At 65.5% G+C, this 186,514-nt stretch carries 164 protein-coding genes, 4 pseudogenes and 2 riboswitches (1 of these 170 running past the window's edge); of the genes and pseudogenes, 81 read left to right on the forward strand and 87 right to left on the reverse strand.

Features of this window, described 5'->3' with window-relative positions; all coding sequences use genetic code 11:
* The 11 genes from FAZ98_RS27735 to FAZ98_RS27785 form a co-directional block, all read right to left on the reverse strand.
* A protein-coding gene (locus tag FAZ98_RS27735; RefSeq protein WP_158956070.1) for an SAM-dependent methyltransferase crosses the window boundary here: on the reverse strand, positions 1-267 show its 5' portion. The gene continues 933 nt to the left of window position 1, outside the view; the window shows 267 of its 1,200 coding nt (coding positions 1-267); the start codon lies at positions 265-267; its stop codon lies beyond the left edge, outside the window.
* Positions 264-1,106: a DUF1295 domain-containing protein gene (locus FAZ98_RS27740; protein WP_158956072.1), complete on the reverse strand. Its 843-nt coding sequence runs from the start codon at positions 1,104-1,106 to the stop codon at positions 264-266. The genes FAZ98_RS27735 and FAZ98_RS27740 overlap by 4 nt, the downstream gene beginning before the upstream one ends.
* 213 nt (positions 1,107-1,319) lie before the next feature.
* Positions 1,320-2,081, reverse strand: coding sequence for an anti-sigma factor (locus FAZ98_RS27745; RefSeq protein WP_158956074.1), 762 nt, complete (start codon positions 2,079-2,081; stop codon positions 1,320-1,322).
* The gene (locus FAZ98_RS27750) at positions 2,078-2,656 is read right to left on the reverse strand and encodes a sigma-70 family RNA polymerase sigma factor (protein WP_158956076.1); all 579 of its coding nucleotides are present in this window, start codon (positions 2,654-2,656) and stop codon (positions 2,078-2,080) included. Before FAZ98_RS27750 ends, FAZ98_RS27745 begins: the two co-directional genes overlap by 4 nt.
* Before the next feature lie 324 nt (positions 2,657-2,980).
* Positions 2,981-3,196 (reverse strand): YXWGXW repeat-containing protein, encoded by a 216-nt coding sequence (locus FAZ98_RS27755; RefSeq protein WP_158956078.1) that lies wholly within the window; start codon positions 3,194-3,196, stop codon positions 2,981-2,983.
* 88 nt (positions 3,197-3,284) lie between these two features.
* The gene (locus FAZ98_RS27760; protein WP_158956080.1) at positions 3,285-4,445 is read right to left on the reverse strand and encodes a DUF1501 domain-containing protein; all 1,161 of its coding nucleotides are present in this window, start codon (positions 4,443-4,445) and stop codon (positions 3,285-3,287) included.
* A gap of 3 nt (positions 4,446-4,448) precedes the next feature.
* The gene (locus tag FAZ98_RS27765; RefSeq protein WP_158956090.1) at positions 4,449-5,957 is read right to left on the reverse strand and encodes a DUF1800 domain-containing protein; all 1,509 of its coding nucleotides are present in this window, start codon (positions 5,955-5,957) and stop codon (positions 4,449-4,451) included.
* Between the two features lie 151 nt (positions 5,958-6,108).
* On the reverse strand, positions 6,109-6,642 hold the full coding sequence (locus FAZ98_RS27770; protein WP_158956092.1) for a periplasmic heavy metal sensor: 534 nt from the start codon (positions 6,640-6,642) through the stop codon (positions 6,109-6,111).
* Complete coding sequence (locus FAZ98_RS27775; RefSeq protein ID WP_158956094.1) at positions 6,639-7,103, reverse strand: hypothetical protein; 465 nt, start codon at positions 7,101-7,103, stop codon at positions 6,639-6,641. The genes FAZ98_RS27770 and FAZ98_RS27775 overlap by 4 nt, the downstream gene beginning before the upstream one ends.
* A complete protein-coding gene (locus FAZ98_RS27780) occupies positions 7,100-7,714 on the reverse strand; it encodes an RNA polymerase sigma factor (protein WP_158956592.1) in 615 nt (204 codons plus the stop codon). Before FAZ98_RS27780 ends, FAZ98_RS27775 begins: the two co-directional genes overlap by 4 nt.
* Before the next feature lie 331 nt (positions 7,715-8,045).
* Positions 8,046-8,345, reverse strand: a complete 300-nt coding sequence (locus FAZ98_RS27785) for a YXWGXW repeat-containing protein (protein ID WP_158956096.1) — start codon at positions 8,343-8,345, stop codon at positions 8,046-8,048.
* Positions 8,346-8,694: 349 nt separating this feature from the next.
* Here FAZ98_RS27785 and FAZ98_RS27790 point away from each other — a divergent pair, with 349 nt between their 5' ends.
* A complete protein-coding gene (locus FAZ98_RS27790; RefSeq protein ID WP_158956098.1) occupies positions 8,695-8,976 on the forward strand; it encodes a hypothetical protein in 282 nt (93 codons plus the stop codon).
* A gap of 215 nt (positions 8,977-9,191) precedes the next feature.
* Here FAZ98_RS27790 and FAZ98_RS27795 read toward each other — a convergent pair whose 3' ends face one another.
* Positions 9,192-9,698, reverse strand: a complete 507-nt coding sequence (locus tag FAZ98_RS27795; protein WP_158956100.1) for a MarR family winged helix-turn-helix transcriptional regulator — start codon at positions 9,696-9,698, stop codon at positions 9,192-9,194.
* Positions 9,699-9,815: 117 nt separating this feature from the next.
* Here FAZ98_RS27795 and FAZ98_RS27800 point away from each other — a divergent pair, with 117 nt between their 5' ends.
* Entirely contained in the window at positions 9,816-10,817 is a 1,002-nt protein-coding gene (locus FAZ98_RS27800) for a substrate-binding domain-containing protein (protein ID WP_158956102.1), read from the forward strand.
* 137 nt (positions 10,818-10,954) lie between these two features.
* Here the strand turns inward: FAZ98_RS27800 and FAZ98_RS27805 are convergent, their stop codons facing one another.
* Positions 10,955-11,848, reverse strand: a complete 894-nt coding sequence (locus FAZ98_RS27805) for a cupin domain-containing protein (RefSeq protein WP_158956104.1) — start codon at positions 11,846-11,848, stop codon at positions 10,955-10,957.
* A gap of 5 nt (positions 11,849-11,853) precedes the next feature.
* Positions 11,854-12,681, reverse strand: a complete 828-nt coding sequence (locus FAZ98_RS27810) for an RraA family protein (protein WP_158956105.1) — start codon at positions 12,679-12,681, stop codon at positions 11,854-11,856.
* A gap of 170 nt (positions 12,682-12,851) precedes the next feature.
* Between FAZ98_RS27810 and FAZ98_RS27815 the strand changes: the two genes are divergently transcribed.
* Positions 12,852-14,435: an IclR family transcriptional regulator domain-containing protein gene (locus tag FAZ98_RS27815; RefSeq protein WP_158956107.1), complete on the forward strand. Its 1,584-nt coding sequence runs from the start codon at positions 12,852-12,854 to the stop codon at positions 14,433-14,435.
* A 57-nt stretch (positions 14,436-14,492) separates the two neighbouring features.
* On the opposite strand, the gene FAZ98_RS27820 is transcribed toward FAZ98_RS27815, so the two are convergent.
* Entirely contained in the window at positions 14,493-15,797 is a 1,305-nt protein-coding gene (locus tag FAZ98_RS27820; RefSeq protein ID WP_158956109.1) for an MFS transporter, read from the reverse strand.
* A gap of 434 nt (positions 15,798-16,231) precedes the next feature.
* Here FAZ98_RS27820 and FAZ98_RS27825 point away from each other — a divergent pair, with 434 nt between their 5' ends.
* The 3 genes from FAZ98_RS27825 (at position 16,232) to FAZ98_RS27835 (ending at position 19,882) form a co-directional block, all read left to right on the forward strand.
* Positions 16,232-17,386 carry a porin gene (locus FAZ98_RS27825; RefSeq protein WP_199272427.1) on the forward strand — a complete coding sequence of 385 codons (1,155 nt, stop codon included), beginning with the start codon at positions 16,232-16,234 and terminating at the stop codon, positions 17,384-17,386.
* A gap of 198 nt (positions 17,387-17,584) precedes the next feature.
* Positions 17,585-18,862 carry an MFS transporter gene (locus FAZ98_RS27830; protein WP_158956113.1) on the forward strand — a complete coding sequence of 426 codons (1,278 nt, stop codon included), beginning with the start codon at positions 17,585-17,587 and terminating at the stop codon, positions 18,860-18,862.
* 72 nt (positions 18,863-18,934) lie between these two features.
* Positions 18,935-19,882: an alpha/beta hydrolase gene (locus FAZ98_RS27835; RefSeq protein ID WP_158956115.1), complete on the forward strand. Its 948-nt coding sequence runs from the start codon at positions 18,935-18,937 to the stop codon at positions 19,880-19,882.
* 58 nt (positions 19,883-19,940) lie between these two features.
* Here the strand turns inward: FAZ98_RS27835 and FAZ98_RS27840 are convergent, their stop codons facing one another.
* From FAZ98_RS27840 to FAZ98_RS27870, 7 genes are all read right to left on the reverse strand, one after another.
* Complete coding sequence (locus tag FAZ98_RS27840; protein ID WP_158956117.1) at positions 19,941-21,038, reverse strand: mandelate racemase/muconate lactonizing enzyme family protein; 1,098 nt, start codon at positions 21,036-21,038, stop codon at positions 19,941-19,943.
* Positions 21,035-21,835 (reverse strand): NAD-dependent epimerase/dehydratase family protein, encoded by an 801-nt coding sequence (locus FAZ98_RS27845; RefSeq protein ID WP_158956119.1) that lies wholly within the window; start codon positions 21,833-21,835, stop codon positions 21,035-21,037. Before FAZ98_RS27845 ends, FAZ98_RS27840 begins: the two co-directional genes overlap by 4 nt.
* 19 nt (positions 21,836-21,854) lie before the next feature.
* Positions 21,855-22,148 carry a Dabb family protein gene (locus tag FAZ98_RS27850; RefSeq protein WP_158956121.1) on the reverse strand — a complete coding sequence of 98 codons (294 nt, stop codon included), beginning with the start codon at positions 22,146-22,148 and terminating at the stop codon, positions 21,855-21,857.
* Positions 22,145-23,581 (reverse strand): aldehyde dehydrogenase (NADP(+)), encoded by a 1,437-nt coding sequence (locus tag FAZ98_RS27855; protein WP_158956594.1) that lies wholly within the window; start codon positions 23,579-23,581, stop codon positions 22,145-22,147. Before FAZ98_RS27855 ends, FAZ98_RS27850 begins: the two co-directional genes overlap by 4 nt.
* Positions 23,575-24,027 carry a nuclear transport factor 2 family protein gene (locus tag FAZ98_RS27860; protein ID WP_158956123.1) on the reverse strand — a complete coding sequence of 151 codons (453 nt, stop codon included), beginning with the start codon at positions 24,025-24,027 and terminating at the stop codon, positions 23,575-23,577. Before FAZ98_RS27860 ends, FAZ98_RS27855 begins: the two co-directional genes overlap by 7 nt.
* A gap of 158 nt (positions 24,028-24,185) precedes the next feature.
* On the reverse strand, positions 24,186-25,079 hold the full coding sequence (locus tag FAZ98_RS27865) for an aldose epimerase family protein (RefSeq protein WP_158956125.1): 894 nt from the start codon (positions 25,077-25,079) through the stop codon (positions 24,186-24,188).
* A 37-nt stretch (positions 25,080-25,116) separates the two neighbouring features.
* Positions 25,117-26,718: an IclR family transcriptional regulator domain-containing protein gene (locus FAZ98_RS27870; RefSeq protein WP_158956127.1), complete on the reverse strand. Its 1,602-nt coding sequence runs from the start codon at positions 26,716-26,718 to the stop codon at positions 25,117-25,119.
* A 159-nt stretch (positions 26,719-26,877) separates the two neighbouring features.
* On the opposite strand from FAZ98_RS27870, the gene FAZ98_RS27875 reads away from it, so the two are divergent.
* From FAZ98_RS27875 to FAZ98_RS27885, 3 genes are all read left to right on the forward strand, one after another.
* The gene (locus tag FAZ98_RS27875) at positions 26,878-27,684 is read left to right on the forward strand and encodes an RraA family protein (RefSeq protein WP_158956129.1); all 807 of its coding nucleotides are present in this window, start codon (positions 26,878-26,880) and stop codon (positions 27,682-27,684) included.
* 926 nt (positions 27,685-28,610) lie between these two features.
* On the forward strand, positions 28,611-30,299 hold the full coding sequence (gene hcp, locus FAZ98_RS27880) for a hydroxylamine reductase (RefSeq protein WP_158956131.1): 1,689 nt from the start codon (positions 28,611-28,613) through the stop codon (positions 30,297-30,299).
* Positions 30,300-30,351: 52 nt separating this feature from the next.
* A complete protein-coding gene (locus FAZ98_RS27885) occupies positions 30,352-31,413 on the forward strand; it encodes a 2Fe-2S iron-sulfur cluster binding domain-containing protein (RefSeq protein WP_158956133.1) in 1,062 nt (353 codons plus the stop codon).
* 118 nt (positions 31,414-31,531) lie between these two features.
* Here FAZ98_RS27885 and FAZ98_RS27890 read toward each other — a convergent pair whose 3' ends face one another.
* Entirely contained in the window at positions 31,532-32,353 is an 822-nt protein-coding gene (locus FAZ98_RS27890; RefSeq protein ID WP_158956134.1) for an AraC family transcriptional regulator, read from the reverse strand.
* 166 nt (positions 32,354-32,519) lie between these two features.
* Here FAZ98_RS27890 and FAZ98_RS27895 point away from each other — a divergent pair, with 166 nt between their 5' ends.
* Genes FAZ98_RS27895 through FAZ98_RS27905 form a run of 3 tightly spaced genes read left to right on the forward strand, consistent with a single transcriptional unit; the run spans position 32,520 to position 35,463 of the window.
* Positions 32,520-33,842: a tetratricopeptide repeat protein gene (locus FAZ98_RS27895; RefSeq protein WP_158956136.1), complete on the forward strand. Its 1,323-nt coding sequence runs from the start codon at positions 32,520-32,522 to the stop codon at positions 33,840-33,842.
* Positions 33,843-33,889: 47 nt separating this feature from the next.
* Complete coding sequence (locus tag FAZ98_RS27900) at positions 33,890-34,243, forward strand: type 2 periplasmic-binding domain-containing protein (protein ID WP_158956138.1); 354 nt, start codon at positions 33,890-33,892, stop codon at positions 34,241-34,243.
* Positions 34,244-34,257: 14 nt separating this feature from the next.
* Positions 34,258-35,463: an MFS transporter gene (locus FAZ98_RS27905; RefSeq protein ID WP_233272867.1), complete on the forward strand. Its 1,206-nt coding sequence runs from the start codon at positions 34,258-34,260 to the stop codon at positions 35,461-35,463.
* A 383-nt stretch (positions 35,464-35,846) separates the two neighbouring features.
* On the opposite strand, the gene FAZ98_RS27910 is transcribed toward FAZ98_RS27905, so the two are convergent.
* On the reverse strand, positions 35,847-36,767 hold the full coding sequence (locus FAZ98_RS27910; protein WP_158956140.1) for a LysR family transcriptional regulator: 921 nt from the start codon (positions 36,765-36,767) through the stop codon (positions 35,847-35,849).
* Positions 36,768-36,859: 92 nt separating this feature from the next.
* On the opposite strand from FAZ98_RS27910, the gene FAZ98_RS27915 reads away from it, so the two are divergent.
* From FAZ98_RS27915 to FAZ98_RS27950, 8 genes are all read left to right on the forward strand, one after another.
* Positions 36,860-38,413, forward strand: a complete 1,554-nt coding sequence (locus FAZ98_RS27915) for an AMP-binding protein (RefSeq protein WP_158956142.1) — start codon at positions 36,860-36,862, stop codon at positions 38,411-38,413.
* A gap of 10 nt (positions 38,414-38,423) precedes the next feature.
* On the forward strand, positions 38,424-39,599 hold the full coding sequence (locus FAZ98_RS27920; RefSeq protein WP_158956144.1) for an acyl-CoA dehydrogenase family protein: 1,176 nt from the start codon (positions 38,424-38,426) through the stop codon (positions 39,597-39,599).
* Between the two features lie 74 nt (positions 39,600-39,673).
* Positions 39,674-40,957, forward strand: coding sequence for an MFS transporter (locus FAZ98_RS27925; protein ID WP_158956147.1), 1,284 nt, complete (start codon positions 39,674-39,676; stop codon positions 40,955-40,957).
* An 85-nt stretch (positions 40,958-41,042) separates the two neighbouring features.
* Entirely contained in the window at positions 41,043-42,974 is a 1,932-nt protein-coding gene (locus tag FAZ98_RS27930) for an alkyl/aryl-sulfatase (RefSeq protein ID WP_158956149.1), read from the forward strand.
* Positions 42,975-43,092: 118 nt separating this feature from the next.
* On the forward strand, positions 43,093-44,265 hold the full coding sequence (locus tag FAZ98_RS27935) for a porin (RefSeq protein ID WP_158956151.1): 1,173 nt from the start codon (positions 43,093-43,095) through the stop codon (positions 44,263-44,265).
* A 94-nt stretch (positions 44,266-44,359) separates the two neighbouring features.
* Positions 44,360-45,430, forward strand: coding sequence for an alcohol dehydrogenase (locus FAZ98_RS27940; RefSeq protein WP_158956153.1), 1,071 nt, complete (start codon positions 44,360-44,362; stop codon positions 45,428-45,430).
* Entirely contained in the window at positions 45,427-46,887 is a 1,461-nt protein-coding gene (locus FAZ98_RS27945) for an NAD-dependent succinate-semialdehyde dehydrogenase (protein ID WP_158956155.1), read from the forward strand. The genes FAZ98_RS27940 and FAZ98_RS27945 overlap by 4 nt, the downstream gene beginning before the upstream one ends.
* Positions 46,888-46,941: 54 nt before the next feature.
* Positions 46,942-47,997 carry a CaiB/BaiF CoA transferase family protein gene (locus FAZ98_RS27950; protein WP_158956157.1) on the forward strand — a complete coding sequence of 352 codons (1,056 nt, stop codon included), beginning with the start codon at positions 46,942-46,944 and terminating at the stop codon, positions 47,995-47,997.
* Between the two features lie 174 nt (positions 47,998-48,171).
* Here the strand turns inward: FAZ98_RS27950 and FAZ98_RS27955 are convergent, their stop codons facing one another.
* Positions 48,172-48,717, reverse strand: a complete 546-nt coding sequence (locus FAZ98_RS27955; protein WP_158956159.1) for a hypothetical protein — start codon at positions 48,715-48,717, stop codon at positions 48,172-48,174.
* Between the two features lie 859 nt (positions 48,718-49,576).
* Here FAZ98_RS27955 and FAZ98_RS27960 point away from each other — a divergent pair.
* Together FAZ98_RS27960 and FAZ98_RS27965 are read left to right on the forward strand one after the other, a co-directional pair.
* Positions 49,577-50,197, forward strand: coding sequence for a hypothetical protein (locus tag FAZ98_RS27960; protein WP_158956161.1), 621 nt, complete (start codon positions 49,577-49,579; stop codon positions 50,195-50,197).
* A gap of 55 nt (positions 50,198-50,252) precedes the next feature.
* Complete coding sequence (locus tag FAZ98_RS27965) at positions 50,253-51,335, forward strand: Imm72 family immunity protein (protein WP_233272868.1); 1,083 nt, start codon at positions 50,253-50,255, stop codon at positions 51,333-51,335.
* Between the two features lie 369 nt (positions 51,336-51,704).
* Here the strand turns inward: FAZ98_RS27965 and FAZ98_RS27970 are convergent, their stop codons facing one another.
* The 19 genes from FAZ98_RS27970 to FAZ98_RS28060 all read right to left on the reverse strand — a co-directional run bounded on the left by FAZ98_RS27970 (position 51,705) and on the right by FAZ98_RS28060 (position 73,481).
* Positions 51,705-52,208, reverse strand: coding sequence for a prolyl-tRNA synthetase associated domain-containing protein (locus FAZ98_RS27970; protein WP_158956166.1), 504 nt, complete (start codon positions 52,206-52,208; stop codon positions 51,705-51,707).
* A gap of 78 nt (positions 52,209-52,286) precedes the next feature.
* Entirely contained in the window at positions 52,287-53,699 is a 1,413-nt protein-coding gene (locus tag FAZ98_RS27975; RefSeq protein ID WP_158956168.1) for an aspartate ammonia-lyase, read from the reverse strand.
* Entirely contained in the window at positions 53,692-54,675 is a 984-nt protein-coding gene (locus FAZ98_RS27980) for a LysR family transcriptional regulator (RefSeq protein WP_158956170.1), read from the reverse strand. Before FAZ98_RS27980 ends, FAZ98_RS27975 begins: the two co-directional genes overlap by 8 nt.
* Positions 54,676-54,753: 78 nt before the next feature.
* Positions 54,754-56,151 carry an MFS transporter gene (locus FAZ98_RS27985; protein WP_158956172.1) on the reverse strand — a complete coding sequence of 466 codons (1,398 nt, stop codon included), beginning with the start codon at positions 56,149-56,151 and terminating at the stop codon, positions 54,754-54,756.
* 485 nt (positions 56,152-56,636) lie between these two features.
* Positions 56,637-57,815 carry a fumarylacetoacetate hydrolase family protein gene (locus FAZ98_RS27990; RefSeq protein ID WP_158956174.1) on the reverse strand — a complete coding sequence of 393 codons (1,179 nt, stop codon included), beginning with the start codon at positions 57,813-57,815 and terminating at the stop codon, positions 56,637-56,639.
* Between the two features lie 84 nt (positions 57,816-57,899).
* Positions 57,900-58,886, reverse strand: a complete 987-nt coding sequence (locus FAZ98_RS27995; protein ID WP_158956176.1) for a substrate-binding domain-containing protein — start codon at positions 58,884-58,886, stop codon at positions 57,900-57,902.
* 35 nt (positions 58,887-58,921) lie between these two features.
* Positions 58,922-59,923 (reverse strand): ABC transporter permease, encoded by a 1,002-nt coding sequence (locus tag FAZ98_RS28000; RefSeq protein WP_158956178.1) that lies wholly within the window; start codon positions 59,921-59,923, stop codon positions 58,922-58,924.
* The gene (locus FAZ98_RS28005) at positions 59,916-61,805 is read right to left on the reverse strand and encodes a sugar ABC transporter ATP-binding protein (RefSeq protein WP_158956180.1); all 1,890 of its coding nucleotides are present in this window, start codon (positions 61,803-61,805) and stop codon (positions 59,916-59,918) included. The genes FAZ98_RS28000 and FAZ98_RS28005 overlap by 8 nt, the downstream gene beginning before the upstream one ends.
* A gap of 69 nt (positions 61,806-61,874) precedes the next feature.
* Positions 61,875-62,750, reverse strand: a complete 876-nt coding sequence (locus FAZ98_RS28010) for an amidohydrolase family protein (RefSeq protein WP_158956182.1) — start codon at positions 62,748-62,750, stop codon at positions 61,875-61,877.
* Between the two features lie 78 nt (positions 62,751-62,828).
* A complete protein-coding gene (locus tag FAZ98_RS28015; RefSeq protein ID WP_158956184.1) occupies positions 62,829-63,275 on the reverse strand; it encodes a MaoC family dehydratase in 447 nt (148 codons plus the stop codon).
* A 41-nt stretch (positions 63,276-63,316) separates the two neighbouring features.
* Entirely contained in the window at positions 63,317-64,678 is a 1,362-nt protein-coding gene (locus FAZ98_RS28020; RefSeq protein ID WP_158956186.1) for an MFS transporter, read from the reverse strand.
* Between the two features lie 115 nt (positions 64,679-64,793).
* Positions 64,794-65,933 (reverse strand): type 2 periplasmic-binding domain-containing protein, encoded by a 1,140-nt coding sequence (locus FAZ98_RS28025; RefSeq protein WP_158956188.1) that lies wholly within the window; start codon positions 65,931-65,933, stop codon positions 64,794-64,796.
* Entirely contained in the window at positions 65,934-67,145 is a 1,212-nt protein-coding gene (locus FAZ98_RS28030) for a CaiB/BaiF CoA transferase family protein (RefSeq protein WP_158956190.1), read from the reverse strand. It abuts the gene before it with no gap.
* Between the two features lie 223 nt (positions 67,146-67,368).
* Positions 67,369-68,547, reverse strand: a complete 1,179-nt coding sequence (locus FAZ98_RS28035; RefSeq protein ID WP_158956192.1) for a LacI family DNA-binding transcriptional regulator — start codon at positions 68,545-68,547, stop codon at positions 67,369-67,371.
* Complete coding sequence (locus FAZ98_RS28040; protein WP_158956194.1) at positions 68,430-69,491, reverse strand: Gfo/Idh/MocA family protein; 1,062 nt, start codon at positions 69,489-69,491, stop codon at positions 68,430-68,432. The genes FAZ98_RS28035 and FAZ98_RS28040 overlap by 118 nt, the downstream gene beginning before the upstream one ends.
* The gene (gene rbsD / locus FAZ98_RS28045) at positions 69,484-69,975 is read right to left on the reverse strand and encodes a D-ribose pyranase (protein WP_158956196.1); all 492 of its coding nucleotides are present in this window, start codon (positions 69,973-69,975) and stop codon (positions 69,484-69,486) included. The genes FAZ98_RS28040 and rbsD overlap by 8 nt, the downstream gene beginning before the upstream one ends.
* A gap of 22 nt (positions 69,976-69,997) precedes the next feature.
* Positions 69,998-71,518, reverse strand: coding sequence for a sugar ABC transporter ATP-binding protein (locus FAZ98_RS28050; protein WP_158956198.1), 1,521 nt, complete (start codon positions 71,516-71,518; stop codon positions 69,998-70,000).
* A complete protein-coding gene (locus tag FAZ98_RS28055; RefSeq protein ID WP_158956200.1) occupies positions 71,505-72,488 on the reverse strand; it encodes a sugar ABC transporter substrate-binding protein in 984 nt (327 codons plus the stop codon). The genes FAZ98_RS28050 and FAZ98_RS28055 overlap by 14 nt, the downstream gene beginning before the upstream one ends.
* A gap of 54 nt (positions 72,489-72,542) precedes the next feature.
* Positions 72,543-73,481: an ABC transporter permease gene (locus FAZ98_RS28060; protein ID WP_158956202.1), complete on the reverse strand. Its 939-nt coding sequence runs from the start codon at positions 73,479-73,481 to the stop codon at positions 72,543-72,545.
* Between the two features lie 446 nt (positions 73,482-73,927).
* Between FAZ98_RS28060 and FAZ98_RS28065 the strand changes: the two genes are divergently transcribed.
* The gene (locus FAZ98_RS28065; protein ID WP_199272460.1) at positions 73,928-75,403 is read left to right on the forward strand and encodes an ATPase domain-containing protein; all 1,476 of its coding nucleotides are present in this window, start codon (positions 73,928-73,930) and stop codon (positions 75,401-75,403) included.
* Between the two features lie 10 nt (positions 75,404-75,413).
* Positions 75,414-76,967, forward strand: a complete 1,554-nt coding sequence (locus tag FAZ98_RS28070; protein ID WP_158956204.1) for a hybrid sensor histidine kinase/response regulator — start codon at positions 75,414-75,416, stop codon at positions 76,965-76,967.
* A gap of 129 nt (positions 76,968-77,096) precedes the next feature.
* Here FAZ98_RS28070 and FAZ98_RS28075 read toward each other — a convergent pair whose 3' ends face one another.
* Positions 77,097-77,804, reverse strand: a complete 708-nt coding sequence (locus tag FAZ98_RS28075) for an SDR family oxidoreductase (protein WP_158956206.1) — start codon at positions 77,802-77,804, stop codon at positions 77,097-77,099.
* 104 nt (positions 77,805-77,908) lie between these two features.
* Positions 77,909-78,583: a TetR/AcrR family transcriptional regulator gene (locus tag FAZ98_RS28080; protein WP_158956208.1), complete on the reverse strand. Its 675-nt coding sequence runs from the start codon at positions 78,581-78,583 to the stop codon at positions 77,909-77,911.
* Positions 78,584-78,789: 206 nt separating this feature from the next.
* Between FAZ98_RS28080 and FAZ98_RS28085 the strand changes: the two genes are divergently transcribed.
* A complete protein-coding gene (locus tag FAZ98_RS28085; RefSeq protein ID WP_158956210.1) occupies positions 78,790-79,053 on the forward strand; it encodes a helix-turn-helix domain-containing protein in 264 nt (87 codons plus the stop codon).
* A gap of 1 nt (position 79,054) precedes the next feature.
* A complete protein-coding gene (locus FAZ98_RS28090) occupies positions 79,055-80,398 on the forward strand; it encodes a type II toxin-antitoxin system HipA family toxin (RefSeq protein ID WP_158956212.1) in 1,344 nt (447 codons plus the stop codon).
* Between the two features lie 22 nt (positions 80,399-80,420).
* Here FAZ98_RS28090 and FAZ98_RS28095 read toward each other — a convergent pair whose 3' ends face one another.
* On the reverse strand, positions 80,421-81,068 hold the full coding sequence (locus tag FAZ98_RS28095; RefSeq protein WP_158956214.1) for a rhomboid family intramembrane serine protease: 648 nt from the start codon (positions 81,066-81,068) through the stop codon (positions 80,421-80,423).
* Positions 81,069-81,205: 137 nt separating this feature from the next.
* Positions 81,206-82,153, reverse strand: coding sequence for a LysR family transcriptional regulator (locus tag FAZ98_RS28100; RefSeq protein ID WP_158956216.1), 948 nt, complete (start codon positions 82,151-82,153; stop codon positions 81,206-81,208).
* A 235-nt stretch (positions 82,154-82,388) separates the two neighbouring features.
* Here FAZ98_RS28100 and FAZ98_RS28105 point away from each other — a divergent pair, with 235 nt between their 5' ends.
* From FAZ98_RS28105 to FAZ98_RS28115, 3 genes are all read left to right on the forward strand, one after another.
* Entirely contained in the window at positions 82,389-83,813 is a 1,425-nt protein-coding gene (locus tag FAZ98_RS28105) for a sulfatase-like hydrolase/transferase (protein ID WP_158956218.1), read from the forward strand.
* 66 nt (positions 83,814-83,879) lie between these two features.
* Positions 83,880-85,205: an MFS transporter gene (locus tag FAZ98_RS28110; protein WP_158956221.1), complete on the forward strand. Its 1,326-nt coding sequence runs from the start codon at positions 83,880-83,882 to the stop codon at positions 85,203-85,205.
* 32 nt (positions 85,206-85,237) lie between these two features.
* Positions 85,238-86,647 carry an FAD-binding oxidoreductase gene (locus FAZ98_RS28115; RefSeq protein WP_158956223.1) on the forward strand — a complete coding sequence of 470 codons (1,410 nt, stop codon included), beginning with the start codon at positions 85,238-85,240 and terminating at the stop codon, positions 86,645-86,647.
* 52 nt (positions 86,648-86,699) lie between these two features.
* Here the strand turns inward: FAZ98_RS28115 and FAZ98_RS28120 are convergent, their stop codons facing one another.
* Complete coding sequence (locus FAZ98_RS28120; protein WP_158956225.1) at positions 86,700-88,916, reverse strand: GAF domain-containing protein; 2,217 nt, start codon at positions 88,914-88,916, stop codon at positions 86,700-86,702.
* A gap of 85 nt (positions 88,917-89,001) precedes the next feature.
* Here FAZ98_RS28120 and FAZ98_RS28125 point away from each other — a divergent pair, with 85 nt between their 5' ends.
* On the forward strand, positions 89,002-90,192 hold the full coding sequence (locus FAZ98_RS28125) for a Dyp-type peroxidase (RefSeq protein ID WP_233272869.1): 1,191 nt from the start codon (positions 89,002-89,004) through the stop codon (positions 90,190-90,192).
* Positions 90,193-90,226: 34 nt separating this feature from the next.
* On the opposite strand, the gene FAZ98_RS28130 is transcribed toward FAZ98_RS28125, so the two are convergent.
* Positions 90,227-90,604, reverse strand: a complete 378-nt coding sequence (locus tag FAZ98_RS28130) for a TraR/DksA family transcriptional regulator (protein WP_325072644.1) — start codon at positions 90,602-90,604, stop codon at positions 90,227-90,229.
* Between the two features lie 184 nt (positions 90,605-90,788).
* On the reverse strand, positions 90,789-91,706 hold the full coding sequence (locus tag FAZ98_RS28135; protein WP_158956229.1) for a LysR family transcriptional regulator: 918 nt from the start codon (positions 91,704-91,706) through the stop codon (positions 90,789-90,791).
* A 193-nt stretch (positions 91,707-91,899) separates the two neighbouring features.
* Here FAZ98_RS28135 and FAZ98_RS28140 point away from each other — a divergent pair, with 193 nt between their 5' ends.
* The 9 genes and pseudogenes from FAZ98_RS28140 to atzF all read left to right on the forward strand — a co-directional run.
* Entirely contained in the window at positions 91,900-93,246 is a 1,347-nt protein-coding gene (locus FAZ98_RS28140) for an MFS transporter (protein ID WP_199272461.1), read from the forward strand.
* A 303-nt stretch (positions 93,247-93,549) separates the two neighbouring features.
* On the forward strand, positions 93,550-95,106 hold the full coding sequence (locus FAZ98_RS28145) for a M81 family metallopeptidase (RefSeq protein ID WP_158956233.1): 1,557 nt from the start codon (positions 93,550-93,552) through the stop codon (positions 95,104-95,106).
* A 292-nt stretch (positions 95,107-95,398) separates the two neighbouring features.
* Positions 95,399-95,497: riboswitch (guanidine-I (ykkC/yxkD leader) on the forward strand.
* A gap of 59 nt (positions 95,498-95,556) precedes the next feature.
* Positions 95,557-96,627 (forward strand): putative urea ABC transporter substrate-binding protein, encoded by a 1,071-nt coding sequence (locus FAZ98_RS28150; RefSeq protein WP_158956235.1) that lies wholly within the window; start codon positions 95,557-95,559, stop codon positions 96,625-96,627.
* Positions 96,628-96,685: 58 nt separating this feature from the next.
* Positions 96,686-97,501: an ABC transporter permease gene (locus FAZ98_RS28155; protein WP_158956237.1), complete on the forward strand. Its 816-nt coding sequence runs from the start codon at positions 96,686-96,688 to the stop codon at positions 97,499-97,501.
* Positions 97,498-98,289: an ABC transporter ATP-binding protein gene (locus FAZ98_RS28160; RefSeq protein WP_158956239.1), complete on the forward strand. Its 792-nt coding sequence runs from the start codon at positions 97,498-97,500 to the stop codon at positions 98,287-98,289. Before FAZ98_RS28155 ends, FAZ98_RS28160 begins: the two co-directional genes overlap by 4 nt.
* 24 nt (positions 98,290-98,313) lie before the next feature.
* Positions 98,314-99,018: an urea amidolyase associated protein UAAP1 gene (locus FAZ98_RS28165; RefSeq protein WP_158956242.1), complete on the forward strand. Its 705-nt coding sequence runs from the start codon at positions 98,314-98,316 to the stop codon at positions 99,016-99,018.
* 14 nt (positions 99,019-99,032) lie between these two features.
* Positions 99,033-99,674 carry an urea amidolyase associated protein UAAP2 gene (locus FAZ98_RS28170; RefSeq protein WP_158956244.1) on the forward strand — a complete coding sequence of 214 codons (642 nt, stop codon included), beginning with the start codon at positions 99,033-99,035 and terminating at the stop codon, positions 99,672-99,674.
* A 195-nt stretch (positions 99,675-99,869) separates the two neighbouring features.
* Positions 99,870-103,529 (forward strand): urea carboxylase, encoded by a 3,660-nt coding sequence (gene uca / locus FAZ98_RS28175; RefSeq protein ID WP_158956246.1) that lies wholly within the window; start codon positions 99,870-99,872, stop codon positions 103,527-103,529.
* A 17-nt stretch (positions 103,530-103,546) separates the two neighbouring features.
* Positions 103,547-104,926 (forward strand): annotated as a pseudogene (atzF, locus tag FAZ98_RS28180) (allophanate hydrolase); the annotation flags it as partial.
* Between the two features lie 76 nt (positions 104,927-105,002).
* On the opposite strand, the gene FAZ98_RS28185 reads toward atzF, so the two are convergent.
* Entirely contained in the window at positions 105,003-105,872 is an 870-nt protein-coding gene (locus FAZ98_RS28185; RefSeq protein WP_158956249.1) for a helix-turn-helix domain-containing protein, read from the reverse strand.
* A 136-nt stretch (positions 105,873-106,008) separates the two neighbouring features.
* On the opposite strand from FAZ98_RS28185, the gene FAZ98_RS28190 reads away from it, so the two are divergent.
* The 9 genes and pseudogenes from FAZ98_RS28190 (at position 106,009) to FAZ98_RS28230 (ending at position 114,378) form a co-directional block, all read left to right on the forward strand.
* Positions 106,009-106,788: an alpha/beta fold hydrolase gene (locus tag FAZ98_RS28190; protein ID WP_158956251.1), complete on the forward strand. Its 780-nt coding sequence runs from the start codon at positions 106,009-106,011 to the stop codon at positions 106,786-106,788.
* Positions 106,785-107,591 (forward strand): transporter substrate-binding domain-containing protein, encoded by an 807-nt coding sequence (locus FAZ98_RS28195; RefSeq protein ID WP_158956253.1) that lies wholly within the window; start codon positions 106,785-106,787, stop codon positions 107,589-107,591. Before FAZ98_RS28190 ends, FAZ98_RS28195 begins: the two co-directional genes overlap by 4 nt.
* A gap of 139 nt (positions 107,592-107,730) precedes the next feature.
* A complete protein-coding gene (locus FAZ98_RS28200; protein ID WP_158956255.1) occupies positions 107,731-108,459 on the forward strand; it encodes an amino acid ABC transporter permease in 729 nt (242 codons plus the stop codon).
* Positions 108,460-108,465: 6 nt separating this feature from the next.
* Positions 108,466-109,114 (forward strand): annotated as a pseudogene (locus FAZ98_RS28205) (amino acid ABC transporter permease).
* The gene (locus tag FAZ98_RS28210; protein WP_158956257.1) at positions 109,095-109,829 is read left to right on the forward strand and encodes an amino acid ABC transporter ATP-binding protein; all 735 of its coding nucleotides are present in this window, start codon (positions 109,095-109,097) and stop codon (positions 109,827-109,829) included. The pseudogene FAZ98_RS28205 and the gene FAZ98_RS28210 overlap by 20 nt, the downstream one beginning before the upstream one ends.
* A gap of 10 nt (positions 109,830-109,839) precedes the next feature.
* Entirely contained in the window at positions 109,840-111,096 is a 1,257-nt protein-coding gene (locus FAZ98_RS28215; RefSeq protein ID WP_158956259.1) for a Zn-dependent hydrolase, read from the forward strand.
* Positions 111,097-111,131: 35 nt separating this feature from the next.
* On the forward strand, positions 111,132-111,455 hold the full coding sequence (locus tag FAZ98_RS28220) for a hypothetical protein (protein WP_158956261.1): 324 nt from the start codon (positions 111,132-111,134) through the stop codon (positions 111,453-111,455).
* Between the two features lie 315 nt (positions 111,456-111,770).
* Positions 111,771-112,958, forward strand: coding sequence for an MFS transporter (locus tag FAZ98_RS28225; protein ID WP_158956263.1), 1,188 nt, complete (start codon positions 111,771-111,773; stop codon positions 112,956-112,958).
* Between the two features lie 199 nt (positions 112,959-113,157).
* Positions 113,158-114,378: a mechanosensitive ion channel family protein gene (locus tag FAZ98_RS28230; RefSeq protein ID WP_158956265.1), complete on the forward strand. Its 1,221-nt coding sequence runs from the start codon at positions 113,158-113,160 to the stop codon at positions 114,376-114,378.
* An 81-nt stretch (positions 114,379-114,459) separates the two neighbouring features.
* Here the strand turns inward: FAZ98_RS28230 and FAZ98_RS28235 are convergent, their stop codons facing one another.
* Positions 114,460-115,164, reverse strand: coding sequence for a GntR family transcriptional regulator (locus tag FAZ98_RS28235; RefSeq protein ID WP_158956267.1), 705 nt, complete (start codon positions 115,162-115,164; stop codon positions 114,460-114,462).
* Positions 115,165-115,434: 270 nt separating this feature from the next.
* Here FAZ98_RS28235 and FAZ98_RS28240 point away from each other — a divergent pair, with 270 nt between their 5' ends.
* Positions 115,435-116,559, forward strand: coding sequence for a porin (locus FAZ98_RS28240; RefSeq protein ID WP_158956269.1), 1,125 nt, complete (start codon positions 115,435-115,437; stop codon positions 116,557-116,559).
* Positions 116,560-116,648: 89 nt separating this feature from the next.
* Here FAZ98_RS28240 and FAZ98_RS28245 read toward each other — a convergent pair whose 3' ends face one another.
* From FAZ98_RS28245 to FAZ98_RS28265, 5 genes are all read right to left on the reverse strand, one after another.
* On the reverse strand, positions 116,649-117,818 hold the full coding sequence (locus tag FAZ98_RS28245; protein ID WP_199272428.1) for a pyridoxal phosphate-dependent aminotransferase: 1,170 nt from the start codon (positions 117,816-117,818) through the stop codon (positions 116,649-116,651).
* Between the two features lie 21 nt (positions 117,819-117,839).
* A complete protein-coding gene (locus tag FAZ98_RS28250) occupies positions 117,840-119,822 on the reverse strand; it encodes an alpha/beta hydrolase domain-containing protein (protein WP_158956271.1) in 1,983 nt (660 codons plus the stop codon).
* The gene (locus tag FAZ98_RS28255) at positions 119,819-120,946 is read right to left on the reverse strand and encodes a succinylglutamate desuccinylase/aspartoacylase family protein (protein WP_158956273.1); all 1,128 of its coding nucleotides are present in this window, start codon (positions 120,944-120,946) and stop codon (positions 119,819-119,821) included. Before FAZ98_RS28255 ends, FAZ98_RS28250 begins: the two co-directional genes overlap by 4 nt.
* Before the next feature lie 75 nt (positions 120,947-121,021).
* Entirely contained in the window at positions 121,022-121,651 is a 630-nt protein-coding gene (locus FAZ98_RS28260; protein WP_158956275.1) for a redoxin domain-containing protein, read from the reverse strand.
* 27 nt (positions 121,652-121,678) lie between these two features.
* Entirely contained in the window at positions 121,679-122,965 is a 1,287-nt protein-coding gene (locus tag FAZ98_RS28265) for an MFS transporter (RefSeq protein ID WP_158956277.1), read from the reverse strand.
* A 212-nt stretch (positions 122,966-123,177) separates the two neighbouring features.
* Between FAZ98_RS28265 and FAZ98_RS28270 the strand changes: the two genes are divergently transcribed.
* Together FAZ98_RS28270 and FAZ98_RS28275 are read left to right on the forward strand one after the other, a co-directional pair.
* Complete coding sequence (locus FAZ98_RS28270; RefSeq protein WP_158956279.1) at positions 123,178-123,666, forward strand: DUF3830 family protein; 489 nt, start codon at positions 123,178-123,180, stop codon at positions 123,664-123,666.
* On the forward strand, positions 123,663-124,961 hold the full coding sequence (locus FAZ98_RS28275) for an NAD(P)/FAD-dependent oxidoreductase (RefSeq protein ID WP_158956281.1): 1,299 nt from the start codon (positions 123,663-123,665) through the stop codon (positions 124,959-124,961). Before FAZ98_RS28270 ends, FAZ98_RS28275 begins: the two co-directional genes overlap by 4 nt.
* 166 nt (positions 124,962-125,127) lie before the next feature.
* On the opposite strand, the gene FAZ98_RS28280 is transcribed toward FAZ98_RS28275, so the two are convergent.
* Entirely contained in the window at positions 125,128-125,532 is a 405-nt protein-coding gene (locus tag FAZ98_RS28280) for a hypothetical protein (protein WP_158956283.1), read from the reverse strand.
* Between the two features lie 304 nt (positions 125,533-125,836).
* Between FAZ98_RS28280 and FAZ98_RS28285 the strand changes: the two genes are divergently transcribed.
* From FAZ98_RS28285 to FAZ98_RS28315, 7 genes are all read left to right on the forward strand, one after another.
* Entirely contained in the window at positions 125,837-126,163 is a 327-nt protein-coding gene (locus FAZ98_RS28285; RefSeq protein WP_158956285.1) for a hypothetical protein, read from the forward strand.
* A 65-nt stretch (positions 126,164-126,228) separates the two neighbouring features.
* Positions 126,229-127,977, forward strand: coding sequence for a peptidoglycan D,D-transpeptidase FtsI family protein (locus FAZ98_RS28290; protein ID WP_158956287.1), 1,749 nt, complete (start codon positions 126,229-126,231; stop codon positions 127,975-127,977).
* Positions 127,978-128,141: 164 nt separating this feature from the next.
* Positions 128,142-128,645 (forward strand): sigma-70 family RNA polymerase sigma factor, encoded by a 504-nt coding sequence (locus tag FAZ98_RS28295; protein ID WP_158956289.1) that lies wholly within the window; start codon positions 128,142-128,144, stop codon positions 128,643-128,645.
* A gap of 11 nt (positions 128,646-128,656) precedes the next feature.
* Positions 128,657-129,643 carry a FecR domain-containing protein gene (locus FAZ98_RS28300; protein WP_233272870.1) on the forward strand — a complete coding sequence of 329 codons (987 nt, stop codon included), beginning with the start codon at positions 128,657-128,659 and terminating at the stop codon, positions 129,641-129,643.
* A 106-nt stretch (positions 129,644-129,749) separates the two neighbouring features.
* The gene (locus FAZ98_RS28305) at positions 129,750-132,266 is read left to right on the forward strand and encodes a TonB-dependent siderophore receptor (RefSeq protein ID WP_158956291.1); all 2,517 of its coding nucleotides are present in this window, start codon (positions 129,750-129,752) and stop codon (positions 132,264-132,266) included.
* Between the two features lie 78 nt (positions 132,267-132,344).
* The gene (locus tag FAZ98_RS28310; protein ID WP_158956293.1) at positions 132,345-133,106 is read left to right on the forward strand and encodes a hypothetical protein; all 762 of its coding nucleotides are present in this window, start codon (positions 132,345-132,347) and stop codon (positions 133,104-133,106) included.
* Between the two features lie 110 nt (positions 133,107-133,216).
* A complete protein-coding gene (locus FAZ98_RS28315; RefSeq protein WP_158956295.1) occupies positions 133,217-133,519 on the forward strand; it encodes a hypothetical protein in 303 nt (100 codons plus the stop codon).
* Between the two features lie 64 nt (positions 133,520-133,583).
* On the opposite strand, the gene FAZ98_RS28320 is transcribed toward FAZ98_RS28315, so the two are convergent.
* The 9 genes from FAZ98_RS28320 to FAZ98_RS28360 all read right to left on the reverse strand — a co-directional run bounded on the left by FAZ98_RS28320 (position 133,584) and on the right by FAZ98_RS28360 (position 141,227).
* Positions 133,584-134,711 (reverse strand): porin, encoded by a 1,128-nt coding sequence (locus FAZ98_RS28320; RefSeq protein WP_407672143.1) that lies wholly within the window; start codon positions 134,709-134,711, stop codon positions 133,584-133,586.
* Between the two features lie 180 nt (positions 134,712-134,891).
* Positions 134,892-135,572: a response regulator gene (locus tag FAZ98_RS28325; RefSeq protein WP_158956299.1), complete on the reverse strand. Its 681-nt coding sequence runs from the start codon at positions 135,570-135,572 to the stop codon at positions 134,892-134,894.
* A gap of 28 nt (positions 135,573-135,600) precedes the next feature.
* Entirely contained in the window at positions 135,601-136,977 is a 1,377-nt protein-coding gene (locus FAZ98_RS28330; RefSeq protein WP_158956301.1) for a sensor histidine kinase, read from the reverse strand.
* 89 nt (positions 136,978-137,066) lie between these two features.
* A complete protein-coding gene (locus FAZ98_RS28335) occupies positions 137,067-137,927 on the reverse strand; it encodes an ABC transporter permease (RefSeq protein ID WP_158956303.1) in 861 nt (286 codons plus the stop codon).
* A gap of 25 nt (positions 137,928-137,952) precedes the next feature.
* Positions 137,953-138,750, reverse strand: a complete 798-nt coding sequence (locus FAZ98_RS28340) for an ABC transporter ATP-binding protein (protein ID WP_158956305.1) — start codon at positions 138,748-138,750, stop codon at positions 137,953-137,955.
* A gap of 101 nt (positions 138,751-138,851) precedes the next feature.
* Complete coding sequence (locus tag FAZ98_RS28345; RefSeq protein ID WP_158956307.1) at positions 138,852-139,871, reverse strand: ABC transporter substrate-binding protein; 1,020 nt, start codon at positions 139,869-139,871, stop codon at positions 138,852-138,854.
* Positions 139,872-140,258: 387 nt separating this feature from the next.
* Complete coding sequence (locus FAZ98_RS28350) at positions 140,259-140,435, reverse strand: hypothetical protein (RefSeq protein ID WP_158956309.1); 177 nt, start codon at positions 140,433-140,435, stop codon at positions 140,259-140,261.
* Between the two features lie 160 nt (positions 140,436-140,595).
* Complete coding sequence (locus tag FAZ98_RS28355) at positions 140,596-140,880, reverse strand: DUF4148 domain-containing protein (RefSeq protein WP_158956311.1); 285 nt, start codon at positions 140,878-140,880, stop codon at positions 140,596-140,598.
* A gap of 206 nt (positions 140,881-141,086) precedes the next feature.
* Positions 141,087-141,227 carry a hypothetical protein gene (locus tag FAZ98_RS28360; RefSeq protein ID WP_158956313.1) on the reverse strand — a complete coding sequence of 47 codons (141 nt, stop codon included), beginning with the start codon at positions 141,225-141,227 and terminating at the stop codon, positions 141,087-141,089.
* Here FAZ98_RS28360 and FAZ98_RS28365 point away from each other — a divergent pair.
* Positions 141,226-142,233: a YncE family protein gene (locus tag FAZ98_RS28365; protein ID WP_233272871.1), complete on the forward strand. Its 1,008-nt coding sequence runs from the start codon at positions 141,226-141,228 to the stop codon at positions 142,231-142,233. The genes FAZ98_RS28360 and FAZ98_RS28365 overlap by 2 nt on opposite strands.
* Before the next feature lie 105 nt (positions 142,234-142,338).
* The gene (locus tag FAZ98_RS28370) at positions 142,339-143,055 is read left to right on the forward strand and encodes an MlaA family lipoprotein (protein ID WP_233272872.1); all 717 of its coding nucleotides are present in this window, start codon (positions 142,339-142,341) and stop codon (positions 143,053-143,055) included.
* 58 nt (positions 143,056-143,113) lie between these two features.
* On the opposite strand, the gene FAZ98_RS28375 is transcribed toward FAZ98_RS28370, so the two are convergent.
* Positions 143,114-144,838, reverse strand: coding sequence for a hypothetical protein (locus tag FAZ98_RS28375; protein WP_158956315.1), 1,725 nt, complete (start codon positions 144,836-144,838; stop codon positions 143,114-143,116).
* Positions 144,839-145,319: 481 nt separating this feature from the next.
* Between FAZ98_RS28375 and FAZ98_RS35765 the strand changes: the two are divergent.
* The 8 genes and pseudogenes from FAZ98_RS35765 to FAZ98_RS28415 all read left to right on the forward strand — a co-directional run.
* Positions 145,320-145,835: pseudogene (locus tag FAZ98_RS35765) on the forward strand (TonB-dependent receptor plug domain-containing protein); the annotation flags it as partial.
* Between the two features lie 772 nt (positions 145,836-146,607).
* Positions 146,608-147,477 carry a TonB-dependent receptor domain-containing protein gene (locus FAZ98_RS35770; protein WP_158956319.1) on the forward strand — a complete coding sequence of 290 codons (870 nt, stop codon included), beginning with the start codon at positions 146,608-146,610 and terminating at the stop codon, positions 147,475-147,477.
* 21 nt (positions 147,478-147,498) lie between these two features.
* On the forward strand, positions 147,499-148,185 hold the full coding sequence (locus FAZ98_RS28390; protein ID WP_158956321.1) for a MotA/TolQ/ExbB proton channel family protein: 687 nt from the start codon (positions 147,499-147,501) through the stop codon (positions 148,183-148,185).
* A 2-nt stretch (positions 148,186-148,187) separates the two neighbouring features.
* Entirely contained in the window at positions 148,188-148,586 is a 399-nt protein-coding gene (locus FAZ98_RS28395) for an ExbD/TolR family protein (protein WP_158956323.1), read from the forward strand.
* A gap of 1 nt (position 148,587) precedes the next feature.
* The gene (locus tag FAZ98_RS28400; RefSeq protein ID WP_158956325.1) at positions 148,588-149,337 is read left to right on the forward strand and encodes a TonB family protein; all 750 of its coding nucleotides are present in this window, start codon (positions 148,588-148,590) and stop codon (positions 149,335-149,337) included.
* Entirely contained in the window at positions 149,334-150,971 is a 1,638-nt protein-coding gene (locus tag FAZ98_RS28405; RefSeq protein ID WP_158956327.1) for an alkaline phosphatase family protein, read from the forward strand. The genes FAZ98_RS28400 and FAZ98_RS28405 overlap by 4 nt, the downstream gene beginning before the upstream one ends.
* 40 nt (positions 150,972-151,011) lie before the next feature.
* Complete coding sequence (locus tag FAZ98_RS28410; protein WP_158956329.1) at positions 151,012-151,728, forward strand: response regulator transcription factor; 717 nt, start codon at positions 151,012-151,014, stop codon at positions 151,726-151,728.
* On the forward strand, positions 151,715-153,085 hold the full coding sequence (locus FAZ98_RS28415) for a sensor histidine kinase (protein ID WP_158956331.1): 1,371 nt from the start codon (positions 151,715-151,717) through the stop codon (positions 153,083-153,085). Before FAZ98_RS28410 ends, FAZ98_RS28415 begins: the two co-directional genes overlap by 14 nt.
* A gap of 27 nt (positions 153,086-153,112) precedes the next feature.
* Here the strand turns inward: FAZ98_RS28415 and FAZ98_RS28420 are convergent, their stop codons facing one another.
* Genes FAZ98_RS28420 through FAZ98_RS28430 form a run of 3 tightly spaced genes read right to left on the reverse strand, consistent with a single transcriptional unit; the run spans position 153,113 to position 159,128 of the window.
* A complete protein-coding gene (locus FAZ98_RS28420) occupies positions 153,113-156,223 on the reverse strand; it encodes an efflux RND transporter permease subunit (protein WP_158956333.1) in 3,111 nt (1,036 codons plus the stop codon).
* Positions 156,223-157,428, reverse strand: coding sequence for an efflux RND transporter periplasmic adaptor subunit (locus FAZ98_RS28425; protein ID WP_158956335.1), 1,206 nt, complete (start codon positions 157,426-157,428; stop codon positions 156,223-156,225). The genes FAZ98_RS28420 and FAZ98_RS28425 overlap by 1 nt, the downstream gene beginning before the upstream one ends.
* Positions 157,425-159,128: an efflux transporter outer membrane subunit gene (locus FAZ98_RS28430; protein ID WP_233272873.1), complete on the reverse strand. Its 1,704-nt coding sequence runs from the start codon at positions 159,126-159,128 to the stop codon at positions 157,425-157,427. The genes FAZ98_RS28425 and FAZ98_RS28430 overlap by 4 nt, the downstream gene beginning before the upstream one ends.
* 190 nt (positions 159,129-159,318) lie before the next feature.
* On the opposite strand from FAZ98_RS28430, the gene FAZ98_RS28435 reads away from it, so the two are divergent.
* From FAZ98_RS28435 to FAZ98_RS28445, 3 genes are read left to right on the forward strand one after another with little or no spacing between them, the layout of a single operon-like run.
* A complete protein-coding gene (locus FAZ98_RS28435) occupies positions 159,319-162,564 on the forward strand; it encodes an efflux RND transporter permease subunit (RefSeq protein ID WP_158956339.1) in 3,246 nt (1,081 codons plus the stop codon).
* Between the two features lie 43 nt (positions 162,565-162,607).
* Positions 162,608-163,849, forward strand: coding sequence for an efflux RND transporter periplasmic adaptor subunit (locus FAZ98_RS28440; RefSeq protein ID WP_158956341.1), 1,242 nt, complete (start codon positions 162,608-162,610; stop codon positions 163,847-163,849).
* Positions 163,846-165,312 (forward strand): efflux transporter outer membrane subunit, encoded by a 1,467-nt coding sequence (locus FAZ98_RS28445; RefSeq protein WP_158956343.1) that lies wholly within the window; start codon positions 163,846-163,848, stop codon positions 165,310-165,312. Before FAZ98_RS28440 ends, FAZ98_RS28445 begins: the two co-directional genes overlap by 4 nt.
* A gap of 75 nt (positions 165,313-165,387) precedes the next feature.
* Here FAZ98_RS28445 and FAZ98_RS28450 read toward each other — a convergent pair whose 3' ends face one another.
* From FAZ98_RS28450 to FAZ98_RS28460, 3 genes are all read right to left on the reverse strand, one after another.
* The gene (locus FAZ98_RS28450; RefSeq protein ID WP_158956345.1) at positions 165,388-166,884 is read right to left on the reverse strand and encodes a heavy metal sensor histidine kinase; all 1,497 of its coding nucleotides are present in this window, start codon (positions 166,882-166,884) and stop codon (positions 165,388-165,390) included.
* Positions 166,881-167,561: a heavy metal response regulator transcription factor gene (locus tag FAZ98_RS28455; RefSeq protein WP_158956347.1), complete on the reverse strand. Its 681-nt coding sequence runs from the start codon at positions 167,559-167,561 to the stop codon at positions 166,881-166,883. Before FAZ98_RS28455 ends, FAZ98_RS28450 begins: the two co-directional genes overlap by 4 nt.
* Before the next feature lie 165 nt (positions 167,562-167,726).
* Positions 167,727-168,038 carry a DUF4148 domain-containing protein gene (locus FAZ98_RS28460; protein ID WP_158956349.1) on the reverse strand — a complete coding sequence of 104 codons (312 nt, stop codon included), beginning with the start codon at positions 168,036-168,038 and terminating at the stop codon, positions 167,727-167,729.
* Positions 168,039-168,347: 309 nt separating this feature from the next.
* Between FAZ98_RS28460 and FAZ98_RS28465 the strand changes: the two genes are divergently transcribed.
* On the forward strand, positions 168,348-169,130 hold the full coding sequence (locus FAZ98_RS28465; RefSeq protein ID WP_158956351.1) for a COG4705 family protein: 783 nt from the start codon (positions 168,348-168,350) through the stop codon (positions 169,128-169,130).
* A 23-nt stretch (positions 169,131-169,153) separates the two neighbouring features.
* Entirely contained in the window at positions 169,154-169,606 is a 453-nt protein-coding gene (locus tag FAZ98_RS28470) for a hypothetical protein (RefSeq protein WP_233272874.1), read from the forward strand.
* 34 nt (positions 169,607-169,640) lie between these two features.
* Here FAZ98_RS28470 and FAZ98_RS28475 read toward each other — a convergent pair whose 3' ends face one another.
* The 7 genes and pseudogenes from FAZ98_RS28475 to FAZ98_RS28505 all read right to left on the reverse strand — a co-directional run bounded on the left by FAZ98_RS28475 (position 169,641) and on the right by FAZ98_RS28505 (position 176,102).
* Positions 169,641-170,582, reverse strand: coding sequence for a class I SAM-dependent methyltransferase (locus FAZ98_RS28475; RefSeq protein ID WP_158956353.1), 942 nt, complete (start codon positions 170,580-170,582; stop codon positions 169,641-169,643).
* Positions 170,583-170,680: 98 nt separating this feature from the next.
* On the reverse strand, positions 170,681-171,334 hold the full coding sequence (locus tag FAZ98_RS28480) for a response regulator transcription factor (protein WP_325072668.1): 654 nt from the start codon (positions 171,332-171,334) through the stop codon (positions 170,681-170,683).
* 75 nt (positions 171,335-171,409) lie between these two features.
* Positions 171,410-172,506 (reverse strand): annotated as a pseudogene (gene serC, locus FAZ98_RS28485) (3-phosphoserine/phosphohydroxythreonine transaminase).
* A complete protein-coding gene (locus FAZ98_RS28490) occupies positions 172,503-173,675 on the reverse strand; it encodes an ATP-grasp domain-containing protein (protein ID WP_158956357.1) in 1,173 nt (390 codons plus the stop codon). Before FAZ98_RS28490 ends, serC begins: the two are co-directional and overlap by 4 nt.
* Before the next feature lie 117 nt (positions 173,676-173,792).
* The gene (locus tag FAZ98_RS28495) at positions 173,793-173,960 is read right to left on the reverse strand and encodes a hypothetical protein (RefSeq protein ID WP_158956359.1); all 168 of its coding nucleotides are present in this window, start codon (positions 173,958-173,960) and stop codon (positions 173,793-173,795) included.
* Between the two features lie 401 nt (positions 173,961-174,361).
* Entirely contained in the window at positions 174,362-174,814 is a 453-nt protein-coding gene (locus tag FAZ98_RS28500; protein ID WP_158956361.1) for a type II 3-dehydroquinate dehydratase, read from the reverse strand.
* A gap of 4 nt (positions 174,815-174,818) precedes the next feature.
* Positions 174,819-176,102 carry an MFS transporter gene (locus FAZ98_RS28505; protein WP_158956612.1) on the reverse strand — a complete coding sequence of 428 codons (1,284 nt, stop codon included), beginning with the start codon at positions 176,100-176,102 and terminating at the stop codon, positions 174,819-174,821.
* A 192-nt stretch (positions 176,103-176,294) separates the two neighbouring features.
* On the opposite strand from FAZ98_RS28505, the gene FAZ98_RS28510 reads away from it, so the two are divergent.
* On the forward strand, positions 176,295-177,080 hold the full coding sequence (locus FAZ98_RS28510) for an IclR family transcriptional regulator (protein ID WP_158956363.1): 786 nt from the start codon (positions 176,295-176,297) through the stop codon (positions 177,078-177,080).
* A 57-nt stretch (positions 177,081-177,137) separates the two neighbouring features.
* On the opposite strand, the gene FAZ98_RS28515 is transcribed toward FAZ98_RS28510, so the two are convergent.
* Positions 177,138-178,025 (reverse strand): LysR family transcriptional regulator, encoded by an 888-nt coding sequence (locus FAZ98_RS28515; RefSeq protein ID WP_158956365.1) that lies wholly within the window; start codon positions 178,023-178,025, stop codon positions 177,138-177,140.
* A 146-nt stretch (positions 178,026-178,171) separates the two neighbouring features.
* On the opposite strand from FAZ98_RS28515, the gene FAZ98_RS28520 reads away from it, so the two are divergent.
* Positions 178,172-179,455, forward strand: coding sequence for an MFS transporter (locus FAZ98_RS28520; RefSeq protein WP_158956367.1), 1,284 nt, complete (start codon positions 178,172-178,174; stop codon positions 179,453-179,455).
* Between the two features lie 92 nt (positions 179,456-179,547).
* A complete protein-coding gene (locus FAZ98_RS28525) occupies positions 179,548-180,495 on the forward strand; it encodes an amidohydrolase family protein (RefSeq protein WP_158956369.1) in 948 nt (315 codons plus the stop codon).
* Between the two features lie 49 nt (positions 180,496-180,544).
* On the opposite strand, the gene FAZ98_RS28530 is transcribed toward FAZ98_RS28525, so the two are convergent.
* Both FAZ98_RS28530 and FAZ98_RS28535 read right to left on the reverse strand, forming a co-directional pair.
* Positions 180,545-181,303 (reverse strand): alpha/beta fold hydrolase, encoded by a 759-nt coding sequence (locus tag FAZ98_RS28530; protein WP_325072673.1) that lies wholly within the window; start codon positions 181,301-181,303, stop codon positions 180,545-180,547.
* A gap of 154 nt (positions 181,304-181,457) precedes the next feature.
* Positions 181,458-181,775, reverse strand: coding sequence for a hypothetical protein (locus FAZ98_RS28535; protein WP_158956373.1), 318 nt, complete (start codon positions 181,773-181,775; stop codon positions 181,458-181,460).
* A gap of 36 nt (positions 181,776-181,811) precedes the next feature.
* Positions 181,812-181,915, reverse strand: a riboswitch (SAM-I-IV-variant riboswitch).
* Between FAZ98_RS28535 and FAZ98_RS28540 the strand changes: the two genes are divergently transcribed.
* Positions 181,907-182,203 (forward strand): hypothetical protein, encoded by a 297-nt coding sequence (locus FAZ98_RS28540; RefSeq protein WP_233272876.1) that lies wholly within the window; start codon positions 181,907-181,909, stop codon positions 182,201-182,203. Its footprint overlaps the riboswitch before it by 9 nt.
* Positions 182,204-182,530: 327 nt before the next feature.
* Positions 182,531-182,821 carry a hypothetical protein gene (locus FAZ98_RS28545; protein ID WP_158956375.1) on the forward strand — a complete coding sequence of 97 codons (291 nt, stop codon included), beginning with the start codon at positions 182,531-182,533 and terminating at the stop codon, positions 182,819-182,821.
* Positions 182,822-182,964: 143 nt separating this feature from the next.
* Here the strand turns inward: FAZ98_RS28545 and FAZ98_RS28550 are convergent, their stop codons facing one another.
* Complete coding sequence (locus tag FAZ98_RS28550) at positions 182,965-183,930, reverse strand: GlxA family transcriptional regulator (RefSeq protein WP_158956377.1); 966 nt, start codon at positions 183,928-183,930, stop codon at positions 182,965-182,967.
* A 453-nt stretch (positions 183,931-184,383) separates the two neighbouring features.
* On the opposite strand from FAZ98_RS28550, the gene FAZ98_RS28555 reads away from it, so the two are divergent.
* Together FAZ98_RS28555 and FAZ98_RS28560 are read left to right on the forward strand one after the other, a co-directional pair.
* Positions 184,384-184,677, forward strand: a complete 294-nt coding sequence (locus FAZ98_RS28555; RefSeq protein ID WP_158956379.1) for a hypothetical protein — start codon at positions 184,384-184,386, stop codon at positions 184,675-184,677.
* A gap of 294 nt (positions 184,678-184,971) precedes the next feature.
* Positions 184,972-185,556 (forward strand): TetR/AcrR family transcriptional regulator, encoded by a 585-nt coding sequence (locus tag FAZ98_RS28560; protein ID WP_158956381.1) that lies wholly within the window; start codon positions 184,972-184,974, stop codon positions 185,554-185,556.
* Positions 185,557-185,589: 33 nt separating this feature from the next.
* On the opposite strand, the gene grxC is transcribed toward FAZ98_RS28560, so the two are convergent.
* Positions 185,590-185,859 carry a glutaredoxin 3 gene (gene grxC / locus FAZ98_RS28565; protein ID WP_158956383.1) on the reverse strand — a complete coding sequence of 90 codons (270 nt, stop codon included), beginning with the start codon at positions 185,857-185,859 and terminating at the stop codon, positions 185,590-185,592.
* Positions 185,860-186,041: 182 nt separating this feature from the next.
* Between grxC and FAZ98_RS35470 the strand changes: the two genes are divergently transcribed.
* Complete coding sequence (locus FAZ98_RS35470) at positions 186,042-186,185, forward strand: hypothetical protein (protein ID WP_199272429.1); 144 nt, start codon at positions 186,042-186,044, stop codon at positions 186,183-186,185.
* The last annotated feature ends 329 nt before the right edge of the window (positions 186,186-186,514 follow it).

The raw sequence follows: 186,514 nt of genomic DNA on the forward strand, positions 1-186,514 counted from the left end.
GGTTTCGATGGCGATAGGGCTCGCGCGCAGTTGCGCGATCAGCGTTTCGAGCGCTTCGGCGCGGCGCGCGCCGTCGTTCGCGTGCTCGGCGGCGAGACGCTGGCGCATGAGCGTGCGCATGCCCGCGCGGATCAGCCAGTCGGGCAGCCAGCCGCGTTCGCAGCAACGAATCGCGAAGTTTTCGTCGTAGCCGGAACCTGTGGCGGCAGGGGACGCCGATGGCGATGCGCTGGCGGAACGGCTCGGCGGCGGTGCGGCGACGGTCATGATGATTTGCTCCTTTCCTGGCGGTTTTCGTGGGCGGCGTGCGCGTGTTCGTGACGCTCGAGGCGGCCGCGCGGCGGCCACGGAAAGAAGGCGCTCGTCGTTGCCATGTAGTCGCGGTAACCGGCGCGCGTGTGTACGAGGCGCGCTTCGAGCAGCGGCACGCCGGAGAGCTTGAGCAGCATGAAAGCCATCGCGCAGGGCGGCACGAGCGTGGCCCAGCCATAGGGCATGCCGATCGACCAGACGGTGTAGGCGCACCAGTGCAGCGACTCGAAAAAGTAGTTCGGATGACGCGTGTAGCGCCACCAGCCGCTCGTGCAGACGTGGCCGCGATTGGCTGGGTCGGCGAGGTAACGGCGCAGCTGGCGGTCGGCGCTGCCTTCGCCCGCGATGGCCGCGAAGCCGATACCCAGTGCGACGACAATGGCCGGAATGGACGGCGTTTGTGTTTGCCACGCGGGCACGAAGAACGCTATCGACAGGACGATGGACACGACCGCTTGCAGCACGAAGAACGCGAGCATATTGCGCGGCGCGGCGGCGCCCCAGCGTTCGCGCAACGCGGCATAGCGCGGGTCTTCCGGGCCGCCGTAGTTGCGTTTCCACAGATGCACGCCGAGCCGCAGACCCCACGCGCCGCCGCCCAGCGCGACGGCGGTGCGGTTGAGCGCGGCGCCCGGCCCGACGGCGGCGGCGAACACGGCCACCGCGCCGAGCGACGCGGCCCAGACCGGATCGATCATGCCCGCGTTGCGGGTGCGCAGTTGCACCAGCCAGACGCAGACGACGGTGACGACGAGCGCGGCGAAGGCCAGCGCGACGGCGGTGACGATCGGCATGCGGACTCCATGACGAGGCGAATACCGATAGATACGCAGGCCGCCATCGACCGGATGCAGAAAAACGTGGTGGGGAGCGAAAAATTTATCGCGAGGGCAATGCGTGCGCGGGTATGCGACGTGCGCGCGGCGGCGCGCTCAAAGGGCGTGGGTTGCGATGCGCGTAACGAGCGCCGCTGGTGGGCGCCGCCGCTAGGCCACCGGCGGATACGACTAGGCGGCCGCGTGCATTGGCCCGGTCGCGACGACCGGTCCCGTGGGCTGGCCCGTGGTGGAACCGCCTTCGGGCTCGATCGAGACGGCGAGGATCGCCTTCGCGCTCAGGCGCGCGACCACGTTCGCGGGCAGCGTCATGTGCGCGGGCGCGTCGGCGGGGAAGACACCCAGCGCGATGGGCTTCTCGCCGGGAGGAATCAGCCACAGTTCGGTCGCGCGGCCCGCGGCGATGGTGGGCTTGACGGCGGGCACCACCACCATTTCGTGTCGGCTCAGGTCGACGGTGGCGGTCCAGTGCGCGATGCCGTCGGGGCGCGCGATGGTCGCCACCATATAGCCTTCGGACGCGTTCTGAACCTGCGCGGGCGCCTGCGCGACCTGTTCGGTCTGCTGCGCCTCGCGCAGTTCGACCACGCTGACCACGGCGAGCGCGATGGCCGCCGCGCTCGCGCCCAGGCCCACGAAGCGCCACACACGCAGGTTGTCCCACCACGTTCCGGGCGGTGCGTCGGCGGCGCGGCGCGCGGGCAGCCAGCCCAGATCGCGTTCGATGCGGGTCCACACGCGCGCGGGCACCGCGAGCGGGCGCACGTCTTCGGCGAGCGGCGCGAGACGCCGCTGCCAGGCGTCGAGCGTGGCCGCGAGCGACGGATCGGCGCTGGCCTCGCGTTCGAGCGCGCGACGCTCCACGGCGTCGAGGACGCCCAGCGCGTATTCGGCGCAGCGCAGTTCGGGGTCGCGTTCGGCGGGTGTGCTCATTGCTCGAGGCAGGTCTTGAGTTGCATGAGGCTGCGGCGAATCCAGCTTTTCAGCGTGCCGAGCGGGACACGCAGACGTTCCGCGAGTTCGCTATAGGTCGCGCCGCTGAAGAACGCCTCGCGCACCGCGCCGCGCTGTGCCGCTTCCAGCCGCTCCATGCAGCGTTCGAGGCGCGCGCGTTCCTCGCTCGCCTCGGCGGCGGCGGCGGGCGTGGGATCTTCGTCGGGAATTTCGGCGGCGGCGGCTTCGTCGAGCGGCGCTTCGCGATGCTGACGCAAACGGTCGATGGCGCGATTGCGCGCGAGTGTGACGAGCCAGGTCATGGCGCCGCCGCGCGTTCCATCGAAACTGTCGGCGCGGCGCCAGGCGCTCACGAACACGTCCTGCAACAGGTCTTCGGCTTCGCCACGGTCGTGCACCATGCGCACGATCACCGCGAACACGTGCCGCGAGGCCAGGCGGTAAAGCTCGGCGAATGCGGCCTGGTCGCCGCGCGCGGTCGCGTCGAGCAGGGCATTGAGGCGCGCGCGCGAGGCGGCGTCATGGTCGTCGGTAGTGCCGGACGGATCGCTCATGCAGGGAAAGGGGCTTCGGGCGCCCACACGCAAGGGGTCGGCCGAATATAGCACCGCCCGCGAAAACGGGGCGAGAGAGCGTCGGCCGACTGGCGGGTATCGATCTCGATCGGCGAGCGTGGCGGGAAAAGCAAGCATGGGGCGGTCTGCCTGGGCGGCCTGGTGCCGCGTCTGTCGTAAATACGAACGAAGCGCGGCCGCGGACGCAGGCATCGGCACAAAAAAAGCGCGCCGGCCCTCGCGGGTTGCGGCGCGCTCCTTCCTGCGCGTCACGTTGGCGTGGGGCGCGGTGTGGTCACCGCGCGCGCCAACCGGTTGCGTCGATCAGTAAGCCTCCACCCAGTGGCCGGGCACCCAGCCCCAGTGGTTGCCTTCCCAGCGGTAATGGCCCTTGACCCAGTGATAGCCGGGCGCGGGCGGCGGCGGCGCGACCTCGACGCGCGGCGCGGGCTGCGGCGGCCGCGCGGGTTCGACCACGCAGGCGGAAAGCAGCGCGCTGCCGGTGACGAGGGTGGCGAGAAGTATCGGCTTCATTTTCATGGTGGTGTCCTCTCCTTGATGGTGCGGATGTGTAGTTGGCGTTGGTCTCGTCGCGCCGCATCCGTCGTTGCTGGGTATTACGTTGCGATCACGCCTTGACGAGGCCCGTCATGGGTTTCGCGTTGCCCGCTTCCGCGAACAGGGCTGCGTGCGTGCGTTCCGGATCGAGCCGCAAGCTCTCGGCGGCGGCGCCCGCAATGAGCGCGTCGAGCGACGCCGTGGGTTTGAGGTCGCGGCCTTCGTAGAGATCGGCGTGACGCAGGCCCGGCCAGTCGGCGACCACGCGGCCGCCCGCCACCGCGCCGCCCATCAGCATGGCGACGGAGCCCTGGCCGTGGTCGGTGCCGCCCGTGCCGTTGGCCGCCGCCGTGCGGCCGAACTCGGTCGCGACCAGCACCGTGGTCTTGTCCCACGCCGGGCCGAGGCCGTCGCGCAGCGCCGCGACCATCGTGTCGAGCGCTTTCAGCTGATTGGCGAGGCGCGGGTTCTGCGCGCTGTGCGTGTCCCAGCCGCCGGTTTCGATCATGGCGATGCGCGGGCCGTCGGGGCGCGCGAGGAAGTCGGCGGCGAGCTTGCCCACGCCCGCCGGGTCCTGTTTGGCGCGCGCGTCGCCGGCGAGGCCGCGCGCGTTCATCGCCGAGGCCCACAGGCCGCGCAACTGCGCGTCGCCGTCGTAGAGCGCGGAGACGCGCGTGAGCAGATCGTCGGAAGCCGCGGGCAGCGCGGAGGCCGCGTACGAGGTCGCGCGCGCCGAACCGCGCAGCGCGAGCGGCATGGTCGGCGCGAAAGCGATGGCGCGGTCGTTGCCGCCTTCGCGTGGGGCGCCGAGTTGCGCGACGAGCCGGTTGAGCCAGCCGTCCTTGACCTGATACGGCGCGCGGCCGCCGGTTTCGAGCACGTTCTGGCCGTCGAAGTGCGAACGGTCGCGATACGGCGAGGCGATCGCGTGCACGAACAGCGCCTGGCCCGAGCGATACAGTTGCGCCGTTTGCGGCATCGACGGATGCAGCGCGAACGTGCCGTCGAGTTTCGCGGCCTTTGTCGTGTCGATGGCGAGCGCGCCGCGCAGGCCCGCGTAAGCGGGATCGGCGTAGGGCACGACGATGTTGAGACCATCGGCGGCGCCGCGCTGGATCACGAAAACGAAGCGGCGGTCGGTGGCCGCGCTCGCGAACACGATCTGCGGCGCGACGAGCATCGCGCCCGCGCCGGAGGCGGCGACGCGCAGGAATTGGCGACGGGAGAGCATCGGTTATCTCCTCAGAAAATCGGGCGAAACGAGCAGGAGCGCCACGGCGGTCTGCGCGCTTTCGGCGTGCGTGACGGCGGCGGCGGTGGGCGCGCTCAACGCGCCCGGCAACACGCTTTGGCCGAGCGTGCGCGGATCGAGCCGGTCGCCCACGCGCGAGGCGAAACGCTGCGCGACTTCCACGCGGCGCACGAGCGCGTCGGGCGCGGCCCAGCTCGCGGCGATGTCGTCGTAACCAGCGGGCGAACCGGGCCGCCACACGGGCTGACCCAGTTGCGTGAGCAGCGGCGCCGCGTTCAGGTCGCCGTGGTCGCGCCAGCCGAGCGCGCGCATCGACGAAACGGTCCAGTCCCACGGCGTTTTGAACTTCGTATCGGCGGCTGTCCACGCTTGCGGCGACGCCACGAGCGCGCGATACACCGTGGGCAGATCGCCGCCGCTTTGCTCGAAGGCTTGCGCGAGCTGGGCGGTGAGCGCGGGCGGCGGATCGTCGGCGACGAAGTGGCGCGCGAGCTGGAACGCGACGTGTTGACTCGTGGCGTTCGCGTGCGCGAGATCGTGCAGGATCGCGAGCGCCTGACGTTCGCCATTGGCCGCGTCCGGCTCGGGATATTGACGGCCCATGACCGTGCGCGCGCCGGGTTCGTGCAGCGCGGGGCGAAACACGAACGCGCCCGGCGCGGCGTTACCGGGCTGCGGGCCGCGCACGCCCGCCACGCTCCAGCCCGTGAGCGCGCGCGCGAATTCGGTCACGTCTTCCTGCGTGTAGCCCGTGCGCGCGCCGAGCGTGTGCAGTTCCATGATCTCGCGCGCGAGATTTTCGTTGAGGCCGCGCGCGTGGCCCGGATCGCGCGCGTCGGCGCGCAGCGCGGCGCGGCTGTTCGGGCCGACCGAGCGCACCTGATCGAGAAACACCTGCATGGCCGCGTGCTGCTCGACGGCCACCAGCATGTCTTCGAATTTGCCGAGCACGTGCGGGCGGATCGCTTCCATCTCGAACGAGCCCGCGAGACCGGCGAGCGCCGGTTTGTCGACGGACACCGCGAAGTGATTCGACCAGAAGTGCACGAGGCGCTCGACGAACGGCGTGTCGGTTTGCAGCGCGCTGGCGAGCCGCGCGTTGACGGCGCTGCGATACACGTCCACGCCCTCGCGCCGGATCGTGCGGTTGACCGCCTGGCGCTGAGCCTGTTTGTTCGTCGCCGTCGACGTGGACGATTGGGGCGCTGGTGTCGATTGCGTCGCTTGCGTCGATGCGGACGACGCCGGCGCGTTCGCGCTCGCGGCCGTATCGACGCCATTCAAGCCCTGCATGCGCTCCTCGCCGAAACGCGTGGTGAGCGCGACCGCGCCGGGCTCGTCGCGCCAGGCGGCGGGCAGCGGTTCGTAGCGGCTCAACTGGTCGAGCAGCCAGTGCTGGGGATTGTCGGGCGGCGCCTCGTCGGGGCGCGCGCCCAGGCCGAAGCGATTCAGTGCGATCGCGGCGGCGCGGGTGGTTGGCGGGTGGTCCATGCGCGGTCCTCGTGGCGTGGCGGATATCACGTTAAACGCCGCTCGCGCCAGGATCCGTCGCACGATTTTCAGTTTTTTTCGCTGGCGCGATTTCGCAACATAACGGGCGATGACGCGCGGCGAAGCACGTTCAAGCGTGCCTGGCGGCGCGTCATTCGGCCTCGCTGGCCGTGTTCGGGTCCGGGTCCCTGTTCTTGCGTGGCGGCGCGAGCGGCTGGCGCCACTGGCCGCTGCGCTTCAGGCCTTCGGCGAACTTGAGGCGCTCTTCGGGCGTGAGCGTGGCGGCATAGTCGGCGACGCCGGTTTCCACCTTCGCGCGCAACGCGCTGTCGGCGGCGCGGGTGCGGGCGAGCGCGGCGTCGAGCGCGGCGCGGTCGAGCGTGGGCGCGGCGAGCAGATCGAGTACGGCGCGACGGTCTTCGCGGGCCTCGCGCGCGTCGGCGCGGCCGTTGCGGCGCGCGTCGCGCAAGGCTTCGACGAACTGCTGGCGGCGTTCGGGCGGGAGTTCGTCGGTGGCGAACCGCAACGCCACGCGCGGTCCCGGCCGCGCCTCTTTTTGAGTGAGCGCGGCCAGCGTGCCGTGCGTGGCGAACCAGCGCCACGCGCCGCCCGCGATGCCGCCCAGCAGGAACACGTTGAGCAGCACCGAGCCCACGATCAGCGCTTTCCAGGAACGGCCGTTCATTCGTCGCTCCCGTCGTCGAGCGAGCCAAGGAAGCTGCTTTGATGCGCGGTGTCGTATCCGCTGTAGGCTGGGTCGCTGGCGGTGTGCGTCGCGCCCGGCGCGCCTGCGAGCAGCGCGAACGACATGGCGAACGCGCCGGCCAGCGCGCCCGCGAGCCCGACGCCCGCGAGGCCCACGCCGGACCACCAGAAGCGGCGGCGCGAGGCGTCCTTGCGGCGCGGCAACGGCGGCGTGAGCGAGGGCGCGCTCGTCACGATGCGTTCAACGAGCGTGCGCGACGGCGGCTCGATGAAATCGCGCGCGAGCCAGGCGTCGAGTTCGAGCGCGGCGGCGAGTGCCGCGTCGGCTTCGTCGCGATGCGCGCGCGCCCACGCGAGCGCGTCGGCGCGTTCTTGCTCGGGCCAGCGGCGCGGGTCGGCGCCCCACGCATCGACGAGCGTGTGGAATCGTTCGGGTGTCATGCTGAATCCTTGCCGGCGGGGCCGCCGGCCAGTTGTGCGCGCAAGGTGCGCCGGGCGCGCGCCAGCAGGCTTTCGAGCGCGTCGACCGAAATGCCCATCAGGCCGGCGGCTTCCAGATTCGAAAGCTCCTGATAATACGTGAGCACGAGTGCCTCGCGCTGACGCACGGGCAGCGCGGCCAGCGCCGTGCGTACGTGTTCGTCGCGCGAGCGCGTCTCGAGCCGAAGATCGGGCGCGGGGGCGGGATCGGCCTCGTCGGGCAGGGTATCGACGGGTTCTTCGCGGCGGCCGCGCAAACGGTCGTAACAGAGATTGAGCGCCACGCGGTGTAGCCACGTGTCGAACTTCGCTTCGCCGCTGCGCCATTGCGGCGCCTGTTTCCAGATCCGCATGAACGCCTCCTGCGCAATGTCCTCCGCCTCCATGCGGTCGCCGAGCAGGCGCGTGGCGAGCGCGAGCAGACGCGGCAGCTTGCGCGCGACGAGCGTGCGCACCGCGCCCGCGTCGCGTTCGCCCACGCGGGCGACGAGTTCGGCGTCGGGGTCGCGCTCGCTCAAGGCACGGGCCTGGCGGTCGTGGGCGGGCGCGGACCGCGCGCCGGCGGCGGGCAGGACAGGCGGTCCAGCGAGTGTCGCGGCGCGCGTGTCATCGTCGTGTCCTCCCTGGCGTTCGTGGTTCGCATCATGGCCCGTATCGAGCGCCGCCGAATGACTCGGTGACTGGCTCGAAGGATGGCTCAATTCGCCAGCCGCTTCCCCGGCAACCGGAGAAGCGGCGTCGGCCGGTTCGCGAACGTTCAATATACGACGACCGCCGGCCGGTAGTAGGCAGGCCGCGCCGGCACCACCACGCAGCCACTCAGAATGACCGCGGCGAGGGTCAGGATAACGAGCGTTTTCATGGCTGCGCTCCATCTTCGCTATTCCGGTTCATCGGCGCGCCTCAGGCCCAGTGGCCCGGCATCCAGCGCCAGTTCGGCCCGTGCGCGATCCAGTGGCCCGGCACCCAGCGGTGTCCCACGCGCACCGTTTGCCAGTGGCCGGGCGCCCAGACATAGCCGCCGTGCGCATAGCGCCAGTGGCCCGGGTCCCACGCGTAGCCGGCGCGCGGCGGCGGCACGGTTTCCACGCGCGGCGGCGGCGGCGCGCTCGGCGCGATGATCACGGTCTGTGCGAACGTGGCGCCGCTGGCGAGCGCGAAAACGGCTGCGGCGAGCAGCGTGCGGATGGATGACTTCGGCATGTTGACCTCCCGTTGTTCGTTGCCGGACGCCGTCGCGCGTGAGTCTGCGCGCGGCCTGTATGACTTGAACGGGGGAGGCGGTGGAAATCCGTCGCGGAAATCGCGATTTTTTTCGGGCGGCGTTTTGTGCTGCTCTTTTTGCGGATTGTTTTGGTGGGCGTGCGGGGCCGGGCGCGGGCTTTTCCCGCTCGCTACGGCTGATCTAGCGCCGGTTCGAGAGTGGGTGCGCCTACCTGAAGATCAACCGCGAACGCGTGTAACAAAACCACACCATGCTTGCGCCCTGTCAAAAATACTGTATAAATACACAGTATGGATGTGCATACAGTAGTCCTTGACGGGAGGTCTTATGGCACCGCTGATTCGCATTGTGAACGACGAGGATCGCCGCTCGGTCGAGTGGCTGATCACCAACGTGGGCGAGGCGCGCGTTACCGCTGCCGCGCAGCGGCTGAGCCGCGGCGGCCGTGGGCCGTTCGTCTCGGCGGTATGCCGCTATCTCGGGGCGTGGCCGCCGCCGTCGCGCGCATCCGCGGCGGAGAACTCGCGCTACCGCGTTGGCGACGAATATCTGGCGCGAATTCGTGAGTTGCTGGCGCGCCGCCACGGGCCCACGGCGCCTGCGCATTGAGGGCGAGGGCGCGAATCATCGGGTAGCGCAGCGCAAGGCTTTAGAAAAGGCGCACCGTTTTGCAAGGCGGGCCGCTTCGGCCCGTACGCATCACGCGCCGGCGTGGGGCGTACGTCGGCGGTCGGCCATCGGTGAAAAGAGCGGGGCGGCGAACTCGAGCGCCATGCCGGCCATCGGCCGGCCACGACCTTCCTCCCTGGCCGCCACGGCCTTTCTCATGCCTCGACCGACGCTTCGCTTTCCATATGCCGAAGCACGGAATGGAACGTTTTGAGTAGCTTTCCATCGGGCATGCCGGTCTCGCCGAACAGGCGCTTCTGAACGGCAATCACGAGCGGCAGCGCCTTGCGCATGCGAGCCAGTCCAACCTGGGTGACGGTCACGTTCTTCGCCCGCACATCGATCGAGCTCGTTTTTCGCGTCACCATGCCTTTTTCGTCGAGCGCTTTGAGCATTTGCGAGAGCTGGACTTTGTGAATGTCGCTGAAGCGGGCGAGCGTTGTCTGCGTGACTTCGTCTCCGTCCTTCGAGAGCCACGCAACCAGCGTCAGGGTGGTGAACTGCAGGTGCGTCAGTTCGAGTGCCTCCAGCGCCCGGTCGATTTCCCGCTGGTACAGGTGGAACATCTTCCAGAGAACGAACCCGATGGCGCGATCCGGTGCGCCCAGCGAGAGGCTCGTGAAGGCTTTCTGAAGTTCCTTGGGTTTGACATCGACATCCATGGGCTGCAGCCTCCGCAAAAAAGAGTGACAGCGTCGTGCGAAATCACGTGCCTTGCATATTGTAAATGCATTAACTATTATCGGGTAGTGCTTCATCCAACCCAAAGGAGGATGCCGATGAATCAACTACCGCTGGATATCGCTTTCTGGAACTACGATCGGGTTCAACCCCTGATCGACGGTACTGTCGAGATCAAGAACGTTAGCGCGTCTTTTCATACGGCGCGCATCGTGACCGAAATCTTCAAGGGAATGATTGCCGAGCGGCAATACGACGTAGCGGAATTGGGCATGACTTATCTCCTGCGCACGATCGATCAGCCCAATGCGGAGTTCGTTGGCATTCCTGTTTTTCTGAACCGGGCATTCCGGCACTCGGCGATCTATATCAACAAGTCGAAGGGGATCGAACGCCCGCAAGACCTTGCCGGCAAGCGTATCGGTGAACTGGCGCTCTACGGGCATGACTCCGGCATCATGTCCAAAGGCGTGCTGGCGGATGAGTTCGGCGTTCAGCCGGCATCCGCGCAATGGCTCGTTGGCGCGATCGATTTTCCCATGGAGCCGGTCGATTTCGTGACGCATCCGCATCCCGCCAATGTGCAGGTGGAATGGGCATCGAAGGAGGCCGATCTGGGCACGATGCTGGAAGAGGGCGAACTGGACGCGTTGATCTCAGCCGATATCCCGAAGTGCGTGCTCGAAGGCTCGCCGAAGGTCGGCCGGCTATTCCCGAATTACGTCGAACTCGAACAGGCGTATTTTGCGCGTACCCGGGTCTTTCCGATCATGCACACCGTTGCGGTGCGCCGCACGCTCGCCGAGGAGCGGCCGGACATCGTGAAGGCGGTGTATGACGCGTTTTGCGAGGCCAAAGCCAGCACGATGAAGAACCTCGCGATGGGCATGACGTTCAACAATATGTCGCTGATGGTTCCATGGCTGACGCATCGGCTCGAAGAGAACCGGAATACGCTGGGCAACGACTGGTGGCCCTATGGCATTGCGGGAAATCGCGTCGCGCTCGAAACGATACTGCGCTACCACTACGAACAGGGGATTACGTCGCGGCAGTTGTCGGTGGACGAGGTCTTCGTGCCGTACCTCATGGACACTTGATTCATGGGCACTTGACTCATGGTCACTTATGAAAGCAACACGGTTATGCCGCGTTGCTTAGCCGGCGGCGTACCCGAAGCACAACGAGCTTGCCCGGTTGCGCTTCGCCATTCACGGCGCTTCGGGCATCGCCGCGATCACCGATCCTCGTGCGGCTCCATGAGGGGATATTCATCGCCATTGCGCACAAAACCGGGCATCTGCGAAAAGTCCATACGTGGCGGCCCGAAAATGTCCACGAGCCAGCAACCGGCTTCCAGCGCCTGACTCGTATGGATCAACCCGGCGGGCAAGGAGATCGCGGCGGGACTGTCTATCTCCAGATGCTCGTCGGCTTGCCATTGCGTCGAATCCGGCCCCCAGGGGGTACGCAGATGATGCGCGAATCGACCCGCGTAAGTCAGCGTGATCTGCTCGAAATCGTCGTGTGAGTGGGGCTTGAGTTTCTTGCTGTCGCGCTTGCCCGGATAGATATCGGTGATATTGACCATCAGATTGGTGCAGCGAAACGCGCGGCCGGGCTGCGTGGCATCGACATAGTCGTCCAGCCGGTAATGCCGCAATTTGAAGCCGTTCACCGGATCGGGCCATGCACGGCATTCGCTCAATTCGGGCGCGCCAGCCGCGTAGTCGGCTGCATTGAGCGCCGCGCCCAGCGTTTCTCGCGACGTCGTGCCGACGATGTGCGCGAGCAGGCCGTTGCCTTCGACATCGACCTGGCTCTCCCCGGGTGGCAGGATAAAGAGGGTATCCCCTTCGCTTGGCGCCTGTTGCTGCATCGTATCCACGCGAACGCGCACGCGTAGTGCTGCTGGCGCGACGATCATCGATTCCGCCGTTTCGCGAATGTCGATCGTTGCGCGTCCTTCGATTCGCGTCATCGCAAGGGCGAAGTGCGCGGTGCGCAGAACCCAGCGTTGATTGCCGTGGCTATCGAGTTGCGGTGGCGTGTCGAACCTCGTGATGGTGCGGCTGCGAGCGGGAACGACGATGCCGCGCTTGCGCGGCCGCGTGCGGGTTTCGGCGTTCATCGTGCTCACTCCGCGCGCTGGGGAATGGCCGGGCGGCCGTCGGCGACCCATTGCCGGAATTCCTCGCGCGTTTTCTCGTTCGCCGGGAACACGCCCCACAGCGCGTCGCCCGCACCGATGCGCAGGCTGATGTACTGCTCGATATCGTCCTGTGCCTCGCAGGCGTCCGCGAGTTCGGCGGCCAGATGGGGGGGGATCACGGTCACGTTGTTGCGGTCGCCGTGGATGATGTCGCCGGGATAAACCGCCACGCCCGCGCAGCCGATCGGCACTTGCAGATCGGCGACATGGTGATACGCGAGCCGCGACGTGGCCGTCACTTCCTTGCTCCAGGAAGGAATGGCCATATCGCCGATTTCGTCGCCGTCACGAAACGCGCCGTCGGTAACAACGGCGGCTGCGCCGCGCAGCATCATGCGCTTGACGAGCACGTCGCCCATGGCGGCGGCACGACCGTCGCCGCGGCTGTCGATCACGAGCACGTCGCCGCGTTGTACCTGTTCGACGCCGAACCATTGCAGGTTATCCGCGTTTGGCTCGGTGGTGACGGTCGCAAGGGTATCGACATGTTCGCGCGCCGGTATGAAGCGCATGGTGTAAGCGCGGCCCGCAAACGGCTTCAGATCCCGGTTGAGCGGCTTGATGCCCACCATCACCGGCTGAATGTAGCCGCGCTTGAATAGTTGCGTGGTGAGTGTGCCGCTCGACGCTTTCGCGAGGCGTTCGAGCACCGAGTCGGGAACGTAGTGCGGGTTGTTGCTTCGTTCGCTCAGTTCTTCTAGAGTGGGAACGCGCGCGTTCGAGGGAGAGAGCGGCTCGATGGTTGTGTTCATGCAGGAATCCTGATCGGTTGACGGTGTGCGCCGAGTGTCTTGCGGCGGTGATGACCGCGAGTGCGCTAGTTCGAATAACTATCCCATAGAACCTACCCACGAAAAACCGCAGCGAACGGCTTTGCGTTGGCATACGGTGCGAAGTGTTCCAGATGGTGAGACACGAAAAGATGAGCAAGAGCAGCAACACAGGTGAGGGAACCGCGTCGCTCGAAAAGGCGATCGATGTGCTGGATGCAATCAGCGCTGCCCCGGAAGGCATCAGCCAGTCGGAGCTTTCGGAGCAGGTTGCGTTGCCGCGCACGACGCTGTATCGCATTCTCGCGACGCTAAACGCACGCGGGCTGGTGCGCCGCGATCCGTCGCGGCATGTCTATTGCCTCGGATTCCGCTGCGTGGAGATGGCACGGCAGGCGTATGCGATGCCCGAACTGGTTTCCGCCGCGTCGCACGAGTTACGGGCGTTGCGCGACCTGACTGGAGAAACCTCGTATGTCGGCACGCTGGAAGGCATCGACGTGGTTTCGCTGGAGCGCTACGACAGCCCGCACACGCAGCGCTCGCGCACCTCGCACGGGCACCGGAAGCCCGTGTATGCAACGAGCCAGGGCAAGGCGATTCTGGCCGCGCTGCCTGCCGTCGAGCGCGACGCCATCGTGGCCGCGGTGCGGCTCAAAGCGCACACGGAAATGACGATCACCGACCGTCGCCGTCTGGTGGCGGAGCTGCGCGTGGTGGCCAGCCGCGGTTACGCCATCGACGACGAAGAAAACGTGCTGGGCACGCGTTGCGTGGGCGCGGCCATCACAGACGCGCACGGGGTGGTGCGGGGCGCGATCAGCGTGGCGGGACCGGCGTATCGGCTCACGCATCATCGGCTCGAACTGCTTGGCCCGGAACTGGTTGCGGCCGCCAGGCATATTGGCGCGCTGCTGACGCCGCTTCGACGCGCGGGCGAAAGCACGGGCGATGCGGTCACGCCCACTTCGGCGCCCACTGCGCTATACGGTGCGCATCCGGTGTGGTCGCCCGAGCGTCAGGCGCTGATCTGGGCAGATACCTTGGCGCCCGCGCTGCGCATATCGAGCGAGAGCGGAGGGGAACAGCGCGTGCAGATTTCGCATCCCATCCGCTGTTTGCTGGTCACGGCGCAGGGCATACGCGCATTTCACGAAGCAGGCAGCACTCTGGTGGATGCCGATAAAAAACGCCCGCCGCCCGACACCGATCGCGTTTTGCTCGCAGCCTGCGTGGGCGCCGAGGACATCATATGGGTGTCGAGCTTGCAGGCGCGTAAGTTCCAGATTGGCATCTTGCACGACGATGGCGCGTTTACGAGCAAATGGTCCTTGAATCATGCCGTCGATGGCTTGCGCTTTGATCGCACTACGGGCCTGTTATTCGGCACGATGCCGGATACCGGCGACATCATCGTGCTGAATCCGTCGCGAAAGGAAGTGCGCACCTTTGCGCGCGTGCCGAAGAGTTCGGGCGTGCTCAGCGGTCTCGATGTCGATAACGAAGGCGGCGTTTGGGTCGCGTTGCGGGACGGCTGGAGCGCGATGCGCTTCGCCGCAGACGGCAATCTCGATCAAACGGTGCCGCTGCCGGTGCCGTGCCCGACCGGTATCGCCGTGGGCGGCGTGGATGGCAAGACGCTATTTATCGCTACGGCGCGCCAGCCGGTTCCGCTCGACGTGCTCAAGAAAGCGCCGCTTTCCGGCAGCCTGTTCAGGCTAGCGCTCACGGCGTAACGAAAAAGCGCGCCGTGGGAACGATCCACCGCGCGCTTTATATTAAAACGAATTTTATTAGTTATACGAAACAGATGGGGAGCGCGTACGCGGCGAATGCAGCAACAGCGCAATTGCGAGCGCTGAGCACAGCGCAAGACCGGCGGCAACGGCGAACGCCATCGGGTAGCCGCCGCCATATTGCACGAACCAGCCCGTCAGCCCCGGCGCGATCAAACCGGCAAGATTGGCGACCAGATGCACGAAGCCGCCCGTCACGCCCACTTTCTCTTGCGGCACGACTTCACGCACCAGCACCCAGCAATTTTGCGGAATCATGAACGAGCAGATGCTCGAGCCGGAGATCGCGAGCACGGCCAACACCGCGCTTTGCGAGCGCATCGTTACCACCATCAGCACCGCCGCGCCTGCGAGCGCGACCAGCAGCAAGGTCTTGCGGGCCGCCACGCTGTCGCGCGAGCGCTTGACCATGCTGTCGCTGATCCAGCCGCCCGCGCCCAGTCCAATTGCTGCGCCCAGCCACGGAATCGCGCCAACCACGGCCATTTCGCGCACGTTCAGATGCTGGAAATCGACCAGATAACTGGGCAGCCACGAGAGGAGAAAATACAGCAGATAGTTCGAGGCGAAAAAAGCGATGCAGATGGCCAGCACGCGCTTCGAGAGCAGATGGCTCCAGATACCGCGCGACGGCGAGGCATTTTCGGCAAGCGCGGTTTCGCGCTGCAACACCGCCGCGCGTTCGTGGCTCGCCGCGATCTGCTCGCGCTCGACCGGCGACACACGCGGATGCTGCTCCGGCGTATCCCGGAAGAATCGCAGCCACGCCAGCACCCATACGAGACCCAGCACGCCCGTCACGATGAACGCCACGCGCCAGCCGTAGTTGAGCGCAAGAAAGCCGATCAGCGGCGCGGCGATGGCGGCTCCGAGCGGTTGCCCAATGGCGATGAAACCCACGGCGCGCGCCGCTTCTTCGCGGGGAAACCAGTGGGTGATGGACTTGTTGATGGTCGTGCCCATCGGTCCTTCGCCAATGCCGAACAACACACGCACGGCCAGCAGCCCGGAAAAGCTCGACATTGCCGCGGTGGCGGCGCAGAACAACGACCAGAACGAAGCGGCGGCGGCAAACACGCGGCGCGGGCCGAAGCGGTCGGCGCACCACCCGCCGACAAAGCAGAACACGCAATAGCCGGTGAAGAAGGCGCTGAATAACAGCCCCATCTGATAGTCGGTGATATGGAGTTCGGAGCGGATAAACGGCGCGGCCACGGACATGGCGGCGCGGTCTACGTAATTCAGTCCGCCGGCGCAGAAGAGCAGGATGCCGACGATCCATCGATAGCGATGTTGACCCATAAAAGCAGGTGTCTCCGTGGAGTTTTTAGTGTGGTTATGACTTATGTGCCCATGCTACGCAGATGAACGCGCTTGTCGATAGGCGCAACGCCGCGTGCGGAAGCGCTGTTCTCACATCTTGAGACTGGCGGCGGTGGCGCTTGCATCTCGGGCGCACGCTTGTGCACAACTCGCCGCGCTGGCATGCGCGAAATCCCGCGGATATGGGTCGGAATCTCAGGCTTTGGGATTGGAGGCGTCGGTCGCTCGTGGCCCGGGATTTCCAGACGCGCAGCGCCTCAGTAGGATGCGATTCCTGTTGAACGTGACTTGCCTGCCTGACTTACCTGCCATGTCAACACATCGGCCGAAACGTCGGCCAGCAAGTCGCGAGAAAAACAATCGTTTAGTTATTCGAAATAAAAATCCATCCCAGGAGACACTCAGTGAAGCATGTGAAGAAATGCGTTGTGCTTTCCGCGGCGCTTGCGCTGCCGGCGATCGGCCACGCGCAAAGCAGCGTCTCGCTGTACGGCGTGATCGATACGGGTTTTCTCTACGCCAATAACGTGAACGGCGGCCATCTCTACACGAGCCAGGCGGGCTGGTATCAGGGCAATCGCTGGGGCTTGCTGGGCGCCGAAGATATCGGCGGCGGCTATCAGGCGATTTTCCGGCTCGAAAGCGGATTTTCCGTGCTGAACGGCTCGATGGGCCAAGGCGGCGCGCTGTTCGGGCGTCAAGCGTACGTGGGCATTTCCGGCCCTTATGGTGCGGTCACGGCCGGTCGTCAATACGACGCGATCGTCGAATACGCGGAACCCGCGCGCGCCAACACAGCGCTGCTGATCAACCATCCTGGCGAATTCGACAACCTCGGCAACGACTATCGCCTGAATAACACGCTCAAGTTCGCCAGCGCCAATTTCCACGGCTTCAAGTTCGGCGGCATGTTCAGCCTGGGCGGCGTGGCGGGTAGTTTCGACCGAAATCGCGCGTATTCATTCGGCGCTTCCTACAATCAAGGGCCGCTGTTTCTCGGCGTGGCGTATCTCGACACTCGCGACCCCAACTTTTCGTACTACGGCAACAACCCGTCGTCGAGCACCACCGGCAACAACATGTCGGCGTATCGCATCTTTTCGGGCTATGCTTCGGCGCGCACGCTGGACACGCTCGCGGCCTCGGCGGGCTACACGCTCGGCGAGTTGAACGTGGCGGCCACCTACACGAACGTGCGCTACAGCGGGCTGGGCGCGTTCGCCTCGCTGAATCCGTCCGGTTATCAGGGCGTGGCGGCGTTCAACACGGCCGAACTCGCGCTTGGCTACGCGCTCACGCCTTCGCTGAAGCTGGGCGCGTCGTATCAGTACATTCACGGTGCGCCGGTGCGCAACGGCGACATCGGCAAGGTCACGTACCATGAGGCCGACGTTTCGCTCGACTATTTCTTCACGAAACGCACCGACGTGTACGTGATGGTGATGGGCCAGATCGCCTCCGGGAAAGACTCGACGGGGCAGGCGGCCGTGGCGCAACTCTGGGCGCTCGGACCTTCGTCGACCAGCCGCCAGATCGGCAGCGTGGTCGGCCTGCGCCACAAATTCTGATTGCAGCGCTCGCTTAAGCCCGCCTGGGCCTGCTAACGCCTACCCAAGCCCACTTAAACCGTGCGAGTCTCAGCGCTTGGGACTCGCCAGTGACTTCGAAACCCGGGGCCATTTCCCGAAACGAAGGCTGGCGCTACGATCCAGCCTACCGAGCCCTCGAACCATACGGGCGGCCAGGCAACATGGAGACATGAAGCAATGAAATTCCGCGGACAGTACCGCTCGACGATTCTGGCGATGTTGTTGCTCGCCACCGTCATCAACTATATCGACCGCTCCGCGCTGTCGATCGCCATGCCGTTCATCACGCACGACTACCATCTTTCCGCGAGCGAGAAGGGCATTATTTTCGGCGCGTTCTCGGTCGGCTATGCGATGTTCAACTTTCTCGGCGGCTACTTTTCGGATCGCTTCGGCGGCCGCAGCGTGTTGAGCTGGTCGATGAGCGGCTGGTCGGTCGCGTGCGCGCTTACGGCGGCCGTTTCCGGCTTCTGGTCGATGCTGGTGCTGCGTATCGTGTTCGGCATGGGCGAAGGCCCGAACGCGGCCACCTCGAACAAGGTCGTGAACACGTGGTATCCGATCGGCGAACGCGCGAGCGCCGCCGGCATCGCGCAATCGGGCGGTCCGATCGGCGGTGCGCTGGCGGGACCGGTGGTTGGTTTTCTCGCGCTGGCGTTCGGCTGGCGTGCCGCGTTCATGGTGATGGGCGTGCTGGGGATCGGCTGGGTGCTGCTGTGGCGCCGCCTTTCTACCGAACTCCCCGCGCAGCACGAGCGCGTGAGTCCGGCGGAACTGGCGCAGATCGAGGCAGGTCAGGAACCGGCTCGCGTCAAGCACGGACAGAAAGTGTCGATCCGCGAAGTAGTGACGAAGCGCGCGGTGCTCACGACCGGCATTTCGCTCTTTTGCTACAACTACGTGCTGTTTTTCTTCATCACGTGGTTCCCGAGCTACCTCGTGGATGCGCGCCATATCAGCCTGAAGAACATGAGCCTCGTCAGCTCGCTGCCGTGGATCACCGGCGCGATCGGCTTTATGACGGGCGGTTTGATCGTCGACGCCATTTATCGCCGCACGGGCCGCCGCATGATGTCGCGCAAGATCGTGCTCGTCACGTCGTTCCTGATCGCGGCGGCGTGCGTGGCGCTGACCGGCATCGTGGATGAAGTCTGGACCGCCGTGGCAGTGATGACGATCGCCATCGGCTTTCTCATGCTCGCCGGTCCCGCCTACTGGGCGATCATTCAGGACAGCGTGCCGCGTCATCAAGTGGGCACGGCCAGCGGTTTCATGCACGGTCTCGCGAATTGCTCGGGCATCGTCGGTCCCGCGATCACGGGCTTTCTGATCCAGAGCACGGGCAGCTTCGTGAGCGCCTTTGTGCTCGCGGGTGCCGTCGGTTTGATCGGCTCGCTGATTCTGGCGTGCTTCGTCAGCAGCAAGGAACAGATGGGCGTGCCGACGCCCGCGTGATTGAGCGTGGTAGCTCTCAACGCAACGGCGTATGTCCGCAAGGGCATACGCCTCTTTCATTTTTGGAGTGTCATGAGTGAGTTCAGCCCTGCCCTCAGTGAGGGCATGCGCGAGTTTGTCGATACCGCCGCGACGTTCCGCAGCGCGAGTGACGACTGGGCGGCGCGCCGCGCGGCGTTCGCGCGTCAATGTGCGCATTTCACGCCGCTGCCCGCGCGCCCGCTCGTCGTGGAAGATCGAACGATAGGCGGCGTGACGACGCGCGTGTACCAGCCCGCGCACGAAGCGCCCGAATGTGGCTGGCCGGTACTGGTTTACTTTCACGGCGGCGGCTGGACGATGGGCGATCACAGCACGCACGACTGGTTCGCACACGCGTTGCTGGCGCGCGCGGATCTGGCGATTGTCGCGGTGGATTATCGGCTTGCGCCCGAGTTCAGCTATCCGGCGCCGCTCGACGACGGCCTCGCGGTTTGGAACGCGATTGCCGCTTCTGCGTGGCCGTTCGATTCCGGGCGCGCGGCGGTATCGGGCGACAGCGCGGGCGGGACTATCGCCGCCGCGTTGTGTATGGCGTTGCGTGCGCGCGGCCAGGCGCAACCGCGCGCGCAGGCGTTGCTCTATCCGGTATTGAGCGCCGATACGGCGTTTGCGTCGATGCGCGAGCACGCGCTCGCGCCGATGCTGAGCGCGCAAGGTCTCGCCGATTCCATCGCGCTTTATTTGCCCGACGAACGCACGCGCCATACGGAAGAAGCGATGCCGCTCGCAAGCAAGGACTTCGGCGGACTTGCGCCCGCATTGCTGATCGTGGCGACGGAGGACGTGCTGCGCGATCAAGCCGTCGATTACGCGGCGCGCGTGCGGGAAGCGGGTGGCACGGCGGAAGTGCTTCTGGCCGAGGGTTGCGTGCATGGCGCACTGCGCGCGACCTATCTGCCGGAAGCCGTGGCGTGCTACGAGCGCATCGCCGAATTTCTGATCGCGTACGACGCTGCCGGGCGCACCGTGCAGAACTAAAAACGGCGGGCCAGCTTGACGCTGCCCGCCGCCTTTTCCCGGCTGAAAACGCGAACGCTTAACGAGCGCGTGCGAATCGCGAAACGACCGCTTCGTCGGGTGCGAGACCGATGCCGGGTGCGTCGCCGAGACGAAGCTGGTGGCCGGGCCCGATCGATGAAAGATCGATCAATTCCGCCGCCGGTTCGACATAGAGCCATTCGACCTGCAACATGTCGCGATGCGCGGTGGCCAGATGCAGCGTGGTCAGAAAGCCCGGCCCGAAATACGGGCTATGCGGCAGCACGCCCGTTTGCGCCGCGCGCGCCAGTTCGACGATCTCCAGAAACTCCGTCACGCCGCCGACCTTGCTCACGCTCGGTTGCAGATAATCGACCGCTTGCGCCGCCACGGCCTGCTGAAATTGCAGCGACGTGCACCAGTTTTCCCCGGCCGCGATCGGCACGCCGTGGTGGCGCAGGCGCGCGAGACGCGCGAAGTCTTCGGGCGGGAAAATGGGTTCTTCGAGCCACGAGATGCCTTCCAGCGCTTTCAACTGCTCGATATTCGCGAGCGATTGCGCGTCGGTCCACGCGCAATTCACGTCGACGGAAACGGGCGCGCGGCCATCCACGGCGGCGTGCGCCGTTTCGATTACCGCCATGTCGATTTCGTGCAGCTTGATGTCGGCGTAACCTTCGTCGAGCGCGCGGCGGCAGATCGCGGCGGCGGCGTCGCCTTCGCCGTAACGCACGAGGCTCGCATACGAGCGCAGCGTGACCGGTTCCGCGCCGCCCAGCGTTTTCCACAACGGCTCGCGCTTGCGCTTCGCGGCCAGATCCCACAGCGCCATGTCGACGCCCGAAATCGCGAACATCGTGATGCCGTAGCGGCCGAAGATATGCAACGCGCGCTGCGCGGCTTTGGTCCACGCCGGAATCGATTCGACCGTCGCGCCTTCGATCAGCGGCTTCAGACGCGTTTCGACCACGCTGAGCGTCGCGTCGGCCACGAAGTAACCGAACGCTTCGCCCCAGCCCACGTTGCCGTCGGTGTCTTCGACGCGGATCAGCACCGTTTCCATCGACTTCCACGCGGAAGGCGTGATGCCGAGTCCGCGGCCGCGATCTTCGAACGGCACTTCAACCACGCGCGCTTCAAGGGAACGGATTTTCATTGCGGTGTCCTGACGATAAGCGGCTTCGGCACATACGGGCCGCCCACAAAATCGGGGCCTTCGGAAGCTGGCATCGCTTCGCGCGCAACAAATGCGGGCGAGAGATTATCCTGCGCCGAATCCTGCGGCACGTAGCCGAGTTCGGTGGCGCGCGCGTTGTCGAAGAAGGGCGCGGCGCAGCGCGACACGCCGTACACGACTTCGTTCGACACGTCCGCGTGCTCGAGACCGACGCGGATCAGTTGCGCGAGATCGCGTCCACTCACCCAGATATGCTGACGGCGGCCGTCGCCGATCGTGTCGGTTGCGCTGCCGATGCGGATCGACATCGTCTTGATGCCGTGACGATGCGCGTAGAGCGCGCACGCGGCCTCACCGAACACTTTGGAGAGCGCGTAGAAGCCGTCCGGCGCAATGCTCGCGTGGTCGCCCGCGAAGCCGTCCACGCGATGCTGCCCGAGCACGTGATGGCTGCTGGCGAACACGAAGCGGCCGATGCCGTGTTCGCGCGCGGCGTCGAGCAGATAAAGCTGCGCGCGATAGTTGGCGTCGAGCGTGGCTTCGAAGTCGATGTCCAGGCTGTACGCGCAGGCGAGGTGCAGGATCGCGTCCGCGCCTTGCGCCGCGCGCAGCACGGCGTCGCGGTCGGCGATATCGCCCACGATGGCCGTTTCGTTGGCGGCCAGATCGCACGCCTCGCGCAGATCGAGCAGACGCAGGTTGTAGCGCTCGCGCAGGTACGGGCGCACGCGGGCGGCGACGCCGCCGGCCGCGCCGGTCACAAGTATCGTTTTCATCGCACTGTCTTCATGGTTTTCAACGAGTGTAGTCGCAGGCGACCCATTCGAAGTAGGTTTTCAGATCCGCGATGAGGGCCTGATGCGCCGGGTGCGGAAGATAGCGCTCGACGGCTTCGGCGTCGTCGAAGCTCGCTTCGAGCAGATAGTCCCAGCAGATCGGGCGCGCCAGTTCGTTGGCTGAGACGCGCCACGCGCGGATAAAGTCGATCTCGCCTTCGAGATTGCGCATGCGCTCGACCAGCGCGGCTTCGCGATGCATATCCTCGGCCACGTGTTCGAGACGGCGGAACATCACCACGTGCTGCATCATCGCGTGATCCCTCCGGCGTTGGCGTCCAGCGCCCATTGCGGCGCGTCTTGCAGCGCGACCGGGCGCAGGAAGCGTTCGATGGCCGCATAACCCACGGACGTGGTTTGCGGCTGCGTCGAAGCGGGCCATGGGCCACCGTGCTGTTGTGCGTCGCATACGGCTACGCCAGTGGGCACGCCGCCGAACAGCACGCGTCCGGCGATGCGCTGCGCGGCAGCGGCGAGCGCGCGGTTCGCGGGCGTGTCGGCTTCGGCGCCCCAGAGCGTGGCCGTGAGTGTGCCTTCCACGGCGGCGAGCACGTCGAGCGCCTGGGCTTCGTCGCGCACCTTCACGATTAGCGCGGCGGGGCCGAACATTTCCTCGCGCAACGCAGCGTTGGCGATAAAGGTGGCGGCGTCGGTTTCGTAGAGACGCGGCGCGGGCGTGGTCGCTGCCTCGTTTTCCGCCGATACCGCGAGACGCACGCGCACGCCCGCCTGCTCGGCGATATGTGCAGATGCCTTCTCGAAGCCGCCGCGCATCGCCTGCGTGAGCATCGCGTGCGGTTGTTGCGCGGCCAGCGCCTGGGCGAGCGCCGCGACGAAACGTTCGCCGTCTACATCGTCATACACGACGATCAGGCCAGGGCTGGTGCAGAACTGGCCGCAGCCGAGCGTGATCGACGCGGCCAGCGCAGCGGCGGGCGCATCGACGCCTTGCGCGAGCGCGGCGGGCGTGACCACGAGCGGGTTGATCGAGCCGAGTTCGCCGTAGAACGGAATCGGCAAACGTCGTGCATTGGCCGCGCGCCACAACGCCACGCCGCCCTGATACGAGCCCGTGAACGCAACGGCGCTCACGTCGGCGTGACTCACCAGATGTACGGCGGCGTCGCGCGAAGCCTGATCGACGAAACCGATCACGCCTTCGGGCAAGCCTTGCTCGCGCAGCACGTTGGCCGCGAGCGCATGCACGCGGCGCGAGAGTTCGGGATGGCCCGAATGCGGCTTGACGATGACGGTGCAACCGGCCGCGAGCGCCGAAGCCGTATCGCCGCCGAGCACCGAGAACGCGAACGGGAAGTTGCTGGCCGAGAACATGGCCACCGGGCCGAGCGGTGCGAGCACGCGCGTGAGGTGCGGTCGTCCCGCGGGCGGCGCGCCGGGCACCGCGGCGTCGTCGATCTGACGATGTGCGATGCCGCTATCGACGCGATCGGCGAAACCGCGCAACTGGAACGCGGTGCGCGCGAGTTCGCCATTCAGGCGACCCGCCCCGAGCGAGGTTTCTTCGTCGGCGACGGAAACCAGTGCGGCCTGGTTCGCTTCGAGTGCGTCGGCGAGACCGCGCAGCAGTCGAGCGCGCACGGCGGCGGGTGCGGCGCCGTATTGCGCCTGCGCGGCGTGGGCGCCTTCCACGGCGCGATCGATGATGGAGAATTGCGTGCTCACGATTTGGCCTCCAGGTGGTAGCCGCGTCCTTCGTAGTCGAAATCGACGAGTTCGTTGATCGCCACGGTCTTGTCGGCGGGCGAGGCGTAGTACGCGCGAATCTCCTTGATGCGGACGGTTTCCGGGTCGAATACGTACCACTCGTCGCCGCGCAGCGCAGTGTTGAGCTTTGACTTCCAGTGCGTCCACTCGATCACGGCTTCATGCGAGTCGTGCGAGACGAGGATCTTTTCGATGGTCCATTGCGAGCCGAGTTCGGCCACGCACCATTGCCATTTGCGCGCGATGGTGTCGGCGCCGCGCCACGGAATGTCGGGCAGCCCGGCCGGGAAATAGTGCACGGCATCGGGCGTGAAGCACGAGACGAGTTTGTCGTAGTCGGCCTCGTTGCAGGCGTCGAAGTAGCGGCGAATGAGCGCTGCGTAGCGGTTCGGATCGTGATCGGCCATGAGTGGCATGCCTCCTGTTGGGTGCCCGGCGCGCGAGGCGGCCAGGCATGATGGACTCTGGCCCACAGTGTAGAAGCGTCGGCTTGCGGCGTAGACGGGTAAGCGGGATTCGAGTCGGGGTGAGTCTCAGCATCTGGAATCGCACGCGAATCTGACTGCTAGCGGTTCGCTTTCCAGGAGAGCGTTACCTGCGCCGCGAAATTCGCGCCGGGTTCGAGCACATGCGTGCCCGTGCCTTCGATGTCTTGCGCCGCGAAATTGAAACCGTTCGCCACGTGACTGACAGGTTCGATGCAGCAAAAGCTTCCAGAGCGGGGCGCATAGGCCACGAGGTGCGTAAGCGGTGCTGCCGTGGCGAGACGCACGGTGCCGCCCGTGCGCGTGATGCTGGCCGAGCCGTTCCATTCGCTCGCATAGATCGCGCAGTCGCGGTCTTGCCAGTCGTTCGGCGTCAGCTCAGTGACGCCCGAGATGGGGAATGACGCGCCGGTGGGAACAAAGGCCGGGTCGAGTTGCCAGCGGCGGCTCGCCTGGAAGTGCACCGTTGAAGTGCTGTCGACGGCAAGAAACGGATGCCAGCCAAGCCCGGCCGGCATCGCGCGCGTGCCGGTATTGCGCAGCGCGAGCGTCACGTCGAGCGCTGCCGCATTCAGGGTGAAGACGATGCGCGCCTCGAACGGCCACGGCCAGTCTTCGCTCGCCTCGCTGTGCAGCACGAGTTCGGCGCGTTGAACTGTGTGCGAGGCGAGTTGCCACGCGCGGCGCTGCGCGTGGCCGTGCAGGCTGTTCGGCAGATCGAGCGGATGTGGCTTGAGCGCGTGGATTTCATTGCCGAAATTCAGGCGTGCGCCCACGATGCGGTTCGAGTACGGGATCAGCGGATACGCGCCGGCCTTCGGCCAGCCGTGCTCGGGCGCGTCCCACTTGTGCAGCGGCACGAGGAGATCGACGTTGCCGTCGTGCGCTTTCAGCGTGCACACGCGCGCGCCGAGTTGCGGCGCGATTTCGGCTTCGAGAATGCCGTTGTCGAGCGTGATACGGTGGTCTGGCAAGGTGAATTGCGTCATCGCTAAAGTTGTGAGGGAGCAATCAGGCGTCGAATTGCAGTCGCAGCAAATGCCCGGAGAGCGGGGCGCTCGCGAGCGATTCGATCGGTTGGTGATTGCGGTCGCTGGTGATGTAGAGCGCCGCACGCGCCTCGCTGTGGCGCACGAAGACGAGGCCCGTGGGCGCGGCCACGGGCAGACTCACGATGCGGTCGAGCGCGCCTTCCTCGGAGAAGCGCATGAGGCTCCAGCCGTCGCGCAACGCGGTCCACACACCGCCGCGATCGTCGAGCGCGACGGCCGATAGACGGCCCGATCCCGGCGGCATGGCCGCAAAACGGCGCACGCTAGACGAGCCCTGCCGAAGCATGTAGACGGTGCCGGATGCCGATGCCGCCGCATAGGCGTGCGTGCCGTCGGCGGACCATGTCATCGAGTCGATGACTTCGCTGAACTTCCACACGGCCTCGAAACGTTGCGACGCGTTCACGAAGCCGAGATGTCCGTGACTGCCACGCTGGAACCAGCCCCACGTGTGGCCGTGCGGATCGGTGCAGAGCAGCGTGATGTCGGGTTCGCTCCAGACGCTCGCGCCTTCATGCACGGTGAGGGTTTCGTCGGCGGCAAGCAGTAAATGGCGGCCAGCCTGAGCGAGTAGCAAGCCCTCGGGACGCAACTGCATGCCGGAGATGGGCGCGTCGAGCTGGCATACGATGCGGTCGGTCCCGACGCCGTCGGCGCCGGTTTCGAACGCATGCAGCGCGGGCGCGAGCGTGTCGGCCCAATAGAGCGTGCCGCGCGCGTTCCACCACACGGGAAACGCGCCGTGAAACGCCCACGCGGGACTCACCGCCGAAACCTCCTCGGTTTCCGTCGCGCGGCCGCCGCTTTGCAATTGCGCGCCCACGCGCCGCGCGGCCTCGACGAGCTCGGGACCGAGCAGTTCGAGCCGAGCGAGCGACATGCGGTAAGCCGGTCCCGCGACACTCAACGCGCCGCGCACGTGCCCCGCGTTATCGACGATGGGCGCCGCCACGCAACGCACGCCGAGCACGATCTCTTCGTCGTCGACGGCATAGCCGCGCGCGGCCGTGATGCGCAATTCCACCTGAAGGCGGCGGCGGTCGGTGATGGTGCGCGGCGTGAGCGCCGTCATCGTCACGTTGCGTAGCAGCGTGTCGCGTTCGTCGCGCGGCATGCGCGAGAGAATCGCCTTGCCCTGGCCTGTGCAATAGACGGGTTTGCTGCGCCCGAGCGCGGAGGCCGAGCGTTGCGAATGCGCGCCGTCGCAGCGCTCGAGCGAGATGACTTCGCTGCCGTCGAGCGCGGCGAGGTACGTCGTTTCGCCGGTGAGATCGCGCAGCGCGCGCAGCTCGGCGGTAGCAGCTGCGACCAGATCGGGCATCAGATACGAGTTGCGCACGAGTTCCAGATAGCGGAATCCGAGACGATAGACGCGATGCGTGGCGTCGCGCCGTAGCAGGCCGTGCTCGATCAGCGTGGCAAGAATGCGATAGAGCGTTGTTTTCGGCAGGCCGGCTGCGTCGAGCAGTTCCGCGTTCGTCATGCCATGCGGCGTCGCGCCCACCATTTCCAGCACCGTGAGCGCCTTCGATAGCGCTGCAGTTCCGTCTCCGACACTCATATTTCCACCTCTTGGGATTCACGGGCTAGCACGCCTGGATGGCCCGATCGATGCCCACGACTTTAGCAGTAGGATCGATCTCGTTGGGGCAGCAAACGCCTCGCAGTTCCACAAGTTGGAACTAAAGCCAGTTTTTTCGAAACCGTAACAGGAAATCCCATGACACTTCACGCTTACGCCGAGGGCCTCGACCATGAAGTCGACCGCGCCGTGCACGTCAGCGACGAAACGCTCGCACGTCTCGCCAAAATCAGCAGTGGCTCGCTCACCACGCAATTATTCAAGCGCGGCTTCCGTCAGCCGGCGTTGGTTGGCCTGCGCGCCGTCAATCGCGAAGTGAAGCCGTTCGCGGGCCGCGCGTTCACGATGCGCTTCATCCCTGCGCGCGAGGACATCGACACTTACGGCACGATGACCACCCGTCCGAACACCGACAATCTGCAATGGCAAGGCGTGGAGCAGGTACGCGAAGGCGACGTGCTGGTGATCGACAGCCGCGACGATCCGCGCGCGGCTTCGGCGGGCAATATCCTCATCACGCGTCTGCTCGCACGCGGCGCACGCGCGATCGTCACGGACGGCGCATTGCGGGACGGCACCGAAATCGCTCAAATGGCGCTGCCGGCCTACGCGCGCGAGATCACGGCGACCACGCGCATTTCGTATCACCATGTCGCGGACTTGCAGGTGCCGATCGGTTGCGCGGGCGTGGCGGTCTATCCCGGCGACGTGATCGTCGGCGATGCGGATGGCCTCACGGTGGTGCCCGCGCATCTGGCTGAGGAACTCGTGGAGATCTGCGAGAAGCAGGACGACATCGAGCACTATCTGGCGATGCGGATCGCCGCGGGCGAGGCGCTTTGGGGCGTGTATCCGCCGAGCGCGCAGTCGTATGCCGACTATGAGGCCTGGGTTGCCGGCGGCCGGCAAAAGATCGAAGCGCTGCCGCGCGTGGCAGGTCACTAACGCGATCGACAGAGGGCGAGCGTGGCACGAACCGGCGGCGGTTGCGCCGCAAAACTCGCTCGCCCCATACCGGGTGGCGGCGGGGAACGCGCTAGAGCCTGAAATGGCGAGCGCTCATCTTGGTGCTTGTCAACAGCGCGTGAGCAGTTGCTTTGGCTATCGTGTTGCGGAGGTGATTCTCGACGATCGTGGCCGGCGAGTCGATGAGCGGACGGCGATACTAGCCGTTTCTGCGTAGCAATTGTACGGAGAAGCTGCCTTCGGAGTCGGCCCGATTAACGCGGTCGCGGGATAGCGATCCTCATTCGGCAAGCGCGCAAGAATGCAACCACGTCGCTTGTCTGTCCACTAAAGGGCAGTCATCTATATCGTCGCAACGCGGCCGTGGAGAACCCTTGCAAATTTGCCCCGTTGCAGTTCATTTGCCATCGGACTGCCTGCGATCTACGGCGTTGCACGGCTGATTGTCCCGGAGCATTGGAAGGCGCGGCGGTTGACGGAACCCACCGCGCCCGGCGTCGTCAGGAATGCGGACGCACGGAGACGAGTTGCGGATGCGCTTCAAGTGCCTTGCGCGCTTTCGTCGCTTCATCAACGGTCACGGCGGGTGCCGCGTTGCTCCACTGATTGCGTACGGTAAGTCACGACGGCCGCAACTTGCGCGTCGGAGAGACTGAACGGACCGGGGCTTCTTCATTGCGCTTCGAACGCGCCGCATCCCTGCGACGTTTGCGCCCACTTTTCCCCGTTTCCTGTTCCCGCCGAGCGCTTTTCTGATCTACATCACGGCAAAACTCGCTTCGCCAAGCGACGATAAAAAAGATGCATTGAGATTGCATCTTACAAGAATGGCGCACCGATCCGTCAGTCGATCCTGAATCTGGACGCGTTGCGCCATCGACGTCACCCACGAAAAGGAGCAAGCCGTGTTTTGCTATCAATGTGAACAGACCGACCGCACTCAGGCCACGCCCGGTTGTGCATCGGCGAAAGGCAACTGCGGCAAGGACGCCACGACCGCCGACCTGCAGGATCTGCTGATTCACGCCGTGAAGGGCATCGCGCAATACGGCGCGCTCGCGCGCGGGCTCGGCGCACCCGACCGCGAAGCCGACCGTTTCGCGCTCTACGCGCTGTTCACCACGCTCACCAACGTCAACTTCAACGCCGGTCGCTTCGTCACGATGCTGCGCGAGGCCGGGCAGCATCGCGATCGCGTGAAGGCCGCCTATGAAACGCTCGTGTTCGCGCAAGGCGTGGCCGTGGAAGCGCCGCGCGGTCCCGCGCAATGGCAGCCGGGCAACGATCTGCCCGAATTGCTCGCGCAAGCCGCGCTCGTCGGCATTCTGGCCGGGCAGGCGGGTGCGGGCGGCGGCGTGAGCGACGACATTGTCGGCTTGCGCGCGCTCGTGCTCTACGGGCTCAAGGGCGTGTGCGCTTACGCGCATCACGCGCGCGTGCTCGGCTACGAGAGCGAGGTGGTCTACGAAGGCGTGGAAAACGCGCTCGTGTTCCTCGCGAGCGAGCCCACGGAGGCAAATGCGCTGCTCGAACACGCGCTCGCGCTCGGCAACCTGAACCTCACGGTGATGGAACTGCTCGACGCCGCGAACACGGGCCGCTTCGGCATTCCCGAGCCCACGGCGGTGCGCATGACGCCGCGCGCGGGCAAGGCGATTCTCGTTTCCGGCCACGACATGGGCGACCTCGAAGCGCTGCTCGAAGCCACGGCCGGCACCGGCGTGCAGATCTACACGCACGGCGAACTGCTGCCCGCGCACGCGTATCCCAGGCTCAAGGCGTATCCGCATCTGGCCGGCAACTTCGGCGGCGCGTGGCAGGATCAGCATGCCGATTTCGCGAACTTCCCCGGCCCGATCCTGATGACGTCGAATTGCCTGATCGAGCCGCTGCCGCAGTATCGCCAGCGCATCTTCACGACCGGGCCGGTGGGCTGGGCGGGCGTGCGCCATCTCGATCACCACGCGCATCCTGCCTTCGCGCCGCTCGTGCAGGCCGCGCGCGCGCTGCCGGGTTTTCATGCGGACGCGCCCGAGGAAACGGTCACGATCGGCTTCGCGCGCAACGCGGTGCTCGGCGTGGCCGACAAGGTGATCGACGCCGTGAAGGCCGGCCAGATCCGCCACTTCTTCCTGATCGGCGGCTGCGACGGCGCCGCGCCCGGCCGCAACTACTACACCGAGTTCGCGCAGGCCACGCCCGCCGACACCGTCGTCATGACGCTCGGCTGCAACAAGTACCGCTTCAACCGCCACGCGTTCGGCGAGATCGGCGGCATTCCGCGCCTGCTCGACGTGGGCCAGTGCAACGACAGCTATTCGGCCATCCAGATCGCCATCGCGCTCGCCAACGCGTTCGAGTGCGGCGTCAACGACCTGCCGCTCACGCTCGTGGTTTCGTGGTTCGAGCAGAAGGCCGCGGCCGTGCTGCTCACGTTGCTCGCGCTCGGCATTCGCAACATCCATCTCGGTCCCACGTTGCCGGCGTTCCTCACGCCCAATGTGCTCGACATTCTCGTTGCGCAGTTCGGCATCAAGCCGATCGGCGATGCGCAAACCGATCTCGCTGCCGCGCTCGCGCGCCAGGCCGCGTGATGGCATCGACCGATCGAATGGATAACCTGCCGACAGGGACGAAGCGAACACCATGAGTTATCGAATCGAGTTGATGACGCGCGACGGCGAGGCATTCGGCTTTGCCTGCGAGCCGGGCCAGGACGTGCTGGCGGCGGCCGCGGCGGCGGCGATCCGGTTGCCGTCGCAGTGTGGCCGCGGCAGTTGCGGCGCGTGCCACGCGAGCGTGACCGAAGGCGAGTTCACGCTCGGCGACCACAGCGCCGACGCGCTCGCGCCCGGCGACCGCCACGCCGTGCTGCTGTGCCGGACAACGCCGTCGAGCGACCTGCGCATCGTCGCGCCGTACGACCGGAGCAAGGTGCTGCTGCAACCGGTGGCGGTGCGCCGCGCGCGCATCGTCGCGCTGGAAACCGTCGCGCAGGACACGCGCCGTCTCGAACTGTTGCTCGATGCGGACGAGGCGAACGGCAGCGCGGCGGAATTCGAAGCGGGCCAGTTCGTCGAGCTGGCGTTGCCCGAGGCGGATGCCGATGCGCATGCCAAAGGATCGGTCGATGATGAACCGCTGCGCCGCCCGTTCTCGCTCGCCAACACGAGCAACTGGGAAGGGCGCCTCGAGTTCCTGATCCGGCTGCGGCCCGAGGGCGTGTTTTCCGCGTATCTGCGCGAGCGCGCGCAACCCGGCGACGTGCTCACGGTGCACGGCCCGCAAGGCGGCTTCGGCCTGATCGCCGGCAGCCTGCGGCCGCGCTGGTTCGTGGCGGGCGGCACGGGTCTCGCGCCCGTGCTCTCGATGCTGCGCCGCATGTCCGAGTGCGAAGAGATGAACGAGGCGCGGCTCTTTTTCGGCGTGAATCGCGCGAGCGAGCTTTGCATGATCGACGCGCTGCGCGAGTTGCAGGTGTCGCTGCCGCAACTGCGCGTGGAGTTGTGCGTGCGCGAGCCGCACGATCGCGACGACGCCTGGCTCGGCACGCCCGTCGATGCGCTGGCCGCCGCGCTGGCGGGTTGCACGGCGTCGCCCGACATTTACGTGTGCGGGCCGCCCGGCATGGTGAGCGCGGCGCAGGCAGCGGCCGCGGCGGCGGGCGTGCCGGCGGCGCAGTTCGTCTGCGAGCGTTTCACCGCCTGAGCATGCCGGCCGGGAAACGCTGCGGCGTTCGAGCGATTCCCGCCCGTGGTTTTTTCGACCTCACTGGCGCGGGAGGTTTTTTTGCCTGACGATTCAACGATCTCTCATGTCGATTCAGTCAGTGCGAGGCGGGCGCGGCCAGCCGGCTCGCGCCGCTCTGTTCGCGGCCCCGCATATAGATCTGCGGGCTGCGGCCCATTTCCAGGCGAAATGCGTAGATAAACGCGGACGTAGAGCCGTACCCAAGCTCAAGCGCGGTGCGGGTGACATCCATCCCGCCGCCCAGCAGTTCGACCGCCCTGAAGAGCCGCATGCGTCGACGCCACGTGCGCAGGCTCATGCCCGTCTCCGCCAGGAACCTTCGCGCGAGCGTGCGTGCCGACATGCCTAACACGTTGCCCCATTCATCAGGGCCGCGCGGGTCGGCCGGATCGGCATACAAGGCTTCGCAGAGGCGGGCGAGCGTGTCGTCGCGCGGCCACGCCAGCGCGGCGGGTAGGGGCCTGGCGCGGGCGAGCTGGTCGAGGATGAGGCGCGTAATCCTGCTCACGTACCCGTCCTCGTCCGGCTGGCCTTCGATGGCAGCGGCTTCGACGATCAGCGCCTTGAGCAGCGGCGACACGGCAAAGACCATCGGGCTTTCGCCTGCCAGCGCGCGGCCGGTGGCGTCGTCGATCCAGAGGCTGCGGAATTCCGCGCCCAGCAGCGAGCCGACGCGATGGCGCAAACCCGTGGGCAACCACACGGCCTGTTCGGGCGAGATGACCAGTGATTCGCCTTCGGATATCACGGTCAAGGCGCCCGAGATCGCATACACCATCTGGTGCCAGCGATGGGCGTGTTCCGGGAAGGAGTGCCGCGCGGGGATCGACTGGACGCGGACTTTCAGCGGCTGTGGGGGTAGGAGACCTGCGGGTGCCTCAATGGTTTTCCAGTTCATTTCAGTCTGCCTGATTTGGCAGATATTCTATACATTGTGGCAACGAGTCGAAAGGCAGTCATCTCGATAACTGGTTTAATTGACAACCGTCTTTTGAGCCACGACTCGCGCCACAGGCATTTTGGCGACGCGAAGGCCTTGGGGAATATTTGGAGTTTTACGTGTTATGGCCCGTTTTGACCGCTACGACCTGCCGCTTTCGACAACCTCCGATCTTGCTGCTGAGCGTTATCGCGCCGGCGTAGATCTGCTGCTGTCGCTCTGGCCTGGTGCGGGTGAGGCGCTCGACGAAGCGATTGCTGCCGATCCCGATTTCGCGCTCGCGCATGCCGCACGTGCACGTCTGCATGCGATCAGCGCCCAGCCGGCAGATGCGCGCGCGAAGATCGCGATCGCGCTCGAAGTCGTCGGCCGCTATGGGACCGAGCGCGAGCGTAGCCACGTGCAGACCCTTTCGTATGCGATCCACGGCCAGTCTGCGAAGGCCCTTGCCAGTGCACTCGAGCACACCGACAAGTGGCCGCGCGACATCGTGATCCTCTCCATGCCGCTAGGCGCGTTTGGGCTCTTCGCTTTTTCCGGCATGGCCGACCACGACCAGGCACGCGTCGATCTGTGCGAGCGGCACGCCCGTCATTTCGGCAACGACGACTGGTGGTTCCTGACCTACCGTGGCTGGGCGCATGGCGAAAACGGTAACGTTGCGCTGGGGCGCGAAATGACGCAGCGAGCACTGGAACTGCGTCGACATAACGTCAACGCCGTGCACGCCGTGGCCCACGTTCTTTACGAAACCGGCGCGAACGACGACGCGCAGACCGTCATCACAGGTTGGCTGCCGGAATACCCGAAGTCCGGCGTGCTGCATGGCCACATCGCGTGGCATTCCGCGCTGATTGCGCTGGAGCGGGGCGACACCGCGCGTGCACTCGCGGTGTATGACGAGCATGTCGCACCTTCCGCGTCTCAAGGCACACCGGTCAATATCGTCAGCGACACCGCCTCTTTCCTCTGGCGCATGCAGGCCTACGGTCACGCCGTACCCGCAGGCAAGTGGGACGAGGCGGCGAACTACGCTTCTGGCTATTTCAAGGATGCCGGGTTCCCCTTTGCCGATTTCCATATGGCATTGCTCGCCGCGGCGACCGGCGATCACGCAGCCGTGGCCGCTCGCGTAAGCGCACTGAACCAGTTGATCGAGCAGGGCGGCTTGCCGGGAGGATCCATGGTCCCCGCAATTTGCCGGGCAGCGGTGGCGTTCGCCGACGAACAGTATGGCTTGGTTGCCGAAATTCTCGAACCGGTGGCGCATGAGGTAGTGCGGATCGGCGGCAGCGGCGCGCAGCGCGAGATCGTTCAGGACACCTTGCTGGTGGCATTGATGCGCAGTGGCGAAGCCAGGAGGGCGCGCGATCTGCTCGACCGGCGTTTGCGTCGCCGCCCCTCGCCGCGCGATGCGCGCTGGCGCGAACAACTGTCGGTAGCCTGAATTCTGGCGGGCGAATGGTCTGCTGAATTAGCAGCGCTTGCCGGCCGTTGATCGAACCGCAGGATCGGCTCGACGAAAAACTGATTACGGTGCCGGTCAACAAGGAGCGACTCGATATCTACACGCGTTTTCTGCTGCCGGCTCAGTGCACGCCGAATTTTCACCGCACGGCCGAGCAGATCGAGTTGATGCTGCAACTCGTGGCGGCGCGACGCGGGGTAGCGGATACGCGATCCGCACGGTGTGGCTCGGCGAACAAGGTATTCACAAGCAGATTCACCTTGGCGTGCGCCACGGTGACGAAGAGATTGCCTGCATCGCAGGATTTTTTGATCTGGCTCGTCGAACGGGATTTGAAGCAGGTCGGCAGTGAAGCGTGTATCACCGCAGTTTGTGAGTGAAAGGAGCGATTGAAGTGAGTCTTGAAGGCGTGGAAGCGGTGCCAGTATCTGGCACGAGTCGCTCGCGGGGGAACATCGCGCGATTGACGATCGCGCAGGCGTTGGCCGGTGCAAACTCCACCGTCATTTTTGCAACGGGGGCGATCATCGGGAATCTGCTTGCCCCCAGTCCGGAATTGGCGACATTGCCGATCTCGGTGTTTGTGGTCGGAATGGCGGCGCTGTCACTCCCCGCCGGGTTGATGTCCGAGCGCCATGGTCGGCGTCCGGTCTTTCTCGCCGGTACGGCGTGTGGCGTTGTCGTCGGATTGCTGGCAGCGATAGCCGTCGTGCTCAGTTCGTTCTGGCTGTTTTGCACTGCGATGTTTTTTGGTGGTGCCTACGCCGCAGTGGTGCTGTCGTTTCGCTTTGCCGCCGCTGATTGCGCCGAACCCGACCAGCGCGCACGCGCATTGTCGCTGGTCATGGCCGGAGGTGTGGTTGCGGGGGTCATCGGGCCGCAATTGGTGACCTACACGATGAATCTGGCGCCGCCTCACACGTTCTCAGCGACGTTTCTGGCGCAGGCGGCCGTCGCTGCTCTCGCTGGCGTTGTGCTCGCAGGTGTGGATATTCCAATGCCATCGGTGGCGGATAGGGCGCGGGGGCGTCCGATTCTCACGATTGTGAGGCAGCGATCCTTCATGGTCGCTGCCGTGTGCGCAATCGTGTCCTATCTGCTCATGAACTTCCTGATGACGGCGGCACCGCTTGCCATGCAGATGTGCGGTCTGCCTCAGATTTCATCCAACCTGGGTATCCAGTGGCATGTCATCGGCATGTACGCACCCGGTTTCGTTACGGGAAGATTGATCGCGCGATTCGGTGCGCGTCGTGTCGTAGCGGCCGGATTGGTCTTGACAGCAATGGCGGCATTGACGGGGCTGCACGGCGTTGATGCGAGTCATTTCTGGGTGGCGTTGATACTGCTCGGCGTCGGGTGGAATTTCGGATTTGTCGGCGCTTCGGCAATGGTGCTTGAGTGCCATCGCGAGGAGGAGAAAGCGAAGGTGCAATCGCTTAACGATTTTATCGTGTTCGGCACGATGGCGATGGGCTCATTCCTCTCAGGCAGTCTATTGACGTCTTATGGATGGAGTGCTGTTTTGCGGCTCACGTTCATTCCCATCGCACTGGCAGCTTTTGTGTTGCTGGTGGCAGGGAGGAGTCGGGACGCGTAAGACTTGTTCCGCGGGCTCAGAGCAGCTCCTTTCCCCTTTGACCATCAGACGATGGCACTCCTCGATCTCACGGTGGATTGACTATTTGTTCTGTGCGACCTGCCCACTGTCGCGATGACTGTCGCATATCGACGGCAGATTCAACCGGTCGATGCAACAGCTGGAATCTGCGTGAGCAGCGGAGCTGTTGCAAATGAAGCAGGATAATTTGCCCCCCGCCGGTCGTATTGACAAATAGCGGCGGCTCAAGCCGCAGAAAATGAATAGGCAACTCACCTCTCGGCGTCACGAGTCTGCCGCAGAATTGGATTCTGGCTGGCTCCACAGAGGGCGGCATAAATCGAGCGTCAACCATCCCCGTCAAGCCGGTGTCGGCCTGGTTTCTAGCGACGAGCTTTCGAGCTGTTCGGCATCGTGCCGTCGATGGATCTGAGAATGTCGATTAAACGCGTCGCTAGCGGAGAAACAAAACCGCCCGACCGGTGAATCGCGCAGACCTCGCGCTTGAGGTCCAGTTCGGTGTCGGCAAGCGGCAGATGAATGACGCCGCGTTGCGGATTCTCGGGATCGTGCCCGGCGATGCACAGCATCTGCGATCCGCGCACGAGTTCGAGAAGCGCTGGAATGGCGAAGTCGGTCTGAACCCGGATCGACGGTTCCGGCAATCCCTGACGTTTGAATGCGCTCGACACCAACTGCCGTATGGCTGCGTTGGAGCCGGGGAGTAGCCATTCCTGTCCCAGCAGATCTTTTAATTTCACCGACGACTTTTCCCCTAGCGAATGGTTCTTGTCCGCCATGAGGTATAGCCGGTCGTTGAATAGCGGGGTGGTTTCGAAGTATTCGATTGAGACAGCGGGCGCGGGTGCAATGGCCAGATCGAGTTCGCCCGCCGAAATTTGCCGGAACAGATCGGTCGCGATATTTCGCCGAAGCCGCAGCTTGGCCGCCGGCCGTTCGTTGAGCAGACGTCGACAGCTCCTTAGGATAAGCGTATCCGGAATGGACGGCGAATAGCCCACTCTCAGAACGCCAAGCTCGCCCGAGTGAATGGCGGCTAACTCCTTCAGTGCGTCGTCGAAATCGAGCGTGATGCGCCGTGCACGCTCGATAAAGGCTTTCCCATAGGGCGTCAACGCAACCCCGGTCGGGTTGCGCATGAAAAGCGGCACGCCGACCTCCGCCTCGATACGCTTGATCGCCTTGGTCAGCGCCGGCTGGCTCATGCTCAGCGCTTCCGCCGCTTTGCCTACGCCGCCACAGCGCTCGACCTCCAGCAGATACTCCAGATCCCGTGTCTCCATGTCATTCCTGATGGTTATGACTTTATTCCATTCGCTTAATTGCGATGATGACCCTCATGTTACACAATGAATCAAACACATTGGAGACAGGCATGAGCTTCGCGTATTTTCTGCGCCGTGCGGCGACCTATTGGGGCGATCACGCGGCTGTCATGCAAGCCGATCGGGCCATCACGTATCGGCAGTTGGACGAACGGTCGAATCGACTCGCCAACGCGCTGCTAGGCCTTGGATTGCGGCAGGGCGACCGGGTGGCCGTGCAGTCGCGCAACTGCATCGAACTCGTGGAAATTGAATGTGCCTTGTATAAGGCGGGGCTCGTCAAGGCCGCCTTGAATCCGCGCTTTACCGCGGCCGAGGCAACGGACGTCGTCTCGAACTGCCTGCCGCGCGTCATCATCGCGGGGCAAGGCTTCACGCATTATTCTCCTCAAACGGAAGGCTTCGATTCCATCGAAACCTTCGTGGCGATCGGGCAGGGCGCCGAAGGTTACAACGGCTATGAGGCGCTGCTCTCGCGCGCTTGCGCATCGATGCCGGACGTCCAGACGTCGAACGACGATTTGGCCGTTCTGCACTTTTCTTCAGGCTCCACGGGCAAGATCAAAGCCGCGATGCATTCGGTCGGCAACCGGCTCGCTTCGCTGCGCAAATTGCTGGTCGGCATGGACGCATTGCCGCGTCCGGGCGACCGGCTCGCGCTGGTCGGTCCCGTCACGCACGCATCGGGCATGCTGATGCAGCCGTATCTTTTCTGTGGCGCGACGCTCGTGCTGTTCGACCGGTTCGAGCCGGCGAATTTCCTTGCCGATCTCCAGCGACTCAGGATTACGCATACGTTCCTCGTGCCGGCAATGGTCAACATGCTGTTGCAGGAACCCAGCCTCGCTCGCACGGACCTCGGCGCACTCAAGCAACTCGCCTACGGCGCCGCGCCGATGGCTCCGGCGCGGATTCGCGAAGCCTGGGAGCGTTTTGGGCCCGTGCTGTCGCAAGGCTACGGCGCGAGCGAATCGACATCCGGCGTGACCCGGCTCACGAAGGCGGATCATGCGCACGCCATCGCGCATCAGCCGGAGTTGCTGGCGTCGTGCGGACGCCCGCTCGGCGAAACGGAGGTGTCCGTAGTGAACGAATCGGGCGAGCCGGTTTCCGGCGACGATATCGGCGAGATCGTCATTCGCGGCGACGACGTCTTCCAGGGCTATTGGGGCGCGCCCGAGCTGACGGCCGAAGTTCTCGTCGACGGCTGGCTGAAGACCGGCGACCTCGCTCGTGTAGACGAGCGAGGCTATATCTATCTCGTCGACCGGAAGAAGGACATGATCATTTCGGGCGGCTTCAACGTGTATCCGACCGAAGTGGAAGCCGTGCTTTATCAGCATCCGTCCATCATGGAGGCCTGTGTATTCAGCATTCCTGACGAACGCTGGGGAGAAGGCGTGAAAGCCGCCATCGTGCTGAAGCCTGCCGCAAGCGTGACGGCCGACGAGATCGTGTCCTACTGTCGCGAACGGCTCGCCGACTACAAGCTGCCGCGTTCGATTTCGTTCGTCGCCGAACTGCCGCGCAACCCGAGCGGCAAGATCGCGCGCAAGGTCGTGCGCGAGCAGTACTGGACCGGTTCCGATCGTCGCGTCAATTGAGGGCGTTACCATGTTCGAATATGTCTCGACTCCGGAATTCGACGCGACGCGCGGCGGAATTCAGGCATTCCTGAAAGACGAACTGATACCGTTGCAGCAGGAGCTTGGCCTCGACACCGAAGATGTCTGGCCGCGCGAGGTGTTGCGCAAGGTGTGGCGACGTTCCGCCGAACTCGGTTACTACGCGGCATGTTTGCCCGAAACACTCGGCGGGAAAGGCTTCAACGTGCTGCAGCAATGCGCGCTCAAGGCGGATCTCGCGGCCAGCGGCGCGGCGCTCGCGCCGCACGTGCTCGGCGATCTGGGTGGGCCGCCGCGCATCGGCAGCATGATCAAGTCCGCGACCGAGGACCAGTTGGCGCGCTATTTCCGGCCGATTATTCGCGGCGAGAAGTCGATTTGTTTCGCGTTGACCGAGCCGCATTCCGGCTCCGACGCGCAGAGCATTCGGACTTCCGCTGTGAGCGACGGCGACGACCTGATCATCAACGGACACAAGCATTACATCAGCGGCGCGCCGTTCGCGGACGTGGCGATCGTGATGTGCGTCACCGACGATACTGGCGACGCGCCCTCCATTTCGGCCGTATTGGTCGACCTGGACTTGCCGGGCGTGCGCGTGGAGGAGCAATACGTGCCGATGTCCGGTCAGCATATCGACGCCGATATCCTGTTCGACAACGTGCGCGTGCCGCGCGCGAACGTGCTCGGCGGCTTCGGCAATGGCTTCAAGCTGGGCATGTCGCGCATCAACGTCAACCGGCTGCTGCATTGCCCGACGATGCTCGGCCTCGCGACTTCGGCCTACCGCGCCTCGCTCGACTACGCGAAAACCCGCAAGCAGTTCGGCGGCCCGATTGCCCGCTTTCAGGCGATTCAGCACATGCTTGCCGATATGGCGTCCGCGTTATGGGCGTGCGAGTCGATGATCGCGCAAACTGCCGCGCTCGCCGACTCGGGCGGCGATCTGCGGATGCGCGCAGCGGCGTGCAAGCTCTTCGTCTCCGAACGCTGCTTCGAAGTCGCCGACAAGGCAATCCAGATACACGGCAACGTGGGCGTCACGCGTCATCATCCCGTCGAACAGACGTTCCGCAAACTGCGCATGTTCCGCGTTTTCACCGGCACGAGCGAGATTCAACGCAACACCATCGCCAAGGTCATTCTGGCGGATCAGGCAACATAGACGCAGTCGATAGCCCATACCGGGTCCACCCGTAACCACAAATCAAAACACGGACCCGGATACAAGGAGACACTATGCTGGCGAATCAGAACGAGTACGAACCCAGACGCGCGTGGGTGATTGCCATCATGCTCGCATGCATGATGACCGTGAATTTTCTCGACAAGGTCGTGCTGGGCATGGTCGCCGTGCCGCTCATGCGCGACTTGAGCGTGACGCCGACGGAGTTCGGCCTGATCGGCGGCAGTCTGAACTGGCTGTTCGCGATCTTCGCGATTGTCGGCGGCCTGGCAAGCGAGCGGTTCAAAACGCGGCATCTCATCATGATCATGGCGCTGGCGTGGTCGGTCCTTCAACTGCCGATGATGGTTGCCAGCTCCGCGCTCACCGTGCTGATCCTGCGTGTGCTTCTGGGTGCCTCCGAGGGGCCCGCTTCGCCGCTTTCGCTGCACGCGCTGTCGAAATGGTTTCCCAACGAGAAGCGCGGTTTGCCTTCCGCCGTTCTGTATCAAGGCAGCGCGCTCGGATTGTTGCTCGCAGGCATTCTGATTCCGGCGATCACCTTGAAATGGGGCTGGCGTTCCAACTTTCTGGTGCTCGCCGTCGTGGGGCTGGTGTGGTGCGTGCTGTGGCAATTCATCGGTGGCGAAGGCACGCTCAGACAGTCGAAAGACAAGGGGTGCGGCCGCCGGCTTCCGTACCGCGTCCTGCTGGCCGACAAAACGATTCTCGGCGTGTTCTGCGCGCACTTCGCGGCTTACTGGATGCTCGCGGTGACGTTGACCTGGTTGCCGCACTATCTTCAGGCCGGCTTGGGATTTCCCGCTGCGCGATCCGGTCATCTGTTTTCGCTGATCGTTGCGGGAGCTACGTTGATCGCTTTCGCGCTGGCGTGGCTTTCACAAAAGCTGTTGCTTTCGGGCGTGCCGTCGCGGAAATCACGCGGAGTTTTTATCGCAATTTCGCTAATTGTCGCCGGATTATTTCGCGCGTCGGTGGCGCTTCCATTGACGCCTATCGAAAAGATTCTGCTTCTGATGATCGGCAACGGCATGGGCCAGGTGATGTTCTCGGTAGGCGCGACCATGATCGGCGAAGTGACGCCGGACTCGCAGCGCGGCACTATTCTCGCCTTGAGCAATGCGATCGGTTCGGTATCGGGATTAATTGCACCGGTTATTACCGGAATGATGATCGAACACGCCGCCGGCTTCGCCGCGAATGGCTTCGAAGCTTCCTGCGTGCTCACTGCGGCGGTATTGGTCCTTGCGGGATTGGTCTGCATACGCTGGCTGAATCCCGCGGCGTCGCAATGGACAAAGCACAAGACGCCGCTCGCCGGCACCGCGGAATCCTGACGTAATCGCGATCCTGCGCAAAGCGGACTGGCCTCGCTGATACGAGCGCCAGTGACCGCGCTCACCCATTCGAGAATTGGCATTCATGCAGAAAACCGGTACGCACTTTCAACCCGTCGAGAACATTCTTCACGCCCCTACGGCTTCCACCATCGCGGCACATCGCGCCGCACTCGAGTCGCTTCCGTTAGAAGATGGTCTGGACGAAAAAGAAGCGCGGCGCGGTTCCGTCGCGACAGTGCCGGACGCCGAAGTGCGCGATGAATACGGACGACTGATCTGGAGTCTCGCGGAATACGGTTTCCTTGACCCGCAAGACGCGCCGCCGACCGCGCACCCCGCCCTGTGGCGGCAGGCCAGATTGAACCGCATTCATGGACTCTTCAAGGTCACCGAACGAATCTATCAGGTGCGCGGATTCGATCTCGCAAACATGACAATAGTAGAAGGCGATACTGGCATTATCGTCATCGACCCGCTCACGGTGAAAGAAACGGCCAGTGCCGCGCTCGATCTTTACTATGCTCACCGACCGAAGCGGCCGGTGATTGCCGTGATTTACAGCCATAGCCACACCGATCACTTTGGCGGCGTGAAGGGCGTAACGTCGGTGGAAGACGTTCGCGCGGGGAGGGTGGCGGTAATTGCACCGGCAGGCTTCATGGAAGAGGCCGTGTCCGAAAATGTGCTCGCGGGCCGGGCGATGGATCGCCGCGCGCAGTTCCAGTTCGGGCATACGCTGGCTCGCGGCGCCTGTTGTCAGATCGACTCGGGTCTCGGCAAGAACATGCCGAGCGGCACTGTGACGCTCATCGAGCCTACCGTCCTCATTGAACAGGAAAGCGAAACCCACGTAATAGACGGCGTGGAAATCGTTTTTCAGTTGACGCCGGAAAGTGAAGCGCCTGCGGAGATGCATTTTTTCTTTCCGCAATTCCGTGCGCTCAATCTCGCGGAAAATGCCACACGTACGCTGCATAACCTGTGTCCGCTGCGCGGCGCACAAGTGCGCAATGCGCGGCTCTGGTCGCACTATCTGAACCTCGCGTTGGAGCGCTACGCGCCGCATGCCGACGTGGTGCTCGCGCAGCATCACTGGCCGACGTGGGGCAACGAACGGCTGACGCGCTTTCTCGAGCAGCAGCGCGATCTGTACAAATACCTGCATGACCAGACGGTAAGGTTGATGAACCAGGGTCGCACCGCGCCCGAGATCGCCGAAGAGATGATGCTGCCCGATTCGTTGCGCGCACAATGGCACACGCACGGCTACTACGGCACCGTCTCGCACAATGTGAAGGCGATCTATCAGCATTATTTGAGCTGGTACGACGGTAATCCTTCACATCTTCACGCGTTGCCGGATGAACAGTCCGCGCCGCGATACGTCGAATACATGGGCGGCATTGCCGCGATCATGGAGCGCGCGCGGCGCGATTTCGACAACGGAGACTACCGGTGGGTGGCGGAAGTCATGAACCGCGTCGTGTTCGCCGATCCGCAGTGTCGCGAGGCGCGCGAACTCGGCGCCGCCGCACTCGAACAGATGGGCTTTCAGGCGGAATCGGCTACGTGGCGAAACGCGTTCCTGCTCGGCGCGCGCGAGTTGCGCGAAGGCGTCGGCGACGGATCGAGACATTCCACGCGCGGCGGCGATCTGCTGCAGGCCATGACGCCAGGTCAGTTCTTCGATTTCCTCGCCGTGACCGTCAACGGGGAAAAAGCGCAAGTTCTCGATCTGCGTATCGACTGGGTGTTTACGGAACGCGATCAACGATACGCGTTGCGAGTCGCAAACGGCGCTCTGACGTGGTCGAAGACGCCACATCGCGCGGCTGTCGATTTCGTCGTGCATATGAACGATGCCGCGCAAGTGCTCGTGTTGATGGGCGAGACGGGATTTCTCTCGGCAATCGAAAAAGCGTTCGTGAGCGTTGAAGGAAATCGAACATGGTTCGACGCTTTCGTGGCCACGTTGGAACGCGGCAACGGCCGCTTCAATGTCGTGGAGCCGTGACTTTGGAATTGGGCGCTGAAGAGTTGTCGAGCGCGGCGGGCAATGTAGTCAGTCGGTGAGAAGGGAATCGGTTTGGAGTGTTCTAAAAAAATCAGCAAATAATAAACAGGAGTACGAAATGGAGACGAAACTGGTTGGTATTGGTGCGTTGGTATGTGCCTCGGTTTGTCATGCGCAAACCTCGGTTACGTTGTACGGCCTTGTCGATACCGGTGTGGCTTACGTGACCAACGCGGGCGGTGCGCATCAATATTCGATGGCGAACGGCGCGCACTCGGGCAGCCGTTGGGGTTTGAGAGGGCGCGAAGACCTCGGTGGCGGCAACGATGCGATCTTCGTGCTCGAAGCGGGTTTCAACAGCGCGAATGGTGCGATCGGACAGAACGGCACGGAATTCGGCCGCCAGGCATTCGTCGGGTTGTCGCGCGCGGAGGGTTCGGTCACGCTGGGCCGCCAATACTCGCCGACATTCGAATTGTTCTTCCCGTTTCTCCCCATTTCCAACGGTTCGGCGGGGTCGGGGTTCGGCATTCATCCCGGCGACGTCGACAACCTCGACACGTTCAACCGCATTGCCAACTCGCTGAAGATAACGACTGCCGACTATCACGGGCTGAAGGGCGAAGCGCTGTACAGCTTCGGCGGCCAGCCCGGATCGATTGCCCGCAATCAGATCTGGAACGTCGCGGTTCGCTATATGCAAGGTCCGCTGGGACTCGCGGCTTCGTATCAATCGACCGATCGCCCCAACTATTCGTTCTGGGGCGACAAGGCCAACGACAGCACGACCGGCAGCAATATTGCCAGCCCGATTCTTCGCGGCTACGCCACGGCCGGCAAGCAGGACATCTTCGCGGCCGCCGCCTCGTGGAAGGCCGGCCCGGCGCGTTTCAACCTGATCTACACCAACACGCGCTTCGATCATCTCGGCACGGTTGCGGTCAGCGGACTCACGCCGGCCATGGCCGCCAACCGCGGCGTGGCCAGCATCAACGTGTACGAAGCGAACGCCGGTTACTTCGTCACGCCGTTCCTGCTGGTCGGCGCGGCGTTTTCCTATACACGCAACGGCGGCACCAACGGCCGCGAGGGCGCGGGCTACAGTCAGACCAATGCGGGCATCGACTACTTCGTGTCCAAGCGGACCGATCTCTATGGCCTCCTCGTGCATCAGGTCGCTTCGGGTGTCGATTCCACTGGCAACCGGGCCGTAGCGATCGTGCCCGGCAACACGGCTTCGACCAGCAACCAGCAAACGCTCGTCACGGTCGGTATTCGTCACAAGTTCTGAGGCGGCGCGCGAAAAGGGTGACTGCCCGTGCGTGGCCCACGCCGCTATCGCGATCGTCGAGCGACCGTTTTCGATTTTTCAAGGAGAGTTATTGATGCTCAGTTACGACGTCGTCGAGCACGGCCAACCGCTGCAAGCGCGCCTTCGCGAGACGCCTGTGCCAGGCCCGCGCGAGGTAGTGATCCGAATCAGCCATTCGGGTCTCTGTCATTCCGATATCCATCTCTGGAAAGGCTATTTCGAACTCGGCCCGGACAAAAAGCAGAGGCTGGGCGACGCGGGCTTGCAACCGCCGCTCACGCTCGGCCACGAGGCGCTGGGCACGGTCGTCGCGGTGGGTGCGGAAGTCGATGAGGTCGGTGTGGGCGAAACGCGCCTCGTATTTCCCTGGATCGGCTGCGGTAGCTGCTGGGCGTGCGACGCCGGGCGCTCCGACCTGTGCGCGAAGCCGAGGAACATCGGCATTGCGCTGCCCGGCGGATTCGCCACGCACATGGTCGTGCCCGATGCAAAGTATCTCGTCGACGTGACCGGACTCGACGCCGGATTCGCCGCCACCCTGGCTTGTTCGGGCGTGACGTCGTATGCGGCGGTCGGCAAGCTGCCGACACTGCGCGCCGACGACTGGGTAGCCGTGATCGGTTGTGGCGGCGTCGGCATGACGGCGATTTCGATTCTGAAAGCGCTCGGCATTGCGAACATCGTCGCGCTGGACGTGGACGATAACAAGCTGCAAGCGGCGCAGTCGCTGGGCGCTACAAAGACCTTGCGTGCGGATGCCGACGGCGCGGCCAGGGCGCTGTTCAAGGCGGCCGGCGGTATGCTCGCGGCGGCGATCGACTTTGTCGGCATGCCTAAAACCTTCAACCTCGGCTATGGCGCGTTGCGCAAGGGCGGCACGCTCGTTCTGTGCGGCTTGCACGGTGGCGAGTGGACGACGCCGCTGCCGCTGCTCTCGCAGCGCTCCATTTCGATCATGGGCTCCTACGTCGGCACGCTGGAAGACCTCAAGGCGACGGTTCAGCTTGCGAAGGACGGCAAGCTTGCGCCCACGCCGGTGCGGGTGCGTGACGCCGCCGAAATCAATGAAGCGCTCGACGATCTCAACAGCGGGCGCATTCTGGGTCGAACGGTTCTGGACTTCAGCGGAGTGGACGCGCAATGACGACGACTCATACCATCGTCGCCGAGTATCCGGCGGTGCGTCTGCTGATTGCCGGCGAATGGCGTGCCGCCGCCGATGCGGGCACCCTGGACGTGCTGAATCCCGCGAGTGCGGAGGTCGTCGGTCAGGTCGCGCGCGCCACGAGTGACGACGTCGAAGACGCGGCCAACGCGGCGGCGGACGGGTTTCGCGTCTGGCGCGCGATGTCCGCGGTCAAACGCGCGCTCATCATGCGAGCCGCGGCGAAGCTGCTGCGCGAACGATCGACGCAGATCGCGCAACTCATGACGCTGGAGCAGGGCAAGCCGCTCGCCGAATCGAGAGGCGAAATTCTCGCGGCGGCGGATATTGTCGACTGGTTCGCGGAAGAAGGCAGCCGGATTTATGGACGGATCGTGCCGTCGCGAAGCGCGAAGGCACAGCAACTGGTTCTGCGCGAGCCAGTTGGTCCGGTGGCCGCGTTTGCGCCGTGGAATTTCCCCGTGAATCAGGTAGTCCGCAAGTTGGCGGCCGCGCTGGCGGCTGGCTGCTCGATCGTGGTGAAGGCGCCGGAAGAAACGCCGGCCTCGCCGGCGGCGCTGATCGAGACGTTCGTCGACGCGGGCGTGCCGGCGGGCGTCATTGGGCTGCTTTACGGCGATCCCGCGCGGATTTCGCGCCAGCTCATCGCGCATCCGGTCATCCGCAAAGTCACCTTCACGGGCTCCACGGCGGTCGGCAAGCAACTGGCCGCATTGGCGGGCGGCCACATGAAGCGCGTGACGATGGAGCTTGGCGGCCACGCGCCGGTGATCGTCGCGGAGGACGCGGATATTGAGCGCGCCGTCAAGGCGACCGCCATCGCCAAGTTCCTGAATGCCGGGCAAGTCTGCATTTCGCCGACGCGCTTTCTCGTGCACAACAGCCTGCGCGCGCAATTCGTCGAAGGTCTCGCGCGCTACGCGGGCAAGCTCGTGGTCGGCGACGGTCTGCACGACACCACCACGTTGGGACCGCTCGCGAACGCAAGACGGCTGGAAGCCATGGAAACGCTCACGCTGGATGCGGTTGCGAAGGGCGCGCGCGTGGCGGCGGGCGGCGCGCGCTTGCACGACACAGGCTACTTTTTCGCGCCGACCGTGCTCGACGACGTGCCGCGCGACGCCTCGATCTTCAACGACGAACCATTCGGCCCGGTCGCGGCGGTGAGCGGTTTCGACCGCCTCGACGACGCCATCGACGAAGCGAACCGCCTGCCATACGGCCTCGCCGGTTACGCGTTCAGCCGCTCGTTCGGCACGATTCACCGGCTGATGCACGGCGTCGAAGTCGGCATGCTCTGGATCAACCAGCCCGCGACGCCGTTTCCTGAACTGCCGTTCGGTGGCGTCAAGGATTCGGGCTATGGGTCCGAGGGCGGTCCCGAGGCGCTGGATGCGTATCTCGTGGCCAAAGCCGTCTCGATTACCGCGTATTGAGCGGTTTGATTTGGCGGGCGTACGAGCCCATGGCGGTTGATTCGGGAGAGTGCGATGTCAGTCAGTTGGTCTTGCCTGAAAGGCGCGAAGATTCTCGACCTGAGCCAGTTGCTGCCCGGGCCGCACGCAACGTCGATGCTGCGCGACATGGGCGCGGATATCGTCAAAGTGGAACCGCCGGATGGCGGCGATTCCCTGCGAACGTTTGCGCCTGCGCTCTTCGAGACGTTGAATCGGGGCAAGCGCATCGTCACGCTCGACCTGAAAACGTCGGCGGGGCGTGCGGAACTCTTGTCGCTCGTTGAAACCGCTGATGCACTGGTCGAAGGGTTTCGTCCAGGCGTGATGTCGCGCTTCGGCCTCGATCATGCCGAACTCGCGCGGTTCAACCCGGCGATCGTCACGTGTTCGATCTCGGGATTCGGGCAGTGGGGTCCCTATGCTGCGCGCCCGGGTCACGACCTCAATTTTCTTGCGCTCGGCGGATACTGGGCGATTCCGTCGGCGATGGACGAGGACGTATCGCGGCCGCGCCTTCGCGTCGCGGATTTCGCCGCGTCGAGCTATGCCGCGTTCTCGCTGGCTGTCGCGATAATGAGCGCGCGGGAAAGTGGCATGGGCCAGCATCTCGACGTGTCCATCCACGAGTGTCTCACGGCATGGACGGCGCCGTTCGCGTCGATGATGATCGACAGGCAGGGTGCGCCCGCCGCCCCGCCCGCGGTGAGGGCGGAAAACGGTCTTTATCGCACGGCAGACGGCCGCCACATCGCACTCGGAATTCTGGAGAACAAGTTCTGGTGCCATTTCGTTGGCGCCGTTAAGGCACATGCGCCTTTGCTCGCCGACGCGCGATACGCCACGGTCGACGGCCGCCAACGGCACCGTACCGCGTTGCATGAACTACTCACGCGGACCTTTGCGGCCGCCCCCCTCGCGCGATGGATCGAACTGCTTTCAGGAGCCGACGTTCCGTTGACGCCCGTCCTGGACGCTTCCGAGCTATTTGCCGATGCGCATCTGAACGCACGAAGAATGTTTACGGACGCTGACGATGGTGCGGATATTCGCTTTCCGGTGCTTTTTTCGCTTTCGAATACTTCATTGTGAAACAAGGCTGTAGCGGTGGGACCAACATCTCATGAAGATGCCGAAGCGACCCGAAAACGTTATTCGGCTTGAAACCCGCGGGTGACCGCTCTCGACCCTAAGCGGACCGACGCCGGTTCTGGATGCGGCCACTCAGAAGTGCGCAGATTGCGAATCCACCGCGTCGCCAAACTTTTACATCTGCTCCCAGACTTCGTCTTTGGGAGAGCGGCTACCTGCACCATAAGAATAAAGGCCATCTGCTCGTACAGAAAGTACGTCGCCGGAATCCCGTTCATAGAGAAGCCATTGCTCAACTGACAAGTCATTGTCATAGGGCCAGGTTCTCAACACACCGCTCAGGTCGAAAGCGAACACCCATGAACTGGGCGTCGAGCCACGCGCGACAGACAGCAACTTTTGACCGTCAAGTCGCTGTGCCGCAAACGTTATATCATCGTCCGGTGACTCGTTGTGGGCGACCTCTTTGCCGCCCAGTTCAATTGACCAATTGCAGCAATAAATCCACAAGCGCCAGTTTCCGGTCACCGTCACCTGTCTGCGGCCCAAGAGTTCACGGACCTTTTCGGACGCATCGGGCGAGGCGAGTCCCGGTTCCCTTATCCGAAGCGAAGGCGGTCCAAACTCTAGCGTAAGAAAGCTCCCGTGCCCCTTCTTCACCGACCAGGCAGGATGCCCATAGACTGCGGACCAGATCCGCTCGAATTCGGTGAAATCCATTTTTCTCCATCTTCGTTAGGACTTTCCTAGACCAGCAGCTTGTCATTGCCGGAAAGCAGGTTCGATAAACTGTTTCAAATTGTCGGTAATTTAGACTGCAAAGTCGAGCGACTGAAGCTGGCCGGGTTGAGGCAGTACTCCCAGCAATTTGCTCGCCGGAAACCGGCCATTGAGGGAGCGCGGGCGAGACCCTAGCTATTCAAACTGGACGGCGGCCCCGACCGGCGGCTTCTGGCCGCATTGTGTCTCATGGTTATGGTAGCCATCGTAGTGGGAACCTGCGGACGGTATCGCCGCTGCATAGGTTACTCCGTTTAGCCTTGAGTTCATTGATAAACTTCGTCTACAAGAAAGAAGTGATGGCCGAAAGATCGGACGGATAGTTGCGCGCCTTCGTGTCCGCGCTCTTTAAAACGATCAAGAGGGGCGTCGGTTTCGTCGTAGACAAGTGTGTAAAAGACGTTGGCTGTGGCTGCACCTCCCGTGCCTCCCCAATCCCACTCACCATATTTTGGAGGTGCCCCTGGTAGATCATGCGCTAGCTTCGAATAATAATCCTGTTCAACCTGAAATCGGATCCAACTCGGATCAATTGCGAGTTGGCGAGCGACGATGAGCAAGCCGATGACTATTAGCGGTGTCGCAATGACTAGAGGCAAGCTCACCCAACGGTGCGCACGAAGATGGGTAACCAGACTCCAGAAAAGAGTGAAAATGGCGATCAGAGCGGGAATTGCCGTTAATGGAACAAGCAAAATATCCAGGTTAAAAAGCCGGTCTAACTCATCGCCTAGATAAAAGATTCCACCGGCGGTCAGCCAGGCGTACGCATGGCAAGCGGTGATCCGGAATCTCCAAAATGCCCGTGTTTGGGGCTCAAAGGGTCTACAAGGACATCGCCTCGTTTCACGGTGCTATCACAGCGGTAACGTCTCGCGAGTTGGCGGGGAAGAAAATTTATCGAGCATTTGGCAACGCAAGTCGAGTGACGCCGGCCAGTGAATCGTTCGCCGGCGGGTTTTGGGCGGCGGCATACTGGGGCGTTGGTGAAGTGCCGAAAACGGCGAAAGCGTGGCGTGAGAGCGCTGCCGTGCTCGACGACTGGAATGCCAACGGCTTCATGGTTGTCGCCCATCTGCCCGACAATCTGGCGGAACTCTGGCCTGAGGCGAAAGCGTGGATCGGACGGATCGCCGAGCAATATAGCCCCGATTCACCCTTTCAATATCTCGAAGGCGGCGGCGAGCAACTTGTCGCCAATTTTGGCAAGAATCTCGTAGAGCAAATCACTGCCATTGGCAACGAGGTCAAGGCAGCGGGCTCGAACGAGGTGCGAACCGAAATGATCGACGGCGTGCGTTTCGACTTCTTCAAGACCAACTGGAAAGACGTGGAACGTGTGCATGGGTATGGCGAGGCCTCGAACAAGCAGGCCGCAACAACACGCAGGCTCACCGAAGACGAAGTACGTGAGAAGTGAGAGCGAGGATGAAAGGCTTATTTAGCGCGTTTAACGGGCAACGGTGGAGCAACTGATGCAAGGCGTCGATATGCAAGACGAAGGGGTACGTCGCAAGATTTTCTGGCTCCTCAAGCGCCTCACGAGCTACACGCTCTGGTCCCGCAAACGCGAGGCTTTCCGGATATTTGCCGCAGCCTACGAGACGGCCGTCAAGACGTGGTCGCCGAACGATCCCGAAATGGTGTCCGCCGACTACCTTGCGAAGATCTACGAGGTGGTCGGCCTGTATGACACGGGGCTCGACGATCTGGCGCACGGGCGCCGTTTTGTCTGGCGCACGAATGAGGCGCTCGAGCGCGTGGTCGCGCTCAGTAGCTATCTATCGGATTATTTTTACAGGAATCCGAACTATTGGGAGCGTGGTGCACAATTCTTGCCGTACCCGCCGAAGGTCGATGCGCTTGCACGACTGCTACGCGCGTCGATGTACCAGGGAGAGGAGGCACCGTTGGAGGTGGCTGGCACCAGTGATCGATTCGCTTCGATCGAGTCCCCGGCATGGTTGCTCGACAAAAACAAGTATAACTACAACTTCTACGAGCTTGAGTTCCCCGCATTCCCACACGATTTGCCAGAGATGCCAGAACCGCGTGGGTTGATGGTTCGTTCCGGTGAAGAGGTACCTTGCGACGGTATTTGGGAACCCATGCTGATCGAATCTGCCCGGCTGACCCATGCGCTGCCGCTGAATGTGGAGGTGATGCGCAATGGGGGCTGCTTTAATTACTTTGTTGCGCAGACTCTCGCTCCCAATTTGTCGCAATTGTCGGACGACCAATGGGACGTCGTCCCGGTTCCGACGCATTGGAGATTGTTGTGGGAGGACACTCGCTACAAGGACGGCACGATTCCGGATGAGTCCTCCTACTTTCTCGCTTCACGTCGTGAAAATCCGTTGCGTGAGCCAGTCTCCACACGAACCGAGGTCCGCACGGGTGAGCTCTGCCCAGCGTCAGGAGAATGGCACACGGAGGAATTCGGCGGCAAAACCGTGAAGATGGAGGAGGGGCAAGTCATGCCGGATTTGCTCGCTGTCGACAATCTCGGCGACCGCGTGGTGCATTGGGTTACGTGGGCACTGGTGCGCGCGACGTAGCATTGGGCTAAGCGCTGCATCGATATCCCCTTGACTCAGCAGCGAACATCGGCGGTTGCCCGGATTTGCGGAAGGTCGGCAAGCGCATGGTGGACGCGTGGGCTTTCAGACTCGAAGGCATCCAGCTCGATGCTAACGCGGGGTGCTTTCCACCCATCGACACTCCACGCGGAGTGACCTGAACGTTGGGATAGACGCCGCCACATTTTGGGCAAGAAACCAGCTCGCCCAGCCGCGTGACGGCCTTGCCGTGAACCACTTGTTCGAACGACCGTCGCATTGCTCAAGCGAGCGGCAAAGCGGGGCGGCCGACCCGCGAACGCCAATCAATCGCTCGACAAGATAGGGATCGACGAACAGGTCGACCCATTACGCTTGCGCACGCGCTGGTAGGGAGAGCCAGTTTGCTGCGTGCCCGACATGGGCGAGAAAATCGTCCAGCCCGCTTCTGGAAAGCGATACGCTCGCGGTGTTCTCCAGAGGGTGAAACAGGAAACGCGTTTCGCCATTCAAGTGCGCGTCGATAACCAGTGTCACGCGCTTAGCTTCGTCATTGACCAGCGCGAGTGGGCTCAGCGAGCCGGTCCGAATTCCCAGTAGATCAAAGAGTTTGTCCGCCGACGCAAACGACAGGCGTTTGCTGCCGAGTATCGCGGCCGCCGCCGCCAGATCGAGCGATTTGTCGGCTGTGGTGACGACCAGAAAAAACTGTCCTGCCTTGTCTTGCAGAAGCAGATTCTTGCAGCGCGCACCGCTGACGGAAAGCGTCAACGTTCCCGATTCGGCCATGTTGAGCACCGATTCGTGTTCTTCGCACTCGTACGCAATCTGCCATTCGTCGAGCCTTTTCAGGACTTCGGTTTTTCCCAGCATTCGGTTTTTCTCTTCATCAAATCAGGCCGGCCCCGGCAATGCACCGGGGCCGGCTTCAATCGCGTACGCGCAAGCGGATCAGCCGCCGAACACGGGGTGCGACGCCGCGCGGATTGCCGCAAGGGTCTCGTCACGAGAGAGCAGTCCCGACTCGTCCAGAATCGCGATCAACGGACGACCTTCGGCGACGGACTGGCGCGCGAGCTTGCTCACGCGAGCATAGCCAATCTTCGGCACGAGCGCAGTGGCCACGGCCATGGATTCCATGAGGTGCGTTTCATTGCGGTCGATATCGGCCTCGATGCCTTGCACGCACTTTTCGCCGAAGCGGTGGATGCCGTTGACCAGCAGCGAGATGCTGTCGAACACGCGCGATGCCACCACCGGCTCGAAATGGTTGATCTCCAGTTCGCCATACTGAACTGCCTGCGCGACCGCGACGTCGTTGCCGACCACCGCGAAACTCAACTGGATGATCGCCATCGGCAGGACCGGATTGACCTTGCCCGGCATGATCGACGAGCCGGCCTGAGCCTCGGGAAGTTTCAGTTCGCCGAGGCCGCCGACCGGACCGGAGGAAAGCACGGTCAGATCCGAAGCGATCTTGGCGAGCGATACCGCACAGGTGCGAAGTTCCGCCGACACGCGCGAGAACACGTCCATGTTCTGCATGGCGTCGAACGGATTGGCGGGCGCTTCGTAGGCCACGCCGGTCACGCTTTGCAGATGGGCGTAGACCGCGGCGCGGTAGCCGGCCGGCGCGCCGAATCCGGTGCCGATCGCCGTGCCGCCTAGCGGCAGCGTGCGCAGCTTGTCGCGTACCGTGGTCAGTTCTTGCGCGAGGCGCTCGGTCAGCGCCGCATAGCCGCCGAAAACCTGGCCGAGCCGCATGGGCTGCGCGTCTTGCAGGCAGGTGCGGCCGAGATGGAGGATGTCGGCGAACGCGCTCGCCTTGGCGGCGAACCGCGCGGCAAGCTGCGTGACTTCCTCGATCAGCGCGCCCAGCATGGCGTGGGTAGCGATCTTCAGCGCGGCGGGGTAGGCATCGTTGGTCGATTGCGAGCGGTTCACGTGATCGTTCGGATGGACGATCTCGTAGTTGCCGGCGGCGTGCCCCAGAATTTGCTGGGCGCGATTCGCGATGACCTCGTTGAAGTTCATGTTGGTCGAGGTGCCGCCCGAACCTTCCATGAGATCGACGACCAGCGAAGCGTCGAAGTCGCCCGCGATGACTTCCTGGCAGGCGGCCACGATGGCGTCGCATTGCGCGGCGGTAATCACCTCGTTGTCGCGATTGGCCAATGCCGCCGCCCATTTCACCTGCGCGAACGCGTCGCGAAACGCCGGGTAGTAAGCGATGTTCAACGGCGAGACCGTGAGATTTTCCACGCCGCGAACCGTGTTGACGCCATAGAGTTTGTCGCCGGGAATGACGACTTCGCCGACATAGTCGCGTTCGGTGCGAACTTCGCTCGGTGCAGGCTTATTCATGAGGATTCCTTCCGCCAACGGTAATGAGTTTTTCGATGCCCCCGCCGAGCGCGTCGAGTCTCGGCAGGAACGAGGTTTCGATGACTTCGCGCGCGGTATCGCAGGCGTCGTCGAAAAAAGCGTTGTATTCGTCGCGGCGCGCTACCAGATACAGCGAGCGCTCCAGGCCCAGGGGTTCGACGACATGCGTGGCCACGTTGCCAACATGCGCGGCGGCCTGAAGAAAGCACATCGGCGAGGTAATGGCCCAGCCGATACCTTCCGCGACCATCGACGTCAAGGCATCCGCGTTGTCCAGTTCGAGTCGCGCGGGCGCGCGGATGTCGATGCGCCGCAAATATCGCTCGATCTGCATGCCCACTTGCGACGTGCGGTTGAAGCGCACAATGGGCAAACGGTTGATCAGCGCGCGCACGTCGTCGATCGTCTGCACCGGTGCGCGCAGCGTTTTCGGCGTGATCACGAAATAGCGCTCGGAGAACATGCGATACCGCACCACGTCATTGGCGTCGATCAGCGGGTCGCTCGTGACGATCAGATCGAGATCGCGACGCAGCAGCGCTTCGCCCTGTTGCGGACTCAAACCGGTGCGTATCGACAACTGCGAGACCTTGTCCAGCAGCTTTTTCGTGAACACCGACCCGCAGGTGGACGCGAACGAGTCGACCAGCCCGATGCGCAGATCGGGTTTGATGCCGCTGCCGGCTTCGACGACCTGCGCCTTCAGGTTGGCGATCTCCTCGCTCAACACGGCCCCGCGATTCTTGAGCGCAATGCCGAACGGCGTCAGCGTCATCGGCCGCGTGGTGCGATTCACCAGCACGACGCCCAGTTCCTCCTCGAGTTGCCGGATGATCTGCGACACGCCCGACTGGGAAACGCCCATTCGCGACGCGGCAGCCGACATGCTGCCTTCTTCCGCAACGGCCACGAAAACTTGTACGGCGTGCATATCGAGCGGCTTGTTTGGCGGCATGTCGTGTCCTGGTGTGAGCGTCACGGGCTATGTTCTCGCATTTGGCGCGGCGCCGCGACCTCGACGCCCGCGCCGTCGTCACAGGTGGTTTTTCCTTGCGCCCGTCGCGGACTCCGCGAATGCCGTGTGACGGCGCGCGGCGGCGTCGGCTTCGTCTGCGGCGCTGTCGGCCTTCACGTCGGAGAGGTTTTCGCTACCCGTTTCCGGTGCCATGAAGTGACAGAAAACGCCGCCGAACAGCAGAACCGCGACGCATGTGCCGAGCGCCGCGTGAATGCCCACCTGTTGCACGGCGATCGGCAGGAGGAACGTGCTGATAGCGGAGCCGAACCGGCTCGACGCGACCGCCAGACCCACGCCGGAAGCGCGCAGGTGCGTGGGGAACAGTTCGGGCGGATAGACGAACTCGAGGTTCGCCGCGGCGGAGAGAATGCACGCGAACACGCCGAACACGAGCATCGTGCCGAGCGGTCCGAGGCTGGTCCAGGTCAGCACGGCCAGGCCGAGCGCCGCGAGATAGAAGGTGCCGAGGAGAAACGCGCGGCGGGAAATCCTGTCGACCAGCAGCAACCCGGCGATGGCGCCCGCGAGCAGCAGCACGTTGTACACGAGGCCGCCTTCGAACTTGTCCTTGACGTGCAGCGCTTCGAGAACGCGCGGCGCGAACGTGCCCAGCGCGAAGTACGGGATCACCTGACAGGTGTAGAAGACGCAGCCGACCAGCGTGTTCCTGCGCCAGCGCGGCGAGAACAGTTGCGACCAGGCGCCTTCGCGCTGCGGTGCATCGGTCGATGCCGGCGTGGCAAGTGTGACTTCGGGGCCGAACCGGCGGCGGATGATGGCCAGTGCTTCGTCGCTACGGCCGCGTTTCATCAGCCACATCGGCGATTCGGGCACGATGAGGCGGAACGGCAGAATCAGCAGCGCCGGAACGCCGCTCGCCGCGAGCATGATGCGCCAGGCGTCGGGACCGATGCCGCGCATGGCGAAGCCGGCAAGATAGGCGCCCACATAGCCCGCCGCCCATGCCGCCGCAAGCACGCTTAGCAGGCGGCCGCGATAACGGCGCGGCGAATATTCAGTGACGAGCGACTTGCTCACCACGTAGTCGGCGCCGAGAATCAGCCCCAGCACGAGACGCAGAATGAGCAACTGCTGCGGTGATGTCACGAAATACTGCGCGGCGGAAACGACCGCAAACAGCAGCATGTCGTACGCGAAGATAGTTCGGCGTCCGTATTTATCGGCGATCGGGCCGGCCAGCATGCTGCCGAGGAAGAGGCCGGCGAGCGACGCTGCGCCGAGCAGACCCATCCACAGCGCGTCGAGGTGAAGCGGGCCCGCCGCCATGCTCACCGCGATCCCGATGATGCCGAGCACGAAGCCATCGCTGAATTGGCCGCCCGTTCCGCTGAAGGCCACGCCCACGTGGAAGGGGCGAAGAGGCAAATCTTCGAGTAGGACCTGCTTGCTCACAATCGTCTCCTGTATCTAATAAGGCGCCGGTGTCCGCACCTTTGGAAAACAGTGTAGGGCGACGACTTCAGGAAAACAGTAGGTGTGAGAACAGTATCACTATTTTTGATACTGTCTGTCAGGGCGGCTGAAGTTGGGTTGATGCGCGACGGCAAGCGGTCACGCGGGTTTCTTTTAATGGTGGCCGCGCTCGAGGTCCGGCGCGGAGCCAACCGAATCGCATGAAGTCCCTGTCTCCATCGGCGACCCAGGTTGCAGGTTTCAACTTGCCCGAGCCACTGGGCGGCGCGTTCCCGAGGGACGCAATCTCGGGAGCGCTCGCCGTCGCCACCGCGCCGAGTGATCAACAGCGAAGTTCTGCTTTCAACATCCCCTGTATCTATAATTTAACATAATCATAATTATCGACATTTAAAACCCGGCGTCCCAACGCTGCGTTCCCGCCATGGCGCGCCCCCTGGTCACGCCATGGTCAACGAACTCGCTTATTCCATGACCAGACCGCGCGCGGCCAGGTTGCGGAATAGCGCGCGCGTCCCGAATGTCCAGGGCGGCGCCGTCGTGCACGAGCCCACGCGATTGACGAGCGCGCCGAGCGATTCCGTGGCGATCGCCACGCGGTCGCCCGGATGATGCGTGAATCCCTCGCCGGGACGGTCGCGATCCTTGACCGGCGAAAACATGGTGCCGAGAAACAGCAGGAAACCGTCCGGATACTGGTGGTGCTCGCCATAAGTCTGCGCGACCAGATCGAGCGGATCGCGGCTGATCGCGCGCATGTGACTCACGCCGTCCAGCTCGAAGCCGTCTTCTCCGTCGATACGCAGACTCACGGACGCCGAACGCACGGCGTCGATGGTGTAATGCGCGTCGAACAGACGCACGAACGGCCCGATGGCACACGACGCGTTGTTGTCCTTGCACTTGCCGAGCAACAGCGCGGAGCGTCCTTCGATATCGCGCAGATTGACGTCGTTACCGAGCGTCGCGCCCACGGTTTCACCGCGCGCATTGACGGCCAGCACGACTTCGGGCTCGGGGTTGTTCCAGTTCGAGGCCGGCAGCAGACCCACCTCGTCGCCGCAACCGACCGACGACATCGGTTGCGACTTCGTGAACACTTCGGCGTCCGGCCCAATGCCGACCTCGAGGTATTGCGACCAGAGGCCGCGCTCCTGCAGTTCCGCCTTGAGCCGCATCGCCGCGTCGGAACCCGGCACGATGCGCGAAAGATCGGCGCCGATCGACTGCTGGATCGTCGCGCGCACGGATTCCGCCCGGCTCGCGTCGCCGCCCGCCTGCTCCTCGATCACGCGTTCGATCAGGCTCACGGCGAACGTCACGCCGCACGCCTTGATCGCCTGCACGTCGCACGGCGCCAGCAGCTTCACGGCAGGCGCCGCCGACGAAAATTGCTGCGCCATGAGTTCGACGACATCGCCGACCGGTTCGCCCGGACATTCGCGCGCAAACCGCGCGGGATCCGGCTGGTCGAAAAGATCGGCGGTCGTGGGCGCGCTCGCGGTGATGTCGAGCACCTGGCCGTGCCGCACCACGACGACGCACGGGCCTTCGAACGCCGCCGTTTTGCGCCATACCCTGCCGACCAGCAAGGCGTTGTCCAGATCGACGGGAAGCAGCCCGCGCGCGGTATCCAGATCCATTCAATCAGTCTCCGTTGGGTGATACAGGTGTTCATGCGCGGCCGCGCACGGATCGACGCGCCCGGCCGCGATTCGGGCGCCGCGTCAGTTGCCCTTCTTCGGCATCACCGTGCGATTGATAACCGGCATCAGGCTGTCCACGTTCGCCGGCGTGACGAGCAGCACCGGAATCGACACGTTCTTCTGGCTCGCGCTCGCGTCGTACAGACCGTCCGCCGCCTGCTGTCCCATCAGGAACGGCTGCTGCATACCGGAGGCCACGAGCTGGCCTTTCTTCAGCATGTCGATGAACTCGGGAATGCCGTCGAACGCCACGAGCGCCATGTCCTTGTCGCGATGCGCGATGCGGATCGCGCGCGCCGCGCCGAGCGTTGGCGTATCGGTTTCGACGAAGATCGCGTGCATGTCGGGGTGCGCCGTCATCATGTCCTGCACGAAACTGAAGGTTTCGTCGGGCGTGTACTTCTGCATCTGGTTCAGCGCGACTTCGTGAATGCCCGCTTCGGTCATCGCCCGGCGGAAGCCCGCCGTTCTCAGCTTGCCGTTCTCGCGGCCCAGCGAGATCGTGACGATGCCGTAGCCGCCCTTCTGCCAGCCCTTCTGCGTCATCACCTGAGCCAGTGCCTTGCCCACGGCGTAGGCGCCCTTTTCGTCCTCGGAACCCACGTAGGTGTTGTACTCGCCCGAGGTCGTGCCGATCCCGGCGATGCTCACGGGAATGTGGTGCTGCTTCGCGATGGCCAGCACGCTCGGCGCCGTGGTCGAATCGGTGGGCGACAGCACGATGCCGGCCACGCCCTGCGCGATCGCATCCTGGGCGTTCTTCAGCTGCGTGGAGGCGTCGTTGTGCGAGTCCATGTAATCGATCGTGCCGCCGTGCGCCTTGACGCTCGCCGCCACGCCGTCGCCCACCACGCGCCAGAACGGCAAGTCGAGCGCCGGCGCGATATACGCGTAGTGCTGGCCCGGCGTTGCCTGGGCGCTCGCCGCATGAGCGGGCACGCACGCGGCGAGCGCGGCGAACGTCAGCCCTCGCAGCAGGTTGGCGACCGGATTGAGCTTGATATTCACGTTCTCCTCCATGAGTTTCGATGGGTTTGTTATGGCTAGCGCCGGGTGCCGCTCGTCATGCGCTCGATCAGCACGGCGACGAGGATGATGGTGCCGATGGCCGTGCCTTGCCAGTACGGCCCCACGCCCAGCAGATTCAGCCCGTTGCGGATCAGCACCATGATGAACACGCCGAACAGCGTGCCCGGCATCGAACCGCGGCCGCCGAACAGACTCGCGCCGCCGATCACCACGGCGGCGATCGCGTCGAGTTCGAGACCGTTGCCCGCGAGCGGATCGATCGACATCAGCCGCGAACTGAGCAGCACGGCCGCCAGTCCCGCCGACGCGCCGGAGACCGCATAGGCCACGTTCGAATAAAACGTGGTTCGCAGCCCCGCCGCGATGGCCGCGTCGCGGTTGGAGCCCGTGGCGTAGATCGTCCGGCCGCCCTTCGTGCGTTGCAGATACCACCAGGCGAGCGCGAACAGCGCGAGCAGAAACAGGAAGTTGACGGGCGCGCCCAGAATTTCGGCGACGCTCAACGCGGACAGGCTGTCGGGCAGATTCGAAATCGAATTGCCGTCGCTGATCAGATACGCGGCCGAGCGGCAGATCGACATCGTGCCCAGCGTGACGATGAACGGCGCGATGCGGCCAAAGTTGACGAGGCAGCCATTCAGCAGGCCGAGCGCCGTGGCCGCGAGGATCGTGACCGGCACGCCAACGGACATCGGCAAACCGGCCTTCGCCACCAGCGTGCCGAACACGATGCCCGCCACGCCCGTCACCGCGCCGACGGACAGATCGATGCCCGCCACCAGCACGACGAAGGTCTGCCCGATCGCCACGATGCCGACCACCACCGACTGGTCCAGCAGGTTGTAGAGGTTGCCCGAGGTGAGAAAGCGCGGGCTGGCGAACGACATCAGCACGAAAATCACGAGCGCCACGACAATGATCCGCGCGTCGGCCGGGACGCGCAGCGGGCGTCGCGGCGCGCGGCCCGTTTCGCTCGTGCCGTCGAACGACGCGCCTTCGACTTTTCCTTCACGCATGCAAGTCTCTCCCGCCTAATTTCAGATGCTGTATGCCGGCCGTTTGCATCGTGTCGACGATGCGCGACTCGAGCGCCGCCTCCGTGCCGGCCCAGTTCGTGGCGAATGTCAGCCCCAGCCAGCCGAACGAATGGCCGGTCTCGTTGGTGAGCTCGAAAAGCACCGAGCGGCGCTCGCCGTCCTGCCGGAACGTCGCGCTGCGCAGATCGCCGAGCGCGTTGGGAATGGCGGTGTCGCCAATCAGCGGAAACCTGTCGCGCGCAATGCCCACGTCCAGCCCGTCGCGTTCGACGAGGTCGAAACAGAACACGCGCCCGGCCACCACGTTGATCCAGTACGTCGTGCAGCCGAGCGCATCCGGCAGCGTGGCGATCACCGAGCGCAGCGCGGTCGAAGACAGGCGCGGCGCGGCGAACAGGGTGAGCGTCTGCGGATCGAACACCTCGCTCGCGGCGCGTGCGATCGACCTGCGGTCGCTCAGCACCACGATGTCGTCGGAAATGCCGAGCAGTTCCTCGAAGTCGGACGACACCACCACCACGCCGACGCCACGCTCCGCGCATTGCCGGATCACCGTATAGATGTTGCTACGCGTGCCGATGTCGATGCCGCGCGTGGGTTCGTCGAGCAGCAGGATCTCGGGGTTCGTCAGCAGCCAGCGGGCCAGCAGCAGTTTCTGTTGCTGACCGCCGCTCAAGCCCGTCACCGGCGCGTCGACCACGTGCGCGGGCATGTCGAAGTCGCGCAGAAACGTGGTCATGGCCTGCGCGGCGGCGGCCTTGCGCGTGCCGTTGCCACGTTGGCCCAGTAGCGGCAGCGTGAGGTTTTCCCGCACCGAGAGATCGGGAACGAGGCCCTGGCTGCGGCGGTCTTCGGTGAGCAGCGCCATGCCGCGCGCAATCGCGTCGCGCGGATGCCGCGGCGCGAAGCGCGCGCCGGCCAGCTCGATCGTGCCGCGCTTGAGCTTGCGCAGCCCGAAGAGCGCTTCGAGCGTTTCGGTGCGCCCCGCTCCGACGAGTCCGCCGAGTCCCAGCACCTTGCCGCGCTCCAGCACGAAGGACACGTCCTCCACGCCCGTTTCCGTGGCGAGGTGCCGTGCCTCCAGCAGCGTGCCGGCCGCGGCTTTCGTGGTGGAAGCCGGCTTCGCGTAGAGCGACAGCACCCGGCGCCCGACCATGCGCTCGACCAGATCGTTCGGATCGGTGCGATCGACCGGCAGATCGCTTTCGACGGTCGCGCCTTCGCGCATGATCGTGAAGCAATCCGAAATTTCGAACAGCTCTTCAAGCCGATGCGAGACGAACACCAGCGCGTTGCCCGCGTCGCGCAGCTTGCGCATGATGCGGAAAAGATGCTGCACCTCGCCGGGAGACAGCGAAGCCGTTGGCTCGTCGAAGATCATCACGCGGGACCGCTGGAGCGTTGCCCGCGCAATCTCGACCAGTTGCCGGTTGGCCATCGAAAGCGCCCCGGCGCGCGCGTTCAGGTCGAGATGCGAGACCTCGAGTTCCGCGAGTGCGTGCGCGGCGTCGGCGCGCAGGCTTCGCCAGTCGACCCGGCCGCGCGAAGCGAAGCGCGGCAGCACCAGGTTTTCGAACACGCTCAGGTCGGGCGCAATGCTCGTTTCCTGCAGCACGATCGACACGCCGCTGTCCATCGCCTGGCGCGGCGAGGCGAAGTCGGTCGCGCGGCCTTCGTACAGCAGCTCGCCGCCGCTTTTCTGGTAGTGCCCGCTGATGATTTTCGAAAGCGTCGATTTGCCGGCGCCGTTCACGCCCACGAGCGCGTGAATCTCGTTGCCGCGCAGCGAAAGCCGCGCGTTGGCCAGCGCGCGCACATGACCAAAACGCTTCTCGACGTTCCTTGCAACCAGGATGTCCATCAATCGTCAGCCTTCACGAAAACGACTCGCCGTGCCGGGCCCTGCCGCGGGCACGGCGGGCGACCCCGCTCAGATCCGGTACCAGCTTTCCGCCGAGCGTTGAAAGAGTGCCTTGCGTTCGTCGGCCGAATAGTCCGCGACGATCTGGCGATAGGCATTCACGAGCGTCGCGTAGTCGGCATAGAGGCCGTCGAGCGGCCAGTTGGTGCCGAACATGCAGCGCTCGACGCCGAATATCTCGATGCATTCCTCGATCCACGGCGCGATCGATTCGATCGACCACTGGTGATCGACCATCAGCAGGCCCGAGAGCTTGCAGGCGATATTGGGCGCCTGCGCGATCGCCTTCATGCCCTTGCGCCACGCGTGGAAATAGTCGACGGTGCGCCGCTTCGGAAAGCCGCAATGACCGAGGACGATGCGCACGTCGGGAAAGCGCTTCGCCAGCGCGACGACCTTGTCGGTGTGCGCGATGTCCGCGTCCATGTCGAACACGAGATCGCGTTTGCGCAGGCCGTCGAAACCGCGCAGAAAGGCCGCGTCGCCCAGAATGTCGGGGCCGTGGAACGTCAGCATCCGCACGCCGCGAAAGTTCGCGTATTCGAGGTGGCGGTCGAGTTGCGCGTCGCTTCCGGCGTCCATCAGTTCGCCGCGCGCGATGATCCCGCTGGGCAAGCCGTCGCGGTCGGCCACGCTCTGAAGCCACGCCGTTTCGCGCACGGGGTCCGTCTCGCCGTCCGCGGTTTCGATATGCACGGACTTGATCAGGTTGACCGGCGCGCCGGCCGCCTTGAGATCGGCCACCACGTGATTGCGTTTGATCGCCGAATAGTCGCCGGACGGATGCCCTTCGAACGGCCGGTCGGTGAGCCACGCATAGTGCAGCGCCTCGAGATCCCACAAATGGTGGTGGGCGTCGACAAAGGCGAAGTCGTCTGATTCCATCACTGCCTCTACAGGTTGATGTGGGCCGCTACCGGCTCAACGGAACGGCCGGGAATGGCGTTGGCGTGACGTAACGCGTCAGGCCGCGAGCATCAGCTGGTTGCGGCCTTCCTGCACGATCTCGCCGTGCTGGTTGCGCACCTTGATGTCCAGCGTGACGATGCCGCGCGTGCCCGAGCGCGTGAGCCGCCGCTCGGCAATCGTGATCTCCGCGTCGATGCGGTCGCCCGCGAACACGGGCCCCACGAAGCGCCACGCGTCCCAGTTCAGCGCGGCCACGACGTCGAACTGCACCATCGAGCGGTTCTTCAGTCCGTCCACGAGGCCGAGCACGAGCAGCCCGTGCGCGAGGCGGCCGCGAAAGCCAAGGTCCTTCGCGAATTGTTCGTCGGTGTGATGCGGCATGAAATCGCCCGTCAAACCGGCGAAAGCGAGGATCTGACTCTCGGAGACGGTGATGCCCGGCGTCCGAAACGTGTCGCCCTCTTTGAGATCTCCAAACTTGTTCAGCGTCGTCGAGTGCATGGTGTGTCCACAAATGGCGGGAAATTGCGGGATTAGCCCGCTTATTCCGAAAGATTCCGGCCCCGCGTTTCAGGGCTGACGAACAGGCCGACCGAGGTGATGGCGGCCATCAGAATGGCGTACAGCGCCACGGGCACGTAGCTGCCGCCCGATTCGAACAGCGCGGTACAGATGAACGGCGCGATGCCGCCGGCAAACACGGCCGAGACTTCGCGCACGGTCGAGATCGCGGTGAAGCGCGTGCGCGCCCCGAACAGTTCGTTGAAGTACGAGCCCTGCACGGAGAGCATCGCGTAGTTCGAGAAGCCGATCGCGATTGCGATGGAGGCGATGATGAGGCCGTCGCTGCGGGAGTTGAGCGCCCAGAAATACGGGAATGTGCCGAGACCGAACAGCAGCGAGCCGAACAGATACACGGGCCTGCGTCCGACCCGATCCGAGAGCCAGCCGAACAGCGGAATCGTGACGATACCGAGACTCGACCCGATCAGCACGCCCGCGAGGCCGATCTCGCGCGACACGGCCAGTTGCCGCGTGACGTAGGCGAGCGACCAGATCTGGAAAAAATAGCCCGACATGTTTTCCGCGAAGCGCGCCGCGAAGGCGATCCAGAAGCGCCCGCCGGCCTCGTGGAACATGTCGCGAAGCGGCGCCTTCGTCACGCTGCGCTGCTTGCGCAATGCTTCGAAAACGGGCGATTCGTTGACCTGACGGCGAATCCAGATCCCGGCCAGCACGGCGAAAATGCTCAGCACGAACGGAATGCGCCAGCCATAGCCGATGAAGTCCGCTTCCTTCATCGCGCTCGTGATGATGAAGAAGGTCCCCGCCGACAAGAGCGTGCCGAGACACACGCCCAGTGTTGGCAGGCTCGCGTAGAAGCCGCGGCGGCCTGCGGGCGCGCTCTCCGCCGCGAGCGTCACCGCGCCGCCGTACTCGGCGCCCGCCGCGAGACCTTGCAGAATGCGCAGCACGATCAGCAGCGCGGGCGCGGCCATGCCGATGGAGGCGTAGGTGGGCAGAAAGCCGACCGCCATCGTCGCGCAGCCCATCAAGATGAGCGTGATGACGAGCACTTTCTTGCGCCCGTACAGATCCCCGGCGCGGCCGAACAGCACGCCGCCCACCGGCCGCGCGAGAAAACCGACCGCGTAAGTGCCGAACGCGGCGAGCGTGCCGGCGCCGGAGGACAGCGCCGGGAAAAACAGACGATTGAAGATCAGCGCGGCGGCGGTCGCGTAGATGTAGAAGTCGTACCATTCGAGCGCCGTGCCGATCACGGCCGAGACCGTCGCGTTGCGCAGGCTGCGCGCGTCGGCGGGCGCCGCGGATGAAGCCGCCGCGGCGAAATGCTCCGCGTCGAGTGGCGCGCTTCCCGAAAGCGCGCTGTTGCGTTGAGTCATCGTCTCCTCCTGACCGGCTGGCCGGCTTGTTGCGGCGATCTGAAATCGCGCGTTTTTTGTCGAACCGGTGTGTGGCCGGCTTACCGCTCAGTTCACCGCTCGCTCACCGCTCAGTTCACCGCTCGTTCAGTCGTTCGAACCCGAGGTTCAAGCCCGATACCAGTTGCCGATGCGGCGTTCGGCTCGCCAGCGCCGAACGGATGGCGGCCGAGGCGCGGGTCTGAAACTCGATATAACCGGCGCAGCGGGGGCGCACATACGCGTCCTCGATCGTCGCCAGCGTGTTGCGGTAGAAGTTGCCCGCGGCGGCGTTGACGCTCGCATCGCGCCACGCCTCGCGATGGCTCGGCTGCCCTTCGTGCGACGGGATGAAGCCGGTTTGCGCGCGCGCCGACATCAGATAACGCAGATGATCCAGCAGCGCGGGCGCCGGTTTGGCCCGGCGGCTCAGCGCAATACCCGTACCGCCCAGCGTCGACCCGTGACGGCCGCCCGCCGTGCGCACGGGCGTGTCGAGAAACTGTACGGCCTTTCGCCCGCTCGCCGATGTCGCGTAGTTCACATAACCGTAGATAAGCGGGCAATAGCGCGCTTCGTCGCTGCGCGCCAGCCATTCGAGCATCCGGATCGGATTGAGATCGTGGGCGGCCTCGCTCATCCCGCCGAAGATCGTGGCCATGGTGTCGAGCACCTCGAGCGCCGTGTCTTCGTCGACGAACGGCTTCGCCTTCGGGTCCGTCGCGGGCGGCGCGCCCCACGCGGCCATCATCGAGCAAAAGCTGAGCATGGCGTGCGGCCCCGCCACCGAAAGCACCACGCCGCCTTGCCGGGAGAGCGCCGTCACGTCGGCCCACGTAGCGGGCAAGCGCGCGTCGATCAGGTCGGCGCGCGCCACGGCCACCTGCGTCGCCGCATCGAGCGGCAGCCCCCATTGGCGGCCCTGCCACGCGTACGATTCGTAGCTCGGCCCGACCGACTGCGCGGCCCACGCACGCAATTCCTCGGGCGCGAACAGCTCATCCAGCGCCCACACGCAGCCCGCCTCCACCGCCTCGCCAATGTGCGGATGGTCGAGCACCACGAGATCGAAGCGATCGCACAGATCGGCGATCGGATGCGATTCGAAGCCCTCCAGCGGCTGTTTGCTCCAGTGCAGATTCAACGCGGCCGCATCGTCGAGACGCGAAGCCGCGTCCAGTGCGACGAAGCCGCGCGGGTGATCCCACGTGAGTCCCTGGATGACGTCGGTTGTCATTCAGGCCGCCGTCTCGTTGATGACACGATCGCGCAGCAGCGCTTCGATGCTGTCGGCGTCATAGCCGAGTTCCTTCAGCACGGCACGCGAATGCTCGCCGACGAGCGGCGCCCCGAGCCGCACGGCGCCCGGCGTCTTCGAAAAGCGGTACGGGAAACCGGGCGCCTTCACCCGCCCTTCGGTCGCGTGCTCGTACTCGACGAACGTGCCGTTATGCACGATCTGCGGGTCCTTGAGCAGTTGTTCGTAGCCGTACACGGGGCCCGCCCAGATCCCGTTCGCGTCGAACAGCGCGAGCCATTCGGCCGTCGTTTTCGTGGCGAGACGTTCGCGCGTGCGGGCGTAGATCGCGTCTCGATGCGTCCACGGATCGGTCGTATCGTTCATCTCGACGAAAGTGGGCTCGCCGATCGTTTCGCCGAAGGTCTTCAGGGACGGCATCGCGACGATCACGAACCCGTCACGGGTGGCGAACGCACCGTACGGCGCACGGATATACACATGCGCATGCGGCTCGGCGGAGCGCTTTTGCGGCAGGCCGCCTTGCATGTACACCGCCAGTTCCTGCATCTGCAACGTGGTGATCGCATCGAGCATGTTGACCGTCACGAGTTGGCCTTCGCCCGTGCGTTCGCGATGCAGCAGCGCGGCGATCACCGCTTCGAACGCCGTGGCGGCCGCGACCGCGTCCACCAGATACTGGCCGGCCGGCGAAGGCGCGTCGCCGGCGCGGCCCGTCGAGAGCATGGCGCCCGACATGCCCTGCAACAGCAGGTCCTGACCCGGCCGGTGCGCATAGGGGCCGTCTTCTCCGTAGCCCGACATCGACACATAGACCAGCGACGGGTTGAGCTTCGCGAGCGACTCGTAGTCGACACCCAGCCGTTTGGCGACGCCCGGACGGTAGTTCTGCACGAACACGTCGGCGGACTTCACGAGATCGGCGAGCACCGCGCGCCCCGCTTCGTTCTTCAGATCGACCGCCAACGAACGCTTGTTGCGGTTGAGCGAGAGAAACGACGCATTGATCCGGTTGCCTTGTGCGCCGCCTGCCGGCGTGTGGCGCTGCCACTCGCCGTCGAGCGGCTCGACCTTGATGACGTCGGCGCCAAGGTCGCCGAGACGCTGGGTGGCGAACGGGCCCGCCATGGCGATGGTGCAATCCACCACCCGATAACCCGAGAGGATCGATTTCGAAGCTGGTTGTGACATGGAAGGCAGGATCCTGAGTAATTGTTTGCGATAACATGTTAGCGCAAACAAAGTTGCACGGTCAAAGCGTGAACGCCTGGGGTTTATACCGTCGGCACGACATGGCAACAGCGGGTTGATTCGATGCGACAACGCCCCGGAATACCGGCCCGGCGGCGCGGAGAATACGAACACGGGAACGACCGTAACCGGCCGCTCCGAAGACAAACGGGACGGCTGGCGCTCAGGCGCTGCCGCGCCGCACGAGTTGATGCGCGAGCACCACCTTGTGTTTCGCGTTGCCGGACTCGCTGATGCGCGCGAGCAGCATCTGCGCGGCGGTCGCGCCCATTTCGTCGGGCTGCGTGCGCACCGTCGTGAGCGACGGCGTCACCATGGCGGCCAGTTCATAGTCGCCGAATCCGCAGATCGCCAGTTGCTCGGGAATCCGGATGCCGCGCCGGTTGCATTCGAGGATCGCGGCGAGCGCCATGGTGTCGGCGGAGAAGAAGATCGCGTCGGTGAGCGGCGCGTCGCGCAGCACTTCGTCCAGCCCCCGAATGCCGTCGTTGCCGCTCATCGGCAGCGACAATTCCACGCGATGCACGTCCGGCAGCTTCGCCTCTTTCACCGCCTTGCACAGGCCGAGATAGCGGCTTTGCGCGCGCGAATCCTGGGCGCTCCCGCCGCCGACGAAGGCGATTCGCTTCGAGCCTCGCTCGCACAGGAGTTTGCCCACGTCGTAGCCCGCGGTGAAGTTGGAGAACCCCACGGCCATGTCGATGGGGTCGCCGTCCGTGTCCCAGGTTTCGATCACCGCAACGCCGCTTTGCTGCAACAGCGAGCGCACTTTCGGGCTATGTTGCAAGCCCGTGAGGATCACGCCAATCGGGCGGCGTTCCAGCAAGCTCTGCAAGATGGCTTCCTCGCGCGCCTGCGAGTATTCCGTATTGCCGATGATCACCGAAATCTTGTGCGGCTCCAGCGCGTCGATCACCCCTTTGACTTCGGCGGCGAACGCCGAACTCGACAGCGTCGGGATGATGACGGCCACCACCCGGCTCGACGCGGATGCGAGGCTGCGCGCGGCATCGTTCGGGATGTAGCGCAGCGCCTGGATCGCCTCCTCCACCCGCCGGCGCGTTTTCTCCGCGACGAGCGAGGAATTGCCCACCACGCGCGATACCGTCTGCGCGGAAACGCCGGCATATTCCGCGACATCGAGCATCGTGATCGTGCCGCTGGATTTGGCTTCTTTTTGGGGCTTCCTTGTTTTCATGTCGAGAGCTGGTGATGCGGTACCCGCTAGTCTAGCAAGACGGCTCGCCGCGATCCTGCCGATGCGAGCATCGCTTCCACCACCTGCACCGAGTGCAGACCGACCGTGCCCGAACCGCAGTTTTCGACCGCTTTGCCGGCGCACAGATCGACGAACGCGTCCACGGGACCCGAGCAGGTGTAGGCACCGGCGCCGGCCGGAATCTCCATCGTTTCGTCCGCGCCGTCGAGGCGGCGCAGCCACAGGCGTTCGCGCTCGACATCGAGCAGCAGGCAGCCTTCCGTACCGAACACGCGGATATCCACCTGGAACGGCGAGCCGGGCGGCAGCGAAGCCGCGCCCGAGATCGCGCCCGTCGCGCCGGAGGTGAAACGCACCGTGAGCGCGTTGAAGAGATCCGTGTCGATCGACGACTGGCCGGTCATCGCGAACACTTCGTGCGGCGCGAGTCCCGTCACGTAGAAGAGACCGCCCAGCAGATGCACGAGCTGCCCCCAACCATAGCCGCCGCTGCCCTTTGTCGTCCACGTGGCGGACTCGGGGCGGAACATTTCCTGCTCCGTGCCCTGCAACTGTCCGCCCGACATCAGGTCTTCGATCGGCGTGGCCATCTGGGCGACGACATGACGAATGGCGCCGATGCGCCCCTGCGCCACGAGCCCGTGCGCATGCCGGAAATACGGCTGGAAATTCCAGCCATACGGCACGAGGATTTCACGCTGCGCCTCGCGCGCCACGTCGAGCAGGCGGCGCGCTTCTTCGGTCGAGGTCGCCATCGGCTTTTCGACCATCACATGACAGCCGCGGCGCAGCGCCGCGATGGCGTGTTCCGCGTGCAGCCGGTGCGGCGAAGCGACGATCACCGCGTCGAGGTCCAGTTCGAGCAGCGCGCGGTAGTCTTCAAATGCATGTTGAAAGCCGAACGCTTCCTGCACCTGCCGCAGCTCTGCCTCGCCCGGACGCACCACGCCGACGAGTTCGACGTCGTCGCGCGCGCGCAGCACGGGCAAATGATTGGCCACGGCCCACGACCCCGCGCCGATCAGCCCGAGGCGCACCTTCCTGCCCGCCGGCGCGGCGTTACTCATGACCGGCTCCCGGCTTAAACGGCGTGCGCTCCATCAGCGAACGGAACTTGTCGGGCACCGAAACGGCCGGATCGGTGAAGTACGCGTGATAGTCCACGCCCGCGACCAGCGCGATATTGCCCCACGGGTCGAGCGCACCGGAGCGCACGATCACCTTGGCCTGCTGCGCGAGCGGGCCGACCGTGTCTTCGTAGGTGACGGGCGCGAAATCGCGTTCGTCGAACCACTTCGTGAGCGACGCATAGAGCGGCTTGTTGTGCTCTTTCACCTCGGCCGCGAACATCACCTTTTCGACGATCAACTCGGGCGCGATCAGGGCATACAACTGCTCGAGCGTGGGCAGGTTCGCACCGATCGCGAGATCCACGCGCCACGCGTCGCGCGGAATCGGAAAGCCCGCGTCGACGATCATCATGATCTGGCCGTGGCCCATGGAGGCGACGGCTTCCGAAAGCTGCTGGTTGAGAATACCGCTTCGTTTCATGGCAAGTCTCCCTGATGGGTGGCTATTGGGTGGCGGCGATCGCGCGGTCGAGTTCGGCGTGCGTCACGGGTTCGGTGTATTCGTGCGCGACGCGGCCGTGCCGGAACAGCACGATGCGGTCGGCGAGATTGGCGAGTTCCAGCGAATCCGAAGACGTGAAGATCACCGCCGAACCGGCGTCGGCGATCTGCCGCAGAATGCGGTAAATCTCCGCTTTCGCGCCGATGTCGACGCCGCGCGTGGGGTCGTCGAGCATCAGCACCTTCGGCTTCATCACGAGCCAGCGCGCCAGCAGTGTCTTCTGCTGATTGCCGCCGGAGAGCGACGTGATCGGATTGAACAGCGACGAAGCGCGCACGGCGAGCCGCTTGATGTTCTCGAATGCCGCGCTACGGCCCGCGGCCCGGCTGCTCGCGTGCATCGCGCGGTTGGTCGCTTCGGCGTTGCCGAGCACGCTGGTCAGCGGCAGGATGCCGTCGAGTAAGCGATCCGCCGGCAGATAGCCGAGGCCGTGACGGATCGCCTCGCGCGAAGACAAACGCCGCACCTGCCGGCCAGCGATTTCCACGCGGCCGCGCTTCGCCCTTTGCAAGCCGAAAACATGCTGCAGCAGATCCGAAGGCCCCGCGTCCGGCAGCCCGGCGAGCGCGACGATCTCGCCTTGGCGCACGGTCAGCGAGGCGCCCTGAAGACGCTGGCCCACGAGATCGGTCACCGTCAACAACGGCGGCGTGGTGGCGGCCTTCGCGTGCCGGCCGGGAAACAGCTCGGCGGGATTGCGCCCGAGCATCGCTTCGACCACCGTTTCGTGGCTGAAATCGTGTGCCGGGCCATTCGCGACCAGACGCCCGTCGCGGATCACCGAGATGCGATCGGCGATCGTGAAAATTTCGGCGAGCTTGTGCGACACGTAGATCACCGCGACACCCGACTCCTTCAGATGCGCGACGGTCTGCAACAGACGCGCCGCTTCGGCGGCGTTCAACGCGGAGGTCGGTTCGTCGAAGATGATGATGCGCGCCTTCCAGGTCAGCACCTTGGCGATCGCGACCAGTTGCTTGTCGGAAGTGGAAAGCTGGCCGACCCGGGCTTCGGGCGAAATCGTCCCGACGCGCAGTTCGGCGAGCGCCCTGGCGGCGCGCGTATGCATGTCGCGCTTCGAGGGCTTCGCGAGGCCGCTGTCCTCGATCCCCAGCGCGATGTTCTCGGCCACCGTCAGGTTGTCGAACAGGTCGAGTTCCTGGTGCACCACGCCGATACCGGCGTTCAGCGCATCGCGCGGCGTCACGAGATTCAGCGGCGTGCCCGCTTCGTCGAACAGGCCGCCTTCGGTCGGCGCATGGACGCCGGCGATCAGCTTGATCAGCGTCGATTTGCCCGCGCCGTTCTCGCCGAGCAGCGCGTGCACCTCGCCGGCCGCGAAGTCGATGCTGACCTCGCGCAGCGCCCAGAAACTGCCGAACGCCTTGCCGATCGACTTCAGGTGCAGCGCCGTGGCCGCCGCACCGGCCGGTGACGGATCGTGCGGCTTATTCGGCAGCATGTTGATCCACGTTCGAGGTGTCGATCACCTGCACGCCGGTATCCGTATGCGGGTCGGGCATCTTGCCGCCGGTGTAGATCTGGTTCAGCACGACGACCGCGTCATGCCCCTGGCGCTGCGGGTTCTGCGAGATCGTCGCGGTCAGCACCTTGTTCTTGATCAACTCCTTGGTCTGCGGCAGCAGATCCGAACCCACCACCGGAATCTTGCCGCCCAGGCCATTGCGCTTGAGGTACTGCCCGATGGCCGGGAAGCTGCAGCAGTCGAGCGAAACGATCCCGTTCACGTCCTGATGCGCGAGCATCGCGTTTTCGATCGCCGCGTAGATCTGCTGCGGTTCGTTGGTCGTATTGACCAGGCCGACGATGGAAATGCCCGGGTACTTGGCGAGCGCCTGGCGCAGGCCCTTCTCGCGGTCCTTCGACCACTCGGCGGCGGCGTCCACGGTGAACACCAGCACCTTGCCCTTCTGCCCCATGTGCTTGACGAGCGTGTCGCCCATCACCACGCCCGAGTAGGCGAGATCCTGCCCGACGAAGGTCAGCCGGTTGGACGCGGGGTTGTCGGTATTGAAGGTGACGACGGGAATGCCGGCCGCGATCGCCTTGTTGATGACCGGCGCGAGCGCGTCGGTCGACGACGACGACACCGCAATGCCGTCCACGCCCTTCGTGATCCAGTTTTCGAGTTCGGCGACCTGCTTCTCGGCGCCGCCGCCCACGGGACCGGTGAAGACCGCGTTGACGTTCAGTTCCTTCGCGGCGGCGGCCACGCCTTTGCGCATCGGCACCGCTACGGACAGCGCCGGATCGTGGTACGAAATCACGAAAGTCGGTTTCGCCTTGGCGGCTGCTTGAGCCTTGATGCGCGGCGAAAGCTGGAAGCTGTCCGCCGGCGTTGCCGCGTGCGCCGCCGACATCAGCGCGAAGGTCGTCGACAGCGCCACCATGCATTTCGATACGAATTTCATGTTGTCTCCTTGTTATTGGATGCAGTCGTTATTTCGTTGCGTCATTGCTTTGCGTTATTTCTTCGCCGATGTCACACCTCCGATCAACGCGGCGACGAGCACGACGACACCAATCAGCGTCGTTTGCCAGAACGGCGTCACACCGAGCAGAATCAGCCCGTCTCGCACCACGCCGATCAGCAACACGCCCAGCAGCGTGCCGACCACGGAACCTTCGCCGCCGCCCAGCCGCGTGCCGCCGATAATCACGGCGGCGATCACGTCCAGTTCCATGCCGGAGCCGGTCACGGCCTGCACGTTTTCCAGGAAGCCGAGATTGATCGTGCCGGCAAAAGCGGCCAGGCCGCCTGCCAGCGCGAACGCCAGAATCTTGGTGCGCGCGACCGGCACGCCGACGATGCGCGCAGCCCGCGCATTCCCACCCACCGCGAAGATGTGGAAGCCGAACGTGGTCCGGTGCAGCAATGCGTAGCCGAGCACGGCGATCACGATCAGCACGAGCACCTGGTTGGACAGATGGCCGAACAGGCTGCCCTGCGCGATGGCGGTGATGATCGGGGCGATCGGGCGGTCGTCGGGAAGCGAAACGGACATGCCGTTGCTCATGACCAGCGTCGCGCCGCGAATCAGATAGAGCGTGCCGAGCGTCGTGATGAACGAAGGAATGCGGCCCATCACGGTGATGGCGCCGTTGAGCACGCCAAACAGCACGCCGAGTATCAAGGTCGCGAAGATCACCACGATTTCGGGCGTGCCGTGAACCAGCATCATGCCCGCGGCCATCCCCGAAAAACCGTAGAGCGAACCCACCGAGAGATCGACTTCGGAGATGATCAGCACATAGGTCGCGCCGATCGCGAGCACGCCCAGCAACGAGATCTGGCGCAGCAGGTTGAGGATATTGACGCTGGTCAGAAAGACCGGACTCGAAAACGCGAACAGCACGCACAGGCAGATCACCGCGGCCAGTACGCCCGCCTCCCGTGAAGTCAAAAAGCTCTTGAACGCGTTCGAAACGGGCGAAGCCGCCCCTCCATTGCTGGTTACGTACACGATGTCTCCTGTTTGTCCGCATCTCGCCTTGAGCCTGGCTGGCGTGGCGATGCTCCGGTTTCCATGCGCTGCACCACGAGCCGGGTCTGGCCGTAAAATGATTGCGCAAACATTTTTGCGGATGTTATCGCAAACAATTTCGCTCGGTCAACTATTTATCTTGAATGTTTGGGCGCCCGATGCCTTGGGTCGGGAGGCAGTCATGAACGCGATTTCTCATGAAAGCGGCGCGCGCCCCGTGCTCGCAAGGCACGCGTGCCCCCACCCCGCAAGCCCTGACTACCCGCCGGGCCGGCTGGCATGTCGATTGCTTACTCGCTTTATTGCCATTTATGGAGGAGAGCGCAATGGAAGCCAAGGCCCCCCGAGACGCCGTTGAAGCGGATATGCCCGAGCGCATATCGACGGGCGTCGCCGGACTGGATGATCTGCTCAACGGCGGGCTCGTTGCCAATCGCGTCTATCTGATCGAGGGCGTGCCCGGTGCGGGAAAAACTACCCTCGGCCTGCACTTTCTGCTTGACGGCATGCGCCGCGGCGAACCCGGCCTCTACATCACGCTGTCCGAAACGGCCGCGGAGCTACGCACCGTCGCGGCCTCGCACAAGTGGTCGCTCGATGGCCTCGCCATTCACGAACTGGTCGGCGAAGAAGGCCTGGGCGCCGACGCCAACCAGTCGATCCTTCATTCTTCGGAGGTCGAACTGGGTGAGACCATCGAGGAAGTCAAGCGCCAGGTCACCGCGCTTCGCCCGCGCCGCGTCGTTTTCGACAGTCTGTCCGAACTGCGCCTGCTCGCCCAGGATGCGCTGAAATACCGGCGCCAGGTGCTCGCCTTGAAGCAGTTTTTCGCCACCCAGGGCTGCACGGTGTGGTTGCTCGACGACAAGACGTCTCAGCCCGGCGATCTGCAGTTGCACAGCATCACGCACGGCGTGATCGAACTCGATCATGTGACCCAGGAATACGGCACGGATCCGCGCAGGCTGCGGATCGTCAAGATGCGCGGGATCGCGTTCGCCAGCGGCTACCATGACTTCCGGCTCGATACGGGTGGCATCACGGTGTATCCGCGCCTCGTCGCCGCTTCGCATTTTCGTCAGTTCGACAACGCGACGCAGACGACCGGGGTTGCCGAACTGGACGCGCTGCTGGGCGGCGGCCTCGTTCCCGGCACCAATACGCTGCTGGTCGGTCCTTCGGGAGCGGGCAAGACGACCACCGCGGTACGGTGTGCGCTGAGCTTGCTGCAATCCGGCCGCCCGGTTAAGTATCTGCTTTTCGACGAGACGCTCGGCACCCTGCTCTCGCGCTCGAGAAAGCTCGACATGGCGCTCGACGACTTCATCGAAAGCGGTCAACTTTCGATCCAGCAGATCGACCCCGCCGAGATGTCGCCAGGCCAGTTCGCGACCCTCGTCCGCGAGGCGGTCGAACGCGATGGCGCGTCGATGGTGGTGATCGATAGCCTTAACGCCTACATCCAGGCGATGCCGGGGCATCGCTACCTGTTGTTGCAAATGCACGAATTGCTGAGTTATCTGAATCAGCAAGGCGTCATCACGCTGCTGGTGCTCGGTCAGCACGGGCTGATCGGCAACGTGGCGTCGGAAATCGACCTCAGCTACCTCAGCGATTCCCTGCTGCTCTTCCGCTTCTTCGAAAGCGCGGGACAAGTGCTGTCCGCGCTCGCCGTGCTCAAAAGCCGCACCAGCGCGCACGAGCGCACCATACGCGAATTCCGCATCGACTCCGGCGGGCTGCGCGTGGGCGAACCGCTAGGCGATTTCGAAGGCGTGCTGACGGGCTTGCCGTCCTATCGCGGGACGCACGCACTGCTCGAGCAGAATCCGGACGACTGAGGAGATGCCCATGGAAGAGCGCATTCTCGTAGTCGCTCCGCTCGGGCGCGATGCCCAGATCGTCGAGCGCGTGCTCGCGCGTCAGGCCATCGAATGCGTCATCTGCGAAAGTATCGCGGCGCTCATGGCGCGCCTGGGCGAAGGTGCCGCCTGCGTGCTGATCGTCGACGAAGCGTTGGACACCAATGCGCTGGAATCGCTCGACGCATGGTTGAGCCTGCAACCGCCATGGTCGGACCTGCCGTTCATCCTGCTGATGGGCAATGGCAAAAAGGGCATTCCCACGGCCGACGGACGCCGCCTGCAGGCCCTCGGCAACGTCATGCTGATAGAACGCCCCGTGAGCAGCGAGGCCTTGATCAGCGCCGCGCTCAGCGCCCAGCGCGCGCGCCGCCGCCAATACCAGGCGCGCGCGATGATCGCGGAGCGCGCCGCGGCCAACGAGCGGCTCCTCGCCGCCGCACGGCAGAAGGACGACTTTCTGGCGATGCTCGCCCACGAGTTGCGCAACCCGCTCGCACCGATACGCAACGCCGCCGAACTGATTCGCCAAACCGACAACGACCTGCCCCAAAAGATCCAGTGGGCGGCGGAGATGATCGCGCGCCAGAGCCAGCATCTTTCGGAGTTGCTCGAAGACCTGATGGACGTCTCGCGGATCACGACCGGCAAGGTCACGCTCAAACGCGGCACGGTCGAGCTGGGGCCGATTCTCGTTGCGGTGGCGGACGCGGCCCGATCGGCACTCGATTCGCGCTGCCACACGCTCAGCCTGCACCTGCCCGACGCGCCGGTGTTCCTCGACGCCGACCCGACTCGCATGGCGCAGGTATTCGGCAACCTGCTGGACAACGCGGCCAAGTACACGCCCGACGGCGGCCAGATCGCCATACGCGCGTCGGTGGACGCGGGGCACGTGCTCGTCAGCGTGGAAGACAACGGCAGCGGGATCGCCGACGACGAGCTGCCCAAAATCTTCGAATTGTTTTCGCAATCGTATCGGGCACTCGACCGCGCTCAAGGGGGGCTCGGAATCGGTCTTTCCGTCGTGCGCTCGCTGGTGAGCATGCATGAGGGGAGCGTCGAAGCGCACAGCCGGGGGCTCGGATTCGGAACGACGATCCGTGTCCGGCTGCCGGTTTTGCTCTCACCCGGCACGAGCGATTCGCCCGCGCGCGTGGAAGCCACGCAGCGCTTCTCACTCGAGGTGCTGGTTGTCGACGACAATGTCGATGCGGCCGATTCGCTTGCCGCCTTGCTCGAGATGAAAGGCCACCAGACCCGCACGGCGAACGACGGCCCGAGCGCGCTGGATCAATGCAAGTTGCAGCAACCGGAGGTGGTCTTGCTGGACATCGGCCTGCCTGGCATGGATGGCTACGAGGTCGCGCGCCGCCTGAAAGCGATCCCCGCCATGTCCGCGGTGAAACTGGTGGCCATCACCGGCTACGGACAACCGGAGGATCTCACGCGCGCGAAAGACGCGGGCTTCGATCATCATCTCGTGAAGCCGGTCAATCCCGACGGTTTGATGCAGCTGTTCAAGGACTTTCGCTACTCCTGAAGCTTGATCCTGTGCGCGGCGAGCATCGTCGAGAGCGACGCACGTCGCGCTCCGGCGGCTCGCCCCGACAAGGAAACGGGACACGAGCCGGGAAAACCGCGACAACGACGCGACGCGCTCGCGCGGCAGTCAAACCTGCGGCAACGCCATGTAGCTCGCCGGCGTCGCGGAGAGTCCGGCCTTGACCTTGCGCGTCATCTCGTCGGCCATCACTTCGCTTGCACCGGCTTCCAGCGCATCGAGCGCCGCCGCCACGATCGCCTCCGGCGTTTGCTTGGGCACGTCCAGATCCCGGGTTAAATCCGTGGCCACGAAACCCATATGCAGCGCGAGCACCTGGGTGCCCTGCTCCTGCAGTTCGGAGCGCAGCCCGTTCGTCAGCGCCCAGGCCGCGGACTTCGTCGCGCCGTAGCCCGCCAGCAGCGAACGATTGATCCACGACGCCACCGAAAGCACGTTGACCAGCGCGCCGCCGCCGTTCGCCGCGAGCACCGGCGCAAACGCCTGACTCACGCGCAGCACGCCGAAGAAGTTCGTTTCGAGCTGCTCGCGAACGAGGTCCGCGGCCTGCTCGGCGAGGAACGCGCCATAGCGCGCAATGCCGGCGTTGTTGATGACCAGCGTCACGTCCTGGCATTGGGCCGCGGCCGCCGCGACATCGGCGTCGTTCGTGACGTCGAGCCGCACCGGTACCACGCCGGGCAGCGTCACACTGTCGGGATCGCGCGCGCCCGCGTAGACCTTTTTCGCGCCGCGCGCGAGCAGCGCTTTGGCGAACGCCGCGCCAATACCGCGATTGGCGCCCGTGATGAAAACAACCGAGTCCTGGATCTTCATGATGCACTCCTGAGTCAGTCAAAAACGAGTCAAAATATGATGATCGTCATATTTCGGCGGATAAAAAAGCGCGCTGTCCGGCGGGAGTGGCGCGCCTCGGGTGGTCAGTTCCCGCAAGCGGGAACGTCGTACTGATTCAACAGGGCGCTACGCGCGCTCGCCAGCACCGCCTCGGCTTCCTTGGGTTGGTCGGCGAGCATGCGCGCCAACTGCAAGGCGCCCACGAGCGTACTGGCGATAACCGGCGCGGCTGTGGCCGGCACCGCTTCGGGCAGCGCCTTGCGCACGCCGCCAATCAGATCGGTGGCGAGATCGCGCGCGGCGGTTTGCAGCGTGTCCGAGCGTTGCGGCCCGGGCTGCGTGCAACGCGCCAGTTCCGACCCGAGCGCCGCAACCGGGCAGGCCGTTTCGAACGCCGACAAATTCGCGCTGGCCAGATAGCTTTCGATCAACACGCGGAACGCGCTCCGCTGCCCGGCCCGCTGCTGCGCGACACGCCGCGCGATAACCGCCGCCATGTCGCGCCGCACGCGCGCCAGCGCTTCGGCCAGCAAGGCTTCGCGGGATTCGAAATGCGCGTAGAAACCGCCGTGCGTGAGGCCCGCTTCCTTCATCACGTCGGCGACGCCCACGCCATCGAGCCCATGGCGGCGCAGCGCGCGCGAAGCGACCTCGAGGATGCGCTCGTGCGTCGCTTCCTTCTTGCTGAGCGCAGGCTGGGTGGTAGAGGCGGACGACGAACGCGGCACGGTAGCGGCAAAAAATATGATGAAGATCATATTCTACGCCCGGTTTTCGTCGATGTCACGAGTCAGGTTGCGTTGAACGTGTCGTCGTCATTTCGCGCGGATGTAGCCCATGGGCTACAAAACTCGCCATCATCGCCATTTATGTAGCCCAAAGGCCACAAATTACGCCAGCATTTTGTAGCACTCGGGCTACAATTCACCTCAGTATCCTGTTTTCTGATGCCCAGAGGCTACCGATGACCACATTGGCGGATGTTGGCGACATGCTGCGCGAGGCCCGTCGCGAGGCCGGTCTTTCGCAGCAGGAACTGGCGGATCGCGCCGGCGTCGCGCGCTCGACGCTCGCACGCATGGAAACGCTCGCACGCGGCGACATGAGCGTTTCGGCGCTCGCCCGGCTGCTCGAAGCGGCCGGATACGATCTGCGCACCGTCAAGCGCGGCCACCGGCGCACGCTCGACGACGTGTTGACCGAGCAGCGCAACGCCGGGGAGCAATAACGTGCGCCTCCATGTCTACGCCCAAGGCAAGCGCGTTGCCGATCTTTATCGTCAAGCCGACGCCTACGCGTTGCGCTACACCGCCGACGCCAACGCCGGCGACTTCATCAGCCTTGCCATGCCGGTGCGCGAAGACGCGTGGGTGTGGCCGCGCGATCTGCATCCGTTCTTCCGCCAGAACCTGCCGGAGGGTTTTCTCCTGCAGGTGATTCGCGACGAATTCGGCCCCTACCTGGACGGCACGGATCTTTCGCTGCTCGCCGTGATCGGGGGCGCGGGCATCGGTCGGGTCACGGTGGTTCCCGAAGACGGCGCGCCGGGCGGCGTGCTGGATCCGCTCGATCTGAAGAGCCTGCTCCACGACGACATCAGCACCGCGCAGTTCGCGGAACTCGTGCGCTATTACGCGCGCGCCGCCATCTCCGGCGCGGTGCCCAAATTCCTGGCGCCGGAACGCTCGCCGGTGCAAACGCCCGTGGGCAAGCAGACGCTGCGCACGAGCCGGCACATCATCAAGGGCTCCGACGAGCAAACGCCCTTTCTCGGCCTCAACGAGCATTACTCGATGCAGGTGCTCGCGCGACTCGGCGTGGCGCGCGTCGCCAACACCACCATGTCGGACGACGGCCGGGTGCTGGTCGTGGACCGCTTCGACGTCGATGCGAACGGCCAGCCCGCGTTCGGCGTGGAAGACGCGTGCAGCCTGCTCGGCCTGCCGCCGCACGAGAAGTATCGCCCGTCCACCGAACAGGTTCTCAACGCGACCAAACCGTACATCGGTGCGGCGGTCTGGCGGCGCGAAGCGGAGCAACTCGGCTGGCAGCTCATCACCAACTACGTCGTGCGTAACGCGGACTGCCACGCGAAGAACATCGCCCTGCTCTATGCGCATATCGACGACGTCGTCTACACGCCCGCCTACGACATCGTCACCACGCAAGCGTATCCGCGCTTCGCGAACAATCCGCCGGGCTTGAGTATCGACGGGCGCAAAACCTGGGCACCCGGCAAGACGCTCGAGCGCTTCTTCAACACGCGGCTAGGTATCGCGCCGAAGCGCTATCGCGAGATGGTCGAGGCCGTGTGCGACTCGGCCGTATCGACGGGCAAAGACCTCGCCGAAGCGGCGAAAAACGACACGCGCTGGCACTGGATCGCCCGGCAGATGCTGCACGCGTGGAACGAAGGCATGGCGTCGCTGCGCAGCGCCAAGCCGCAAGTGGCGCTCAAGGCGCTCACGCCCGTTATCGAAGCGGCCGGGTTTTCCGACGCGGACAAGGCCGATACCGAACGCGCGGTGATCGGCCGTTCGGCGTTGCTGGCGAACCCCGGCAAGAAAGTCTGACGATGCCGGCGCCCGCCGCGCGCTATTGCCGCGGCCGGGTGCCCTGCACCTCGCGCGCGTTGCGTACGCGTGCGCTCACGAGGCGCGCCGCGATCAGGCCGCCAATCGCGCCGCCGAGATGGCTCTGCCAAGAGATTGCGGGATCCACGGGCAACACGCCCATGAGCATGCTCGTGCCATAGGTCGCGGCCACACCGAGCGCCACCAGCACGGAGAGCAGATGGCGCGTGTACCAGCCGCGCGCGACCAGAAACGCGCCATAACCGAACACCACGCCACTCGCGCCGATATGCACGCTGTCAGGCGCGCCGAGCAGCCAGGCGCACAGCCCGGCGCCCAGCATCGAGCCTGCCGTGGCTGCCCAAAAAACGCTGATACGCGGCCACATCGTGAGCCAGCCGAGCACGATCAACGCGCCACTGTTGGCGAGAATATGCGCGAGATTCGCGTGGAGCCAGGGCGCGAACAGAATGCCTTCGAGGCCCGCGAGCGAGCGCGGCCGCACGCCGTATCGTTCGAGTTCGAGCCCGGGAAACACGGCCGAGACGATGAACACGGCCCAGATCGAGCCGACGTAGATGCCGAGCAACGCCAGCCGCCGATCGATGGCGGTGGCCGGATCGGTGCGGAAAGTGGGCGCCTGGGCGGCGGGGCGGCGCGGCTGGAACATGAAGCGGGTCTCGCTGAAAAATGGCGCATGCCGGACCGAAGCGCATGAGCCGAAGCGCGCATGCTGCCATAAAGCGCGGCGTTCGGTGTCGCCCGGTTTTGCGTCCGACCTTTCCGTGCATGGCTTCACCCTCCCGCTCACGCCCTCAACGACATCGCAATGCGTTCCTTCACGACCGCCACGCAGTCGAGCGAGGTGGCGAGCACCGGATTGGGCGAAGCCTCGCTGTAATACAGCCGCACCGTTTCGAGAAACCGCGCGCCCTTGAGCGCGAGGATCGCGAGCGTGCCCTGCGCCACGCCGCGGCGCGCGACCGTGAGCGGCATCAGCGCGAGAAAGGGATAGAGACCGAGCATGGTTTCGTTCGCCTGCAGCGACACCGATTGCACGCAGCCCGCCGGTAACTCGAGACCGCCGCTGCGCAGCCAGCGCTCGAGCGCGAGATACGTGGGCGCTTCGCGCGGCGGCAAGATCCACGGCAGACCGGCGAGGTCCGCGCGTTTGAGCGCCGGGCGCGCGGCGAGCGGATGATCGCGCCCGCACACGATCACGATGGGATCGTCGAGCAACGCGTGCGAGGCGAGCCCCTCCAGCGCTTCCTGCGGCTCGTTGCGGCTCAGCACGATGTCCAGGCTGCCCGCGGCGAGCTGGGCGAACAGCCGGTCGCTGGTGGCTTCATGGAACAGCACGCTCACGTGCGGCGCACGCTTCTTCAATTCGAGCACGAGTTCGGGCGCGAACACCGCCAGCACGGTGGGCACCGCCCCCACGGCAATCCGCCCCGAAAGCCCGCTCGTGAGCGTATCCACTTCGTAGCGCGCCCGCTCGATCTGATGAAACACCTCGCGCGCGTGCCGCAGCAGCACTTCGCCCACGGCGGTGAAACGCAGACGGTTGCCCACGCGTTCGAGCACGGGCACGCCAAGCCCCGCTTCGAGATCGGCCAGTTGCTTCGAAACGGCGGGTTGCGTGATGCTCAGGCGCTCGGCCACGAGACGAATCTGCCCGAGGCTGTCGAACAGCGCGAGCAGCCGCAAATGACTCAGCTTGAGACCGGCTTCGAAAAAACGTTCGACGGGATTCATGGAGAGACGGCCGCGCGAGTGGATGAGGAGAAACGGTGAAGCCGGAAGCCAAGCGGAATACGAAGCCGCGCAGGAAGGCCGCTTTAGGCGCATAACCAGAAGTTATTCGCCTTTCAAAATTTGTCACTTGCGTCTTATGCGTCAGCGTACCACCATTGACGCAACGGAGACAGCGCCGCAGCAACCGGATACCGGAAGCCGCGAGCGCCCGGCGCAAACCCCAATCGACATAATCATGCGACCCACCAACGTCCTCTTCATTCTCTCGGACGAGCACCAGCAAGGCCTCATGGGCTGCGCGGGCCATCCGTTCATCCGCACCCCGAATCTCGACGCGCTCGCCGCGCGCGGCACGCGCTTCCCGAACGCCTATACGCCTTCGCCGATCTGCGTGCCGGCGCGCGCGAGCCTCGCGACGGGCCGCCACGTGCACGACATCCGCTGCTGGGACAACGCGATCGCCTACGACGGCGTGCCGCGCGGCTGGGCACATCATCTCGCCGATCACGGCGTGCTCTGCGAGTCGGTGGGCAAGCTGCATTACCGCTCGGAAGACGCGCCCGTGGGTCTGCATCGGCAGCATCACGCGGTGCATATTCTCGAAGGCATCGGCCAGGTGTGGGGCTCGGTGCGCGAGCCCATGCCTGAGACCATGGGCCGCTCGCCGCTCTACGACAAAATTGGCGCGGGCACCTCGAGTTACAACCGCTTCGACATGCGCGTGGCCGACACCGCCGTGACCTGGCTCGGCGAGCATGCGCGCGACGAACGGCCGTGGGTGCTTTACGTCGGGCTCGTGGCGCCGCACTTCCCGCTCGTCGTGCCGCAGGAATGGCTCGATCTCTATCCGCCCGAATCGCTCGATCTGCCGCTGCTGCATCCGTCCACGGGCTACGTGCGGCACCCGTGGGTCGAGCGCCAGGCGCGCCACATGGACCACGATTCCGCGATCGGCAGCGAGGCACGCCGGCGCCTCGCCGTGGCGTGCTATCTCGCGCTCGTGTCGTTCATGGACGCGCAGGCGGGCAAGGTGCTCGGCGCGCTGCGCGAACACGGTCTGGACGACACGACCACGGTCATCTACAGCAGCGATCACGGCGACAACCTCGGCAAGCGCGGCATGTGGAACAAGTGCCTGATGTACCGCGAATCCACGGGCGTGCCGATGATCGTGGCCGGTCCCGGCATCCCGGCGGGCGCGGTCAACGAAACGCCGGTGTCACTCGTCGACGTGCAGAACACGCTGCTCGACGTCACCGGCTGCCCCGCCGCGCTGATGACAGGCCCGGGCACCTCGCTCGCGCAACTCGCGAACGCGCCCGCGCAGCCGGAGCGGCTCGCGTTCAGCGAATTTCACGCGGTGGGTTCGGAGACCGCGGCCTATATGCTCGCCGATGCGCGCTACAAGTATCACCACTACGTGGGCATGCGCCCCGAGTTGTTCGATCTCGAACGCGACCCCGAAGAACTGAACGACGTGGCCGCCGACCCCGCGTACGCACCCGTACTCGCCCGCTTCGAGGCGAACCTGCGCGCGCTGCTCGATCCCGAGGCCGTGGACGCCGCCGCCAAAGCCGATCAGGCTCGCCTGATCGCGTCGTTCGGCGGGCGCGAGGCCGCGCTCAAGACCGGTACGCCCGCGGCGACACCGGTGCCGTAAGCCTGGCCGGGCGGCAACGCCTTACCGCAGGACCCATAAAACGACAAAGACAGACTGGAGACAAGCATGCATTCAGCCACTGACGGCCGCGCGGCCGATGCGGATGCGGGCCCCGCCGCGCCCGCCGGAATCCGCCGCAAATGGAAGACGGTGATACTCGCGAGTCTCGGCGGCTCGCTGGAAATCTACGACTTCATCATCTACGGCGTGTTCGCGCGCGAGATCGCGCGGCAGTTCTTTCCGGCCGCCGACCCGCTCGCCTCGCTCATCAGCACGTTCGGCGTGTTCGCGATCGGTTACGTGTCGCGGCCGCTCGGCGGCATCGTGCTGTCCAGTCTCGGCGACCGCTTCGGGCGGCGCGCGATCTTTCTCGTTTCCGTGCTCGCGATGTCGGCGTCCACGATCGGCATCGGCCTGATTCCGGGCTATGCGAGCATTGGCGTGTTCGCGCCCGTGCTGCTCGTGCTGCTGCGGCTCGCGCAAGGCTTCTTTCTCGCGGGCGAGTTGCCCTGCTCGATCACCTATGTGGTCGAAGAGATGCCCGGGCGTGCGAGTCTCGTGGGCGGTCTCGTGGTCTTCTGCCTGAACTCGGGCGTGCTCACGGCCACGTTGATGAGTCTCGTGCTGCACGCCACCCTCGACGCGGCCGACGTCGTCACGTACGGCTGGCGCATCGCGTTCATCTTCGGCGGCTTGATCGGGCTGCTGTCGTACTGGCTGCGCACCTCGCTCGAAGAGTCGACGGAATTCCAGCGGCTGCGCAGTCATAAGGCGAAGCGGCCGTTTCGCACCGTGCTGAGCGCGCATCCGTGGCAGGTGGCGGCGGGCGTAGGCGTGGCCGGCATCGTCAACGCGGCCAACAGCCTGCTGTTCGTGGTGCTGCCCTCGTATCTCGCGACGGTGCTGCACTACGCGCCCGCCAGCGTGAGCGCGGCGCAAAACCTCGGGATCGCGACGATGTCGGCGGCGCTGCTCGCGTGCGCATGGCTCGGCGACCGCGTGCCGCCACGGCTCGTGCATCGCGCGGGCGCGCTCATCATGCTCGCGGGCAGCTATCCGTTCTACCGGCTCGTGGCCGCGCACGAAATCGACCCGTTCACGATGTTCGCGGTGATCGGCTTCGTCGGCGGTTTCGTCAACGGCACCTATGCGTTCCTGCTCGCCGATCTCTTTCCCACCCAGGTACGCTTCTCGGGCATCGCGCTGTCGCTCAATCTCGCCACGGTCGTGTTCACCGGCATCACGCCGCTGCTGGTGACGGATCTGCTGCATCGCTTTGGTCCCGTCGCGCCCGGCCTCTACATGACGGCGATCGCCTGCATCGGTCTCGTGGCCGGACTCGCGCTCAAGCGGCTCGGCGGCAAGGTCGAGCGCATGCAGCACACGGGCTGACCGCTTTCCGCTCCATTTTCATCGACGACACCATGCAAGCCTCGCCCCCGATGTCACTCCACGACGCGCTCGCCCACGCCCTGGGCGCCGACCGCCTGAACACCGACCCCGCCTTCGCCGAGGCGCAGGCCGGCGACTGGAGCGATGCGCCGCGCTGCGCGCCGCCGCTCGTGATCCTGCCGCGCACGCCCGAGGAAGTCGCCCGCGCGCTCGCCGTGCTGGCGCAGTACCGCCAGCCGCTCGTCGTGCAAGGCGGGCTCACCGGTCTCGCGGGCGCGGCCACGCCGCAGCCCGGCGAAGTGGCGCTGTCGCTCGCGCGCCTCACCGCGATCGAAGCCTTCGATACCGTGGGCGGCACCGTGACGGTGCAAGCCGGTATCGTGCTCGAATCCTTGCAGACACAGGTGGAAGCCGCAGGCTGGTTCTTTCCGCTCGATCTGGGCGCGCGCGGCTCGTGCCAGCTCGGCGGCAACGCGGCCACCAATGCAGGCGGCAATCGCGTGCTGCGCTTCGGCACGATGCGCGAACGCATTCTCGGGCTCGAAGTCGCGCTGCCCGACGGCACCGTGCTCTCCATGCTCAATCGCACGACGAAGAACACCACCGGCATCGACCTCAAGCAGCTGTTCATTGGCGCGGAAGGCACGCTCGGCGTGATCACGCGGCTCGTGCTCAAGCTCGAACCGAAGCCGGCCGCCGCGCAAACGGCGTTGTGCGCGCTGGGTTCGTTCGACGCGGCCGCGCAACTGCTCAAGGCGCTGCGCATGCGGCTGCCCGCGCTCTCGTCGTTCGAACTCATGTGGGACGATTTCATGGTCGCGGCGGGCGAAGTGGCGAAGCTCAAGCCGCCGTTCTCGACGCGTTATCCCGTCTATGCGCTCGTCGAAACTCTGGGCGACGCGGGCGATGACGCGCAGCAGGCGCTCGAAGCGGCGCTTGGCGATGCGCTGGAACACGGCACGATCGACGACGTGATCGTCGCGCAGTCGCTGGAACAGGCGAAGCAGTTGTGGGCCGCGCGCGAGTCGGTGGGGGAACTGCTGGCGGCCACGCGGCCGCATGCGGCCTTCGACGTGGGCGTGCCGATGGACGAGATGGAGCGCCTCGTCGCGACGCTGCGCGCGCGCCTCGAGGCGCGCTTCGCCGCGCAGCGGCACCTGTTCTTCGGCCATCTCGGCGACGGCAATCTGCACCTGCTGAGCGGGCCGTACGAAGCAGGCACGGACCTGCTCGAAGTGGAAGCGCTCGTGTACGAAGCCGTGCGCGACGCGGGCGGCTGTATTTCGGCGGAGCACGGCATCGGCGTGGTCAAGCAGGCGTTTCTCGGCCTCACGCGCTCGGAACCGGAGCTGGACCTGATGCGCAAGATCAAGCAGCTGGTCGATCCGGCCGGCATCCTGAACGGCCGCCGCGTCGTGCCGGATCGCGACACGTCAGGTTAAGCGCAGCGGCGCGAACCGCTGCCGCTGGCCTGGCGCAAAAAACCCGGCGCGTTCAAGGCGCCGCTTCGTGCGGGTCGCCGCTCCCCAGCTTGATCTCGACAATCGCCTCGTCTTCGGTGAACCGGCCCGCCAGCGTGCCTTCGTGACCCTTGACGATGGCGTGCGCGATATACAGCCCCAAGCCCAGGCCGCCGCGATTGGCGGGGTTGTCGAGCGAACCGCTCTTGAACGGATCCAGCAGACGATCGAACGGCACCGTGGGCGGCGCCAGCAGGCGGTTGCGAATTTCAATCGCCACGCCCGCCGCGCTGGTCGTGGCCGTGAGCGTGACGGGCTGACTGGTGTCGCCGTGCTTGCGCGCGTTGCCGAGCAGATTGGTGATGGCCTGCGCGAGCCGGTCGGGGTCCACGTGCACCGTGGCCGCTCGATTGTCGATGTGCATGTCGAGCGTCATGCCGGGATGCGCGAGGCGCGCCTGTTCCGCCATGGACTCCAGCAGATCGCCCAGCGCCACGTCCACGCGCCGCAAGCCGAGCCCCATGCCCGAGCGGATGCGGCTCACGTCGAGGATATAGCCGATCAGCGACTGCATGCGCCGCGTCGAGCCTTCCACGCGCTTCGCGGTGTCGTTGTTCGAGGCGAGGCCGCGCCCCATCAGCAGCATCGCCATGTTGATCGCCTGCAGCGGATCGCGCAGGTCGTGGCCGAGCGTCGCGAGCAGCGTGGTCCGCGCGCGCTCTGACTCGCGCATTTGCATGAGCGCCACTTCCTGGAGAACCGAGCGGAGTTCGCGCGCGGCGTTCTGGTCGACATCGCTCCAGTCGCGGCTGCGGCCCGTGACGGTCTGCTTCCAGACTTCGAACGAGCCGCGCGGCGTGAGGCGCGGGCCGTTCGGGCCCATCGCCACCACCTTGTCGGGCGGCCCGGCCCAGTGGATCGTCTCCACGAGTTCGTCGCGCAGCCAGACAATGGTCTTGCGGCTATCGCCGAGCATCTGGATGGCGAGACAGCCCGCCACGCCTTCGCTGCGCAAGCCGCTCGCGAGTTCGGCGGGCAGCATCTCGTCGATGGCGGCGCTCACGAAATAGTCGGTGCGCTCGCGCGCGAGGTGCTGCGCGAGTTCCAGCAACAGCTCGCGTTTCATCGCGCTGTGCTTGCCGCGCACGACCACTTCGCCGTCCACGACGATCGCCACCGCCTCGCAATTCACGAGTGCCGCGATGTCCTGCGCCGCGCTCACGAGCCCCGCGAGCGGCGATTCGGCCTGCGCCAGCGCGGCGGCAATACGGCTGCGCTGCTCGCTGATGCGGTGATCGGCCAGCGCGCGCTGCTTGGCCTCGATCTGCGCGATCAGGATCGACACGACCTGCGTGAGCACCGTGGACGACAACCGCACCGCGTGCGACGCGCGATACGGCTTCATGTGGTGGCACGCGAACAGGCCCCAGAGCTTGTCGTCGCGCACGATGGAAATGCTCATCGACGCGCCCACGCCCATGTTGCGCAGGTATTCGATGTGGATGGGCGAGACGCTGCGCAGCACCGAATGGCTCAGGTCGAACGGCACGCCGGTTTGCGGATGCGTGGGCGGTTCGATCGAGATCGGCGGCGCGTTCACGTCGGAAATCTGCCGGATCGGATTGAGCACGTACAGGCGGCGCGCCTGCTGCGGAATATCGCTGGCCGGATAGCGCTGCTGGAGATACGGCGCGAGATCGTCGTGTTTCGCCTCGGCGATCACTTCGCCGCTGCCGTCGGCCATGAAGCGATAGCCCATCACGCGGTCGAAGCCCGTCATGGCGCGAATGGCTTCGGCGGCGGCTTGCAGCAGTTGCGGCACGTCGTCGTAGCTGGTGGCTTGCAGGCGCTGGATCGCGCGCTGCGCGAACAGCGCGAATTGCGTGGCGGCCGGCGCCTTGAGGCTGATCTGCTCGAATTCGACGATCAGCGTCTCGCCGGACCAATGCAGGATAAGGTCGAAGCGCTCGCCGTCGGCGCCCTTGCACTCCACGCTTTCGTCCTGCGAGGCGCGGTCGGCGAGCGCCGCGCGAATGGTCTGGCGCGACAGCGGGCTCAGATGCTCGTCGCGAATCGTCTCGCCGATAGCCGGCACCGCCCCGAGCCAGTGCGCGGCATTGGCGCTGCGCGCGATCAGACGCCCTTGCCGGTCGAAGCACAACAGCGCGCCGTGCGGCTGGATGCGCCCCAACAGATGAATGGGCTCGCGGTCGCAACTCGCGACGATTTCGGTGATTTTTTGAGCGTTCAATTTGTCCTTGGCGTGCCGCGCAAAAAGGTGCGGCATCGATATTGTCCAACGGCCGCTTTTGCGTTGGCAAACGAAAATTCCGCGAATGCGCGCGGCACCCCGGCGCGAACTCGCCGCAAAACCGCCTAATGCGCGGTTTTCCTATGAAAAATCAGGCGCCACGGCGCATTTGTGTGAAGCGGCCGCCAGAATATCGCTTCATTCGAACGATGCTATGGTGAAGGTCCGGGTCGCCCGAAGACCCGCTTCCGCGCCCCGCCTCGCTTCGAACCCTCATTTCCACGACCTCGCAATGGGAGGGAGCTTGAACTCGCCCACTTCGCCGAATTCCGCTGCGCACGCCGCGATCGACACCGAACCGCAGTCGATCGACGCGCCGCTCTCGGCCGCCGCCGCTTTCCTCGTGCTCGCGCTCAAGACCGATTCCGCTTCGCTCGCCACGGCGCAGGCGGTGGTCGGCAGCACCGACGATCTGGTCAAGGACATCCGCATTCGCACCCGCAACGGCCTGTTCACCTGCAACGTGGGGATTTCCCATCACGGCTGGGGCCCGCTCACCGGCAAGCCGTTGCCGAAGGAACTGGCGCCGTTTCGCGAGGTGCGCGGTGCGAAACACACGGCCGTTTCCACCGCGGGCGACCTGCTCTACCACGTTCGCGCGGAATCCATGGACGTGATCGTCGAGTTCGAGAAGATCCTGCTCGAAAATTTCGGCGCGGCGGTCGAGGTGATCGACGACGTGGCGGGTTTTCGCTATTTCGACGGGCGCGATCTGCTCGAGTTCGTGGATGGCACCGCGAACCCCGACGGCCTGGATTTGCCCGCCGCGACCCTCGTGGGCGACGAAGACGCCGCCTATGCGGGCGGCAGCTACGTGGTGATCCAGAAGTATCTGCACGACATGGCGGCTTGGCGCGCGCAGAGCGTGGAAGCGCAGGAAGCCATCATCGGGCGCAAAAAATTCGACAACACGGAATTGCCGGACGCGGCAGAAGGCCAGAAGTCGCACAAAACGCTCTGCACGATCGAAGATGCCGAGGGCGAACACGACATTCTGCGCGACAACATGCCGTTCGCCACGCCGGGCCGCAACGAATACGGCACCTATTTCATCGGCTATTCGCGGCACTTGTGGGTGATCGAGAAAATGCTCGAGCGCATGTTTATCGGCGATCCGCCACCGCTGCACGACCGCATTCTGGATTTTTCCAAAGCCGTGACGGGCGTCACGTTCTTCGCGCCGCCGCGCAAGTTGTTAAGCGATCTGGGCGGCTGATCGCAAGCCCGGACAACGCGCGCGGCATGCGCGCTTATTGATTTCTGGCGTCGCGCGCGCCTTGTTCCTGCAAGGTGAGAATGGCCTCGGGCAACACTTTCAGGCGCTCGATGGGAATGGGATCGCCGCTTTCGTCCGAATAACCATACGTGCCGTCGGCGATCTTGGCGAGCGCGCGCTGGATGTCGGCAATACGATGGTCGTTCACGTCGCGCAACGCCTGGTTGGCCACGTCCTGCTCCATTTTCTGCGCGTCGTCTTCGTATTCTTCCGCTTCGGAGCCGGTTTCTTCCTGCTGATCGCGCTCCGCCGCAATCGTCCCTTCCTCGCCGCCCAATAGTTCGCGCTGCATCGCGAGCAAACGCTGCCGCTGACTTTCGATGAACGCGTCACTCAATCCTGGATCGCTCATGTCCATTCCCCTTTGATCGCCGATGAAGAAGGCCGTGCAGCCCGCCACTCAGTGCCACTCAGTGCATCCAAGTCTTGAAGATCGCCTGCAAACGGGCGGCCGTCATTTCCACCGCAAGCGGCGCAAGGCTCATTCCCATCAACCGTTCACGGCCGGCGGCCGCGACCCTCATGCTCACTCGCACTCATTCGCGCTCGCGAAACGCACTCATCCGCGCGAGCATCCACTGCAGCAATTCATTCGCCGCGGCCGACAGCGGCCGTCCCGCGCGCACCAGCATGCGCGCCTTCGCCGAGAGAAACAGCGGATGCTGCACCGGCAGCGCGAGCAGTTCGCCCGCGGCGACTTCGTGCATCGCCGCGAAATGGCCCATCAGCGTGGCGCCGTCGCCCTTTTTGGCGAAGTGCTTGAGCACGGTGAGCGAGTTGGTCGTGAGCGTCGCGTTGAGATGCACGTTGTCCGAATACGCGAGCATCTGCACGATCTGGCCGAGTCCGAACGCGGGCGGCATGACGGCGAGCGGATACGGCAGCAGGTCGTCCACGCGCAGCGGTTGCGCGCGCAGCGCGAGCGGATGCTGCGGATGCACGAGCAGCACCACGGGCGCGCTCGCGCTCGCGCAATACTCGATATGCGGATGCGCGGGCGGATTGTAGGCGAGGCCGATATGCGCGCGCCCTTCCACCACGCCGCTCACCACGTCGTTGACGGGCAGCACCTCCACGCCCACTTCGAGACGCGGGTAGCGCACGCAGAACTCGGTGAGCACCTCGTCCATCAGGCCGTCGATATACCCCTCGCTCGTGGCGATACGCACCTGCCCCTGCTGCAAGCCTTGCAGCGCCTGCAAGCGATGCTCGAACTGCTCCTGCTGCGCCTGGCAGCCGCGCCAGTATTCGACGAGATGCTGCGCCGCCTCGGTGGGCGCCACGCCGCGCGCGCGCCGCTCGAACAGCGTCGCGCCGATCTCCTCTTCGAGCAGCCGGATTTGCCGCGTAATGACCGAGGCGGCCGTGTTCAGGCTGTCCGCCGCGCCGCGTATCGAGCCTTGCGTGAGCACTTCCTGGAAATACCGCAAACGTTTCTGGTTGATGTCGCGCATGAGGGAGTTTCGGTGTTCGAACGGGGATTCCGGCGCGGGCCTGGAAGCGCGCACGGCGGCGAGCGTTGCCCAAAAGGCAACTTTACGCAACTTCAGTTGCTATTGCTCGCAGTTTATTGTCGGCTGACGATTTTCCGAACCCCACGCCCCACCCGCGCGCGCCAATGAGCACGCCCGCCCAACAACAAGGAGCCTGTCCGTGAGCCCTGCCCCGACGATCGCATCCGACGCGCGCCAAGCAGCCCTCTACCGGCGTCTGAACTGGCGCATCCTGCCGTTCCTGCTGATCTGCTATCTGTTCGCCTGCCTCGACCGCCTCAACATCGGTTTCGCGAAGCTGCAGATGCAAAGCGACCTCTCGCTCTCCGACGCCGTCTACGGCCTCGGCGCGGGCATCTTCTTCCTCGGCTACGTGCTGTTCGAGATCCCGAGCAATCTGCTGCTGCCGAAAGTGGGCGCGCGCCGCACCATCGCCCGCATTCTCGTGCTCTGGGGCTTGACCTCGGCCTCCATGATGTTCGTGCGCAACGTGCCCATGTTCTACGGACTGCGCTTCCTGCTGGGCGTGTTCGAAGCGGGCTTCGCGCCGGGCATGATCTTCTACCTCACGTACTGGTACGGCGAGAAGCGCATGGCGCGCGCGATCGCCATCGTGATGACGGCCGGTCCGCTCTCGGGCGTGGTGGGCGGCCCGCTCTCCGCGTGGGCGATGACAACGTTCAACGGCGCGCTCGGTCTCGAAGGCTGGCAGTGGATGTTCCTTATCGAAGGCCTGCCGTGCGTGCTGCTGGGCGTGCTCGCGTGGTTCGTGCTCGCCGACCGCCCCGAAGACGCGCGCTGGCTCTCCGACGACGACCGCACGCTGCTGCGCGCCCAGACGCGCGGCAACACCGCCGCGCACCACGGCTCGTTCCTGAGCGTGGCCGCCGACCCGCGCATCTATCTGATGGCGTTCGCCTACTTCTGCGTGATCTGCGGCATCTACGCGGTCAACTTCTGGCTGCCGAGCATTCTCAAGGCCGACGGCGTGACCGACACGATGCAGATCGGCTTCTACACGATGATCCCGTACCTCGCGGCTGTAATCGGCATGGTCGTGGTGGGCCGCAGTTCCGACCGCCGCGGCGAGCGCCGCTGGCACAGCGCGCTGCCTTCGCTGCTGGCCGGCGTGTGTCTTGCCATCGCCACGATGTCGGGCGGCAATCTCGTCGTCTCGCTGCTGTTCATGACCATCGCCACGCTGATGATGTGGGCCGCCTACACGGTGTTCTGGGCGATTCCGTCCGAGTATCTGAAAGGCGACGTGGCGGCGGGCGGCATCGCGCTCATCAATACGATCGGCCTGCTGGGCGGCTTCCTGAGCCCGACCATCATCGGCTTCGCGCAGTCCATGACGGGCTCGCTGCACGCCGGGCTGTACGTGATGGTCGCGTTGCTCGTGATTGGCGCGGGTCTGTTGATGGCGATCCGCGTGCCGAAGCGTCACCCGCAGGTCGGCGACGCCACGGCCGACGCGCTCGCCGCCGCGAACCGTCTGTAACGCGGCTGGCACGCGGCTGACACGCGGCTGGCACAACAGGTTGCGTCGATCACGACTGTCGTGCCGGCTACCGATTCAGCCGATACGCCCGATTCGGCCGGCGATGCTACGGCGCGCCTGGCGGCCGCATCGCTTCGGCGCGAGATGCATCGCGGCTGTGCGCGCAGCCTGCGCAGGGTGTGTCCGCGCAATCCGCACGCGCCACCCGCGCCACCCTTTTCGAACCGCGCGAGCGCGGCCCGTCGCCCTTCGCAGCTTGCCGCGACGCCGTGCCGCCTCGACGCCCGCATGGAGATTTCCGCCTTGACCCAAACCATCCTGATCGCTGGCTTCCAGCACGAAACCAACACCTTCGCGCCCTCGAAGGCCGCCTACGAAAATTTCGCGCGCGGCGAAGGCCACCCGGCCATGCCGCGCGGCGCGGCCATGCTGGAACTGCGCGACGTGAATCTGCCCGCCGGGGGCTTCATCCGCGCCGCCGAAGCCGAAGGCTGGGCGCTCGTGCCCGTGCTGTGGGCGGGCGCGAGCCCGTCCGCGCACGTGAGCGCCGACGCCTACGAGCGCATTGCCGGCGAGATCGTGGCGGCGGTGGAACGGGGCGGCTTCGACGCCGTGTACCTCGACCTGCACGGCGCGATGGTCAGCGAGAATTTCGACGACGGCGAAGGCGAGTTGCTCGCCCGCGTACGGCGCGCGGTGGGCCCGGCCATTCCCGTGGTCGCGTCGCTCGACCTGCACGCGAACGTCACCGAACGCATGCTCGCGAACGCCGACGCGCTCGTTGCCTATCGCACCTATCCGCACGTGGACATGGCCGAAACCGGCGCGCGCGCGGCCGCGCTGCTCAAGACGCTGTTCGAGCGCGGCGGCCAGCGCGGCGGAGAAAGCGGCGGAGAATCAGGCAACCCGCGCGGCGCCTCGTTGGCCCGCGCCGTGCGGCGGCTGCCCTTCCTCATTCCGATCAACGGCATGTGCACGTTGCTGGAGCCGTCGCGCTCGATGTACGCGCTGCTCGGCGAACACGAGCAAGGCGCGGTGCGCTCGCTCTCGTTCGCGCCCGGCTTTCCGGCCGCCGATTTCCCCGAGTGCGGCCCCGTGATCTGGGGCTACGGCGACACGCCCGAGGCCGCCGAAGCCGCCGTGGGCGCGCTCTACGAACGCATGCTCGCCGACGAAGCCCAATGGCAGGTGCCGTTCCTCGCGCCCGACGCGGCCGTGGCCGAAGCGCAGCGCCTCGCCGCCGACGCCTCGCACGCGAAAACCGGCCCGGTCGTGATCGCCGACACCCAGGACAACCCCGGCGCGGGCGCCGATTCGAACACGGCCGGCATGCTGCGCGCGCTCGTGAACGCCAACGCGCAGGACGCCGCCATGGGCCTCTTCTTCGACCCGCAAGCCGCCGCGGCCGCGCACGCGGCGGGCGTGGGCGCGACGCTCGCGCTGTCGCTCGGCGGCAAGAGCGGCGTGCCCGGCGACACGCCGTTCGAGGGCAATTTCGAAGTGGTCGCGCTCTCCGACGGCCGCTGCCGCTACGACGGCCCGATGATGCACGGCATGCAGGTGGAGATGGGGCCGGTGGCGTGTCTGCGCATCGGCGGCGTGCTGCTCGCGGTGAGCTCGACCAAGGCGCAGATGCTCGACCGCAATCTCTATCGCGTGGCCGGCATCGAACCCGAGCGCATGAAGATTCTCGTCAACAAGAGTTCGGTGCATTTTCGCGCCGACTTCGAACCGATCGCGCGCGCCGTGCTGGTCGCGAAAGCGCCCGGCCCGATGACCGCCGACCCCGCCGATCTGCCGTGGAAACATCTGAAGCCCGGCATTCGCCTGCGGCCGCGAGGACCGGCTTTCGCGGGGTGATTCTCTAACTGATTCTCTGGCTGATTCTCTGGCTGATTCGCAGGCTGAATCACGGTCTGCAAAAGGAATGAAAACGGCCTGAAAACGGGCAACCGCGCGACGCGCGCGTGCATGCGCGCCCTCTCGCGGTGCATTTTTGAGACGTTCGAGTGCGCACTACGCCCCGCGTCAGCGTGACCGCACTCGAATTCGCGACGAAGCACGCCAAAAACACACACCACGCAGCGCTGGCACGATTCCCGCTTAAAGGAGTGGGCAAGGAGCCGGCGCAGCATCCGGTTCGGACAATCTGGAAATGGACGGCTAGGGTTCCGGTCTGCACACGCAGGCGCTGGTCCGAGAGCTGTCGACCTCTGGCGAGGTTACACGGCGGGATAAAAGCCCGGGAGAGAACGCGATGATTCGCGCTGCTCCCTGCCGTCGTCAACCGCTCCTTCCGAGGTCAACCTCATGCGCAAGCTTGCACGCTGTCTTGGCATCGCCGCTCTCTCCCTCGCCGCACTCGCCTCTCACTCCGCCTTCGCGGCGGGACGCACCGACTTCAAGGTTTGCTGGACCATCTACGCGGGCTGGATGCCGTGGGGCGAGGCCAAAACCCAGGGCATCGTCTCCAAATGGGCGAAGAAGTACGGCATCAATATCGATGTCGTGCAACTGAACGACTACGTCGAATCGATCAATCAGTACACGGCCGGCAAGTTCGACGGCTGCGCGATGACCAACATGGACGCGCTCACCATTCCGGCTTCGGGCGGCGTGGATTCGACGGCGCTCATCGTCAGCGACTATTCGAACGGCAACGACGGCGTGCTCATGAAGGGCAAAGGCAAGACGCTCGCCGACCTGAAGGGTCAGCAGGTCAACCTCGTGCAGTTCTCCGTCTCGCACTATCTGCTCGCACGCGCGCTCGACAGCGCCCATATGAGCGAGCGCGATCTCAAGGTCGTGAATACTTCGGACGCCGACATTTCCGGCGCGTTCGCCACGCCCACGGTGCACAACGCCGTCACGTGGAATCCCATGCTCTCCGACCTCAAGGCGCAGCCCAACGTGACCGAAGTGTTCGATTCGAGCAAGATTCCCGGCGAGATCATGGACATGATGGTCGTCAACACGAAGACCCTGCAGCAGAACCCGGCGCTCGGCAAGGCGCTCACCGGCGCATGGTTCGAGATGGTCGCGCTGATGCACGGCAACTCGCCGGCAACGACCTCGGCGCTCACGGCCATGGCCAAGGCGTCCGGCACCGACCTCGCCAACTTCAAGGGCCAGCTCTCGACCACCGCGCTGTTCTACACGCCGCAGGCCGCGCTCAGCTTCGTCACGAGCCCCGACATGCCGAAGATCATGACGCGCGTCGCGCAGTTCTCGTTCGATCACGGTCTGCTCGGCCAGGACGCGAAAAGCGCCGACGCCGTGGGCATGGCGTTCGACAAGGGCGTCGTGACCGGCAACAAGAACAACGTGAAGCTGCGCTTCGACCCGAGCTATGTCGCCATGGCGGCGGCGGGCAAGCTCTGACGCGCGGTTCATGCCTCGCAACACGCTTCGAACCCCGCTTTAGAACAAGGCGCTCACCATGCGACTCATCAACCGACATCCGAGCCGGATCGGCGGCCTCATGCTGCTCCTGCTGCCGTTCGTCGTGCTGTGCGCGGTCTACTTCACGGGATCGTCGCTGCGGCTCGCCGCCAACCCCGACGACAAGCTGCTCCCGAGCGCCGCGCAAATGAGCGATGCGGTGAAGTCCGTCGCGTTCACCGAAGACCGGCGCACCGGCGAGTACCTGCTGTGGGACGACACGCTCTCCAGCCTGCGGCGGCTCGGCATCGGCCTCGTGGTGAGCGCCGTGATCGCGCTGGTGGCCGCCATCGCCACGGGCGCGCTGCCGCTCGTGAGCGCGACGCTCTCGCCGTTCATCACCGTGGTCTCGATGGTGCCGCCGCTCGCCGTGCTGCCGATCCTCTTCATCGTGTTCGGGCTCGACGAGTTGTCGAAGGTCGTGCTCATCGTGATCGGCATCACGCCGATGATGATTCGCGATCTGCACGCGCGCAGCGCCGAGATTCCCGCCGAGCTGTGGGTCAAGGCGCAGACGCTCGGCGCGACCAGCTGGACGCTGATCCTGCGTCTCGTGCTGCCGCAATTGCTACCGCGCCTGCTGGTGGCGTTGCGGCTCTCGCTGGGCGCGGCGTGGCTCTTTCTGATCGCGGCCGAAGCGATCGCGTCCACCGACGGCCTCGGCTATCGCATCTTCCTCGTGCGCCGTTATTTGTCGATGGATCTGATCCTGCCGTACGTGGCCTGGATCACGCTGCTCGCGTGGCTCACCGACGAGCTGCTGCGCCGCCTCACGCAATGGTGTTTCCCGTGGTACGGCGGAGGCGCGCGATGATCGAAGTCCGCAACGTCTGGAAGGAATACGGCGAACAGGTCGTGCTCGAACGCCTGAATCTCACCGTGCGCGAAGGCGAATTCTGTTCGATGGTGGGCGCCTCGGGCTGCGGCAAGTCCACGTTCCTGCGCCTGCTGCTCGGCCAGGAACGCGCCACGCGCGGCGAGATCCGGCTCGACGGCGCGCCGCTGCCCGCCGAACCCGACGCGCATCGCGGCGTCGTGTTTCAGCGCTACTCGGTGTTCGATCATCTGAGCGTGCTGCGCAACGTCATGCTCGGGCTGGAGTTGCCGCGCGCGAAGTTCACGGGGCGCCTCTTTGGCGCGCAACGGCGCGCCGCACGCGACGAGGCCGCGGCGATGCTCGAACGCGTGGGCCTAGGCGCGGCGCTGGAGAAGTATCCGCAGCAGCTCTCGGGCGGCATGCAGCAGCGTCTCGCCATCGCCCAGGCGCTGATGATGAAGCCGCGCGTGCTGCTGCTCGACGAACCGTTCGGCGCGCTCGATCCCGGCATTCGCCGCGACATGCACGTGCTGCTCGCGGAGCTATGGCGCGAAGCGAAGCTCACGATCTTCATGGTCACGCACGACCTGAAGGAGGGCTTCACGCTCGGCAGCCGCGTGCTCGTGTTCGACAAGGTGCGCGTCGATCCGCAGGCGCCCGGCGCGTACGGCGCGCGCATCACCTACGACATTCCCCTCGATCGCAGCCGCGCTTCGGCCTCCGCCCTTCACCTGGCGCAGGCGGCCGTGCGCGGCGCATCGGCAATCGAACGGGTCTCCGCGTGACGGAACCCGGTTGAAGGAACCCTCATGACCTTGCTGCTCGAAGAAACCGTACCCGGAGGCGGCCACGCCTCGCTCATCGTCAAGCGCGGCCAGTCGCTGCGCGTAACCGACCTGCGCGGCGGCGCGAACGTCAGCGTGATGATGGTCAACGCCGCCGAAAAGAGCGAACGGCTCAATCTGCCCGATTCGCTCAAGTGCCAGCACACGGCGAAGCTCACGGCGGGCCACTGCCTCTACTCCGACATGGGCCGCGTGCTCGCCGCCATCGTCGCGGATACCTGCGGCTGGCACGACAGCCTCGGCGGCGTCTCGAACGCGCAGGAAGTGTTCGAACGCTACGGCGCGGGCCGCTACCAGGAACTGCGCAACGGCTTCTACCGCAACGGCACCGACAACCTGCTCGTCGAGATGGGCAAATGGGGACTCGGCATGACCGACCTGATGATGACGCTCAATCTGTTCAGCCGCGTCGACGTCACGAGCGAAGGCGCGCTCAGCTTCGTGCCGGGCAATTCGCAGGCGGGCGATTACGTCGACCTCTATGCGCCGATGAACACGCTGGTCGTGCTCACCGCCATCCAGCATCCGCTCGACCCGAACGCCGACTACGCGCCCCAACCCGTCAAGCTCGAACTGAGCGTGGCGCAGCCCGACGTGGCCGAAATCTGCCGCACGGCCTGCGAGGAAAACGTGCGCGGCTTCCTCAACACCGAACGATTCTTTCTGTGAGCGGAGATACACGCATGACCACGACACTCACTGTCAGCGAAAAACAGCCCGAACACGCGGTGTATCGCGAAACGCTCGGCGCGGGCGAGCCGTGGCTTCACGAGGTGAAGGCCGGGCAAACGCTGCGTATCGTCGACCTCGAAGGCAATCAGGCCGTGGACACGCTGTTCTACAGCCTAGCCGACCCACGCGAGCGCTTCGATCCGCAACGCACCTTGCGCCGCCAGCAGCGCCTCTACCTGAGCACGGGCACGGTGCTGTATTCGAACCTCGGCAATCCCATGCTGACGATCGTGGCCGATACCTGCGGCCGTCACGACACGCTCGGCGGCGCGTGCGCCCAGGAGAGCAACACGGTGCGCTACGCGCTGCAAAAGCGCTACATGCATAGCTGCCGCGACAACTTCCTGCGTGCCTGCGCGCACGACGGACGGCTCTCGAAGCAGGACATCGGCGCGAACGTCAACTTCTTCATGAACGTACCGGTGACGGCCGAAGGCGGTCTCACGTTCGAAGACGGCATTTCCGCGCCGGGCAAGTACGTGGAACTGCGTGCGGAAATGGACGTGATCGTGCTGATCTCGAACTGCCCGCAATTGAACAACCCGTGCAACGCCTACAACCCCACGCCCGCGGAGCTGCTGATATGGAACTGAGCGACCTCGAGCGCGTACGCCGCTGGATTCATCACCTTTTGCTGGTGCGCTCGGGCCGCTGCTGCACGCGCACGCGCGAACAACTGACCCAGCACCACTGAAGCACGCCACCTGTCGCTGACGCGACGCGAGCCACGGACGACCGTGGCCGCCATTCCCACGGCGGGACGGCCCGCCTCCCCAAAGACGCTTTCCATGTTCGAGAAGATCCTGATTGCCAATCGCGGCGCGATCGCGTGTCGCATTCTCCGAACGCTGCGCGAACTCGATGTGACCGGCGTGGCCGTGTTCGCAGAAGCCGACCGCGCGAGCCGTCACGTGAGCGAAGCGCCCATCGCGCACGAACTGGGCGATGGACCCGCCGCATCGACGTATCTCGACACCGCAAAGATTCTCGCGATCGCGCGGCGCGAGGGCGTGCAGGCGATCCATCCCGGTTACGGATTTTTGTCGGAGAACGCGGCGTTCGGCGAGGCCTGCGAGGCGGCCGGCATCGCCTTCATTGGCCCGACGCCCGCGCAGTTACGCGCATTCGGCCTCAAGCACACGGCGCGCGAGATCGCCGCGCGCGAAGGCGTGCCGATGCTCGAAGGCACCGGCCTGCTCGCGAATCTCGAAGCGGCGCTCGACGCGGCGCGCGCGATCGGCTATCCGGTGATGCTCAAGAGCACGGCGGGCGGCGGCGGGATCGGCATGCGCGTGTGCTGGAACGAAGCCGATCTCGGTACGCATTTCGACGCCGTCAAACGGCTCGGCGAAAACAATTTCAGCGACGCGGGCGTGTTCCTCGAAAAGTACATCGAACGCGCGCGGCATCTGGAAGTGCAGGTATTCGGCGACGGCCGGGGCCACGCCATCGCGCTGGGCGTGCGCGATTGCTCGGTGCAGCGGCGCAACCAGAAAGTGCTGGAGGAAACCCCCGCGCCGTGCCTGCCCGAGGGCATCGCGCAGGCGCTCTGCGACGCGGCGGTGAAGCTCGCGAAGGCCGTCGATTACCGCTCGGCGGGCACGGTCGAATTCGTCTACGACAGCGCCGTGCGCCGCTTCTACTTTCTCGAAGTGAACACGCGCCTGCAGGTCGAGCACGGCGTGACGGAACAGGTGTGGGGCGTCGACCTCGTGCGCTGGATGATCGAACTCGCGGCGGGCACGCTCGCGCCGCTCGACACGCTGTTCGCGCAGCTCGCGCCACGCGGTCACGCGATCCAGGCGCGGCTTTACGCCGAAGATCCGGGCCGCGATTTCAAGCCGAGCCCGGGCCTGCTCACCGACGTGGCGTTTCCGCAGGCGGACGGCAAAGCGCTGCGCATCGACACATGGATCGAAGCCGGCTGCGAAGTGCCGCCCTACTTCGACCCGATGCTCGCGAAGCTGATCGCATGGTCGCCCACGCGCGACGAAGCACGCCACGCGCTCGACGCCGCGCTGCAAGCCACGCGTATTTACGGCGTGGAAACGAACCGCGATTATCTGCGCCAGATTCTCGACGACACGCCGTTCGCGTCCGGCGAACCCTGGACACGCTGCCTCGAATCGCTCACGTATCGCGCGAGCACCGTCGAAGTCGTGAGCGGCGGCACGCAGACCACGGTGCAGGACGTTCCGGGCCGCCTCGGTTACTGGGCCGTCGGCATTCCGCCTTCGGGGCCGATGGACGACCGCGCGATGCAGCTCGGCAATCGCCTGCTCGGCAACGCCACGGACGCGGCCGCGCTCGAAATCACCATGAGCGGCCCCACGCTGCGCTTCAACACCGAAGCCGTGGTGGCCGTCACGGGCGCCGAGCTTCCCGTGCTGCTCGACGGTCGCGCGCAGCCAATGCACACGCGCTTCGTGGTCAAGGCGGGCGCGACGCTCGCGCTCGGCGCGATACGCGGCGCGGGCGCGCGCGCCTACCTGTGCGTGCGCGGCGGCTTCGACGTCGCGCTTTATCTCGGCAGCCGCAGCACGTTCACGCTCGGTCAGTTCGGCGGTCATGGCGGGCGGGCGATCCGCGCGGGCGACGTGCTGCATCTCTATCCGCTCGACCACGACGGGCATGCGGGCGACGCGCTGACCAATGCGCTGACCAATGCGCTAACCAATGCGCTGACCCACGCGCTGACCCACGTCCCGCCGCTCGAGGCCGTGCGCACGATCCGCGTGATCTACGGTCCGCACGGCGCGCCCGAATATTTCAGCGCGCCCTATATCGCGCGTTTTCTCGCCACGGAATGGGAGATCCACTTCAATTCGAGCCGCACGGGCGTGCGCCTGATCGGCCCGAAACCGGAGTGGGCGCGCGAGGACGGCGGCGAAGCGGGACTGCATCCGTCGAACATTCACGACAATCCGTATGCGGTGGGCGCGATCGACTTCACGGGCGACATGCCGGTGATACTCGGCCCGGACGGCCCCAGCCTCGGCGGTTTCGTGTGCCCCGTGACCATCATCGAGGCGGACTTGTGGCAGATCGGCCAGTTGAAGGCCGGCGACAAGGTGCGCTTCGTGCCGGTGGACATGGGCGCGGCGCGCGCGGCCATGCGTCAGCGCGAGCGCGAATTGCACAACCTCGTGCTCGAACCGCGCGAGATGCCGGAGCCCACCGCGACGCTGGCTTCCCTGCCTTCGCCCATCGTGCTCGACCTAGGCGCGGATCAGGAACGGCTCGTGGCGCGCGTTTCCGGCGACACGCATCTGCTGCTCGAGATCGGCCCGGCGGAACTCGACCTCGTCGCGCGCTTTCGCGGCCACGCGCTGATGCAGTCGCTCGAAGCGCAGGCGCTGCCCGGCGTGATCGACCTGACGCCCGGCATACGCTCGCTGCAGGTGCACTACCGCCCCGACACGTTGCCGCTCGCGCGCCTGCTCGAGATCGTCACGCGCGCATGGCAGGACGTGCTGCTGCAACAGGATCTGCGCGTGCCCTCGCGCGTGGTGCATATTCCGCTGTCCTGGGACGATCCCGCCTGCCGTCTCGCCATCGACAAATACATGACCACGGTGCGCAAGGACGCGCCATGGTGCCCGAGCAATCTGGAGTTCATCCGCCGTATCAACGATCTCGACTCGCTCGACGCGGTCAAGCGCATCGTGTTCGAGGCGAGTTATCTCGTGATGGGTCTCGGCGACGTGTATCTCGGCGCGCCGGTCGCGACGCCGCTCGACCCGCGGCACCGGCTGGTCACGACCAAGTACAACCCGGCGCGCACCTGGACGGCCGAGAATTCGGTGGGCATCGGCGGCGCGTATCTGTGCGTGTACGGCATGGAAGGCCCCGGCGGCTATCAGTTCGTGGGCCGCACCTTGCAGATGTGGAATCGCTACCGCCAGAGCGCGGATTTCGCGGGCCAGCCGTATCTGCTGCGCTTTTTCGACCAGATCCGCTTTTACGAAGTCCCGGCGGACGAACTGCTGCGGATTCGCGCGGACTTTCCGCTCGGGCGCTATCCGTTGCGTATCGACGAGACCGAGCTGTCGCTCGCCGACTATCAGGCGTTTCTCGCGCGCGAAGCCGTAAGCATCGACGCGTTCCGCACGCAGCAACGCGCCGCGTTCCAGGCCGAACGCGAGCGCTGGCGCGCAGCGGGCGCCTCCGAGGACGCGCTCGAAGCGCCGCAGGCCGAGCAAGCCGAACTCGCGCCGCTCGCCGCTGGCGAAACGGCCGTGGAAAGCGAGATCGCGGGCAGCTTGTGGCAGGTGAAAGTCGCCACGGGCGCAACGGTCGCGGCCGGCGACGTACTGCTCGTGATCGAGTCGATGAAGATGGAGATCGCGGTTTGCGCGCCCTGCGCCGGCACCGTGAGCGCGGTTCATGTCGCGCCAGGCTCGCCGGTGCGCGCGGGCCAACGCGTCGCGGTCATTCGCCAGCCCTGAACATGGAAGCCACCCACATGCCCTCGTTCGATCTGCGTCTTGCCACGCTGCGCGCCGCTTATCGCGCGGGAACGCTCACGCCGCGCGCGCTCGTGGCCGGTTTGCGCAACCAGGCCGCGGCCCTCAACGCCGAATTCAACCTGTTCATTCATCTGCTCAGCGAGGCGGAACTCGCGCCTTACCTCGAACGGCTCGACACGCTCGACATCGACACGTTGCCGCTGTACGGCATTCCGTTCGCGATCAAGGACAACATCGACCTCGCGGGCATTCCCACCACGGCCGCGTGCCCCGCCTTCGCCTATACGCCGAAGCAGTCGGCGACGCTCGTCGCGCGGCTCATCGAACTCGGCGCGATCCCGCTCGGCAAGACCAACCTCGACCAGTTCGCGACGGGCCTCAACGGCACGCGCTCGCCTTACGGGGCGTGCCGCAACAGCGTGCATCCCGGGTATCCCGCGGGCGGCTCGAGTGCCGGGTCGTCGCTGGCGGTGGCGCTCGGCGTGGCCAGCTTCGCGCTCGGCACCGACACCGCCGGTTCGGGGCGCGTACCGGCCGCGCTCAACAATCTCGTCGGCCTCAAACCGAGCAAAGGCTTGCTGTCGGCGGCGGGCGTCGTACCCGCGTGCCGTACGCTCGACTGCGTGACGTTCTTCACGGCCACCGCCGCGGAAGCGAGCGCGCTGCTTGAGCTGAGCGCGCAGTTCGATCCGCGCGATGCGTACAGCCGCCGCAATCCGCAAGAGAACACGGCACGCGCGTTCGCGACGCCCGCGGCATTTCGCTTCGGCGTGCCGTCGCAACTGGAATTCGCGGGCTGCGCCGAAAGCCCGGCGCTGTTCGCGCAGGCGCGCGCGATGCTGGAAGCGGCGGGCGGCGCAGCGGTCGAAATCGACTTCGCGCCCTTTGTGGAGGCGGCGCGGCTGCTCTATCAGGGTCCGTGGGTCGCGGAACGCTACAGCGTGATCGGTGACTTGATTCGCGCCACGCCCGACGCGGTCCTGCCCGTGATTCGCGAGGTGCTCGCGAAGGCGCCGGAGGCCAGCGCGGTCGACCTGTTCCGCGCGCAATACCGCCTGCAAGCGCTCAAAGCCGCCTGCGACGCCGCGCTCGACACGCTCGATTTCGTGCTGACGCCCACGTATCCGCGCCCGGTCACGCTCGCCGAACTCGCCCGCGACGCCATCGCACCGAATTCGCTGCTCGGCTATTACACGAACTTCATGAACCTGCTGGACTACGCGGCGGTGGCCGTGCCCACCGGCACGATGCGCAACGGCCTGCCGTGGGGCGTGACGGTATTCGGCCGCGCGTTCACCGACCAGGCGCTGCTGGGCGTTGCCGACCTGCTGCAGCGTCGCAACGGCATTCGGCTCGTAGGCGGCAGCACCGTCGAGCCGGGCGAGCGCCCATGCCCGCCGGGCGTTGCGCCGGCGCCGGCCCGCCGGTCTGCCTGACGACGCGAACCGGGAGTCAGTCCGAGTACTTCTTGATCAGCCGGCGTAGTTCGTGCTCCGCCTGGGCACCCTTGAGCGACGTCTGCCACAACGTATTGGTCAGATGGTCGTGCTTGTCGAGCGCTTCCGGGTCTTCGGTGATGGTGCCCACGCCGTAGCGCAAATTGGTCGGCTGGCCGATCCGGAACGGGCTGTTCACGAGATAGCGGCGGCCGTCCGCATGAATGATCTGATAGCCCGATGTCGGCAAGGGCTGCGTCGTCAGGCCGATCTGCACGTGCATGGGCGGCGAAACGATCAGGTCCGCCATGTGGCTGATCTCGCGCGCGGCCTCGCGGCGAAGTTCGGCGCGCTCCGCATACGGCTTGTCGGCGGTCACGGCCAGGCCGTTCGCCAGATAGCGCTCGATGCTGCTCAGCGGCACGATATTGACCATTGCCGGCTGCCGGAACCGGAAGATCGCCTTGCGCCGCTCCAGCACCTGCAGGAGCCGCTTGCCCTCCTCGGGCGTGAGCGGGTCGAGATCCTGCGGATCGTGCAGGCTGCGGGCGAGCGAGCGGTCGTAGCCCGGCGAGCTCAGCACGTAGATCAGCGGGCCGAACACGACCGACACGCGGTCCGCCTTCTCCTCCAGACTGGCGACCCGCTCGAAGAACCGGAAGCCGTCGGTCAGATATTCCGCGCCCAGACCCAGCAGCGTGCTCGGCGACATGCCGTACACGCGCGCGAACTTCTCCAGCGTCTCGAGCTTGACGATGTTGCCCGACTCGTAGCGGTGCAATAACGCCCGCGACACGCCGATCGCTTCGGCCACTTCGTCGGCCGTCATTTTCATCTGCTGGCGATGCCATTTCAGGCGTTCGCCGATGGCGCGGAAACTTTCCATGGGGATGCCTCGGACTGCGAGAACCAGTGACTCAAAAAAGTTACATTGGTCATAAAAAGACGTCAAATAACAAAAATGAGCGTTGGCCCGCCCATTTTGCCGCCGGATACTGGGTTCATCCAACCAGGAGAACTTCATGCCCATCATCCGACTCGACGGCGCCCGCGTTCACTACACGGACAGCGGCGGCACCGGCCGCCCGGTCATCTTCCTTCACGGCGGCTTCGGCAGTTCGTCGGAACTCTGGCAGCGCACGGTCGACGCGCTGCCGCCCGGTTTCCGCGGCCTCGCCATCGACAACTTCCTGCGCTCCGACGCGCCGCCCGACGGCTTCACGATCGAAGCGCTCGCGCGCCGCGTGGCCGCCTTCATCGACCGGCTCGAACTGGACAAGCCGATCGTGGTCGGCCATTCGATGGGCGGCGTCGTCACGCAGATGACCGCGGTGCGCTACCAGGAAAAGCTCGGCGGCATCGTGCTGGTCTGCACCGGCCCTTCGATGACCAATCACGCGCTCGGCCGCGCCCTGCTCGCGCAACTCGAAAACGACGGCATCGAAACGATGCGCGAGATCAGCGCTCACTGGTTCCGCGAACTGCCCCAGCCGTTCTTCGAAGGCTACGTGGAGCGCGCCAAGGCCGCGCCGCTCTCGGCCATGATCGACATCCAGGCGTCGCTGATCGAAACCGACATGCGTCCGCATCTGCCGGGCGTGAAGCTGCCGGCGCTCGTGGTGTGGGGCGCGCACGACGCGGGCCGCACGATGGAACACATGCACCGCCTGCTCGAAGGGCTCGCCAACAGCAAGCTCGCCGAGATGACCGAGAGCGGTCACTCGCCCATGCTGGAAACCCCTGCCGCGTTCGACGAGGCGTTCCACGCCTTCCTGAAGTCCATTCCGGAGTCCGCACGATGAGTCTCTCCACCTCCCTCAAGCGCCGCGTGAGCGCGGCAGTGTTGTCGATCGCCGGCCTGAGCGCCGTGCTGGGCCTCGCGTCGAACGCGCAGGCCGACACGCTCGGCGACATTAAAAAGGCGGGCGTGATTCGCGTGGCGGTGCCGCAGGACTACGCACCGTTCGGCTCGGCCGGCAGCGACATGCAACTGCATGGCTATGACGTCGAAGTCGCGAAACTGACCGCGGCCGCGCTGCACGTGAAGCTGGAAATCGTGCCGGTGACGATGGCCAACAAGATCCCGTACCTGCTGACGAACAAGGTGGATCTCGTCCTCAATCTCGGCAAGAATCCGCAGCGCGCCGAGGTGATCGATTTCACCGCGCCGTACGCGCCTTACTACACGGCCATATTCGGCCCGCAAGCCGAGGCGCTGCCGGACGTGGGCGCGTTGAAGGGCAAGAAGATCGGCGTCGTGACGGGCTCGCAGGAAGACCTCTTCATCACGAAGAATGCGCCGGCCGGCACGTTGTTCTCGCGCTACCAAGACAACAGCTCGGCGGTGGCGGGTTTCCTGTCGGGGCAGACCGAATTCCTCGCCACGGGCAACATCGTGGGTGCGAAGCTGCTGGCCGATAACCCGCAGAAGCACTTCGCGCAGAAGCTGCTGCTCATGGATTCGCCGGTCTGCGCCGCGGTTCGCAAAGGCGATGCGCCCATGCTCGAAGCCGTCAACGCCATCTTTGCCGCGCAGAAGTCCAGCGGCCAGCTCGACACGCTGTCGCGCCAGTGGCTCAAGCAGCCGCTCGACGTGAAGCCCTGAGCCCCGCGCCTTTCGCTCCGAGCCTTCAACCTGGAAAGGCGCGCCGCCGAACCCGTTGGGCGACACCGTCTCGTGCCCCGCCGCGTCATGAGACGGTGACGCGCCCGTCCATCGCATCTCGATCCCGAGAGCTTCGATCATGTCCTATCAATTCGATTTCGGCGCAATCGCGCCGTATCTGCCCCTGCTCGCCCAAGGCGTGGCGACGACGCTGGCCGTCAGCGTCGCCGGCGGTTTCGGCGGATTCGTGCTGAGCATCGCCGGTGCGTGGATGCATGCGGAAGGCAGGCCCTGGGCCCGGATGGCGACGCGCGCGTATGTGGAAATCTTTCGCAACACGCCGTTCCTGATTCAACTGTTCTTCATCTTCTTCGGCCTGCCGCAACTGCACGTGAAACTCGACGCGATCGAAGCCTCGCTGCTCGCGGTCACCGTCAACTTCGGCGCCTATGGCACCGAAATCTTGCGCAGCGCCATGGCGGCGACGCCGCGCGGTCAGCATGAAGCCGGCGCGAGTCTCGCCATGACGCGCTTCCAGATCTTCCGTTACGTGCTGCTGCGACCCGCGTTGCAGAAGGTCTGGCCGGCCCTCACGAGCCAGTTCATCATCATGATGCTCACGACCTCCGTGTGCTCGCAGATCACCTTGAACGACATTTCGCACGCCGCGGACTTCATTCAGGGCCGCACGTTCCGCGCGTTCGAAACCTACGCGAGCGCCACGCTCACATATTTGCTGCTCGCCATCGTCTTGCGCCATGCGCTGCACGCGATCGGCAAACGCTTCGTGATCGCACGTATCACGCCGCGCTCGCCCGGGCAGCCGGCGCGCCGCATCGCGGCCCGCGCAACCCACCCGGCGAGGTAACGCGTCATGGACTTCACGTTCTGGGACATCCTGCGCGCGCTGCTCGCCTCGCTGGACCGCGCTGCTCTCGCTCGTCGCCTTTCTCTTTGGCGGCGCCCTCGCGCTCGCGGTCATGGGGCTGCGGCTTTCGTCGGCGAAGACCGCGCGGAGCGTGGCAGTGGCCTTCATCGAACTGTTTCAGGGTACGCCGCTCCTGATGCAGTTGTTCATCGTGTTCTTCGGCATTGCCCTGTTCGGCTTCGACGTGCCCGCGTGGTGCGCGGCGGGAATCGCCGTCTCGCTGTGGTCGGCGGCGTTCCTCGCGGAAATCTGGCGCGGCTGCATCGAGGCCGTGCCGCGCGGACAGTGGGAGTCGTCCGCTTCGCTCGCCATGACCCGCGTCCAGCAATACCGCTACATCGTGCTGCCGCAGGCCTGCCGTCTCGCGATTGCCCCCACGGTCGGCTTCTGCGTGCAGATCGTCAAGAACACTTCCGTCACCTCGATCATCGGCTTCGTCGAACTCACCAAGGCGGGCGCGATGATCAGCAATACGACGTTTCGGCCACTCGAAACCTTCGGGCTCGTCGCCTTGCTGTACTTCCTGCTGTGCTGGCCGCTTTCGGCACTGAGCCGTCATCTGGAGAACCATTTCCATGCCCCTTATCGCAATTGACCGGATCACGAAGCGCTTCGGCGAAAACGAAGTGCTCAAAGGCATCGATCTGAATATCGGCCAGGGCGAAGTCATTTCGCTGATCGGCAGAAGCGGCTCGGGCAAGAGCACGCTCCTGCGCTGCATCAACGGACTGGAAACGATCGACGGCGGCACGATCGACGTCGCGGGCACACGCCTGTCCGCCGACGCGGCGGCGCTCAGGCAACTGCGGCTCGAAGTCGGCATGATCTTCCAGCAGTTCAACCTGTTTCCACATCTCACCGTGGGGCGCAACGTGATGCTCGCACCGATGATCGTGCAAGGCATGAAGCCCGCGCAGGCGCGCGAACAGGCGGCGCTTCAGCTGGAACGTGTCGGCCTCGCCAGCAAGTTCGACGCGTATCCGGATCAACTGTCCGGCGGGCAGCAGCAGCGCGTGGCGATTGCGCGCGCGCTGTGCATGTCGCCCAAAGCCTTGTTGTGCGACGAGATCACCTCGGCGCTCGACCCGGAACTCGTGCAGGAAGTGCTCGCCGTGGTGAAGCAACTCGCGGCGGGCGGCATGACGCTCGTGATGGTCACGCACGAAATGCGATTCGCGCGCGAGGTCTGCGATCGCGTGGTTTTCCTGCATCAGGGACGCATACACGAAAGCGGTTCGCCCGACGCGCTCTTCAACCGCCCCCAGACCGACGAACTGCGCCAGTTCCTCGCGGCGGCCCATCAAGCCTAGGCGCACCCTCATGAAAGCAACGGCTCATTACGCGCACATCGCGCAAGCGCTTTTCGACTCGGTGCGCGCGGCAACGGCCGGACGGCTCGGCGTGACGCGCGACTCGTACGGCGCCGGTGAAAGCCGCGGGATCGGCGTGCTGACGCAGTTCGCCCAGCAGCAAGGTATCGCGACACAGGTCGATCGCGCGGGCAACGTCACTTTCTCGCTCGCCGACGACACGCGCGATCGACCCGTGTTGTGCGGATCGCACCTGGACTCCGTGCCCGAGGGCGGCAATTTCGACGGCCTCGCGGGCGTGGTCGCCGGCCTGCTCTGTCTGATGCGGCAGCGCGACGAGGGACGGCGCGGCGCGCATCCGCTCCATGTGCTGGCATTGCGCGGCGAGGAAAGCGCGTGGTTCGGCAAAGCGTATCTCGGTTCGAGCGCCCTCTTCGGCCGCCTGCCGCGAGCGCTGCTGGATGCGCGCCATCGCTCGACGGGTGCGACGCTCGCCGCCTGCATGCGCGAAGTCGGTGCCGACGTCGAAGCCATTGCCGCCGGCGAGGTCCTGCTCGACGCGAATCACGCGGCCGGTTACATCGAACTGCATATCGAGCAGGGCGCGTTGCTCGACGACGCACAGCAGTCCGTCGCCATCGTGCCGTCGATCCGCGGCAACGTGCGCTACCGCAACGTACGCTGCATCGGCGAGCCGGGCCATTCGGGCGCCGTGCCGCGCGAGCGCCGCCACGATGCGGTCTTCGCGGCCGCCCACGTGGTCGGCGCACTCGACGAGTACTGGAAGCAGGAACTCGCTCAGGGCGCCGACCTCGTGATCACCTGCGGCGTGTTCGGCACGCGCGCGGAAGAACACGCGATTTCACGCATTCCCGGCGAAGTCGACTTCAGCTTCGAGGCCCGCAGCGCCGACCCGCAAGTGCTGACACGCGTGCTCGACGTCTTCGAACGGACGCTGGCCGACACCACCGCCTCGCATGGCGTGCGGTTCGAAACGGGCACGCTGTTGCAGACCGCGCCCGCAACGATGGATGCAGGCTGGATCGCGTTGCTCGAGCAAAATGCCCGCGCATTGAATCTGAGCGCGCCGCGTTTGCCCAGTGGTGCGGGGCACGACGCCGCGATGTTCGCCGAAGCGGGCATTCGCAGCGCGATGATCTTCGTTCGGAACCAGCATGGTTCGCACAATCCCGACGAGTCGATGCGTCTCGTCGATTTCATGGACGGCGTCGAGTTGCTGTACGAAAGCCTCGATGCGTTCGTCTGACCGTCACGACCGACGGCACTTTTTGGAGAGGAAAAATGAATCTGGAACTGGCAGCGGCATCGCTTTCGCGACGGGGTCTTGGCCTGACCGATCTCAGGGAGTTCGCACTGCAGTGCCGCGACGGCGCAAGCCGGCCCGGCAGCCATGCGGCCGTGCTGATCCTGCTGGCCGAAAAGGCGTCGGCATTTTTCGAGCGATACGAGGGCATTGCGATGAGCAACGACGCGCTCAATGAATTCGTCCGCCTGCTGGCCGGTGACGTGGAGACGTTCCGTCTGGCTACGGCACAGGGCGACGTGGCGCTCGTCGAGGCCTTGAACGCTTTCGCTTCGTTGTTTTCGCGCGAGCTGGCGATATAGCAGCGGATACCATCCGGCCTACCGGCATCGTCGCCATGCCGAACGGGCCGTTCTCACGCGCGGAGAAAAGCCGAAATTTAAGTTTCCTTTAATTTTCGGCCGCTACATTGATCGATATGTCACATTGTGCCTCATTTCCCGGCTTGACACCGGGGCTCGATGCGCAATGAGATCACCCCGCAGTTCCAGGTCTGGACGCAACGTCCAGTCGTCGCCGGCGACTCGGTGGCAGCTTGGCCCAGCGCTCAGCGCTGGGTTTTTTTTGATTCCACCACCATGCAGAATTCCGTAGCGGCCTCAACGTCCACGGCACCTATGACACAACTCGAAAAGCGCGCGACGTTCTCGCTCGCCGCGATCTTCGCGCTGCGCATGCTGGGCCTCTTCATGATCATGCCGGTGTTTTCGGTCTACGCGAAAACCGTTCCCGGCGGCGACAACCTGCTGCTCGTCGGCATCGCGCTCGGCGCGTACGGCGTCACGCAGTCACTCCTGTACATCTTCTACGGCTGGGTCTCCGACCGCATTGGCCGCAAACCGGTGATCGCCACGGGCCTCGTGATCTTCGCCATCGGCAGCTTCGTGGCCGCGGGCGCGCACGACATGGTGTGGATCATCGTCGGGCGCGTCATTCAGGGCATGGGCGCGGTCTCGTCGGCGGTGCTCGCGTTCATCGCCGACCTGACTTCCGAGGAGCATCGCACCAAGGCCATGGCGATGGTGGGCGGCTCGATCGGCATGTCGTTCGCCGTGGCCATCGTGGGCGCGCCCATCGTGTTCCACTGGCTCGGCATGAGCGGCCTGTTCGCGCTGGTCGGCGTGTTCTCGATCCTGGCCGTGGGCGTGGTGATCTGGGTCGTCCCCGACGCGCCCAGCAAACCCGTGCACGTGCGCGCGCCGTTCGCCGAGGTGCTGCACAACGTCGAGCTGCTGCGCCTGAACTTCGGCGTGCTCGTGCTGCATGCCACGCAAACCGCGCTGTTTTTGGTGGTGCCGCGCCTGCTCGTCGACGCCGGTCTGCCGGTGGCCTCGCACTGGAAGGTGTATCTGCCGGTCATGGGCCTCTCGTTCGTGCTGATGGTGCCCGCCATCATCGCCGCGGAGAAGCGCGGCAAGATGAAGGCCGTGGTGGTCTCGGCAATCGCGCTTATCCTGATCGGCCAGTTGTTGCTCGGCTCGCTCGCGCATACATTGGCAATCGTGGCGGCGGTGCTGTTCGTGTACTTCCTCGGTTTCAACATCCTGGAGGCGTCGCAGCCCTCGCTCGTCTCGAAGCTCGCGCCGGGCAACCGCAAGGGCGCGGCCACGGGCGTGTACAACACCACGCAGTCGCTCGGGCTCGCGCTCGGCGGCGTGGTGGGCGGCTGGCTGCTCAAGCACGACGGCGCCAGTACCGTGTTTTACGCGTGTTCGGGGCTCGTATTGTGCTGGCTTATCATCGCGGCCAATATGAAGGTGCCGCTCAAGCGCGCCTCGTCGTCATTGCCGTCGCCGTCGCCTTGAACCTCGGCGCATCGCAACAGCACCACCCAAAGCGGCACCTTTCCTCGCTGCCGTCTTAAAGCGGCATCGCTCGAACCCTAACCCGAAAGGCGACGATCCGCGCGTCGCCCCGTCATCTCATCGCTCGCACACACACACGGCGCCCCGCAACGGGCGCCGTTTGCCATTCGCGACACTTTCAAGGAGTCCCCGTCCCGCGATGTCCCTCAACGCCATACCGCTCGCCCCGCTGATCGCCCTCGTACTGCTGTTCGCCGCCGCCGCGATTGTCGGCATCGTCGTCCACTTCCTGCTCTTTCGCGTGGTCGCCCGTGTCGCTCGCCGCACTACGACGCGTATCGACGACGCCCTCTTCGAATTCGGCGCATTCCGCTGGCTCGGCCGGCTCGCGCCCGTCGTCGTCGTCAAGATCGGCATCGGGCTCGTGCCCAATCTGCCCGCGTCGATCGCCGACACCATCGACAAGATCGCTTTCGCGATCATCGTGCTGTGCGTCGCGCTCACGCTCGGCGCGACGCTTTCCGCTATCGAGCACGTTTACCGCCTCACGCATCAGGAGCAGCCGCGCGTCTCGCTCAAAGGCGCCATGCAACTCGTCAAGCTGATCCTGTTCATCACGGCGGCGCTCGTCATCATCGGCGACGTGACGGGCAAGCAGATCGGCCTGCTGCTCTCTGGAATCGGCGCGATGTCGGCGGTGCTGATGCTGATTTTCAAGGACACGCTGCTAGGGCTCGTCGCGGGCATCCAGCTGTCGTCGAACGACATGCTGCGCATCGGCGACTGGATCACGATGCCGGGCGCGGGCGCCGACGGCACCGTCACGGATATCACGCTGAACACCGTGAAGGTCGCGAACTTCGACCATACGATCATCACCATTCCCACCTGGAAGCTGATCACCGAGAGCTACCAGAACTGGCGCGGCATGAGCGAAGCGGGCGGCCGGCGCATCAAGCGCGCCCTGCGTATCGACGCCACCAGCGTTCGTTTTCTCGAGGCCGAGGAGCTCGCGCGCCTCGAACGTCTCACGATGCTGCGCGAGTATCTCGCGGGCAAGCGGGCGGTCTTGCAGCAGCACAACCTCGCGCTCGCCAGCGCCGGCAGTGCGCCCGGCAATCTGCGCCGTCTCACGAATCTGGGCACGTTTCGCGGCTACGTCGCCCGATACCTGGAAACGCATCCCCTCGTTCATCGCGAGATGACGTGCATGGTGCGCCAGTTGCCGGCCGATGCCGAAGGCGTACCGATCGAGCTGTATTGCTTCACGACCACGACGAGCTGGGCCGAATACGAAACCATCCAGGCGGATCTGTTCGATCACCTGATCGCGATGCTGCCGGAGTTCGGCTTGCGCGTGTACCAGCGGCCAACGGGGTTCGACCTGCAATCCGGCCTCGCGGTATCACGCGAAGCTTGACGGGCGGAGTCGTGGCGGGCGCTCAGTGTTCCGCCAGGCGCGCGAGGCTGGCTGTCGCACCCTATGACGCGACGCGAGGGCTCAGAGGCTGACGGTCGAATCGCGGCGCTCGAGAATGTCGAGCAGGAAATCGAACGAGAGACGAATGTCGCGCTCCATCGCTTCGCGCGCCGCCGCCGCGTCGTGACGCTCCATCGCCGCGACCACCACGTGATGAAGGTCCGTGCCGGCCGTGTTGTACGGCACGGTTTCGTTGCGCTCCACTTCCTGCGTGATCACACGCATGTACGGACCGCATTGAAGCCATACCGTTTCGATCAGTTGCGGCAGCACCGCCGAACCCGAGAGCTGATAAATCAGGAAGTGGAATTCCTGATTCTTCACGAGGCTTTCGTGAATGCCGTCGTGCTGGATGGCCAGTTCGTGCTCGCCAATCAAGCGCTTGAGGCGGCGGATCGAGGCGTCGTCCACGCGCTCGGCGGCCATTTCCGTTGCGCGGCCTTCGAGCGCGATGCGCGCGTTGCAGAGGTCGAGCAGCCGCGCCTTGCTCACTTCGGGCACCTGGATCGTGCCATTGGCCAGCGCGATCAAACCGTTTTCGACGACAAGCTGGCGCAGCGCCTCGCGCACCGGCATCGCGCTGGAACCGAAGCCGTCGGCCAGCGAGGCCACCGTCAACTGCGTGCCCGGCTCGAAGCGCCCCTGCATCAGCGAGGTGCGCAGCTGGGCGTAGATCGACTCCTGCATCGTCGAGCGCTTCACCACGCGCTTGATCTGTTCGCTCATCTTCGTTCCTTGATCGTTCGATCAAATTGATCCCGCATTGTAGCAGCGCCACGCTGCCATCGCTCGGTGTTGCCTGCGGGACGCGCCAGGGTCGGTGCGCCTTGACAAACAATATTGGCGAAAAAAGAATTCGGTCATCAATTGATTATTTGATCAAATGATACGAAGCATGCCGAAAAGCCGAACCGCCGCGTCGCCGCTTCCCGGCGCATGACCCGGTCGCGCGATCTTTTTTGGCGGCGTCCATCATCCGTTACTGTCATCACCTCTATGTCCAGACGATTCCTCTCACGCCCACCTTCGCCGCGCCGCCGACTCGCCGCCGCGTGCCTGTCCGCCTGCGTCGCGCTCGGCGCGGGCGCCGCGCACGCCCAAAGCGCCGTCACGCTCTACGGCATCGTCGATGCCGGTATCGGCTACGTCAGCAATGTCGGCGGCAAGACCCAGGTGCTCGCCACCAACTCGATCATGCAGGCGAACCGGCTGGGCTTTCGCGGCAGCGAAGACCTGGGCGGCGGCACCAAGGCGATCTTCACGCTCGAAAACGGCTACAGCACCACCACGGGCGCGCTCGGACAAGGCGGCAAGCTGTTCGGGCGCCAGGCGTTCGTCGGCCTGAAAGACGACCGCTACGGCACGCTCACGCTCGGCAACCAGTACGACTTCATGGGCTTGACGCTCGGCATGTACGAAACGTCCACGTGGTTGCTCGGCCAATATTCCGACCACCCGTTCGCGAACGACCGCGCGAACTCGCTGCGCCTCACCAACTCCGTGCAGTACCTCACCCCGGTATGGTCGGGCTTCCAGTTCGGGGCAATGTACGGCTTCTCGAACCTGCCCGGCGACATCAACGGCGACGGCCGCGCATACAGCTTTTCCGCGACCTACGCCGCGGGACCGTTGAACGTCGCGGCGGCCTATACCGAAGTCGCGGGCACGAGTTCGGTGCTCGATATCTCGACGCTGTTCGGGCGGCCCGCGGGCACGGTCCAGATCGGCGGCAGCTATCTGCGCACGTTCGGCGTGGCGACGAGCTACCGCTTCGCCAAAACCTTCGTCTATGCGATGTACACGCAGGCGCTGTATGCGGGCGTGCGCGGCCAGAACGTGCAGAACGCGCTGTTCCGCAACGGCGAACTCGGCCTGACCTACTCGCTCACGCCCTATGTCACGGCAGGCGCGGGTTACACACTCACCACGCTCGGCTCGACCAAACTGCATCAGGTCAGCACCACGCTCGACTACGCCTTCTCCAAGCGTACGGACGTCTACGCGATGTTCCTCGCCGAACACGCGCAAGGCAACAGCGTGCACGCCTCCATCATCGGCATCGGCGGCTCGTCGAGCCCGAACCAGCTGGTTGCCGACATCGGCATTCGCCACAAGTTCTGATCGTTTCCCCGTAACGCGCAACGAAACAGGCCGGCAAGATTCATCACCTTCCGGCCTGTTTATTTCGGATTCCGAATAATCGATAAAGCTCAGGCAAGCGCGTCGAAAAAGCGCTTCATGCGCGTCATGGCTTCGGCAATACGCGCCTTCGAATCCGAACCGAAACAGACGCGCAAGTGCCCTTCGCCCGCCGCGCCATAGAAGCTGCCCGCCTCCACCACCACGCGCGCTTCCACCAGCAGACGCTCCGCACAATGCTGCGCTGAAAGTCCCGTCGCGCGGATATCGGCGAACGCGTAGATCGTGCCTTCGGGCGCGCGGCACGTTACGCCGCGCATGCCATTGAGGCTTTCCACGACGAGATCGCGCTTCGCGCGATCTTCGTCCACCAGCGTTTGCAGCATCGCGCGCGGCCCCGTGACCGCCGCGAGCGCACCGGCCTGAATGAAGGTGTTCACGTGCGTGACGTCGTTGGCCGTGATCTTGAGCAGCGCGGGCATCACCTCGGGCGGCGCCGTCATGAAGCCGAGACGCCAGCCGTCCATGGCATACGACTTGGTGAACGCGAGCATCGTGATCGTGCGCTCGCGCATGCCCGGCAGCGAGGCAAGGCTGATATGACGGGCCGCGTCGTAGACGATGGCTTCGTACACTTCGTCCGAGATCACCACGAGATCGTGGCGAATCGCGACATCGGCGAGTGCCTCGAGTTCGGCGCGGCTGTACACGCGGCCCGTGGGATTCGCGGGATTGACGAGCACGATAGCTTTGGTGCGCGGCGTGATGGCGGCTTCGATCGCGCTCGCGTCGATCGAGAAACCGTGGTCGCGATCGAGATCGACGATCACGGGCTTGCCGCCCGCCAACTCGATCTTGCCCACGTGCTGCGGATAAAACGGCGCGAGCAGAATCACTTCGTCGCCTTCATCGATCAGCGAGAAAAATGCCGCGAACGAGGCATGCGTGAGGCCGCTCGTGACGAGCACGTCGTCTTCGGTCACGTCGAGGGCGTTGTCCTCGCGCAGCTTGGCCGCAAGCGCGCGACGCAGCGCGGGAATGCCGCGCATGTCGCTGTAGTGCACGTCTCCCGCGAGCAAGGCGTCGATGGTGGCCTGCTTGATCGGCAGCGGCGTGTCGGCATGAGGACGGCCGAGTTCGAGATGGATGAGGTCGGACGTGTCGCCCGGCAGCCGCGCCGCCTGGTCGTACATGCCATAGGATTTTTTCGAAGTTTCGGTGATGCGTTTGGCGAGTTTCATCGTGAGTGAGAAAGGCGGAGATCAGACGATATGGAACGGATCGGCGGCGCGGTCGAGTCGCGCTTCGAGTTGCTGCACGTCGCTCGCGAGCATGAGGCGCCCAGCGGCCAGTTCATACGCGGCAGCCAGCAATGCCACGCGCCACGCCTCGGGCGAAGCGTAGCGCTGCTCGAACGGGGCGCGCCGGTCGCCGTCGAGCATGGCATCGGCTGCGCGCGCGAACGGCACGTACGAGCCATACACGCTGTACAGCGCGCCTTCCGCATAGCCCGGCGCACGTAGCGCCCAGCCTGCGTGCGTGCCGAGCGGCGCCGCCACGAACGGTGGCCGGATGCCCGCAATGCCGTTGCCGTCGACATCCACGGCGGGCACGAACACCGGATACGGCGCGCCTTCATGCGGCGGCACGCTCGAATGATCGAGCAGGCGCAACGCATTCAAGACGCGCGGACCAACGAGCCCCGTGGCGGATTCGAAGCGTTCGACGAACCGGTCGAGCGGCCACCACGTGCCCTCCGCATGCGACGGAAAGCGGCTTTCGGGCGGCTCGACGCCTTCGTCCACCCACGCGCGCATCGCCACGAACAGCGCGCGTAGCGGCGCGCCATAGGTCAGCGGATTCGTCGCATAGCGCACGACCGGCGTACTCGCCGCATTCGGCAGCGGATAGTCGCCATGCGGCACGCCCGTGGCGAGATAGAAACGCACATCGGGATCGGCGGGCAAATCCTTGCCCTCGCAATCCGTCACCACCAGCGAAGCGCGCGCCGACCAGACTTCGGAGTCGGTATCCAGATGCATCAGCCGGGGCGCCGTATTCGAAGCACGCGCGCGCGCGAGCACGCCATCCGTCTTGCCGCTGACAGGATCGTGCAGCGTTGCATAGGCGAAGGGAAACTGATCGCCGAGAAAGCCATGGTCTTCGTGCTGACGCGAGTAACGGCCCGGCTGCGAGAACGGCGCGTTGACCCACGCCTTGCGCGAGCCCGCGATGATCGGCACGGCCGCGTCGAATACACGCCCGCCCTCGAGACTTTCGTTGAAGCCTTGCCACAGGAAGTCGCGCAGCACACGGCCGCTTTGCGAGAGACCGAAACCGAGCGCGCGTGCGGGCGGTTTGTCGTCGGCCAGCGCGAGCGGGTTCGGTGTGCCATGCGTGTCGTGTTTCGCGTGCTTGAGGAAGGCGATCACGTCGCGCACGCTCGCATAACCGAGCCCCATCACGACCGGATCGCGCGCGTCGTAGACGAATTCGACAATCGCGCCGCGGTCGAGCGTGCACGCGGGCAGGCGCTCGATCTCGATACGTTGCGCGTCGAGATACCGCCACGCGAAGCCCGCTTGCGTGGCATCGAGGCGCGCGTCGCGCTCGTGCTGACGAACGCTCAAACGCGCGCGCGACACGTCGAGGTCCGCCGCGGGGTACGAGAGCGTGAGCACACAGCGTTGCGCGTCGAGTTCCTGCACGATGGCGCCGCGTATCGAATCGGGCGCGTCGAGCACGAACTCTTCCCAGCCCTTGCCGACGATAGGCGCGCCCGCGCGCGTGGCCACCGGGAACTGCGCTAGCATGCGGCCGCCGCCCGGCTCGACATTGCCTTGCCACGCCGTCCAGACGATCGAATAGCCCTCGTGCATGAGAAAGCCGTTGCCGATCTCGTCCGCGCGCGTGGGCAGCGCCACGACCGGCGCGTTGTTGATGCGCACGATGCCGCGCTGCGTGCCGCGATTGAGGTATTCGTAGAACAGCCAGTCGTTGCCGCGCGCAAGATCGACGGGCTTGTAGATATGAAAATCGACGCGGTATTCGACCAGCCCCTGTGCATTGCGCGGCGCATGCTCGATCAGCGCGATCTCGCGATTGAGCGCATGGGCGGGATCGAGCGCGCCATGCGCCAGGCCCGACAGCAGTTCGTACTCGCCCACCGCGCCGTTTTCGCCGAAGCGCATGCCGTCGAACACCGGCTGGCGCGACAATACCTCGAAACGAGTGATGCCGGTCATGGCTGAGTTCCGCGCGGCGCGTTTTGCACGGCGGCGAGCTTCGCCACGCAATCGAACGGCCTGACGAGGCGATTCAGCGTGCGGCCGTAGAGCAAGCCGCCTTTCGTCGCCACGATGGGCGTGCGCGCCCGCGCGGGATCGTCGGCGTCGGGGTCGACGATCTCGGCGATCACCGTGCCGGGCTCGACGATCGCGCCCACCTCGTAGCGGTACACGACCACGCCGCATACGGGCGTGCGCACGAATTCAATGGCTTCGTGCGGCGTGAGTTCGCCCTGCCACGCAATGGCCGCGAGCGGTTCCGTGCTGGCGATGATCTCGCGCCGTTGCAGGAAACGCACGAGCGCGGCGGCATCGCCCTGCGCGGTTTCATCGTCGACATCGGTCACGCCGCGCATCTCCAGCGTCGCGCCCACGCAGGCCTGCGGCACCGGCTTGTGCGCGCCCACGTGCCGCGCGAGATCGAACCACGGGCGGCTGCACACCGTGTCGAACAGCGCGGGCGTGTCGGTCACGTGCACCATGCGCGGATCGAGTTCGGCGATGAAGTCGGCGAGCGGCGCCTGCGTCCACGGCGCGACCACGAGGCACACGCACGCTTCGAGTTCGGTGTGCAGGTCGAACACGTAGTCGGCGTCGATGGCAAGACGCATGAGCGTCTTTTGCAGCGACTTGAATTCGTTCACGGGCTGCTGCGCGTCCACGAGCGCGACGAGCGTTTCGCGCACGAGTTGCGTGTTCGCCTCGGTGTTATCGCCCAGCTGGTCGGCCACGCGCGCGATCAGTTGCGGCGCGAGATCGGGAAAGCCGCGATTGAAATTGCCGTTGCCGTCGAGCGCTTCGCGCCCGATCTGCGTGCCGAGGATGTTCTCCGAAAGCCCGATGGGATTCGCGAACGGCACCACGACCACTTCGCCGCGAATGCGCCCCGCGCGATCGGCTTCCTGCAGTTGCGCGACGAGATGATGCGCGATCAGAAGGCCTGGCGTTTCGTTCGCATGCAAGGCGGCCTGCACATAGACCTTCGGCCGTGCCCCAGCCTCGCCAAAACGGTGGACCTTGAGATGACGCGCCGCGCCGGGGCTCGAACGCATCAGGGGCAGGTGCTCGATCGTGTGTGCCATGCTGGTTCCTTCTTTGTGACGGTTGATACGAAAACGTTCAGGAAAACGAACAGACGGCAGGTGCCGTCCGGGTGCTCAATCGGGTTGATCGACGAACCGTAGATACGGTCGCAACACGTCCACGCCGCCGGGGTACATCGCTTCGGCCGTGTCCTGCGCGAGCGAGGGCGGCAGCATCACGCGCCCGCCTTCCCGCCATGTGGCAGGCGTCGCGACGCGGCGCGCCGCCGTGAGTTGCACGGCCTTCACGATGCGCAGCAATTCGTCGAAGTTGCGACCGTTCGTGACGGTGTAAGTGAGCGAGACCGCCACGCGCGCATCGGGCCCGACGAGCAAGGCCGTGCGTAGCAGCGCGGGCGGCGCGGCGGTTTCATCGACGAACCCGAGTGCGCGCGGCACCTCGCCGCTCGCGTCGTTGACGAGCGCGAAGCTCGGCGTGCAAGCGAACATGGCCTGCAAATCGGCCAGCCATGCGGCCACGCTCGGCTCGCTATCGATCGACACGCCAAGCACCTTCGTGCCGCATGCCACGAATTGCGGCATCAAGGTTTCGAGCGCGGCGAATTCGGTGCTGCAGGTCGGCGACATCGACTTGAAGGCGAACACGAGCGACCAGCCTCGTGCGTGCCATTCGTGAAAGCGCAGCGCGCCCGTGCTCGCGTTCGCGGTGAAGTCGGGGCAAAGACTGCCGACGGGAAGCGTCATGCTGTGATTCCTTTTTCGTGACGGATTTCAGGCGTTTTCCTGCGAACTCACGCCCCACGCCGAGCCCGCTTTCGGGTGCGCCACACCCGGGCGCGCGGCGTCGAAGCGCGGGTAACGGCCGAGCGTGAGCAGCATGCCCGAACCGACCAACACGACCGCCGCCGTCGCGAACAGCAACGTGTGGTAGCTGTGCGTGAGCGCGAAGGTCTTGCTGAAGGTCACCGGGCCGAAGCCCGCGCCGAACGCGAAGCCGATGAAGATGCTGCCGTACACGGCGCTATAGGCACGCATGCCGAAATAGCGCGAGACGAGATACGCGAGCGCGTCGTATTCCACGCCCGAAGCCGAGCCGACAAGGAACACCATCAGCATGGCGACCGGCACCGAACTCACGCCGCCCGCGAGCACGATGAACGTGATCATCGTCGGAATCATGAGGAGGAACACCACACCCGGCGCCCACATGCGGTCGAGGCAAAAGCCCGTGATCAGGCGCCCCACCACGATGCCGATGCCATACCACGCCGCAATGCGCACGGCCGTCGCGAGATCGAAACCCGAAGTGGTGAGAAAGCGTTCGAGGTTCGGCGCGATGCCCGAAATGGCGAGCGAGAGCAGAAAGAAACTCGCCGAGAGAATCCAGAACGCGCGCGTGCGCAGCGCTTCGCGCAAACCGAGACCGGCTTCGGGAGCGATGCCGGGCGCCTGGGCGGACGTATCGAGCGCGCGGCGCGGCTCGCGGAAAAAGAAGAACGTGATCGGCAGGGTCACGCACAGCACGAACGCGCCGATGCAGACGTACGCGAGACGCCAGCCAATCGCGCTCATCACATAGAACGCGTAGAGCTTGATCAGCGCGCCGAAGAGCCCCGTGCCGATCAGGCAGATGCCGAGCGCGAGCCCGCGCCGCTCGCTGAAGTTCGCGATCACGCTTTTCGTCCACGTGACGGGCAGCGTGCCCGCGCCGCACAGCGTGAGTATCGTGAAGGTCGCGTAGAAGATCGCGATGGAGCCGGTGTTGAGCGCGAGCAGCGCCCAGGCGCAACCCATGCCGATCACCGAGCCGAGCGCCACGCGGCGCGCGCCGATGCGATCGGTGAGCGCGCCCACGTACGGCCCGACCACGCTCGAGCCGAGCAGCACGATCGTGATCGCCACCATGACCTGCGAGTCGCTCCAGCCGAAGGTTTTGGTCAGCGAAGGCACGAACACGCCCATCGTGTAGAAAACCATCGTCGTGAGCCCCGTGCCGATCCCGACCGTTGCCGCGAGGATCAGCCGCCATCCCCGTTTGAATTCACCCCATCCCGCCACGATTCACCTCGTTCGAATGTGCCACCGACGCCGCGCGCCTTGAATTGATCAAATAATAATTTGATGGGATCGCAGTGTTGTGTGACCAAATTTCGTTGTCAAGCGCAGATTTTCACGGACCTCTGGCGATGGCCCAAAGGTTTGATTCGACATCTTGCTAGATTTTTTATTATTTGATCAAATGATCGCACTGTCTATCGGGTGGAGAACCTATGAGCACGAAAACCTTGTTGTTGACCGAAGCACGTAGCGGCCTGCGCGCCCGTTTTCATCTGCTGGAGCGCGAAGCTCCCGAGAGCACCGCGTTTCTATGGGAACTGATGGCCGAGTCGAGGGAAATGCCGGCGATTCACGCGATCTGGACCGGCCCCGAGATTTCGTGCCCGATTCCCACGGCGCAGATCGACCCCGCGCGCAACGCCCGCCCGCTCGCGCCGGAGAATGCGACGATCACCCCGCAAGCAGGCGACCTGGTGCTCGCCTACGTACCCGCGAAGATGTGGGGCGGCAACCCCGAGCCGGTATTCGATCTCGGCGTGTTCTACGCCGGAGGCGCGCGCATGCTGTTCCCTATCGGCTGGCTGGCCGGCAACGTGGTCGCGCGGGTCGATGCCGCCGACCGCGACGCGCTCGCCGAGCGCTGCAACGCGATCCGCCGCGCCGGGGCTTGCACGTTCGTGTGGTCGCGGGAGGAACAATGAGCGCGGCGCCGCTCGAACGCTGGTATTGGCCCACGGTCGTGGGCGCGGCGCGCGCGTATGCGCCGCTGGAAGGCGATGCCGACTGCGATGTGGCCGTGGTGGGAGCGGGACTGATGGGCTTGAGTTGCGCGCTCGCGCTCGCGCAGCAGGGCGCGCGCGTGACCGTTGTCGAAGCGGGACAACCTGGCGACGGCGCCTCGGGGCGTAACGGCGGCCTCGTGGTGCCGAGCCTGCCGCGCGTCGGTCCCGCGGACGTGCTGCGGTTGCTCGGCGCCACCCACGGCGCGCAACTCAATGCGCTCGTTGCCGAGGGCGCGCAAACGGTGTTCGACCTGATTCGCCGGCACGACATGCAATGCGACGCGGTACAAGGCGGCTGGCTCAATCCGGCGCACGCGCGCGAACTGGTCGGCGGCCTGCAGGCGCGCGTGGCCGCCTGGCGCGACGCGGGTTCGCGCGCTCAATGGCTCGACGCGGGCGAAACCCAGGCGCGCATCGGCAGTCGCGCTTTTCACGGCGCGCTGTTCGATGCTTCCGGCGGTCACGTCAATCCGTACGCGTACACCCAGGAACTCGCGCGCGTGGCGAGCGCGAGCGGCGCGCGCATTCATGGCGCCTCCCCGGTCGTGCGCATCGCGCGCGACGGCGCGCGCTATTTCGTCCACACCTCGCAGGGCGTGCTGCGCGCGCAAACGGTCATTCAATGCACGAACGCGTTGCATGGCGGACAGTTGCCGCTCGCGCCCGAAGTCTCGCGCAGCTTCGTGCCGCTCACCGTTTTTCAGCTTGCCACGCGTGTGCTCACGGCGGAGGAACGCCGGCTCGTACTGCCGGGCAATGAAGCCTTGTCGGACACGCGCAACAATCTTTTCGCGGTACGTTATACCGCCGACGGCCGCATGGTGACGGGCGGCATGGCGCCGCTCACGTTATGGCGCGCGGCGCCGCGCCTGCTGCGCGCACTGGCGTTGCGGCTGGAGCGCATTCTGCCCGCGCTCGGCCAGATTCGCTTCGACTACATCTGGCGCGGCGAAGCGGCGCTCACGCCCGACTTTTTGCCGCGCCTGTTCGAAGTCGACAAGAACTGGTTCGCGCCGCTCGGCTGCAACGGCCGCGGCATTGCAATGGCGACGTCGCTCGGTCAATGCCTCGGCGAGTTCGTCGCGCGGCGTGACGCGCGCGTGCTGCCACTGCCGATCCGCCGCGCCGATCCGATCCGCGCGCATACGCTCGCGCGCTACGCGCCACAGGTGTTGCTGCCGGTCGGCATGATGCAGGACGCGCTGCGGAAATAAGCGCGTTCGCGCGCCGCGGCCAGTGCGCGAACGGTGCTGCGCTTCGGCTTGCATGATCACCGCGAAAAATCCCGCCTCGCCTCTCGCGCCCTTACGCCTCGTGCGGAATCCCTTCGATCGGACACGCCGCCGTGCCACGCGCGAAGCGCCGCGCCCGGCGCGCGGCTCAATCGTCCGCCGCGCGCTCCGCCGGGGCATTGCCCGGTCCCGCCGATGCCGTCATGGACGACCGGATGCACCGCTGCACGTCGCTCAAATAGCGTGCGGGCGCGGCTCTGCGCTCGAAGTATTCGATCGAGGTGCCGTTGGACCGGCGCTGCAAGCGCGCGCCCACGGGCACGCCCTTGAAGTACGAGACGGCGCTGATGCGGATCGTGCCGCCCGACGCGACCACGCGAAAATCGCGCGCCGACAGCTTCCAGTTCGCCTTGATGCAACGCCCGACCTCCGAGGCACGCACGGGCGCGAACGTGCTGAACACCGGCGACAGCGAGAATACGCCGCTGCCGCGCGTGCATGAAATCAGCACGAGTACGGCGAGCAGCAGCGTGACGCCTTGAATTGCTTTCACATCGGCTCCTGATCGGTCGGCGGCGTGCGCCGGATGCTATTCAGAGGGGACGAGCGAGCGTCGACCGCGGGTGCGCCGCCGCGCTCGCGCCGGCCCGAATGCGTGTGCACACATCCCCAGGCGGCCGGTTCTTCGCTACACTGCGACTTCTTCGATACCCGAATTGCCCTCGGGCTCGTCACCGCATTCGGCATACTGTGACATAAGCGGCTTGCAAAAGGCGAACAGCGCGCCCACTCGCGCGCCGAGCCCATGTCCGCATGTGCCGGGTGGTCCGGGGCGAGTTCGCGCAGCCTTCTCCATCATGAAACAAACCCTTTTTTCGCTTCTGCTGGCCGTCGGCGTGACTTCCGCGCACGCGCAATCGTGCCCGCACGGCGCCCCGGTACGGGTGACCGGCGACGTGCCCGCCGCGATCAGCTACGACGTGTTCAGCCATCTCTATCCGCTCAAGGCCGACGTGCTCGCGCGCATGACGGCGGCGCAGCAAGTCACGATGATCCCCAACGGCACGGTGGTGTGCACGATCACCGACGACGGCGTGCCGAATCCGGGCGCGGTGCTCGTGGCCGGCCCGCAAGGCCGCATGAACTACTGGCTCTCCAGCGCATCGGTGCAGCCGGTCCGCTGAGCCGCCGCACGGGCCCGCTTGGCCCACGCGGTTCCCCACGCTAGCAGGGAGACGAATCCAGCCGGATGTCGAAAGCACGCAAGTATCTGAGTTTCAGCCGTCACGACCTGAGCCGCCACGGCTTTCAGCGCGGACGCTCCCGTTTCGCGGGCTTTTTGTTCGCCGGCGCCTTCCTCGCGCTGATCGCGCGCGCGGCGTGGGTGCAGTGCGTCGAAGACGACTTCTACCAGCACCAGGGCGAAATCCGCCAGGTCAGCGACATCGACCTGTCCGCCTCGCGCGGCCGCATCACCGACCGCGACGGCCGCCCGCTCGCGCTCAACCTGCCCACCCGCACGCTGTGGCTCGACGCCCAGGCGCCCGGCTCGCCCGCTTCGCCCTCGCAGATCGACGCGCTCGCTCACGTGCTGCAAATCGACCCCGATCTCGTCACGCGTGCCTATGCCTCGCACCGGCGCTTCGTGTATCTGAGCCGCCAGGTCGATCCCGATCTCGCCGAACGCGCCATGCGGCTCGACCTGCCCGGCGTCTACGCGAGCAAGGGGTATCGGCGCTTCTATCCCGAAGCGGCGGTGGCGTCCAACGTGGTGGGCTTCACGGGTATCGACGGGCGCGGCCAGGAAGGCATCGAACGCGCGGCCAACGCCCGGCTCTCCGGCGTGGACGGCTGGCGCCGCGCGCTGCACGACGCGCGCGGCAACGTCATCGCCACGCTCGCGCAGGCCGCGCCGCGCGACGGCACGGACATCGGCCTCTCACTCGATTCGCCCGTGCAGTTCGCCGCGTATCGCGCGTTGCAGAACGCGGTGCAGCGTTTCGACGCGCGTTCGGGTTCCGCCATCGTGCTCGACGCGCATACGGGCGAGGTGCTGGCCATGGCGAACTGGCCGAGCTTCGACCCGAACACCCGCGCGCGCACGAGCGGCCTCGCCATGCGCAACCGCGCCGTCACCGACGTGTTCGAACCGGGCTCGGTGATGAAGCCGCTCACCATCGCGCTGGCCTTGCAGCAAGGGCGCGTGACGCCCGACTCGATCGTGACCACGGGGCACGGCCGCATTCGCCTGGACGGCGCCACGATTCACGACGACGCCGATTTCGGCACGCTCACGGTGGCCGGCGTGATCGAAAAATCGAGCAACGTGGGCACGACCAAGATCGCGCTGATGATGCCCGCGCAAGACATGTGGCAGAACTTCCACCGCCTCGGTCTCGGCCAGGCGCCGCGCGCGGGCCTGCCCGGCGAAGCGCGCGGCAACGTACGCCCGTGGAAGCACTGGCGCCGCATCGAACAGGCGACGATGGGCTACGGCTACGGTCTTTCCGCCTCGTTGCTGCAACTCGCGCAGGCCTACACGGCGTTCGCCAACGACGGCGTGATGGTACCCGCCACGTTGCATCGGCTGAGCGCGCCGCCCGCCGGCCGCCGCCTCTATTCCGCCCGCACCGCGCGCGAAGTGCGCATGATGATGGAGCGCGTGGTCAGCCCCGACGGCACCGCGCCCGACGCCGTGGTGAACGGCTTCACGGTCGCGGGCAAGACCGGCACCGCCTACCGCTGGACGCCGCACGGCTACGACCGCAGCCACTATCGCGCGTCGTTCGTCGGCATCATTCCGGCGGCGCATCCGCGCGTGATCATCGCCGTGTCCGTCGACAATCCGCGCAAGGGCTCGCACTTCGGCGGCGCCGTGGCCGGGCCCGCCTTCGTCGACATCGCCACGCAGACCATGCAACTGCTGAGTGTTCAGCCCGACAAGCCCGCCATTAACGATACCGGCGCCACCCACGCGCCGAAATTTCCGGCCACGTGAGTTTCGCGGCGCGATCGCGGCCGTTGCCGCCGCGATCGCACTGAAATCGGGGCAATATCCGCCACGCATCAACGCAAACAATTCTCATTTACTTGACTGGAATCTGCGTGTAAGCTTCCCGGCCATCTCGTCCCTCGGCGCGTGGCACCCGCGTGAACAGACGCATGACCGCCCTTCCTTCTCCCGTTCATCTGGAAATCGAGGCGCTTTACCGCGCCCATCACGGCTGGCTGCATGGCTGGCTGCGGCGCAAGCTCGGCTGCACGCATCGCGCGAGCGATCTCGCGCACGACACCTTTGCGCGCCTGCTGGATCGCGAGGAACCGGTGGAGGCGCGCGAGCCCCGCGCGTTGCTCACCACGGTCGCGCAACGCGTGCTCTACAACCACTGGCGGCGCGAGCAGGTCGAGCGGGCTTACCTCGAAGCGCTCGCGCAGACGCCCGAGCCGCTCGCGCCGTCGCCCGAGGAACAGGCGCTGATGCTCGAGGCGCTGTACGAGATCGACCGCCTGCTCGACGGTCTGCCGGTCGTCGTCAAGCGCGCGTTCCTGATGGCGCAGCTCGACGGCGCCACGCATGCCGAGATTGGCGACGCGCTCGGCATCTCGCTGGCCACGGTGAAGCGTCACCTCGCGAAAGCGGCCGCGCAGTGCTTCTTCGCGCTGTGAACGAACGCATCGTGCCGCCGCCCAGGGTGCCCCCCGACGTCGCGCAACGCGCCGTGCAATGGTGGCTCGACCTGAGCAACGGCGGCTTCACGCCCGCGCAGCGCGAGGCGCTGGCCGCATGGCGCGCCGCGCATGCGGACCACGAACGCGCGTGGCGGCACATCGAAGCGGTCTCGCAAGGCTTCCAGGCGCTGGGCGCGCGCGGCAACGCCACGGCCGCGCGCGCCGCCCTCGTGCGCGCCGAGGCCCGGCCCGCCAACCAGCGCCGTGCGGCGGTCAAGGCGCTTGCCGTGCTGCTGTTCGCGGGCGGCGCGACGTGGACCTTGCGCGACCGTGCCGCATGGCCGGGCTGGACCGCCGACCTGCACACCGCCACGGGCGAGCAGCGCGCGGTCACGCTCGCGGACGGCACCACGCTCACGCTCAACACGGACTCGGCCGTGGATATTCGCTACACGGACACCGAGCGCCGCCTCGTCCTGCGGCGCGGCGAGATCATGGTCGCGACCGGCCACCGCGACGGCAACGCCCCGCGCCCCTTCGTGGTCGCGACCGCGCAAGGCACGGCCGTGCCGCTCGGCACGCGTTTTTCGGTTCGCGAGACCGGCGGCGCCACGCGGCTCGGCGTGTTCGAAGGCGCGGTGCGCATCACGCCGCGCGAGGCGCCGGGCCAGGCGCATACGCTGCACGCGGGCCAAAGCGCGCAGTTCGACGCGAGCGCGATCCTTGCCGTGGCGCCGCTCCCCGAAGCCGCGGCGGCGTGGACGCGCGGCATGCTCGTGGCCAGCAACGAGCGGCTCGCCGATTTCATCGCGGAACTGGGCCGCTACCGGCCCGGCGTGCTGCGCTGCGACCCGCGTGTGGCCGCGCTGCGGCTCTCCGGCACCTATCGTCTTGCCGATACCGATCTCGTGCTCGATACGCTCACGCGTGCGCTGCCGCTGCGTGTCGAGTTCGTCACGCGCTACTGGGTCACGGTGCGGCCCGCGCCAGGCTGACACCGCCGCGCGCAAAAAAATTATCGAAAAGGTGAGCTGTTTCGGCGTCTCGCGTGACAAGGCAGATGAGACCTCTCGTTCATCACCTTTGCCGAGTTTCCGAACCATGCATCCATTCGTCAGCGCCGCGCCCGCGCGCCTCCACCGACCTCGCCATCGACCGCCGTGCGCCCACGAGCCCGCGCCGCAGCGTCGGCGTCACTGGATCGGGGCCGCGGCACTCGCGCTGTTCGCGGCCGCCGCGACACCGGTCGCGCAGGCGGCCAGCGCGGCAAGCACCGACCCGGCGCCCGCGGGCGCCACCGTCGCGCGCGAACACTACGACATTCCGGCCGGTCCGCTCGAAGGCGCGCTGAACCAGTTCGGGCTGAAGGCCGGCGTGACGATCTCGTTCGCGGGCGCGCTCGCCGCGAACCGCGCGAGCGCGGGCTTGCACGGCGACTACACCGCCGACGAAGGCCTTGCACGGCTGTTGCGCAACACGGGCGTGAGCGCGCGCGTGCAGACCAACGGCAGCTACACGCTCGGCGAAGACACGGGAAACGCCTCGCCCGCTGACGCCACCGTGTTGCCCGCCGTCAAGGTCAATTCGCGGGCGATCAAGGCGGGCAGCTACCGCGCGCCCTCCGAGGCCAACATCACGCGCTCCGACGCGCGCGTGATCGACACGCCGCAGGCCATCGACGTGGTGCCCGCGCAGGTGCTCAAGGACCAGCGCCCGCGCAACCTCGACGACGCGCTCGCGAACGTGAGCGGCATCGTGCAGGGCAACACGCTCGCGGGCACCCAGGACACGCTCCTCAAGCGCGGCTTCGGCGGCAACCGCGACGGCTCGATCATGGAAAACGGCATGCCGCTCGTGCAAGGACGCGCGCTCAACGACGCCGTGGATAGCGTCGAAGTGCTCAAAGGCCCGACCTCGCTGCTCTACGGCATCATGGACCCGGGCGGCGTGGTCAACGTCGTCAGCAAGCAGCCGCTGCTCACGCCGTATCACGCGATCTCGCTGGGCGGCTCGACCTACGGCCACGGCCGCAACGGCGGCGACGCGTCGGTCGACCTCTCCGGCCCCGTCGGCGATTCCGGGCTCGCGTACCGGCTCGTGATCGACCAGACCAGCGAGCAGTACTGGCGCAATTTCGGCGAGCACCGCGAAACGCTCGTCGCGCCCTCGCTCGCCTGGTATGGCCGCGACACGCAGATCGTGCTCTCGTACCAGTACCGCAAGTTCCTGTATCCGTTCGATCGCGGCACGGCGCTCGACCCAAAGACCAACGAACCGCTGGCGATTCCCGCGCGCGAACGGCTCGACGAACCGTTCAACCAGATGAGCGGCGAGTCGCATCTGATCCAGTTGCAGGCCGATCACGCGTTCAATGCCGACTGGAAGGCGCACCTCGGCTATAGCTACAACCGCGAGACCTACGACGCCAACCAGTTGCGCGTGCAAGGCATCAACAGCACGACGGGCGCGGTGTCGCGCAGCAACGACGCGACCCACGGCGCGCTCAGCACCGACAGCTATGCGATCGCCTATGTGGACGGTCACTTCGACATCGCGGGCCTGCGCAACGACGTGCAGATCGGCGCGGACGACGAATACCGCCGCATCTATCGCGCCGACCTGCTGCGCCAGACCACGCAATACACGTTCAACTATCTCAATCCCGTCTATGGGCTGGAAAGCCCGTCGAGCACGGTCTCGGCGAGCGACAGCGATCAGACCGACACGCTGCACGACACCTCGGCGTTCGTGCAGGACAGCCTGCATCTCGGCGAGAAGTGGATACTCGTGGGCGGCATGCGTTTTCTTTCGTACAACCAGGTAGCAGGCAAAGGCCGCCCTTTCGTGGCGAACACCAATCTAAACGGCACGAAGTGGCTGCCGCGCGCGGGCGTCGTCTACAAATGGACCGACACCGTGTCGCTCTACGGCAGCTACACCAAGTCGCTCAAACCCACTTCGACGATCGCGCCGCTTTCCACGGGCGTGGTGGTCGACTCGTCGGTGCTGCCCGAAGAGGCCACCTCGTGGGAACTGGGCGCGAAGATCGCGATGCCCGCGGGCCTCACCGGCACGCTCGCGCTCTTCAACATCGACAAGTCGAACGTGCTCGTCTCGCAGTACAACGACACGACCAAACAAACCGACTGGCGCACCTCGGGCAAGGCGCGCTCGCGCGGCGTCGAGCTGGACGTGTCGGGCCAGATCGGCGAGCACTGGAGCGTGATCGCGAGCTACGCCTATATCGACGCGAAAACCACCGAAGACCCGCTGTACGCGGGCAACCAGCTCTGGAATGTCGCGCAGAACACGGCCTCGCTGGCGGCGGTGTACGACTTCGGCGCGCTGTTCGGCGGCGACCAGTTGCGCGTGGGCGCGGGCGCGCATTACGTGGGGCGCCGCCCCGGCGATTCGGCAAACAGCTTCACGCTGCCCGCGTACACCGTGTGCGATGCGTTCGCGACCTACGACACGAAATGGGGCAAACGTCCCGTGTCGTTTCAGCTGAACGTGAAGAATCTGTTCAACAAGACTTACTACCCGTCGAGCGCGAACCGGTACTTCGTGGCCGTGGGCGACGCGCGCCAGGTCTCGTTGCAGGGCACGCTCGAATTTTGAGCGGCGCGCCCTGGTCGCGCCGGAACGCCGGAGCGCTGCAACACGCATGCGCATTCACCTTCGCTCTCACAGAATCTCATGACCGACCGAAATCTCACTCGCGCGAAACTGACTCCGTCTCTGCCATTGAAGCCTCGCCGTCGCAAACTGCTCGGCGGCATGGCGCTGCTCGCCGCCGTCGGCGCCTCATCCGGGGCCAGCGGTGCCGCTGAAAACCCCGCGCGCGGCACGGTCGTCATGGTGGTGCAAATGGACGGCCCGCACATGGCCGCGGACCGGCTGATCGCCGCGCGCCTGCAAACGCGCGGCTACACCGTGCGGCTCGTGCATCAGAACTTCGATCCCGCCGATGCGCGCGACGCCCGGCTCGTCGTGATCTCGTCCACGGTTTCGGCGAAGGACGTGCCGGCCGGCTGGCGCGAACTGCCCGTGCCGCTGCTCACGTGGGAAAACGATCTGCTCGACGATCTCGCGATGAGCGGCAAACGCCATGACGTCGACTTCGGCGAAACCGGCAAGGAGCGCTACCTGTGGCTCGTGAACGCGCCGCATCCGGCCGGCGCGGGACTCGCCGCGGGTGTCGCCAACGTCTTCGCCAGACAGGCGCCGATGAGTTGGGGCAAGCCCGGACTCGGCGCCTCGATCATCGCGACCGTCTACGGCCAGCCGGAACAGGCCGCGATCTTCGTCTACGAACGCGGCGCGACCATGGACTACGAGGCGCTCGCGCCCGCCCGCCGCACGATGTTCTTCATGGACAACGACAGCTTCCCGAACCTCTCGGACGCTGGCTTGCGCCTGTTCGACGCGACTATCGACTGGACCGCGGGCCATCGCTAAGGACACCTGACGCCGCGATCGTTCAATCCGCAGCAAGAGTCATTTGCACGATTTGCGCTATCGCCGGGCGACCGATGCGCCGAAGATGACTCGCGTTACCGGAGAACGCGATGAAACGCATCAAGCCCTTGTTCCATGCGCTGGCGTGCGCCGCTACGCTGGCCAGTCCCGCCGTGTTCGCCGCGCCGCCCGACGCGGGTTATGACACGTCCATCCAGTTGTCGGGCGGAAAGACGTTGCGGTGCGGCGTCAACGAGGCGCCGCCGCCCGGCCACGCGGCCGTATTGACGCGCCGCGAGCAGAACGAAGCGGACGTGCTCGCGACCCAGCGCTTGCGTCTGCTGACCGGGCCGGCCTCGCCCTGGCCTTCCGCCGAAACCGCGCCGAGCGTGGCCTGCGTCGACGCGAGTTGAGACGAATCGAAACCACCGTGACCGGATGCGTCCCCGCCCGAGGGGCGCATCCCGGTCGCGGCGTTTAGAAGCGCGTGCGGATACCCGTGGTCAGCTCGAGCTGATTGCTCGCGCCGTAGGTGGTGCTGACCGTGTAGCCGCCATGCAGGCGCATGTAGTCGCCCGCGAGGTAGAGTTCGGTGCGCTTCGAAAGGTGGTAGAAGATCGAGCCATAGAGCGTTTCCTTGAAGCCGTCATGCAGCCCGCTGGCCGGATCGTACACGCCGATATTGGCATTCGGAATGTCGCCGTCGATGGTGTAAGCCGCGTTGTGCGTGCGCATTTGCTGATAGCCGAGTTCGTAGTCGAGCGCGCCCTTCGGCGCGAGCTTGAGCGATACCGTCCACGCGTTATCCTGGCGCTGCCCCAGCGAGCCCTGGTTGCCCCAGTAACGGAAATAACCCGCATTGGCACGCAGAATCCCGAAGCGGTAATTACCGCCCACCGAAAACGCCTGGTTGGTATTGCCGTCGCGGTTCACGTGGTTATAGAACGTCGAAGCGGTCCATGACGGGCCGTTGTAGCCCAGCGCCACCTGGTAGTTCGCGTTGTTGCCGAAGCTCGTGGAATTGCCGAACGCGTAGCCCGCCGCCGCAAAAATGCCGTTGCTGAACACCTTCTTCCACGCGACGCTGTTGTCGTAACGGGTACCCGTTGCGCTCGCCGCATAGAAAATCATCTGCTTGAAGTTGTTCGTGTTGGTCCAGCCGCCCTCCTCGGTGGTCAACTTCGCGCTGCCGTACGGATCGCCGTAAATGGCCGAGGCATCGCGGGCGATGGTGTTCTGGAAGCCCGCAGTGATCTTGCCGTAGGTCTGGTCCTCGATACCCACCCACGCGTCACGGTCGAAGATCTGTCCGTTGTCTTCCATCTGACCGTCGCTCACGCGGTACTCGCTTTCGAGCCGGAAGATCACCTTGGTGCCGCCGCCAATGTCTTCCGCGCCCTTCAAGCCCCAACGGCTGCCGCTGAACCACGGCTCGCCGCCCACGCCCATTCCCACCACGTGATTGCCCTTCGCGTCCGCATGCGACTGGTACGACGGCACGCTCAGGTCGATGAGGCCATAGAGCTGCACGCTCGACTGCGCGTGTGCGCCGGTCGCCAGCAATGCGCCCGCGGCCGCGAGTGAAAGATGTGTTCTCTTCAAGATCGTCTCCTGGAATTCTGCGTTGAAGTTTTCATGGACCCGCGCGCGTTGCCTGCTCTCCGAGCGCGGCAACCTCCTGTGCGGGTGAGACGAATGTTAAAGAAGGCATTCCTTCACCACTCTTTCATGACCACCTTGTACTCCTAAGTAAATTCACTAGTATCGAACGCGCCGGAAAGCGGCTCAAACCGGCAGGACTTCTTTGACGCGCAGAATATAGCCGAGCCCGCGCAGTGTCGTGATCTGCACGTTCGACGTGGCGAGATGCTTGCGTAGCCGGTGAATATAAATGTCGATGGCATCTACGCTGGTTTCGTCGCTCAAGCCGCGAATCCGTTCGAGCAGCGTATGTTTGGGCACGGCCTTGCCCTGCCGCAAGATGAGCGCTTCGAGGATCGAATGCTCGCGCCGTCGCAACGTCAGCGGTGCGTCCTTGTGCAGAAACTCGCGCGTATTGGAGAGGTATTGCAGGTCGCCGCAAGTCAGGCAGCCCGACTTTTCGCCCGACTGCCGCCGTATCAGCGCCTTGATGCGCGCGACCAGCTCGCGGCTGTCGAACGGCTTCACCACGTAGTCGTCGGCGCCCGCGCCGAAGCAGGCCACCTTGTCGTCGATCGAACCGTGCGCGGTCAGCATCATGACGGGCACGTTGTCGCGCCTGCGCCGCAACCGGTTGAGGACGTCCTTGCCGCTCAGGCGCGGCAGCCGCATGTCGAGCAGCACGAGATCGTAGCGCTGCGTCAGCAGCACCGTGTCGGCCGACTCGCCGTCGGCCACGCAATCCACGATGAAATTCTCGACACGCAACAGGTTGACGATCCAGTGCGCCAGTTCGGCATTGTCTTCGACCAGCAGCAATTTCATCAGGATTCCTTCGTGCGTGTCCTGCGCATCATGGCCGCCACGCGGGCAGGCGGACCGTCGCGACCAGACCCACCTGCTCCGCGCCCGGCGCCACCTTCACGCTGCCGCCGTGCGAGCGCGCGACCTGATGCACGATGGCGAGCCCGAGGCCCGATCCCTCGGGGTCCGTCGCGACCCGATAGAAGCGCTCGAACACGTGCATACGCGCCTCGGCGGGAATGCCGGGACCGTTGTCGGCCACCTCGATCGTGATCTCGTCGCGATCGCGCCGGCACCGGGCCGTGACGCAGCCGCCGGCCTGGGTGTAGCGAATGGCGTTGTCGATCAGGTTCGCGACCAGCGAAGCGAGCAGGCCCGCATTGCCGCCCACGTAGACGTGCTCGTCCAACTCCGCGCCCAGATCGATATCGCGTTGCTCGGCCGCCTGCACCCGCTCCTCGAGCACCGACGAGATCAGTTCCGCGAGATCGACGCGCGTGGTGACCGGCGCCGACGACGCCATCGACTCCGCTTGCGCGAGCAGCAGTAATTGGCTCGTGAGTTCCGCCAGTTTCCGGCTGGTGCGGTGCACGCCGTTCAGCGCATCGCGCAGCGCGGGATCGCGCGCGTCGCATTGACTCGCGAACTGCGTTTGCGTCGTGAGGAGCGCGAGCGGCGTGCGCAGTTGATGTGCCGCGTCCGCGATGAACTGGCGTTGCATCGCGGCGTGGATCTTGAGTCGCGCGATGCATTGATTGATCGCGTCCACGATGGGCCTCAATTCGGACGGCAACGGGTCGGGGCAGATCGGCTCCAGTTGCGCGGGCTCGCGGTCGGCCACCTCTTCCTTGAGTTTCATGAGCGGCCGCAATTCGAGCGTGAGCCCCAGCGGCACGAGCAACCCGACGAGCGCCAGCATGAGCCACTGGCGCAGGAGTTGAGGCCGCCACAAACTCGCGATCATCGCCTCCCGCGATGCCCGGGTCTTGCCGACGATCACGGTTACCCGCTCCGCGCGGCCCGAGTCGTAGAGCCGCCGCTCATAGGCCACCGCGCGTATGGGCTCGCCGCCATAGGTGCTGTCGTAGAACACGGGCGTGGCGGCGTCGTTCGCGGCGGGCGACGGCAAGTCCGGCACGCCGCCCAGCAGCCGGCCGCGGCTCGTGACCACCTTGTAGAAGACATGATCTTTCCACGGCGACTCGAACAGCTCCAGCGCGGCCGGCGGAATGTTGGCGCTGAGCGCGCCGCCGTCCCAGTCCACGTCTTCGATGATCGTGCGCGCGGAATTGAGCAGCGCGTGGTCCTGCACGAGGTCGGCGGTGCGGCGCGCCGCGTCGTAAGACACGCCGCTCGTCACGACCACGAACACCGCGAGCGGCCCCAGCAGCCACAACAGCAAACGCGCACGCAAGCTATGCACCATGTCACGCTCTCTCAGACGCGCGGCCGTCCCGCGGTTCACGCAGGACGGCCGCACGAAGACTCGACGATCCGGCGATCCGGCGATGCCGCTCAGAACGCGGCGGGCCGCCATTTGAGCAGCCGCTTTTCGAGGGCGCTGAGCAGGTAGTCGGTGGACAATGCGACCACGGCGAGCACGATCATCGCCGCGAACACCCCGCTCGCGTTGAACGCGCCCTGGGCCGTGGAAATCAGCAAGCCGATCCCCTGCTTCGAGCCGAGGAATTCGCCCACCACGGCGCCCACCAGCGCGAAGCCGAAGCTCACGTGCAGGCTCGCGAGAATCCACGAGAGCGCCGAGGGGATCACGACCGAAGTCGTCACCTGGCGGCGCGACGCGCCCAGGATCTGCGCGTTCGCGATCATGTAGCGGTCCGCTTCGCGCACGCCCTGGAACGCATTGCCGAACACCACGAAGAACACCATCACGACCGCGAGCGCCACCTTCGACGCCATGCCGAGGCCGAGCGCGATCACGAACACCGAGCCCAACACCACGCGCGGAATCGAATTCGCGATCTTGATGTAGAGGCTGAAGACGTCGGAGAGCAGTTTGTTGCGGCCGAGCAGCACGCCGCACACCACGCCGCCCACCGCGCCGATCAAGAAGCCCAGCACCGTTTCTTCGAGCGTGACCCAGACCTGCACGAGCAGCGGCCCCTGCGAGGTGCCGTTCTGCAACCAGTCGACGATCTGCAGCAGGATGAGCGACGGCATCGAGAAGAAGAACGGATCGATCCACTGCTCGCGTCCCGCGACTTCCCAGCCGCCGAGCACGACTACGAGCACGAGCACGCGCAGGAAAATGACCAGCGCGTGGCGCTGCCGGATGCGGGTTCGCGCATGGCGCTCGGCCTGCGCGAGCGACTTGCCGTCGAGTGCGGGGTTGGCGGGCGGAGTTTGCGGCGTCATGGTCGGTTTCCGGAATTCGAGCGTTTCAGGCAATTTGCACCTCCTCGCGCAGGTCATGCCAGATATCGCGCGAGATTTCGATAAAGCGGGGTTCGTAGCGGATTTCGGACGTGATACGAGGACGCGGCAGGTCGATCTCATAGACCTTCTTGAGCGTCGCCGGCCGCGCCGTCAGCACGAATACGCGGTCCGCGAGCGCGATCGCCTCCTCGAGATCGTGCGTGACGAACACGACCGATCCGGTACCGCCCCACAGTTGCAGCAACTCGTCCTGCATCAGCGTGCGGGTCTGCATGTCAAGCGCCGAGAAGGGCTCGTCCATCAGCAGGATTTCGGGCTTGTTGATGAAGGTCTGGGCCAGTGCCACGCGCTTGCGCATGCCGCCCGAAAGCTGATGCGGATAATGCTTGCCGAACTTCTCGAGACCCACGCGCCGCAGCCAGTCGTTCGCCTCGTCGTAGGCCGCGCTTTTCGAGCGGCCCCGGTAGAGCGGCCCCGCCGCGACGTTGTCGAGCACCGAGCGCCACGGAAATACGGCATCGGCCTGAAACACGAAGCCGATACGCGGGTCGATGCCGCTGACCGGCGCGCCCATCACATGAACCTCGCCCGCAGTGGGTTTGAGCAGGCCGGTAATCATGCTCAGCGTCGTGGACTTGCCGCAGCCGGTCGGCCCGACAATGGCGACGAACTCCCCCTGGGCGACAGCCATGCTGAAGTCGCTCAGGGCGACGGTCGCCTTGCCGTCGGGCGAAATGAACCGGCACGACACGGAGCGGAACTCGATGGCGGGCACCGCGGTTCGGGTTTGAGCTTGCTTCATCTAAAGACATCTCACGATTGATCGGGCGCAGTTGCGGGGCGCCGTTGCGGAGAAAGACACGGCGCGCGGTGCGAACGACTGCGCGCCGCGCGCCTGCAACATCACTTCGCGCTGACGTAGTCGTTGGAATACGTGCGGCTCAAATCCACGTGCTTGCCTTTCACCGAAGGATTGAAGCTCGCCAGCACCTTGAGCACGGTTGCGGGACCGTCGGCGGGCATCTTGCCGTCGGCGGTGTACATCGGCAGCGAGGCCTTGAGCGCACTCACGTAGAGCGCCTTGTCCTTCTGATAGTCCGCTGGCATCTTCGCCGCGATCTCCTCCGCGCTGTGCGTGTGAATGAACTGCATGGTGCGCACGAAGGCATGCGCGAGTTTCGCGGCCTGGGCTTTATGCGTGGCGACCCACGAATCTTGCACATAGAGGCTCGCGGCCGGATAGGTGCCACCGAGCGCCGCGCGCGTGCCGTCCACCGTGCGCATGTCGACCAGCACCTTTGCGTCGCCCGTTTTCTGCAACGCGGAGACCGTGGGCTCGGTCGTCATGCCCGCGTCGATACGCCCTTGCTTGATGGCGGCGACGAAACTCGCATCCGCGCCGACCGGCAACATGCTGTAAGCCGTCGAGGGAATGCCATGCTGGCTCGCGAGATACTGCGTGAGAAAGCTCGTGGAGGAGCCGAGCCCCGTTACGCCGAGCGTCTTGCCCTTCACGTCGGCCATGGACTTGAGCGTGTCCGCGGCCTTCGAGGAAACCATCTCCACTTCGCCGGGCACCTGGCCGAACACGACGATCGCTTTGACATCCTTACCTTTGGTCTGGAGATCGATCGTGTGATCGTAAAAACCCACCACGCCCTGCACAGCGCCTGCCAGCAGTTCGTTCTCCGCGTCGACGCCCGCGGGTTGCGAGAGCAACTCGACATTCAGGCCTTCGTCCTTGAAGTAACCGAGTTCCTCGGTGAGTCGCGCCGGAAGATAAATCAGCTTGGTGATGCCGCCGACCATGATGGTAATTTTTTCGCTGGCGTCGTCGGCGGCGTGTGCGCATTGAATACCGGCGAAGCACAACAGGCTCGCAGCAAAGGCGATCGGGCGCAACGCGCGCAAAGTGAATGGCATCGACTGTCTCCTTGAATAGGGGCAGACTGCGCCATGCCGTCCGCCTCGTTTGATTTGAGGCGATTCTAGCCAGGCCAACCCTTCCCGAAGCTTTCACGAACGCCAGTAAAATCTACGGGATTTCCATGATCGGAGGCACCGCGCAACTCACTCTTCGGCGTGAATAAAAGTCGTTTCTATTCAGGATTTCCAGTGTGAATTCACTCGCTTGATGTGACCTGGTATCGTTTAAAAACGTAGCTATTTCTATGCTGATCGTTCGCTTAAGAACGCTCGCCGTTACAAAATAAATAGTTCTCTAGTTTTGGAAAGTTTCTCCGATAAACCGTACGCCTTCTACGGCATTTATTCGGGAGAATCATTCATGGCAATTCAGGCTATTTCCAGTCAACTTTCCAGCACGGCACCGGCAAATACGGGCACGCAGTCGGCGAGCGCGACGCCCTCCTCCAGCGGAACGGATAGCAAGGCCACAACGCCTTCGACGTCCACCACGACCACCGCGCAACCGTCCACCACGGTTACGATCAGCAGCGCGGCACGCGCCGCATTGGCCGAAGCCACCGAAACCTCGGTGCAGACCGCGAAGGAAGCGAGCGGCGGCGACCGCCAGGCGCAACGTCTGCTCGCCAAGGAGCAAGCGAACAAGCTGAGCTGATGAAATGGCGCGCAGCCAACGCCGCGCTGGGCGCTGGCTGCGCGCGTCAGCCTGCGGAATTCGGAATCAACGTCCCTTATCGCGCGGCACCGTTTGCGCGGCGGCGGTTCGAGCGGCAACGGCCTCCGCATGCTGAATGTCGTCGGGGTAGTGAACGTCGCTCGCAACGGGGAGAAAACCGGCGCGCTCGACACGCACGAGATCGGCCCGGACTTCGGCGCGAGTGAGTTCGCCGTGGTTCGCATTCGACGCTTGCGCGGCCGGGGTCGGGGTTGGGTTCGGTTGTGCAAACGCCGCGATGGGCGCGACCAGTGTGCTCGTTATGAATATCGACAAAACCCGCGCTTTCATGATCTCCTCCTTGATAAAAAAGGCCGCTGCGTCAACGCTGACGCAACTTCAGCCCGCCCTCGATCCGTGTTAGCGGGCTGCATCCATTGTTGCCGTCCACTGTTGACCGCGACCTGACGCGCGCATGACGAGTGTGTTATTCGCGCGGGTAGCCGGTATCGGAAACGCCCCCCGAAGCAGAAAAAGGCAATCAAGCGCTCCGCTCCTCAGCGTTCCTTAATCTTCGCGCTGCTATCGTCACCCGCGCGCGACCCGTCCTGCGCGCTTTCGTAATCTCCCTTCTTTGCAACGTCGATCTTCATGCGCTCTCTCACACGCAGTCTCGCGGCAACGGCTTTGTCGATCATGACGATCGCCGCTTTCGGCAAACCGGCCCGGTCCGTCGACACTGTCGTTATTCCGGGCGCGCCGCTCGAGAGCTTCGACATCGGTTATGCGAGCCACGGCCTCTATGCGCTGGCCGATCGCTCGAATGCCGCCGTGGATCTGATCGATACGCGCACGCATCGTTTCGCGGGGAGAGTGGCCGGTTTCACGGGCGCGCAACAGTCGGGCGCGGCCGGTCCGAACGGCATCGTCGTGGTCGGCAATCGGCTATGGGCCGGTGACGGCCTGAGCGACGTCAAGCTCATCGACCTCTCTTCCCGGCGCACGCTCGCGACGATCTCCACGGGCGGCAAACACCGCGTCGACGAACTGGCCTACGACGCGCGCGACCAGCTTGTCGTTGCCGCGAACAATGCCGACGATCCACCATTCGTGTCGTTCATTGCCGCCACGCCGCCCTACGCGGTGATGCGCAAATTGCCCCTGCCGCAAGCAACGAATGGTATCGAACAGCCGGTATGGGACGCGCAAACGCAAACGCTCTTGCTCGCCGTCCCCGTGCTCGACGGTCACAAGGACGACGGCGGCATTGCGGTCATCGACCCCGCCACGGCCACGCTCACGCGCATGATGCATGTCTCGCAGTGCATGCCCGCGGGTCTCGCCGCCGGTCCCGATCACCAGCTTCTGGTCGGATGCAGCGACGACGCCGTCGACGCCGGATTCGCCGCGAAGTCGCTATTGCTCGACGCGCGCACCGGCCACGTGACCGCAACCTTCGCCCAGGTGGGCGGCTCGGACGAAGTCTGGTACGACGCGGCATCCGGCCGTTATGCGCTGGCCGCCGTGGCGAATCCGGGCGGCCCGGTCCTCGGCTTGATCGACGCAAAAGGCAAGCGCTGGCTCGGCAACATCCACACCGGCAAGGGCGCCCATTCCGTGGCCGCGGAAGACCGGCAATATTTCGCACCGGTCGCGGCAGGCGACGCCGATTGCCCGCGCGGCTGCGTGAAGATCATGCGATAACGACGGCGCGCGGCGCCTTGCACGCCGTCGATCCTGTCGTGAATGCACATCAACAAGAAACGCCACACGCTCAACGAGCACACCACACAAAACGGGGAATTCACGATGTATCGAACCACAGCGATGCCGCTACTCGCGGCACTCCTGCTCGGCGGCCTGAGCGGCTGCGCGAGCGTTTCCGACCAGCAGGCCGGCGATCCGCTCGCGCGGGTCAACCGCGTCGTGTTCTCGTTCAACGAGAACGCCGATCACTATGTCGTCAAGCCCGTCGCGACCGCCTACACGCACACGGTGCCCTCGCCGGCCCGCACGGCGGTGCGCAACTTCTTTTCCAATCTCGGCGATATCGGCAATGTCGCCAATGAAATTCTCCAGCTCAAAGGCACGGCCGCGACTCAGGACATCATGCGGCTCGCGTTCAATTCCACCTTCGGTCTCGGCGGTCTGATCGACTGGGCGACGCCGGCGGGCTTGCCGAAGCATCACGAGGACTTCGGTCTCACGCTCGCGCACTATGGCGTGCCGATGGGTCCGTATCTGATGCTGCCGTTGCTCGGGCCCAGCAGCGTGCGTGACAGCACGGATTTCGCGGTGGAAAGCCTGATCAATCCGTTCTCGTATGCCTCGACGGTCACCCAGTTGTCGGTGGATGCGACTCGCGTCGTGAGCAAACGCGCCGACCTGATGGCGGCGTCCGACCTGCTTTCCGCGGCGGCCATCGACCGGTACGCGTTCGTTCGCAGCCTCTACATGGCGAATCGCAAGAATGAAAGCGGCGACAACGGTGAAACCGATCTGCCCAACTACGGCAATCCGCAATAAAAACGACCGCCGTGCATCACGGCGGTCGCTTGACTGTGCGGCTTTACGGCTGGCGCGCTCAGAACTTCGGCACGATCGCGACGCCGCGCAGCGCCTGCCCGTAGGGTGCCGTCTGCATCACGCTGAAGCCGGTTGCGGAACTGACGGTCGAGCCCGCCACGCTAACGGTGATCTTCACCAGTTGGTTCGAGTCGGCGCCCGCATCGAATGCGCTACCGAGGCTCGCACCGATCGTGGAGGTTGTGGCGTACACCGTGAAGCTGCCGTCGCTGTTGGTCTGACCGGTGATCTGGCGCAGGCCGTCCGGCGTCGTGGTGTAGCTCGCGCCCTTCGACCCGTAGGTACCGGCGGCGTCGGTGATCGTGTAGGCCGTGCCGAGGTTCAGCCCAGCCGTGAGATGGCCGATGGGCGCCCACGTGCCGCTCGTCTTCTGGTAGACCCACAGGCCGCCGCTGCCGGAGATCTGGTCGCCCGCGACGCCGTCGCCTTCGTCGGCAACGAACATGAGCGACGGGTTGGACGCGGGAATCCACATGCCGAACGGATAGACCGTGCCGGTCACCTGGCTCGGCGAAGTGAGGTTGGTCAGGTTCGTGGCCAGCGCGGTGGGAAAGCCCGGCACGATGGTGATGGCCGCGTTCTGCGGCAGCGTGCCGCCGTTGGCGAGCGCGCCCGCCGCGCCAACCTGGTAGACCGTGTTCACGCCGTTGCCGCCGCTGCCCTTCGACGTGTACATCGTGCCGTCCGGGCCTACGTAGAGACCGCGGAAGTTGTCGTCCTTGCCGGTCTTGTCGGCGGCCGTACCGAGGCTCGCGAGCGAGAAGCCGAACTGGTCGCCGGTGCTGCTGCCGTTGGCGATCGTGCCGATCGACGCGAGCGAGCATGCCGTGCCCGCCGGGGCAACCGTGTAGGTGCCGGTACCCGTGCCCGACTGGAACGCGCCGATCACCTGGGTATAGGCACACTTGCTGCCCGGCGCGATGCTCTGCACGCCCGAGGAGGTCGTGAGCATGTCGAGCAAGGCGGTGGTGGGTTTGGGGTTCTTGCCCGAGTTACCCGCATTGCCGACGATGTAGTACATGCCGTTGGCGAGCACGGCGGCGCGGCCGTTGTTGCCCGCATACGCATTCGTGTTGGTGAACGCGAGGCTGCTGTCGGCGAAATTCATCTGGCCGACGGTGCGATACGTTGCCGTTGCCACGTCGGTATTGGTCGTGTCGACAATACCGGGCGTATTCGAATTCGAAATATCGAGTTGATCGACGCCGGTGTTGTAGCCCACGAACGTCACCGACTTGCTGTCGAGCGAAATGTTGAGCGCCAGTTCCGATTTCGAGGCGAAACTCGTGGAAAACGCATTGCCGAGTTTGGCGGCCAGGGCCGTGATATCCATCGTTTGCGCGGCGGCGCTCGCGCCCGGCGCCCACTGGTCGATATAGGCTTCCGAGGTCACGCCGAAGTTGGCGTCGTTGGCGTCGTTCGTGAATACGTTCGGGAACGTGCCCGGCGACACGGCGCTCACGGGCGCGCTGTTGGTGGTGGTCGGCGTGGCGTTATAGGGCAGCACGCCCGTCGCGCTGAACGCGGGGTCGTAGGCCGTACGGGAAACCAGCAGATTGCCCGGCGCAAACGCGCTCGCCGGCGTGCTCGAGGGCGTGCCCGTGGTCGTGGAATTGCCCGGCGTGGAGGTCGTGGTCGACGCGCTGCCGTTCGAATGACCGCCGCAAGCTGCGAGCGCAGAGACGACTGCCGTAATGGGAAGTAAGCGGAGCTTCGCGTGCATTGTTTTGAACCGTTGGTATGAGTGGAAAGACCTGAATCGACCCGGAGTGCTGCGCAACGGAAGATAGAGACACGGCAAGACCGCACGGTGAACGAAATCTTACATAGATAATTTCGAGTAAGTTTTTCCAGCAAGTTATTTACGCCGATCATTGATTGCAAGTCATTCTTGTTCAAGACGCGAATCAAAAAACAATTCACTGCCATGATCCTGAAAATTTCACACGTTAGATCGAGATGTAAGCGTTGCTACATCAAGCTGAAATAGTCGCGCTGGAACATCCTCCCTTTGCTTTTAAACGCGTGGAAGACCACGGCATTTCCAGTGAGTTTTCGCGCCTGAATCAGACCGGTCCGGTTCGGCTTAACTTCGTAAGATAGCCATCACGATCGATTAATTCCGTGTCCCTACGATTGCGGCAATTTCCACGCAAGACTGTCACTCGACAAAGCAAGGACACCTACGGATGGCACACCTCAAGATGCGGCTGCGCAGAAAGCCGCTGGCCCAGCTCATTTTTGCATCGCTTTGCAGCACGAGCGCACCGGCCGTTTTCGCGCAGGTCAGCGGCGACCTGGGATCGGTTCAGAGTTCGGCCACGGCCACCGCCGCCAACGGCTCGGCCCAGGCCAGCCGCGCGCAAACCGCGCCCGCCCAGGCGCCCACGCAAGGCTCGCTCACGGCCGCGGAGCCCAAGTCGATCATCAACAAGAACTACATCCAGAACAGTACGGCGCCCACCGCCAACTACAGCGACATTCTCCAGATCGCGCCGAGCGTCTCCAGTATCAATCCGAACGGCCCCGGCTTGATGGAAACGCAGAGCCTCTCGATTCGCGGCTTTCAGGACGGCCAGTACAACGTGACGTTCGACGGTATTCCCTTCGGCGACTCGAACGATTTCACGCACCATTCGACCTCGTTTTTCACGGCGCAGAATATTGGCGGCATCGCGGTCGACCGCGGTCCCGGCGACGCCTCGCAAATTGGCTTCGCGACGTTCGGCGGCACGGTGGGCATCACGTCGATCGAGCCGTCGCTCACGCCGGCCTTCTCCGTGCTGGGTTCCTATGGCAGCTGGAATACCTGGGTCACGGGCGCCACGCTCAATACGGGCGACCTCGAAAAATGGGGCGACGCGCGCGCCGTGGTCGGCTACACGCATTCGAGCAGCGACGGCTATCTGAACGACGTGGGCCAGCGCCGCGACAATGTGTTTTTCAAACTGGAAAAGCCGCTCGGCAACGACACGCTGCTCACGTTCTACGCCGACTACAACAAGATTTTCCAGAACACTTCGCTCGGCGCCACGGCCGATCAGATCCGCAAGTATGGTCCCGACTTCGCGCTGAATAACGACCCCACGAGCCAGTCGTTTGCCGGCTACAACTTCGACCGCATCAATACGGACTTCGAATATATCGGTCTGCAGACGGAGCTAGGCGGCTGGAAGCTCGATAACAAGCTCTACACCTACGGCTATTACCACGACGGCTTCAACGGCATGGACCCGAACGGCGAGACGCCCAACGGCACCAGCTTCGGCGCGACCAACGTGCCCGGCACGCAGATGGCCAACAACTACCGCGCGTTCGGCGACGTCTTCAGCGCGGAAAAGACGCTCGGGCCCGGCACCCTGAAGCTGGGCGGCTGGCTCACGCATCAATCGAACTTCCGCGACAACATGAACGTGGACGACTCGCTGAACTTCGCGCTCAAGCAGCTGAACTTCACGATGCACGACACATTCCTCACGTTCGAGCACGTACGTGCAATACGCGTGGAAGCTGCCGTACGGCCTCACGCTCACACCGGGCGTGAAGTACGTCTCGTTCGAGCGCAACCTGAATTCGCCGCTGAACCAGAAGTCGGGCACGGCCGCCGACTTCAGCCATACGTGGACGAAGGTGCTGCCTTCGCTCACGCTGCACGAACAGATCAATCACGACTGGAGCGCCTATGCGCAATACGCGCAGGGCTTTCTCGCCCCGAACCTGAACGTGTTCTACGTGCCGAACGCCTCGGTATCGGGCCAGCCTTCGCCGGAGCAGACGGATAACTACCAGCTCGGCACCACCTACAAGACCGACCGCCTGACCATTTCGGCCGACCTCTACTACATCAACTTCCGCAACGCGGTGACGAGCACGACCGTGGGCGGCAACACGGTGTTCTCGAACGCGGGCGGCGCCGTCTACAAGGGCTTCGAAACCGAAGCGACCTTCTACGCGGGCTATGGGTTCAGCCTGTACGGCAACCTCACGTTCAACTCGGCGAAGCAGAAAGATACCGGCGACTGGATGCCCAACGCGCCGCGTCAAACGGCGGCGCTCGGCGTGATCTACGAGCGCGGGCCGCTGCACGGTTCGCTGATCTCGAAGTTCGTGGGGCACCAGTTCGGCGACACCGGCGACCAGCAGCCGATCGGCGGCTTCATGGTCACCAACCTCGCCGCGGCCTACACCATCAAGTCGCCCACGACCTGGATGCGCAACACGCGCGTCGGGCTCGAAGTGGACAACCTGTTCAACCGCACGAGCATCGACGGTCTCGCCGGCTACACCGCGCAGGACAACACCCCGCTCTACTGGACGATTCCCGGCCGCGCCGTATTCGCGACCGTGTCGACCGACTTCTAACCGCTACTGGAGTTTCCTCACATGACTGCCGATACCCTGATGCATTACGCGCGCGACTCGGGCGGCGTGCTGTACGTCATCGCGGCCATGCTGTTCGTGGCGCTGACCGTGATTCTCGAACGCAGCTGGTTCCTGCAGCGGCTCGGCGCGAGCGGCCGCACGGCGCTCGCGCAGCTCGACCGGCTCGATCGTGTCGATGCGGGCGCGCTGTCGAATCTCGCGGCGCGCCACGCCAACCTGCCCACCGGACGCGTGCTCGCGCTGGCCGCGCGCCTGAGCGGCCAGCGCAACCGCGAGCAGATCGCGGCGCAGCTCGACGAAATGATCCTGCGCGAGGCGCCGGGCATCGACCGCTTCCTGTGGGTGCTCGACACCATCGTCACGCTCGCGCCGCTGCTCGGGCTGTTCGGCACGATCGTCGGCATGTTCCACGCGTTCCAGGTGCTCTCCGATCCGGGCAACGCGCCCACCCAGGTCACGGGCGGCGTGGCCGAGGCGCTGGTCGCGACCGCCTCGGGGTTGTTCGTGGCGATGATCGGGCTGCTGTTCTTCAACGGTCTGCACAACCGCGTGCGGCTCGCGGCGCATCAGCTGGAAACGCTCAAGGCGGCGCTCGTGAACCGGCTGAGCGGCGCCGCGCACGAACCGGCCGCCACGGCGCATAGCGGCGCCGCCAGCGTTGCCGCACTCGCCTCGCAAGGAGCGTGACGATGAAGTACTTCGAGGCCCGCAAGGCGCGCATCGAGATCATCCCGATGATCGACATCATGTTCTTCCTGCTGGTGTTCTTCATCATGATCACGCTGCACATGATCCCGAACGCCGGTCTCGCCACACGCTTGCCGTCGAGTTCGAGCACGCAGCCCTTGCCGCCCGCGCGGCTCACCGTGACGCTCGCCGACGACGGTTCGCTCTCGGTCGAAGGCGGCAAGCTCACGCCCACCCAGCTCACGGCGCGTCTGGCCGCGCTGCCCGACGCCGCGCATGCGGCGGTGACGATCGCCGGAGCGAGCGGCGCGCGCCTGCAATATCTCGTCTCGACGATGGATGCGTGCCGCGCCGCCGGGGTCTCGCAAATCGCGCTCGCGGCGCAACCCGCGGCGAACTGAGATGGCCAGCCTGACTACCGCCACGCCGCGCGAGGGGCCGCGTCTTTACATGGCGGCCGCGCTCGCACTGGTCATCGAGGCCGCGCTGTTCGCCGTCGTGCTGACGCGCTTCGCGCAGCGCGACGCGGTGCCGCCGCCGGTCCGGCCGCCCACGCTACTGGCGCTGGCCACGGCCGCGCCGGCGCCGCGAGCGCCAGCGTTGCCCGCTTCGCCGGTTAAACCGCAACCGCAGCCGCGCGCGCCACGGCCCGTGCCGCCGCAACGCGAGACGCGCCCCGTGCCGGAAGTAACGAGACACGTGGCGCCGCACCTCGCGCCACCGAAAGCACCGCCCGCTCCACCAGCGCCACCGGCCACACCAGCGGCACCGGCCGCGCCTTCGGCTCCCGCGCCGAGCGCGGCCACGCCGCCCGTGCATGCGCCGCCACCCGAGCGCGCCGCGCCCGCCGCGCCTTCGGCGCCGAGCCCGAATTTCGCGGGCGAACTGCGCGCCGCCATCGAGGCCGCGCTGCGCTACCCGGAATCCGCCCGCATGGCGGGCATCTCGGGCCGCACGCGCGTGGCGTTCTCGTATCGCGACGGCGTCGCGTCCGACGCCACCGTGCTCGTGTCCAGCGGCGTGGCGCTGCTCGACCGGGCCGCGCTCGCCGCGGTGCGCGACGCGCGCTACCCCAAACCCGACCCCGCTTTCGCGGGCAAAACGCTTACCGAACAACTATGGGTCAACTTCAATCTCGACGCGCAGGAATGAGCCGTTCTTTCCCCGCGCGGCTTACTGCGCTGTGCGCCGCCTTCGCGCTGAGCGCAGCAGCGTGCGCATCGGCCGCCGCCGCGCTGCCGTCCCACGCCCCCGTGCAGCACGTGCTGCTGGTGAGCGTCGATGGCCTGCACGCCAACGATCTCGCGCGCTACGTCGCGGCGCATCCCGCCAGCGCGCTGGCGCAACTGGCCGCGCAAGGCATCGACTACACGAACGCGCACACCGTCTCGCCCGCCGACTCGTTCCCGGGCCTGCTCGCGCTCGTGACGGGCGGCACGCCCGCCGCGACCGGCGTGTATTACGACGACTCGTACGACCGCGCACTGGCGCCGCCCGGCAGCGCCTGCCGCCGCACCGGCGCGCGCGTGCGCTTCGACGAATCGCTCGACAAGGACGACGGCCACGGCCACACCGTGCTCGACGCCGCGAAGCTGCCGCGCGACCCCCGGCACGGCTGCGCGCCGGTGTATCCGCATGACTACTTGCGCGTGAACACGGCGTTCGAGGCGGTGCGCGACGCGGGCGGCTACACCGCGTGGACCGACAAGCATCCCACCTACGAGCTGATCGAAGGGCCTTCGGGGCACGGCGTGGACGACCTGTTCCTGCCCGAGATCGGCGGCAATTACGAAGGGCTCAACAAGGGCTTGAGCACGCCGCGAGGCCCCACCGGAGGACCGGAGCGGGCGAGCGCGCAGACGCACGAAATCACGGGCTCGCTCGCGCGCACCGAAGCCTACGACGACACGAAAGCGCGCGCCGTCATCAACGAGATCGACGGCCGCACGCACGCGGGCGACGCCGCCGCCGCGGTGCCGAACCTGTTCGGCCTGAACCTGCAGTCGGTCAACGTCGCGCAAAAGCTCTACGGCTACCGCGACGCCGAAGGCGCGCTGACGCCGGGTCTCGACGACGCCATCGGCCATATCGACGCGCTGCTGGGCAGCTTCGTGGCCGAACTGGATCGCCAGCACCTGCGCGACGACACGCTCGTGATCGTCACGGCCAAGCACGGCAACGGGCCAATCGATCCCGCGCGGCTGCGCAAGATCGACGAGGCGCGGCTCGTCCGCGCGATCGACCAGGCGGCGCCCGGACAGCTCGCGCAACTCACGACCGACCACGGCGCGCTCGTGTGGCTGCGCGACGCCCGCGCGACGGAACGCGTGGCGGCCGCGTTGCGCGCCCGGTCCGACACGCTCGGCATTGCCGACGTATTGAGCGGCGAACCCCTCGCGTTGCGCTTTCCGTCTCCCGAGCGCGACAGCCGCACGCCCGACCTCGTGATCGTCTCGCGCGACGGCGTGATCTACGCGCGGCCGAACGACGGCAAGCTCGCCGAGCACGGCGGCTTTCACGACGACGACACCCACGTGGCGCTGCTCGTCGCTTCGCCAAAGCTGGCCGGCGCGGGGCGCAGCGTGAGCTGGCCCGTCTCGACCACCCAGGTCGCGCCCACGCTGCTCGCCGCGCTCGGCCTGCCGCCGGACGCGCTGCAAGCGGTCAGGCTCGAAGGCACCGCCGTGCTGCCCGATCTCGACTGGCCGGCGGCGAATGCGCCCGCCCGGGCCGCACAAGCCGCACAAGCCCTGCACGTCGCGCCCGCCGCACCCGCCGCGCACTGAGGCCGACGCAACGAACCGCCGCACAAAAGCCATGACGCCGATGTCTTGCCAACCCGCCAGCCGTTTTCGCATTCTCGTCGTCGAGGACGACCCCGGCGCGAGCCTGGAAGTGCGCGCCGCGCTCGAAGACCACGGCTTCGAGGTGGAGTGCGTGCCCACCGGCTTCGAGGGGCTGCTGCGCGCGACCAACGGCGAGTTCGACGCCGTCGTGCTGGATCGCATGCTGCCGGATCTCGACGGTCTCTCGATCCTCGCGACGCTGCGCAATATCGGCAAACGTACTCCCGTGCTGATCCTGAGCGCGCTCGACGCCGTGGACGAACGCATTCGCGGCTTGCGCGCGGGCGGCGACGACTATCTCGTCAAGCCGTTCGACGGGCTGGAACTCATTGCGCGGCTCAATGCGCAACTGCGGCGCAGCGGCGCCGCCGCGAACGGCGCGCGCGGCGAGGCGGTGCTGCGCATCGGCGACCTCACGCTCGACACGCGCACGCGCGCGGTCGAGCGCGCGGGCGAAACCGTCGATCTCAAACCGCGCGAATACAGCCTGCTCGAATTCCTGATGCGGCACGCGGGCGAGATCGTCACCCGCACGATGCTGCTCGAATCGGTCTGGAACTACCACTTCAACTCGCCGACCAACGCCATCGACATGCACGTGAGCAATCTGCGGCGCAAATTGAGTCTGGGCGGGCGGCTCTCGCCGCTGATCGTCACGGTTCGCAACTCGGGGTATCTGATCCATGCGTGCCCGTAACTGGCGGCCGCGTCTGGGCGGCGTGGGCTGGCTGCTCCTTGTGTTCGCGGGTTCCGCATGCGTGCTGTTCGCGTTGCTCTACTGGCTCACGAGCGGCTATCTGCTGCACGAAGTGGACGAGCGCCTGCGCGGCGAGTTCGCCGAGTTCCACTCGCTCGACCGCGAGAAGGCCATCGCCACGATCGACGCGCTGAGCCGTCGCGACATCGCGGCCACGCGCCCGTATGGCGTGTTCGAGGCGAACGGCACGCGGCTCGCGGGCAACGTTTCCGTGCTCTCGCACGAACACGACCGCACGCCGTTCGAATACACGGAAACCTTGCATGACGGCAACCCGCCGCGCGTCGCGCATTATCGCGGGATCGTGATCCCCACCCGCTCGGGTCTGCGCATCGTCGTGGGTCATTCCATCGACGAAATCCGCCGCTTCGACGCCACGCTGCTCAAGACGCTCGGCGCGGGCGTCGCGCTCGCCAGCCTGCTCGCGTTCGCGTGCGGCGCCGCGTTGCATCGCCTCTCGAACCGCCGCATCGCGGCGCTCGGCGAAACGGCGCGCGAGATCATGGCGGGCAAGCTCAACCGCCGCCTGCCCTTGCGCGGAACGAGCGACGATCTCGACCGTCTCGCCGTCATCGTCAACACCATGCTGGACGAGATCGAGCGCCTCGTCGACGAGGTACGCGGCGTTTGCGCGGGCGTCGCGCACGACCTGCGCACGCCCATGACTTCGCTGCGCGCGGGGCTCGAACGCGCGCGGCGGCGCGGCGGCGGTACGGGCCCGCTCGAACAGGCGATCAACGTGGCAATGGGTCAGGCCGACATCGTGCTCAACCGCTTCAGCGCGCTGCTGCGCATCGCCGAGATCGAATCGGGCAGCCGCCGCGCGAGCTTTCGCGCGGTGTCGCTCGACGCGGTGCTGCGCGACGTGGTCGAACTCTACGAGCCGCTGGCCGAGCACAACGCGCTCGCGCTCCGTCTGGCCAGCGGGCCGCCCATTTACGTGAGCGGCGACGTGGATCTGCTGTTCGGCGCGATCGACAATCTGCTCGACAACGCGCTCAAGTTCACGCCGGCCGGCGGCGCGGTCACCGTGAGCGCGACGCTCGACGGCGGCCGCCCGCTGCTCGTGGTGGCCGACAGCGGGCCCGGCATCGCGCCAGCCGAGCGCGGCGCCGTGCTGCGCATGTTCTACCGCGGCCGGTCGTTCGAACACTCCACGCCGGGTCACGGCCTCGGCCTGAGTCTCGTTGCGGCGATCGCGCGCGTGCACGACGCGACGCTCGAGATTCTCGACAACGCGCCGGGCTGCCGCCTGCACATGCGCTTCGAGCGCGGTCTCGAAGCGCCGCCGGTTTAGGGCGGCGCCCGGGCCGGATCGCGCGGCTCAACCCGCGAGATCGGCGGCGTGCGGGGGCGCGCGTCGGGAACGCGTCAGCCGATGAAACGCGAGATACACCACCGGCGTCGTGAACAGCGTGAGCAACTGCGACACCGCCAGCCCGCCCACGATCGAGATGCCGAGCGGCACGCGCAACTCCGCGCCCGCGCCGTAACCGAGCGCGAGCGGCAGCGCGCCGAACATCGCCGCGAGCGTGGTCATCATGATCGGGCGAAAGCGCAGCACACACGCCTCGCGAATCGCGTCGCGCGGGCGCATGCCCTGCTCGCGTTCGGCCGCCAGCGCGAAATCGATCATCATGATCGCGTTCTTCTTGACGATGCCGATCAGCAGAATGATGCCGATCATGCCCATGATCGACAGATCCTGGCCGCACAGCATCAACGCGAGCAGCGCGCCCAGGCCCGCCGAAGGCAGCGTGGAGATGATCGTGAGCGGATGAATCGGGCTTTCGTACAGCACGCCGAGCACGAGGTACACCACCACGAGCGCCGCCGCGATCAGATACGGTTCGCTCGCGAGCGACGCCTGGAACGCCTGCGCCGTGCCCTGGAATGTGCCCGTGAGCGTGGATGGCATGCCCGCCGCCGCCTCGGCGCGATGAATCGCGGTCACCGCATTGCCGAGCGACTGGCCCGGCGCGAGATTGAACGTGATCGTCACCGCCGGGAACAGGCCTTGATGATTCACCGCGATGGGCGCGACCGCGTCTTCCACGTGCGCGAGCACGCTGAGCGGCACGAGCGCCTGGGTGAGCGGCGAGCGCACGTAGAGATGCGCGAGCGAATCGGTCGTCATGCGAAAGCGCGAGCCGACTTCCTCGATAACGTGGTACTGGTTCAGTTGCGTGAACATCGTGGCGATCTGGCGCTGGCCGAACGCGTCGTAGAGCGTGTCGTCGATCATCTGCGCGGTGATGCCGAAACGCGCGGCGGTATCGCGGTCGATCACGAGCGTCGCGCTCGTCGCCGAGGCCTGCAAGTCCGAGGACACATCGGCGAGTTGCGGCAGCTTCGACAAGCGCTGCGTGAGCGTGCGCGCCCACTGCGACAACTCGGCCACGTTCGGGTCCTGCAACGTGTACTGATACTGCGCCGCGCTCATGCGCCCGCCCACCTGGATGTCCTGGCGCACCTGCATCGAGAGCGCGGCCCCGGCAACGGCCGGCGCGGTACGCGTGCGCAGGCGCGCGAGCACGGCGGCCGCGCTGGCGCTGCGCTGCCCGAACGGCTTCAGGTTGATCATCATGTGGCCCTGGCTGATGGTCGGCGTGGGACCGGTCCAGTAGTACACGTTGTCGACGGCCGGATCGGCCATGACGATGTCGCCGATACGTTGCATCTTCGTGGCCATCGCCGCGGGCGAGATGTCGGGCGCCGCCTGGATCAGGCCGATGATCAGCCCCGAATCCTCCTGCGGGAAAAAGCCCTTGGGGATGGCGTAGAACAGCGCGCCCGTCGCGGCCACCGTCAACGCCATGACCGCGAGCAGCGCGCGCTGGCGCGCGAGCGCCCAGTCGAGCGCGCGCTCGTAGTGCCGCTCCGTCCACAGGAACACGCGCTCCAGACGCTGTTCGACGCGGCGCAGGCGCGACGGCTTCGCGTTGGCGGCATGATCGAGCGGACGAATCAGCCAGCCGCACAGCATGGGCGTGATCAGCAGCGAAACGATCGCGGATACCACGATGGCGACGCTCACCGTCACCGCGAATTCGCGAAACAGCCGCCCGACGATACCGCCCATCAGCAGGATGGGAATGAACACGGCGATCAGCGAGATCGTCATGGAGACGATCGTGAAGCGCACTTCCATCACGCCCGCGAGCGCCGCGCGCATGGGCGCCACGCCGCGCTCCACGTGCCGCATGACGTTCTCGATCACCACGATCGCGTCGTCGACGACAAAACCGACCGCGATCGTGAGCCCCATGAGCGAGAGATTGTCGAGACTGTAGCCGAGCACGTCCATCACGCCGAAGGTGCCGACGATCGACAGCGGGATCGTCAGGCTCGGGATCACGGTCGCCCGCACGTTGCGCAGGAACGCGAAGATCACCATGACCACGAGCGCCACCGTGAGCATGAGCGTGAACTGCACGTCGCGCACCGCGGCGTCGATCGTCTGCGTGCGGTCGCCGACGATACTCACGTGCACGGAAGCGGGCAACCCGGCTTCGAGCGCGGGCAGACGCGCCTCGATATTGCGGATGGTTTGCACGACGTTGTAACCGGGCTGCTTGTGGATGTCGAGCACGATACCGCGCTGCTTTTGCAGCCACGCCGTCTGGAACAAGTCCTCGGGCGCGCTCACCACGGTGCCGAGATCGCCGATACGCACCGCCGCGCCGTTCTTGTAGGCGACCACGAGCGACGCATACTGCCGCGCCGCCGTGAGTTGATCGGTCGCGTTCAGGATCACGGTGCGCGCGGGGCCGTTGAGCGTGCCCTTGGGCGCGTTGACCGTCTGCACGCCCACGATCGAGCGCACGTCCTCCAGCGTGATGCCGCGCGCCGCGAGCTTGTCGGGGTCGAGCTGCACGCGCAAGGCGGGACGCTGCTGCCCATGAAAGTCGACGAGACCGACGCCCGGCATCTGCGAGATCTGCTGCGCGAGGAAGTCTTCGGCATAGCTGTCGAGTTGCGTGAGCGGCACCGTGGGCGACGTCAGCGCGATCGACATGATCGTGAAATCGGCGGGATTGGTTTTCTCGTAGGTGGGCGGATTCGGCAGATTCTTCGGCAGCGTGCCGCCCGCCGCGTTGATCGCGGTCTGCACGTCTTGCGCGGCGCCGTTGATGTCGCGCGACAGGTCGAACTGGATCGCGATGCTGGTGAGCCCGAGCGAACTCGACGAGGTCATCTGCGTGACGCCCGAGATGTTCGAGAGCTGGCGTTCGAGCGGCGTGGCCACCGAGGTCGCCATGGTTTCCGCGCTCGCGCCCGGCAGGACGGCGCGCACCTGGATGGTGGGAAAATCCACTTGCGGCAGCGGCGCGACCGGCAACCTGAAGTACGCGACGAGCCCCACGAGCACGATGGCGATGGCGAGAAAGGAGGTCGCGACGCGACGCTGAATGAGCAGTGCGATCAGGTTCATCACGGCAGGTCCGTGCTGACGGTAGCGGACGCCACGGCCGCGGCCTGCGCGCTTTGCCGCGTGAGCGCCACGCGCGCGCCCGGATTCAGGCGGCTCTGACCGTCGAACACGACGGTTTCGCCCGCCTTCAGGCCGCTCGCGATCGCGGTCATGCCGCCCGCGCTCACGCCGCTTTTGACCGGCCGCAGCGCGACCGTCCCATCAGGCGCGACAACATACAACTGGTCGCCGTCCTGCGTGTGCATGATCGCGTTCGCGGGCACCGCCACCTGATTCGCCTCGGTGCGCAGCAGCACGCTCGCGTTGACGAACTGCCCCGGCCACAAGGCGCGGTCGGCGTTGCCGAAGCGCGCCTTGAGCAGCACCTGGCCGTTGGCGGCGTCCACACGACTGTCGATGAAGCGCAGCGTGCCGTGGGCAATGGCCGCGCCGCCCGCCTGCGGCGTCACGTCCACCGCCACGGCCGCGCGCTGCTGCCCCGCCAGCAGCGCGGGCAGCACGTCTTGCGGCACGGAGAACTGCACGTCGATCGGCGCCATCTGCGTGACGGTGACGATGCCGGTCGCGTCGGTGGGATGCACGATCGCGCCGAGACTGGCCTCGCGCGCGCCGGTGCGGCCGTCGAACGGCGCGACGAGCGTGGTGAAGCCCAGTTGCAGACGGTCGCTCTGCACCAGCGCGCGGTCGGCCGCCACGGCCGCCTGGCTTTCGTCGACTTTGGCGCGCGCCGCATCGACCGCCTGCTGCGTGGCCGCGCCGATGGGCGCGAGCTTCACGTAGCGCTGCAAGTCGAGCTGCGCGTTCCGCAACGTCGCGGCGTCCTTGCCTAGCGTGGCGCTGGCCTGGTCGAGCTGCGCCTTGAGCGGTCCCTGATCGAGCTGTGCGAGCATCTGCCCCGCCTTCACGTCCTGGCCTTCGGTGAACGCGATGCGCGCCAGTTGTCCGTCCACCCGCACCTTGACGTCGGTGACGTTGACGGGCTGCACGCTGCCCACGGCCTGCACGCGCACCGGGAAGTCGCGCTGCACGGCTTGCCCGGCGTTCACGGGCACGGCGGCGGCGGGCGCAGGCGCGGCCGCATGCGGCCAGCAGCGCCACACCAGCAGCGCGCCGATCACTAGCACGCCGCCCGCGATCCCGGCGGCGCGATGCCGCTTGCGGCGCGCCGCGAGACGCGTGTTCACGGCTTCTGATACCTGATTCATCGTGCGAGCGGTTCCGTAAAACGAGGCGAGGCCCCGGAGGCAAGTTCGGACGATGGCGCGAGCGGCGCGTCCTTCGTGTTCTGGGCGCTCGTCTCGTTCTCGGCGCCTTTTACGTTCTGCGGATTAGGCGGGTTCTGCGAGTCCTGCGGGTTCTGCGCGAGACAGCCGTTCGAGACGCAGCCGCCGCCGAACGCGCGAAAGAGACCGACCGACGCTTGCAGCCGCGCGAGATGCGCCTGGACGAGCGCGTCCTCGGACTGATAGCGCGTGCGCTGCGCATCGAGCACGGTGAGAAAGTCGACCGTACCGGCGCCGTAGGACGCCTGCGCAAGCCCCGCTGCTTTGGCGGCGGCCTCGGCGGCCTGCGCCTCGGAGGCTTCGGCGAGAGCCTGCTGCGCGGACGCGCTCAATGCGTCCTCGACGTCCTGCAAGGCGGTCAGCACCGTTTGCCGATAGCCCGCCGCGGCCTCGCGCACGAGCGCCTCGTTTATCGCCAGCTGGCCGCTCAATGCACCGCCCTCGAACAGCGGCGCGCTCAGCGAAGCCGCGACATAGCCAAGCGGATTGGCCAGGAAATGCGCGAGCGAGGGACTGCCGAAGCCGCCGTCGGCGGTCAGCGCGAGATTGGGCAAAAAGGCCGCGCGCGCCGCGCCAATATCGAAGTTCGCCGCCTTGAGCCGCGCTTCCTGCGCGCGAATGTCGGGACGCATATCGAGCAGCGCGGCGGGCAGGTTCGCCCGCGCCTGCGGCACCGCGATCGACTCGATCGGCGTGGTTGCCGTGCCCGGCGTGGCCGCCGTTCCGGGCGGCTCGCCCAGCAAGGTCGCGAGCAGGTGCGCGTTTTGATCCTGCTGCGTTTGCAGGACCGGCACCGCCGCCTCGAACGTGGCCAGCGCATTGCGCTGTTGCTGGACCTGCAATTCCGTCGCGACGCCCGCCGCCTGCTGGGCGACGAGCAACGCGAGCAGTTGCCGCGCGTCGTCCGCCACGGATTGGGCGAGCGCCACGCGGCGGCGCAGCGACTGCAACTGAAAATACGTGTCGACGACGGAGGCCGTGAGCGTGAGCGCCGCCGTATCGCGATCGAACGCGGAGGCCTCGGCCCGCATGGCGGCCGAATCCGCATTCGCGCGATGCAGCCCCCAGAAGTCGATCTCGTAGCTCGCCTGCGCGAACAGCGACTGCTTGTGCGCACTCGAATTGCTGGTCGGGCTGTGGCCGCGATCGACGCTGCCGTTGAGCGTGAGCGCGGGCAGCAAGGGCGCACCGGCCACGCGGGCGTTCGCGCGCGCGGCGTCCACGGTCGCCACGGCCTGCGCCAGCGTGAAGTTGTGGGCGAGCGCGCGGACCACGAGCGTGTCGAGCGCCGGGTCGCCATAGGCACGCCACCATTGGCTTTCGACCGGCACCGTCGCCGAAAGCGCCGTGCCAGCGGGCGCCGTGCCAGCGGGCCTCTTGCTGTCGGGCGCGGGCCATTGCGCGGGCAGCGGCACCGCCGGGCGTTGCCACGCGGGAACGAACGAACAAGCCGCGAGCGAGCCGGCTATCGACAACGTCACGAACAACGTCACGGATAACTTCGCGAACAACTTCGCGGATAACTTCGCGGCCAGAGCGAACCAGCGCGCCATCGGCGGATTCAAATCGGACGACTCCAGATCAGCGGCGCGGCCCGGATTGGCGGGCACCGTCGCGGACATTCTGGCCGACGCTGACTTAGCTAACGCTTAATAACGCGCGAATCTAACGGACCAGGCACGCTGCGTAGATAACGAATCTGTAATCGGCCGATCACCGAACGGCAAAGCGCGCCGCCGCAGAATGCGCACTTCCGCCCGCTTTCCGTGCGACTCGCGAGAGCCGCGCCTCACTCCGTCAAACAGGTTCGTTATGTGGATCGTCCGGCTTGCCTTGCGCCGCCCATACACCTTCGCCGTTCTCGCCATCCTGATCTTGATCGCCGGCCCGCTCGCGATCCTGCGCACGCCCACGGACATCTTTCCGAATATCGATATCCCGGTGGTGAGCATCGTCTGGTCGTACAACGGCTTTTCGGCGCAGGACATGGCGCAGCGCATCACCTCGAACTACGAGCGCGCGTTGACTTCCGACGTGGACGACATCGAGCACATCGAGTCGCAGTCGCTCAACGGCGTGTCGGTCATCAAGGTGTTCTTCCATCCCGGCGCCGATATCAATCGCGCGATCGCGCAGGCGGCAAGCAATTCCGCCTCGATCCTGCGCGTGCTGCCGCCGGGCACGCTGCCGCCGAACATCATCACGTATAGCGCTTCGACAGTGCCGATCCTGCAACTGGGCCTGTCGAGCGCGACGCTCGCCGAACAGCAGCTCTACGACCTCGGCAACAGCTTCATCCGCACCCAGCTCGCCACCGTGCAAGGCGCTTCGGTGCCGTTGCCGTTCGGCGGCAAGGTTCGCCAGATCATGGTCGACATCGACCCGCGCGCGTTGCAGGCCAAGGGGCTCGCGCCGCTCGACGTGGTCAACGCGATCAACGCGCAGAACCTGATTCTGCCGGGGGGCACCGCGAAGATCGGCGCGCGCGAATACAACGTGCAGATGAACGGCAGCACCGACACCATCGCGGCGCTCAACAATCTGCCGGTCAAGACCGCGAACGGCGGCGTGGTCTACGTGCGCGACGTGGCGCAGGTGCGCGACGGCTACGCGCCGCAAACCAATATCGTGCGCAGCGACGGCAAACGTGCCGCGCTGCTCACGGTCGAGAAAACCGGCAACACCTCCACGCTCTCGATCATCGGCCAGGTGAAGTCGCTGCTGCCGCCTATCGCGGCGGGCTTGCCGAAGGCGCTCGCGATCACGCCGCTCGGCGACCAGTCGGTGTTCGTGAAGGCGGCGATCGGCGGCGTGGTGCGCGAGGCGTTGATCGCCGCGTGCCTCACGGCGCTCATGATCCTGCTCTTTCTCGGCAGCTGGCGCGCCACGCTCATCATCGCCGTGTCGATCCCGCTCGCGGTGTTGACCTCGATCCTCGCGCTCTCCGCGCTCGGGCAGACGATCAACATCATGACGCTCGGCGGCCTCGCGCTCGCGGTGGGCATACTCGTCGACGACGCCACCGTGGCGATCGAAAACATCACGCATCACCTGGAAAACGGCGAGCCGCTCTACGACGCCATTCTCAACGGCTCGGGCGAGATCGCGGTGCCGACCTTCGTCTCCACGCTGTCGATCTGCATCGTGTTCGCGCCGATGTTCCTGCTCACCGGCGTCGCGCATTATCTGTTCGTGCCGATGGCCGAAGCGGTCATCTTCGCGATGGCCGCGTCGTACTTCTTCTCGCGCACGCTGGTGCCCACGCTGGCGCTCTATCTGCTGAAAGCGCGCCCGGTGCGCGCGGCGGCCCGGAACGCTTTCGTCGCACGGCTCATGCGGTTCCAGACCGCCTTCGAAGCGCGTTTCGAAGCGCTGCGCCTGCGTTACCGGCAAACGCTCGCGCGAGCGATCGCGGGACGCCGCCGCTTCGTGCCGCTGTTTCTCGCCGGTTGCGCGGCGTCGCTCGCGCTGCTGGCGTTCACGGGCCGCGACTTCTTCCCGAGTGTCGATACGGGCGAGATCCGCCTGCATTTGCGCGCGCCCACCGGCACGCGTATCGAACAGACCGCGCGCCTCACCGACCAGGTGGAAGCGGCGATCCGCAAGACCATTCCGGGCACGGAGCAAGGCGCGGTGCTCGACAACATCGGCCTGCCTGTGAGCGGCATCAATCTCACCTACGACTCGTCGGACCCGATCGGCACCGAAGACGCCGACGTGATGGTGTCGCTCAAGCCCAACCATCACCCCACGGCCGCGTATGTCGCCGCGTTGCGCCAGAAGCTTCCGCAAGCGTTCCCCGGCGTGACGTTCGCGTTCCTGCCCGCCGACATCGTGAGCCAGATTCTCAACTTCGGCCTGCCCGCGCCGCTCGACATTCAGATCGTCGGCAACCAGCTCGACGCGAACCGCGCCGTCGCCAACGACCTGCTCGCGAAGCTGCGCCAGGTGCGCGGGCTCGTCGACGCGCGCATCCAGCAGCCCGGCGACGAACCCGCGATCAACGTGAACGTCGACCGCACCAAGGCCATCCAGGCGGGCCTGCTGCAACGCGACGTTGCGCAGAACCTGCTGATTTCGCTCTCGGGCAGCTCGCAAACCACGCCCAACTTCTGGCTCGATCCGAAGAACGGCGTGAGCTACCCGTTGATGGTGATGATGCCGCAGTACGACGTGAATTCGCTGCAGGCGCTCGCCAACCTGCCGCTCACCGGCGCGAACGCCAATGCCAATACCGGCGCCAACGGCGCCGCGCACGCGCAAAACCTGCTCGGCTCGCTGGGCTCGTTCTCGCGCGCGTCGCAGCAGGCCGTCGTCTCGCACTACAACGTGCAGCCGGTGCTCGACATCTTCGGCTCCGTGCAGGGGCGCGATCTCGGCGCGGTCGCGAGCGACGTGCAAACCGTTGTCGATCAGGAGCGCGCCAAACTGCCGGCCGGCTCCGCCATCGTCGTGCGCGGCCAGGTGCAGGCCATGCACGAAGCGTTCTCGGGCTTGCTGAGCGGGCTCGTGCTCGCGGTGGCGCTGGTCTATCTGCTGATGGTCGTGAACTTCCAGTCGTGGCTCGATCCGCTCGTGATTCTCAGCGGCCTGCCCGCGTCGCTCGCGGGCATTGCGTGGCTGCTGTTCGCCACGCACACCACGCTGAGCGTGCCGGCGCTCACCGGCACGATTCTCTGCATCGGCATCGCGACCGCGAACAGCATTCTCGTCGTGACCGCCGCGCGCGAACGCCTCGCGGCAGGCCTGTCTCCCGTGGAAGCGGCGGAACAGGCGGGCTTCTCGCGCTTTCGCCCAGTGATGATGACGGCGCTCGCCATGCTCATCGGCATGTTGCCGATGGCGCTCGGTCTCGGCGACGGCGGCGAGCAGAACGCGCCGCTGGGCCGCGCCGTGATCGGCGGTCTCGCCTGCGGCACGCTTTCCACGCTGATGTTCGTGCCGGTCGTGTTCGGCATCGCCCACGACTGGCTCGCGCGGCGCCGCGCCCGCGCGCGCGAACGCGAACGCGCACTCGATCGCGCACTCGAGCGCGAAGCGGCCGGTTCCGGACACTGATGCGAACCGCCTTTCTTGTTGCCCTTCCGCCCGGACTTCGACCATGAACGATTTCGACTCCCCCGACGACACCGGCGCGCCGCACGCCACGCCTGCCGCGCCGCCCGTGCGTAGCCGTGGCCGTGGCAAAACCGGCTTCGTCCTCGCCGCGCTCGCGCTGGCGCTGCTCGCGGCCGGTGTCGTGCCGCGCCTGCACGCCAGCCGCGCGCTCGCCGCGCAAACCGCGCAGCAGGCCACGCTCGCCGTGTCGGTCGTGCAGCCGCAGCCCGCGCCCGCCGAGCAGGAACTCGTGCTGCCCGGCGCGGCCACGCCCTACGCCGACGCCGCGATCTACGCGCGCACCACGGGCTATGTCGCGCACTGGTACACCGACATCGGCACGCATGTGACAGCCGGTCAGGTGCTCGCCGATATCGCCGCGCCCGACCTGAACGCGCAGCTCGATGCCGCGCGCGCCGACGCCGCCCAGGCGGCCGCCGCCTACGCGTACGCGAAGTCCACGGCGGCGCGCTGGCAGACGATGTTGCAGAGTCAGTCGGTGGCGCAGCAGGACGCGGACGCCAAGACCAGCGACATGCAAACGAAGCAGGCCGCGCTGGCCGCCGCGCAGGCCAACGTCGCGCGTCTCGCCCAACTCGTCTCGTTCGAGAAGATCACGGCGCCGTTCGACGGCGTGGTGACCGCGCGCGATGTGGACGTGGGCGCGCTCGTCACGGCGGGCGGCACGCCCGGGTCGGCATCGGCGGCCAACGAGCTGTTTCATGTGTCGCAGACGCAAACCCTGCGTGTGTTCGTCGACGTGCCTCAGGACGCCGCGCCGCAAGCCACGCCCGCCGCCCAGGTCTGGCTCACGACGCAGCAGTATCCGGGGCGCCGTTTTGCCGCCCGCGTCGCGCGCAACGCGGGCGCGATCGACCCGGTGAGCCGCACCTTGCGCGTGGAGATCGACGTCGACAATGCGGCGGGCGCGCTGCTGCCGGGCGCCTACGTGCAGGCGCATCTCGCGCTGAAAACGGCCGCGCCCGCGCTCGAAGTGCCCGCGAGCACGCTGCTGTTCCGGCCCGATGGCGTCGCGGTCGCCACCGTCGACGGCCGCGGCCGGGTGCGGCTCAAGCTCGTGCACCTGGGCCGCGATTTCGGCACGCGCGTCGAAGTCGCGTCGGGGCTCGTCGCGAGCGATCGCGTCATCGACAATCCCGGCGACAGCATCGTGGATGGCGAAGCGGTTTCCATCGCCGCCACGACCGGCGCGCCGCAAGACGCGGCGAAGGCGGCGCACTCATGAGCCCGTTGCGCTTTCCGACCTGTCCGAGGCGTGCGCTCGTCGTCGCACTCGGCGCGGCGCTGACCGCGTGCTCGAGCGCCCCGGCGTACCGGCCGCCGTCGGTGGATGTTCCCGCGCACTACGCGGGCGCGGGCACCGGCACCGAAGCGACCCCGGCCACCAGCTGGACCGCCGCCGCGCCCGCCGCCGACGCGCCGCGCGGCGCGTGGTGGCGCGTTTTCGGCGACACGCAGCTGAACGCGCTCGAAGCGCGTGTGGACGTGTCGAATCAGAGCGTGCGCAAGGCGCTCGCCGATCTCGACGCGGCTCGCGCCATGACCGACTTCCAGCGCGCGGGCTTGCTGCCCACGCTCACGGCGGGCGCCGCGCAGTCGCGCTATCGCACCTCCGCCAACAAGCAGGGGGCCTCGCTCGCGGGCAAGACCGTGCCCGACTACGCGATCGGGGCGACCGCGACGTGGGAACCGGACGTGTTCGGCCGCCTGCGCGATGAAGTGGATTCGGCCCGCGCGAACGCCCAGGCGAGCGCCGCCGACCTCGAAGCCGTGCGCCTTGCCGTGACCGCGCAACTCGCCGCCGACTATTTCGACTTGCGCTCGCTCGACGCGCAAAAGCGCCTGCTCGACGACAGCGTGCGCGGCTATGCGAGCGCGTTGCGCATCGTGCAGAACCAGCAGCGCAACGGCGCGATCGATGCTTCGGCGGTCGCGCAGGCGCAAACCCAGCTCGACAGCACGCGCACCCAGGCGCGCGACATCGACGTCAATCGGGCCCAGCTCGAACACGCCATCGCCACCTTGACCGGCGAACCCGCGTCGAACTTCTCGCTGCCGCCCGCGCCCGCCGACTACCGCGTGCCCGCGATTCCCGCGGGCCTGCCTTCGCAACTGATGGAGCGTCGCCCCGACATTGCCGCCGCGCAACGCCGCGTGGCGGCCGCCAATGCCGAGATCGGCGCCGCGCGCGCGGCGTTCTTCCCGAACCTCGTGCTGAGCGCGTCGGCGGGTCTGGAAAGCTCGTTCTTCGCGCCGTGGCTCAGTGCGCCGAGCCTGTTCTGGTCGCTGGGCCCGCAACTCGTCGGCACGCTGTTCGACGGCGGCAAGCGCAGCGCGACGTTGCGCGCGAAGACGGCGCAATACGACGGCACCGTGGCGCAGTATCGGCAAACCGTGCTCGGCGCGTTCGAGCAGGTCGAGAATCAACTCTCGGCGCTGCAGGCGCTCGCCGACGAATCGGCCACGCAGCAACGCGCGGCGCAAGCGGCCCAGCAGGCGCTGTCCCTCACCACCCGCCGCTACGACGCGGGCGCCGTGAGTTATCTCGATGTCGTGACCTCGCAGACCATTGCGCTGACCAACGAGCGCGACGCCGTGGTGATCGAAGGCCGGAGAATGGCCGCGTGCGTGCGCCTGATCGAAGCCCTCGGCGGCACGTGGGACGCGCCTGAGTCGAAAAACGAGTGATGCGTGGATCCAGCGTGGATGAAGCGTGGATCCCGCGCGCACGAGGTGTGAACGCGCGCGGCGAGCGCGACGCGATTATGGGCGCGGCGGGAACGTGAGCACGAAGCGCGTACCGCGCGCGTCGCTGCTTGCGCGGGCGTGGCCGCCATGCAGCTCCATCACGGTACGCACGATCGCGAGGCCGAGGCCCGCCGAGGCGCCCGCTCCCGTGCTCGCCGGCGCGTTCGTGCGCGAGGGATCGGCGCGATAGAAGCGCTCGAAAATCCGCTCGATATGCTGGGCCGGAATGGGCGTGCCGGGATTCTCGACGCTGACCTCGAGCGCCCCGCGCGCCGGGTTCTCCGCTTCGTTCGACGCCGTTCGCGCGGTAAGCGTGATGGTGCCGCCGCGCGGCGTGTAGCGCAGCGCATTCGCGAGCAGATTGCCCAGCGCGCGGCGAAACAGCTCGACGTCGGCCTGCAGCACACCGCCGCCCTGCACGTTGATGGCGAGCCCGGCCTCTTCCGCGAGCCCTTCGAAATATTCGGCGATCCGTTCGAGTTCCTCGCGTACGTCGAACGCGCGCTGCCGGGTTTCGAAGCGTGGATGCTCCGCGCGCGCGAGAAAAATCACGTTCTCGATCATGCGCGAAAGCCGGTCGCATTCCTCCAGATTGGACGCCAGCACGGTCACATAGTCTTCGGCGTCGCGCGGCCGGGCGAGCGCGATTTCCGTCGCCCCACGCAGATTGCCGAGCGGCGTACGCATGTCGTGCGCGAGGTCGGCGGTGAATTGCGACAAGTGCTGAAAGCCCGCGTGCAAACGCGCGAGCATGGCGTTCAGCGACGCCACCAGCGTGGCCAGTTCGTGCGGGACGTGCTTGACGCGGATCGGCTGATCGAGACGATGCGCCGTGACCTCGCGCGCCTGATCCGCGATCTGCCGCAGCGGCCGCAGCGCCAGCCGGATCAGCAGGTAACCGCCGAGCAACGCCACGAGCGTGCCGAGCGTGCCCGCGAACGTGAGCGTGTCGCGATACGAATCGAGCAGATCCAGCGGACCCCGCATGTCGCGCGCGATGAACACGCGCACGGTGGCGCCGTCGCGCAACGTGACGGCGAAATCGAGACTGCGCATGGGAACGCCGCGTGCCGTGCGCCACTCGCGGATGGCCGTATCGACGAGACGCGCATCGGGCGCCAGCACGAGTGCGCCGGCGCGTTGCGACGGGCCCGCGAGCTCGTTCGCGCGCACCGCGTCGCTCATGGGCACGGGCGGTTCGTCGAAGGTCTCGCCTTCGTCGTGCGCGACGAGCGTGTTGCCCCCGGGGCCCGCGATCAGCAGGGTCAGCGCGGGATTGCCGAGCACGGCGCTCGCGAGGCGCGGCGCGTGCGTGCGGGCATCGGCAACGGAACCCAGTTCGGCGACGAGACGGCGCACGTGGCGCGCGGCGAGCACGACGTCCTGGTCGTCACGCGTGCGCACCTGGTGCGCGAGCGCGACATAGAGATACCAGCCGACGCACACGAACACGAGCAAGGTGGTCGCGCCGAACACGGCCGCCAGGGTGGCCGCGAGCGAGCGGCGCATCATTCGCCCGCGTCCTTTTCTTCCATGACGTAGCCCACGCCGCGCACCGTGTGAATGAGCCTGTTCGGCCAGGCTTCGTCGATCTTGGCGCGCAAACGGCGAATCGCGACCTCGACCACGTTGGTGTCGCTGTCGAAATTCATGTCCCATACGAACGACGCGATCTGCGTGCGGCTCAACACCTCGCCCTGGCGGCGCGCGAGCAATTGCAGCAGCGAAAATTCGCGAGGTGTGAGGTCGATGCGCGTCGTGCCGCGTTTGACGCGGCGCCGGATCACGTCGATTTCGAGGTCCGCGACCCGCATGATCTCGGCTTCGCGCGGCGGCCCGCGGCGCGCCAGCGTGCGCACCCGCGCGAGCAACTCCACGAACGCGAACGGCTTGACCAGATAGTCGTCGCCGCCGAGTTCGAGCCCCTGCACGCGGTCGGCCACGTCGTCGCGCGCCGTGAGGAACAGCACGGGCGTGGGTTTCGTCGCGCGCAGGCGCTTGAGCACCGCCCAGCCGTCGAGCACCGGCAGCATGACGTCGAGCACGATCACGTCGTACTCCTCCTCCTGGGCGAGCAACAGCCCCTGAGCGCCGTCTACCGCGAGGTCCACGCTACAGCCCGACTCCTCGAGCCCTTTCTTGACGTAAGTACCCGTCTTCGGCTCGTCTTCGATCACGAGGATCCGCATGCGCTCTCTCCCGCTTCCCTTAAGCGGTCAATTCTAGCGCGCGCGGGCTCGTCCGCAGGATGGCCGGTACATGACATTTTCGACATCTTCGCCGGCCGATCTTTGGAGGCGCGCTGCGGGAGCCGTGGGATCTCGTGCGAGTCGATCCGTGAACTCACTCACGAGTCAGTGATGCTCGTATAACTGCGCGGTGTCGCCCGCCTGCGAGGCCGAGCCGGATTGCCAACGCACACGCACACCGGCCTGCGAGTGGCCTTGCGGCGACGCGCCATAGCCGCTGTCGTTTTGCGCGGGCGCATTGGCGCTCGCCATGCCGTCCGGGTAGTGCGTGTTCGACGGATGCAACGTGCCGTTGCGCTCCGCCTGAACCAGTTGCGCCTTCACTTCGGCGCGCGTCACATCGTGTGTCTGGGCCCAGGCCATGCCAGGAAGCAGCGACACCAGGGCGAGTGCACCGATCCATTGCTTTGCGTTCATGGTTTCATCCTCCGTTTGATCAAGCATTCAGGCTGGCGCGACATGCACTCGCGCTGTGCGGCCTTCTCGTGCAAGAAGGTGAGCCCATTGTGGGGATCGCCGCCTTAAGGGAGTCTGAATGGAACGGATGATGACGAATTTGTCATCGGCGCGTCATCTCAGTGTTTTGAATCTCACTCCATTGCGAGTTTCGTTGTCAGCCCGGTGTTAGCCAGAAATCAGATAAGCGTCAGATAAGTTTGGATCGCTAAACTTTTCCCGAACTCACTGCAAACAAACGCCCACCGCGTTCGATTCGACGGAGCCCTCATGAACACCCCGTATCTGACTCGCACGATGCCAGCCAGCAACAAGGTTCCCGAAGTCACGCTGGCATTCTGGCTCATCAAGATTCTTTCCACGACCGTGGGAGAAACCGGCGCCGACTTTCTCGCCGTCAACCTCGGCCTCGGTCAGGGTTTCACGATTCTGATCATGGGCGTATTGCTCGGCGCCGTGTGGATCGCGCAATTGCGCAGCCGGGACTGCGTGCTCTGGCTCTATTGGCTCGCGGTCGTGCTGGTGAGCATTGTCGGCACGCAGATCACCGACATCATGACCGACAAGCTCGGCATTCCGCTCGTACTCAGCGCGAGCGTTTTCGCGGCACTTCTCGTGGCGATCTTCGGCATCTGGTATCGGGTGGAAGGCACGCTCTCGATCCACACCATCGTGACGCGCCAACGCGAAGTCTTCTACTGGTCGGCCGTGCTCTGCACGTTCGCGCTCGGCACCGCCGCGGGCGACCTCGCCACGGAGGCGTGGGGACTCGGCTTCACGCGCGGTGTGCTGCTCTTCGGCACGCTGATCGCCATCACCTATATCGGCTTCCGGCGCGGCGCGAACGCCGTACTGACGTTCTGGGTCGCCTATGTGCTGACGCGGCCCTTCGGCGCATCGCTCGGCGACCTGTTGACGCAGTCCACGAATTACGGCGGGCTCGGGCTCGGCGCGCTGTGGACGAGCGCGTTGTTTCTCTGCGCCATCGTGGGGCTCGTCGCGCTATGCCACCTCGCACCGAATTCCGCTTTCGTCAGTCGTACTCCGAAGTAATCTCACTCACTCAAGGAGCCGTCATGCGCCTCAATCCATCGCTTCGCGTTTCGTCGCTCGTCATGCTGCTGGCCTTATCGAGCGTGACCGTCTTGGAAACGTCCCGCGCGCACGCGCAAAACGCGCCCGGCCGTACAGGAACCGCAGTACCCGTGGCGGTCGCGGCGCCGGCCAATGCGACCCACTCCGCACTCGGCGACCTGACGCCCTTTCGCAGCATTGCCGCCGACGTCTCGACCAAAGTCGATCAGGGCGATCTCGCGGGCGCCAAAACGCGCATCAAGGATCTCGAACTCGACTGGGATGCCGCCGAAGCGGGCTTGAAGCCGCGCTCGCCGCGCGACTGGCATGTTGTCGATAAAGCGATCGACCGCGCTCTGGACGCCTTGCGCGCCCGTACGCCCTCTCCCGCCGATTGCAAAGCCGCGCTGCACGCGCTGCTCGATACCTTCGACACCTTGCCGCACAAAAGCTGAAACCGCGCGTCGGCGCACGGCGTTTCGCCCGAACTTAACACTCGCTCGCAAGCGGTTTGCGCGCCGAGAGGAACGCCATGCGATTCACGGAGAGCAGGTTTGTTTGACCGATGCGCGAGCGCATAACCTGCTCGAACAGCGCACGCTCTTCCGCATTGAATTGCTCGGCCATGACCGTACGCAACGTGGGCGCCCAGGGAAACGGCGTGCTGTCGAGCAGCGTGTCCCACGACTGATGTTGCGGCGGCCGCGTCACATCGACATGAAACTCCATGTGAATGGCTTCGAAACCGGCTTGCATCGCGAAACCGACCAGGTCGCGCTCGCTGAAACTGGTCATGGGAACGCGCGCCGCTTCGGCTTCCGTGTCGGGATACTGCGTGCGTTTCCAGCGATACATCAGCTCGAAAAAGCGATTTTCGGGCGCGGCGGCATTCATGGCAACGAGCGTGCGTAGCGAACAGACCTCGAACGCTTCGTCGCGGCGGATCGGTTCCGCCAACGAAATCCGGCCACCGGGCTTGAGCACGCGAAACATCTCCGCGAGCGCGGCGGTCTTGTCGGGCAAATAGCCGAGTACGGCGCGCGTGGTTACCGCATCCACGCAGGCATCCGGCACTCGCAGCGCCGGTAGCGAACTTCGAATCCACGCGCACTGCGCCTGCACGCCCGCTTCTTCGGCGCGCTGGATGGCGCGCGTAATCAGTCTGGGCGAGACATCGACCATCAACACGTCGAGTTCCGAGCCTATACGCTCGATCGCGCGCAACGCCACCGCGCCCTCGCCGCATCCGGCGTCGAGAAGCGTCATGCCGGCACGCAACGCCGCGGCGTCCAGCAGCCGGTCGATGTCGGCGTTCAGGGCCGCGCGCAGGGATCGTTCGACCTCGGCATCGTTCGAAAAGCGGTCCGACATCAGCCAGTCGGCCCAAAGATCCGCGTTAGCCGTGATGTCGGAAGCGCTCGCTATCGTCATGCGATGAAAGGCGTGAGTGAGAGTTGACGCGACTGTAAGCGAGCGCGGCTTAGGGATTGATTAAGCGCCGCATCACCGTGCTATCGGGATGAGAGCGATCAGCGCCTGAGCCGGTAACCCACGCCGCGAACCGTCACGACGTCGTCCGTACCGAGTTTGCGGCGCAAGCTGTGCACATGCACATCCACCGACTTGAGGCTTTCGACTTGCCGAAACCCACGAACCTGTTCAGCGAGTTCGGCCCGAGTAAACGCGCGTTGTGGCGCGCTCACGAGCAAGGCGAGAATGCGGAACTCGGCGGGCGTGAGCCGGATCTTCTCGTCGTTGACGTGAACCAGCCCGCTTTCCGCGTCGAGTGTCAACGACGTTTCCACGCGAAGCGGCCTGCGCGACGTCACCCGCATCGATTGCAGGCGAAGCCGCGCATGCAGATCCGCGACATCGAAGGGCTTGATCAGATAGTCGTCGGCGCCCGCATCGATCGCGGCCAGCGGCTCGCCCGACATCACGCGGCCCGTCATGGCAATGACGCGCACGTGTCCGCCGTCGCGACGATAGCGCTTGAGCAATGCCAGTACGTCTATGCCGGCGAATTCCAGCGCCAGCAACACCACGTCGTATTTGTCGCCGCGCAGCGAGAGTTCCACCTCGTAGGCGCTGCGGGCCCAATCCGCTTCGTGCCCCGCGCGGCGCAACGCTTCGGATAACGTATGAACGGTCGCTTCATCGTCTTCAATCACCAGCAAACGCACCTACGCCTCCCATGGTCAGAGGCGATTGTGGCAGTGACTGACTTAGCTGAACCTTAACAACGCCCACCGAAAGCCTTACACGCGAGTCGAAGCGAATTCGCGCAGCGTGTCGCACAGCGCCTGCACCGCCGGTTCCGTGACCGCGTTGTACAGCGATGCGCGATGCCGCCCACCGAACGATGGCCTTCGAGTCCGATCAGGCCCTTCGCTTCGCAAAGCGCCACGAACTCGCGGTCGCGCCCGGCACTGCCAAACGAAAATGCCACGTTCATGCGGGAACGCCACGGCGAGTGCGCATGAACGCGCACGAACTCGCCGAGCTGGTCGAGCGTTTCGTAGAGATTCGCGGCCTTGCGATCGTTGATGTCTTTCATGCGGTCGAGCCCGCCGATCTCCGTTTTCAGCCAGCGCGTCACCAGCGTCAGCACGTAGATCGCGAACACGGGCGGCGTGTTGTAGTTGGAACGATGCGCAATGTGCGTGCGATAGTCGAGAATCGCCGGGAGACCGGCCGGAATGCGCTCGAGCCAGGCCCGCTTCACGATCGCGACCGTCACGCCGGAAGGCCCGAGATTCTTCTGTGCGTGCGCGTAGATCATCGCGAAGCGACCGGTATCCACGGGCTCGGAGAGAAAATCCGACGACATGTCCACCACCACGGGAACCGTGGCGGGCGCGTCCATCTGGCCGAACTGCAGCCCTTCGACGGTTTCGTTGGAAACGTAATGCAGGTACGCCGCCTCGCGAGGAATCTCGAGTTCGGACCAGCGCGGCAACGCGCGATATCCCGAAGCCGCGCCGTCCCAGATCACTTCGGCCGCGCCCACGCGCTTCGCCTCGGCGCTGGCGCGGCGGCTCCAGTAGCCGGAATCGACGTATTGCGGCGGCGCGAAGCCGGGGCCCGCGAAGTTCATCGGCACCATGGCGAATTGCAGGCTGCTGCCGCCCTGCATGAACGCAATCTCGTCGCCCTCGCCGAGACCGAGCAGCGCCCGCAGGTTATTGCTGGCTTCTTCCACGAGGTCGACGAACCAGGTCGAGCGGTGACTCATTCCGAGTACCGAGACGCCGGTTTCCGGCAACGCGCGAATCGCCTGCTGGGTCTGCTCCAGCACGCTCTCCGGCAACGCGCCCGGACCGCCCGAAAAGTTATGGATAGTCGGCACTTTCATGGCTCAACTCGTCCTTCTCGTCCTTCTCGTGCCTTGCGGGTCACCATGGCGCAAAATGCGTCGAAATACTTTCGCATCTGCGGCGACTTATAGGGAAACATCTCCGGGTCGTCCATGTCGTGCACTACCATGGCCGTGGCCAGTTCGAAAATCACGAGGCGCCCATCGGGACTTTCCGCGCAATCCAGTCCCACGTAATCGAGTCCGGTCAACTCCGCTACGCGCGCGAGCGCGTTGCTGTGGCGGCGGGCGAAGTCCTGCTGGAACGCCGCCATGAATGCCGCTTCTTCGCTCCGCCGCTCCGGATGCGAGATCATTTCCTCGTAGGGATAGTGCACCATCCAATGCTGCGAGATACCCATATGACTGATATGCGCCTGGCCGTCGATCAACGCGACACGGTACTTTCGATACAGCCCGTCGCGACTGCGATAGTCGATGAACGACGCCACGTAGAACGCATCGCTTGCCGACTTGTTGAGATACGCGCGCAGCTCGCCGCTATCGGCAATGCGCTCCAGTTCGCGACCGGCGTGCGAACCCACTGGCCGGATGATCGCCGGAAACGCGATGCCGGCCACGCAGTCCGTTGACGACACGCTCGCGTGCGCGGCCAGTTCGGCGCGGCCCACGCGCTGCGTGTGCGCCACACAGATGCCCGCTTCCTCGCGCAACAGCGACCAGGCCGCTTCCCGGCTCGTGTACGGAATGCGCTCGGGCCGATTGATGACCGCAGCCGACAGCTGCGGGAGTTGCGCCGCCAGCGAGGCCAGCACGGCGCGGTTCTGGTCGAGCGCGCAGGGCGCGACGAGCAGCACGTCGTGCGGCGGCAACCGGCCGTTCAGGTCCAGCGTGGCGTCCACATAGAGCACGTCGATCTCGAGTTCCGAATGCTCAACGAGGCATTCGAACGGCGTGTTCGTCATCAAATCGCCATGCGCCTTGAGCACCAGCAATTTCACGCGGCCCGGTGTGGTGTTTTCCGCGTCGAGCCGGTACAGCCGCTTCGTTTCGATCGCGAGTTGTTGCACCGCGAGCGCCGAGGCGCGTTCGAATTTCAGTTCGAGCACCAGCGAGAGATCGAGCAAGGCCTCTGGTGCATAGTGCTTCCGCACATAGTCGAGAAGCCGCTCGCCGAGACCCGACATGTCGCTGCCGTTCGTGGCCATGCGAAGCAGTGCCGCAAGGCCGATGGGGCGATAGGGGGCTGACTCGAATCGGTCGCCGTTGCCCAGGTCACTGTGTTCCATACCTTCCTCTACCGCATTTGAATCGGGCATCGCGCACTATGCTTTGTCTACCGCGAGATCGCGGAGCAAGGGCAATTCGCCGATATAGCCGACTTCGGTTTCGAGAAACAGCGATGCGACCCGCTCCGGCTGGCTGGCAGGGTTGGCGGGCGTGGCGGGGGAAGGCGTGGGGATAGCGATCGTTTGCGCCGTGACGAGCGTCAAACGAGGGCGTGATGATGATGGCGTGCGCAAGGCGAATCCTTTGTCTGCATCGGGACGATGCGTCCCGATCCTTCACCGGGCCATGGATCGAACTCCGGAGACAGCGACACAGTAGTTTCCCTTAACTGATGAAATGCTTAAGCACAGCCAATATCGAGTGAGATTCCGAAATATTGTGGAAATGTAATTAATATTGCACGAGTCAATTCACGCTGATTGAAAGAATCGCGGCTTAATAAATTAAATTAAACTAACTCGTCACTGTTGGCGTGCATACACGTACGTGGGCGGGAAGCCGACGTTGCTCGACTACGTGAAGAATTAATCGAGGCAAAGGGAGCCAGCAAAACGGACGCCGGCGGCGCCGGCATCCGCGGTTGGCGCGTCGCGTGGCTCCGCCGTTAGCCCTCCGCCTGGCCGCCCCACAGATCGTCGACGGCGCGGATCGCCAGCAAATACCCGTTCGCGCCGGCCCCGCAGATCACCGCCGTGGCCGCCACCGAGATCGTCGATTGACGGTATTCCTCGGAGCGCCGGTGAATGTTGCTGATATGCACCTCCACCACGGGGCGCCGTACGAGCTTGACCGCGTCGAGCACCGGAATGCGCCCGAACGAAAACCCGGCCGGATTGATCACCAGCGCCGCGTCGTTCAGAAACGCCTCCTGAATCCAGTCGATCAGCTGGCTCTCGCTGTTGGTTTGACGGAACACGCCGTCGAACTTGAGGGCGTCGGCCAGCGTGAGGCAGTTCTGCTCGATATCCTTGAGCGTGGTGCTGCCATAGATATGCGGCTCTCGCACGCCAAGCATGTTCAGATTCGAGCCGTTGAGGATGTAGAGTTTTCGATTCATGGTTTCAGTGGGTCGTACTGCGTTCCAGGGCGGTGTCCCGGGTTTCGCGCGATGTCGCGATCATGAGGAAGGAGAGCAGGTTCAGCGAGCCGCACACCACGACGATAGCCCATGGCGAACCGTGAAACGCGTTGAGCAAGGCCACGGCGACGATCGGCATCGGCCCGCCCGTCAGCAGATTGGCGCCGGAATACGAGAGCGCGGAGCCCGTGTAGCGCGTTTCGGTCGGGAACGACTCGGCGAACCACACGGGTTGAATGCCGCTCTGAAACTGCGTGAAGCCGAGGAACGCGCCCATCACGGCCATCGTCATGCCGATCGAGTGCTGATTGAGAATCGGAAAGTAGATCAGGCAACACACGAGCGTGCAGAACGAGCCGATCAGCAAGGCGCGCTTGCGGCCGATCCGGTCGCTCAGATAGCCGCCCAGCAACGCCCCCGCCACCGCGCAGACATTCGCGATCATCAGCAGCATGAAGCCGGTCTGCTTCGGCACGCCGAGGTTTTTCGTCAGATAGCTCAGCGAAAACACCACGATCAGATAGAACAACGCCGCCGGGCCGCAGAAGAACAACGTCAGCCGCAACACGGTGCGCCACTGGCGCGTGAAGACCACGCCCAGCGGATTGGCCGCGCGCACCGGCACGCCGCTCTTCTTGAGCGCCTCGAACGACGGCGTCTCGCTCACTTTCATGCGGATATAGATGCCCAGCAGCACGAGCACGAAGCTCGCGAGGAACGGCACGCGCCAGCCCCACGATTCGAACTCGTCCGGGGAGAGCGACGTGGCCAGCGCGAACAGCGCGAAATTGGCGAGGATCTGGCTCAGCGGCGAGCAAATGCCTAGCAGTCCGGAATAAAATCCGCGCCGCGCCGCGGAGGCGTGTTCAACCGCCATCAATTGCGCGCCGGTCGACTCGCCGCCGAGCGCGAAACCCTGGACGATGCGCAACGAGACCAGCAGCGCGGGCGCCAGCATGCCGACTTGCTGGTAGGTGGGCAGCAGCCCCATCAGGAACGAGGAGGCGCCCATGACCGAAACCGTGATCAGCATGAGTTGGCGGCGCCCCCAGCGGTCGCCGAGCATGCCGCAGATCACCGCGCCGAGCGGGCGTGCCGCGAGCCCGGCCCAGAAACTCGCGAGCGACGCGAGCAAGGCCGCCGTGGGTTCGAGCGAGGGGAAGAACAGCTTGGGGAAAATCGTGGCCGCGACCACGCCATAGAGCGCGAAATCGAACCACTCCAGCGCCGTGCCGATAGTGGCGCCCGCCACCGCCCGGCGCGCCATCCTGTGGCGGTCCGCGGCGTGCTCGCCCGCGATGAGATCGGAGTCAGCGAGAACTGACATGAGGTGTCTCCTGATGTGTCGTTGTGATCGTTGTGATGGAACCGCGTCGTCAAACCAATGCTATTGTTTGCGCTTTGAAAGCGCCTCGTTCCGGACCGGAACTGCGTTTCACATCACGAAAAACCCCCGCTCATGTCGCTACGGAACGGCCTGAAGATCCTCGATTTCCTCGCCTCGCAAGCCGAAGGCGCGGGCCTCGTGGCAATCGCCGACGCGCTCGGCTTGCCGCGCAGCACGTGCCACCGGGTGCTCGCCGAACTCATCGAAGGCGGCTACGTGCGGCAACTGGTCGATCACAGCCGCTACATCCTGACCATGCGCATGACGTCGAACGGGCTCGAATTCCTGAGCCTGACCGGCATTGCCGATATCGCCCAGCCGATCATCGAACGCGTGGCGGCGCAGACCGGCGAACTCGCGCGGCTTTCGCTGGTGGACGGCGAAGCCATCATCTGGGTCGGCAAAGCCGACGGTCATCGCACCGGGTTTCGCTACGACCCGGACATGGGCCAGGCGGCGCGGTTGTCCTGCACATCCACGGGACATGCATGGCTCATGACGATGAGCGACGAAGCGGCGGCCGCGCTCGTGCTGAAACAGGGCTTCGGGCAGCCCAACGAGTTCGGTCCCAACGCGCCCACCACGCTCAAGACCCTGCTGGGCTTTCTGCATGCTGCGCGCGTGCGCGGCTACGCGATGATCGACGAGGTGTTCGCGCCGCGCATGTCGGCGGTGGCGGTGCCCGTGGTCAGCGGCTCGCGTTGCGTGGGCGTCATCAGCCTGGCCGGCCCGAAAGCACGGCTCACCATCGACAAGATTCACGCCCATTCGGCGCTGCTCTGCGCGGCGGCGAGCGAACTGGCGCAACTGAGCAACATGGCGGGCTTCCCGACCCGGCCGCCATTGGGCAAGGGCTAGCCGGAGCGTTCGTGCCGATACGAGGCGGCGCGACGCCAACGCTTCGGTCGCCGCAGATCAACCCGCACTGAGCAACGCCGCGAATTTGTCCGCCAGGGTGGGACGCGAGCGATGCGGCCAGATCGCGCTGAGCTCGAACAGCGGCAGCGCATCGCCCTCGCGCACCTCGCACACGCGCACGCCTTCGAACTGGATCGCCTTGACCGACTGCGGCAGCAGCGAAGCGCCGCAGCCCGCGGCGACGCACGCGAGCACCGTCAACGACCGATTGGCGTCCTGGACGATGTTGGCCTCGCAGCCGAACTGGCGGAACGCGCTGAGAATGCCCGCCCGCACCACCGGCAATTGCCCGTGCGGAAACCACACGAGCCCCATGCGCGCGAGATCCGCGAGGCCGAGCTTGCCGTCCTCGCCCAGCGGATGCGACGCCTGCACGACCGCCTGCAAGCGCTCCTGCACGATCAGCTTCTCGCGCATGCGCCCGCGCACCGCCACCGGCGTATGCAGCAGGCCGATGTCGATTTCGCCCGATTCGAGCGCGCTCGCCTGCTCCGCGTTGCTCATTTCGCGCAGCGTCAGCTCGACATTGGGGACCGCCGCGCGCAACGCCGCGATGGCTTTGGGCAGCACCTCGAACAGCGCCGCGGACACGAAGCCGATAGTCAGCCGTCCGCCCCGTTGCGCGCCGATGTCGCGCGCGCGCTTTTCCGCCGCCTCGATACGCGCCACGCTCAGCCGGATATCCTCGGCGATCGCCTCGCCCGCGGGCGTGAGCGCGGCCCCGCGGCGCGTGCGCGCGAGCAGCTTCACCCCCAGATCCTTCTCGAGCCGCGTGAGCGCCTGACTCAGCGCGGGCTGCGCCATGCCGAGCTGGGCGGCCGCGCCGGTAACGCTCCCCGCGTCGACGATAGCGAGGAAATACTTGAGCGTGCGGATCGACTCCATGTTCGGTTTTCCATATCACAATGCTATGAATGAACAACATTTCCATAGTATGCACGCAGTGATGGCTTTTCTAGAATGGCGTCAAATCGATTAACAGCGGCCGCCGGCGATGCTTCGCGCGCGGCAAGCAACCGGAGACGACCACCATGCGCTGGTATCACGAAATCACGCCCGTCGAAAAACGCACCTTGTGGAGCTGCTTCGGCGGCTGGGCGCTCGACGCCGTCGACACCCAGGTCTTCTCCCTCGTCATTCCGTCGCTGCTCGCGACCTGGAGCATCAGCAAAGGCCAGGCGGGCTTGATCGGCGGCGCCACGCTCGTGGCCGGCGCGCTGGGCGGTCTGCTCGCGGGCATTCTGTCGGACCGCGTCGGCCGGGTGCGCGCGTTGCAGATCACCGTGATCTGGTTTTCGCTGTTCACGTTCCTGAGCGCGTTCGCGCAGAGCTTCGAGCAATTGCTCGTGCTGAAGGCGCTGCAAGGGGTCGGCTTCGGCGGCGAATGGACGGCGGGCGCGGTACTGCTCAGCGAAACGATGAACCCGAAACATCGCGGCAAGGCGATGGGCATCGTGCAAAGCGCATGGGGATTCGGCTGGGGCGCCGCCGTGCTGCTCTACATGGCGGTCTTCTCGTTCGCTTCGCCGCAATGGGCGTGGCGCGTGCTGTTCGCGATCGGCCTCGTTCCCGCGCTGCTCGTGCTCTATCTGCGCCGCAACGTGGTCGAACCGCCGCGCGAACCGCAAGTTGCACGCGACGACGTCGCGCCGCGCGGCACCTTCGGCATCGCCGCGGGCATCTTCGATCCGGCCGTGATCCGCACCACGCTCGTGGGCGGCCTGATCGGCCTGGGCGCGCACGGCGGCTACCATGCGATCACCACGTGGCTGCCCACCTATCTCAAGACCGAGCGCCATCTCTCCGTGCTGGGCACGGGCGGCTATCTCGCCGTGGTGATCGTGGCGTTCATTGCCGGTTGCTTCTTGAGCGCGTGGTTGCAGGACCGCATTGGCCGGCGCTGGAACGTGATCCTCTTCGCCGTCTGTTGCGCGGTGATGGTCAACATCTACACGTTCCTGCCGATCGGCGACACCACCATGCTGATCCTGAGCTTCCCGCTCGGCCTGTTTTCGGCGGGCATTCCCGCCACGCTCGGCGCGCTGTTCAACGAGTTGTATCCGCAAGGCGTGCGCGGCACCGGCGTGGGCTTTTGCTACAACTTCGGCCGCATCGTCTCGGCGGGCTTTCCGGTGCTCATCGGCCATATGAGCGCGTCGATGTCGCTGGGCGCCGCGCTCGGAATCGACGCGGGCGTGGCTTACGGCCTCGTCGTGGTCGCCGCGCTGATGCTGCCGAACACGCGTGGCCGCCTCGTGCCCGCGCCGCAGCCAGGCAGCGTGCGCAACGATGCGCCGGCTGCCTCGCGAAATTAAGCACGACGGCGCGTGAGTCCGCAGGGAGCGCGCCGCTCCTTCGCGCGCCACCGCTGCGCTCCACGTCAACCGCATTCGAGGCTTCCTGAACGATGGACCGCTTTTCACCCGCACCTTCAATCGCACACTCACCCGCACGCCCGCCCGCGCTTCCGGCCGATCCCTTCGACGGCCTGTCTCCGGCGTCCCGCGCCTGGCTCGACGAAGCCGCGCCGCGCATCACGGGCATCGACACGCACGCGCACATCTTCGTGCAAGGCCTGCCGCTCGCGGCGCAGCGCCGCCACGCGCCCGACTATGACGCGACGCTCGATCAATACGTCGCGCAACTCGCGGCGCACGGCATGTCGCAAGGCGTGCTGGTGCAGCCCAGCTTTCTCGGCACCGACAACACGTTTCTACGCGCGGTATGCGAACGTCATCCGCAACGCTTTCGCGGCGTGGCCGTGGTCGCACCGGAAATCACGGAGGCCGAACTCGCGGCGCTGGACGCCGCGCACATCGTCGGCGCACGGCTGAATCTGATCGGGCTGGCGCTGCCGGACTTTCACGCGCCCCGCTGGACCGCGCTCTTCGCGCGCCTCAACGCGTTGCGCTGGCATGTGGAAGTCCAGGCGAATGCCGTCGACCTGCCCGCGATTCTCGATGCGTTGCTCGGCCAGGGCTGCACGGTGGTCGTCGATCATTTCGGCCGGCCCGACCTGCATCTCGGCGCCGCCGATGCGGGCTTCCGCTATCTGCAATCCGTGGCGGCCAGCGGCCGGGTTTGGGTCAAGCTCTCCGCGGCGTATCGCAGCGCCGCGCAGTCGAACGGCACGGCAAACGGGGGCGCGCTCGCCGCCGCGTTGCTCGAGTCGTTCGGCGCAAAGCGGCTCGTGTGGGGCAGCGACTGGCCGCATACGCAGCATCGTCATCTGATCGATTACGACGGCACCGTGGACGCGCTGGCCGCCTGGATTCCCGATCGCGCCGCGCGCGAGACCGTGCTGACCGCCTCGGCCGTGGAACTGTTTCGTTTCCAGACGTCAGGGCTTCGGTGATGAACCGGCGCGGCCGCTGGCTCGTTGCCGCGGGTTCGTTCGAGTCGTTTTAGCGCGTCGATCGTGCCGACGACACCGCGCGCACGGCCACCGCCCGCGCGATATCGGCGAACGCCAGAGGATCTTCGGCGCAACTCGTGTGGCCCGTCGGCAGCACATGCAACGACGCGCCCGCGATGGCGCCCGACAACTCCCGCGCATGCGCGAGGGTTCGGGCGACGTCGTATTCCCCGTGCACGACGGCAACCGGCAATGCCGGCAACTGGCTCAACACCGGCAGCAGGTCGGTCTCGATCTGACTGCGGATGGCTTGCGCCACGGCGCCGCTGCGCAGGCGCGCGGGATAGGCGAGTATCTCGTCGAGCAACGCGCCTTGCGGCAGCGTGTGGAAGCAACGCTCGGCGAACGTTTTCCACATGGGCTCGCCCCACTCCTGCTCGATGCGCCGCACGATGGCCGAGGCGTCGCCATGCCCTTGGGTGTTCGCCCCGCTATTCGACAGCACGAGGCCTTTGACGCGCAGATCCGTGCGGCCGCGCGCCGCGAGCGTCGTGAGCACGGCCAGCGGCGTGCCGAGCGAGTGTCCCGCAATGACGATGTCGCCTTCGCCCGCCACGGCTTCGACGATGCGATTCGCAATGGACGCCATGTCGAACGCGCCCTCGTCTTCCAGCCACGCCAGCGCAAACGCGTTCAAGCCGGTTTGCGCCGCGCTGCGCGCGAAAACCAGCGGATTGCACATGGCGCCGGGTAAACAGACCAGAGTAGGAAGAGCGGCGTTGCCGCGAGCCAGGGGAACGATGCGCATCGTGAGATTGGCCGGGCGTGCCCGCTCATATGCGGGCACGGGTTGAAGAGGCCAGAAAGAGGAGGATCAAGCGTAACACGCCGGTCCTCATGCCAGCCTCGTTGCGAAAACGCACGGCGTGCGTCCCCGCGCCCACCCGCATCGCCGCGCCGCGCTAGCCTCGGAGCAGATGATGAACGACCTTCGCGCGCACCACACCATCGAGCGCCGCGAGTCGTTCACGCAAGTCCAGCGCCGCGCGTTCCGTCATTTCGGCCACGTCGATCCGATGCTCGAGCACGTCGTTGAAACGCGAGGTTGCCCATCGTTCGACTTTGCCGTGCGCCGCCTTGAGCGCGGCGGCCGCGGCCGACGCCACCGTGGCGTTCGGATCGGACACGACGTGGACGGTATGCGTAAGCTTGACGCCCGACAGTTGGCGCAGCCAGTCGTCGTGAGAAAAGGCAGAGACAGTTGGGGAAGTCGAGCGCATGGTTGCTCCGGTGAAGGTTATCGAACCGGTGCTCGCTCTGCTCCCGTTCGTTGCCGTGAATCGGCCGCATCGCCACAATGGCTTCCACCTTGCCGGGACAGGCAGGTTGGCGTCGGGTCAACCGACTCTTGATGCTGATTGCTGTTCGTTCTATATATCGAACGAAATTCTATTATACTGAATTTTTCAACGCGGGGTCAAAGCGAATCATGGAGCTGTGGATTCAACCTTGCCGACCGTGCGCCGAACTCTATGGCCAACCGGCAACGCAGGCGCCGCATGAAGACCTCGCGCTCGACGGCGCCGGCGCCAATGCGGAGGCAACGCGCCGCTACACGTGCCGCCGCTGCAATGCCGTTTTCGCGCGCCTTCAGGCGGGAACGCCCGATCGGCAACGCTGGATGCTGCTGAACGCGGGCCAGCATTGACGCCATGCGCCCGCTTCCTGCAATGGGCGTTTTCAGACGTTAATGGCTTGCCAACGTATTCGCGCCTGTCGTGTTGCCGAGATTTCCATAGATTCCGTCATTGCGCCACCGGGTCGAGTTTCGTCGGGGCCGAGGCTGGACGACCAATCGCTGGCCTCACGTCTGGATTATAAGCAACATCCAGATTGGCAATCGCACGCGATAACCGATCGGCGAGATTGGCGTAAATCGCGTCAAAGTTGTCGTTTTTGACGATTCAGCGCAGCGTTCATGGCGACTACAGTGGAGCTCACCCCGTCACCACGAAACGCTCCCGAGGAGTCAATCATGAAAGTCTTCGCTATCGCCACCGCGCAACCGACGTTCACGCCCGAAAAAATCGCGCAATACATGCCGCACGAAGTCCCGGCCACGCTCAAGCTCTATCTCGACGGCAAGGTCGAGCAATTCTGGTTTCGCGAGAAAATGGGGCCCATCTTTCTGATGAATGTCGAATCCGTCGATCAGGCGAAATCGATCCTCAACACCCTGCCGCTGGTCGCGGACGGCCTCATGACGTACGAATACCTGCCGGTCGGACCGCTGGCGCCGCTCGGGCGGCTGATCCAGAACGGTTGAGCGCAGTCATTCGCCACGCTTCGCGATGTTTGAGAACAGGACCGAACGCAACAGTCTTGTGAATCGATATTTCGTCAAACTCGCGAAGCACCACGGCTTACGTCCATCTTCGGCGCGTTGCGCAGCCTGCGCACGGCCTTTCATCAAAGCAGATCGGCGCGCAATTCGCGCACGCCCCGCCCCAGGCGCTGGCGCAGCAGCGTTCTCAGCGTGGCGCCATCGCCATAACCCACCTCCGCCGCAATCGACTCGAGATCGAGACCGCTGCCGCGAATCAGCGATTGCGCGTGTTCGACGCGCAAGTCCTGGAAGTACGCGAGCGGCGACTTACCGAGCACGTCCTGGCAACGGCGTTGCAGCGAGCGCGTACTGGTCGCGAGCGCACCCGCCGCGTCCTGCAAAGAAAAACCCGACTTGAGATTCGCACGCGCCCACTGCTCGAAGCGCTGAATCAAGGGGTCCGCCTGTGCGAGGTGGTTGGGAATGATATAGGCCGCTTGCGACGAACGAATATCGGCCAGCAAATAGCGCGAAACCAGCGAAGCGAGTTCGGGACTCGCGCTCCTCACCAGCCAGAGCGCGAGGTCGAGATGCCCCATGGCCGCGCCCGCCGTCACGCCGATCCCGGAAGGAATGAGCATGCGCGACTCGTCGAGACGCACCGCCGGATAACGCTGACGAAACAGCGGCGCCAGCGCCCAGTTCGTGGTCGCTTCGTGCCCGTCGAGCAGCCCGGCTTCCGCGAGATGAAACGTGCCGAGGCACGACGCACCCAGGCGCACCTTGGCCGCGTGCCACGCGCACAACTGGGTTCTTGCGTCGATCACATCCGCTCGATCGAAGGATTCGAGCAACTCGTCGGGCGCCGAGGTGGCGAGCGCCGGCACGATCACCCAGTCGGGCTTGCTCGCCGTGGAAACGGCTTCGACCGGAATACTGAAACCGTGATTCGAACGCACTCGCTTGCGCATGCCGACCACCGACACGTCGAAGCGCGGCGCACCGCCCATCAACCGGGCCGACAACTTGTTGGCAATGAGAAACGTGTCGAGCGTAACCGAGAGCCCGGTATCGAAGAGACCGTCGAGGGCGAGTATGTGAATTCGCATGGCGGAAGCGTCTGGCAAGTTGGCTGGAGCGACTTTATCAATGACGCGCCGAACATGAAATCGTCATCACACTTTTTATCGCATGAAGCCGGTTCTTTCAATACTCACGAATTACCTGGACATCACGATACGGCGTTCGTGTGCCATTGAAAATGCTTGCCGGTCTCAAGTTCATGCTCGATCCACTCATTCTGCCGCTCATTCTGCCGCTCATTACGCACTGCGATCGAACGGTGGATGAGCGCACGCATGCAAGCGTTGCATATCCCGCACATGCCTCGCTGTCTGCCACCGGCATCGGCCGACACATCACGCGCGTCTGGCTTGTCGCCAGAACATGGCGGATTGGCGCAAATGCCCACAACGATGGCGCTTGTGACCATACCGGATTGTGCTGCGCCTCCCTACACTGAACCCGTTGTTCTTCTTTATTAACCGATCGAGGAAAGACTCATGAAAGTGCTCGCCATTGGCAATATCGTCAAACCCGTCTCGCCGGAACAACGCGGCCAGATCATGCCGCGCGAAGTGCCGGCCACACTCAAGCTGTATCTCGACGGCAAGATCGAACAGTTCTGGTATCGCGCCGACAAGCCCGGCGTCGTGTTTCTGATGGACGTGCCGTCCATTGACGACGCCAGGACGGCAACGGCCGCGTTGCCGCTGGTTGCCGAGGGCTTCGCCGAGTACGACTACGTGCCGCTCGGCCCGCTTGCGCCGCTCGGCATGCTGATTCAAGGCAAGTAAGCAGAGCAGCACGGAGATCTCGCCATCTCGGGCGACCGATGCGTATCACGAGCGGGGTACGGGATCTCCCATTCTCTTTCTCTACGGCAATCCCACTTCGTCGCATCTCTGTCGCAACATAGTCAGACCGGAATCAACGCACGGTGCCTTAACCCCGCATGCATTTCCTTTTCCCGCGCAAGACGATTACGATACGGGTTCGATTAACGGCGCGAATAAAGGCACGAAGGCTGACGCGATTCATGGCGCGATTCATGAGGGGACGAGCCGCGCAAACCGTCAGTGCGAATCATCATGGGACATTCCCGGGCTGACAAACAGGCAACGCATGGCAGGATCGTCGCGATTGCCGCGCAACGGTTTCGCGAGGTGGGCATCGAGGGCATCAGCGTTGCCGACATCATGACCGAAGCCGGTCTCACGGTGGGCGGCTTCTACAAGCACTTCGCCTCGCGCGACGAACTGGTGGCGCAGGCCATGGCGTTGGCGCTCGACGATCTCGAAGGCTGGACCGACATCGCGCAGCGCGATTTACGAGAGGCGATTCGTGCGTACCTGTGCGACGCGCACCGCGATCTTCCGGCTTCGGGTTGCGCCCTTGCCGCGCTCGCCAACGACGTTAGCCGCAGCGGCGCAGCCGTGCGCGAGGTCTACACGAGCGGTCTGAAACGGGTAGTGGATATCGTCGAGCGCGCGCTGCCGGCGACGAAAACGGGCAACCGGCGCACTCAGGCGCTCACGCTGTTGAGCGCGTGCGTGGGGGCATTGACGCTATCGCGCGCCGTCACGGACGAAGCGCTGTCGCGGCAAATTCTCGACAACGTCGCCGACGAACTGATCGCCGCCTTCGCCCTCACGCGGTCGCGCGCGGCCTCGTGAGAGGCATCGTAGAAGGCGGCGGCACGCCTTCGGTTATTGCGCGCTCATCGCGCCGAGCAACGGCGTGAGGTCGCCACTACGGTCGAGCGCGGACAGGTCGTCGAAACCGCCCACATGGGTCTCGCCAATATAGATCTGCGGCACCGTGCGGCGGCCGGTCCGTTCCATCATTTCCGCGCGCCGCTCCGGATTCGTGTCGATCAGGATCTTTTCGATGTGCTGCACACCACGCGCTTTCAGAAGCGCTTCCGCGCGCAGGCAATACGGGCAAACTCGCGTGGAATACATCGTGACGGTCGGCATATATACCTCGTTTTCCGTGAGAACCTCGAACGTCCGCAATGCCGGACGTCGCGTTTTTCTGGATTATAAAAGACATCCAGAATCCCCGCTGGGCGCTCCATTGGCGCAGCCATTCCGCCGGGTATAGCGTTTGCTTACGTTTCGTTTGCTTACGTTTGCAAACCACACGACGGAGGTCCCACATGAAAAAACTCGTTGCCAGTCTTCTGCTCGCCGCCACCGGTCTGGCGGCGGCAGCGCCCGCCTTTGCCTACGATCACTGGCATCATCATCGCCACTGCCATCGCTATTGGCATCATCATCACTGGGAACGCGTCTGCCGATAACCCCCGGCTGGCTTGAACGCGCGCGCGGCCCCGCGCGCGCTTTTCATCCCGCGCTCTTAGCCCCGCGCGTTTCACCTGTTTCCCGCTTACGACATCACCCGCCCCGCCTTGCGCCTCCTGCGCGAGCGCTCGCTTTTCCCCTCGCTTTTCCCCTCGTTTTTCCCCTCGTTTTTCCCTTAAGCGAGCCGTCACACGAAACCCGATATCCTTTCATTGCTTGCAATTCCGACACGCACTCCCGCGTGCCGAAGTCACATCGTCAAAGGATAGACAGTCATCGTGATTCAACTCCCGTTCCGCCTTCGCGCGCACGTCGTTCTCGCGCGCCC

The organism is Paraburkholderia acidisoli (assembly GCF_009789675.1).
Classification (GTDB): domain Bacteria; phylum Pseudomonadota; class Gammaproteobacteria; order Burkholderiales; family Burkholderiaceae; genus Paraburkholderia; species Paraburkholderia acidisoli.

Bases quoted from the DNA above. Each gene is read 5' to 3' on its own strand.
- FAZ98_RS27740 (WP_158956072.1), bottom strand. From the start codon at position 1,106: ATGCCGATCGTCACCGCCGTCGCGCTGGCCTTCGCCGCGCTCGTCGTC.
- FAZ98_RS27745 (WP_158956074.1), bottom strand. From the start codon at position 2,081: ATGAGCACACCCGCCGAACGCGACCCCGAACTGCGCTGCGCCGAATAC.
- FAZ98_RS27750 (WP_158956076.1), bottom strand. From the start codon at position 2,656: ATGAGCGATCCGTCCGGCACTACCGACGACCATGACGCCGCCTCGCGC.
- FAZ98_RS27755 (WP_158956078.1), bottom strand. From the start codon at position 3,196: ATGAAAATGAAGCCGATACTTCTCGCCACCCTCGTCACCGGCAGCGCG.
- FAZ98_RS27760 (WP_158956080.1), bottom strand. From the start codon at position 4,445: ATGCTCTCCCGTCGCCAATTCCTGCGCGTCGCCGCCTCCGGCGCGGGC.
- FAZ98_RS27765 (WP_158956090.1), bottom strand. From the start codon at position 5,957: ATGGACCACCCGCCAACCACCCGCGCCGCCGCGATCGCACTGAATCGC.
- FAZ98_RS27770 (WP_158956092.1), bottom strand. From the start codon at position 6,642: ATGAACGGCCGTTCCTGGAAAGCGCTGATCGTGGGCTCGGTGCTGCTC.
- FAZ98_RS27775 (WP_158956094.1), bottom strand. From the start codon at position 7,103: ATGACACCCGAACGATTCCACACGCTCGTCGATGCGTGGGGCGCCGAC.
- FAZ98_RS27785 (WP_158956096.1), bottom strand. From the start codon at position 8,345: ATGCCGAAGTCATCCATCCGCACGCTGCTCGCCGCAGCCGTTTTCGCG.
- FAZ98_RS27790 (WP_158956098.1), top strand. From the start codon at position 8,695: ATGGCACCGCTGATTCGCATTGTGAACGACGAGGATCGCCGCTCGGTC.
- FAZ98_RS27795 (WP_158956100.1), bottom strand. From the start codon at position 9,698: ATGGATGTCGATGTCAAACCCAAGGAACTTCAGAAAGCCTTCACGAGC.
- FAZ98_RS27800 (WP_158956102.1), top strand. From the start codon at position 9,816: ATGAATCAACTACCGCTGGATATCGCTTTCTGGAACTACGATCGGGTT.
- FAZ98_RS27805 (WP_158956104.1), bottom strand. From the start codon at position 11,848: ATGAACGCCGAAACCCGCACGCGGCCGCGCAAGCGCGGCATCGTCGTT.
- FAZ98_RS27810 (WP_158956105.1), bottom strand. From the start codon at position 12,681: ATGAACACAACCATCGAGCCGCTCTCTCCCTCGAACGCGCGCGTTCCC.
- FAZ98_RS27815 (WP_158956107.1), top strand. From the start codon at position 12,852: ATGAGCAAGAGCAGCAACACAGGTGAGGGAACCGCGTCGCTCGAAAAG.
- FAZ98_RS27820 (WP_158956109.1), bottom strand. From the start codon at position 15,797: ATGGGTCAACATCGCTATCGATGGATCGTCGGCATCCTGCTCTTCTGC.
- FAZ98_RS27830 (WP_158956113.1), top strand. From the start codon at position 17,585: ATGAAATTCCGCGGACAGTACCGCTCGACGATTCTGGCGATGTTGTTG.
- FAZ98_RS27835 (WP_158956115.1), top strand. From the start codon at position 18,935: ATGAGTGAGTTCAGCCCTGCCCTCAGTGAGGGCATGCGCGAGTTTGTC.
- FAZ98_RS27840 (WP_158956117.1), bottom strand. From the start codon at position 21,038: ATGAAAATCCGTTCCCTTGAAGCGCGCGTGGTTGAAGTGCCGTTCGAA.
- FAZ98_RS27845 (WP_158956119.1), bottom strand. From the start codon at position 21,835: ATGAAAACGATACTTGTGACCGGCGCGGCCGGCGGCGTCGCCGCCCGC.
- FAZ98_RS27850 (WP_158956121.1), bottom strand. From the start codon at position 22,148: ATGATGCAGCACGTGGTGATGTTCCGCCGTCTCGAACACGTGGCCGAG.
- FAZ98_RS27860 (WP_158956123.1), bottom strand. From the start codon at position 24,027: ATGGCCGATCACGATCCGAACCGCTACGCAGCGCTCATTCGCCGCTAC.
- FAZ98_RS27870 (WP_158956127.1), bottom strand. From the start codon at position 26,718: ATGAGTGTCGGAGACGGAACTGCAGCGCTATCGAAGGCGCTCACGGTG.
- FAZ98_RS27875 (WP_158956129.1), top strand. From the start codon at position 26,878: ATGACACTTCACGCTTACGCCGAGGGCCTCGACCATGAAGTCGACCGC.
- FAZ98_RS27885 (WP_158956133.1), top strand. From the start codon at position 30,352: ATGAGTTATCGAATCGAGTTGATGACGCGCGACGGCGAGGCATTCGGC.
- FAZ98_RS27890 (WP_158956134.1), bottom strand. From the start codon at position 32,353: ATGAACTGGAAAACCATTGAGGCACCCGCAGGTCTCCTACCCCCACAG.
- FAZ98_RS27895 (WP_158956136.1), top strand. From the start codon at position 32,520: ATGGCCCGTTTTGACCGCTACGACCTGCCGCTTTCGACAACCTCCGAT.
- FAZ98_RS27910 (WP_158956140.1), bottom strand. From the start codon at position 36,767: ATGGAGACACGGGATCTGGAGTATCTGCTGGAGGTCGAGCGCTGTGGC.
- FAZ98_RS27915 (WP_158956142.1), top strand. From the start codon at position 36,860: ATGAGCTTCGCGTATTTTCTGCGCCGTGCGGCGACCTATTGGGGCGAT.
- FAZ98_RS27920 (WP_158956144.1), top strand. From the start codon at position 38,424: ATGTTCGAATATGTCTCGACTCCGGAATTCGACGCGACGCGCGGCGGA.
- FAZ98_RS27925 (WP_158956147.1), top strand. From the start codon at position 39,674: ATGCTGGCGAATCAGAACGAGTACGAACCCAGACGCGCGTGGGTGATT.
- FAZ98_RS27930 (WP_158956149.1), top strand. From the start codon at position 41,043: ATGCAGAAAACCGGTACGCACTTTCAACCCGTCGAGAACATTCTTCAC.
- FAZ98_RS27935 (WP_158956151.1), top strand. From the start codon at position 43,093: ATGGAGACGAAACTGGTTGGTATTGGTGCGTTGGTATGTGCCTCGGTT.
- FAZ98_RS27940 (WP_158956153.1), top strand. From the start codon at position 44,360: ATGCTCAGTTACGACGTCGTCGAGCACGGCCAACCGCTGCAAGCGCGC.
- FAZ98_RS27945 (WP_158956155.1), top strand. From the start codon at position 45,427: ATGACGACGACTCATACCATCGTCGCCGAGTATCCGGCGGTGCGTCTG.
- FAZ98_RS27950 (WP_158956157.1), top strand. From the start codon at position 46,942: ATGTCAGTCAGTTGGTCTTGCCTGAAAGGCGCGAAGATTCTCGACCTG.
- FAZ98_RS27955 (WP_158956159.1), bottom strand. From the start codon at position 48,717: ATGGATTTCACCGAATTCGAGCGGATCTGGTCCGCAGTCTATGGGCAT.
- FAZ98_RS27960 (WP_158956161.1), top strand. From the start codon at position 49,577: ATGCCCGTGTTTGGGGCTCAAAGGGTCTACAAGGACATCGCCTCGTTT.
- FAZ98_RS27965 (WP_233272868.1), top strand. From the start codon at position 50,253: ATGCAAGGCGTCGATATGCAAGACGAAGGGGTACGTCGCAAGATTTTC.
- FAZ98_RS27970 (WP_158956166.1), bottom strand. From the start codon at position 52,208: ATGCTGGGAAAAACCGAAGTCCTGAAAAGGCTCGACGAATGGCAGATT.
- FAZ98_RS27975 (WP_158956168.1), bottom strand. From the start codon at position 53,699: ATGAATAAGCCTGCACCGAGCGAAGTTCGCACCGAACGCGACTATGTC.
- FAZ98_RS27980 (WP_158956170.1), bottom strand. From the start codon at position 54,675: ATGCCGCCAAACAAGCCGCTCGATATGCACGCCGTACAAGTTTTCGTG.
- FAZ98_RS27990 (WP_158956174.1), bottom strand. From the start codon at position 57,815: ATGGATCTGGATACCGCGCGCGGGCTGCTTCCCGTCGATCTGGACAAC.
- FAZ98_RS28000 (WP_158956178.1), bottom strand. From the start codon at position 59,923: ATGCGTGAAGGAAAAGTCGAAGGCGCGTCGTTCGACGGCACGAGCGAA.
- FAZ98_RS28005 (WP_158956180.1), bottom strand. From the start codon at position 61,805: ATGGACATCCTGGTTGCAAGGAACGTCGAGAAGCGTTTTGGTCATGTG.
- FAZ98_RS28010 (WP_158956182.1), bottom strand. From the start codon at position 62,750: ATGGAATCAGACGACTTCGCCTTTGTCGACGCCCACCACCATTTGTGG.
- FAZ98_RS28015 (WP_158956184.1), bottom strand. From the start codon at position 63,275: ATGCACTCGACGACGCTGAACAAGTTTGGAGATCTCAAAGAGGGCGAC.
- FAZ98_RS28020 (WP_158956186.1), bottom strand. From the start codon at position 64,678: ATGACTCAACGCAACAGCGCGCTTTCGGGAAGCGCGCCACTCGACGCG.
- FAZ98_RS28025 (WP_158956188.1), bottom strand. From the start codon at position 65,933: ATGACAACCGACGTCATCCAGGGACTCACGTGGGATCACCCGCGCGGC.
- FAZ98_RS28030 (WP_158956190.1), bottom strand. From the start codon at position 67,145: ATGTCACAACCAGCTTCGAAATCGATCCTCTCGGGTTATCGGGTGGTG.
- FAZ98_RS28040 (WP_158956194.1), bottom strand. From the start codon at position 69,491: ATGAGTAACGCCGCGCCGGCGGGCAGGAAGGTGCGCCTCGGGCTGATC.
- rbsD (WP_158956196.1), bottom strand. From the start codon at position 69,975: ATGAAACGAAGCGGTATTCTCAACCAGCAGCTTTCGGAAGCCGTCGCC.
- FAZ98_RS28050 (WP_158956198.1), bottom strand. From the start codon at position 71,518: ATGCTGCCGAATAAGCCGCACGATCCGTCACCGGCCGGTGCGGCGGCC.
- FAZ98_RS28055 (WP_158956200.1), bottom strand. From the start codon at position 72,488: ATGAAATTCGTATCGAAATGCATGGTGGCGCTGTCGACGACCTTCGCG.
- FAZ98_RS28065 (WP_199272460.1), top strand. From the start codon at position 73,928: ATGCCCGAGCGCATATCGACGGGCGTCGCCGGACTGGATGATCTGCTC.
- FAZ98_RS28070 (WP_158956204.1), top strand. From the start codon at position 75,414: ATGGAAGAGCGCATTCTCGTAGTCGCTCCGCTCGGGCGCGATGCCCAG.
- FAZ98_RS28075 (WP_158956206.1), bottom strand. From the start codon at position 77,804: ATGAAGATCCAGGACTCGGTTGTTTTCATCACGGGCGCCAATCGCGGT.
- FAZ98_RS28080 (WP_158956208.1), bottom strand. From the start codon at position 78,583: ATGATCTTCATCATATTTTTTGCCGCTACCGTGCCGCGTTCGTCGTCC.
- FAZ98_RS28085 (WP_158956210.1), top strand. From the start codon at position 78,790: ATGACCACATTGGCGGATGTTGGCGACATGCTGCGCGAGGCCCGTCGC.
- FAZ98_RS28095 (WP_158956214.1), bottom strand. From the start codon at position 81,068: ATGTTCCAGCCGCGCCGCCCCGCCGCCCAGGCGCCCACTTTCCGCACC.
- FAZ98_RS28100 (WP_158956216.1), bottom strand. From the start codon at position 82,153: ATGAATCCCGTCGAACGTTTTTTCGAAGCCGGTCTCAAGCTGAGTCAT.
- FAZ98_RS28105 (WP_158956218.1), top strand. From the start codon at position 82,389: ATGCGACCCACCAACGTCCTCTTCATTCTCTCGGACGAGCACCAGCAA.
- FAZ98_RS28110 (WP_158956221.1), top strand. From the start codon at position 83,880: ATGCATTCAGCCACTGACGGCCGCGCGGCCGATGCGGATGCGGGCCCC.
- FAZ98_RS28115 (WP_158956223.1), top strand. From the start codon at position 85,238: ATGCAAGCCTCGCCCCCGATGTCACTCCACGACGCGCTCGCCCACGCC.
- FAZ98_RS28125 (WP_233272869.1), top strand. From the start codon at position 89,002: ATGCGCGCGGCACCCCGGCGCGAACTCGCCGCAAAACCGCCTAATGCG.
- FAZ98_RS28130 (WP_325072644.1), bottom strand. From the start codon at position 90,604: ATGAGCGATCCAGGATTGAGTGACGCGTTCATCGAAAGTCAGCGGCAG.
- FAZ98_RS28135 (WP_158956229.1), bottom strand. From the start codon at position 91,706: ATGCGCGACATCAACCAGAAACGTTTGCGGTATTTCCAGGAAGTGCTC.
- FAZ98_RS28150 (WP_158956235.1), top strand. From the start codon at position 95,557: ATGCGCAAGCTTGCACGCTGTCTTGGCATCGCCGCTCTCTCCCTCGCC.
- FAZ98_RS28155 (WP_158956237.1), top strand. From the start codon at position 96,686: ATGCGACTCATCAACCGACATCCGAGCCGGATCGGCGGCCTCATGCTG.
- FAZ98_RS28160 (WP_158956239.1), top strand. From the start codon at position 97,498: ATGATCGAAGTCCGCAACGTCTGGAAGGAATACGGCGAACAGGTCGTG.
- FAZ98_RS28165 (WP_158956242.1), top strand. From the start codon at position 98,314: ATGACCTTGCTGCTCGAAGAAACCGTACCCGGAGGCGGCCACGCCTCG.
- FAZ98_RS28170 (WP_158956244.1), top strand. From the start codon at position 99,033: ATGACCACGACACTCACTGTCAGCGAAAAACAGCCCGAACACGCGGTG.
- uca (WP_158956246.1), top strand. From the start codon at position 99,870: ATGTTCGAGAAGATCCTGATTGCCAATCGCGGCGCGATCGCGTGTCGC.
- FAZ98_RS28185 (WP_158956249.1), bottom strand. From the start codon at position 105,872: ATGGAAAGTTTCCGCGCCATCGGCGAACGCCTGAAATGGCATCGCCAG.
- FAZ98_RS28190 (WP_158956251.1), top strand. From the start codon at position 106,009: ATGCCCATCATCCGACTCGACGGCGCCCGCGTTCACTACACGGACAGC.
- FAZ98_RS28195 (WP_158956253.1), top strand. From the start codon at position 106,785: ATGAGTCTCTCCACCTCCCTCAAGCGCCGCGTGAGCGCGGCAGTGTTG.
- FAZ98_RS28200 (WP_158956255.1), top strand. From the start codon at position 107,731: ATGTCCTATCAATTCGATTTCGGCGCAATCGCGCCGTATCTGCCCCTG.
- FAZ98_RS28210 (WP_158956257.1), top strand. From the start codon at position 109,095: ATGCCCCTTATCGCAATTGACCGGATCACGAAGCGCTTCGGCGAAAAC.
- FAZ98_RS28215 (WP_158956259.1), top strand. From the start codon at position 109,840: ATGAAAGCAACGGCTCATTACGCGCACATCGCGCAAGCGCTTTTCGAC.
- FAZ98_RS28220 (WP_158956261.1), top strand. From the start codon at position 111,132: ATGAATCTGGAACTGGCAGCGGCATCGCTTTCGCGACGGGGTCTTGGC.
- FAZ98_RS28225 (WP_158956263.1), top strand. From the start codon at position 111,771: ATGACACAACTCGAAAAGCGCGCGACGTTCTCGCTCGCCGCGATCTTC.
- FAZ98_RS28230 (WP_158956265.1), top strand. From the start codon at position 113,158: ATGTCCCTCAACGCCATACCGCTCGCCCCGCTGATCGCCCTCGTACTG.
- FAZ98_RS28235 (WP_158956267.1), bottom strand. From the start codon at position 115,164: ATGAGCGAACAGATCAAGCGCGTGGTGAAGCGCTCGACGATGCAGGAG.
- FAZ98_RS28240 (WP_158956269.1), top strand. From the start codon at position 115,435: ATGTCCAGACGATTCCTCTCACGCCCACCTTCGCCGCGCCGCCGACTC.
- FAZ98_RS28245 (WP_199272428.1), bottom strand. From the start codon at position 117,818: ATGAAACTCGCCAAACGCATCACCGAAACTTCGAAAAAATCCTATGGC.
- FAZ98_RS28250 (WP_158956271.1), bottom strand. From the start codon at position 119,822: ATGACCGGCATCACTCGTTTCGAGGTATTGTCGCGCCAGCCGGTGTTC.
- FAZ98_RS28255 (WP_158956273.1), bottom strand. From the start codon at position 120,946: ATGGCACACACGATCGAGCACCTGCCCCTGATGCGTTCGAGCCCCGGC.
- FAZ98_RS28260 (WP_158956275.1), bottom strand. From the start codon at position 121,651: ATGACGCTTCCCGTCGGCAGTCTTTGCCCCGACTTCACCGCGAACGCG.
- FAZ98_RS28270 (WP_158956279.1), top strand. From the start codon at position 123,178: ATGAGCACGAAAACCTTGTTGTTGACCGAAGCACGTAGCGGCCTGCGC.
- FAZ98_RS28275 (WP_158956281.1), top strand. From the start codon at position 123,663: ATGAGCGCGGCGCCGCTCGAACGCTGGTATTGGCCCACGGTCGTGGGC.
- FAZ98_RS28285 (WP_158956285.1), top strand. From the start codon at position 125,837: ATGAAACAAACCCTTTTTTCGCTTCTGCTGGCCGTCGGCGTGACTTCC.
- FAZ98_RS28290 (WP_158956287.1), top strand. From the start codon at position 126,229: ATGTCGAAAGCACGCAAGTATCTGAGTTTCAGCCGTCACGACCTGAGC.
- FAZ98_RS28295 (WP_158956289.1), top strand. From the start codon at position 128,142: ATGACCGCCCTTCCTTCTCCCGTTCATCTGGAAATCGAGGCGCTTTAC.
- FAZ98_RS28305 (WP_158956291.1), top strand. From the start codon at position 129,750: ATGCATCCATTCGTCAGCGCCGCGCCCGCGCGCCTCCACCGACCTCGC.
- FAZ98_RS28310 (WP_158956293.1), top strand. From the start codon at position 132,345: ATGACCGACCGAAATCTCACTCGCGCGAAACTGACTCCGTCTCTGCCA.
- FAZ98_RS28315 (WP_158956295.1), top strand. From the start codon at position 133,217: ATGAAACGCATCAAGCCCTTGTTCCATGCGCTGGCGTGCGCCGCTACG.
- FAZ98_RS28325 (WP_158956299.1), bottom strand. From the start codon at position 135,572: ATGAAATTGCTGCTGGTCGAAGACAATGCCGAACTGGCGCACTGGATC.
- FAZ98_RS28330 (WP_158956301.1), bottom strand. From the start codon at position 136,977: ATGGTGCATAGCTTGCGTGCGCGTTTGCTGTTGTGGCTGCTGGGGCCG.
- FAZ98_RS28335 (WP_158956303.1), bottom strand. From the start codon at position 137,927: ATGACGCCGCAAACTCCGCCCGCCAACCCCGCACTCGACGGCAAGTCG.
- FAZ98_RS28340 (WP_158956305.1), bottom strand. From the start codon at position 138,750: ATGAAGCAAGCTCAAACCCGAACCGCGGTGCCCGCCATCGAGTTCCGC.
- FAZ98_RS28345 (WP_158956307.1), bottom strand. From the start codon at position 139,871: ATGCCATTCACTTTGCGCGCGTTGCGCCCGATCGCCTTTGCTGCGAGC.
- FAZ98_RS28355 (WP_158956311.1), bottom strand. From the start codon at position 140,880: ATGAAAGCGCGGGTTTTGTCGATATTCATAACGAGCACACTGGTCGCG.
- FAZ98_RS28365 (WP_233272871.1), top strand. From the start codon at position 141,226: ATGACGATCGCCGCTTTCGGCAAACCGGCCCGGTCCGTCGACACTGTC.
- FAZ98_RS28360 (WP_158956313.1), bottom strand. From the start codon at position 141,227: ATGATCGACAAAGCCGTTGCCGCGAGACTGCGTGTGAGAGAGCGCATG.
- FAZ98_RS28370 (WP_233272872.1), top strand. From the start codon at position 142,339: ATGTATCGAACCACAGCGATGCCGCTACTCGCGGCACTCCTGCTCGGC.
- FAZ98_RS28375 (WP_158956315.1), bottom strand. From the start codon at position 144,838: ATGCACGCGAAGCTCCGCTTACTTCCCATTACGGCAGTCGTCTCTGCG.
- FAZ98_RS28390 (WP_158956321.1), top strand. From the start codon at position 147,499: ATGACTGCCGATACCCTGATGCATTACGCGCGCGACTCGGGCGGCGTG.
- FAZ98_RS28395 (WP_158956323.1), top strand. From the start codon at position 148,188: ATGAAGTACTTCGAGGCCCGCAAGGCGCGCATCGAGATCATCCCGATG.
- FAZ98_RS28400 (WP_158956325.1), top strand. From the start codon at position 148,588: ATGGCCAGCCTGACTACCGCCACGCCGCGCGAGGGGCCGCGTCTTTAC.
- FAZ98_RS28405 (WP_158956327.1), top strand. From the start codon at position 149,334: ATGAGCCGTTCTTTCCCCGCGCGGCTTACTGCGCTGTGCGCCGCCTTC.
- FAZ98_RS28410 (WP_158956329.1), top strand. From the start codon at position 151,012: ATGTCTTGCCAACCCGCCAGCCGTTTTCGCATTCTCGTCGTCGAGGAC.
- FAZ98_RS28415 (WP_158956331.1), top strand. From the start codon at position 151,715: ATGCGTGCCCGTAACTGGCGGCCGCGTCTGGGCGGCGTGGGCTGGCTG.
- FAZ98_RS28420 (WP_158956333.1), bottom strand. From the start codon at position 156,223: ATGAACCTGATCGCACTGCTCATTCAGCGTCGCGTCGCGACCTCCTTT.
- FAZ98_RS28425 (WP_158956335.1), bottom strand. From the start codon at position 157,428: ATGAATCAGGTATCAGAAGCCGTGAACACGCGTCTCGCGGCGCGCCGC.
- FAZ98_RS28430 (WP_233272873.1), bottom strand. From the start codon at position 159,128: ATGTCCGCGACGGTGCCCGCCAATCCGGGCCGCGCCGCTGATCTGGAG.
- FAZ98_RS28435 (WP_158956339.1), top strand. From the start codon at position 159,319: ATGTGGATCGTCCGGCTTGCCTTGCGCCGCCCATACACCTTCGCCGTT.
- FAZ98_RS28440 (WP_158956341.1), top strand. From the start codon at position 162,608: ATGAACGATTTCGACTCCCCCGACGACACCGGCGCGCCGCACGCCACG.
- FAZ98_RS28445 (WP_158956343.1), top strand. From the start codon at position 163,846: ATGAGCCCGTTGCGCTTTCCGACCTGTCCGAGGCGTGCGCTCGTCGTC.
- FAZ98_RS28450 (WP_158956345.1), bottom strand. From the start codon at position 166,884: ATGATGCGCCGCTCGCTCGCGGCCACCCTGGCGGCCGTGTTCGGCGCG.
- FAZ98_RS28455 (WP_158956347.1), bottom strand. From the start codon at position 167,561: ATGCGGATCCTCGTGATCGAAGACGAGCCGAAGACGGGTACTTACGTC.
- FAZ98_RS28460 (WP_158956349.1), bottom strand. From the start codon at position 168,038: ATGAACGCAAAGCAATGGATCGGTGCACTCGCCCTGGTGTCGCTGCTT.
- FAZ98_RS28465 (WP_158956351.1), top strand. From the start codon at position 168,348: ATGAACACCCCGTATCTGACTCGCACGATGCCAGCCAGCAACAAGGTT.
- FAZ98_RS28470 (WP_233272874.1), top strand. From the start codon at position 169,154: ATGCGCCTCAATCCATCGCTTCGCGTTTCGTCGCTCGTCATGCTGCTG.
- FAZ98_RS28475 (WP_158956353.1), bottom strand. From the start codon at position 170,582: ATGACGATAGCGAGCGCTTCCGACATCACGGCTAACGCGGATCTTTGG.
- FAZ98_RS28490 (WP_158956357.1), bottom strand. From the start codon at position 173,675: ATGGCCACGAACGGCAGCGACATGTCGGGTCTCGGCGAGCGGCTTCTC.
- FAZ98_RS28500 (WP_158956361.1), bottom strand. From the start codon at position 174,814: ATGAATCGAAAACTCTACATCCTCAACGGCTCGAATCTGAACATGCTT.
- FAZ98_RS28505 (WP_158956612.1), bottom strand. From the start codon at position 176,102: ATGGCGCGCCGGGCGGTGGCGGGCGCCACTATCGGCACGGCGCTGGAG.
- FAZ98_RS28510 (WP_158956363.1), top strand. From the start codon at position 176,295: ATGTCGCTACGGAACGGCCTGAAGATCCTCGATTTCCTCGCCTCGCAA.
- FAZ98_RS28515 (WP_158956365.1), bottom strand. From the start codon at position 178,025: ATGGAGTCGATCCGCACGCTCAAGTATTTCCTCGCTATCGTCGACGCG.
- FAZ98_RS28520 (WP_158956367.1), top strand. From the start codon at position 178,172: ATGCGCTGGTATCACGAAATCACGCCCGTCGAAAAACGCACCTTGTGG.
- FAZ98_RS28525 (WP_158956369.1), top strand. From the start codon at position 179,548: ATGGACCGCTTTTCACCCGCACCTTCAATCGCACACTCACCCGCACGC.
- FAZ98_RS28530 (WP_325072673.1), bottom strand. From the start codon at position 181,303: ATGCGCATCGTTCCCCTGGCTCGCGGCAACGCCGCTCTTCCTACTCTG.
- FAZ98_RS28535 (WP_158956373.1), bottom strand. From the start codon at position 181,775: ATGCGCTCGACTTCCCCAACTGTCTCTGCCTTTTCTCACGACGACTGG.
- FAZ98_RS28540 (WP_233272876.1), top strand. From the start codon at position 181,907: ATGCTGATTGCTGTTCGTTCTATATATCGAACGAAATTCTATTATACT.
- FAZ98_RS28545 (WP_158956375.1), top strand. From the start codon at position 182,531: ATGAAAGTCTTCGCTATCGCCACCGCGCAACCGACGTTCACGCCCGAA.
- FAZ98_RS28550 (WP_158956377.1), bottom strand. From the start codon at position 183,930: ATGCGAATTCACATACTCGCCCTCGACGGTCTCTTCGATACCGGGCTC.
- FAZ98_RS28555 (WP_158956379.1), top strand. From the start codon at position 184,384: ATGAAAGTGCTCGCCATTGGCAATATCGTCAAACCCGTCTCGCCGGAA.
- FAZ98_RS28560 (WP_158956381.1), top strand. From the start codon at position 184,972: ATGGGACATTCCCGGGCTGACAAACAGGCAACGCATGGCAGGATCGTC.
- grxC (WP_158956383.1), bottom strand. From the start codon at position 185,859: ATGCCGACCGTCACGATGTATTCCACGCGAGTTTGCCCGTATTGCCTG.
- FAZ98_RS35470 (WP_199272429.1), top strand. From the start codon at position 186,042: ATGAAAAAACTCGTTGCCAGTCTTCTGCTCGCCGCCACCGGTCTGGCG.